Annotated in this window: 216 protein-coding genes, 2 tRNA genes and 4 pseudogenes (2 of these 222 only partly in view); 90 read left to right on the forward strand and 132 right to left on the reverse strand. The window is 61.7% G+C overall.

Annotated features, from left to right (window positions below):
- A protein-coding gene (locus USDA257_RS22325) for a glucoamylase family protein (protein ID WP_041415519.1) crosses the window boundary here: on the reverse strand, window positions 1-64 show its 5' end (the start). Its footprint begins 1,244 nt before the window's first position; the window shows 64 of its 1,308 coding nt (coding positions 1-64); it begins with the start codon at window positions 62-64; the stop codon falls past the left edge of the window.
- A 284-nt stretch (window positions 65-348) separates the two neighbouring features.
- Here USDA257_RS22325 and USDA257_RS22330 point away from each other — a divergent pair, with 284 nt between their 5' ends.
- Complete coding sequence (locus tag USDA257_RS22330) at window positions 349-1,143, forward strand: DUF1194 domain-containing protein (protein ID WP_041414533.1); 795 nt, start codon at window positions 349-351, stop codon at window positions 1,141-1,143.
- Window positions 1,144-1,252: 109 nt separating this feature from the next.
- On the opposite strand, the gene USDA257_RS22335 is transcribed toward USDA257_RS22330, so the two are convergent.
- The 6 genes from USDA257_RS22335 to USDA257_RS22360 form a co-directional block, all read right to left on the reverse strand.
- A complete protein-coding gene (locus tag USDA257_RS22335) occupies window positions 1,253-1,486 on the reverse strand; it encodes a hypothetical protein (RefSeq protein WP_014765250.1) in 234 nt (77 codons plus the stop codon).
- 182 nt (window positions 1,487-1,668) lie between these two features.
- Window positions 1,669-2,883 (reverse strand): YcaO-like family protein, encoded by a 1,215-nt coding sequence (locus tag USDA257_RS22340; protein WP_014765251.1) that lies wholly within the window; start codon window positions 2,881-2,883, stop codon window positions 1,669-1,671.
- Window positions 2,880-3,095 (reverse strand): hypothetical protein, encoded by a 216-nt coding sequence (locus tag USDA257_RS22345; protein ID WP_014765252.1) that lies wholly within the window; start codon window positions 3,093-3,095, stop codon window positions 2,880-2,882. Before USDA257_RS22345 ends, USDA257_RS22340 begins: the two co-directional genes overlap by 4 nt.
- 21 nt (window positions 3,096-3,116) lie before the next feature.
- A complete protein-coding gene (locus USDA257_RS22350) occupies window positions 3,117-4,919 on the reverse strand; it encodes an adenylate cyclase (protein WP_014765253.1) in 1,803 nt (600 codons plus the stop codon).
- Window position 4,920: 1 nt separating this feature from the next.
- Window positions 4,921-5,517: a helix-turn-helix domain-containing protein gene (locus USDA257_RS38045; RefSeq protein WP_223843363.1), complete on the reverse strand. Its 597-nt coding sequence runs from the start codon at window positions 5,515-5,517 to the stop codon at window positions 4,921-4,923.
- Window positions 5,486-5,692: a CsbD family protein gene (locus tag USDA257_RS22360; protein ID WP_014765255.1), complete on the reverse strand. Its 207-nt coding sequence runs from the start codon at window positions 5,690-5,692 to the stop codon at window positions 5,486-5,488. The genes USDA257_RS38045 and USDA257_RS22360 overlap by 32 nt, the downstream gene beginning before the upstream one ends.
- 355 nt (window positions 5,693-6,047) lie before the next feature.
- Between USDA257_RS22360 and nuoH the strand changes: the two genes are divergently transcribed.
- The 3 genes from nuoH to USDA257_RS22375 are packed head-to-tail and all read left to right on the forward strand — an operon-like array spanning window position 6,048 to window position 8,118.
- Window positions 6,048-7,034 carry an NADH-quinone oxidoreductase subunit NuoH gene (gene nuoH, locus USDA257_RS22365; protein ID WP_014765256.1) on the forward strand — a complete coding sequence of 329 codons (987 nt, stop codon included), beginning with the start codon at window positions 6,048-6,050 and terminating at the stop codon, window positions 7,032-7,034.
- Window positions 7,035-7,065: 31 nt separating this feature from the next.
- Window positions 7,066-7,632 carry an NADH-quinone oxidoreductase subunit I gene (locus USDA257_RS22370; RefSeq protein ID WP_014765257.1) on the forward strand — a complete coding sequence of 189 codons (567 nt, stop codon included), beginning with the start codon at window positions 7,066-7,068 and terminating at the stop codon, window positions 7,630-7,632.
- Window positions 7,633-7,677: 45 nt separating this feature from the next.
- Window positions 7,678-8,118, forward strand: a complete 441-nt coding sequence (locus USDA257_RS22375) for a CBS domain-containing protein (protein ID WP_014765258.1) — start codon at window positions 7,678-7,680, stop codon at window positions 8,116-8,118.
- 33 nt (window positions 8,119-8,151) lie between these two features.
- Here USDA257_RS22375 and nuoG read toward each other — a convergent pair whose 3' ends face one another.
- From nuoG to USDA257_RS22445, 14 genes and pseudogenes are all read right to left on the reverse strand, one after another.
- Window positions 8,152-10,728: an NADH-quinone oxidoreductase subunit NuoG gene (nuoG, locus tag USDA257_RS22380; protein WP_014765259.1), complete on the reverse strand. Its 2,577-nt coding sequence runs from the start codon at window positions 10,726-10,728 to the stop codon at window positions 8,152-8,154.
- A gap of 20 nt (window positions 10,729-10,748) precedes the next feature.
- On the reverse strand, window positions 10,749-12,014 hold the full coding sequence (nuoF, locus tag USDA257_RS22385) for an NADH-quinone oxidoreductase subunit NuoF (protein ID WP_014765260.1): 1,266 nt from the start codon (window positions 12,012-12,014) through the stop codon (window positions 10,749-10,751).
- Window positions 12,015-12,016: 2 nt separating this feature from the next.
- The gene (gene nuoE / locus USDA257_RS22390) at window positions 12,017-12,529 is read right to left on the reverse strand and encodes an NADH-quinone oxidoreductase subunit NuoE (RefSeq protein WP_014765261.1); all 513 of its coding nucleotides are present in this window, start codon (window positions 12,527-12,529) and stop codon (window positions 12,017-12,019) included.
- 17 nt (window positions 12,530-12,546) lie between these two features.
- Entirely contained in the window at window positions 12,547-13,761 is a 1,215-nt protein-coding gene (gene nuoD, locus USDA257_RS22395; RefSeq protein WP_014765262.1) for an NADH dehydrogenase (quinone) subunit D, read from the reverse strand.
- 1 nt (window position 13,762) lies between these two features.
- Window positions 13,763-14,326 (reverse strand): NADH-quinone oxidoreductase subunit C, encoded by a 564-nt coding sequence (locus tag USDA257_RS22400; RefSeq protein ID WP_014765263.1) that lies wholly within the window; start codon window positions 14,324-14,326, stop codon window positions 13,763-13,765.
- Window positions 14,323-14,826, reverse strand: a complete 504-nt coding sequence (locus USDA257_RS22405; protein WP_014765264.1) for a NuoB/complex I 20 kDa subunit family protein — start codon at window positions 14,824-14,826, stop codon at window positions 14,323-14,325. Before USDA257_RS22405 ends, USDA257_RS22400 begins: the two co-directional genes overlap by 4 nt.
- Window positions 14,814-15,179: an NADH-quinone oxidoreductase subunit A gene (locus tag USDA257_RS22410; protein ID WP_014765265.1), complete on the reverse strand. Its 366-nt coding sequence runs from the start codon at window positions 15,177-15,179 to the stop codon at window positions 14,814-14,816. Before USDA257_RS22410 ends, USDA257_RS22405 begins: the two co-directional genes overlap by 13 nt.
- Window positions 15,180-15,319: 140 nt before the next feature.
- Complete coding sequence (locus USDA257_RS22415) at window positions 15,320-16,759, reverse strand: NADH-quinone oxidoreductase subunit N (protein WP_014765266.1); 1,440 nt, start codon at window positions 16,757-16,759, stop codon at window positions 15,320-15,322.
- Window positions 16,756-18,231: an NADH-quinone oxidoreductase subunit M gene (locus USDA257_RS22420; RefSeq protein WP_014765267.1), complete on the reverse strand. Its 1,476-nt coding sequence runs from the start codon at window positions 18,229-18,231 to the stop codon at window positions 16,756-16,758. The genes USDA257_RS22415 and USDA257_RS22420 overlap by 4 nt, the downstream gene beginning before the upstream one ends.
- 8 nt (window positions 18,232-18,239) lie before the next feature.
- Window positions 18,240-20,003, reverse strand: coding sequence for a Na(+)/H(+) antiporter subunit D (locus tag USDA257_RS22425; RefSeq protein ID WP_014765268.1), 1,764 nt, complete (start codon window positions 20,001-20,003; stop codon window positions 18,240-18,242).
- A complete protein-coding gene (locus USDA257_RS22430) occupies window positions 19,996-20,250 on the reverse strand; it encodes a hypothetical protein (protein WP_014765269.1) in 255 nt (84 codons plus the stop codon). Before USDA257_RS22430 ends, USDA257_RS22425 begins: the two co-directional genes overlap by 8 nt.
- Window positions 20,247-21,709, reverse strand: a pseudogene (locus USDA257_RS22435) (monovalent cation/H+ antiporter subunit D family protein). The gene USDA257_RS22430 and the pseudogene USDA257_RS22435 overlap by 4 nt, the downstream one beginning before the upstream one ends.
- Before the next feature lie 4 nt (window positions 21,710-21,713).
- Entirely contained in the window at window positions 21,714-22,016 is a 303-nt protein-coding gene (nuoK, locus tag USDA257_RS22440; protein WP_014765271.1) for an NADH-quinone oxidoreductase subunit NuoK, read from the reverse strand.
- Window positions 22,016-22,516, reverse strand: coding sequence for an NADH-quinone oxidoreductase subunit J family protein (locus tag USDA257_RS22445; protein ID WP_014765272.1), 501 nt, complete (start codon window positions 22,514-22,516; stop codon window positions 22,016-22,018). The genes nuoK and USDA257_RS22445 overlap by 1 nt, the downstream gene beginning before the upstream one ends.
- Window positions 22,517-22,817: 301 nt before the next feature.
- On the opposite strand from USDA257_RS22445, the gene USDA257_RS22450 reads away from it, so the two are divergent.
- The 3 genes from USDA257_RS22450 to USDA257_RS22460 all read left to right on the forward strand — a co-directional run bounded on the left by USDA257_RS22450 (window position 22,818) and on the right by USDA257_RS22460 (window position 25,455).
- Window positions 22,818-23,678, forward strand: a complete 861-nt coding sequence (locus USDA257_RS22450) for a sterol desaturase family protein (protein ID WP_014765273.1) — start codon at window positions 22,818-22,820, stop codon at window positions 23,676-23,678.
- 1,311 nt (window positions 23,679-24,989) lie between these two features.
- Window positions 24,990-25,244: a hypothetical protein gene (locus USDA257_RS22455; protein WP_014765275.1), complete on the forward strand. Its 255-nt coding sequence runs from the start codon at window positions 24,990-24,992 to the stop codon at window positions 25,242-25,244.
- A gap of 13 nt (window positions 25,245-25,257) precedes the next feature.
- Window positions 25,258-25,455, forward strand: coding sequence for a hypothetical protein (locus USDA257_RS22460; RefSeq protein ID WP_014765276.1), 198 nt, complete (start codon window positions 25,258-25,260; stop codon window positions 25,453-25,455).
- An 84-nt stretch (window positions 25,456-25,539) separates the two neighbouring features.
- Here USDA257_RS22460 and USDA257_RS22465 read toward each other — a convergent pair whose 3' ends face one another.
- The 13 genes from USDA257_RS22465 to USDA257_RS22525 form a co-directional block, all read right to left on the reverse strand.
- Entirely contained in the window at window positions 25,540-25,941 is a 402-nt protein-coding gene (locus USDA257_RS22465; protein WP_014765277.1) for a hypothetical protein, read from the reverse strand.
- 12 nt (window positions 25,942-25,953) lie between these two features.
- Window positions 25,954-26,337, reverse strand: coding sequence for a hypothetical protein (locus USDA257_RS22470; protein ID WP_014765278.1), 384 nt, complete (start codon window positions 26,335-26,337; stop codon window positions 25,954-25,956).
- 911 nt (window positions 26,338-27,248) lie between these two features.
- Window positions 27,249-28,130, reverse strand: coding sequence for a DUF6731 family protein (locus USDA257_RS36235; protein ID WP_144051954.1), 882 nt, complete (start codon window positions 28,128-28,130; stop codon window positions 27,249-27,251).
- Window positions 28,131-28,235: 105 nt separating this feature from the next.
- On the reverse strand, window positions 28,236-28,469 hold the full coding sequence (locus tag USDA257_RS36240; RefSeq protein WP_144051955.1) for a hypothetical protein: 234 nt from the start codon (window positions 28,467-28,469) through the stop codon (window positions 28,236-28,238).
- Window positions 28,466-28,867: a hypothetical protein gene (locus USDA257_RS22485; RefSeq protein ID WP_014765283.1), complete on the reverse strand. Its 402-nt coding sequence runs from the start codon at window positions 28,865-28,867 to the stop codon at window positions 28,466-28,468. Before USDA257_RS22485 ends, USDA257_RS36240 begins: the two co-directional genes overlap by 4 nt.
- Complete coding sequence (locus USDA257_RS22490) at window positions 28,861-29,976, reverse strand: hypothetical protein (RefSeq protein ID WP_014765284.1); 1,116 nt, start codon at window positions 29,974-29,976, stop codon at window positions 28,861-28,863. The genes USDA257_RS22485 and USDA257_RS22490 overlap by 7 nt, the downstream gene beginning before the upstream one ends.
- Window positions 29,977-30,363: 387 nt before the next feature.
- Window positions 30,364-30,630, reverse strand: coding sequence for a helix-turn-helix domain-containing transcriptional regulator (locus USDA257_RS22495; RefSeq protein ID WP_223843364.1), 267 nt, complete (start codon window positions 30,628-30,630; stop codon window positions 30,364-30,366).
- A 103-nt stretch (window positions 30,631-30,733) separates the two neighbouring features.
- The gene (locus USDA257_RS22500) at window positions 30,734-31,072 is read right to left on the reverse strand and encodes a hypothetical protein (protein WP_014765287.1); all 339 of its coding nucleotides are present in this window, start codon (window positions 31,070-31,072) and stop codon (window positions 30,734-30,736) included.
- Window positions 31,073-31,086: 14 nt separating this feature from the next.
- Window positions 31,087-31,443 (reverse strand): DUF4326 domain-containing protein, encoded by a 357-nt coding sequence (locus tag USDA257_RS22505; RefSeq protein ID WP_014765288.1) that lies wholly within the window; start codon window positions 31,441-31,443, stop codon window positions 31,087-31,089.
- Window positions 31,440-31,703 (reverse strand): hypothetical protein, encoded by a 264-nt coding sequence (locus tag USDA257_RS22510; RefSeq protein ID WP_014765289.1) that lies wholly within the window; start codon window positions 31,701-31,703, stop codon window positions 31,440-31,442. Before USDA257_RS22510 ends, USDA257_RS22505 begins: the two co-directional genes overlap by 4 nt.
- A gap of 22 nt (window positions 31,704-31,725) precedes the next feature.
- Complete coding sequence (locus tag USDA257_RS22515) at window positions 31,726-31,968, reverse strand: hypothetical protein (RefSeq protein ID WP_014765004.1); 243 nt, start codon at window positions 31,966-31,968, stop codon at window positions 31,726-31,728.
- Between the two features lie 218 nt (window positions 31,969-32,186).
- Window positions 32,187-33,431, reverse strand: a complete 1,245-nt coding sequence (locus USDA257_RS22520) for an AAA family ATPase (protein WP_048657425.1) — start codon at window positions 33,429-33,431, stop codon at window positions 32,187-32,189.
- A 158-nt stretch (window positions 33,432-33,589) separates the two neighbouring features.
- Window positions 33,590-33,778, reverse strand: a complete 189-nt coding sequence (locus USDA257_RS22525) for a helix-turn-helix domain-containing protein (RefSeq protein WP_014765291.1) — start codon at window positions 33,776-33,778, stop codon at window positions 33,590-33,592.
- Window positions 33,779-33,997: 219 nt separating this feature from the next.
- Between USDA257_RS22525 and USDA257_RS22530 the strand changes: the two genes are divergently transcribed.
- From USDA257_RS22530 to USDA257_RS22540, 3 genes are all read left to right on the forward strand, one after another.
- On the forward strand, window positions 33,998-34,246 hold the full coding sequence (locus tag USDA257_RS22530) for a hypothetical protein (RefSeq protein ID WP_014765292.1): 249 nt from the start codon (window positions 33,998-34,000) through the stop codon (window positions 34,244-34,246).
- A gap of 67 nt (window positions 34,247-34,313) precedes the next feature.
- Window positions 34,314-34,595 carry a hypothetical protein gene (locus tag USDA257_RS22535; protein ID WP_041414540.1) on the forward strand — a complete coding sequence of 94 codons (282 nt, stop codon included), beginning with the start codon at window positions 34,314-34,316 and terminating at the stop codon, window positions 34,593-34,595.
- Window positions 34,592-35,782, forward strand: coding sequence for a tyrosine-type recombinase/integrase (locus USDA257_RS22540; RefSeq protein WP_014765294.1), 1,191 nt, complete (start codon window positions 34,592-34,594; stop codon window positions 35,780-35,782). Before USDA257_RS22535 ends, USDA257_RS22540 begins: the two co-directional genes overlap by 4 nt.
- A gap of 56 nt (window positions 35,783-35,838) precedes the next feature.
- Here USDA257_RS22540 and USDA257_RS22545 read toward each other — a convergent pair.
- Window positions 35,839-35,914, reverse strand: a tRNA-Ile gene (locus USDA257_RS22545).
- Window positions 35,915-36,063: 149 nt separating this feature from the next.
- On the opposite strand from USDA257_RS22545, the gene USDA257_RS22550 reads away from it, so the two are divergent.
- On the forward strand, window positions 36,064-36,849 hold the full coding sequence (locus USDA257_RS22550; protein WP_041414541.1) for an SIMPL domain-containing protein: 786 nt from the start codon (window positions 36,064-36,066) through the stop codon (window positions 36,847-36,849).
- Window positions 36,850-36,990: 141 nt separating this feature from the next.
- Here USDA257_RS22550 and USDA257_RS22555 read toward each other — a convergent pair whose 3' ends face one another.
- The 12 genes from USDA257_RS22555 to USDA257_RS22610 form a co-directional block, all read right to left on the reverse strand.
- Window positions 36,991-37,359, reverse strand: coding sequence for a hypothetical protein (locus USDA257_RS22555; protein ID WP_014765295.1), 369 nt, complete (start codon window positions 37,357-37,359; stop codon window positions 36,991-36,993).
- 313 nt (window positions 37,360-37,672) lie between these two features.
- The gene (locus USDA257_RS22560; RefSeq protein WP_014765296.1) at window positions 37,673-38,077 is read right to left on the reverse strand and encodes a ketosteroid isomerase-related protein; all 405 of its coding nucleotides are present in this window, start codon (window positions 38,075-38,077) and stop codon (window positions 37,673-37,675) included.
- An 80-nt stretch (window positions 38,078-38,157) separates the two neighbouring features.
- Window positions 38,158-38,580, reverse strand: a complete 423-nt coding sequence (locus USDA257_RS22565; RefSeq protein ID WP_014765297.1) for a secondary thiamine-phosphate synthase enzyme YjbQ — start codon at window positions 38,578-38,580, stop codon at window positions 38,158-38,160.
- A gap of 173 nt (window positions 38,581-38,753) precedes the next feature.
- Window positions 38,754-39,107, reverse strand: a complete 354-nt coding sequence (locus USDA257_RS22570) for a DUF1428 domain-containing protein (protein WP_014765298.1) — start codon at window positions 39,105-39,107, stop codon at window positions 38,754-38,756.
- A 114-nt stretch (window positions 39,108-39,221) separates the two neighbouring features.
- Window positions 39,222-39,791, reverse strand: coding sequence for a transglycosylase SLT domain-containing protein (locus tag USDA257_RS22575; RefSeq protein WP_014765299.1), 570 nt, complete (start codon window positions 39,789-39,791; stop codon window positions 39,222-39,224).
- Between the two features lie 235 nt (window positions 39,792-40,026).
- On the reverse strand, window positions 40,027-40,320 hold the full coding sequence (locus USDA257_RS22580; RefSeq protein ID WP_014329069.1) for a GYD domain-containing protein: 294 nt from the start codon (window positions 40,318-40,320) through the stop codon (window positions 40,027-40,029).
- A 322-nt stretch (window positions 40,321-40,642) separates the two neighbouring features.
- Window positions 40,643-42,697, reverse strand: a complete 2,055-nt coding sequence (gene rpoD / locus USDA257_RS22585) for an RNA polymerase sigma factor RpoD (RefSeq protein WP_014765302.1) — start codon at window positions 42,695-42,697, stop codon at window positions 40,643-40,645.
- 446 nt (window positions 42,698-43,143) lie between these two features.
- Window positions 43,144-44,181, reverse strand: coding sequence for an L-threonine 3-dehydrogenase (tdh, locus tag USDA257_RS22590; protein WP_014765303.1), 1,038 nt, complete (start codon window positions 44,179-44,181; stop codon window positions 43,144-43,146).
- A 49-nt stretch (window positions 44,182-44,230) separates the two neighbouring features.
- Entirely contained in the window at window positions 44,231-45,418 is a 1,188-nt protein-coding gene (locus tag USDA257_RS22595) for a glycine C-acetyltransferase (RefSeq protein WP_014765304.1), read from the reverse strand.
- 185 nt (window positions 45,419-45,603) lie between these two features.
- Complete coding sequence (gene recQ, locus USDA257_RS22600; protein WP_014765306.1) at window positions 45,604-47,466, reverse strand: DNA helicase RecQ; 1,863 nt, start codon at window positions 47,464-47,466, stop codon at window positions 45,604-45,606.
- Window positions 47,467-47,557: 91 nt separating this feature from the next.
- Window positions 47,558-49,549 carry a DNA primase gene (dnaG, locus tag USDA257_RS22605; protein WP_014765308.1) on the reverse strand — a complete coding sequence of 664 codons (1,992 nt, stop codon included), beginning with the start codon at window positions 49,547-49,549 and terminating at the stop codon, window positions 47,558-47,560.
- 135 nt (window positions 49,550-49,684) lie between these two features.
- Entirely contained in the window at window positions 49,685-50,134 is a 450-nt protein-coding gene (locus USDA257_RS22610; protein WP_014765309.1) for a GatB/YqeY domain-containing protein, read from the reverse strand.
- A 326-nt stretch (window positions 50,135-50,460) separates the two neighbouring features.
- Here USDA257_RS22610 and carA point away from each other — a divergent pair, with 326 nt between their 5' ends.
- Window positions 50,461-51,666, forward strand: coding sequence for a glutamine-hydrolyzing carbamoyl-phosphate synthase small subunit (carA, locus tag USDA257_RS22615; RefSeq protein WP_014765310.1), 1,206 nt, complete (start codon window positions 50,461-50,463; stop codon window positions 51,664-51,666).
- 81 nt (window positions 51,667-51,747) lie between these two features.
- Here carA and USDA257_RS22620 read toward each other — a convergent pair whose 3' ends face one another.
- On the reverse strand, window positions 51,748-52,638 hold the full coding sequence (locus tag USDA257_RS22620; protein WP_041415528.1) for a LysR substrate-binding domain-containing protein: 891 nt from the start codon (window positions 52,636-52,638) through the stop codon (window positions 51,748-51,750).
- A gap of 116 nt (window positions 52,639-52,754) precedes the next feature.
- On the opposite strand from USDA257_RS22620, the gene USDA257_RS22625 reads away from it, so the two are divergent.
- Together USDA257_RS22625 and USDA257_RS22630 are read left to right on the forward strand one after the other, a co-directional pair.
- Window positions 52,755-53,513 carry an SDR family oxidoreductase gene (locus tag USDA257_RS22625; protein ID WP_014765312.1) on the forward strand — a complete coding sequence of 253 codons (759 nt, stop codon included), beginning with the start codon at window positions 52,755-52,757 and terminating at the stop codon, window positions 53,511-53,513.
- Window positions 53,514-53,534: 21 nt separating this feature from the next.
- Complete coding sequence (locus USDA257_RS22630; protein WP_014765313.1) at window positions 53,535-54,407, forward strand: NAD(P)-dependent oxidoreductase; 873 nt, start codon at window positions 53,535-53,537, stop codon at window positions 54,405-54,407.
- Between the two features lie 117 nt (window positions 54,408-54,524).
- Here USDA257_RS22630 and USDA257_RS22635 read toward each other — a convergent pair whose 3' ends face one another.
- Entirely contained in the window at window positions 54,525-55,727 is a 1,203-nt protein-coding gene (locus USDA257_RS22635) for a pyridoxal phosphate-dependent aminotransferase (RefSeq protein ID WP_041414545.1), read from the reverse strand.
- Window positions 55,728-56,186: 459 nt separating this feature from the next.
- Between USDA257_RS22635 and USDA257_RS22640 the strand changes: the two genes are divergently transcribed.
- The gene (locus USDA257_RS22640) at window positions 56,187-56,579 is read left to right on the forward strand and encodes a hypothetical protein (protein WP_041414547.1); all 393 of its coding nucleotides are present in this window, start codon (window positions 56,187-56,189) and stop codon (window positions 56,577-56,579) included.
- Window positions 56,569-56,769 carry a hypothetical protein gene (locus USDA257_RS22645; protein WP_041414549.1) on the forward strand — a complete coding sequence of 67 codons (201 nt, stop codon included), beginning with the start codon at window positions 56,569-56,571 and terminating at the stop codon, window positions 56,767-56,769. The genes USDA257_RS22640 and USDA257_RS22645 overlap by 11 nt, the downstream gene beginning before the upstream one ends.
- Here the strand turns inward: USDA257_RS22645 and USDA257_RS36960 are convergent.
- Window positions 56,766-57,002: a hypothetical protein gene (locus USDA257_RS36960; protein WP_048657426.1), complete on the reverse strand. Its 237-nt coding sequence runs from the start codon at window positions 57,000-57,002 to the stop codon at window positions 56,766-56,768. The two genes, USDA257_RS22645 and USDA257_RS36960, sit on opposite strands and share 4 nt — an antisense overlap.
- Between USDA257_RS36960 and USDA257_RS22650 the strand changes: the two genes are divergently transcribed.
- Window positions 56,944-58,134, forward strand: coding sequence for a PQQ-dependent sugar dehydrogenase (locus USDA257_RS22650; RefSeq protein ID WP_014765316.1), 1,191 nt, complete (start codon window positions 56,944-56,946; stop codon window positions 58,132-58,134). The two genes, USDA257_RS36960 and USDA257_RS22650, sit on opposite strands and share 59 nt — an antisense overlap.
- Window positions 58,135-58,143: 9 nt before the next feature.
- Here the strand turns inward: USDA257_RS22650 and USDA257_RS22655 are convergent, their stop codons facing one another.
- The gene (locus tag USDA257_RS22655) at window positions 58,144-58,572 is read right to left on the reverse strand and encodes a hypothetical protein (RefSeq protein WP_014765317.1); all 429 of its coding nucleotides are present in this window, start codon (window positions 58,570-58,572) and stop codon (window positions 58,144-58,146) included.
- Window positions 58,573-58,734: 162 nt separating this feature from the next.
- On the opposite strand from USDA257_RS22655, the gene USDA257_RS22660 reads away from it, so the two are divergent.
- The 3 genes from USDA257_RS22660 to USDA257_RS22670 all read left to right on the forward strand — a co-directional run bounded on the left by USDA257_RS22660 (window position 58,735) and on the right by USDA257_RS22670 (window position 61,084).
- Window positions 58,735-59,637 carry a DMT family transporter gene (locus USDA257_RS22660; RefSeq protein ID WP_014765319.1) on the forward strand — a complete coding sequence of 301 codons (903 nt, stop codon included), beginning with the start codon at window positions 58,735-58,737 and terminating at the stop codon, window positions 59,635-59,637.
- Window positions 59,638-60,309: 672 nt separating this feature from the next.
- Window positions 60,310-60,525, forward strand: coding sequence for a cold-shock protein (locus USDA257_RS22665; protein WP_014765320.1), 216 nt, complete (start codon window positions 60,310-60,312; stop codon window positions 60,523-60,525).
- A gap of 148 nt (window positions 60,526-60,673) precedes the next feature.
- Window positions 60,674-61,084, forward strand: coding sequence for a BA14K family protein (locus USDA257_RS22670; protein ID WP_014765321.1), 411 nt, complete (start codon window positions 60,674-60,676; stop codon window positions 61,082-61,084).
- A gap of 82 nt (window positions 61,085-61,166) precedes the next feature.
- Here USDA257_RS22670 and USDA257_RS22675 read toward each other — a convergent pair whose 3' ends face one another.
- Window positions 61,167-61,808 carry an MBL fold metallo-hydrolase gene (locus USDA257_RS22675; RefSeq protein WP_041415530.1) on the reverse strand — a complete coding sequence of 214 codons (642 nt, stop codon included), beginning with the start codon at window positions 61,806-61,808 and terminating at the stop codon, window positions 61,167-61,169.
- Window positions 61,809-61,904: 96 nt separating this feature from the next.
- Window positions 61,905-62,066, reverse strand: coding sequence for a hypothetical protein (locus USDA257_RS37230; RefSeq protein ID WP_014765323.1), 162 nt, complete (start codon window positions 62,064-62,066; stop codon window positions 61,905-61,907).
- A gap of 221 nt (window positions 62,067-62,287) precedes the next feature.
- On the opposite strand from USDA257_RS37230, the gene USDA257_RS22680 reads away from it, so the two are divergent.
- The 4 genes from USDA257_RS22680 to USDA257_RS22695 all read left to right on the forward strand — a co-directional run bounded on the left by USDA257_RS22680 (window position 62,288) and on the right by USDA257_RS22695 (window position 66,013).
- The gene (locus USDA257_RS22680) at window positions 62,288-62,911 is read left to right on the forward strand and encodes a DUF1236 domain-containing protein (RefSeq protein WP_014765324.1); all 624 of its coding nucleotides are present in this window, start codon (window positions 62,288-62,290) and stop codon (window positions 62,909-62,911) included.
- A gap of 272 nt (window positions 62,912-63,183) precedes the next feature.
- A complete protein-coding gene (locus USDA257_RS22685) occupies window positions 63,184-63,630 on the forward strand; it encodes a MarR family winged helix-turn-helix transcriptional regulator (RefSeq protein ID WP_048657428.1) in 447 nt (148 codons plus the stop codon).
- A gap of 202 nt (window positions 63,631-63,832) precedes the next feature.
- Window positions 63,833-64,534, forward strand: coding sequence for a response regulator (locus tag USDA257_RS22690; RefSeq protein WP_014765326.1), 702 nt, complete (start codon window positions 63,833-63,835; stop codon window positions 64,532-64,534).
- Window positions 64,535-64,630: 96 nt separating this feature from the next.
- Window positions 64,631-66,013, forward strand: coding sequence for an ATP-binding protein (locus tag USDA257_RS22695; protein ID WP_014765327.1), 1,383 nt, complete (start codon window positions 64,631-64,633; stop codon window positions 66,011-66,013).
- A gap of 13 nt (window positions 66,014-66,026) precedes the next feature.
- Here USDA257_RS22695 and USDA257_RS33080 read toward each other — a convergent pair whose 3' ends face one another.
- The 6 genes from USDA257_RS33080 to USDA257_RS22720 all read right to left on the reverse strand — a co-directional run bounded on the left by USDA257_RS33080 (window position 66,027) and on the right by USDA257_RS22720 (window position 69,198).
- A complete protein-coding gene (locus USDA257_RS33080) occupies window positions 66,027-66,440 on the reverse strand; it encodes a protein-tyrosine phosphatase family protein (protein ID WP_223843365.1) in 414 nt (137 codons plus the stop codon).
- On the reverse strand, window positions 66,437-66,589 hold the full coding sequence (locus tag USDA257_RS38050) for a hypothetical protein (protein WP_223843366.1): 153 nt from the start codon (window positions 66,587-66,589) through the stop codon (window positions 66,437-66,439). The genes USDA257_RS33080 and USDA257_RS38050 overlap by 4 nt, the downstream gene beginning before the upstream one ends.
- 6 nt (window positions 66,590-66,595) lie before the next feature.
- Window positions 66,596-66,937, reverse strand: coding sequence for a tRNA-binding protein (locus USDA257_RS22705; RefSeq protein WP_014765329.1), 342 nt, complete (start codon window positions 66,935-66,937; stop codon window positions 66,596-66,598).
- Between the two features lie 162 nt (window positions 66,938-67,099).
- Window positions 67,100-67,918 (reverse strand): pyrroline-5-carboxylate reductase, encoded by an 819-nt coding sequence (gene proC, locus USDA257_RS22710; protein ID WP_014765330.1) that lies wholly within the window; start codon window positions 67,916-67,918, stop codon window positions 67,100-67,102.
- A gap of 1 nt (window position 67,919) precedes the next feature.
- Window positions 67,920-68,420, reverse strand: a complete 501-nt coding sequence (locus USDA257_RS22715) for a YbjN domain-containing protein (RefSeq protein WP_014765331.1) — start codon at window positions 68,418-68,420, stop codon at window positions 67,920-67,922.
- A 490-nt stretch (window positions 68,421-68,910) separates the two neighbouring features.
- Window positions 68,911-69,198, reverse strand: coding sequence for an accessory factor UbiK family protein (locus USDA257_RS22720; RefSeq protein ID WP_041415533.1), 288 nt, complete (start codon window positions 69,196-69,198; stop codon window positions 68,911-68,913).
- A gap of 182 nt (window positions 69,199-69,380) precedes the next feature.
- Between USDA257_RS22720 and lgt the strand changes: the two genes are divergently transcribed.
- The 6 genes from lgt (at window position 69,381) to USDA257_RS22750 (ending at window position 75,645) form a co-directional block, all read left to right on the forward strand.
- On the forward strand, window positions 69,381-70,226 hold the full coding sequence (lgt, locus tag USDA257_RS22725; protein WP_014765333.1) for a prolipoprotein diacylglyceryl transferase: 846 nt from the start codon (window positions 69,381-69,383) through the stop codon (window positions 70,224-70,226).
- Window positions 70,227-70,238: 12 nt separating this feature from the next.
- Window positions 70,239-71,342 (forward strand): class I SAM-dependent methyltransferase, encoded by a 1,104-nt coding sequence (locus USDA257_RS22730; protein ID WP_014765334.1) that lies wholly within the window; start codon window positions 70,239-70,241, stop codon window positions 71,340-71,342.
- Window positions 71,343-71,557: 215 nt separating this feature from the next.
- A complete protein-coding gene (pgeF, locus tag USDA257_RS22735) occupies window positions 71,558-72,352 on the forward strand; it encodes a peptidoglycan editing factor PgeF (protein ID WP_014765335.1) in 795 nt (264 codons plus the stop codon).
- Window position 72,353: 1 nt separating this feature from the next.
- Complete coding sequence (locus tag USDA257_RS22740) at window positions 72,354-73,505, forward strand: M24 family metallopeptidase (protein WP_014765336.1); 1,152 nt, start codon at window positions 72,354-72,356, stop codon at window positions 73,503-73,505.
- 99 nt (window positions 73,506-73,604) lie between these two features.
- Window positions 73,605-74,513 carry a hypothetical protein gene (locus USDA257_RS22745; protein ID WP_014765337.1) on the forward strand — a complete coding sequence of 303 codons (909 nt, stop codon included), beginning with the start codon at window positions 73,605-73,607 and terminating at the stop codon, window positions 74,511-74,513.
- A gap of 199 nt (window positions 74,514-74,712) precedes the next feature.
- Window positions 74,713-75,645 (forward strand): ribose-phosphate pyrophosphokinase, encoded by a 933-nt coding sequence (locus USDA257_RS22750; RefSeq protein WP_014765339.1) that lies wholly within the window; start codon window positions 74,713-74,715, stop codon window positions 75,643-75,645.
- Between the two features lie 65 nt (window positions 75,646-75,710).
- On the opposite strand, the gene USDA257_RS22755 is transcribed toward USDA257_RS22750, so the two are convergent.
- The 4 genes from USDA257_RS22755 to USDA257_RS22770 all read right to left on the reverse strand — a co-directional run bounded on the left by USDA257_RS22755 (window position 75,711) and on the right by USDA257_RS22770 (window position 79,762).
- Window positions 75,711-76,541: an isocitrate lyase/PEP mutase family protein gene (locus tag USDA257_RS22755; protein ID WP_014765340.1), complete on the reverse strand. Its 831-nt coding sequence runs from the start codon at window positions 76,539-76,541 to the stop codon at window positions 75,711-75,713.
- A 70-nt stretch (window positions 76,542-76,611) separates the two neighbouring features.
- Window positions 76,612-76,992, reverse strand: coding sequence for a DUF779 domain-containing protein (locus USDA257_RS22760; protein WP_014765341.1), 381 nt, complete (start codon window positions 76,990-76,992; stop codon window positions 76,612-76,614).
- 136 nt (window positions 76,993-77,128) lie between these two features.
- Window positions 77,129-78,637 (reverse strand): aldehyde dehydrogenase, encoded by a 1,509-nt coding sequence (gene adh / locus USDA257_RS22765; RefSeq protein WP_014765342.1) that lies wholly within the window; start codon window positions 78,635-78,637, stop codon window positions 77,129-77,131.
- A gap of 168 nt (window positions 78,638-78,805) precedes the next feature.
- Window positions 78,806-79,762, reverse strand: coding sequence for a helix-turn-helix domain-containing protein (locus USDA257_RS22770; RefSeq protein ID WP_014765343.1), 957 nt, complete (start codon window positions 79,760-79,762; stop codon window positions 78,806-78,808).
- Between the two features lie 252 nt (window positions 79,763-80,014).
- On the opposite strand from USDA257_RS22770, the gene USDA257_RS22775 reads away from it, so the two are divergent.
- The 5 genes from USDA257_RS22775 (at window position 80,015) to pth (ending at window position 86,146) form a co-directional block, all read left to right on the forward strand.
- Window positions 80,015-81,196 carry a benzoate/H(+) symporter BenE family transporter gene (locus USDA257_RS22775; protein WP_041414554.1) on the forward strand — a complete coding sequence of 394 codons (1,182 nt, stop codon included), beginning with the start codon at window positions 80,015-80,017 and terminating at the stop codon, window positions 81,194-81,196.
- 155 nt (window positions 81,197-81,351) lie between these two features.
- Complete coding sequence (locus USDA257_RS22780) at window positions 81,352-81,966, forward strand: 50S ribosomal protein L25/general stress protein Ctc (RefSeq protein ID WP_014765345.1); 615 nt, start codon at window positions 81,352-81,354, stop codon at window positions 81,964-81,966.
- Window positions 81,967-82,222: 256 nt separating this feature from the next.
- Window positions 82,223-84,589, forward strand: coding sequence for a putative bifunctional diguanylate cyclase/phosphodiesterase (locus USDA257_RS22785; RefSeq protein WP_014765346.1), 2,367 nt, complete (start codon window positions 82,223-82,225; stop codon window positions 84,587-84,589).
- Between the two features lie 22 nt (window positions 84,590-84,611).
- Window positions 84,612-85,352 (forward strand): substrate-binding periplasmic protein, encoded by a 741-nt coding sequence (locus tag USDA257_RS22790; protein WP_014765347.1) that lies wholly within the window; start codon window positions 84,612-84,614, stop codon window positions 85,350-85,352.
- Between the two features lie 74 nt (window positions 85,353-85,426).
- Window positions 85,427-86,146 (forward strand): aminoacyl-tRNA hydrolase, encoded by a 720-nt coding sequence (gene pth / locus USDA257_RS22795; protein ID WP_041414556.1) that lies wholly within the window; start codon window positions 85,427-85,429, stop codon window positions 86,144-86,146.
- A 16-nt stretch (window positions 86,147-86,162) separates the two neighbouring features.
- Here pth and clpS read toward each other — a convergent pair whose 3' ends face one another.
- A complete protein-coding gene (gene clpS, locus USDA257_RS22800; protein WP_014765349.1) occupies window positions 86,163-86,474 on the reverse strand; it encodes an ATP-dependent Clp protease adapter ClpS in 312 nt (103 codons plus the stop codon).
- A gap of 176 nt (window positions 86,475-86,650) precedes the next feature.
- Here clpS and ychF point away from each other — a divergent pair, with 176 nt between their 5' ends.
- From ychF to USDA257_RS22815, 3 genes are read left to right on the forward strand one after another with little or no spacing between them, the layout of a single operon-like run.
- Window positions 86,651-87,754 carry a redox-regulated ATPase YchF gene (ychF, locus tag USDA257_RS22805; RefSeq protein ID WP_014765350.1) on the forward strand — a complete coding sequence of 368 codons (1,104 nt, stop codon included), beginning with the start codon at window positions 86,651-86,653 and terminating at the stop codon, window positions 87,752-87,754.
- A 59-nt stretch (window positions 87,755-87,813) separates the two neighbouring features.
- A complete protein-coding gene (locus USDA257_RS22810) occupies window positions 87,814-88,269 on the forward strand; it encodes a MaoC family dehydratase (protein WP_014765351.1) in 456 nt (151 codons plus the stop codon).
- Window positions 88,266-88,736 (forward strand): MaoC family dehydratase, encoded by a 471-nt coding sequence (locus USDA257_RS22815; RefSeq protein WP_014765352.1) that lies wholly within the window; start codon window positions 88,266-88,268, stop codon window positions 88,734-88,736. The genes USDA257_RS22810 and USDA257_RS22815 overlap by 4 nt, the downstream gene beginning before the upstream one ends.
- Before the next feature lie 32 nt (window positions 88,737-88,768).
- Here the strand turns inward: USDA257_RS22815 and USDA257_RS22820 are convergent, their stop codons facing one another.
- Window positions 88,769-89,311, reverse strand: coding sequence for an adenine phosphoribosyltransferase (locus tag USDA257_RS22820; RefSeq protein WP_041414558.1), 543 nt, complete (start codon window positions 89,309-89,311; stop codon window positions 88,769-88,771).
- 303 nt (window positions 89,312-89,614) lie between these two features.
- On the opposite strand from USDA257_RS22820, the gene USDA257_RS22825 reads away from it, so the two are divergent.
- Entirely contained in the window at window positions 89,615-89,800 is a 186-nt protein-coding gene (locus tag USDA257_RS22825) for a DUF1059 domain-containing protein (RefSeq protein WP_012708848.1), read from the forward strand.
- Between the two features lie 23 nt (window positions 89,801-89,823).
- Here the strand turns inward: USDA257_RS22825 and USDA257_RS22830 are convergent, their stop codons facing one another.
- Genes USDA257_RS22830 through USDA257_RS22840 form a run of 3 tightly spaced genes read right to left on the reverse strand, consistent with a single transcriptional unit; the run spans window position 89,824 to window position 92,332 of the window.
- Window positions 89,824-91,083: a CCA tRNA nucleotidyltransferase gene (locus tag USDA257_RS22830; RefSeq protein WP_014765354.1), complete on the reverse strand. Its 1,260-nt coding sequence runs from the start codon at window positions 91,081-91,083 to the stop codon at window positions 89,824-89,826.
- Window positions 91,080-91,712, reverse strand: a complete 633-nt coding sequence (locus USDA257_RS22835; protein WP_014765355.1) for a CoA pyrophosphatase — start codon at window positions 91,710-91,712, stop codon at window positions 91,080-91,082. The genes USDA257_RS22830 and USDA257_RS22835 overlap by 4 nt, the downstream gene beginning before the upstream one ends.
- Window positions 91,709-92,332, reverse strand: a complete 624-nt coding sequence (locus tag USDA257_RS22840) for a DUF1285 domain-containing protein (RefSeq protein ID WP_014765356.1) — start codon at window positions 92,330-92,332, stop codon at window positions 91,709-91,711. Before USDA257_RS22840 ends, USDA257_RS22835 begins: the two co-directional genes overlap by 4 nt.
- Window positions 92,333-92,598: 266 nt before the next feature.
- On the opposite strand from USDA257_RS22840, the gene USDA257_RS22845 reads away from it, so the two are divergent.
- The 4 genes and pseudogenes from USDA257_RS22845 to USDA257_RS22860 all read left to right on the forward strand — a co-directional run bounded on the left by USDA257_RS22845 (window position 92,599) and on the right by USDA257_RS22860 (window position 99,422).
- Window positions 92,599-93,612, forward strand: a complete 1,014-nt coding sequence (locus tag USDA257_RS22845) for an AAA family ATPase (protein ID WP_014765358.1) — start codon at window positions 92,599-92,601, stop codon at window positions 93,610-93,612.
- Between the two features lie 3 nt (window positions 93,613-93,615).
- Window positions 93,616-94,536 (forward strand): DUF58 domain-containing protein, encoded by a 921-nt coding sequence (locus USDA257_RS22850; protein WP_014765359.1) that lies wholly within the window; start codon window positions 93,616-93,618, stop codon window positions 94,534-94,536.
- Window positions 94,533-97,345: pseudogene (locus USDA257_RS22855) on the forward strand (DUF4159 domain-containing protein). The gene USDA257_RS22850 and the pseudogene USDA257_RS22855 overlap by 4 nt, the downstream one beginning before the upstream one ends.
- Before the next feature lie 7 nt (window positions 97,346-97,352).
- Window positions 97,353-99,422, forward strand: coding sequence for a membrane protein (locus USDA257_RS22860; RefSeq protein WP_014765360.1), 2,070 nt, complete (start codon window positions 97,353-97,355; stop codon window positions 99,420-99,422).
- A gap of 22 nt (window positions 99,423-99,444) precedes the next feature.
- Here USDA257_RS22860 and USDA257_RS22865 read toward each other — a convergent pair whose 3' ends face one another.
- Window positions 99,445-100,005: a GNAT family N-acetyltransferase gene (locus tag USDA257_RS22865; protein ID WP_041415538.1), complete on the reverse strand. Its 561-nt coding sequence runs from the start codon at window positions 100,003-100,005 to the stop codon at window positions 99,445-99,447.
- A 257-nt stretch (window positions 100,006-100,262) separates the two neighbouring features.
- On the opposite strand from USDA257_RS22865, the gene USDA257_RS22870 reads away from it, so the two are divergent.
- Window positions 100,263-101,240: a glutathione S-transferase family protein gene (locus tag USDA257_RS22870; RefSeq protein ID WP_014765362.1), complete on the forward strand. Its 978-nt coding sequence runs from the start codon at window positions 100,263-100,265 to the stop codon at window positions 101,238-101,240.
- A 1-nt stretch (window position 101,241) separates the two neighbouring features.
- On the opposite strand, the gene USDA257_RS22875 is transcribed toward USDA257_RS22870, so the two are convergent.
- Window positions 101,242-101,730 (reverse strand): NUDIX domain-containing protein, encoded by a 489-nt coding sequence (locus USDA257_RS22875; RefSeq protein ID WP_041415540.1) that lies wholly within the window; start codon window positions 101,728-101,730, stop codon window positions 101,242-101,244.
- Between the two features lie 130 nt (window positions 101,731-101,860).
- Here USDA257_RS22875 and USDA257_RS22880 point away from each other — a divergent pair, with 130 nt between their 5' ends.
- The 4 genes from USDA257_RS22880 (at window position 101,861) to USDA257_RS22895 (ending at window position 104,992) form a co-directional block, all read left to right on the forward strand.
- On the forward strand, window positions 101,861-102,787 hold the full coding sequence (locus USDA257_RS22880) for a metallophosphoesterase family protein (RefSeq protein ID WP_014765364.1): 927 nt from the start codon (window positions 101,861-101,863) through the stop codon (window positions 102,785-102,787).
- Between the two features lie 136 nt (window positions 102,788-102,923).
- Window positions 102,924-103,466 carry a tetratricopeptide repeat protein gene (locus USDA257_RS22885; RefSeq protein ID WP_080605833.1) on the forward strand — a complete coding sequence of 181 codons (543 nt, stop codon included), beginning with the start codon at window positions 102,924-102,926 and terminating at the stop codon, window positions 103,464-103,466.
- A 176-nt stretch (window positions 103,467-103,642) separates the two neighbouring features.
- Window positions 103,643-104,161, forward strand: a complete 519-nt coding sequence (locus tag USDA257_RS22890; protein WP_014765366.1) for an RNA polymerase sigma factor — start codon at window positions 103,643-103,645, stop codon at window positions 104,159-104,161.
- Window positions 104,162-104,164: 3 nt separating this feature from the next.
- A complete protein-coding gene (locus USDA257_RS22895) occupies window positions 104,165-104,992 on the forward strand; it encodes an anti-sigma factor family protein (RefSeq protein WP_014765367.1) in 828 nt (275 codons plus the stop codon).
- Window positions 104,993-105,273: 281 nt separating this feature from the next.
- Here USDA257_RS22895 and leuA read toward each other — a convergent pair whose 3' ends face one another.
- Window positions 105,274-106,983: a 2-isopropylmalate synthase gene (gene leuA / locus USDA257_RS22900; RefSeq protein WP_014765368.1), complete on the reverse strand. Its 1,710-nt coding sequence runs from the start codon at window positions 106,981-106,983 to the stop codon at window positions 105,274-105,276.
- Between the two features lie 429 nt (window positions 106,984-107,412).
- Window positions 107,413-107,997 (reverse strand): ATP-dependent Clp protease proteolytic subunit, encoded by a 585-nt coding sequence (locus tag USDA257_RS22905; RefSeq protein ID WP_014765370.1) that lies wholly within the window; start codon window positions 107,995-107,997, stop codon window positions 107,413-107,415.
- 231 nt (window positions 107,998-108,228) lie between these two features.
- Here USDA257_RS22905 and USDA257_RS22910 point away from each other — a divergent pair, with 231 nt between their 5' ends.
- Window positions 108,229-108,807, forward strand: a complete 579-nt coding sequence (locus USDA257_RS22910; protein ID WP_014765372.1) for a HupE/UreJ family protein — start codon at window positions 108,229-108,231, stop codon at window positions 108,805-108,807.
- A gap of 43 nt (window positions 108,808-108,850) precedes the next feature.
- Here USDA257_RS22910 and queF read toward each other — a convergent pair whose 3' ends face one another.
- The 5 genes from queF to USDA257_RS22930 form a co-directional block, all read right to left on the reverse strand.
- Window positions 108,851-109,315, reverse strand: coding sequence for a preQ(1) synthase (gene queF / locus USDA257_RS22915; protein WP_014765373.1), 465 nt, complete (start codon window positions 109,313-109,315; stop codon window positions 108,851-108,853).
- Window positions 109,316-109,435: 120 nt separating this feature from the next.
- The gene (locus USDA257_RS22920) at window positions 109,436-110,347 is read right to left on the reverse strand and encodes a cation diffusion facilitator family transporter (protein WP_014765374.1); all 912 of its coding nucleotides are present in this window, start codon (window positions 110,345-110,347) and stop codon (window positions 109,436-109,438) included.
- A gap of 179 nt (window positions 110,348-110,526) precedes the next feature.
- Window positions 110,527-112,716 carry an anthranilate synthase gene (locus USDA257_RS22925; RefSeq protein ID WP_014765376.1) on the reverse strand — a complete coding sequence of 730 codons (2,190 nt, stop codon included), beginning with the start codon at window positions 112,714-112,716 and terminating at the stop codon, window positions 110,527-110,529.
- A 116-nt stretch (window positions 112,717-112,832) separates the two neighbouring features.
- Entirely contained in the window at window positions 112,833-112,877 is a 45-nt protein-coding gene (gene trpLE, locus USDA257_RS37430; protein ID WP_178385068.1) for a trpE operon leader peptide TrpLE, read from the reverse strand.
- Window positions 112,878-113,001: 124 nt separating this feature from the next.
- The gene (locus USDA257_RS22930) at window positions 113,002-115,113 is read right to left on the reverse strand and encodes a TonB-dependent receptor domain-containing protein (protein ID WP_014765377.1); all 2,112 of its coding nucleotides are present in this window, start codon (window positions 115,111-115,113) and stop codon (window positions 113,002-113,004) included.
- A 266-nt stretch (window positions 115,114-115,379) separates the two neighbouring features.
- On the opposite strand from USDA257_RS22930, the gene USDA257_RS22935 reads away from it, so the two are divergent.
- Window positions 115,380-116,204, forward strand: coding sequence for an extensin-like domain-containing protein (locus USDA257_RS22935; RefSeq protein ID WP_014765378.1), 825 nt, complete (start codon window positions 115,380-115,382; stop codon window positions 116,202-116,204).
- 5 nt (window positions 116,205-116,209) lie between these two features.
- Here USDA257_RS22935 and USDA257_RS22940 read toward each other — a convergent pair.
- Window positions 116,210-116,670, reverse strand: a pseudogene (locus tag USDA257_RS22940) (YiiD C-terminal domain-containing protein).
- A 161-nt stretch (window positions 116,671-116,831) separates the two neighbouring features.
- Between USDA257_RS22940 and USDA257_RS22945 the strand changes: the two are divergent.
- Window positions 116,832-117,341, forward strand: coding sequence for a DUF1993 domain-containing protein (locus USDA257_RS22945; RefSeq protein WP_014765380.1), 510 nt, complete (start codon window positions 116,832-116,834; stop codon window positions 117,339-117,341).
- 16 nt (window positions 117,342-117,357) lie between these two features.
- Here USDA257_RS22945 and USDA257_RS22950 read toward each other — a convergent pair whose 3' ends face one another.
- The 7 genes from USDA257_RS22950 to USDA257_RS22980 all read right to left on the reverse strand — a co-directional run bounded on the left by USDA257_RS22950 (window position 117,358) and on the right by USDA257_RS22980 (window position 126,671).
- Window positions 117,358-119,037: a formate--tetrahydrofolate ligase gene (locus USDA257_RS22950; RefSeq protein WP_014765381.1), complete on the reverse strand. Its 1,680-nt coding sequence runs from the start codon at window positions 119,035-119,037 to the stop codon at window positions 117,358-117,360.
- 85 nt (window positions 119,038-119,122) lie between these two features.
- Window positions 119,123-120,340 (reverse strand): DUF2333 family protein, encoded by a 1,218-nt coding sequence (locus USDA257_RS22955; RefSeq protein ID WP_014765382.1) that lies wholly within the window; start codon window positions 120,338-120,340, stop codon window positions 119,123-119,125.
- 3 nt (window positions 120,341-120,343) lie between these two features.
- Window positions 120,344-121,633 (reverse strand): DUF6638 family protein, encoded by a 1,290-nt coding sequence (locus USDA257_RS22960; RefSeq protein ID WP_014765383.1) that lies wholly within the window; start codon window positions 121,631-121,633, stop codon window positions 120,344-120,346.
- Between the two features lie 19 nt (window positions 121,634-121,652).
- Complete coding sequence (locus tag USDA257_RS22965; protein WP_014765384.1) at window positions 121,653-123,569, reverse strand: AAA family ATPase; 1,917 nt, start codon at window positions 123,567-123,569, stop codon at window positions 121,653-121,655.
- A gap of 3 nt (window positions 123,570-123,572) precedes the next feature.
- Complete coding sequence (locus tag USDA257_RS22970; protein ID WP_014765385.1) at window positions 123,573-124,721, reverse strand: hypothetical protein; 1,149 nt, start codon at window positions 124,719-124,721, stop codon at window positions 123,573-123,575.
- A gap of 61 nt (window positions 124,722-124,782) precedes the next feature.
- Window positions 124,783-125,871, reverse strand: coding sequence for a hypothetical protein (locus USDA257_RS22975; protein WP_014765386.1), 1,089 nt, complete (start codon window positions 125,869-125,871; stop codon window positions 124,783-124,785).
- Between the two features lie 212 nt (window positions 125,872-126,083).
- Complete coding sequence (locus USDA257_RS22980; RefSeq protein WP_014765387.1) at window positions 126,084-126,671, reverse strand: thymidine kinase; 588 nt, start codon at window positions 126,669-126,671, stop codon at window positions 126,084-126,086.
- Window positions 126,672-126,967: 296 nt separating this feature from the next.
- Here USDA257_RS22980 and USDA257_RS22985 point away from each other — a divergent pair, with 296 nt between their 5' ends.
- The 7 genes and pseudogenes from USDA257_RS22985 to ade all read left to right on the forward strand — a co-directional run bounded on the left by USDA257_RS22985 (window position 126,968) and on the right by ade (window position 134,628).
- Window positions 126,968-127,924: a choline ABC transporter substrate-binding protein gene (locus USDA257_RS22985; protein ID WP_014765388.1), complete on the forward strand. Its 957-nt coding sequence runs from the start codon at window positions 126,968-126,970 to the stop codon at window positions 127,922-127,924.
- A gap of 182 nt (window positions 127,925-128,106) precedes the next feature.
- Window positions 128,107-128,952, forward strand: a complete 846-nt coding sequence (choW, locus tag USDA257_RS22990) for a choline ABC transporter permease subunit (protein ID WP_014765389.1) — start codon at window positions 128,107-128,109, stop codon at window positions 128,950-128,952.
- A complete protein-coding gene (choV, locus tag USDA257_RS22995) occupies window positions 128,949-129,998 on the forward strand; it encodes a choline ABC transporter ATP-binding protein (RefSeq protein ID WP_014765390.1) in 1,050 nt (349 codons plus the stop codon). The genes choW and choV overlap by 4 nt, the downstream gene beginning before the upstream one ends.
- Window positions 129,999-130,080: 82 nt before the next feature.
- Window positions 130,081-130,823 (forward strand): annotated as a pseudogene (locus USDA257_RS23000) (HugZ family pyridoxamine 5'-phosphate oxidase).
- A 119-nt stretch (window positions 130,824-130,942) separates the two neighbouring features.
- A complete protein-coding gene (locus USDA257_RS23005; RefSeq protein ID WP_014765392.1) occupies window positions 130,943-131,287 on the forward strand; it encodes an ArsR/SmtB family transcription factor in 345 nt (114 codons plus the stop codon).
- A gap of 225 nt (window positions 131,288-131,512) precedes the next feature.
- Window positions 131,513-132,841: an aspartate aminotransferase family protein gene (locus tag USDA257_RS23010; RefSeq protein ID WP_014765393.1), complete on the forward strand. Its 1,329-nt coding sequence runs from the start codon at window positions 131,513-131,515 to the stop codon at window positions 132,839-132,841.
- 89 nt (window positions 132,842-132,930) lie between these two features.
- Window positions 132,931-134,628 carry an adenine deaminase gene (ade, locus tag USDA257_RS23015; RefSeq protein WP_014765394.1) on the forward strand — a complete coding sequence of 566 codons (1,698 nt, stop codon included), beginning with the start codon at window positions 132,931-132,933 and terminating at the stop codon, window positions 134,626-134,628.
- 119 nt (window positions 134,629-134,747) lie between these two features.
- On the opposite strand, the gene bglA is transcribed toward ade, so the two are convergent.
- Complete coding sequence (gene bglA, locus USDA257_RS23020; RefSeq protein WP_014765395.1) at window positions 134,748-136,394, reverse strand: beta-galactosidase BglA; 1,647 nt, start codon at window positions 136,392-136,394, stop codon at window positions 134,748-134,750.
- A 145-nt stretch (window positions 136,395-136,539) separates the two neighbouring features.
- Here bglA and USDA257_RS23025 point away from each other — a divergent pair, with 145 nt between their 5' ends.
- Window positions 136,540-137,460 (forward strand): sugar kinase, encoded by a 921-nt coding sequence (locus USDA257_RS23025; RefSeq protein WP_014765396.1) that lies wholly within the window; start codon window positions 136,540-136,542, stop codon window positions 137,458-137,460.
- Window positions 137,461-137,596: 136 nt separating this feature from the next.
- On the opposite strand, the gene der is transcribed toward USDA257_RS23025, so the two are convergent.
- From der to USDA257_RS23040, 3 genes are all read right to left on the reverse strand, one after another.
- On the reverse strand, window positions 137,597-139,027 hold the full coding sequence (gene der, locus USDA257_RS23030; RefSeq protein ID WP_014765397.1) for a ribosome biogenesis GTPase Der: 1,431 nt from the start codon (window positions 139,025-139,027) through the stop codon (window positions 137,597-137,599).
- 10 nt (window positions 139,028-139,037) lie between these two features.
- Window positions 139,038-139,706, reverse strand: coding sequence for a tetratricopeptide repeat protein (locus USDA257_RS23035; protein WP_014765398.1), 669 nt, complete (start codon window positions 139,704-139,706; stop codon window positions 139,038-139,040).
- A 185-nt stretch (window positions 139,707-139,891) separates the two neighbouring features.
- The gene (locus USDA257_RS23040; protein ID WP_041414561.1) at window positions 139,892-140,479 is read right to left on the reverse strand and encodes an NnrU family protein; all 588 of its coding nucleotides are present in this window, start codon (window positions 140,477-140,479) and stop codon (window positions 139,892-139,894) included.
- Window positions 140,480-140,680: 201 nt separating this feature from the next.
- Here USDA257_RS23040 and USDA257_RS23045 point away from each other — a divergent pair, with 201 nt between their 5' ends.
- Window positions 140,681-141,685 (forward strand): polysaccharide deacetylase family protein, encoded by a 1,005-nt coding sequence (locus tag USDA257_RS23045; RefSeq protein ID WP_014765400.1) that lies wholly within the window; start codon window positions 140,681-140,683, stop codon window positions 141,683-141,685.
- A 9-nt stretch (window positions 141,686-141,694) separates the two neighbouring features.
- Here USDA257_RS23045 and sbmA read toward each other — a convergent pair whose 3' ends face one another.
- The 5 genes from sbmA to glpK form a co-directional block, all read right to left on the reverse strand.
- Entirely contained in the window at window positions 141,695-142,957 is a 1,263-nt protein-coding gene (sbmA, locus tag USDA257_RS23050; RefSeq protein ID WP_041415541.1) for a peptide antibiotic transporter SbmA, read from the reverse strand.
- 161 nt (window positions 142,958-143,118) lie between these two features.
- The gene (locus tag USDA257_RS23055; RefSeq protein ID WP_086018061.1) at window positions 143,119-144,252 is read right to left on the reverse strand and encodes an MFS transporter; all 1,134 of its coding nucleotides are present in this window, start codon (window positions 144,250-144,252) and stop codon (window positions 143,119-143,121) included.
- Window positions 144,253-144,534: 282 nt separating this feature from the next.
- Complete coding sequence (gene map / locus USDA257_RS23060) at window positions 144,535-145,284, reverse strand: type I methionyl aminopeptidase (RefSeq protein WP_014765403.1); 750 nt, start codon at window positions 145,282-145,284, stop codon at window positions 144,535-144,537.
- Between the two features lie 72 nt (window positions 145,285-145,356).
- Window positions 145,357-146,397, reverse strand: coding sequence for an LLM class flavin-dependent oxidoreductase (locus USDA257_RS23065; protein ID WP_014765404.1), 1,041 nt, complete (start codon window positions 146,395-146,397; stop codon window positions 145,357-145,359).
- Window positions 146,398-146,499: 102 nt separating this feature from the next.
- Window positions 146,500-147,993, reverse strand: a complete 1,494-nt coding sequence (glpK, locus tag USDA257_RS23070; RefSeq protein WP_041414563.1) for a glycerol kinase GlpK — start codon at window positions 147,991-147,993, stop codon at window positions 146,500-146,502.
- 304 nt (window positions 147,994-148,297) lie between these two features.
- Here glpK and USDA257_RS23075 point away from each other — a divergent pair, with 304 nt between their 5' ends.
- The 7 genes from USDA257_RS23075 to USDA257_RS23110 all read left to right on the forward strand — a co-directional run bounded on the left by USDA257_RS23075 (window position 148,298) and on the right by USDA257_RS23110 (window position 158,389).
- On the forward strand, window positions 148,298-149,074 hold the full coding sequence (locus tag USDA257_RS23075; RefSeq protein WP_014765406.1) for a 3-hydroxybutyrate dehydrogenase: 777 nt from the start codon (window positions 148,298-148,300) through the stop codon (window positions 149,072-149,074).
- A 20-nt stretch (window positions 149,075-149,094) separates the two neighbouring features.
- Complete coding sequence (gene xdhA / locus USDA257_RS23080) at window positions 149,095-150,573, forward strand: xanthine dehydrogenase small subunit (RefSeq protein WP_014765407.1); 1,479 nt, start codon at window positions 149,095-149,097, stop codon at window positions 150,571-150,573.
- Window positions 150,574-150,743: 170 nt separating this feature from the next.
- A complete protein-coding gene (gene xdhB / locus USDA257_RS23085) occupies window positions 150,744-153,080 on the forward strand; it encodes a xanthine dehydrogenase molybdopterin binding subunit (RefSeq protein ID WP_014765408.1) in 2,337 nt (778 codons plus the stop codon).
- A 449-nt stretch (window positions 153,081-153,529) separates the two neighbouring features.
- On the forward strand, window positions 153,530-154,489 hold the full coding sequence (locus USDA257_RS23095; protein WP_161623541.1) for a LysR substrate-binding domain-containing protein: 960 nt from the start codon (window positions 153,530-153,532) through the stop codon (window positions 154,487-154,489).
- Window positions 154,490-154,593: 104 nt separating this feature from the next.
- Window positions 154,594-155,826, forward strand: a complete 1,233-nt coding sequence (locus USDA257_RS23100; RefSeq protein WP_014765410.1) for a urate hydroxylase PuuD — start codon at window positions 154,594-154,596, stop codon at window positions 155,824-155,826.
- Window positions 155,823-157,139 (forward strand): guanine deaminase, encoded by a 1,317-nt coding sequence (gene guaD / locus USDA257_RS23105; RefSeq protein ID WP_014765411.1) that lies wholly within the window; start codon window positions 155,823-155,825, stop codon window positions 157,137-157,139. Before USDA257_RS23100 ends, guaD begins: the two co-directional genes overlap by 4 nt.
- A 104-nt stretch (window positions 157,140-157,243) precedes the next feature.
- Window positions 157,244-158,389, forward strand: a complete 1,146-nt coding sequence (locus USDA257_RS23110) for an alpha-hydroxy acid oxidase (protein WP_014765412.1) — start codon at window positions 157,244-157,246, stop codon at window positions 158,387-158,389.
- Window positions 158,390-158,404: 15 nt separating this feature from the next.
- On the opposite strand, the gene uraH is transcribed toward USDA257_RS23110, so the two are convergent.
- The 6 genes from uraH to USDA257_RS23140 all read right to left on the reverse strand — a co-directional run bounded on the left by uraH (window position 158,405) and on the right by USDA257_RS23140 (window position 162,869).
- Window positions 158,405-158,767 (reverse strand): hydroxyisourate hydrolase, encoded by a 363-nt coding sequence (gene uraH, locus USDA257_RS23115; RefSeq protein WP_014765413.1) that lies wholly within the window; start codon window positions 158,765-158,767, stop codon window positions 158,405-158,407.
- Window positions 158,764-159,273 carry an ureidoglycolate lyase gene (locus USDA257_RS23120; RefSeq protein WP_014765414.1) on the reverse strand — a complete coding sequence of 170 codons (510 nt, stop codon included), beginning with the start codon at window positions 159,271-159,273 and terminating at the stop codon, window positions 158,764-158,766. Before USDA257_RS23120 ends, uraH begins: the two co-directional genes overlap by 4 nt.
- Window positions 159,274-159,351: 78 nt before the next feature.
- Complete coding sequence (gene uraD / locus USDA257_RS23125; RefSeq protein ID WP_014765415.1) at window positions 159,352-159,855, reverse strand: 2-oxo-4-hydroxy-4-carboxy-5-ureidoimidazoline decarboxylase; 504 nt, start codon at window positions 159,853-159,855, stop codon at window positions 159,352-159,354.
- A complete protein-coding gene (gene puuE, locus USDA257_RS23130) occupies window positions 159,855-160,784 on the reverse strand; it encodes an allantoinase PuuE (RefSeq protein ID WP_014765416.1) in 930 nt (309 codons plus the stop codon). Before puuE ends, uraD begins: the two co-directional genes overlap by 1 nt.
- 78 nt (window positions 160,785-160,862) lie before the next feature.
- Complete coding sequence (locus USDA257_RS23135) at window positions 160,863-161,663, reverse strand: DUF1045 domain-containing protein (protein WP_014765417.1); 801 nt, start codon at window positions 161,661-161,663, stop codon at window positions 160,863-160,865.
- A gap of 75 nt (window positions 161,664-161,738) precedes the next feature.
- Window positions 161,739-162,869 (reverse strand): NAD(P)/FAD-dependent oxidoreductase, encoded by a 1,131-nt coding sequence (locus USDA257_RS23140; protein ID WP_014765418.1) that lies wholly within the window; start codon window positions 162,867-162,869, stop codon window positions 161,739-161,741.
- Window positions 162,870-162,908: 39 nt separating this feature from the next.
- On the opposite strand from USDA257_RS23140, the gene mnmD reads away from it, so the two are divergent.
- On the forward strand, window positions 162,909-163,625 hold the full coding sequence (gene mnmD, locus USDA257_RS23145) for a tRNA (5-methylaminomethyl-2-thiouridine)(34)-methyltransferase MnmD (protein ID WP_014765419.1): 717 nt from the start codon (window positions 162,909-162,911) through the stop codon (window positions 163,623-163,625).
- Window positions 163,626-163,631: 6 nt separating this feature from the next.
- On the opposite strand, the gene USDA257_RS23150 is transcribed toward mnmD, so the two are convergent.
- Window positions 163,632-164,084 (reverse strand): host attachment protein, encoded by a 453-nt coding sequence (locus USDA257_RS23150; RefSeq protein WP_014765420.1) that lies wholly within the window; start codon window positions 164,082-164,084, stop codon window positions 163,632-163,634.
- Between the two features lie 674 nt (window positions 164,085-164,758).
- Here USDA257_RS23150 and USDA257_RS23155 point away from each other — a divergent pair.
- The gene (locus USDA257_RS23155; RefSeq protein ID WP_014765421.1) at window positions 164,759-166,300 is read left to right on the forward strand and encodes a DEAD/DEAH box helicase; all 1,542 of its coding nucleotides are present in this window, start codon (window positions 164,759-164,761) and stop codon (window positions 166,298-166,300) included.
- Window positions 166,301-166,447: 147 nt separating this feature from the next.
- On the opposite strand, the gene USDA257_RS23160 is transcribed toward USDA257_RS23155, so the two are convergent.
- Entirely contained in the window at window positions 166,448-167,011 is a 564-nt protein-coding gene (locus tag USDA257_RS23160) for a cysteine hydrolase family protein (protein ID WP_014765422.1), read from the reverse strand.
- Window positions 167,012-167,021: 10 nt separating this feature from the next.
- Window positions 167,022-167,951 carry a DMT family transporter gene (locus USDA257_RS23165; protein ID WP_041415546.1) on the reverse strand — a complete coding sequence of 310 codons (930 nt, stop codon included), beginning with the start codon at window positions 167,949-167,951 and terminating at the stop codon, window positions 167,022-167,024.
- 925 nt (window positions 167,952-168,876) lie between these two features.
- On the opposite strand from USDA257_RS23165, the gene USDA257_RS23175 reads away from it, so the two are divergent.
- From USDA257_RS23175 to USDA257_RS23185, 3 genes are read left to right on the forward strand one after another with little or no spacing between them, the layout of a single operon-like run.
- The gene (locus USDA257_RS23175) at window positions 168,877-170,271 is read left to right on the forward strand and encodes a circularly permuted type 2 ATP-grasp protein (RefSeq protein ID WP_041415548.1); all 1,395 of its coding nucleotides are present in this window, start codon (window positions 168,877-168,879) and stop codon (window positions 170,269-170,271) included.
- 4 nt (window positions 170,272-170,275) lie between these two features.
- Complete coding sequence (locus USDA257_RS23180) at window positions 170,276-171,217, forward strand: alpha-E domain-containing protein (RefSeq protein WP_014765426.1); 942 nt, start codon at window positions 170,276-170,278, stop codon at window positions 171,215-171,217.
- A gap of 16 nt (window positions 171,218-171,233) precedes the next feature.
- Complete coding sequence (locus USDA257_RS23185; RefSeq protein WP_014765427.1) at window positions 171,234-172,079, forward strand: transglutaminase family protein; 846 nt, start codon at window positions 171,234-171,236, stop codon at window positions 172,077-172,079.
- Between the two features lie 232 nt (window positions 172,080-172,311).
- On the opposite strand, the gene araD is transcribed toward USDA257_RS23185, so the two are convergent.
- The 6 genes from araD to chvE form a co-directional block, all read right to left on the reverse strand.
- The gene (gene araD / locus USDA257_RS23190) at window positions 172,312-174,057 is read right to left on the reverse strand and encodes an L-arabinonate dehydratase (RefSeq protein ID WP_014765428.1); all 1,746 of its coding nucleotides are present in this window, start codon (window positions 174,055-174,057) and stop codon (window positions 172,312-172,314) included.
- A 95-nt stretch (window positions 174,058-174,152) separates the two neighbouring features.
- Window positions 174,153-175,586 (reverse strand): aldehyde dehydrogenase family protein, encoded by a 1,434-nt coding sequence (locus USDA257_RS23195; RefSeq protein ID WP_014765429.1) that lies wholly within the window; start codon window positions 175,584-175,586, stop codon window positions 174,153-174,155.
- A 71-nt stretch (window positions 175,587-175,657) separates the two neighbouring features.
- Window positions 175,658-176,653, reverse strand: coding sequence for an AraD1 family protein (gene araD1, locus USDA257_RS23200; RefSeq protein ID WP_041415549.1), 996 nt, complete (start codon window positions 176,651-176,653; stop codon window positions 175,658-175,660).
- Between the two features lie 155 nt (window positions 176,654-176,808).
- On the reverse strand, window positions 176,809-178,023 hold the full coding sequence (gene mmsB / locus USDA257_RS23205) for a multiple monosaccharide ABC transporter permease (RefSeq protein ID WP_014765431.1): 1,215 nt from the start codon (window positions 178,021-178,023) through the stop codon (window positions 176,809-176,811).
- Window positions 178,023-179,558 carry a multiple monosaccharide ABC transporter ATP-binding protein gene (gene mmsA / locus USDA257_RS23210; RefSeq protein ID WP_014765432.1) on the reverse strand — a complete coding sequence of 512 codons (1,536 nt, stop codon included), beginning with the start codon at window positions 179,556-179,558 and terminating at the stop codon, window positions 178,023-178,025. The genes mmsB and mmsA overlap by 1 nt, the downstream gene beginning before the upstream one ends.
- A gap of 196 nt (window positions 179,559-179,754) precedes the next feature.
- Window positions 179,755-180,822, reverse strand: a complete 1,068-nt coding sequence (gene chvE, locus USDA257_RS23215) for a multiple monosaccharide ABC transporter substrate-binding protein (RefSeq protein WP_014765433.1) — start codon at window positions 180,820-180,822, stop codon at window positions 179,755-179,757.
- A 275-nt stretch (window positions 180,823-181,097) separates the two neighbouring features.
- On the opposite strand from chvE, the gene USDA257_RS23220 reads away from it, so the two are divergent.
- The gene (locus tag USDA257_RS23220; protein WP_014765434.1) at window positions 181,098-182,081 is read left to right on the forward strand and encodes a LysR family transcriptional regulator; all 984 of its coding nucleotides are present in this window, start codon (window positions 181,098-181,100) and stop codon (window positions 182,079-182,081) included.
- 89 nt (window positions 182,082-182,170) lie between these two features.
- Window positions 182,171-182,635 (forward strand): hypothetical protein, encoded by a 465-nt coding sequence (locus tag USDA257_RS23225; RefSeq protein WP_014765435.1) that lies wholly within the window; start codon window positions 182,171-182,173, stop codon window positions 182,633-182,635.
- A gap of 3 nt (window positions 182,636-182,638) precedes the next feature.
- On the opposite strand, the gene USDA257_RS23230 is transcribed toward USDA257_RS23225, so the two are convergent.
- Entirely contained in the window at window positions 182,639-182,869 is a 231-nt protein-coding gene (locus USDA257_RS23230) for a hypothetical protein (protein ID WP_014765436.1), read from the reverse strand.
- A 427-nt stretch (window positions 182,870-183,296) separates the two neighbouring features.
- Here USDA257_RS23230 and iolG point away from each other — a divergent pair, with 427 nt between their 5' ends.
- Window positions 183,297-184,289, forward strand: a complete 993-nt coding sequence (gene iolG / locus USDA257_RS23235) for an inositol 2-dehydrogenase (RefSeq protein ID WP_014765437.1) — start codon at window positions 183,297-183,299, stop codon at window positions 184,287-184,289.
- Window positions 184,290-184,354: 65 nt separating this feature from the next.
- On the opposite strand, the gene USDA257_RS23240 is transcribed toward iolG, so the two are convergent.
- Window positions 184,355-186,718, reverse strand: coding sequence for a bifunctional diguanylate cyclase/phosphodiesterase (locus tag USDA257_RS23240; protein ID WP_014765438.1), 2,364 nt, complete (start codon window positions 186,716-186,718; stop codon window positions 184,355-184,357).
- A gap of 106 nt (window positions 186,719-186,824) precedes the next feature.
- A complete protein-coding gene (locus USDA257_RS23245; protein WP_014765439.1) occupies window positions 186,825-188,036 on the reverse strand; it encodes an ROK family transcriptional regulator in 1,212 nt (403 codons plus the stop codon).
- 232 nt (window positions 188,037-188,268) lie between these two features.
- On the opposite strand from USDA257_RS23245, the gene xylF reads away from it, so the two are divergent.
- The 4 genes from xylF to USDA257_RS23265 all read left to right on the forward strand — a co-directional run bounded on the left by xylF (window position 188,269) and on the right by USDA257_RS23265 (window position 191,950).
- On the forward strand, window positions 188,269-189,306 hold the full coding sequence (gene xylF / locus USDA257_RS23250; RefSeq protein WP_014765440.1) for a D-xylose ABC transporter substrate-binding protein: 1,038 nt from the start codon (window positions 188,269-188,271) through the stop codon (window positions 189,304-189,306).
- Between the two features lie 209 nt (window positions 189,307-189,515).
- Window positions 189,516-190,865, forward strand: a complete 1,350-nt coding sequence (locus tag USDA257_RS23255; protein WP_014765442.1) for a sugar ABC transporter permease — start codon at window positions 189,516-189,518, stop codon at window positions 190,863-190,865.
- A gap of 15 nt (window positions 190,866-190,880) precedes the next feature.
- Window positions 190,881-191,666 carry an ATP-binding cassette domain-containing protein gene (locus USDA257_RS23260; protein WP_014765443.1) on the forward strand — a complete coding sequence of 262 codons (786 nt, stop codon included), beginning with the start codon at window positions 190,881-190,883 and terminating at the stop codon, window positions 191,664-191,666.
- A 207-nt stretch (window positions 191,667-191,873) separates the two neighbouring features.
- Window positions 191,874-191,950: transfer RNA gene (locus USDA257_RS23265), tRNA-Arg, on the forward strand.
- 1,027 nt (window positions 191,951-192,977) lie between these two features.
- Here the strand turns inward: USDA257_RS23265 and USDA257_RS23270 are convergent.
- From USDA257_RS23270 to USDA257_RS23310, 10 genes are all read right to left on the reverse strand, one after another.
- The gene (locus tag USDA257_RS23270; protein ID WP_048657429.1) at window positions 192,978-193,799 is read right to left on the reverse strand and encodes a hypothetical protein; all 822 of its coding nucleotides are present in this window, start codon (window positions 193,797-193,799) and stop codon (window positions 192,978-192,980) included.
- A gap of 39 nt (window positions 193,800-193,838) precedes the next feature.
- On the reverse strand, window positions 193,839-195,089 hold the full coding sequence (locus USDA257_RS23275) for a His-Xaa-Ser system-associated MauG-like protein (protein ID WP_080605673.1): 1,251 nt from the start codon (window positions 195,087-195,089) through the stop codon (window positions 193,839-193,841).
- The gene (locus USDA257_RS23280) at window positions 195,073-195,468 is read right to left on the reverse strand and encodes a TIGR03982 family His-Xaa-Ser system protein (protein ID WP_080605674.1); all 396 of its coding nucleotides are present in this window, start codon (window positions 195,466-195,468) and stop codon (window positions 195,073-195,075) included. The genes USDA257_RS23275 and USDA257_RS23280 overlap by 17 nt, the downstream gene beginning before the upstream one ends.
- Window positions 195,443-196,009 (reverse strand): His-Xaa-Ser repeat protein HxsA, encoded by a 567-nt coding sequence (gene hxsA / locus USDA257_RS23285; RefSeq protein WP_014765446.1) that lies wholly within the window; start codon window positions 196,007-196,009, stop codon window positions 195,443-195,445. Before hxsA ends, USDA257_RS23280 begins: the two co-directional genes overlap by 26 nt.
- Window positions 196,006-197,094, reverse strand: a complete 1,089-nt coding sequence (gene hxsC, locus USDA257_RS23290; RefSeq protein WP_014765447.1) for a His-Xaa-Ser system radical SAM maturase HxsC — start codon at window positions 197,092-197,094, stop codon at window positions 196,006-196,008. Before hxsC ends, hxsA begins: the two co-directional genes overlap by 4 nt.
- Window positions 197,091-198,500 (reverse strand): His-Xaa-Ser system radical SAM maturase HxsB, encoded by a 1,410-nt coding sequence (gene hxsB / locus USDA257_RS23295; RefSeq protein WP_014765448.1) that lies wholly within the window; start codon window positions 198,498-198,500, stop codon window positions 197,091-197,093. The genes hxsC and hxsB overlap by 4 nt, the downstream gene beginning before the upstream one ends.
- Window positions 198,497-198,763: a hypothetical protein gene (locus USDA257_RS35650; RefSeq protein ID WP_223843367.1), complete on the reverse strand. Its 267-nt coding sequence runs from the start codon at window positions 198,761-198,763 to the stop codon at window positions 198,497-198,499. The genes hxsB and USDA257_RS35650 overlap by 4 nt, the downstream gene beginning before the upstream one ends.
- 238 nt (window positions 198,764-199,001) lie before the next feature.
- Window positions 199,002-199,658 (reverse strand): thermonuclease family protein, encoded by a 657-nt coding sequence (locus USDA257_RS23300; protein ID WP_014765450.1) that lies wholly within the window; start codon window positions 199,656-199,658, stop codon window positions 199,002-199,004.
- A 125-nt stretch (window positions 199,659-199,783) separates the two neighbouring features.
- Window positions 199,784-200,470, reverse strand: coding sequence for a hypothetical protein (locus USDA257_RS33085; RefSeq protein WP_014765451.1), 687 nt, complete (start codon window positions 200,468-200,470; stop codon window positions 199,784-199,786).
- A complete protein-coding gene (locus USDA257_RS23310) occupies window positions 200,467-200,904 on the reverse strand; it encodes a hypothetical protein (protein ID WP_014765452.1) in 438 nt (145 codons plus the stop codon). Before USDA257_RS23310 ends, USDA257_RS33085 begins: the two co-directional genes overlap by 4 nt.
- Before the next feature lie 155 nt (window positions 200,905-201,059).
- Here USDA257_RS23310 and USDA257_RS38590 point away from each other — a divergent pair, with 155 nt between their 5' ends.
- Window positions 201,060-201,152 carry a YHYH domain-containing protein gene (locus tag USDA257_RS38590; protein ID WP_223843467.1) on the forward strand — a complete coding sequence of 31 codons (93 nt, stop codon included), beginning with the start codon at window positions 201,060-201,062 and terminating at the stop codon, window positions 201,150-201,152.
- Window positions 201,152-201,427, forward strand: a complete 276-nt coding sequence (locus USDA257_RS23315; protein ID WP_014765453.1) for a DUF5334 family protein — start codon at window positions 201,152-201,154, stop codon at window positions 201,425-201,427. The genes USDA257_RS38590 and USDA257_RS23315 overlap by 1 nt, the downstream gene beginning before the upstream one ends.
- Before the next feature lie 676 nt (window positions 201,428-202,103).
- Here USDA257_RS23315 and USDA257_RS38855 read toward each other — a convergent pair.
- Entirely contained in the window at window positions 202,104-202,562 is a 459-nt protein-coding gene (locus USDA257_RS38855) for a M50 family metallopeptidase (protein ID WP_080605675.1), read from the reverse strand.
- A gap of 56 nt (window positions 202,563-202,618) precedes the next feature.
- On the opposite strand from USDA257_RS38855, the gene USDA257_RS23320 reads away from it, so the two are divergent.
- Entirely contained in the window at window positions 202,619-203,140 is a 522-nt protein-coding gene (locus USDA257_RS23320) for a type II toxin-antitoxin system VapC family toxin (protein ID WP_048657430.1), read from the forward strand.
- 497 nt (window positions 203,141-203,637) lie between these two features.
- Here USDA257_RS23320 and USDA257_RS33260 read toward each other — a convergent pair whose 3' ends face one another.
- The 4 genes from USDA257_RS33260 to USDA257_RS23340 form a co-directional block, all read right to left on the reverse strand.
- Window positions 203,638-205,584, reverse strand: a complete 1,947-nt coding sequence (locus USDA257_RS33260; protein ID WP_014765455.1) for an AAA family ATPase — start codon at window positions 205,582-205,584, stop codon at window positions 203,638-203,640.
- A 48-nt stretch (window positions 205,585-205,632) separates the two neighbouring features.
- Window positions 205,633-206,265, reverse strand: coding sequence for a hypothetical protein (locus USDA257_RS23335; protein WP_144051956.1), 633 nt, complete (start codon window positions 206,263-206,265; stop codon window positions 205,633-205,635).
- Window positions 206,266-206,521: 256 nt separating this feature from the next.
- Window positions 206,522-206,890, reverse strand: a complete 369-nt coding sequence (locus USDA257_RS34495; RefSeq protein ID WP_223843368.1) for a hypothetical protein — start codon at window positions 206,888-206,890, stop codon at window positions 206,522-206,524.
- A complete protein-coding gene (locus tag USDA257_RS23340; protein WP_014765458.1) occupies window positions 206,887-212,448 on the reverse strand; it encodes a DUF3320 domain-containing protein in 5,562 nt (1,853 codons plus the stop codon). The genes USDA257_RS34495 and USDA257_RS23340 overlap by 4 nt, the downstream gene beginning before the upstream one ends.
- A 296-nt stretch (window positions 212,449-212,744) precedes the next feature.
- On the opposite strand from USDA257_RS23340, the gene USDA257_RS23345 reads away from it, so the two are divergent.
- Window positions 212,745-214,007: a hypothetical protein gene (locus USDA257_RS23345; protein WP_144051957.1), complete on the forward strand. Its 1,263-nt coding sequence runs from the start codon at window positions 212,745-212,747 to the stop codon at window positions 214,005-214,007.
- A gap of 147 nt (window positions 214,008-214,154) precedes the next feature.
- Entirely contained in the window at window positions 214,155-214,796 is a 642-nt protein-coding gene (locus USDA257_RS36260; RefSeq protein ID WP_144051958.1) for a hypothetical protein, read from the forward strand.
- A 302-nt stretch (window positions 214,797-215,098) separates the two neighbouring features.
- On the opposite strand, the gene USDA257_RS23360 is transcribed toward USDA257_RS36260, so the two are convergent.
- Both USDA257_RS23360 and USDA257_RS23365 read right to left on the reverse strand, forming a co-directional pair.
- On the reverse strand, window positions 215,099-216,328 hold the full coding sequence (locus USDA257_RS23360) for a hypothetical protein (protein ID WP_014765462.1): 1,230 nt from the start codon (window positions 216,326-216,328) through the stop codon (window positions 215,099-215,101).
- A complete protein-coding gene (locus USDA257_RS23365) occupies window positions 216,325-216,831 on the reverse strand; it encodes a hypothetical protein (RefSeq protein WP_014765463.1) in 507 nt (168 codons plus the stop codon). Before USDA257_RS23365 ends, USDA257_RS23360 begins: the two co-directional genes overlap by 4 nt.
- A 307-nt stretch (window positions 216,832-217,138) precedes the next feature.
- Between USDA257_RS23365 and USDA257_RS23370 the strand changes: the two genes are divergently transcribed.
- The 6 genes from USDA257_RS23370 (at window position 217,139) to USDA257_RS23395 (ending at window position 222,441) form a co-directional block, all read left to right on the forward strand.
- The gene (locus tag USDA257_RS23370; RefSeq protein ID WP_014765464.1) at window positions 217,139-218,044 is read left to right on the forward strand and encodes a COG3904 family protein; all 906 of its coding nucleotides are present in this window, start codon (window positions 217,139-217,141) and stop codon (window positions 218,042-218,044) included.
- Window positions 218,045-218,048: 4 nt separating this feature from the next.
- Window positions 218,049-218,996: a PD-(D/E)XK nuclease family protein gene (locus USDA257_RS23375; protein WP_014765465.1), complete on the forward strand. Its 948-nt coding sequence runs from the start codon at window positions 218,049-218,051 to the stop codon at window positions 218,994-218,996.
- Between the two features lie 75 nt (window positions 218,997-219,071).
- Complete coding sequence (locus USDA257_RS23380) at window positions 219,072-220,211, forward strand: hypothetical protein (protein ID WP_144051959.1); 1,140 nt, start codon at window positions 219,072-219,074, stop codon at window positions 220,209-220,211.
- A 21-nt stretch (window positions 220,212-220,232) separates the two neighbouring features.
- Window positions 220,233-221,030 (forward strand): GIY-YIG nuclease family protein, encoded by a 798-nt coding sequence (locus USDA257_RS23385; RefSeq protein WP_144051960.1) that lies wholly within the window; start codon window positions 220,233-220,235, stop codon window positions 221,028-221,030.
- A 250-nt stretch (window positions 221,031-221,280) separates the two neighbouring features.
- Window positions 221,281-222,069, forward strand: a complete 789-nt coding sequence (locus USDA257_RS23390) for a hypothetical protein (protein WP_014765468.1) — start codon at window positions 221,281-221,283, stop codon at window positions 222,067-222,069.
- Window positions 222,070-222,171: 102 nt separating this feature from the next.
- Window positions 222,172-222,441, forward strand: coding sequence for a hypothetical protein (locus USDA257_RS23395; RefSeq protein WP_014765469.1), 270 nt, complete (start codon window positions 222,172-222,174; stop codon window positions 222,439-222,441).
- Between the two features lie 73 nt (window positions 222,442-222,514).
- On the opposite strand, the gene USDA257_RS33090 is transcribed toward USDA257_RS23395, so the two are convergent.
- From USDA257_RS33090 to USDA257_RS23410, 3 genes are all read right to left on the reverse strand, one after another.
- Window positions 222,515-223,261 (reverse strand): competence protein CoiA, encoded by a 747-nt coding sequence (locus tag USDA257_RS33090; protein ID WP_014765470.1) that lies wholly within the window; start codon window positions 223,259-223,261, stop codon window positions 222,515-222,517.
- Between the two features lie 212 nt (window positions 223,262-223,473).
- On the reverse strand, window positions 223,474-224,241 hold the full coding sequence (locus USDA257_RS23405) for a metallophosphoesterase (protein WP_014765471.1): 768 nt from the start codon (window positions 224,239-224,241) through the stop codon (window positions 223,474-223,476).
- A gap of 430 nt (window positions 224,242-224,671) precedes the next feature.
- Window positions 224,672-224,833, reverse strand: partial view of an AAA family ATPase gene (locus tag USDA257_RS23410; RefSeq protein WP_014765472.1) — the final stretch only. It continues 1,779 nt past the right edge of the window; the window shows 162 of its 1,941 coding nt (coding positions 1,780-1,941); its start codon lies off the right edge, out of view; it ends in the stop codon at window positions 224,672-224,674.

Raw genomic sequence — 224,833 nt, forward strand, 5'->3', positions numbered from 1 at the left:
CGAAGGCAGCGCGTTGCAGCCGGTCGATCAGGACGATGTCTCTGTTCGGCGCGAAGTGAAGCATCACGAGGTTCTGTTTGACGACCATGGCCAGATTGGGTTCGAGCCAGCCAGTGGCCGCGCTGCGAATATGCTGAATTGAACCATCCTTATCCCATGGCGAGCCTGTTTTTAGCCTTTTCTCCCCTCTCAGGCGTCGCGATCAAATAATATTGCGATTGCACCTGTCCGCGACAGTCGCCGATTTTCAATCCTGTGATACATTTCTTTGTGGAGCCCGCGTTTTTTAAGAAGGGCTCGGAAGGGACAGAAGGTCCCGACCGTAGATCATGACGATTGGCGGGTGCGATGTTGAGCATGCTGGCATTGATCATGGCGCTCAGCGGCAGCCCGATACAGACGGCGGCCACGCCTCCAAATGTCGACGTGGAACTGGTTCTCGCCGTCGACATGTCCGGCTCGATGGACATGGAGGAAGCACGGGTGCAGCGTTCCGGCTACGTACAGGCGCTCCGGCACCCGGATTTCATCAACGCCGTCGAGGGTGGATATCTCGGCCGCATTGCCATCGGCTATTTCGAATGGGCCGGCATGGTCAACGAGGCTTCGGTGGTCACCTGGCAGGTGATCGAAGGTGCCGAGGATGCCGAAGCCTTCGCAGCCAAGATCGAGGCTCGGCCGATCGGGACGCGGCGCGGCACTTCGATTTCCAATGCGATTATTTTTGGCACGAGCCTGCTCGAGACGAATGCCTTTTCCGGCGCGCGCCGCGTCATAGACATTTCCGGCGACGGCCCCAACAATACCGGTCCCCCTGTCGCTCCAGCCCGCAACGACGCAGTGGCTCGCGGCATCATCATCAATGGGCTTTCGATCCTGATCCGCCCCTCGGTCTCGACTGGCCCGCTGGATCAGTACTATGCGGAATGTGTGATCGGTGGGCCGGGCTCCTTCGTTCTTCCGGTGCACGAGGCAGAGGATTTCGCAATCGCGATCCGGCAGAAGCTGATCCTCGAGGTGAGCGGGGTGACGCTTCCCCCCACGCTCAGCCTCGCCGCTGGAGAGACGGCAGCAGATTGCATGATCGGCGAAAAGCTTAGGCCGGGCTTTCTCGACCGGGTCTATCCGGAGCTCGACCGTTAGCCCGTCGGACGGCCAAGCCCCGCACGACTGCACGCTTCCTTAATGGATTTAAATCGAGCTCGCGCGTCTGAAAAGACGCCCGGCGCCGTAGACTCCGTGGCCCCCCAGGTCACTGCAGCACGCGAAAGCCGCCCGTCAGATCGGCCCCTGCGCCAGCGAACTCGCGCCGATCGCGCAATTCGGTGGCGACAGCCTGAAGCGCCATGTCGATGCAATATTCCAGGGCTTGCGCGTCCAGGCCGCGGGCGCTGTCGCGGATATGGGTCAGCATTCTGGCGATGCTCGCAAGTTCCGTTTCATGATCGGCCGCTGCCGAGACAGAATAAGTCATTTGAACCCCCATTGCGTGTACTACCCTCGCGAGGGACTATAGACGAATTTCCCGTTCGCGCGCGTTGCACGAGCGTTGCACATCCATCAGTGGTGTTACGCGATAGATTCGCCAGTCCGCGCACACGTAATCTATGCTCGTCGCCTGCCGTTTTCAGTTCCCTTTGGCACAGTGACTTCGTGCGCGGCACCGCCTCACGACGAAATCGCCTTAGACAGCGCGCGGGGCCCGAAGCGACGCGCCCGCTCGCCGTCCGGGCTCTCGAGGTCCGGCACGAGCACCTTGACGACGGCGAAGGGCAGATCGTCGCGAGAGAGGGGAACGGCGATCACAGACCGTACACCCGCCTTCTTCACACAGGAGATGGCATGGCTCAGCAATGCCTCGACACGCGTGCCGGTCGGGGCGATCGGCGTCGTGACCGGTCGCGGCGTTGCGAGAAAGGCGCGCCGCGTCGAGTCCGGCAAGGGCCGGCTGTAGGTCTCGGCGTAGACGTCGTCGCGGGCGCCCCCGATATAGGTGAGCCGCGACTGCGCCACCTCAGTGACTGCCCGGATCGCGGCCCGAACGGCGGAAGGATGCGCCCCGCAACCGCTCGTCACCTCGACGAAGCGGAGGTTGCTGGCGGTTGTAGTGCCGCGCGGACCAAGAAGAGCAAGGAAGCACGGAATGGCCGTGTCGCTGGTGATGTCGAAAAGCAGCAATTCGAGTTCGGCCGCCCGAATGCGGCCGACGAGCGCGTCGAGTGCCGGGTCATCGAGGCTCTCGGGGGTGACGCATGCCCGGTGACGGGCTTCCTGACCGGACACGCGCCAGAGAACATGCGCGTCGCGTTCGACCCGTTCGAGCAGGCCGTGCAGCATCGCCTCTTCCAGGATGTTTCCGCATGCGAGTCCATCCGACGACATCCAGAAACGCGAGGCCCTCGTGCGGTCGAGAAGTACCGCTTCGAGGGGTACGAAGACGTCGTGGCCGGAGATCAGATCGACGCCGCCGGCCCATTCGATTTCGTCGTCCGGCCGGATATCATCCTGGCCGGCGCCGATCAGACCGTTCAGCGGATCGAAGGCCCGGGCGGCGGCGCGCAGGTTTTCTGCTGTGTCGATGAAGCTCTCGACCGTTGGCTCGCCGGCGACGGAGCGCTCAAGCGCCTCCATCACCGCCGATGTCCGGGCATCCGCGTCCGTCAATCCCTTGCCCTGCGCGACGACGATCGACCGCGAATTCGGCGTATACGCGCACCAGACCGGGATCCCGACCTTGTCGAGCCCTGTGTGCCGGGCCACGCGCGTCACGCCGAAAGCGGCGAGGTAAGGCCGAACGCGTTCGAATGTCTCCTCTGGGGTGAACACCCTGTCGGAATAGCTATCGCCCGAGTTCGTCCAATCCTCGATATCGAGGCAGATCAACTGTCCACGTGACCCGCAAAAACGTCATCGACGGACGATACCGCAATTGCGAGATCGACGTTGTTGACGAAGGCGCTGCCCAGCTTTCGAAAGCCGTTCACGGTCGCCAGGTCGCCCGTCACTGAGTCAAGCTGCCTGACGGTTCCGTTTCCAAGATCTACCATCCACAAACCCGGTTCCCCCGGAATCCCGATTACAACAACTTTGGCCATATTGTCCCCTCATGCCCACGATCAAAAACCGGCCTTTTTCAGCCCTTCACGATAAAGATCCTTCTGCCATTGTTCCTTGAACGGAATGACGGCGAGCCATTTATCCACATCGAAAGTCGGGTTCGCCTTCATCGCCCGCATCCTGTGCTGGCGGGCCTTCTGGCGGTCCCCGAGCATCGCCCAACTCGCGGCGACGATCCTGTCCGCCGGCGACTTGTCTTTCATGTCCTGGGCAAAGCCTATTGCCTGCTCGTATTTCCCGAGGAAGTAGCTGGCACCTGCTGCACTCCAAAGATAGGCGTCCGGTGTCAGCGGATTGAGGGAAATCGCGTTGCCAAGCTTTTCCAAGGCCTCGCCGGGACGGGAGGCATGAACGAGCGTATCGGCGTGGCTGTAGAGGACATCGGCATAATGCGGACTCAATTGTTCGGCGCGATCAAGTGCCGCCAGGCTTTCGTCGAGGTCGCCTTGATAGAGTTTGACGACCCCGACCTCGCGATGAGCCGTGGGAAGGCACTCGTTGCTCTCAATCGCGTCCTTGGCATGGCGCTCCGCTATGGTCAGGAGTTCATCGTCGGCCCGCGCGGTCAACAGCCACTCGGTCGCGAAAGTACGCGCCATGCCGCTCAGCGCCGGCGCAAAACCCTGCTTGTGCTTCAGTGCATCCCGGAAATCGTGACGCGCCCTGCGAACCTCCGGCAGGCCGAGGCCGGAGAGATGCCGGAGCCCGCCGAGATAGGCGTAATAGGCCTCGGGATGCGCCAGATAGTCGAGGTGCTCCGTCCGCCCCGTCTCCACCTGCTCGGTCACGGCGCGCGCCACGTGGTAGGCGATCTCCTGGCGCTGCTTGAGAAGGCCCTGAGGCGAGATCAGGAAACGATCGGCCCAGACGATCTGGTCGGAGGGCAGGAAAATCAGCTGGGTGAAAAGCCCCTGATCCGACATGCGGCAATCGAGCGCGTAGGTCACACCGTGTCTTTCGAGGATCGCCGCCTTGTCCGCCGCCCCACGGATGCGCTCGGCTGTATAAGGCGCGACGACCGTCATCGAGCGCAGTGCACAGAGCCCGATCGTGATGTCTTCGATCACTGCCACGCTGACGGCGTGGAGCATCGGGTCGCTGCCGAAGGCAGCCGGCGGAAGCAGTGCGACGCGCGGTAGCTGCACGGTTTCCGGCGCGCCCGTTTCCGCTTGCTCTGCGGCCGCAGCCGTCGTTCTGACACTCAGCAACGGGCTGTGCGTGACACGTTGCAGGATTTCTCGAACGGCGGAATCCCCCGGATCGAGCTCCAGCAGATGGGCGCAAGCCGAGCGCAGCGTCGACCGGTTGGTGGACCGCTGTTCGATAGCGATGAGCGCGCCGCGCAGCAGGTCCGTGAACCCCCGCCGCTTCTCCATGACCCAATCCGTGTAGCGCCCGGGCGGCAGGTCCGCCGATGCCAGAAACGCATCGCGCCAGAGCAACAGGGCGTTGCGGAATGTCTCCTCCGAACTGTTCACCGCCCCAAAAACAGCGACATCACAGGAGACTGCCCCCAGCGCCACCTCCGCCTCCGTCGCCGCTAGAGGCGGGCCTTCGCGGGTGGCCAGGTGCTGCATGCGCCAAAGCGTAGAGCGCAGGTTCTTGAAGGCGACGCTCTTTTCCCTGTCCGGCCAGACCATGGTAGCGAGCTTCTCGCGCGTGGCGACCTTTTGCCCGGATGCCGAGAGATAGGCGAGGATCAACAGGCCGCGCTCCGGACAGGCGACTGCATCGCCGGCGGCATCAGTGAGCCGCAACTCCCCGAAGGTTTTTAGGTGATAGCCAGCCCCCGTCACGACCATCTCAACCGGCCAGGCCTAACGCCCTGCCGCCCCAGAGGGCGGGCCGGACAATGCGGCGCGGGCGCCCAACGACCTTCGATGGAAAAGCCGGGGATTTGCTCATGTCCGGCCCCTCAACCACCTTCGGCAACCCGCCACCCGTCGACGCCGGTGATTCCTCGAAGAAAAATGAAAAATGCACCTGCAGAACATCTGCCATCGTCAGCAACTGGACCGCGCACACTCGGCATGCCCCCTGTTCGTATCTCCGGACCTGCGCGACCGGCACACCGAGTGCGGCGCCAAGATTTTTCTCGTCCATCCCCAGCACGTTGCGGCGCAGTCGAATACGACGGCCGACGAAAGCGTCTATGGCGGGGGGCTGGCTGAGCACTTTTCGCCTCCGCGCAAGAATGGCTAGCTGCTTAAATTCAAACATGCTTGAAAAGCGGAAGCGATGCAACTCGAGGCTTTGCGTGATACACAAGGTTCTCGTTTGCGTTTCGATGCACCGCATGCATTCGCCGCGTTGCAACAACACGAGCCAAAAGAAAACCCCGCGCGAAGCGGGGTGAGGTTTTGAGGGATCAGTTCCAGGTTTGTCGGTTGTACCAATCATCCAGATCCCGTCTGACGAGGTCCTTTTGGATGCCGTACCGCTCCTGGATCTTCCCTTCGAGCTGATCGAGGTTACCGTCGATTTGGTCAAGGTCGTCGTCGGTCAATCTGCCCCACTGCTCCTTGATCTTGCCCTTCACCTGTTTCCAGTTACCTTCGACTCGATTCCAATCCATGCCATTTCCTCCTGGCTTGTGACTGTCATGTCGGGGAAACTCGCGACGGCGAGATTGGTTCACTTGGAAGTGGGCGGGAAACCGACAGGAACGAATCCGTCTATTCACGCATTTACCGGGCAAGTACGGAGGCCCAATTCTGAATCGCCCATCCAGGCCGGGCCTCCTCCGGGTGGGCAGCCGCGTCCGGTCCAACCGGCCATACTCCTGCCGAGAGTCGTAGCCGGTCAATCATCCCTCCATCGAAGCGCCAGTACGCCCTCCCAGCTCAGAGACAGACGACGCCAAGCTGGTGTATAGTCGGAGCGAAAGTTCGGTCGCGCGTTTCAACCTGTTGGATAAGTAGCCGCGGAATATGGAGCTTATCGTTGCCCTTGGCCTGATCGTCTTCAAAGTCGCGTTGCTGATCGCGATGCTCTTGCTCTTGCCCTTGCCGCTGACCTGGGTGGAACGCAAGATCGCCGGGCACATCCAGCAGCGGATGGGGCCGATGCGGGTGGGCTGGCATGGGCTTCTGCAGCCGGTGGCGGACGGGATCAAGCTCCTGACCAAGGAAGACCACATCCCGACCGAGGCCGACCGCTTCCTGTTCAAACTGGCACCAATTCTGGCACTCGCGCCACCCTTCGTCGTGTTCGTCGCCATCCCTTTCGGGGAGAGCGTCTCGGTTCTGGGCAACGAGATAACGCTTTATGTTTCCAACATGAACGTGGCGCTGCTCTTCGTCTTCGCGGTGATCGGTCTGGAGGTCTATGGAGTCATCTTCGGCGGCTGGGCGGCAAACAGCAAATACGCGGTCCTGGGCAGCCTCAGGACCTGCGCGCAGATGATCAGCTACGAGATCCCGATGGGCTTTGCGGTCATCGGCGTGGTCATGCTGGCGCAATCCATGAGCCTGCTCGAGATCGTGCGGGCCCAGGCCGATGTCTGGAACATTGTCTACCAGCCGATCGGCTTCTTCGTGTTCTTCGTCGCGGGGCTCGCCGAAGCGCAGCGCATCCCCTTCGATCTGGCGGAGGCGGAAGGCGATCTTGGGGCAGGCTTCCATACCGAATATAGCGGCATCCGCTTCGCATTCTTCATGGTCAGCGAATACGTCATCATGCTTTTGGTGTCGGTCCTGACGGTGATCCTGTTCTTCGGCGGTTGGAACGGCGTGCTGATCCCGTTGCCGCCGCTCCTCTGGTTCGGGCTCAAGGTGGCGTTCTTCGTCTATTTGTTCATCTGGTTCCGCTTTACTTTCCCCCGTTACCGCTACGACCAGTTGATGGCGATCGGATGGAAAGTCTTGCTTCCTTTGTCGATGGCGAACATAATTCTTACTGGTATTGCTTTCTCTTAAGGGCCCTTGGTGACTCAATAGCAGGGCGGCGATGTCGCGCGCACAGGACATAATCGGGACTTGGATCGGCTGGACGTTCTTCGCCGACCTGGCGAATGGTTTGGCGCTGACCTTCGGCTACATGTTCTCCAGAACCGTGACCATGCAGTATCCGGACAAGGAGAAATGGCTGCCCTATTCGCGTTATCGCGGCCACCATTTCCTGAAGCGTGACGAAGAGGGCGAGATCAAGTGCGTGGCCTGCGAGCTCTGCGCGCGGATCTGTCCCTGCTACTGCATCGAAGTCGTCCCCTACGAGGACGACAAGGGCAACCGTCGCCCGGCCAAGTTCGAGATCGACACGGCCCGCTGCCTGTTCTGCGGGCTGTGCGAGGACGCCTGCCCGGCGGATGCGATCGCGCTCGGTCAGCAATATGAATTCTCGAGCTTTTCCTCGCGCGACTTGGTGATCGGACGCGACGACCTGCTTGCAAAGCCTGGCAAGGCAGCGACCGGCGGCGGCGTGGTCGCCGCGCGCCTGAACACGACGAAGGACGTGTTGGTCGAATCCAACGAGCGGCAAGGCTACAACTGGTGGCGGAATATCCGGCGGAGGTGAGCGCGCGCCCGTTGTCTATCCGACGTGCTTGGACAGGAGGCTCAGATGTTTGTCGGCGAAATCGTGAAGAACAAAGGTGTCGGAGTTATCGCGGTCACGCCCGATCAGCCGATGGTGGAAGTCCTGCGATTGTTTCGCGACAACAATATCGGCTTCGTGGTCGTCAGCCAATCGGCCGGGGAATACTTGGGCACGCTGTCGGAACGCGATTGCTGCAATGCGGTGGCTGAATACGGCGCCGAGGCGGCGGCGATGCGGGTGGCCGACATCATGAACCGCAGCGTGGCGATCTGTTCGACAGAGGATCTGCTGCCCATTGTGATGGCGATCATGACTCAGCGGCGCACCCGCCACGTGCTGGTGATGGATGGTGACGATGTTGTCGGCGTGGTCAGCATCGGCGACGTCGTCAAGCACAGGCTCGACGAAGCCCAGCGCACGGAGCAGGACCTGCACGACTATATTCGCGGAACCCACTATCACTGACGAGAGTAAGTCCCTGCCGCGTGCGACGCTGGGTTAGGGCGAGCCACCTGCCATGCCTTGGCCGAGATCCTCGGGGCTCGCCGCGGAGCTGGCGTGGGGGCCGATCTCTAATGCCGCATGCGCCTTTTGAACCTCCACCGGACATGGATATTCGCCCCGCCGCATCAGGCTGTTGAGGCGAAGCGCCCGGTAGTTTTCGGGAACAAAGACGAGGCCTCGCGGAAAGCGCCTGTTGACCTTGAGCTTTGCGGTCAATTCGCCCTGACCGGATCGCACGACCACCTGATCGCCGTCCGAAAGGCCGAGTCGCCCGGCATCCTGCTCGCTCAACTCGACATAGGGGTCATCCGCAACCGTATTCAGGATCTCCGAGCGTTCGGAATGATATCCGTTGTGGAACAGGCAATCGCCAGTAACAAGCATCAGCCGATCGTCGACCTTCGGGATCGGCGGCGCCGCGAAGAACACGCCTGACGGTGGCGTCGGAACCGCCTTTGTGAATGCGCCGTCGGCACCAAGACCGCCTTGCGTCAATCCCTGATAGGCCGGGACCAGCCGGGTAATCTCGTCAAAAATTTCGCCTTGCGCCGATGGCTGCAGCGCCTGAACGCGGAGCTGCGCGACGAAGTCGAAGATCTCCAGATTGCCCCGGGCCTCGAAAGCCGGTTCGCGGAATTTGCGGAGCTTCTGGATCCGGCCTTCATTGTTGGTAAACGTGCCCGCTTCCTCTCCATAACTCGCAGCGGGCAGCACCACATCGGCAAGGCCGGCCGTATCCGTGAGGAACGCGTCCTGCACAATCAGAAGGTCGGCGGCGCCAAGCGCCATCTGCACGATCCTCCGGTCGGGATAGGTCATCACGGGATCGCTTCCGACGATATAGAGCGCACCCATTCGCCCGACATCGCAGAGTTCCAGCATGGCGTCGAAAGTCGCGGCCGGTTCAGACGGGATCTCGACGCCCCAGGCCCGCCCAAGAGCCGTACGCGCCGCATCGTCGTCGGTGGCGGGAAGCAGCCCCGGCAGAGCTTCCGGCAGAACTCCCATGTCCCAGGCGCCCATCTGATTGGCCCTGTCGAAGAGGAACTGCATCGCCACGCCCTTGCCGAGCAGGCGGAGAACCTGCAGCAGGTTGTTGACTTGCTGCAGCGTTGCGCCCGCTGCAGGCGATCTCAGGAGTCCGACGCTGACAAGCAGGGTAACGCTGCGGACGTCCTTGAGAGCGGTAACCAAACGGTCCGACCCTTCACCGCCCGTCGTCGCGCCGATCTCCGCAAGGGTCTCGCTCGGCAGGAGTCCTGCCACCACCGCCGCAAGGCTCGCCGCCTCTCCGCCCGGCGGCACGCGAAGCACCACCCGGGCATCGGCGTCGAGACGCGACGGCCGCGCCGAGAGCATGAGCAATCCGGTCTGCCGCCGCCGCGCGGCATCGCGTAGCAGGTATTCGGTCACCGGGTTTTCTTCCGTCACATTGCCGCCGATCACGAGCACACAATCGCTGCCAATCACGTCGTGCAGGGAGGCGCGCGTGTAGAAGCTTGCCAGCAGCGGGCCGAGCGCGTCGAAGGGCGCGGACCAGCGCGCCGAGCAGTCGATGTTGTTGGTCCGGAACACCGTCCGCATCAGCTTCTGGAACTGATAGAGGACCTCATTGGGCAGGCGCGCAGAGGCGAGCCCGCCCGCGGCCTTGCTCTCGACGGCCGACAGGCGCCGGCGCAGGTAGTCCCCTGCCTCGTTCCAGGAAACCGGCACGAGAGCGCCGTCACGACGGATCATCGGTCGCTTGATGCGGTCCCGGCTCTCGACGAAGTCAAGGCCGAAGCGTCCCCGCACGCAGAGCGTTTCGCGGTTGACCCCGTGCTCCTCCTTCGAGCGGACCCGCATGAACTCGCCCTTGCGCGCCCCGACCGTAAGCTGACAGCCGGTCCCGCAATGCGGGCAGACCGTGTCAGTCTCGGCTAGGTCCCAGGGTCGCGCCTTATAGCGATAGGGAAAGCTCATCAGGGCGCCGACCGGACAGACTTCGACGCAATTGCCGCACTGGTCGCAACTCGCAAGACTGCCCTCGAAACCGGTAACGGCAGTATCCATGCCTTTTTCAACTGTCCCCAGGGCGACGGCGCCGACGACCTCCTCGCACATCCGCACGCAGCGCTGGCACTGGATGCAGCGGTTGACGTTCATGATGATGACTGGACTCAGGCGAATGTCCCGCGAGTGGAATACGCGCTTGGGATCGCGGAACTCACTCCGGCGGGGCCCGTATTCCATCACCATGTCCTGGAGCTCGCACTCGCCGCCCTTATCGCAGATCGGACAGTCAAGGGGATGGTTGGCGAGCAGCATGTCGAGCATCGAAGACCGCGTTTCGTCGATCAGCGGCGTGTTGGTCCGCACGACCATGCCCTCGGTGACCGCGGTGGCGCAGGAAGGCTGCAGGCGCCGCAGCCCTTCGATCTCCACCAGGCACATGCGGCACGACGCCAGCGGCGGCAGCCGCTTCAGGTAGCAGAAGGTCGGGATGTCGATGCCCAGGCGCTCAGCAGCCTGCAGCACCGTGGAGCCCGCCTCCACTTCCAATGTGTGTCCGTCGATCGTAATGCTAACCATGTTCCCTCCCGCGCACGCGTTCAGTGAAACGGGCACCTTCGCTCCTCGATATGGGCAACGAACTCGTAGCGGAAATGCTCGAGCGCGGCCCGCAATCCCATCGCCGCGCCGTCACCCAAGGCGCAAAACGTATTGCCGAATATGCCCTTGCAGAGCCTCTCCAGCTGCTCCAGGTCGCCCGGCGCGCCCTCCCCGGCCTCGATCCGGCGCAGCACTTTCACAGCCCAGTTCAATCCTTCCCGGCATGGGGTGCACTTGCCGCAGGACTCGTGATGGAAGAACTCGACGATCCGGGTGGCAACCTTGACCATGCAGGTCGAGTCGTCGATCACGATCACCCCGGCCGAGCCGAGCATCGAGCCGACGGCGGCGAGAGAGTCGAAGTCCATCCCCACTTCCAGCCCGCTCTCGGGGATCAGCGGCGCCGAAACCCCGCCCGGGATCACCGCCTTGATCCTGCGTCCCGGCAGCGGGCCGCCGGCATGGTTCTCGACCAGTTCGCGCAGCGGTATGCCCATCGGCAGTTCGTAGAGGCCGGGTTTGCGCACCTGTCCGCTGATACAGTAGAGCTTCGGGCCGGGGCTCTTGTCGGGGCCAATCGCGCGGAACCAGTGCGCCCCCCGCATCACGATATGCGGCACGCAAGCGAGCGTCTCGACATTGTTGATCACCGTCGGACTGGCGTAGAGCCCGGCGACGGCCGGAAACGGCGGCTTCAATCGCGGCTGCGCCCGCTTGCCCTCGAGCGATTCGAGCATCGCGGTCTCCTCGCCGCAGATATAAGCGCCGGCGCCGCAGTGAATATGGACCGCGAATTTGAAATCCGAGCCGAGAATGTTTTCTCCGAGATAACCCTTCTCGTGTGCCTCGGCGATCGCCTGCTCCAGGCGGCGAATAGCCGCCACATATTCTCCGCGCACGTAGACATAGGCGGTTTCGGCGCCGATCGCGTAGGCGCTCACCGCCAGCCCCTCGATGAGCTGGTGCGGGTCGCGCTCCATGATGATCCGGTCCTTGAATGTGCCCGGCTCGCCTTCATCGGCGTTGCAGCAGAGATATTTCGGCTTGTCGGCCCGCTTCGGCACGAAACCCCATTTCATCCCCGTAGGGAATCCGGCACCGCCGCGGCCGCGCAGGTTGGATTGTTTGACCAGCTCGACGACCTCGTCGGGCGTGTGCTCGCGCAGCACCTTGGCCAGCGCCTTGTAGCCGCCGCCGGCCTCGTAGGTGGAGAGCAGATGGCCATCCGGAACATCGACATTCCTGAGGAGAACCGGCTCGAACATGGCTATTCTCCCGGAGGTACTGCGGCAGCGAGATCGGCACCGGTCGCTTGCCCGGCCTCCCGCCGCAGCGCGGCGAGAAGCGCATCGATCCGCCCGTTATCGAGGTTGCCGTGATAGTCGTCGCCGACCTGCATCACCGGAGCCATCTCGCAGGCACCGAGGCACTCGACGGTCGAAAGCGTGAACAGCCGGTCCGGCGTGGTTTCACCCTTATTGATCCCCAGCGCCGTTTCCAGATGCTTCAGCAGAGCCTCGGATCCGCACAGCATGCAGGAGACGTTGTCGCAGAGCTGCAGGTGGAACATCCCGACAGGCTCGGTATGGAACAGTGTGTAGAAGGTCGCCAGCTCGTAGACCCAAATCCGCTCGACGCCGAGAATGTCGGCGACCTCTTCCAGCACCGGGCCGGGCAGATGACCATGTTCCTTCTGCGCGATGAGCAGTGCGGGCATGATCGCCGAGCGCTGGTCGGGATACCGCGCCGCCGCCTGCTTGATCTTTTCGCGCATGCTCATCGCGTTCAAAACTCCTGCTACTTGTCCACCTCCGCCATCACCGGGTCGAGGCTGCCGAGCACGGCGATCATGTCCGCCAGATAGCGGGCGTTGGTGACCCCGAAGAGGGCCTGAAGATTGACGAAGGACGGTGCCCGCACCTTCATGCGGAACGGCTTTTCCGACCCGTCGCTGATGATGTAGAAGCCGAGCTCGCCCTTTGGCGCCTCGATCGCCGAGTAGACCTCGCCCTTCGGCACCTTGAAGCCATAGGCGGACAGGTCGAAATGCTGGATCAGCGCCTCCATCGAACAGTGCACCCGATCCTTGTCCATCGGAAAGGCGATCGTCGGCATGTCGATCTGGAATGGCCCCTCGGGCATCTGTTCGAGACATTGCTCGATGAGCCGGACGCTCTCGCGCATCTCCTCGACCCGGCACTGCCAGCGCGCGTAGCAGTCGCCCTCCTTGCGGACAATGACGTTGAAGTCGAGCCGATCGTAGATCTCGTAGGGCTCGTCGCGTCGAATGTCCCAGTCGACGCCGGAAGCGCGAAGATTGGGGCCGCTGAGGCCCAGATCGATGCCGTCCTCGGGGGAGATCACGCCGATTCCCTGGGTGCGGCTCAGGAACACCCGATTGTCCTCGATCAGCCGTTCGTAGTCGCGGATCCGGTTCGGGAAGATCTCGCAGAACTCCCTGATCTTCGGAAGGAACCCGTCGGGCAGATCCTCGCGAACGCCGCCAACCCGGCAGAAGGAGGTGTGCATCCGCGCGCCGGTGATCATCTCCAGAAGGTCCATGATCATTTCGCGCTCGCGCATGGCGTAGAGCAGCGCGGTCATGGCACCGAGATCCATCGGCAGTGCGCCGGTGATCAGCAGATGGCCGGAGATCCGCGCCAGCTCGGCCATCATCACGCGGATATACTGCGCCCGGATCGGCGCCTCGATCCCCAGGAGCTTCTCCACCGCCAGTGCGAAGGCCAGATTGTTCGAAGGCGGGCAGACGTAGTCGAGCCGGTCGGTGAGCGGAAATATCTGGGTATAGGTGAAGCTCTCGGCCAGCTTTTCGGTGCCGCGGTGCAGATAGCCGATATGCGGGTCGACGCGGGCAACATATTCGCCGTCCAGCTCGAGGACGAGCCTGAGCACCCCATGCGTGCTGGGGTGCTGCGGGCCGAGATTGAGAAGCACCTCCTTGGTGTCGAGCGCTTCGCCTTGCGGCCTCATGAGCTCAGTGACTTCGGTCATCTCACGTTTCCGGTGTCGAGCGGCCTCCCGATGGAATTTCCTTGGTGGCAAGGTCCGGCCGGGTCGGTGGCGGCCCTTCGGCGCCAAACGGGTTCAACTCGTCCTTGTAGCCCCGAAGCGGAAAATCCTTGCGCTGCGGGAAACCCTCGAACCCTTCCCACATGTAGATCCGGCGCAGGTCGGGATGTCCCTCGAAGCTGATCCCGTACATGTCCCAGGCCTCGCGCTCATGCCAGTTGGCGGTCCGCCAGACCCCCGTCACCGAGGGGACCCGCGGCGGATCGCCGAGGCGGCACTTGATCCGGATGCGCCATTTGTTCGGCAGCGAATAGAGGTGGTAGACCGCCTCGTAGCGCGGCGCCTCGGGGTAATAATCGACACCACAAATGTCCGATAGGAAATCGAATCGCAGGGCCGGATCGTCCTTCAGGAACCGGCAAAGCTCGACGATGCTTTCGGGCGGAGAGGCGAAAGCATGAACCCCATGCGAGAAGCCGAGCTCCTCGATTGCCCCTCCGAAACGCTCCGCGATCATGGTGGGGATAAGCGGCGTCTCCACGCTCATGGCACGGCGACCCGGTCCAGTGGCGTCCCGGCGAGCGCCTTGGACTTTTTGATCTTCTCCTGCAGCAACAGAAAGCCGTGCATCAGCGCCTCGGGCCGCGGCGGACAGCCGGGCACATGGACGTCGACCGGCACGAAGGTCTCCGCCCCCTGCACCACGGCATAGGTGTTGTAGACCCCGCCCGAGATGGCACAGGTGCCCATGGCGATGACCCAGCGCGGCTCCGGCATCTGGTCATAGAGCCGGCGCACCACGGGAGCGAACTTCCGCGTCACGGTGCCGGCGATGATCATCACGTCGGACTGGCGGGGCGACGGCCGGAACACCACGCCGAACCGGTCGAGATCATAGCGGGCGCACCCCGCCGAGATCATCTCGATGGCGCAGCAGGCAATTCCGAAGGTCTCGGGCCACAGGGCCGACTGGCGACTCCAGTTGATAACGCTCTCGGCCGTGGTGAACAGCACGCTGTCGCGGAACGCATTGCTTACGCCTCCCATTCCAGCGCCCCCTTCAGCCAGGCGTAGGCGAAACCCACGAGAAGCAGCAATATGAAGACGAACATCTCGACAAAGCCGACCAGTCCGATCTCCTTCAGGACGACGGCCCAGGGAAACAGGAACATCGTCTCGACATCGAAGACGACCAGCAGGATCGCGAGAATATAGAACTGCACCCTGAAGCGGCCCCCGGCGGCCTCGCCGGCCGGATCCATGCCGCACTCATAGGGCATGTTCTTTTCGGGATAGGGATTGGACGGGCGCAGCAGCGATGAGACAAACAGCGTCGCCCCGACCACCAGAACAACTCCGGCGATCATGACAAGAACCGGCAGGAATTCGATCGCAGTCATATCGCAGCGCCCGTCCAACGTGGGCTTTCCACAGCGCCAACCCTTCTTCGGGTCGGTAACGCAGGTGCCCTGAAAAGCGAATTGGGCAATTCTTTCTTGAACTTGCAGTCTATTCCGTCGAGCGGACCATTGCAAACAAATCAACCGCCAAACGCCGATTGTTGGGCAAGCCTCAGAAACCACCCCGGAAATAGGCCGATGCCGATGGTGCCGGCGGCCGTGCAGGCGAGCGTGGCGCGGACCAAGGGCGTCAATGCCGGCTCGAACGCCCTCTCCGGCTCGCGCATGTAGATCACCATGACGATGCGGATGTAGAAGTAGGCGGCGACGGCGCTCAGCAGTACTGCGATCACCGCCAGGAAAACGAAACCCTGCTCGACGAGCGCGACGAGCACGTAGAACTTGGCGAAGAACCCGGCCGTCGGCGGAATTCCGGCCAGCGAAAACAGATAGAGCAGCATCAAGAGCCCTAGCCCCGGATGCGACTTGGCGAAACCCGCATAGTCTTCGATGACCTCGCCCGAGAAATCGCCGTTCCGCATCATGATGACGGCGCTGAAAATGCCGAGATTCATGAAAGCGTAGATCAGCAGGTAGAGCATGACGCTGGCGACCCCGTCCTGACCGCCGGCGACGACACCGAAAGTGGCGAACCCCGCATGGGCGATGCTGGAATAGGCAAGCAAGCGCTTGAAGTTATCCTGCACCAGCGCCACGAAACTGCCGAGCGCCAGCGTCACCACCGCAATGACCGCGACGATGATCCACACGTCGGAGGCTGCGACCAGCGGGTTGAGAAACACCCTCAGGATCACTGCGAACCCTGCCGCCTTCGGCCCGACCGACATGAAGGCGGTGATCGTCGTCGGCGCGCCTTCGTAGACGTCCGGAAGCCACATGTGGAACGGCACCGCGCCGACCTTGAAGACCAGCCCCGCGACGATGAAGACCACCGCCAGCAGCAATCCCGGATCGAGCGGATCGCCGCTCACCGCGGCGGCCATCGCGTCCAGTTGCGTCGTGCCGGTGAGCCCGTAGACCAGCGATACGCCGTATAGAAAGATCGCGGTGGAGACCGCACCGAGGATCACGTATTTCAGCGCCGCTTCGTTCGACCGCCGCTCATGCCGGAGAAATCCGGTCAGCACATAGGTGCAGAGCACCATCAGTTCGAGGCCTACATAGATCGACAGGAGATCGGTCGCCGAGGCCATGATCATCATGCCGGAGAGCGCGAAAAGCAGCATGACGTAGTATTCGCTGCTCCCGATCCCTTCGATATCGGCATATTTTCGCGAAAGGAGAAATGTCAGGACGGTGGCCAGGTAGAAGACGAACTTGAAGAAGACGGCAAAACGGTCGGCAATGAACATGCCCGAATAGGCCGGCCGCACTTCGCCCGCCAGCATGAATGTCGCCAGAGCGGCAATCAGCACGACTGCGACGGACGCCCAGACAAGCAAATCTTCCTGTCCCTTCCGCACCAATTGCCCCAGGATCAGCAGGATGCAGGCCCCGGTGATCACGATGATCTCGGGGAGGCTTGCCAGGGCCCACTGGAAAAGCGTGGCGCCGGTCATTGCCCGCTCCTGTGACCGTGCACCTCGGTGAGCAGATGCTTCACCGAGGCATCGATGACGTTGAGAAAGGGTTTTGGATAGAGTCCGACCCAAAGCACGAAGACCGCCAGCGGCAGGATCGCCGCCATCTCGCGGGCGTTGACGTCGCGGATCTCGTAACGCTCGCCGACGCTCGCCGGACCAAGCGCGACCTTGCGGTACATGCCAAGCAGATAGGCTGCGCCCAGCAACGCCCCCAAAACCGCGGCCGTACCGACGGCCATGTTGGCGGCAAATCCGCCCGACAGGACCAGCAACTCGCCGACGAACGAATTGGTGCCCGGCAGCGCCATCGACGACAGGGTAAACAGCGCCAAAAACCCGGTATAGACCGGCGCCACCTTCATCAGCCCGCCGTAATTGGCGATGCTGCGCGTATGGGTCCGCTCGTAGATCACGCCGACGAACAGGAACAGGGCGCCCGTCGTCACGCCATGGTTAAACATCTGCAGGATGCCGCCTTCGAGTCCGCGGAGATTGAGGGAGAAGATCCCCATCGTCACGAAGCCCATGTGGCTGATGCTGGAATAGGCCACCAGCTTCTTCAGATCGTCCTGCGCCAGGGCAAGGAACCCGCCATAGACGATGGCGAGCGCTGAAAGGGCCAGCATCAGCGTCGAATAATAGACCGACGCCTCCGGCAGCATCGGCAGCGAGAACCGCAGGAAACCGTAGGCGCCCATCTTCAGAAGCACGCCGGCGAGAATGATGCTGCCCGCCGTCGGCGCCTGGACGTGCGCATCCGGCAGCCAGGTATGGACCGGAACCATCGGCACCTTGACCGCGAAGGCGATCAGGAAGGCGAAGAACAGCCACGACTGGACCCGGAACGGCAGATCCTGCGCCGTCAAGGCGAGGATGTCGAAGGTCTCACCGCCGTGGAAATAGAGCACGATGACGCCGACGAGGAACAGCAGACTTCCTGCCAGCGTGTAGAGGAAGAACTTGAACGCCGCATAGACCCGCCCGTCGCCGCCCCAGACGCCGATGATCAGGTACATCGGGATCAGCATCGCCTCCCAGCAGACGTAGAACAGGAAGAGGTCGAGCGCGCAGAACACCCCCAGCATCAGCGCCTGCATGGAAAGCAGGGCGACCATGAACTCCTTCACCTTGCGGTCGATCGCCACCCACGAGGCAAGCACGCAGATCCAGCCGAGCAGCGCGGTCAGGAACACGAAAAGCGCGCTGATGCCGTCGACGCCAAGCGCATAGGTGATGCCCATCGCCGGCACCCAGGCGCGCGTCTCGGTGAACTGCATTTCGTGGGTCGTCGTGTCGAAGCCGGCCAGCATCGCAATCGTGAGAGCGAAGTCGACGACGGTGAAACCGAGCGCCGTCCAGCGCACCGCATCGTCGCTGCGCAGAAACATCAAGACCGCTGCCCCGGCGGCGGGCAGGAAGATGATGAGGCTGAGCAGCGGGACCGTCATTGCACCCCCTATTGCCACACGACGGCGAAGACGGCGGTGGCCGCGATCAGACCGGCGACCATGGCCAGCACATAATGGGTGACGACGCCGGTCTGGAGGCGCCGCAGTGTCCCGCCGCCGCCAAGGATCGCGCGCGCGACTCCGTTCACGACGGCATCCACGCCGTTGAGATCGGCCCGCAGCCCGGCCCGTGCCGTGCCGTGTAGCAAGGGCAGCGCCGCGGTCTCGGACACATCGCTCACCGCCTTCTCGTAGCGGGCCAGCGGTCTCTCGGCGAACCACATGAAAAAACGCGCGCCCTTGCGGTAGAACCAGTCGGTGTCGATGCTGATGGTGTTTTCCGGGTCGAGCGCCTTGAGGAAGAGCACGAAGCCCAGAGCGGTGAACATCAGCACGCCGAGGCTCTCGGTGATATGGACGCCGGTATATGGTTCGAAGTCGACCGGATAGGGAAGAAGCGCGTAGAGCGTTTGAGGAAAGACCCCGATTGCGATGCAGAGCGCCGCCGCTATGGCCATCGCAGCCAGCATGTTGCCGGGCGGCTCCCGCGCCTCGAGCCCCCGGTCGGTGCCGAAGAACATATAGTACGGGAGCTTCAGCCCGGTGTGCAGGAACGTCCCCGACGACGCCATCGTCAGCGCCAGCATCACCAGCGCGCGGTGATCCTCTCCGGCGGCGGCCACCACCATCGACTTGGTGACGAAGCCCGAGAAGAACGGAAATGCCGAGATCGCGAAGGCGCCGACCATGTAGAGCGCCACGGTCAGCGGCATGGTCCGGTAGAGCCCGCCGAGTTCGGTGAGCTTGCGCCGCCCGGTGACGTAGATCACCGCCCCCGCCCCCATGAACAGCAGCGCCTTGTAGAGGATATGGGCGAAGGCATGGCTGGTGGCTCCGTTCACGGCCAACTCGGTGCCGATGCCGACGCCCGCCACCATATAGCCGACCTGGCTGACGATGTGATAGGCGAGCAGCCGCCGGCAGTCGTTCTCCAGCACCGCATAGACGACGCCGTAGAGCGCCATGCCGGCGCCGAGCCAGACCAGGAGCTCGGTTCCCGGATAAGCCCGCGCCAGCACATAGACGGCCGTCTTGGTGGTGAAGGCGCTCATGAACACCGCCCCGGTGACGGTCGCCTCCGGATAGGCGTCGGTCAGCCAGGCATTGAGCGGCGGCACCGCGGCATTGAGCAGGAACCCGGCAAGGATCAGGTAGGCGCCGGCTCCCATCGGCCCCGCCTCGATCGGACCGAACAGGAACGAGCCGGTGGCGAGCCCATGCAGAACGACACCGCCGAGCAGCACGACGCCGCCGGTGACATGGACCATGAGGTAGCGGAAAGCGGCACGAACCGCCTTCTCGCCTCCCTGGGCGAAGACCAGATAGGCAGAGGCAAACGCCATGCCCTCCCAGAACAGGTAGAGGGTCAGGTAATCGCCGGCAAACACCACGCCAAGCGCACTGCCGACATAGACGAATGCCGCCACATGCTGGCCGGCCTCGGTCAGGTGCAGGGCGTAGACCATGCCGATCAGCGCCATGATGGTGAAGACCGTGGCAAAGACGATGCTCAGCTTGTCGACCTTGGCGATCAGGATGTCCTGGCCGAGGAACTGTGCCGCGCCGTAGCTGCCCGGCTGCATGGCGAGCACGGCGAGGATCGCCAGTACGGGGATCAGCAGCAGATAGGCCTTACGGATCGCTCCGTTGAGAAAGGCGATCGGCACCGCGCCGACAATGAACAGCAGGGCGGGATGGACGAACTCAGTCATAATAGTCCTCGCGCCGCATGAGCCCGCCCTGATGGCCAAGGAACTTGGAAACGAAAATCAAGAGCACGCAGGAGCCGAAGCCGTAGAAGGCCGACCAACCAGGCAGGCGCTCCCACAGATATTCGGCGTGTTCGCGGGGAACGAGAAAGTCGGCGAGGACGATCAGGACGAGCACGAGATAGAGCAGCCGGCGCCGCTGCCTCGCATAGGCTTCGTCGCCAAAGAAATCGACGATGCTCTCGATCATCTGACCACTCCTTCCGCCAATGCGAGGAAATAGCCGGGGAAGATGCCCATCAACACCGAGAGGATGGCGGTCGCGACCAGCGGGACAGTCACCAGCGGAATTTCACGGACCGTCGCCGGGCTCTCCTCCGCCCCCACCCCGAAAAAAGCGACATAGCTGACCGGCAGGAAATAGGCGGCGTTCAGCACCGAGCTCGCCAGCAGCACGATCAGGAAAGCGATTTCCCCCGCCTGCACGGAGCCCAGCGTCAGATACCATTTGCTGACGAAGCCCGCGGTCGGCGGCACGCCGATCATGCTCAGCGAGGCGACGAAGAACGCCCCCATCGTCCAGGGCAACCTCCGCCCGATCCCAGCCATGTCGCTGATGTTGCGCTTGCCGGACGCGCAATAGATCGAACCGGCGCAGAAGAAGAGCGTGATCTTGGAGAAGGCGTGCGCCGCAATGTGGATGATCCCGCCGACCATCGCAACCGGCGACAGCAGGACCGCACCGAGCACCACATAGGAGAGCTGGCTGACCGTCGAATAGGCGAGCCGCGCCTTCAGGTCATCCCGCGTCAATGCGTAGATCGACGCCATCAGGATCGTGAACGAGACCAGATAAGCCGTGGCGATGCCGAGTCCCAGCCCGCCCATCAGCCCGGGGCCGAAGACATGGAACACCACCCGCAGCACGCAGAACACGCCCATCTTGACCACCGCCACCGCATGCAGGAGCGCGCTGACCGGCGTCGGCGCCACCATCGCGGCCGGCAGCCAGGCGTGCATCGGCATTACCGCCGCCTTGGCGAAGCCGAAGAGATAGCAGAAATAGACGACTGTCAGCAGCTGCGGCGAGGCATTGGCGCCCGCCAGCAGCCCCCCGCCACAAAGTCGAGCGATCCGGCAATGTGATAGGTCAGCGCCAGCGCCGCGAGCAGCACGCTTTTCGAGGCGCCCATCAGATAGACGAGATACTTGCGGCTGCCCGCCCATCCCTCTTCGTCCTCGTGGTGGTAGACGAGCGGATAGGTGACGAGGCTCAGCAGCTCGTAGAAGATCACCAGTGTGAACAGATTGGCGGAGAAGGCGCCGCCGACGGCCGCCGCAAGGCTGGTAGCGAAGCAGGCAAAGAAGCGGGTCTGCGCGTGCTCGTGCAAGTGCCGCATGTAGCCGATGGAATAGATCGCCGCCACGATCCACAGGAGCGACGAGACGGTGGCGAACACCATGCCGAGCGCATCGACCCGGAAAGCGAAGTCGATCCCAGGCAGGATCTCGAACAGCCGCAATTCGACCGTCCCGCCCGAAAGCACCGTGGGCGCCATAGAGGCGACGATCGCGAACATGACGAGCGCGGCGAGCGGCGAGACGAGATCGCGGAGCTTTTCGCGTTTGTTGAGAAGGAGAACTGCAAGGGCCGCCAGGCCTGCGACGGCGACGGCAAGAAGGGGCCGGATGGAGATCACCGGATCCAAGCCGCTATCCTTTCATCACGGTCACGTCGTCGACCTTGAGGGTGGACTTGTTCCGCACCAGGGCAACCAGGATGCCGAGGGCGACGGCAACCTCGGCGGCGGTGATTGCGATGACGAAGATCGCGAAGATCTGGCCGCGGAAATCGGCGTAGTACCGCCCGAAAGCGATGAAATTGATGTTGACCGAGTTGAGCAGCAACTCCAGCGACATCAATACGACGAGGATATTGCGTCTCAGCAGCACACCGGCGGCCCCGATCACGAACAGGACCACTGCAAGGGAAATGTGCCACCAGAGCGGAACCATCACTCCGGCTCCTTCCGCGCCAGCACGATGGCACCGACGAGCGCCGCCAGCAGGATGACGGAGGCGGCTTCAAACGGCAGGAGATAATCGGCGAACAGGGTCGTGCTGAGCTGCCGGATCTGGTCGCCCTCCCGCATGGCGATGGGCTCCGTAGCGGAAAAGCGGTCGCTCGACAGCACCAGCACAAGCATCTCCGCCCCAAGCAGCACGAGCAGCACCAGAGCCGGCAGGTTGCCGCCCGGCAGGAAGCGCTGCAGCACCGCTTCGCGCACGTCTATCATCATGATCACGAAGAGGAACAGCACCATGATCGCGCCGACATAGACGAAGATCTGGACGACCGCGAGCAACGGCGCCTCCAGCAGCACGAAGACGGCCGAAATCTGCAGGAAACACGCCATCAGTGCCAATGCGCTGTGAACCGGATTGCGCGCCAGCACCACGGTCAGAGCCGTGATCACGGCCACCGTGGCGAACAGAAGAAAGAACCCCTGATCCATCGACGCCGACCCTCCCACGCGAACTGTTACTCGGCGCGAGACGGCCTGATTTGAGGTAGCGCCGCACCTCAGATGCGTTCACAAATTGTGCCCTAGTCTCGGATTTTTCACAAGATTATTGTCGGCGGCGAAGTAAAACCGGCCGAGAGGAATATCTCGAAATGAAGACCTCCCCCATGGGGCGCGCCGGCGGAGGCGGCCTTCACGCAGTCTTTCCGACACGCGCATTTCCACTTTAAATTGCCAATACGGCATGGCATGTTCCCGCGGCGCGGATTTGGCTTGGGGGCTGCAGGGGCCGATGTCGGACGAACTGTTCTATCTTCTTTTTCTGTTCGGATTCTACGCCACGACAGTCGTTACCTATTTCGCCTTTGGCTACGGTCTCAGTTGGGTCAACGACCGCAATCCCGAGCGAAAGATTCAGAAGGGGCGCGGCTCCGACAAACGTCGCAATGCGGAAATCCGCCAGAGCCTGGCTTCGATGTTCAGCGCGTGCCTGCCTCTGACCATCGGCCTCTACGTTCAGCAAAAGGGTTGGGCGCCGGCACCCTGGGCGTTCAACTGGTGGGCGGCGGTGCCGCTCTTTGTTCTCTGCATGTTCCTCTACGATACCTGGTTCTATTTCATGCACCGGCTGCTGCACACGAAGTGGCTCTACCCGCTGCACGCACTTCATCATAAGAGTGTCGCACCAACGATCTGGAGCACCTATTCGGAGGATGTCCTCGACAATTTTCTATTGCAGGGGTTCTCAGCCGTCATCGTTTTCGTTGTGCCGTTTCCGCCAGCGATTCTCATCGGACAAAGGCTGTTCGAACATTTCAATGGCATGCTCGGGCACTGTGGGTTCGAGTATTTCGCCTCATCGACAGCGCGTTATCCGTCCCCCTTGCTGTGCACGACGTTCCACGATCAGCACCATTCGGGATTTCGATACAACTACGGCAACTACTTCTCGTTCTGGGATCGCGTGCTGGGCACGATTTCACCAAACTACGATCAGCGCGTGAAGACGTTCGAGGAAGATGGACCGGCGCTCAACTTAAATCGGGCCGCTGGCGCCGATCTGCGCCAGACCGCCGATACTCATGTTGAATTCGACGTGGCTGGGCCCCATCCATGCAGCCCGGGTATCCGTTGCGGCGACGCGGCCTCTTGATTGAACTCGCAATAGGCGCGACTTCCCCGAAGCAACTCGTGACGCGAGGGCCGACAGCGAAATTCATGCAATTTGCGATAGGCCCCGCCTTTGAAGCGAAGTCTAAAAAAAGGTGTTTGTTGTGGAGTGCCGCGGCAACCCCGAAAAATCCTCGGGCTGGCATTTTGGGACGTCGGACCTTGGTCCAACACGGGCCGGCAAAGGTCTGAGGCCGATTGCCGAAGGGCTCGCCTGGTACATATTGCTGCAATCCAGCGCTTATCAGCGGTTGTCCACCAAGCAAGTTCGATTGGAATTATTGCCATGGCGATGTCGCACGGAAGATGGAAAGATCGAGTTTCCGATCTCCTTTGGGGCGTGACTTCCGGCCCCGGGTCGACCGGAATTTATATTGCAGTTGCCATGTCGATTGCTGGGCTCGCGAGCGCAAAAACGGGCATTCCGGGATATGCACTTGTAGCGGCGGCTGTAGTACTGGTGCTGTTCATCGACCCGTCGGAACGGATCCGCAAGCTCCGACGACAACGCCGTCAAGCCGACGTAAACCATCGCCCGACCCGGTCCGATAGCCGACGCGGCCCCGCAATGGGTCCCGGAGCGAAGCTCCGATAGTGGGAGCCGTTTCACACGTTGAATGTGTATCGGCAAAGTTGTCGCTCGAGCCACGGCCTCGTTCGTTACTGGGTGCCGCCGGACGGGCCGACTGCGCGCTGGTGTCGCTGACGGTGGTGCGGCAGCAAAACGGAGTTTGACGGGCGAAGTCCTATCTGCGTGGGGCGGCTAGGCGAGCACCATTCCAATCATAAAAGCCGTGAATAGAGCGATCACCGCAGTAAGCGCGATCGACATCATGGTACGCTGGTCGGCGCTCATCTCATTTCCTCCTTGCCTGTTTGGCCAAGGGAGAACGTTCTGCAAGCTCAAATGTTCATCTTCGGCGACAATCAAGCCGAAAGTTCAGTTTAAAGAACTGTGCTCGGAAAAGGCGTGGCCAAAGGTTTAGGCCGTTTTGCTGTGCAGGCTACCTCACCGATATCGCGCTTCGATTTTGTTGCCCAACGAGGCTCTGCCGGATCGGCAGCGCGCCTGGAAGCCCTGAAGCAAATGGTGGGCCCGGAGGGCCCACTTAACCAGTTGAAATCGTTGCAGGTTACTAACGGCTGCTTCTCACTTTGTTCCCGTAGTTACTTGTTCGATGGCGTGCCCCCTACTATCCTTGACTGCCTTCCAAGAGGCCGGGGCGTCGCGGATCGATTGAGTTGACAGGTTCGTTCGACGCCCTTTGCGCACCCACCGCCGAGGAATGCACCCATGCCCAACGATGTCGCCGAAGTCGCCCGGATGATCCACCGCCTAGAAGACGAAGTCGGTTTGTCGCGTCGAGAGATCGCCGAAGGATCGCAGACCAGTCCGAGCGCAATCACCCGGATCGCAAATCTCACCGCCCAAAACCCTTCCTTCCGAGTGGTCTCCTCAATTAAAGCGTTCTATCGTCAAACTCTCCCGAATGCCGATCCGCAGCAGCAACGGTTCGCCAAGGGATGCCAGCCAAGGGCCGGCAGGTAAAAGAGGCTCGACCATGCCGAAGGAAAAACTGAACCTGCGCAATGTGCCGGACGATCAATGGACCGATGAGCATGAGGCAGAACTGCGTCGGCGGGTCGCCCAAAACCCCGACGATTTCCTGCTGCCGGAAGATGCCGAGGGGCGACCCTTCGCCGAGGTATTTCCCGAGTGGGCCAAGGAAATTGAGCAGCGCAGACGCGAGCGGCGGTGAAACTTCATCCTCGACATAGGTGAGTTGGTATCGTCACCATAACCCGAGCGGCGATAAGCATACGGTGCTGGGCTTGCACCTCCGTCACCGCCGCCAAGCATCGCCTTCCGGGTGGCGCCCCCCGTGGAAGCCGGACTGTGGCGGTGCATCATGCGCCGACGCCCAAGCGCCGCGCACCTGCCCGCCGGTCTTCGGACGCGCCAGGCGTCGAACGGTTGTCTCCTGAGAGCGACCGATCAGAAGAAGGATGCAGCCCGCGATGAACGCGAGACTGGACGCAATCAGCAGCAGCGCGACGAAGAGAGCAGAGCCGGGTAAAGCGCTTCGATATCCAAATTCGGCGGCCCTTTCATTCGCCGCGATGATGTGGACCAGCCACCAGTAGAGGAAGCCGGTCGTTACCGGCGAGCACATCACCAGCCAGATGCCGAGTATGCCGCGATCGGTGAACATTTGCTTGGTTTGCATTTCGTAGAGGTTCGTCATGGTCGTTTTACCTTATCTCGGCTTTGGCGGGAATTTACCTGCGACCTTGCGCGTGGCCGGTTCTACGATCGCGCCGTTCGCAGCCCGCAGAGAGCCATCTTTCTGGCGAAAGCCCTTGACCATAACGCCTTGCGAGGCGAAACACGCAGTGGCGTCTTCAACCAACATGCCTTGTCCGGCAATCAAGGTTGCCTCGGCACCATATCGGGCGAACATTCTGTTGACCTCGTCGTTCATCCGCATCTTGCAATAGCCTTGAGCGCGGATCAGTTGCGCCTGTGTCAGCTTCGGCTCGCCGGGTAGAGCAGCAAACTCGGCTTGGCCGGTCACGCAGCTGGCAAGGGGAAGGGTTGCCATGACGGCGAGCGCCGTCATCATGAAGCGGTTCGTCTTCATTTCGTGATCTTTCGTATTGTTCGGTTGTTACTCGTCGAGCGCCTGATACACGGCTACCTTCTCCAAGCGCGACGGCTTCAATTTCCGCGTACCGGCACGGCAGCGAATTGATTGTCTAAAGGCATCGGGCGGTCGCGTCTATTAAGGCGGTTGGCCTAGGCTAGTTAGAGGGGCCGAAGCGACTGCGACACTGAAATTTCAGAGCCTAATTGCCGCCAACCCGGACGCGCGGGAGCGACCGGCGAAGAACCCGCTCAGGCGCGACCGTTCCGCGAAGCCTTGCCGCACCCCTCTGAGAGCATCGACCGTGGCTTCGCTTGGCGATCAGCCCGGAGGAGTAACTGTGGAGGGAGATAGAGAGCAACGAGCGATGGACACTGCCACCGAAAACCCGGTCGCCGTAAGTGATCGATGTAAGGAGAGCCGAGCAGTACGTCTAGCGCGAGTCTCGCGTGTCCCGAGCCGATATAATCGTGTTGAAATGTAGAACGCTTCTCGTGAAGTTGATCGTCAGCAGTATTGTGTTGAAGGACCAAACAAACACAAGTGCTTGTTGCCACGACCAAAGTGCGATCTTTTCGGGCGCTACGATCATGCAAAGCCAAGATATCAGAATCACGGATATCGCCCAGTAGATATTGAACCGCAATAAACCGACTGCGTTCCGATACGCCTCAGTGTTCTGTATGTTCTCTAGGAATTTGTTCTGTCGCGCGACCACAAATACATAAAAAGTGGCAAGGAATCCCGTTAGTATCGTTGTTATATCGAACACGCCCGAAAAAATCGCGCCAACCTCGATGCCTTCTAAGAAGGACAGGCGTGAAACGACCAGAGTGATGGCTATAGCTCCGCCGCACGCGGCAGTTAATGGTGCATGCGAAATGAACGAATACGTTCTATCGTAAATGCTATTCGCCGTCCGCACCACCATGGCCGTAGATCCTTTCCAGGGTCGGCAAGTTCGCCGCGAAGGTTCTTTCAAGGAATTCCTGTCGAGTCTGCCAATTATGCTCCACCTCATTTCTGAGGTCGAGTGTCTCAGTATTCCTAATTTGATCGGTTAGAATGTCGATGGGATGTTGGTCGTCGGCCAACTTAACCTCAATTTTGTCGAAAACGCCCTCATTTCTGGTTCCCAACCCAATCAGATTGCGCACGGCCGGCATATTTAGACGGCCTCCGCGTTCGTGTCCGGGCCAATAAACTCGCACTTCGATGCTCGGGCCACCAAAGTTGTTCGATAGTGCCTCTAAATTTCTTCCAATGGATGAATTCTGCCCCTCAACCAAGGAGAGATCAGTTGGGCTGTGCACCCGAAACGAAATGGCCCTCGCGTGACGGTCACGAAGTTGCTCTAAACCTGTTCGGGACAGGCACGGCATAAAATGGAACCCTCTATGCCCTGCGATCTTCCGCCGCATGTACTGGTCGATCCGACCCGCAGGTACTGCCTCTTTTCGGCTCTCTAAGAGTATTATGCCTAGGTGACCATCATAACGGAAAGCCGTTCTATGGCCTACCGGATTGGGTTGATCAACCAACTCGCCGTCGTCGAGAGCAATAGGCGGCACGTGGTGACGCTGCTGTCGAACGAATTCGCCCTCGATGAAGCGTCGGTCATTATCAGCGAACGCACAGCGAGCGAGCTTTACACGAACGTCGCCATATAGGGCGGTCCACTGCGTGCGTGTTTCATCATCGATCAGCCGCGTGAGGGCTTCATAGAACGTCGCATTATCATTGTTAAGCGCAGATACACCGAAAAATCGTGCCGTGACCTGTCGATCCAACTTACACCCCCGAGGTTCCCCGTCGGAGGCATGAAACAGATTTGAGGGTTGAAGTACAAGGGGGAGTTGCTTTGTTCCTAAGTTCCCCACAGCGCGTTGCCGCGCTTACCGGCGACCTGTGGGCACGAGGCATAGCCCAAGACCATTGAGAAGCGTTTCCAGCCGCTCCAGCATTTCGGCGCGGTCGCAATGGGTTTGAGCGAGTCTGTCGCCATCGGGGACGACGGCAAGGCCGGTCGCGTCGGGCAAGACGACAAGAGCGTAGGCGGGGCCGCCTCCACCACAGCTGTGACTGGCTGGCGGTTCGAAGGGCAAAACTCTTGCGGCCGTGGCGCTCATTTCACCGCCCTCGCTTCCACTTCCTTTACCCGCGCCTCAAGGAAGTGGAGCGAGTTGCGCAATTTCTGAATTTCGCTGACGAACGCCCGAGCCTCGTCCTTTACGGCCTTCCGGACCTGCCGCTCGACTCTCACCTCATGGGTATCTCTGAGGTCGGCAAGCAGTTGCGCCTCGTCGTCATAGACGGCGCGCTGCACCTGCATCTCGGTGCGCAGGTCGCCGAAGGCCAGTTCGACGGCTTTAACGACTTCCTCGAGCCGGACGGTGAAGCGCCTTTCCAGCGCCGAAAGCCGTTGCTCAGTCCCGGCTTGCACCTTGCGCTCCTCCATCTCGCGATTTTTCCGCGCGGCCCACTGCTCGTAGTCTTCGCCGTTATCGTCCTTGTACGTGCTCACCATGTCACCGCCTCCGTATAAGCGACCGACCCGGCGGACCGCAGACCCCAGCTGACCTGTTGCAGCATGCGCAGCCCGAGAAGCCGCATCTGCCAGAGCGAAACCGTGCTGGCGGTTGCGAAGTCCGGAACCGGCAGGCCGTCGTCGTTCACCACGACCGCCTTGTCGGAAATGTCGAACTGAGGCGCGTCGCCTTCGCCGGAAACGAAAGCGGCGGCATCGATGGCAACGACCGTTCCGGCGGCAAGCGTCGGTGCGGCGATGATCGTTGCGGCGGCCAGGCCCGGCGCGAGTGTGAGCGCCCTGATGCGCTCGGCGGGCGGCATCAGGTAAACGAGGTCGTCGGCATCGATGGCGGCGGCAAGCGCACCGAGATCGCGCGCAAGAGCGGCAGCACCACCGCCGCCGGTTGGCGTCAACGGCACGACACCGGCAAGCAAGCCGCCGGGTGCGGCGGCGGTCGCCGCCTCGTCCGAAAGCATGACGCTGTCCAGAGCCTCGGCCGTGTCCTCACGGATGATCGCCGACAGGATCGCCTCGATATTCGAATGCTTGGCGAGTTCGGCGCTAAAGATCGTCAGGATTTTCGCCATGTACGGCTTGATGACGTTCGACGAGAGGCCAACGCGGCGGACCGGGATTGGGTCGCCTTCGCCGGGAAAAACGGCGCTCATATTCGGCGTCACGGCATCATCCCGACGCGGCACCGGAACCGACGAGACGCCCACAAGCGAAATCCGCAGTCCACGCGAGGCAAGCGCCGCATAGACCGATTGCGGTGCGAGGACTTCGAGAACACCCGCAAAGGCGGGTTGCACGATTCCCCACGATGCAGCGTCATCTGTAGTCGCAGGGGGCGCAGCCGCGCGGGCTTTCAGGAAACCGCCGATATCGGCAAGCGCGCGGGACACATCGGCGTCGTTCGGATAGAGCGAGGCCGCCACCTGGTCGGGCTCGGTTTTCCCGAGGAAGGCGTGAACGCGGCAGATGGCGGCGCGGATGATGGCTTGTTGCGGTGCCTTGGCCCGTTTACGCCCTCGGCGTTCGAGGCTGATCAGGAGATGTTTCTGCTCGGAAAGCGCGCGCTCGACGCGGGCAAGTTGGTGATCCATAAAAACCGCCTCCGTTTTCGGCGGGGCGGTCGGGGATCGACAACGCTTGCCCGCCGGGGGCTTTCTCACGGCAAGGGGATCATAGCCCGCAAACTATTTCAGGGTTGAAATGGCGATCACGTTTTGTTCGGCCATAGCGCCCCGCAGACGCGCGTTTGCGTTCGGACGATCAATCTATCGGGCGAGCCGCGGAACGGCGATCACCGTGTCGATTATGGCTGTCGCTGAACGCATGCCAGCAAATCGGAAAGCCTTTCCGTTTTGACGCGCGATGCCCTTTATGCCCTCGCAGCGCCATCTTCGGTACTCTGTTGCTGAATGTACCGATATCGGTACAGCGGAACTCGCCCCCGCGTTGGTCGGCGCTGTCGGAAATCCATGCCGCGCTTATTCGTCGGTTGCCTTCGGCGCGTCGCTGCCATTCCTGCGCTGCGCTTCGCGAATATCGCCAATGATCGTTGCAATCAGATCGGGATCGCCGTCTTCAAGGGCGGCTTCGAGAATGCCAGCCTGTTGTTCCGGCGTTTTGAGGAAGTCTTGGATGTCGAAGCGGATTGTTTCCAGTGTCATAGAACGACTCTTAGCGGAAATCGGCGGATTAGGCGAGGTTAGCGCCGGTTGCAGGAGGTCAAAAACCCAGTTTTGTATTGACATAGCCCCCCATCAACAATTTCCCGTTTTTTCGCGCTTTTGGCAGCCGCCGGTCCCGAAGGGGCAGTCCGAAGACTGAAGACCGCCCCCCCTCGGCATGGCCCCGTCAGTTTCGGAAGCTGCGAAGTTTAGCGTCGGCTGCGATGGCGAGTGAGTCGCCAGCGGCAACGCCGAGGGCGACCGCTTCGCCGAAGGTCTTGCCAGCGGGATAGCGTCGCATCAATTCCATACCGGCTTCCAAGGCTGCTACTTCCTGCTTGGTCTTTTCCGCTCGCGCATGGAACATTCCCCTCGCGATATCTGTCGCTCGCTTGAATTCGGCGACGGTTGCCTCGGGAAACTGGCGCATGGCGTCTTCTATTCCCGCTTGGGTGGTCTCCGGTCCCGGTTCTCTGCCATCGAGTTCCTTGAAGATGGCGGTTGCCATTTCATGCACTGTGCTCATTGCCTTCTCCTTGGTTATGCCGCAGGTGCGGCGGGTGATGTTTCATTCGCCAGTGCGGCGAGCGTGTCGCCGTGGCATCTGCGAGGATGGCACCAGCACAAGAGCAACTTGCCCTTGAGACTGGGGATGCGTTCGAGCAGATCGGGATTGGCGCGGATGTAGCTTTCGTATCGGTCGCAGACGAGATCGCGATTCGCTTCCGATGTCATCCGGAAGGGATTGCCCCAATCGGTCTGGCGATCAATGCGGACGATGAGGCCGCGTTCTTGCGCATAGGCGATCAGGTCATGGTCGACGAGGATGCCGCCGACCTTGCGCATGGTTCCGACAACGGTGAGACCCTGGTCGAGCATGCGGCGACGCTCGCTCATTGCCTTACCTCCTGTTCGATCCGCTCGACAAGCCACGCTCGTTCCGCGTCCCGTTCTGGTCTCGCATCGTCGGCGATATGAGCGAGGCGCATGCGGCAGGTCTCCGCACCCATTTTTCCACGTTCGATTAACGTGCCGCCGAGTTGTACTAGCCAATCCGGCCCGAAATCCCCTTTGAGCGCAGCAGCTTCGCCCTCACGAATCCAGCGATTTACAATCCGCATTGCTTCGATGCGCTGCCAGTTCTCCTCTACCTTCATCGCCTTTCCTCCTTCGCCCGGATCATTGGCTCGGGCTTTGCCGTTCCTTCATCGAAACTCCCTTGCGGTCCAGCCGTCGCCGCGCTTGATCAACCCGTCCGCATCGCAACTCGTCGACCGCGAAGCCGACCTGCATCTGCACATACGCCAGCCGCCGCCGCAGCCGGTCGCGCTCGCGGATCGCCTCGTCCCGCTCGCGCTGAACCTCGGCGAGTTGGCGGCGCAGGTCCTCGACGTCCTCGATGTCGGCGGGGTGGATCGTCATCCGTTCAATCCCCACCCACTTCCACCCCACCCGAGCAAGTGGGTGGCTGCCGTACCCACTCCGAAACAGGACCACCCCACCAACGCTTCCCCACCCTTACCCCCTTACAGGGGGTATAAGGGTGGTGGGGAAACGGGTGGGAGACTGGTCCCGTAATGGTCCGCCACACGGTGTTTCCCCACCCGTTCCCCACTTGGCCGATTTGAGTGGGGAAACTTTTACGCGTACCGAGTGCCGACGCGTACAACCGGGATTTTTCGATCCTTTTTCCCATCTCTGATGATCTCCTCGATGACGAGCAGTCCGCTGTCCATCCATTGCTTGATGATTTGTGCGCAGCGCTCGCGCGCTGTGTTCTGTGTGGTGGTTCGATTTGCCTTGGCGCCGGCAAAGCGCCCTGTATCGATTTCGAGTATTTCGGCGAGCAGGTGCCCGACCCAATCGGTCGATTGCGGACTAGCTCGATTGCGCGTTTCCTCGCGTTCGAGCGCGTCCTGAAAGGCGACGATGTGATGGCTCTGGACGTCGTCGAAGGGGTTCGGCCAGCGCCATGGAACGACGACGCGGACGTGATCGCCGTCCGGATTTGTCAGGTCGTCCGGGTCGCCGTTCGGCAGAACCACGTCTTCGAGATAGCGCCAGGTAACGTCGTCCCGCGGTGGCGTCAGGTTGATCTTGTCGAGACCGGCGCGGAAATAGCGGCGATGCCCATTGCCGGTAATGCCAGCCTTTTCTGCCTCTGCCGCCGTCATGCGGTTCAAGACGCGAACGACGCGGAATCCGGCAATCAATGCCCCGCCGCCTCTGGCATCCTCGGCGGTTATTTCCGAGCCGTTCGTCTTGCGCGGATGGTGGACGAGTCCGACGCCACAATCGCAGTGACTGGCGATGTTGGAGCACGTCTCGCTGATCGCACCCATCACTTCGTTGGAATTGCAGTTTGCCGTAACGAAGTTCGCGAGCGGATCGAATATCGCGACATCGATGCCATTGCCGCCGATCGTCCCTTCAAGTTGGCTGAGGACTTCCGGCTGCACCTTGAAACCGTCGCGCCCTGATGGCGTAACCAGCTTGATCGGCATATCTCGACCGCTGTCGAGGAAAAGCCGCCCGTAGATGTCATTGGGGCCAAGGCCATAATGCTGGCATATTGCGTGCACCTGCCGTTCGAGTTCGTCCATAGGGTCTTCGCCATTCCAGTACCAGACGCGCAATTGCTCATCGGTGCGGAAGCGGTGACCTATGCGCAGCAGATCGCGACCGGAGGCGAGCGCGACGGCTTCGACGAGGCATAGACCGCTCTTTCCGATGCCGCCCGGTGCGACTGTGGCGGTGGCGAAACCGCGATAATAGAGATCGGGATAGAGGCACTGGCGGCGCGGGATGGTGGCGGGATCGTGCCAGACGAAGCGATGCGCCTGGACGAGGCGTTTTTTCGCGGGGACATCGGCATCGGCTTTCATCGCTGGCGTGCCTTCTTCATCACATCGATGGGAACTGCGCCGCCTTGAATTGAAAAACCTCGCGGGGTATGATTTCGGCGCGGTTCCCTTATCTCGGAATCCCCTCATGTGCCGCCCGTGCTGCCCCCTCAATGCGCACGGGCGGTTTTATTTTGCGGTCACTCTGCCGTCACACGACGGCGCTCGCACTCCTCGACGTCTTCGGGCCGGAAACGCCACTGGCGACCGAATTTGACGCCCTTCAGTCCCCACACCTTTCGACGGCGCAGGACCGTCTCGCGCTCACAACCCCAGCGGTCGGCAAGGTCGTCGTCTGTCATCAGCTTGCGGATAGGGGTGTCGTTCATCTGTTCCTCACACACGTTCCAATCCAAAATGGTGCTCTACGGGAACCATTTTAACGCTTCCAAATGCGATCTAGCAACAGTATAGTTTCGAGACGGACTTGCATTTTCAAATCTGAACTTTGAATTTTAAGGTATAAATACAGATTTGCACTTATGGATCGAAAGTAGAAAGTGCAAATTTGCATTTATACTCGATGGGCCTGTCAAGGGACGGGGAGGATGAAGACTGATCCATTTGGCTATGCGCCGCGCGGATTGTCGCGCTCGGAAAGCGCCCGTTACATCGGCGTCGGCGAAACACTGTTCGATGAACTTGTTGCCGAGGGCACGATGCCGAAACCCAAGCGCCTGCATAATCGCGTGGTTTGGGATCGCGTCGAATTGGATATCGCTTTTTCGGCGGTGCCGCAGAGCGGAAGCACCGAAATCCAGAGGGCACTGGAACGTGCCCGTGCACAACGAAAATGAGAGCTTGTCATTCTGCGCATGGCGCGCAATAACGAGAGCGTATCCACCTTGGACAGGAGAGACGTTCTTGCCCCGAAAGAAGAAATCACAAAGCCCCGCCGGCTGGTCCCGCTTTACCGACGCCTGCACCGAGCCCGAAAAACTGGCCGACATGGTGTTCGGCTGGCGCACCAAGCTCGACATCACCGCCGATTTGGCCGCCGAAGTGCTCGGCATGTCGGTGCGCACGCTGAACGGCGTCGAGCAAGGTAGAGGCTTCCGCTATCCTCTCATGCTCGTTCAAGCCATGCTCCGCATCGACGAGCACTGGCACAAACACCGCGCCGCGCTGGAGGGCACCGCAAGATGACGACCGATGAAGTCAAAAAACAATATCCCGGTGTTACCCAATGGCGGAAAACGCCGGACAGCCCGATCCGCTGGCGGTTCCAGAAGAAGGGCATGAAGACCACGCTGCTGCCGGTCGGCGTCGAACCAGGGACGAAGGTTTTCGATGCCGCCTATAGGGCCATCATTGAGAATCGCGCACCCCGCAAGGCAGACGTCGTCGAAATGCCGAACGCGACGTTGCCCGAGACCTTCAAAGCCGCTTGGAAGCTTGTTCTGCAATCGCAGGAATGGCGTGATCTCGCCAGCGACAGCCAGTCGAAGAACGAACGCATGGCACAGGAATTTTTTGCCATGCAGATTGTTATTGGCGAAAGGCTGTTATGGGGCGAGGTTCCGGTCGCTGACATGACGTATGAGGACCTAGAACTGCTTATTGAGCGTTGGGAGGTCACCCCGTCGAAGCCGTGGCATATGAAAGTCATGCTCAGGAAAATCTTCTTCGTGGCCCGCCGCAAAGGCTGGCGCAGCGATGACCCTACCGAGTTGGTCAAATGGAAGCGCGGCGGCGGCAAGCGCGGCGGCTATATCGGCTGGAAACGCTGGCCCGACGACATCCGCGCCCGATTTGAGGCGCGTCACAAGGTCGGTTCGGCGGCGCGCACCGCCTATGCATTGGCGCTCTGGGCGGGCGACCGGCGCGGCGATATCGCCGTTCTTAGGTGGGATCAACTGATCAGCGTCGAGATCGACGGCGAAACTGTCGAGGGCTTCGAATTCGAGCAACAGAAGCGAGTCCAGAGCGACGAGGATATGATCCAGTTCCGGCCATTGACGAAGATGCTTGCCGAGGCGTTGGCACCGCTTGACCGTTCAACCGAGACCGTTCTTGTGACCGCTTACGGCAAGGCATTTAGCGGAAAGTCGCTTACCGGGATGATGGCGCATTGGTGCAAGCAAGCCGGTATTCCGGTCTCGAATCGCAAGACAGGCGAAATCGGCTACACCCTCCACGGCTTGCGCAAGACCTATGCAACGATGGTCGCCGAGAGCGGTGCCAGCTTCCAGCAGCAGAAGGATATGCTCGGCCATACCACCATGCAGCAGGTGGTCCTCTATGCGAAAGGCGTCGACAAACGCAAGACGGCGACGGCGGGAAGCCGCCTGCTTGAGGAGAAGCAAACGCCACGTCTGCGTGTCGTCAAATGAGGGGTACTAAGTTACTATAGTACCCCTCACCGTAAGCCTTTGAAAACAAAGAAAAATGGTGGGCCCGGAGGGACTCGAACCCCCAACCAAGCGGTTATGAGCCGCCGGCTCTAACCATTGAGCTACAGGCCCTGCCGGGTCGTCCGACCGCCGCGAACCAATGGCAATTCGCGGGCTCGAATGGCTCTAGCGGAAAACCTTTTTGCCGACAAGCCATTGCCGCAATGCCTACACAATCGATAAGCAAGGATTTGGCAGATAACAACCGGAGAGAAACTTCCATGATTTCCACACGCATTGGCCGCTCCGTCAATGTTGCGGCGATTGCCGCCATCTTCGCCGGTGCTTTTGTGGCGGCCGCAGCGGCGCAAGACAATGTTGCCGGCAAGGGCGACGCCAAGGGGCGCCCGGACGGGGTGAGAGGCCGCCAGGCGGTGATCAAGGTTTTCGGCGAAGGCCGGGCGACGACGGCGCCCGACATGGCGATCGTGCAGCTGAGCGTCGTCAAGGATGCGAAGACCGCCCGCGAAGCGCTGGACGCCAACAACAAGGCGATGGCCGAGGTACTTGCGGCTCTAAAGCAATCAGGCATTGCCGAGCGCGACCTGCAGACGAGCGGCTTCTCGATCATGCCGCAATACAATTATCCGCAGAACAGCGACGGCAGCGCCCGCCCGCCGGAGCTCGTCGGCTATCAGGTCGTCAACGGCGTCAGCGTGCGTGTGCGCGATCTGGCGAGGCTCGGCGAAATCCTCGACAAATCCGTCACGCTCGGCGTCAACCAGGGCGGCGGCATCGAATTTACCAACGACAAGCCGGAGCCGATTATCACCGAGGCCCGCAAGGCGGCTGTCGCCGACGCAATCGTGAAGGCGAGGGTCTTGGCCGAAGCGGCCGGCGTCTCGCTCGGGCGGCTGATCGAGCTCTCGGAACAGCCTTCCCGCCCCGAGCCGCCAGTGCCGATGCGCACCATGGCGAAGGAATTCGCCGCCGACCAGGTGCCAATCGCAACCGGCGAGCAGGCCTATAGCGTCACCGTCAATGTGACCTTCGCGGTCAACCACTAGCATCGCCACCGAGCCACCGGGTAGGCCAGCCTGAGGTTTCAGGCTGGCCTCTCCTCGAACGTCAAAAAAAAGAAGAGCCCCCGACGTTTGGCGCGGGGGCTCCTTTTCCGTCAGCGGGGAGACAAGACGGAAAGACTGTCCTTACCAGCGACCGATGATCGGGCAGCCACGGACATTAGCGAAGATGATCGCCTGGCGATCGCCGTGACGGCGACCTTGGACGACGACCTGGCGGCGCGAGATGTCGGCGACATGGGCGCGGCGCAGGCCGCGATCGCGTGCCTTGTCTACGGCAAGCCACGGTTCGCAGCGACCGCGACGTTCCCAGCGGTCGCGGCGCCAATCGCGCCTATCGTCCCAGCGGTCATAGTCATGCTCGCGGTATTGAACTCCGCCACCCTGGCCGAATTCGAAAACCAGCGCATCGGCCGAAGCCGTGGTGGTCGTACCGACAAGGCCGGTCAGCCCGACAACGGCGGCGACGGCTGCATTGACAAGAAATTTCCTCATGGCATTTTCTCCGTTTAGCGAAGGGGTTGGCGGGTCACGCTCTCAACCATTGATCCAAATCTAGACCGGGCAAGCTGAACGGCACCGGAACCCTTCGTTCATGCGGTGTTCAGGAAAAGTCCCGCCCCCCGCTCGAATCTCAGGCGATTCGGCCGGTTTTGCGGCAGGTCAAGGGCGGAGACGTGAACGGACGACCGCCCGCGCTTTCCTCTTCCCGTTCAAGGGGAAACGAGAAAGGGCGGAATTCGTTCCTTTCAGCTGCACAAGAGCGAACCTAAGGCTTTGAAAACCGACGGCTTTCCTTCTCCGTCAGTTAACCGGCGAGTTCCTGCTCGAACAACTTCAGATTGCGATAATGACTGAGCCGTGTAATGACGCCATCCTCGATCTCGAAAATAAACACGCTGGGGATGGCATAGGCCTGGCCCGACGCCTCCGGGAAACCGGCCATCGTCTCGCGGTACGTGCCGCGCGCGGTCGTGTCGGCCGCCACGCGCTGCCCGAAGGCATCGCGCATCACCACGACGTCGCCAAAACTCTCGTCGAAATGACGCAGGTAGCTCATCACCCAGGTTCTGAGCGGCCCGATGCCGAGCGTGCGCTGACCGGTCAGCGAATCGAAGGCGACATCGTCGTCGAGGAGGCGGTCGAGCGTTTCGAAATCCCTGTCGTTCACGGCCTCGATGAAGCGACCGGCAATGGTCTGGGCGTCCGTCATCCTTTCCTCCTCATAGTCGGCAGGCCGTTCATTCTACAGCAGGAATCGTCAGATCGGCCAGTGCAGAGGATAGACTTGCGTCAGCTTCCGAGATGCAGGACAACGTCGCGGCGGTGCGGGCGATCGCGGTGCTCGAAGAGATAAATTCCCTGCCAGGTGCCGAGCGCCATGCGCCCGTCGATGACCGGAACCCCGAGTGAGACCTGGGTCAACGCCGCCTTGATATGGGCGGGCATGTCGTCCGGGCCTTCTTGGGTGTGGACGATCCAGCCCATCGAAGGAGCGGACGACGGGGGCACGAGACGCTGGAAGAATTCGCGCAGATCGCGTTGAACGTCCGGATCGGCGTTTTCCTGAATGATGAGCGAGGCGGAGGTGTGGCGCACGAAAACCGTAAGCAGCCCCTCCGAGGCACCGCATGCCCGGACGAAATCGGCCGCCTCGCTCGTGAACTCGTAGAGCCCCTGCCCCTTGGTGGCGATGGTGATGACGGTCTGCGGCATTACTGTCGTCCTGCATGGCGGGCGCCGCGCTTCCGCCAGCGCCGCTTCTACTGGACACTATCGCGAAATTCATCCGGATTGGAAGAACCGCTCAGCATCTTGGCGTCGCGCAGAGCCTTGCCGGTCGGGCATCTTCGGCCGGACTGCTCGCCGCCCCGTCATCCGGTCGCAGGTCAAAGTTCCAGGAAGGGCTCGAAGCCGCCATAGATCATCCGCTTGCCATCGAAGATCGATTTCCACTCATCGCCCTGCAGACGCGGATCCGCCATCACCTTGGCAACGATCGCGTCACGGTCCTGGCGCGACCGGTAAACGACCCATGAGAAGACGACGGTCTCGTCCTCCTTGGCCTGCACCGCCCGCGGAAACGAGGTGAGCTCTCCATAGGGAACGTCGTCGCCCAGGCATTCGACATAATTCAGCGCACCGTGCTCCTTCCAGACTTCACCGGCCTTGCGAGCCATATCCTTGTAGGCCTCGACGTTTTGCTTCGGTACCGCGACCAGAAAACCATCCACATAAGCCATGTCCGTCTCCTCCATTGAAAGTCAACAAAGGACGGCCGGGGCGGAAAGGTTCCGACACGACAAAGCAAATTTTCGAAGAGCGGCCGACAGATCCTCAAAGAGGCTTGATGAGTCTTACCCCCCGCAGCCCTGCAGCTGGCGCGCGTAGAGCGCCGCGACGTTGCTGGCGCGCTTGGCCCCCGTCTTCGCCGTATCGCTCCAACTGCCGCGCGCATAGCCGCCGTGGCCGTGATAGTAAGCGATGTAGAGCCGATAGGGATCGTTGAGGGCAATGCCGTTCTGCTGGTGGCTCTGATTGTGGTACCAGGCAATGAAGCGGACCGCGTCGGCAAAGTCCGTGCGGCGCGCCATCCAGCGCCCGGTTTCGGCCTGATAGCGGGCCCAGGTGCCGTCGAGCGCCTGCGAATAGCCATAAGCCGAAGAGACCCGCGTCCAGGGGATGAAGCCGAAGAGCTTGGTGCGCGGCGGCCGTGCATTGTGGCGGAAGCCGGACTCCGTATAGATCGTCGCCATCAGTACGGGCACCGGCACGCCATATTCGCGCTCCGCCGCATAGGCGGCCCGGCGCCAACTGTTGAATAGGCCATCTCGCTGCTCGAAGACGGCGCAGGCGTTCCGGGTCTCTCTCGGCACCGTTCCGCAGCCGGCCAGCAACAGGAGGACGACGACAAAAACGCAACGCATCGCGGAACCTCTCGTATGCGAGAGATTGATAAAGCGTAAATGTTAAGGAACGGTTTTGAAGCGAAGTCGAACGACGGGATCGCCGATTGCGCCTGCTGCACCTCGGGCGAAGCTACCATTGGCGATAAGCGGCGTCGGCTTTGACGAGACGCTCCGCAACGCCATCTGCGGCGCGGCGCATATCCTCTCCGGAAGCGTCGCGCCGCAGTAACCAATCAGTTACAATCTTGTTCGCCTAGCCGAGCGTGCCGATCAGTTCGCGATAGGCAGCCTCGGGGAAGGCCTTCAACGTCCGGGTGCGCACATTGCCGTAGGTGCCCAGCGTCAATGAGAACCGTGCGGCAATCGCGTCGTCCGGCGCTTCGCAGATCGCGACCATGTCGTATTCGCCCATGGTGAGATAAAAATCCTTGAAGGAACCGCCCATTTCCTCAAGCACCTTTCTGGCCGCATCCAGCCGTTTCGGCGACTCACGCACAGACTTGATACCCTGATCGGTCCAATTGAGGAGCACGACGTAAGTGGTCATCTCACACCTCCCGCAGAACATCCCGCCCTCGAAGGAGAGCGTCCAAGATGCTCCAAATCAAGAAAAGGCTAGAGCGCTTCTTACGCGTTTAAGGTCCGGCGCTCTAAGGCACGGTGGACGCCTGCGGTGCAACTACTTCTCTCGCACTGCAACCAGTGCCCCCTTTCGCTGCAAGCTCAGAAGTATAATCCCGCGGTCCGAACCGAACAAGTTCAGACGCGTTCGCGCCACCCCGAGGGCGGCACCGAGAAACAAGAAAGCCGGGCGCTGGCCCGGCTTCCGTGCATTTCTTTGAGAGAGCGGTCGGCTCAGCTGTCTCTGTTCAGCTGTCGAGGAACGAGCGCAGCTTGCGCGACCGGCTCGGATGCTTGAGCTTCCTGAGCGCCTTCGCCTCGATCTGACGAATACGCTCGCGGGTCACCGAGAACTGCTGGCCGACCTCTTCGAGCGTGTGGTCGGTGTTCATGCCGATGCCGAAGCGCATGCGCAGCACGCGTTCTTCACGCGGCGTCAGCGAAGCGAGGACGCGCGTGGTCGTCTCGCGGAGGTTCGCCTGAATGGCCGCGTCGATCGGCAGCAGCGCGTTCTTGTCCTCGATGAAATCGCCGAGATGCGAGTCCTCTTCGTCGCCCACGGGGGTCTCGAGCGAGATCGGCTCCTTGGCGATCTTCAGGACCTTGCGCACCTTCTCGAGCGGCATGGCAAGCTTTTCCGCCAGCTCCTCGGGCGTCGGCTCGCGGCCGATCTCGTGCAGCATCTGGCGCGAGGTGCGGACGATCTTGTTGATCGTCTCGATCATGTGCACCGGAATGCGGATCGTGCGGGCTTGGTCGGCGATCGAGCGGGTGATCGCCTGCCGGATCCACCAGGTCGCGTAGGTCGAGAACTTGTAGCCGCGGCGGTACTCGAACTTGTCCACCGCCTTCATCAAGCCGATATTGCCTTCCTGGATGAGATCCAGGAATTGCAAGCCGCGGTTCGTGTACTTCTTGGCGATCGAGATCACCAGGCGCAGGTTCGCCTCGACCATCTCCTTCTTGGCAATCCGCGCCTCGCGCTCGCCCTTCTGCACCATCGACACAATGCGGCGGAACTCGGCGATGGAGATGCCGGTCTCGGTCGCGAGATTCTGGATCTCCTGGCGGATGTCGCGGATCGTCTGGTTCTCGGCCCTGGCAAACTCCTTCCAGCCCTTGCCGGCGAGATTGCTGATCGACTTCATCCAGTTTGGGTCGAGTTCGGCGCCAGAATACTGTTCGAGGAAGGAGTCGCGCTTGACACCGTAGGATTCGGCAAGACGCAGCAGCCGCCCCTCGTTCTGCATGAGCCGCTTGGAAATGTCGTAAAGCTGCTCGACCAGCGCGTCGATGCGGTTCTGGTTGAGCGACAGGGACTTCACCGCCTTGATCAGCTCGTCCTTCAGCTCCTTGTAGCGGCGTTCCTGCGCCGGCGACAGCGTGCCGGTCGCGGCAAGGCGCGCTTCCACCTGCTGATCCTGCAGCTTGCGGAGCTTCTTGTAGGTCTCGGCGATGATGTCGAGCGTATCCATCACCTGCGGGCGCAGCTCCGCTTCCATCGCGGCGAGCGAGAGGTTCGACTCGTCGTCGTCCTCTTCCTCTTCCTCGACCGGCTGGCCCTCGCCGCCGACATTAGTGATGTCGTCGTCATTGGCCGCAGTCCGCGATCTGCGGACCTTTTCCTTCTCCTCGGCCGCCTTGCGGTCGGCCTCGATCTTTTCCGGGCTCTGGAACTGCGGCGCGGCCTTGGCCTCGGGACCGGAATAGGTGGTCTCGAGGTCGATGATCTCGCGCAGCAGCGTCTGGCCCTCGTTCAACTCGTCGCGCCAGATGATCAACGCCTGGAAGGTGAGCGGGCTTTCGCAGAGACCTGCGATCATCGTTTCGCGGCCGGCCTCGATGCGCTTGGCGATGGCGATCTCGCCTTCGCGGGAAAGAAGCTCCACCGAGCCCATCTCGCGCAGATACATGCGCACCGGGTCGTCGGTACGGTCGGTCGGTTCCTTCTTCTTGCCGGTGGCAAGCGCAGTGCCGCTGACGGTCGCGAGTTCGCCGCCTTCGCTCTCGGCGTCGTCGGCACTATCCTCTTCGTCGCCGCCCGCCGCTTCCTCGACTTCCTCGTCTTCGATGACATTGATGCCCATGTCGGACAGCATCGACATCGTATCTTCGATCTGCTCAGAGGTGACTTCTTCGGAAGGCAGGACGGAATTGAGTTCGTCCATCGTCACATAGCCGCGCTTCTTGGCGGCCTTGATCATCTTCTTGACAGCGTCGTCGGAAAGATCGAGAAGCGGACCGTCCGGAGTGCCTTCGCGTTCAACGTCTGCTTCTTCGTTTTCTTTGACTTTTGTTGCCATTTAATCGTCGCTTTCCTTGTCGCAACCGGTGTGTTCCCGGTGCCCAATGCCGCTCGGGGGTTCGGGCGCGCCGCGCACCCGCCACCGACTCATTTCCCCTGACGTAACGGGATGATGTTTAATTCCTGATTAACCACGACAGCGATCGCGGCTGAGCGGGCAAGCTTCGACAGTCCTGCCACTGAGTCGTCTCTGGCATGATTCCCTATCCGCCGTACCATGTCGCCATTTCTGCTTGAAATGGTGATTCCCAGAATTTTTGATCCCGTCAAGCATTTCCGGTGAAAAACCGCGCAAATCGGCAAAAAACGCTTGTCGACGGGAATTCCTCGCCGTTCACCAGGGTTGGCACAAGATGTAGGAGCGCCCTCTTAAAAGACAAGGGGCGCAGGCTTTTTCCGGGATTAGCCCTGTTATTTGGCTTCAGGATGCAACCGGCAGTCACATCACAGCCAATCCATCACCACCTTGCCGGAATTGCCGGAGCGCATCGCCTCGAATCCGTCGCGAAACGCATCGATGCCGATGCGGTGGGTGATGATCGGCGAAAGGTCGAGCCCACCCTGGACAAAAGCGATCATCTTGTACCAGGTCTCGAACATTTCGCGGCCATAGATGCCCTTCAGGTTGAGCATCTTGAAGATCACCTTGTTCCAGTCGATCTCGAAGCCGGCCGGCGCAATGCCGAGAATGGCGATCTTGCCGCCATTGTTCATCTTGTCGATCATGTCGCGAAAGGCGGGTGCCGCGCCCGACATTTCGAGCCCGACATCGAACCCTTCGGTCATGCCTATCGACCGCATCAGATCGGCGAGGTTCTCCTTCGAGGCATCGACGACATAATCGATCCCGACCTTGCGGGCGAGGTCGAGGCGCACCGGATTGATGTCGGTGATCACCACCTTGCGCGCGCCCGAGCGCTTGGCGACCAGCGCCCCCATGATGCCGATCGGCCCGGCGCCGGTAACGAGAACATCCTCGCCGACGAGATCGAAGGAAAGCGCCGTGTGCACGGCGTTGCCGAACGGATCGAAGATGGCGGCGATCTCGTCCGGCACGTCATCCGGGATCGTCACGACATTATATTCCGGCAGGCAGACGAACTCGGCGAAAGAGCCCGGTCGGTTGACGCCGACGCCGAGCGTGTTGCGGCAGAGGTGCCCCCTGCCCGCCCGACAATTGCGGCACTTGCCGCAAACGATATGGCCTTCGCCGGAGACCCGTTCGCCGACATGATGCTTGGTGACCGCCGAGCCGACTTCAGCGATTTCGCCCATGAACTCGTGGCCGACGACCATCGGCACCGGAATGGTCTTCTGCGCCCATTGGTCCCAATTCCAGATATGGACATCGGTGCCGCAGATCGCCGATTTCTTGACGCGAATCAGGACATCGTTCGGCCCGACCTCGGGCACCGGCACGCGTTCCATCCACAGCCCGACTTCCGGCCTCGTCTTGACCAGCGCCTTCATCATGTTGGTCATCGCAAACACACTCCTCCTGGCCGTAACGCGGGCTCCCCCAAATCGCTTCCTAGATTACCCCTAACTCGCGGCCGACTTCTTCAAAAACAGCGATCGCGCGGCGGACGTCGGCCTCGCTGTGGGCCGCCGACATCTGGGTGCGGATGCGCGCCTGTCCTCTCGGCACGACCGGGAAGGAAAAGCCGATGACGTAGACGCCCTTTGCCAGCATGCGCGCCGCCATCTCCTGCGCCAGTGCCGCATCGCCAAGCATCACGGGAATGATCGGGTGCCCCTCGCCGGCCAGCGTGAAGCCGAGCTTCGACATTTCCGCCCGGAAGAGTGCCGAATTTGCGTAAAGTCGCTCGCGAACGGCATCGCCGTTTTCGATCAGTTCGAAGACCTTGAGCGATGCGGCGGCGATAACCGGAGCAAGAGTATTGGAGAAGAGATAGGGCCGCGAGCGCTGGCGCAACCAGTCGACGACCTCGGCTTTGGCCGAAGTGTAGCCGCCCGAGGCACCGCCCAGCGCCTTGCCGAGCGTGCCGGTAACGATGTCGACCCGGCCCTCGACGCCGCAATGCTCGGCCGAGCCGCGGCCATGCTTGCCGACGAAACCGACCGCATGGCTGTCGTCGACCATGACCATCGCGCCGTATTTCTCCGCCAGATCGCAGACGCCCTCGAGATTGGCGATGATGCCGTCCATGGAAAAGACGCCGTCGGTGGCGATCAGCTTGAAGCGGCTGCCCTCAGCCTTCTTCAGCTCCTCTTCCAGCGCCGCCATGTCGTTGTTGGCGTAACGGAACCGTTTCGCCTTGGAGAGCCGCACCCCGTCGATGATCGAGGCGTGGTTCAACGCATCCGAGATGATTGCATCTTCCTCACCGAGCAGCGTCTCGAACAGCCCGCCATTGGCATCGAAGCAGGAGGAATAGAGGATCGTGTCCTGCATGCCGAGGAACGCGGAGATACGCGCCTCGAGCTGCTTGTGCTCCTCCTGCGTGCCGCAGATGAAACGCACCGAGGCCATGCCGTAGCCGTAGCGGTCGAGCGCCTTCTTGCCGGCATCGGCAAGCTCCTCGTTATCGGCGAGCCCCAGATAGTTGTTGGCGCAGAAGTTCAAGACCCTTTCGCCGGACGCGACTTCGATCTCGCCCGCTTGCTTCGACGTGATGACCCGCTCCGACTTGTAGAGCCCGGCCGTCTTCAGGCCCTCGAGTTCCGAACGGAGGTGAGTGAGGAAAGCAGAGGTCATGGCTGGTCGCTTTCAATCGAGGACTGATTTCGTCTAGACAAATAGCATGACGACTTTCGACATGCAGCACATTCTCACTGCATTGTTGAGGTGAAACGCGCGGGTTTCAAGCGTGATCCGCGCCGCCGACGCGGCGCTGCTGGATCCCTGCACGCCTGCGCACGCATGCCGCCGGCATTGCTCGATCAGCCACCATCCTCGAACGCTTCGATTACCGCCAGAAAAGCCTCGCCATACCTCTCCCGCTTGCTCTCGCCGATGCCGGGTATGTCGAGGAGATCGTCGAAGTCGCGGGGTCGCCGTTTGGCGAGCGCGATCAAGGTCGTGTCCGGGAACACGACATAGGGCGGGACGTTCAAGTCCTTGGCGATCGAGGACCGCTCGGCGCGCAGGCGTTCGAAAAGCTCGAGATCGGAGCCGGCAAGGTCGGAGCGCTCACGAGCCGCCGGCTTCTGGCCGCGCGCCGCCTTGCCGGAACCGGGCCGATCCTTGCGGAAGAACACCTGGCGCTTGCGCTTGAAGACACTTCGTGCCTCCGGCTCGAGCTTCAAGGCCCCGAAGGCGGCATGATCCACCGTGATCAGCCCCGCGGCCAGCAATTGCCGGAAGACCGATTGCCAGGTTCGCGCCGGCAGGTCCTTGCCGGCACCGAAGACCGGTATGTCGACATGGCCGAAGCGCTTGGTCTTTTCATTGACGGTCCCGATCAGCACGTCGATGACGTGGCCGGTGCCGAACCGCTCGCCGGTCCGGTAGACGGCGGCGAGTGCCTTGATCGCCGCTTCCGTGCCGTTCCAGGTTTCGACCGGCTTCAGGCAGGTGTCGCAGTGGCTGCAGCGGCCGGGATGCGCCTCGCCGAAATGCGCAAGGATCGCCTGGCGCCGGCAACCGACCGTTTCGCAGATCGCCAGCAGGGCGTTGAGCTTGGACCGTTCGATGCGCTTGATCTCGTCGGGCGCGCCGCCCTCGTCGATCATGCGCCGGCGCTGGATGACATCGGCCATGCCATAGGCCATCCAGACCTCCGACGGCAGTCCGTCACGCCCCGCCCTTCCCGTCTCCTGGTAATAGGCCTCGACCGAACCCGGCAGGTCGAGATGCGCCACATAGCGCACGTTCGGCTTGTCGATCCCCATTCCGAAGGCAACGGTGGCGACGAGGCAGAGATTTTCCTCTTTAAGGAAGGCATCCTGATGTGCATCGCGCAAAGATCGATCCATACCGGCATGATAGGGAAGCGCGCGGATGCCTTGTTCGTTCAGCCAATCGGCGGTGTCCTCGACCTTGGCGCGCGACAGGCAATAGACGATGCCGCTCGAGTCCTTGAAGCGCGACAGGAAACGCAGGAGCTGTTGGCGCGGCTGGTCGCGTTCGACGATCTCGTAGGCGATATTCGGCCGGTCGAAGCTGGAGGTGAAAACCCGTGCGCCATTGAGCCCCAGTCGCTCGATCATGTCGTCGCGCGTATGCGGGTCGGCGGTGGCCGTCAGCGCAACGCGCGGCACGCCGGGAAAGCGCGACGCAAGGCAATCGAGGCCGCGATATTCGGGGCGAAAATCGTGCCCCCATTGCGACACGCAGTGCGCCTCGTCGATGGCGAAGAGGGCGATGTCCATGTCGCCGATCATCTCGGCGAACCCGTCGGTCACCGCACGCTCCGGCGTCACGTAGAGCAGGTCCAGGGCGTCCGCCGAGAGCGCCCGGCGGACGGCGATTGCCTCGTCGCGGGTCAGGGAAGAGTTAAGCGCGGCGGCGCGAATGCCGAGCTGCTTCAGCGCCTCCACCTGGTCCCGCATCAGCGCGATCAGCGGCGAGACGACGATGCCGACGCCTTTGCGACACAGCGCCGGAATCTGGAAGCAGAGCGACTTGCCCGCCCCGGTCGGGAAAAGCACGACCGCATCGCCGCCTTCCGCCACGTGTTCGATGACCGCCTGCTGCTGACCGCGGAAGGCGGAATAGCCATAGATGCGCTTGAGGATATCGAGAGAATTTCCGAGGCCTCGCATGTCGAACAGGTGCGCGGTGGTGTCGTGACTTTCGGACATGGAATCGCTTTCGTCGTGCGGGCAGTATGGGATTTGGGAAAGTTGGACGCAAACGGCTGGAAGATCGTGCTAACCGGGAACTCCGACCTCACTACCGTGCTGCCGGTCCCTTGACCCGTCCGGAAAGCACGCCAAAGCCTTCAATTATTGCTTCCTGGTTCTCGAGCCGGGTCACTTCCAATTGGACCTCCTGAAGTGTGCGCAACAGTTGCGGCACGACCTCGAGATCGCCTTCTTCGGTGGCATGCGCCAGTTCCCTTTCGAGCTCGCGTCGCTGCCAATTGAGCGCCTTGGTGCGCTTGTGCAGCGCAAGCGCCTGCAGGTAACCCTCGCGCGCATCCTCGGGTGCGGCCGCCGTGGTCGCGGTCCATAGCCGCGCATAGCGAATCTGCTGGTCGAGGGCGCCGATCAGGGCGCCGAACCCCTCCGCCTCCAGTTGCTCGACGAGACTTTCCCGTGTCAGCCGCGGGCCGTTTGCCGCCGCCGCGTTCAGAACCGCCGCCCAGCAACGCTGCAGATCGCGATGATCGAACTCGATCGTCGAGATCTCGTCATATTCGTCGAAAAGCAGTTGCGGGTGATTGACGATCGTCAGTGCCAACACACTTTCGCGCAGCGATGGCGCTGCCTGCTGACCACTGACGAGCGAGGAGCGCACAAGGCGATCGGAGATCGTGGTCGGGCCGGCGTTTCGGTCGCCGCCGGCATGACGAAAGCCGCCGCCTTGCCGACCACCGCGCTCCCGTCCACCTCGCTCGAAGGGACGCCGGTCACTTCTGAACGGCGCATTGCCCTGCAGAAAGGCGTTCAGCCGGTCGCGCATGTCCTGGCCGTAATGGCGGCGGACGCTTTCGTCGGCGATGACCGAGGTCACCTGCCTCAGCCGCGCTTCGAGCTCGGCGCGTTTTTCCGGCGTATCAAACGTGCCGCCCTGCACTTCACGCATCCAGACCATGTCTGCCAGCGAGCGGGCATTGGCGAGCACCTTGTCAAACGGCTCGCGTCCTTCATGGCGGACGAGGTCGTCCGGGTCCTTGCCGTCCGGCAGCATGGCGAAACGGACGGAACGGCCGGGCTTCAGGTGCGGCAGCGCCAGGTCGACGGCGCGATTGGCCGCCCGGATGCCGGCGCCGTCGCCGTCGAAGCAAAGCACCGGCTGCGACGTCATCTTCCAGAGGAGGTCGAGCTGGTTCTCGGTGAGCGCCGTGCCGAGCGGTGCCACGGTATTCTCGATACCCGCCTGATGTAGCGCGATCACGTCCATGTAGCCTTCGACGGCGATGATCGTGCCGACTCCATCGGCGCCCTGCGAGGCACGCCGGGCGCGCGCGAAATTGAAGAGCACATTGCCCTTGTGGAAGAGTTCGGTCTCGTTGGAGTTCAGATATTTGGCTGGCGCATCGGCCGACATGGCCCGCCCGCCAAAAGCGATCACCTTCTCGCGTGCCGAAAGGATCGGGAACATGATCCGGTCGCGAAAGCGGTCGTAGGAGACCGGGACGTCCGGCCCATGCACGACAAGGCCACAGGCCTCGATCTGCTCCTTGCCGACACCCTTGCCGGCGAGAAACTCCTTCAAGGCGTTGCGGCTGTCCGGCGCATAGCCCAGTCGAAATGTCTCGATCGTCCGGCCGGTCAGGCCGCGCTCGCGCAGATAGGCGCGCGCCTTCGCCCCCATCGCGCTCTGGAGCTGATCCTGAAAGAACTGCGTCGCCAGTTCCATGACGTCGAGGAGGTTCGTCCGTTCCTTCTCCCGCCGCTCGGCCTGCGGGTCGGGCTGCGGCATCGCGACGCCCGCCATATCAGCGATCTGCTGAACTGCTTCGGGAAAGTTCAAGCCTTCGAGATCGGTCAGGAAGCGGAAATGATCGCCGGAAACACCGCAGCCGAAACAGTGATAGCGGCCCTTGCGGTCCTCGCAATGGAAGCTCGGCGACTTCTCGCCGTGGAAAGGGCAGCAGGCCCAGTAATCGCCGCGCGACACATTGGTCTTGCGCCGGTCCCAGGTGACGCGCTTGCCGATCACGTCCGAAATCGGAACGCGGTCGCGGATCTCGTCAAGGAAGGACGGTGACAAGCGCATGGGTACCTCTGGCCAGCTTCCATATAAGCGGCATGGCTGGAGGAAGCCACAGTCCCCTTTGGTATTGCCCGCAATTCACAGGGAGAGGGACGGCTGAACGAAAGCAGCGCGCCCTCAAGGATCGCGCGCAATGGGCTATTTCAACAGTTCCTTGAGGATGCTGGAAGCCTTGGCGAAATCCATCTGGCCGGGATAGCGCTCCTTCAGCACGTTCATGCACTTGCCCATATCACGCAAGCCCTGGGCACCGGTTTCCTGGATGATCGCGACGCAGAGCTCCCGAATCTTCTCCTCCGAAAACTGCTCGGGCAGGAACGCGTTGATGATGGCGATTTCCTGCCGCTCCTGCTCTGCGAGTTCCGGGCGGCCGCCTTGGTCGTAGATGCGGGCCGATTCCTCGCGTTGCTTGATCATCCTGGCGAGGATCTGCATGATTTCATCATCGCTTGCCGGATCCTTGCCCTGACCGCGATTGGCAATATCGCGGTCCTTGATGGCTGCCTGGATCAGCCGAACGGTCGAAGTCCGCCGGGCATCCCTGGCTTTCAGAGCTTCCTTAAGGGCGTTTGCGAATTGCTCGCGCATATCTGTACTCCGTCCCGAAGCCGGCCCCGGCTGCCAGCGTCCGGACCAGCTCGTTTGCCTCGTTGTTGTCGTCGTCTTAAACCAGTGCGGCAGGTACAATCAAACCGAATGCGCAACCGGTTGAATTTTAAGGAACTTTATTTCCCGACAATTCACGGCGGCCGGTTGACCCGATGAGAGCCTTTGTTTATTTTCCGGCACCTGCACGAACATCGGCATGAACCTCTTTCTCGCGGGGCTTCCGCGCGCCATGCCGCATGCAATTTGAAGGGGGCTGAACCGACCGGCTTTAAAGCCGCGCGGTCCGCCGCAACGGGATAGGAACGATGACCGCGACACCCGCATGGACAATCCAGAAACCCACCGCCCTGCTCGTTCTGGCCGACGGCACGGTGATCGAAGGCAAGGGCATCGGCGCAACCGGCAAGGTCCAGGCCGAGGTCTGCTTCAACACGGCGCTGACCGGGTATCAGGAAATCCTGACGGACCCTTCCTATCTCGGCCAGATCGTCACCTTCACCTTCCCGCATATCGGCAATATCGGCGCCAATGATGAGGACATCGAGGATCTGACGCCGGCGGCCCGCCACGGCGCCGTAGGGGTCATCTTCAAGGCCGACATCACCGATCCTTCCAACTATCGCGCCGCCAAGCACCTCGACGCCTGGCTGAAGGCGCGCGGCGTCATCGGGCTTTGCGGCATCGATACGCGGGCGCTGACCGCCTGGATCCGCGAGAACGGCATGCCGAACGCCGTCATCGCCCATGATCCGGCCGGCGTCTTCGACATCGAGACGCTGAAGGCGGAAGCAAAAGCCTGGGGCGGCCTCGAGGGACTCGATCTTGCCAAGGTTGCGACCTCAGGCCAGTCCTATCGCTGGACCGAGAAGCCCTGGGTGTGGAACGAAGGTCACTCGACACTCGGCGAAACCGAAGCCGCCTATCACGTCGTGGCGCTCGACTACGGCGTCAAGCGCAACATCCTGCGCCTTTTCGCCGGCCTCGATTGCCGGGTCACGGTCGTTCCGGCCGAGACGAGCGCTGAGGAAGTCTTGGCCTTGAAACCGGACGGTATCTTCCTTTCGAACGGCCCGGGCGACCCGGCCGCCACCGGCGAATACGCGGTGCCGGTGATCAAGAACCTGCTGAAAAGCGACATACCGGTCTTCGGGATCTGCCTCGGTCACCAGATGCTGGCGCTGGCGCTCGGCGCCAAGACCGAGAAGATGCATCAGGGGCACCACGGCGCCAATCATCCGGTCAAGGACCACACGACCGGCAAGGTCGAGATCGTCTCGATGAACCACGGCTTCGCGGTCGATTCGAAGTCGCTGCCGGAAGGCGTTGAAGAGACTCACGTTTCGCTCTTCGACGGCACCAATTGCGGCCTGCGCGTCAATGGTAAATCGGTTTTCTCGGTCCAGCACCACCCGGAAGCCTCGCCCGGGCCGCAGGACAGTCACTATCTCTTCCGTCGCTTCCTGAACCTCATCCGCGAGAAGAAGGGCGAACCGGCGCTGGCTGAGCGCTGAGCGCACGGTTCCCGAATTGTGATGAAAGGCCCGCCGCGTGTGCGGGCCTTCTGCTTTGTAATATGGCCTAGCAGCCGCATGTCAGCCCTCGCCGAGGCGAGCCGCCAGGAAATCTACGGTCGCGCGCACCGACGGTAGTTGGCCGCGCCTATGCGGCATCAGGATGGTCGTCATCACTTTGCCCGCAGTCCATTCCGGCAGGATTCGGACCAGAGCGCCGCTTGCGATCTCATCCTGGCAAAGCTTGCCGGGCAAGGTGGTAATGCCGAGCCCCGCCATAGCCGCTTCGCGCAGGACGCGGGACTCGTCCGCCACGAAACGTGGCTTTGGTGAAATCTCCACACTCGCCCCATCGGCGTGCTCCATTACCCAGCCGTCCGACGTAAGCGACGTCATCAGGCCGTCGTGCTGTGCCAGATCCGCGGGCTCCAGGGGCATTCCCCGCTGGTGTAAATAGACAGATGCGGCGACAAGCATTTTCGCTTGCGATCCGACGCGGCGCTGGACGAGGCCCGAATCCGGAAGCGGCGCGAAGTGGTCGCGAACGGCAAGGTCAAAGCCTTCCTGAACAATGTCGACGAAGCGGTCGGTCGCGTGCAGGATCACGCGCAGCTTCGGATAGGCGAGCGCGAGTTCGGGCAGCAGCGGCGCCAGCGAGAGCTGAGCCGTCGGTACCGAAGCGGTGATCCTGACCGCACCGCTCGGCTCGGCGAGCCGCCCCTTCACGATATTCTCTGCAGCCTCCGCTTCGATCAGCATTGCTGCCGCATGGCGATAGAAATCCTCACCCGTCTCGGTCACCGAGAAGCGGCGCGATGTCCGATTGATGAGGCGGACGCCAAGGTCCTGTTCGAGGATGGCTAGCCGCTTGCTGAGCGTCGATTTCGGCAGATTGAGCGCCCGCGCCGCCGGGGCAAAGCCTTTATGGTCGACCACGTGGACAAAGAAGGTGAAGTCGTTCAGGTTCGCCATGATCTCTCTATCGTCTGCATATGTGAACGATAGGTCCACATTTTCCCGTCTAGCATAAAGTCGTCCACGAATGCACCTCTACCTCATCGTCTGTTTTGAACGAAGAGGAAGACATCATGACAATCTACCAAGGCAAAAAGGCCGTCGTGATCGGCGGCACGCATGGCATGGGGCTCGCGACCGTCACGCGTCTCGTCGATGGCGGCGCGGACGTGCTCTTGACCGGACGCAACGAGGACAACCTGGCAAGGATCAAGCAGGAGTTCGGCGCACGCGTGCATGCGCTGCGCTCCGATATCGCCGATCTCAACGACATCACCGTGCTCGGCGCGATGGCCGGCCAAAAGCTGGGCGCCATCGATCTGCTGCACGTCAATGCCGGCATCTCGGAACTGGAGACATTCGACAAGGTAAGCGAGGCGTCCTACGACCGTCAGTTTGCGGTCAACACCAGGGGCGCCTTCTTCACCGTGCAGCGGTTGGCACCGCTGATCCGCGAAGGTGGCTCGATTGTGTTTACATCATCGGTCGCCGATGAGGGCGGTCACCCCGGCATGAGCGTCTACAGCGCCACCAAGGCGGCACTCGTCTCCTTCGCTTCCGTACTAGCGGCCGAGCTTCTGCCGCGCCGCATCCGCGTCAACACGGTCAGTCCCGGCTTCGTCGACACCCCGACCAAGGGTGTGGCGGGCTTGAGCGACGCCGAGCGCGCCGAGTTCAAGGCGCTCGGCGACAGCGTGACGCCGATGAGGCGCAATGGCACTGCCGACGAAGTGGCACGCGCCGTTCTGTTCCTCGCCTTCGAGGCCACCTTCACCACCGGGGCAAAGCTCGCCGTCGATGGCGGCCTTGGCCAGAAGCTTTCCGTCGCCTGAGACGATGTCAAGGAGTAACCCATGAGCAGAATTTCCACCCTCGGCACCGGCGCGATGGGCTCCGCGCTTGCCGCAACCCTCATGCGAAACGGTCATTCGGTAACGGTCTGGAACCGCACGCCAGCGCGGGCCGAGCCGCTCACAGCGGCCGGCGCAAGCATTGCGGCAAGCCCGGCGGACGCTGTGGCCGAAGCCGATCTTGTGATTCTTTGCGTCGTCGACTACGCCGCCGCCAGGGCAGTCCTGGAGGAGGCAGAGGGCGCACTCGCTGGCCGCGACCTGGTCAATCTCACCAATGGCACTCCGCGCGATGCGCAGGAACTGGCGGCTTGGGCGACGGCGAAGGGTGCTGCCTATCTCGACGGCGGCATCATGGCGATCCCGCCGATGATCGGCGAGGCCGGAACCTTGATCCTTTACAGCGGCTCGACCGCTCTTTTCGAGCGGCACAAGCCGTCGCTGATCGCGCTCGCCGAAGGCCGCTATCTCGGCGGGGATCCGGGCCGCGCGGCGCTCTATGACCTCGCGCTTCTGTCTGGCATGTACGGCCTCTTCTCGGGCTTCCTGCATGCCGCTGCACTGGTGGCAAGCAGCGGCGACAGGATGACCGATTTTCTAGCGCTTCTCCTGCCATGGCTCGAGGCGATGAGCGGCACCCTCCCCGACCTGGCCGACAAGATCGACAGCGGCCTGCACGACCGCAACGTCGTCTCCAACCTGGCGATGCAGACGGTCGCCCTCGAAAATATTGTCCGCGCGAGCGGCGAACAAGACGTCGCGCCTGACTTCATCGACGTCATGCGAAGGCTTGCTACCAGCCGGGTCGACCAAGGGCATGGCGACGACGACATCTCCGCAGTGGTCGAACTGATCAGGAGGCGGGAATTAGTGTAGACTCAATAAGATAGGGCTTCTTCCTGAATCGACTTGGGCAATTGCCGAATCGATTTCTGAGCATGAAAAAGCCCGCCGGGAACGGCGGGCTTGACGTGTGTTGCTTTGTCCGCGCCGTTACTTGCAGGCGGCGCAGAAACGCTGGACTCGGCGGCAAGCCTCTTCGAGGAGTTCCTCGGAGGTCGCATAGGAGATGCGGAAGTTCGGGCCTAGACCGAAGGCCGAACCGTGCACCACCGCAACGCCTTCCACTTCCAGAAGCTCGGAGACGAAGTCCTCGTCGGTCTCGATGACCTTTCCCGACGGGGCGGTCTTGCCGATCAGCCCGGCGCAGGAGGGATAGACGTAGAAGGCACCTTCCGGCGTCGGGCAGGAAATGCCCTTGGCCTGGTTCAGCATGGAGACGACAAGATCGCGCCGACCCTGGAAGATCTCCTTGTTGCGTGGGATGAAATCCTGCGAGCCGTTCAGCGCCTCCACAGCGGCCCATTGCGCGATCGAGGTGGCGCCCGAGGTCTGCTGGCCCTGGATCATGTCCATCGCCTTGATGAGTTGCAAGGGGCCGGCGGCATAGCCGATGCGCCAGCCGGTCATCGCATAGGCTTTGGAGACGCCGTTCATCGTCAAGGTGCGGTCGTAGAGGCCGGGCTCGACCTCGACCGGCGTTGCGAACTTGAAGTCGCCATAGGTCAGGTGCTCGTACATGTCATCGGTCAGCACCCAGACATGCGGATGTTTCATCAGCACATCCGTCAGCGCCTTGAGTTCGTCATGCGAATAGGCAGCGCCCGAGGGGTTTGATGGCGAGTTGAAGACGAACCACTTGGTCTTCGGCGTGATCGTCTTCTCGAGATCCGCGGCCTTGAGCTTGAAGTTGTTTTCCTGCGTCGCCGAAACGAACACCGGCGTGCCACCGCACAGCGCCACCATCTCCGGATAAGACACCCAGTAGGGAGCCGGGATCACGACTTCATCGCCCGGGTTAAGGGTCGCCATGAAGGCGTTGAAAAGAATCTGCTTTCCGCCGGTGCCGACGATCGTCTGCGCGGCGGTGTAATCGAGATTGTTCTCGCGCTTGAACTTCTTCGCGATCGCCTCGCGCAGTTCCGGAATGCCGGAGACCGGCGTGTACTTCGTTTCGCCGCGATTGATCGCGTCGATCGCCGCCATCTTGATGTTGTCCGGCGTGTCGAAATCCGGCTCCCCGGCTCCGAGGCCGATGACGTCGCGGCCTTTCGCCTTCAACTCGCGGGCTTTCTGCGAAACGGCAATGGTGGCGGAGGGCTTTACACGAGAAAGGGCATCAGCAAGGAAGGCCATGGTGTGAGGTCCTGATCGTTTCGAAACGGGGCGTGAGGCGCTACGGAACGGAGGATCGGGCTCCATAGCGGTTAGGTCTATGTCGAAAGACGCAGGGCCTTGCAAGCGTTCGACGCAGAAAAACGGCGGCCAGGCCGTGCAAAATGCGTCACCATGACAAAGTTTCATCAATACGATCACGAGCTTCGATGGAAGGCGGGCACCTGTCCGTTCGCGCAGGCTCCCAGCCTGGGGTAATTTCGCCTCGCCGGGGTTCCCGCGGCCCAACGCGAAGGGTTTCCGCCCGCAGCATCGTCGACACCCTTTATCTCGGAAATCCCGCGATTCTCACGCGTTTACCCACCGCCCTTGTTTCGCCACAATAACTGTCGCAGAGCGCCCCAATTCCGTCCCGCAAGAGCCGATATCCAGGCGTCTTCTCATCTGACGCGAAATGCACTGGCATCGTGGGGGTGTGCTATGTTTCTCGATGACGAAATCGCTTCGACGCGAACGGGCCGTAACGAGGCGCGCTGGGGATTTTTTCTCGCGCTTGCGGCGCTCGCAGTCTGCATGGTGATGATCTTCGGTCTGGTGGTCGAGACGGCGGCCCAGGCGGCCGAGGGCAAGTTCGAACAATCCGCTGGCGCCGACGCGAAGTTTGCGATGCTGATCGTTGCCGACCCTGCCCCGGCTGCCCCCACCGCACGGGCGGGTCTTGATCAACCGCAGACGAGGACGGAAGCTGGCCGGCAGATGCTCGCCGGAGCGACGCTGCTTGCAGCGGCGCTCACGGCCGCCACCACTTTCGTCGTCGGGCGTCGCCAGATCGCCGCGTTCAGCAGGGCGAGAAGCAGACGCCATGGCCGATGACGGAGACGATCTGCCTGAGCAGCGCGCCGGTTTCCTTGCCCGGTTGTCGGCCACCGAGACGATCATCGTGGCGATCATCGCCATGATTGCCCTTGCGGGCCTGTTGCTGGTCGGCAAAGGCTTTTACATGAAGGCCAAGGCTGAGCTCTTCGCCGCGGAGAAGCACGCGGCGAAGAATGTGGTCGGTTAGGACCAACAGGCGTTGGACGTCACGCTCACGCCGCTCACACCCACGATAAAGCCGTTTTGATCGGATTTGACTTGAAGCGGAGGCGGCTGCGCACCAGTTTCTCCCCAATCGATTATGAGCAGCCAAGCCTGGCTGAGCAGGCTTGCCGGCCGAGCATAGGAGCGTCGAAGCGCAATGCGGCCCGTGCGTTGGACAAAAACCAAGTCGAGCAAGAGCCGCGCGGCATTGATCATGGCCGTTCTGCCTCTGGCCACCGCCTTATTCCTGTCCGCCGCTCTCCCTGCCGCTGCACAACAGGCTCGGGAATTCCAGGCACAGACGGGGACGGTCCTCATCGAGACACTCGCAGGCGGGCTTCAGTATCCCTGGGCGGTCGAAGTCATGCCTGACGGCGCGCTGATCGTGACCGAGCGGCCAGGACGCCTCCGCATCCTCCGCGACGGCAAGCTCTCGCCCGCGATCAAAGGTGTTCCGGACGTCGCCGAGCATGGCCAGGGTGGGCTGCTCGACGTCGCACTCGACCCGCAGTTTTCTACGAACCGCGCCCTTTACCTCACCCTGTCGGCGCGCGGCGACGGCGGTTACGGCACCGTTCTCGTGCGCGCGACGCTCTCCGACGACGAGCAGAGGCTGACGGACGTGAAGGAAATCTTCCGGATGGACCGGTTCACGCGGGGCGGCCAGCATTTTGGCTCGCGCATCGCCATCGACCGCGATGGCAGCCTTTTCTTCGGCATCGGCGACCGAGGCGATCGTGATCGGGCCCAGGACCCGCGTGACCATGCCGGCGCAATCCTGCATATCAATGCCGATGGCTCCATCCCGGCTTCCAACCCCTATCGCGGCGGTACCGAAGGCCGAGCCGAGATCTGGTCCAAAGGACACCGCAATCCCCAGGGCATCACCTTCGATCCGGCAGACGGCAAGCTCCTGACCGTCGAGCATGGGTCGCGCGGCGGCGATGAGGTGAACAATCCACAGCCGGGCAAGAATTATGGTTGGCCTGTGATCACCTACGGAAAAGACTATTCCGGCGCGGAGATCGGCGAAGGCACCGCCAAGGAGGGAATGGAGCAGCCTCTCTATCACTGGGATCCCTCAATCGCCCCCGGCGCGATCGCGGTCTATCGCGGCAATATGTTTCCCGAATGGAACGGCAACCTGCTGATCGCCGCGCTGAAATACCAGTTGCTGGCGCGGCTCGAGCGTGACGACACCGGGGCGATCACTTCCGAGGAACGGCTGTTCGATGGCGAATTCGGCCGCATCCGCGATGTGATCGTCGCACCGGACGGCGCGCTGCTCATGGTGACCGACGAGCCTAATGGCGTCGTTCTGCGGGTCTCGAAGGCGCCGACCCAATGAAGTCCTACTTCAGAGCGACGACCTGATTTCCTTTCGGAACATGAACTTCAACCCGGACCACACCGCGTCCACCGCACAGACCTTCACGTCGATGAGGCCGAGCGGCAGGAATATCTCCCGAAGGGCATCCTCGGTAAGCGTGGTGGCAACGCCGGAAGCGCGTTTCGGCCAGGATATCCAGAGCATCCCACCGGGCCTCAGCCGGTCGGCCAAGGCGGCCGCCTGCGCCTCTAGCCTAGACCTCTCGGTATTGAAGCTATGAATGTAATCGAAGCGACGCGACGCCGCACCCTCGATCGCCGTGGCGAGGTAGGTGAATCCAGGAAAAGCGGCAATCTCCTGCAGATGGGGCGGCACATCGAGAAGCAGCGCCACCTGCCCGTCGCGCAGGCCGAGCTTCTTCTCGAGCGGCGTGCCGGAGTAGCCCGCTAGGCTCATATTCGCCACCGATCCGATCGTCACGCCACATTCCATTCCGCGCTTCGGAAAGCGACGATGAGACTTGCCCGACAAAAACGCAACTGGTAGAGCGGCGGTGCAATCACGGGGCGAAGCTGCTTTGTATTGCTTTCCGTCCATTCGCTCGCGCCGGAGCCTTCCGTGACTCGCATCCAGGCCAATCTGTTCCTGCTGTTTTCCGGCGCGATCTGGGGAGCCGGCTTCGTCGCCCAGTCGACGGCGATGGCGGCAATCGGTCCGCTCTGGTTCATCGGCCTGCGGTTCGCAATCGCCACGCTCGTGGCGCTGCCGCTGGCGCTTATCGAGACCCGGCGGGCCACATCGCCGCTGCCGCGCGGGGCGATGCGCAATTTCATCTTTATCGGGTTGGCGCTGTTTGGCGGCGCATTGACGCAACAGTTCGGGCTGCTCACCACCACTGTCACCAATTCCGGCTTCCTGACCGGGCTTTACGTTATCTTCGTCCCTGCCCTTACGGTCGTCTTTCTGCGTCGACGGCCGCACTGGATCATCTGGCCAGCTGCGCTGATGGCAAGTTTCGGCATCTTTCTCTTGAGCGGCGGCACTTTGTCGGGACTGAACGGCGGAGATCTGCTGACGATCGTCTGCGCCTTCTTCTGGGCGATCCAAGTTCTGCTGATCGGAATCTTCGCCGCGGGCACGGGGCGGCCGATGCTCCTGTCGATGACGCAATTTGCCGTCTGCGCCGTCTTGGGGAGCCTGCTCGCTGTTGCCTTCGAGCCGTTGAGTCTCGACGTCATCGAGGCCGCCCTGCCCCAGATTCTCTATGCTGGGGTGTTTTCGAGCGGCATCGCCTTCATCTGCCAGGTGGTCGGCCAGCGCTATACGACGGCACCGCAGGCAGCAATCTTGCTGTCCAGCGAGGCGCTGTTCGCGGCGCTTTTCGGCGTCCTGCTGCTGGACGAGGTCATCACCCCTATCGGCTATCTCGGCTGCGTCGTCATCTGCGCAGCGATGCTGGTCGTCGAGCTCGTGCCGGAGCTCACTAAGCGGCGGCGCGAGGCGGCAGAAGCCGCCGCTTGACTTACAAGAATTAGCTACACAGGCAACCGAGCTGGACTTACTATATTACTTATTACTGTTCACAGCCACTCTACTCTGCCCCAAAACGGATCAGCACGGCGCGGAGGCGAGCAATGGCCAATGTTCTTTGTATTTTTTCTGCAAATTCCTACAGCCACTTTAGCACCGGTCGGCTTTGCTCGAAGGATGAGATTTATCAGAGGGTTGCGACTCGGATCCCGGACTGCCCAACATAGAGGCATGTTCGACAGCGACAGAAATTGGCGCAAAAAATCCACGACCTCAGAACGGCCCACCAAAAAGCTGTGGATTCAACAGCTTGCAGCGCGTCAGGAATGTCCTCCGCCAAGCGGCGAATTGACCTGTTTTTGAGCAATGAGAAGTCTCAATACCTCGGCGGAAAAGTTTTGCTTGCCAAGTCAAAATAAACTGATCACTCTTACTGTGTTCGGGCAATTTGCGAACGCGGGAAGATCTTGAAATAAATGCGAGCCGGAGACGCAAGCCACTCCGGGCGAAAAACCGGGGGAGGGCTATTTTTGCCATCCTTCCAAAGGTTAGTCGCGATAACAGGACCCTTTCCTCAATTGTCGAGAACTGCCTGCCCCACGCCCTTCTGGGCAAAACTGTAATGCCACCCCTCGACCGGGTGGAGAGAAAAGGACCTGACGCATGGCCGAGACTGGCATTGTAAAATTCTTCAACACCGACAAGGGCTTTGGCTTCATCAAGCCTGAAAATGGTGGCGCAGACATCTTTGTACATATTTCAGCCGTGCAGGCCTCCGGCCTGAACGGACTGAGCGAAAACCAGAAAGTATCCTTCGACACCGAGCCGGATCGCCGCGGCAAGGGCCCGAAGGCCGTCAACCTGCAGATCGTCGGCTAACGCCGCTCTCTGTCACTCATTCAGTTTGCAACCCGGCATTTTTGCCGGGTTTTTTCGTTCAGGCTCCGTTCAGTTTTGGCCATATAGGGTCTGTTCATCATGAAAGCCGGGCCTTCAGTCCGGCTCCCCATGCACAGGATTGAAGCCCATGAACAATTTCCTCAAAGCAGCCGTTCTTTCTGTCGCCGCCGCCGCTCTGGTTCTCCCGACCTTCGGCACTGCCCAGGCAGGCGATCACGATGATGCGTGGGCGGCAGGCGCAGTCGGCCTGGTGACAGGAACGCTTATCGGCGGCGCGATCGCCTCGCAGCCCCGCTACAGTGAACGGGTCTATATCGATCCGGAGCCCGAATACTACGAGCCGCGCCCGGTTTACCAGCCCCGCCCGGTCTACCGGGCCCGCCCGGCCTATCGTCAGGTTGTCGTCGATAGCTACGATCTCGAGCCCTGGACCCCGGCCTGGTACCGTTATTGCTCGCAGCGCTACCGTTCCTTCGATGCGGAGAGCGGCACCTTTGTCGGCTATGACGGCCGCAGCCATTTCTGCACGGCCGGCTGATCACAGCCGCTCAAAACCGATGAAACCCTCGCGCCTCGCTCGAGTCGCGGGGTTTTTTATGTCCTGCAAGCAACACCCGCCCTCAGAGCCCGCGCAGATAGGGGTTGGTGCGGCGCTCCTCGCCGATCCGGCCGCCCGGTCCGTGGCCGCAGATGAAGCCGACATCGTCCCCGAGCGGCAGAATCTTGTCGCGAATGGAATCGAGAAGCTGTTGATGGTCGCCCCCGGGCAGGTCGGTGCGACCGATCGAGCCGTGAAATAGCACGTCGCCGACATGGGCGAAATTCTGCGCGCGGTTGAAATAGACCACATGACCCGGCGCGTGACCAGGGCAGTGCAGTACCTCGAAGACGTGATCGCCGAAGGAGACTGTGTCTCCGTCTTCTAACCATTGATCCGGCAGCATGTTCTGCACCTTCATCGCCAGGCCGAACCGCTCCGCCTGTCCCTCCAGCCGTTCCAGCAGCGGCCGGTCGTCCTCGTGCGGTCCGATGATCTTAAGCCCGAGCGCTTCCTTCAATTCCTTGGCGCCGCCGGCATGATCGATATGGCCGTGCGTTAGCCAGATCGCCTTCAGCGTGATGCCGTTTTCGCGGATCGTCTGCAGGATCAAGTCGACATCTCCGCCGGGATCGACGATCACGCCCTCCTTGGTCTCGCTGTCGAACAGCACCGTGCAATTCTGTTGAAAATGCGTAACCGGGATGATGCCCGCCTGTAACATGCCGACCATGCCTCGTTGTTGGATTGCAATCAGGCGGGAGTATGCCGCCATCACTGCGCCACCTATAGCGAGATGTCGGGGCAGAATCAGCGCAAATCAGCGAAGCGCGACAATTTCGGGTGTTCCCGCTTCGGTTGGAAATTGCACCGTGGTGAGCAACAGGGTGGAAACGGCGAGCTTCGCCGCCACGACAACAAGGACCAGCGGACGCAGCCGCCGGGCGGTAAGCTTGGCCTCGTCAACAGTCTCATACTGCATTTCCGGCCTCCCGGTTGATGACGCCCTTTGTTCAGGGGTCGAAACTTCGTCCGTTCCTCGGTGGCTGAGGGCGATCTCTGTTACAGCGAGGCACTCCACCGTCGGCCCAAGCAACGCTCGGCGACGGCAATATGTTTCATGTTCACATTTCCTGATGTCACGCCGGGAACATCCGGGGCGTACGGGGCGTTTGGCCCGCATCATAGAAGAGGAGCAAGACAATGAAGACCCTCTCCCCCCACCTGATCAGAACGGTCGCGGCAGCGGGTTTGATCCTCGCTGGAGGCGTTTCGGCCGCCGCTGCGGCGATGAGCGCGACGGCAGTGACCGATCTCAATGTGCGCGCCGGTCCCGGCCCGCAATATCCGATCGTCGGCCTGGCGGCGCGCGGCAGCACGACCGTGCTCGAAGGCTGCATCGAAGGCAGCCTGTGGTGCCGCGTCAACGTCGGCGGCGTCAGCGGCTGGGCCTATGCCAAGTATCTCGCAGCCGACCAAAGCGGTTCCACGGTGGTGATTTCCGAGCGACGCGCCGAGCTTGGCGTTCCGGCCGTCACCTACGAGGCGACCGGTAGCACGGTGGTCACTCCGGCCGAGCCGCTCGAACTAATCGGCCCGGTCGGAGAGGTCGATGCCATTACCCCGCCTCCGGCAGTAAACACCTACATCACCTCCAACCCCGTCGACCCGGTCTATCTCGATGGCGAGGTGGTTCTTGGCGCCACATTGCCGAACACCGTGGCCGTCCGGCAGATCCCGGACTACAACTACGAATATGTGATGGTGAACGGGCAACCTGTTCTTGTGGAACCCTCCACGCGGCGGATCGTCTACATCTATCGCTGACGCCCGATCTCTCGATGACTTGCTGTCGCAGCGCGTGACAAAACGCGCTGCGAGGCTATTCCGCAGCAGCCTTTCCTGCCTTCCAACTTAGTCCCTCAACAATACAGGCGCCCCGGCCTATCCTGCCCGCCAGCGCAGCACCGATGATTCGACCTCATCCGGTAGAATTGTGTCAACAAAGCTGACATATCTTCCTATATATGTCGCAAGGTGCAATCTGCCTGAAAGGAAATGACTGCGTGGCCGGCCAAACCAGGGATAACAGCCAGTACATGACCGATGTTACCAAGGATGAAGACGCGATCGATTTCGAGATTATAGAGTTGCTGTTCTTTGCCTATCGCGACTTCACCGGCGATCCGGACGCCATTCTCGAAACGAGCGGCTTCGGACGCGCGCACCACCGCGTCGTGCACTTCGTCAATCGGGAACCGGGCATGACCGTGGCCGACCTCCTCGATACGCTGAAGATCACCAAGCAGAGCCTCGCCCGCGTCCTCAAGCAATTGATCGACTCGGGCTATATTCGCCAGGTGACCGGTCCGGAGGACAGGCGCCAACGCATGCTTTATACGACGAAAGAGGGCCAGGCATTGGCGAGGGCGCTTGCGGAGCCACAGTCCCGCCGCATAGCGGATGCATTGGCGAAGACGGGTCCCGGCGCGCGCGAAATCGTGAAGCGGTTTCTCGTCAACATGAAGAACAGCGACGCGGACTGATGCCGGGAGGCTCCGCCTTCGAATTTATTAGGATTAGCGGATAAACCCCTGGAATCAGGGAATGGGGCGACCGCTGCGCATCTGCTTCAATGCGCGGTCACTCAAATTTGGGAGGAGGACCGCTTGTGATCCGGATCGGTTCGGTCCGATCTCGGCGCGGTCGAGGGGAAATAGGCTCTGCCGAGAACAAGGGTTGCCAAGGATGATAGCCAAAGCGAAAGTGGCCGATGACGCGGCGCATCTTCTGATCGTGGATGACGACCGGCGCATTCGCGACCTGCTCAACCGCTTTCTGATTGAACAGGGATTTCGCGTGACCACGGCGGCCGATGCCGGCGAAGCGAGGCGAAAGCTCATCGGACTCGATTTCGACCTTATGATAGTGGACGTGATGATGCCCGGCGAAAGCGGTATCTCGCTCACTCAGAACCTGCGACAGATCAAGACCGTGCCGATCATCATGCTGACGGCCCTCGCCGAGGCGAATTCCCGCATCGAGGGCCTCGAGGCGGGCGCCGACGACTACCTGCCGAAACCTTTCGAGCCGCGCGAGCTCGTGCTCAGGATCAACAACATATTGCGCCGAAACCAGCCGACCCAGGCGCCGAAGGTGGATCAGGTCATCTTCGGCCCCTATACGTTTTCGGTGGTGCGCAAGGAGCTTCGCCGCGGTGCCGAGCACATCCGGCTGACCGATCGCGAACAGGAGATCATGACCCTGTTTTCGCAGCGCGCCGGCGAAACCATTCCTCGGCACGAATTGATCGGCGACGACGCGGAGGTCGGCGAGCGGACGATCGACGTGCAGATCAACCGGCTGAGGCGCAAGATCGAGGATGACCCCTCCAACCCGGTCTGGCTGCAGACGGTGCGCGGCATCGGCTATCGATTGAGTGTCGACTAGACTAAGACTAGAAACCGCGGGCGGGCGGGAAATCCGCTTCACAGCATTCGCCATCCCGCTTTAACATACGATGTCCCGGTAACGACGCAGACGACGATGGTAAGCCTTGACAGCCTCAGGCGCGCAAGATCGAACAGCGCCGACAGCGCCTGGAAGCGCTTCAGCCGCTGGCTGCGTCGCCGCCTGCCGATGGGCCTTTACGCCCGGTCGCTGCTGATCGTCGTCATCCCGATGGTGCTGCTGCAGTCGGTTGTCGCCTTCGTCTTCATGGAGCGGCACTGGCAGCTCGTCACGCAGCGTCTGTCGGCCGCGGTCACCAACGACATCGCGGCAATCGTCGACCTGATCACGACCTTTCCGCAAGACGGCGACATAGACCAGATCGTCCGAATCGCCCGTGACGAGCTCGACCTCAACATCGCCGTCGAACCGGGCGGAGACCTGCCGCCGCCCCGGCCCAAGCCCTTCTTCGAGATTCTTGACCAGATCCTCAGCGAAGAGATTTCGAACCAGATCCGCCGCCCCTTCTGGATCGATACGGTCGGCAACTCGAAGATCGTCGAGATCCGCATCAAGCTCGAGGACGGCCGCATCCTCCGCGTCTATGCGCGGCGCAATCAGGCCTATGCGTCGAATACGCATATCTTTCTCGTCTGGATGGTCGGCGCATCGCTTGTCCTGCTGGCGATCGCGATCCTTTTCCTGCGCGGACAGATCCGTCCGATCCTCGCGCTCGCCAACGCTGCGGAGAGCTTCGGCAAGGGACAGAAGATCGATGACTTCGCCCCGCGCGGCGCCGACGAGATCCGCCGCGCCGGCCTCGCCTTCATCCTGATGCGCGAACGCATCGAACGCCAGATCGAACAGCGCACCGCCATGCTGACCGGTGTCAGCCACGATTTGCGCACGATCTTGACGCGCTTCAAGCTGCAGCTCGCGCTCGCCGGCGACAATCCGGACCTCGACAGCTTCAACCAGGACGTCGAGGACATGCAGAACATGCTGGAGGGCTATCTCGCCTTTGCCCGCGGCGAAGCGGAAGAAGATGTCGGGCAGTTGAGGCTCAGCGACCTGATGGCCCGCCTCTCGGCAGAGGCCGAGCTTTACGGCAAGACGCTGTCCACCGCGATCGAAGGAGAGGACAACATTCGCGTCCGGCCGAACGCCTTCACGCGTCTCGTGGCCAATCTGGCGTCGAACGCCTATCGCTATGCCGACGCGGTGCGGATTGAGGCACGCCATACCTCCAAATGGCTGACAATCACCGTCGATGATGATGGTCCCGGCATTCCGGAACATTCGCGGGAGGATGTCTTCAAGCCTTTCTTCCGACTGGACGAGGCCCGCAATCTCGACAGTTCCGGCACTGGCCTCGGGCTGGCCATTGCTCGCGACATCGCCCGAAGCCACGGCGGCAACGTCACCCTCGGCGACAGCCCGCTCGGCGGGCTGCGGGCCACAGTGCGCGTCCCGACGTGAGTTTTCGAAACCGCTATCGCGAATAGGTCGAGGTTAGACCACGCCGTTCGTTGAAGCGCCGCCACGCCTCGATCCGGCGCGGATAACGCGTGCGCATGGCATCGAGCGGCGCGAGCAGCCTGCCCTGCCGCCCCAGAGACGTGTCGAGGATTTCGACGATGCGGCGGTTAGGCCAAGGCTTGCGCGTGATGGCCAGGAGCGCCACGAAGGCCTCTTCCTCCCTGCCCGCACCCAGCTGATGCGCGATCAGGCCGTAGGCGAAGGCCGTCGACCGGCTGACGCCGGCGTGGCAATGGACGAGAATCCGGCTGGACCGGTCATCCGCAACGACTCGCATGACTCCGAAGATCTCCTGGACGCGATCGGGAAAGTGCTGCGTCGCGCCGGCATTTTCCTGGTCGCGAAGCCGCACGACGCGATGGCTCACCCATCGAGGATCGGCACGTCCCCTTCCGGTAGTTCCGGATCGAGCAGCGAAAGCACATGGCTCGCACGCCATTCCCGCGCTGCCTCCGCCGCCCGCCAAAGGCAGGACACCTTGATGCGCTCCGAAATCGCTTGAGCCTCACCTGTCATATCGCATCACATCAATTTTCGGCCGTTCGGTACCGGCTTGTCGGTCGCAGCAAGCACGATCGCGCCCTCTTCGTCTGCAAAACCGAGGGTCAGGACTTCGGAGCGAACAGGGCCGATCTGGCGCGGCGGGAAGTTGACCACGCCCAGCACCTGCCGCCCGATAAGATCCTCCGGCTCGTAGTGCACGGTGATCTGGGCCGATGATTTTTTTATGCCGATCTCGGGGCCGAAATCGATCCTCAGCTTATAGGCAGGCTTTCGCGCCTCGGGAAAAGCTTCGGCCTCGATGATCGTGCCGACCCGGATATCGACACGTTCGAAATCGGAAAACTCAATGACGTCCGACATCACAGTCCCTTTGACAGAATTCTTGGCCCTTTAGATAAGATTTGGCCGCGTCCGGCTTAGCTCAGTTCGAGGGATTTCGGAAGCGCTCACGGAAGACAAGGTTACGCCTGCCCCTATGCGCTCGGCTCCCAGTGGGGGGAGAACTGTTCGGCGAGGCAGTCGCTAACCGGCCAGTTCCTCGGCGCGCTGGCGCGCTGCCGCGATGGCCTCGTCGAAGAGCGGCTGCATGCCGTCATCCGCCATCAGGATTGCGAGAGCTGCGGCCGTGGTACCGCCCGGCGACGTGACGTTCTGGCGCAGGCGTGCGGCGTCGTCGGGGGACTGGTGTAGGAGCTCACCAGCCCCCGCGACGGTTTCCCGAGCGAGCCGCATGGCAAGGTCCGCCTCGAGGCCGAGCTTTCGCCCAGCCTCCGCCATGCACTCGACGAGATAGAAGACGTAGGCCGGTCCGCTTCCGGAAAGTGCAGTCACTGTATCGATGTCTGCTTCGCTGGCAACCCATTCGACCGGTCCGCTGACCTTCAAGAGATCATGAACGAGCGCCCGTTGCTTTTCGGTCACGCGGGCGTTGGCAAAAGCGCCGGTCACGCCGCGGCCGATCATTGCCGGGGTGTTGGGCATGGCGCGCACGATCGCCGCTTTGCCGAGATGGCGCTCGATGAAACCTAGCGTCTTGCCGGCCGCAACGGAAACGATCACCGTGTCGGGACCGACGAGCGCCTTCAGCGGCGGGAGCACGGCGTCCATGACCTGCGGCTTGACGGCGAGAAAGATCGCACCCGCCGTTACGCCTTTGGGCGCAGCCGTCGCATGGGCCACCCCGTTGTCGGCGATCAGTTTCTCCATCGCCGAGGACGGGCCCGGATCGACGACGAGAACATCGCCGCCTCGCACGCCGCTCTTGATCCATCCGCCGAGCATGGCGCCGCCCATATTGCCGGCACCGACAAGGACGATAGGACCGGAAACGGCGATGCTCATCTCATGCCTCCCCAACGGTCGCAAACAGGACGGTATCGACGGCGCGCTGCGCGTCCATGCCTGACCAGACGACGAACTGGAACGCCTGGAAATAGGTTTCGCAGGCATCGAGCGCGCTCGACAAAAGCACTTCCACCTGCCGGTTCGTCGGCTCGGCGCCACCGGCAAGCAAGAGAGATTGCCGGAAGATGATGACCTCTTCTTGGCGCCAGAGGTCGAAATGTCCCATCAGGACCTGGCCGTTGATCTGGGAGAGCAGGCGGATCACCTCATTGACGCGGTTTTCCGGAACCTTGATGTCGAAGGCGCAGGCGAGATGCAGCGCCTCGAACTCCTCCATCCAGGAAAAGGAAACGTGATAGTCCGCCCACCGGCCTTCGACGGTCATGGCGATCTCGTCTTCGCCGGACCGCTCGAAGGACCAGTCATTGTTGGCGGCGACAAACTCGATCATATCGACCGGGTTGGATTGGCGCTCGACTTCCATTTCCAAAAGGCTCATGCATCACCCTAAAGGCACGGCGCGAGGCGCGCAGGATCACGTTCGCTCGACGCAACGCTGCAAGCCCAACACCGGATACCGACACTATGATTGCTGGACCTGCGGCTATCCTGGCTTACTTACCCTGCCCGGAGCTTGCGCTGCCCGTTTCGAATCATCATTTAAAATCAGTGTATAACGGCAGAGTCACCCTGCCAGCCCCCGAGCCGAAAAATTGCAGGGAAGAACTCTCGTCGCCTTAGGATTTTGATTCAGCGCGGATGCTTAAACGACTCTGCGATAAGGGTTTTTTGCCAGTGTCCACAGGTGGAAAACTTTTCAGCTTTCATTAACCCTGACGCCGAAGCAGTGGCGTGACTCAAACCACTGCTTCGAGAGTCGTTTGGCCCCGGAAATCGCCGCATTCCGCAGCCGCCAGAGCCGCGCTTGCACGCAGCCCGAAGGCAGAATTCCAAATCGTTGCGGTCGGCCGAGGCGACCCCTCGCGTCTTTACTTGCCCGTGGTGATGTCGCCGGTCGCCGGCCCCGACTCGGCGAGGCGCGCTTCCAGCGCCACAATGCGCGCGAGCAGCGCGTCGTTTTCGTCGCGTGCCTTGGCAGCCATCTCCTTGACCGCCTCGAACTCCTCGCGCTTCACCACGTCCAGCGAATTCAGCCAGCCTTCGGCTTGCGCGCGAAAGGCAGTTTCGACCTCTTTCCGCACGCCCTGCGCCGCACCGGCAGCATCCGTCATCAACCTGGCAAGATCATCGAGAATGCGGTTCGCCCCTGTACTCATCGTCTTTGTCTCCGTTTCGCTCGCACCACATCCGCGAGCCTTGTCGTTTTCAGGTAGGGTCGTCGGGGCAAGGATGCAAGGAAAATAGGACCGTATGACATGAAGAGCGTACAGCGGCTTGACCCCGCTTGTTTCGGTCGTCATGTTCCGCCCGACTGATCGACCAGGCATGAGAGAAGACCTTGGAAACACTTGTTACCCGCCTTGCCATTCTCCCCTTCCCCGAAATCGATCCGGTGATCTTCACCATCGGGCCGCTCGCCGTGCACTGGTATGGCCTCGCCTATGTCGCCGGCATCCTGCTCGGCTGGTTCTACGCCCGGCGCATAGCCCAGAATTCTTCGCTTTGGCGCAACGATACGCCCCCTCTCAATATGGCGCAGCTCGATGATTTCCTGCTCTGGGCGGCCGGCGGTATCGTGCTTGGCGGGCGCCTCGGCTACATTCTTTTTTACGATCTCGGCTCGGTGCTGCAAAACCCGATCCGCGCCGTCGAGATCTGGAACGGCGGCATGTCCTTCCATGGCGGCCTTCTGGGCACCACGCTCGCGATCGTCCTGTTTGCCCGCAGAAATGCCATCCCCATCTGGAGCATGCTCGATGTCGTGGCGGCCGTCGTGCCGATCGGCCTCTTCTTCGGCCGCATCGCCAATTTCATCAACGGCGAGCTCTGGGGGCGGCTATCTTCCATGCCCTGGGCGGTCGTCTTCCCGACCGGCGGACCGTTTCCGCGCCACCCGAGCCAGCTTTACGAGGCCTTTCTCGAGGGCGTTCTGCTTCTCATTGTGCTTGCCTATCTCGTCTATCGCCGCAAAGCCCTGAAGGCGCCCGGCCTCGTCACCGGCATCTTTGTCTGCGGTTATGCCGCGAGCCGCATTTTCGTCGAATTCTTCCGCGAACCGGACGCGCAGATCGGCTATCTTGCCGGCGGTTGGCTGACCATGGGCATGGTGCTTTCGCTGCCGATGGCTCTGGCCGGAATTTGGGCCATGGCGCGGGCGCGCAAGGCGGCCGCCGCCGCGGCATAACTGGACTGATGCATGACGAACCCTCTCGCCGACAAGATCAAGGCGCTGATAAGGACCAACGGGCCGATCAGCGTCACCGATTATTTTTCCCTCTGCCTGGCTGATCCGCAGTATGGCTACTATCGCGTTCGCGAGCCATTCGGACTGGCCGGCGACTTTACCACCGCGCCGGAGATCAGCCAGCTCTTCGGGGAGATGATCGGCATATTCCTGGTTCACGCCTGGCAGGAGCACGGCTCTCCGACACAGGCGATCATCGCCGAAATCGGCCCGGGCCGCGGCACGATGATGTCGGATGTCCTGCGTGTCGTCCGTCGCCTGGCGCCCGATCTCTACGCTGCAGCCGACATCCATCTCGTCGAAACCAGCGAAAGGCTGCGCAAGGTGCAGGCCGAAACGCTGACCGGCCACGAGGGCAAGACCCATTGGCATGGAAGCTTCGACAATTTGCCTCCCGGCTTCCTGCTTCTCGCCGCAAACGAGCTTTTCGACGCGATCCCCATTCGCCAATTCGTCCGAACCGCGCAAGGGTTTCGCGAACGCATGATCGGCCTCGATGCCGAAGACGAACTGACCTTTGCCGCCGGGGTCGCAGGCATCGATCCTTCCCTGCTGCCGACGCCGGCGCAATCGGTGGCCGAAGGCACCATCTTCGAGGCCGCTCCCGCGCGCGACGCAGTGATGGCAGCTGTTTGCGAGCGTCTCCGCGCGAACGGCGGCACCGCGATCCTCATCGACTACGGCCATCTCGCCACCGGCTACGGCGACACGCTGCAGGCCGTCCGCAATCACCAGTACGATCCTCCGCTTGCCAATCCGGGACGCGCCGATCTCACCAGCCATGTGGACTTCGAGCAACTGGCGCTGCGCGCCAAGGCGGAGGGCCTGCAGGTGAACGGCCTCGCCCACCAGGGGGACTTCCTCGTCGGGCTCGGCCTTCTGGACCGGGCGGCGGCGCTTGGTCGCGACAAGGACCTGGCGACGCAGGAAGCCATCCGCGACGCCGTCGAGCGGCTCGCCGGCGCCGGCGCCGGAAGGATGGGCGAACTGTTCAAGGTGCTGGTGGTCAGCAGTCCCGAAGTCGCCTTGGTGCCGTTCAGGAAAAAGGCGCGCTAGCACGCGAGGGACGCAATCTCCGCGCCGGTCCACACCCTTTCCTTGCGGTTCTCGAAAGCGAATGGCCGGCGAGGACAAGGGCGTCGCCTCGACGTTCCGCGATTGACAGTCCTGGCCTGCCGGGCCAACATCGCCCGGCAAATCAGCCGCAATCATCGGGCCGTGCGCGCCCTCAGGCCAACGAAACCAAGAAAATTCAAGGGCGAAAACACCGAATGCAGGACGACGCCTCGCTTTCACCCGTGCAGAGCCCGCTCTTCGGCGCCGAGGCGGGGCCGGAGATCGGCCATGGCTACTTCACCCGCCAAGGCGGCGTTTCGCAGGGCATCTATCGCGGCCTCAATGTCGGCCTCGGCTCCAATGACGATCGTGAGCGCGTCGCCGAGAACCGCGCCCGGGTCGCCCGCTGGTTCAATGCCGAGCCGCGACGTCTTGCAACGGTTCATCAGATTCATTCCCCCGATGCGATCATCGTCGACAATGGCTATGACGGCACGCGTCCGGATGCCGATGCGCTGGTGACGGCGACGCCGGGTATCGTGCTTGGGGTGCTGTCGGCCGATTGCGGTCCGGTGCTCTTCGCCGACCGCCAAGCCCGCGTCATCGGCGCCGCCCATGCCGGCTGGAAAGGAGCGCTCGGCGGTGTGCTGGAAAGCACGATCGCCGCGATGGTCTCGCTCGGCGCACGCCGGGAGCGCATTGTCGCCTGTCTCGGACCATCGATCAGCCGCCAGCATTATGAGGTCGGCCCCGAATTCGTCGAACGTTTCGTGGCCGCCGATGACAGCTACGCATCCTTCTTCAGTCCGTCCGGCCGCAACGGCCATGCGATGTTCGACCTGCCCGGGCTGACGGTCCGGCGCCTCATGGACGCCGGTGTGACGGCGGAAAACCTCGACATCTGCACCTATGCCGATGAGGACCGCTTCTTCTCCTATCGCCGCACCACACACCGGCAGGAGCCCGATTACGGGCGGCAGATATCCGCAATTTGCATACGGGAGGCTTGAGATGGCGCTTCACTTCGCCGAAGAGGAATATGCATCGCGCCTGGCACGGCTCACGGCCAGGATGCAGGAAGAAAGGCTCGATGCGATCCTTCTCTTTGCGCAGGAGAGCATGTACTGGCTGACCGGCTACGATACCTTCGGCTATTGCTTCTTCCAGACGCTCGTCGTCAAGCAGGACGGCTCTATGGTGCTGCTTACCCGATCGGCCGATCTGCGCCAGGCGCGCCACACGTCGAATATCGAGCGCATCGAGATCTGGGTGGATCGCGTCAACGCCGATCCGGCCATGGACCTCAAGAACCTCCTGAGCGAGCTCGACCTGCTCGGCTGCCGCATCGGGGTCGAGTACGACACGCATGGCATGACCGGCAAGACTGCGCGCCTTGTCGACAATCAGCTCTCGACCTTCGGCGAATTGATCGACGCCTCGATGCTGGTGAGCCGCCTGCGCCTCCTCAAGAGCGCGGCGGAGATCACCCATGTCGAGAAGGCCGCAAGCCTTGCCGACGATGCGCTCGACGCGGCGTTACCACTGATCCGCCCGGGCGGTAGCGAGGCCGACATCCTCGCCGCCATGCAGGGCGCCGTCTTTGCCGGCGGCGGCGACTACCCGGCCAATGAATTCATCATCGGTTCCGGCGCCGATGCGCTGCTCTGCCGTTACAAGGCCGGCCGGCGCACGCTCGATGCCAATGATCAGCTGACGCTCGAATGGGCGGGCGTCAGCGCCCACTATCACGCGGCAATGATGCGCACGATCGTGATCGGCGAACCGACCAATCGCCACCGCGAACTTTACAGCGCCTGCCGCGAGACGATCCAGGCGATCGAAATGGTGCTGAGGCCCGGCAATACCTTCGGCACGGTATTCGACGTCCATGCGAGGATCATGGACGAGCGCGGCCTCGCCCGCCATCGGCTGAATGCCTGCGGCTATTCGCTCGGCGCCCGCTTCTCGCCCTCGTGGATGGAGCACCAGATGTTCCATGTCGGCAACCCGCAGGAGATCGAGCCCGACATGTCGCTCTTCGTGCACATGATCATCATGGATTCCGACAGCGGAACGGCCATGACGCTCGGCCAGACCTATCTGACGACCACCGACAGCCCGCGGCCCCTGTCGCGCTATGGCCTGGACTTCATTTCTGCGTAAGGAAATCGTCCTATGCTTTCCGGTGAGAAATGAGAGGAAGCGCGGCAGCCGGTCTTCCGGCCGCACGCGCCAACCAGTTCGAGCCAGACGGTGGGAACGATGCGTAAGCAGATCATGCCTATCGCAAGCCTTGGTCTTGCCGCAGCCATTGCCGGCTGCAACTCCACGGACGCCCTAATCCCGCAAGTGGACGTGGGCGGAGGAACCTTCCGCTCACCGCCGGTGACGCAGTCCGATCTCGAGGCCATGTCCACGCAGACCGCCGTGATGCCGGTGGAAAGCGTACCGCCAAGCCGCACCGCCGCCTTCTCGGCGCAGCCGAACATTTCCGGCCCGCCGACGCAATACGCGACGAACCACACCGATTACACGGACCCCGCCGGCACGCTCGAAGGCCAGGCGAACCGCCTGGCCGAGGGCGCCGCACCGGTGCAGACCATGCCGCCCCAGCCGCCGCAGGCAGAAAATCCGTCGCCGCAGGCAGAAAATCCGTCGCCGCAGGCAGAAAGTCAGCCGGTGCAGGCAGAAAGTGTCACGCCGCCGGAGGAAGAAAGCATACAGCAGCCGGCGCAGCCTGACGTCGCGAGCGCACCGGAAGAGACGAAACAGGCCGCCGCTTCGCCGACTCCGGCGGTGACGGGCGCCGGCGGCATCCGCTTCCTGCCGATCATCGGCGCTCCGGTTCAGGCCGTCACGCCCCTCTCGAAGCAGCTCGGCGCCTCGGCTCGGGCGCAGGGGCTCACCATCAAGAGCTCCACCGACGCCACCAGCGACCACATCCTCAAGGGCTATTTCTCGGCGCTCAACGACGGCGGCAAGACGACCGTCGTCTATGTCTGGGACATTCTGGACGGCAGCGGCAACCGCCTGCACCGCATCCAGGGACAGGACACGGTGGAAAGCAGCGCTGCCGAACCCTGGGGCGCCATTCCGCCCCAAACAATGCAGGCGATCGCCAGCAAGACGATCGATGCTTATCTCGAATGGCGCCGTTCCCAGCGCGGTTGACGCAAAGTTTTTAGGATAATAGGCGCTGCGGCGCAGCAATCCCCTTGCATTCACCTTCAAGGACGCTAAAAAGCGGCCGATCAGCTCTGACAGCGGCCATCGCAGCGATTGCCCGCGATCGGAATGGCTCAGGGAATCTGCGCGGACAATTCTGCCCCCGGATCGGACGGTGGCCGCGCCAGCTCAAGGCGGACCGTCTATGAAGGTTTTCGCAGGCAATTCGAACCGGCTGCTGGCCGAAGCGATCTGCAACTATCTCAACCTGCCGCTCGGCAAAGCCACGGTACGGCGCTTCGCCGATCAGGAAATCTTCGTCGAGATCGGCGAAAACGTGCGCGGCGAGGATGTGTTCATCGTCCAGTCGACGTCCTTCCCCACCAACGATCATCTGATGGAACTGCTCATCATGATCGACGCGGTCCGCCGCTCCTCCGCCCGCCGCATCACCGCCGTGCTTCCCTATTTCGGCTATGCCCGGCAGGACCGCAAACCCGGCCCACGCACGCCGATCTCGGCCAAGCTGGTCGCCAATCTCATTACCAGAGCCGGGGCCGACCGCGTCCTCACCCTCGATCTCCACGCCGGCCAGATCCAGGGCTTCTTCGATATCCCGACCGACAATCTCTATGCGGTTCCGATCCTGGCGCGCGACGTCAAGGAGCACTACGACCTCAGGAACGTCACGGTCGTCTCGCCGGACGTCGGCGGCGTCGTGCGTGCCCGGGCACTGGCCAAGCGGCTCGACTGTCTGCTGGCGATCGTCGACAAGCGTCGCGATCGCCCCGGTGAATCGGAGGTCATGAACGTCATCGGTGATGTCCACGGCAAGGATTGCATCCTGATCGACGACATCGTCGATTCCGGCGGCACGCTCTGCAATGCCGCCGAAGCGCTGCTCAAGAACGGCGCCACCAGCGTCACCGCCTATATCACCCACGGCGTCCTCTCGGGCGGCGCGGTCGCCCGCGTCACCTCCTCGATGCTGAAGGAACTGGTGATCACCGATTCCATTCAGCCGACCACAGCCGTGCAATCGGCACACAATGTCCGCGTGATCTCGACCGCCGGCCTGATCGGCGAAGCCATCAGCCGGACCAGCCAGGAAGAATCGGTTTCGAGCCTCTTCGACTGAGGTCTCCGGATCGACCCAACGGTCTTTCGACCATTGGCGCTGGGCGTTTTTGCGCGGCCGGCCAGTTATCTTTTTACGTCTAGCATATATGAGGCAGCTTCGCCGGCAGGCATCGCATCTTTCGAATAGGTGAAGGTGCCGTACTCCTTGACCTCCCGTGCCGCACGCAGGAGCCCGCCCAGGGCTGCCCGTGCGAAGGAGCCGCCGACGCTGATACGCTTCACGCCCGCCTCCTGCAGCTCCTGGACCGTGAAAATCTGCCCGGTCAGGCCCATGACGACGTTGACCGGCCGATTGACGGACGAGCAGACCGTTCGGATCGCCTCGAGACTTGGCAGCCCCGGGGCGTAGAGAACATCCGCACCAGCCTCTTCGAATGCAGCAAGGCGTCGGATCGTATCGTCCAGATCAGGTCGCCCATGCAGGAAGTTCTCGGCCCGGGCGGTCAGGATGAAAGGGTGCTTACGAGCCTCTTCAGCAGCGGCAGCAATTCGTTCCACGGCCAAGCTAAACTCGAAAATCGGGTCGCTTGGATTACCGGTGGCATCTTCAATCGAACCACCGACGAGACCGACCCCCGCCGCCATCGAAACCGTCACGGAACAGCACTGCGGATCGGCGCCAAAACCGTCCTCCAAGTCGGCCGAAACAGGTAGATCGGTCGCTTCGACGATATCTCCGGCATTCTGCAGGATTGCGTCGCGCGAAAGAGCCGCCGCCGAATCCCTCCGTCCGACGGAGAAGGCAAAGCCGGCGCTCGTCGTGGCCAATGCCTCGAACCCAAGTGCCGTGAGGATGCGCGCAGAGCCGGCATCCCAGGGATTGGGAATAACGAAAGCACCCGGACGGTCATGCAATGCACGGAATGCTTGATGCTTGCTCGCCTGGTTCGTCATGTGTCACCTCCGCTGTGAGGAGAGAGATAGCACTTATCGAACAAAAGAGGAACACAGCAAGTTCAGCAGATCAACCCCGGGTCGCCACGGCACAAGCCTCGCCGCCGCCGAAAAGGCGCGACCGCGTGAGGAAGCGTTTCTCGCGGCCGTTGTCGAGCGAGAACATGCCGCCCCTGCCCGGCACCACGTCGATGATCAATTGGGTGTGCTTCCAAACCTCGTACTGGCTGGCGCTGATATAGACCGGCACGCCATCGATCTCCCCAAGCTTCACATCGTTGTCGCCGACCATATAGTCGTCGGCCGGGTAGCACATCGGCGAAGAGCCGTCACAGCAGCCGCCCGACTGGTGAAACAGGATATCCGGATGATTGCGCCGGATTTCGCGGATGAGATCAATCGCCGCGTCCGTCGCGCGCACGCGCGGCTCGCCATTTGTTTTCGTCATCATCCCTTCTTTCCTAAACGCGGCGGCTCGCGATGGAACACCGGGAGCCTGCCGGGAGGATCACCGGCACGAGCGGGATGAGGAAAAGTATGAGCGGTCTTCGCCCGCATCCCGCCCAACTTTTTAGAAAGGGCCGGGATCAGAAGAAGCCGAGCGCCTTCGGGCTGTAGCTCACCAGCATGTTCTTGGTCTGCTGGTAGTGGTCGAGCATCATCTTGTGCGTCTCGCGGCCGATGCCCGACTGCTTGTAACCGCCGAAGGCGGCATGCGCCGGATAGGCATGGTAGCAATTGGTCCAGACGCGGCCGGCCTGGATCTCGCGGCCGAAGCGGTAGCAGCGATTGGCGTCGCGGCTCCACATGCCGGCTCCGAGACCGTAGAGCGTGTCGTTGGCGATCGCGAGCGCCTCGTCCTCGGTCTTGAAGGTTGTTACCGACACGACCGGACCGAAGATCTCCTCCTGGAAGATGCGCATTTTGTTATGCCCGCGGAATACCGTTGGCTTGACATAATAGCCACCGGAGAGATCGCCCTCGAGCACGTTGCGCTCGCCGCCGGTCAGGACCTCGGCGCCCTCCTGCTTGCCAATGTCGATATAGGAGAGGATCTTCTCCAGCTGTTCGCCCGACGCCTGGGCGCCGATCATCGTCGCCGGGTCGTGCGGATTGCCCTGTCGGATCGCCTCGACCCGCTTCAGCGCCCGCTCCATGAAACGGTCGTAGATGCTTTCCTGGACCAGCGCCCGGCTCGGGCAGGTGCAGACCTCGCCCTGGTTAAGCGCAAACATGGCGAAGCCTTCCAGCGCCTTGTCGAAATAGTCGTCGTCCTCGTTGAGCACGTCGGCGAAGAAGATGTTCGGCGACTTGCCGCCGAGCTCGAGTGTCACGGGGATGAGGTTCTGGCTGGCATATTGCATGATCAGTCGCCCCGTCGTCGTCTCGCCGGTAAAAGCGATCTTGGCGATGCGCGGGCTGGTCGCCAGCGGCTTGCCCGCCTCGAGGCCGAAGCCGTTGACGATGTTGAGCACGCCCGGCGGCAACAGGTCGGCGATCAATTCGGCAAGTATGAGGATCGAGGCCGGCGTCTGCTCGGCCGGCTTCAAGACGACGCAGTTGCCGGCCGCAAGCGCCGGCGCCACCTTCCAGGCGGCCATCAGGATCGGGAAATTCCAGGGAATGATCTGGCCGACGACACCGAGCGGCTCATGGAAATGATAGGCGACCGTATCGTGGTCGATCTCGCCGATCGAGCCTTCCTGCGCCCGAATGCAGGCGGCGAAATAGCGGAAATGGTCGATCGCCAACGGAATGTCGGCGGCCATGGTTTCGCGGATCGGCTTGCCGTTGTCCCAGGTCTCGGCCCGCGCCAGAAGCTCGAGATTGTCCTCCATCCGCGCAGCGATTTTCATCAGGATGTTGGAGCGCTCGGTTGTCGAGGTCCGGCCCCACTTCTCCTTGGCGGCATGGGCGGCATCGAGCGCGAGCTCGACATCGGCGGCATCCGAACGGGCAACCTGGCAGAGCGAACCGCCGGTGACAGGCGTGGTATTGTCGAAATAGCGGCCGGCGACCGGCTCGCGCCACTCACCGCCGATGAAATTTCCATACTTGTGCTTGAACGGGTTCTCGAGAATCTTCTGATGCAGCATGGCTTCCTCCCTTGGAAAAAACAGCACTCCGATCTGCTGTGGAAGGAAGAGTGAAGCCGACTGCGGATTTTCGGTAGTGCGCCGCAGCAGCCGGCAATGCCATTTGTTTCAGAATTGAGACAGGTCGCCGTTGCCTGTCGTGCTGCAGCGCAGCAATGACTCAAAAAGTCAATTAAGCGAAAGCCGCTTCATCTTGCGGTAGAGTGTTGCGCGGCTGATACCTAGGAGGTCGGCGGCCATCGACACATTGCCGTTGGTGCGCGACAGCACGCGGCGCAGTGCCGCTCTTTCGGCATCCGGCAATTCGGCTCCGTCCCCGGGAACGCCCTCCTGGAGCAGGTCGGAGGCGGGAATGCCGGCTGCAATGCGCTTGTCGTCAAGCCCGAGCCACTGCCGGGCTGCCCGCGTCGCGCCGAGCACGAGATCGTCGCGGTCGACGGCGAGCAGAGCCGGCCCTTGGCGATCGGCCGGCACGAGCACGATCCGCACCTCCGCAAAGGCGCGGCGGAAGAGGTTTGCCTCGATACGGGCGGCCGCATCGCGCACCGCTTGCGAGAGGATCGCGAGCGTCGCCTCGGAAGCGTCGTCACGGCAGGTGGAGATGTCGAGCGCGGCGGCAAGGCGCCCGGCTTCGTCGCGAATCGGCGCTGTCGCGCAGCTCAAGCCGATATTGCGGCTCAAGAAATGCTGGTCGCGATGGATCACGACGGGGCGATCGTCGGCGATCGCCGTGCCGATGCCGTTGGTTCCGACGCTCGCCTCGCTCCACACGGTGCCCGACCAAAGTCCGACGCCACGAAAATCCGTATCGTCCCCACCTGCCCCGCGCCGCTCGAGCGCAATCCCTTTCTCGTCGGTAAGCAACAGGCAGCATCCAGCCTTGACGATGACGGCGAACAGCCGGTCGAGTTCGCCGACGGCTTCCGCAATCAGCACTCCGGAGCGTTCGCGCGCCTGCCGAAAATCGCCATCCGCAAGGCGCCATGGCAAACGCGCCTCCTCGGGGGCAAGACCGTGCAGGGTCATGCAGCGCCGCCACGAGGCGGCGACCGGCGAGCTGACGGCTGCCGACGACTGTTGCGCGGTCCTGTAGACGTGTTCGGTATGGTCCCGGACTGCAGGCATTCGCTCCCTCCCTGAAAGCGTCCTCCGGCGGTAGGTCGCCTGCACCTATCTCCCGGTTCGGTGCAGCCGCGTCGGCCGCCACTATAGGCTGGGACTGCGCGGCCGGTCCAGCCAGACGAAGGTCGTGCAACACGATCCTTCGTCGCTGCGTCGGGCGACGGTATCGACACGGCCGCCGATATGCTACGCCGTCGGCCAGCCAATTCCCGCGACTCGCCATCAACACCCGCCCGCAACACCCGGTTGTCCGCCATGCTTCGTGATTTTTCCGTGCAAAGCCTCTTCATGGGCGTGCTGATCGCCTTCGTCGGCTTCGCCAGCTCCTTCGCCGTCATTCTGCATGGCCTCGCCGGCGTCGGGGCGACGGCGGCCCAGGCGGCCTCTGGCCTGACGGCTCTGTCGATTTCCATGGGCGTCTGCGCGATCCTCATCAGCATCGCCACGCGGCTTCCCGTCAGCATCGCCTGGTCGACGCCCGGTGCGGCGCTGCTGGCGACATCAGGAACCGTCGAGGGTGGCTTCAACGCCGCCGTCGGCGCCTTTCTGGTTTGCGGCCTGCTGATCGTCATCGCAGGCCTGTGGAAGTCGCTCGGTCGGATGGTGTCTTCCATTCCTCCGGCTCTGGCGAACGCAATGCTCGCCGGCGTGCTCTTGAGCCTCTGCTTCGCGCCGGTGAAGGCGATCGCCTTCAATCCGCTCTTCGGCCTGCCGATCGTCGCCGCCTGGGCGATCGTCGGCAGCCTCAACAAGCTTTATGCCGTGCCGGCCGCGCTTCTCGCCTTCGTGCTGGTGATCGCCTTCGGCGTCCAAATGCCGGACAACGCCTTTGCGCAACTCTCCTCCGCTCTCGTCCCAAAGGCCGAATTCGTTCCGCCGATCTTCAATGCCGCGGCGATGATCAGCATCGCCCTGCCGCTCTTCATCGTGACCATGGCCTCGCAGAATATTCCCGGCATCGCCGTGCTGAAGGTCAACGACTATCACCCGAATCCCGGCCCGCTCTTTGCGACGACCGGCCTCTTTTCCCTGTTCAGCGCACCGTTCGGCGGCCACGCCGTCAATCTGGCGGCGATCACCGCGGCCATGTGCGCCGGCCCCGATGCCCATCCAAACCGCAACCGCCGTTACTGGTCGGCGATCATCGCCGGCATAGCCTATATTGCCTTCGGCCTGCTCGCCGGCGCCGTCACCACCTTTGTCAGCCTGGCGCCGCCGGTGCTGATCGAAGCCGTTGCCGGGCTGGCGCTCATCGGCGCCTTATCGAGTTCGGCCGTGGCGGCCTTCACGGAAGCTCAGACGCGCGAGGCCGCCGCCATCACTTTCCTCGTCACCGCGTCGGGCGTCAGTTTTGCCGGCGTCTCCGGCGCCTTCTGGGGGTTGATCGCCGGCGGCCTCATGTTGGCGCTCGCGCGTTTTTCCCGGCGGAAAAGCTAAGAGGCGCCCGGCGCCTTGCATTTCGACCGGTTCTCCGCTAAGGACCCGGCGTCCGCGCAGACACCCTTGGAGGCAACGCGGATGAAGCTGCCTTGCGGCTTCAGGTTTTTCCGCTTTGACGGACGAACTCTCCAAATAACCAGAAAGGTCTATCCATGAGCCAGAGTTACGAGCTCAAGGCCGAGACGCGCGAACGGGTTGGTAAGGGGTCCTCCCGTGAACTTCGCCGCAACGGTCTTATCCCTGCTGTCATCTACGGTGACAAGCAAGCCCCGCTTTCCATTGTGCTTTCCACCAAGGAAGTGACGATGAAGATCCACGCCGGCGGTTTCATGACCACCGTCGCGACGCTCGACGTCAATGGCGAGAAGATCCGCGTCCTGCCGAAGGACTACCAGTTGGATCCGGTTCGTGATTTCACCATGCATGTCGACTTCCTGCGCGTCTCGAAGGGCAGCCAGGTGTCGGTCCAGGTTCCGGTCCACTTCGAAAACGAAGAGAAGTCCCCGGGCCTGAAGCAGGGCGGCACGCTGAACATCGTTCGCCATGAAGTCGAACTGAACGTTTCCGCCGACAACATTCCGGAGTTCCTGACCGTCGATCTCAGCGGCCTCAAGATCGGCGACACGGTCCACATTTCGGACGTCAAGCTTCCGGCTGGTGCGACCCCGGTCATCGCCGATCGCGACTTCACGGTCGCCACGATCGCCGGCCGTGCGCAGGAAGTTGAAGTCGAAGAAGAAGAAGCAGAGGGCGAAGCGGAAGCTTGATCCGCGACCGCCAGAGCGGCTGACGACCCATCCGGGCCGCAGCATTCGAGAAACCCGTCCCACTCTGGGGCGGGTTTTTTCATTCGTTGTGCACCGCACGCGGGCCGCGAGGGACGGTCACGCCTTGTGAAATCTCGGCGCGCAATTTCAGCAACATTTAAGATTTTGATGATGTTCTGCACGCGAGGGACAAAGCGTGGCAGTGCAAGAGATTTCAAATTTTGAGAGTGGTGACGGCCGCCGGCGGGAGCATGCGATGATGCACTCGGTGGAACGCCGGTTTATTGCGATCGTCTGCGGCGCAATGCTTGTATTCGTTGCGCCTTTGTTGGCGCTTTTCCTGGCCATATCCAGCGAGCGCGTTGCCCGGGAGCGCCTGCAGAACGTCGAGCTGCTTATGGAAGCAAGCGGTGAAGCGCTGGGCAAGCCGATCTGGGACTTCGATCAGGATGGCATAGAACGGATCGCTCTTTCGCTGATGAACGCCAGCGACATTCGCTCCGTGACGATCCGCGATACCGCCGGCAAAATCCTCGCTGAACTGCCTCCAGCAAGTCTCGATGCCGCCGTCGGCAAGTCCCTGGACACCGCCATCTCCTACGACAGCGTCAAGGGCCGCGTGCCCGTCGGATCGTTGAGGGTCGTCGTTCCGACGTCTGGCCTCCTGCTGCGTTTCAGCAAGGACGAGTGGACGATCCTCGGCATCCTTCTTTTTGCCGTCGCAACGGTCTTCGCGGCCGCACTGATCGGCAACCGCTTCATCGTGATCCGGCCGCTGATGCGGCTCACCGCTGCAGTCGAAGCGACCCGGCGCCTCGGATCACGCCATCGGGTCGATTGGAACTCGGACGATGAGATGGGCGCCTTGGCCGGCAACTTCAATGCGATGCAGGACCGGCTGGAGCGTGAGGAAAAGGAGTTGAAGAGCGCGCATGCCCGCGCGACGGAGACCTATAATCTGACGCCGGCCATGCTTTTCTCCCTCGATGCCGCAGGCCGCTTGACCGCGGTCAGCGACTATTGGCTGCTGGCGACCGGCTACGCCCGTGGCGAGGTCATCGGGCGAAGCTTCACCGATTTCATCGACCCTTCCTGGCACGAGGCCTACCACCTGCGCTCGAACGCAGCAGCGGCGGATGGTCACGATATCAGCGAATTGACCCTGCCATTCCGCAAGGCGGACGGCGAGTTCATGACCGTGCTCATTCTGGAAACGGAAACAAGCGGCGGCGAAATCTCGCTTTCGGTAATGACCGATGTCACGGCCTTGAAACAGGCCGAAAGCCGCAACCATGCCCAGGCGATCACCGACCACTTGACCGGGCTTCTGAACCGGCAGGGGTTCGAGAACGCGCTCGACGAAGCAATTCTGAGCGCCGACCAATGCGGCATTCAGATTGCGTGCCTGTTTATCGACCTCGACCGTTTCAAGTGGATCAACGACAATTTCGGCCACGCCGCCGGCGATGCGGTCTTGCGCCAGACGGTTGAGCGCATCCAGGCGGCGCTTCGGCCTGAAGATGTGATCGCGCGGCTCGGCGGCGACGAATTCGCCATTCTCGTTGCCGCAACCGACGTTGCCGCCTTGGCAAGCGAGATTGGCGAGAGCATTTGCGCGGCGCTGCACGAACCGATGCCGATTACCGGAAACGAGCTCCTCGTCAGCGCCAGTGTCGGCGTTTCGGTCTACCCGACCCACGCCTCGGGCGCCTCCGACCTGCTGCTCAAGGCCGACATGGCGATGTACGCCCGCAAACGCGACGGCAAGAACGGCCTGCAGATTTTCGATGCCGGCATGCTCGACGCGGCGCGCGAGCGCCATGAGATCGAACAATGCATCGAGGCCGGCCTGAAGGAAGACTGGTTCGAGGCGTGGCTGCAGCCGATCGTCAGCCTTGACGACGGTCAGATCGCCGGTTTCGAAGCGTTGATGCGCCTCAACCATCCGGAAAAAGGCCTAATGCCGCCGGGCAAGATCATCGGGATTGCCGAGGAGACCGGCACGATAGGCCGCATCGGCGACCGCGTCCTGGAAAAGGCGATCCGCCATCTCGCCGCCATCTCCCGATTGGACGGAACCCAGAGCACCTATCTCGCCGTCAACTTCTCGCCGTTGCAGTTCGAATTGACCCTGCCCCACAAGCTCGCCGCGCTCCTGCTCAAGCATCACATTCCGCCGCAGCGCATCGTCGTCGAGATCACCGAGGCGGTGCTGATGCTTGACAATCCGGAGGTCCATGCGGTCCTGAAGCAGTTGAACGAGTTCGGTTGCCGCATCGCCCTCGACGATTTCGGCACCGGCTATTCGTCGCTCAGCTACCTCAACCGCTTCCCGGTCGATATCGTCAAGGTCGATCAGTCCTTCACACGCTCCTTGAGCTCGGCAGCCACCGACGTCCGGCGCAAGAGCCGAATGCTGATCAAGGGCATTCGAACGATCTCCCACCAGATGGGCTGCACGGTCGTTGCCGAGGGCATCGAGACGAAGGAGCAGTGGCAACTCCTGCGCAAGCTCGGCGTGGATTATGGCCAGGGCTATCTCTTCAGCCGGCCGATGCCCATCGACGGTATGCTGACCATGCTGGAGAACGAATCCGAGGCCAAGACCAGCGCTCCGGCATGATGCGGAGAAAAGGAGACAAGGCGTGAAGCAACTGATCCTGGCATTCTTCCTTGGTCTTTCCACCGCCGCTCACGCCGAGACGATCCATTTCGTCACCGAGGAATACCCGCCCTACAATTTCTCGACCGACAGAGGCGCGAGCGGCGCCTCGGTCGACCAGGTCGCCCTGATCACGCAGGCCGTCAAACTCCCCTACGAGATCGAGGTCCTGCCTTGGGCACGCGCCTTTGCGCTTGCAGAAAGCGAGCCCTTCCATTGCGTTTTCACGACCGGCCATGATGCCGAGCGGGACAAGAACTTCAAATGGATCGAGCCCCTTCTCGTCGACCAATTGATCATGGTCCGCCGCAAGGATTCCGCCATCGAGCCGCGTTCGCTCGATGAGGCCAAACAGTTCATCGTCGGCACCCAGCGCGAGGACTTTTCCGCCAACTATCTGAAGGAGCATGGCTTTCAGAAGATCGACTATGCCGTCAGCCTCGACTCGACGCTGAAAAAGCTGATCGCCGGCCGCGTCGATCTGATGATGACCTCGGAAAAGACCTTCGAGTCGATGCGAGCCGACGGCAAGCCTATCGAGGCGGCGCTGGTGCTCGAAGGCAAGCAATACGGCATCGCCTGCCACAAGGACATGCCGGATGAGATCGTGGCCGGCTTGCAGACAGAGCTTGACCGCCTGATCGCACAGGGAGTCCAGGACCGGATTTTCGAACATTACGGCGTGCGCACCAACAGCGTAAAGCAGGCGGCCAATAGGGATTGACTTACCAGGGCGACGGTGTTTGGGGTTGGATGACACGTGAGCGTTCGCCCGAAAATGCATTAGGAGTTGGCCGCATGCTGATCATCGCGGGACTTGGCAATCCGGGGTCCAAATATGCCGGTAACCGCCACAATATCGGCTTCATGGCGGTCGATGCCATCCAGCAGCGCCAGGGTTTCTCCTCCTGGTCGAAGAAGTTCAAGGCGGAGATCGCCGAGGGCGAGGTCGCCGGCGAACGGGTTCTGCTGATCAAGCCGCAGACCTTCATGAACCTTTCCGGCGAGGCGGTCGGCGAAGCGATGCGCTTCTACAAGGTCGCGCCAAAGGACATCGTCGTCATCTATGACGAGCTGGATCTCCTCGCCGGCAAGGCGCGGATCAAGACCGGCGGCGGCCATGGCGGCCACAACGGCATCAAGTCGATCGACGCGCATTGCGGCAAGGAGTACCGCCGCATGCGCCTCGGAATCGGCCATCCGGGCGTCAAGGACCTGGTACATGCACATGTGCTCGGCGATTTCGCCAAGGCCGACCAGACCTGGCTATCGCCGCTGCTCGACACGATCGCCGAGAATGCCGGCATGCTGGTCAAGGGCGAGGATTCGCAGCTGATGAACAAGATCGCCCTTGCCACAGGCGGCAAGCCCGACCCGGAATCGCCGCAGGCAGCGAAGAAGCAGGTGGCCCAATCCCATATCCACCAGGCCCGCAACGCCGCCCAGCCGAAGAAACTGCCGACGACCGGCCCGATGGCCGAGATGCTCAAAAAGATGTTCGGTTCCAAGGGGGACTGAGGGAGCCGATCGAGGCTCACTCTTCCGGCTCGGTCGTGAACATCAGGGGAAAGCCGGCTTCCTTGCCGAGGTCGGTCGCTTCCTTGGCTTTGGTCTCGGCGATATCCCGGGCGCAGACCACGACGACCGACGTGCCGAGCTTATGAGCGGTCATCATCACCCGGTAACCGGCCTCCTCGCTCATCCGAAAGATGGCCTTCAACACCATCACCACGAAGTCGCGCGGCGTGTAGTCGTCGTTGACGAGTATGACCTTGTAGAGCCTCGGCCGCTCGAGCTTGGGCTTCACCTTCGTTTTTCGTTTTGGGGCGACTTCATTGTCACTCATCGGAAAATTCACCCGTTGATGACATGCGGTGGGTCGGAACCAATATCGCGCTTGCAGCATCGGCATTCAAGTCGAAAGCCGGCCGAGTTCCAGCCGAAGCGCGCGAAGAGCTTGACCGCTCCTCTCCTTTATCCCATAGCCACGCCCAAGAAATTCGAGAACGACAGGTTTAGGCCATGGGCTTCAAATGCGGTATCGTCGGACTGCCGAATGTCGGCAAGTCCACACTCTTCAACGCGCTGACCAAGACGGCGGCGGCGCAGGCGGCGAACTATCCCTTCTGCACGATCGAGCCGAACACTGGCGAGGTCGCGGTGCCAGACGGGCGGATGCGCAAGCTCGCCGACATCGCCAAGTCGAAGGAGATCATTCCGACCCGCATTTCCTTCGTCGACATTGCCGGGCTGGTGCGCGGCGCCTCCAAGGGCGAAGGCCTCGGCAATCAGTTCCTCGCCAATATTCGCGAGGTGGATGCCGTGGTGCACGTTCTGCGCTGCTTCGAGGACGACGACATCACCCATGTCGAGGGCCGCATCCATCCGGTCGAGGACTCCGAGACGATCGAGACCGAGCTGATGCTCGCCGATCTCGAGAGCCTCGAGCGGCGCACCGAACAGACGCGCAAGCGTGCGATCGGCAAGGACAAGGAGTCCATGGCGCAGCTTCCGATCATGGACGCCTCGCTGAAGCTCCTGCAGGAAGGCAAGCCGGTCCGCACTCTACTGGCGAAACTCGATGCCGAGGAACTTCGTATTCTTCAGGGGCTCAATCTTCTCACTGCCCACCCGGTTCTCTACGTCTGCAACGTCGCCGAATCTGACGCTGCAACGGGCAACGAGCACACCCGCGCCGTTGCCGAGATGGCCAAGGCCCAGGGCGCGGAAACCGTCGTCATTTCGGCGGCGATCGAATCCGAAGTGGCGCAACTGCCGGAAGAGGAGGCCAGGGAATTCCTCGCCGCCTTGGGTCTCGAAGAAGCCGGTCTCGACCGGCTGATCCGGGCCGGCTACAAGCTGCTCGACCTCATCACCTATTTCACGGTCGGTCCCAAGGAGACGCGTGCCTGGACCATCCCGCGCGGCACCAAGGCGCCGCAGGCGGCCGGCGTCATCCACTCGGATTTCGAGCGCGGTTTCATCCGGGCGAACACCATCGCCTATGACGACTATATCGCACTTGGCGGCGAGAACGGCGCCAAGGAAGCCGGCAAGGCCCGCGACGAAGGCAAAGAGTATGTCGTCCAGGACGGCGACGTCATCCACTTCCGCTTCAACACCTGACATGCGAGGGATGCGGCTCTATCTATGCGCCGCATCGTTCCGCTGCCATGGAGGGCGCCATGCTCTACTTCGAGGATTTCACGCCGGGGCGTCGCTTCGACTATCGTCCGGTTGAAATGCAGGCTGCAGACATGATCGCCTTTGCCGGCGAGTTCGATCCGCAGCCGATGCATCTCGACGAGGAGGCGGGCAGCAGGAGCATCCTCGGTGGCCTTTCCGCCTCCGGCTGGCATACGAGCGCGATCGGCATGCGGATGATGATCGACGCCTTTCTCGGCAACTCGTCCTCGCAGGGCTCGCCCGGCATCGAATTCATGGACTGGAAGAAGCCGGTGCTGGCGGGAGATGTGCTTTCCGGCTTCAGCCTAGTACTGGAGTCGCGCCCGTCGAAATCGAAGCCCAGCGTCGGTTTCGTCAAGTTCCGCAATGAAATCCGCAATCAGAGTGGCGAACCGGTCGCGGTTTCCGAAGCTACGGTGATATTTCGACGCCGCGAGAGTGGATATCGGCCATGATGACGCTCGAGGAACTCTATCAGGCCGGCCGCAAGACCGTCGTCGGCAGCCTGGCATTCACGGCGGAGGACATCATCCGCTTCGCCCGCGATTTCGATCCGCAGCCCTTCCATCTCGACGAGGAGAAAGCCAGACACTCGCTTCTCGGCGGTCTTTGCGCCTCCGGCTGGCACACCAGCGCCGGCTGGATGAAGTGCTTCGTCCGCTTCTGGACGGATGAGGTCCGGCGCCTCGCAGCAGAAGGACTGCACGCGCCGAAACTCGGGCCGGCTACCGGCTTCCGGGAGCTCAAGTGGCTGAAGCCGGTCTATGCCGGCGACACCGTCACCTATGCCGTCACGCTCCTCGAAGCCCGCGCCCTCGCCTCCCGCCCCGGCTGGCGCATCAACACGATCCTCTGCGAGGGCGAGAACCAGCACGGCGAGCCGGTGATCCGCTTCCAAAGCAAGGTCATCGAATTCACGTAAGGCGCGCGCCGAACGTCCGCACTCCTCTCCGATCAATGCCCCTCGAACTCGATCAGCGTGCGGACCTTGACGCCGAGCGCTTCGAGCTTCCTGCGCCCGCCAAGCTCCGGCAGGTCGATGATGAAGCAGGCGGCGACGATGTCGGCGCCCATCTGTTGCAGCAGCTTGGTGGCACCTTCGGCGGTTCCGCCGGTGGCGATCAGGTCGTCGACCAGGATCACCTTTTCGCCGGGCGTGATCGCGTCCCTGTGCATTTCCATCTCGTCCACGCCGTATTCCAGGCTGTAAGCGATCCTGACCGTGTCGTGCGGCAGCTTGCCCTTCTTGCGGATAGGCACGAAACCGGCGGAAAGCTGATGCGCGATCGCACCGCCCAGGATGAAGCCGCGCGCTTCGATGCCGGCGATCTTGTCAACCTTGGTTCCTGCGTAGGGATGGACAAGTTCATCGATCGCCCGGCGGAACGTTCTCGGATTGCCAAGCAGCGTCGTGATGTCGCGAAAAACGATGCCGGGCTTCGGGTAATCCGGAATGCTCCGGATGGCGGAAATCAGTTCCGATTGAACAGCGATCATGGTGTGGAAACGGCCTTTTGAAGTCTGAAGACGGCAAAGCCATAGCACCATCGAACCCCATGTTCACAGGAATTTCTTTGCGGAGCACCGGGCCGGAACAATTTGGCTCGGCCCTGGGTTGATGCTACGCTTAACCGTCGGCAGGTTCCGGCCGCGGCCCTGCTCAAGTGCAATGACGACCAGAGCGGGAGGAGAAAGCGTCGGCGGTCTTCCGCCCCTATCCCGCTCCACTTCCGCTGCATGTTCCTTAAACCATGCAGCAATTCAAAGTGGTACAGCGACCTTTGAGGAAGGAGGAACACCATGCGCCTATTCGAATGCGGTTCGCTTGTCCCGGGCTGCCCCTGGCACACCCGCGCCGACAACGACGCGGAAATCGTCCGTCGGGTGGTGGAGCACATGCGCGACACCCACGGCGAGACGGTGATCCGCGAGAACATGGTCGACAACATCAAGGCTCGGATCGTTGACGAAACCCAGGCGGCGTGACCGCCGGCGCGCCACGCCCTCTTTCAGCCGGAACGCACCAGGGAATCGAGCCGGGCGACAAGCGTCGCCCGGTCGATATTGAAGTTGCGGTCGACCCAGAAATTTTCAAGCTCCGTCAGCAGTTCGCCGATCTTGGGGCCTGCAGGAACGCCCGCCTTCAGGACATCGACCCCGCTCAAAGGGAAGACCGGTCGCTGCCACTTCCCCGCCCGTGCCAACAGCCGCTGCAGGGCGGCAGTCTCGGCCAGGAAGGCCGGATCGGTTTCCGACTTGCGTCGAGCCGAAGCAACGGACAGCTTGAGGCGCGCGATGATGCCCTCTTCACCGTGGCGGTAGAGCTCGCGATCGAGCGCCGCGTCCGCGAAGGTGGCAGCAATGGCCGGCGCCTCGGCAAACCGGGCGAGAAAGGCCGCTTCCGCTTTCGAAAGACGCAGCCGCGCCGCCATCGCCGCAAGCCGCTCGGCATCGGGCGGAACGATGGCCGCGAGCCTCAAGAGCGGCTCAGGCGTCCACGCGAACATCTTCTCGGCGGCAATCAGTCCCGGAATGGCATCGATGCCCCATTTCTCGGTTTCAGGCAGGACTTCACCGAGCACGCCTGACTGGCGCATCCAGAGAAGGGCGCGACCCGGATCCTCGGCTTTAAGCAGTTTCTTCATCTCGCCCCAGACGCGCTCGGCCGACAGCGTTGAGAGCATTGTGCGCGCCTGAGCGCAGGCTTTGAGCCCCTCCGCATCCGGTCTGCCCTGGCCATAGTGGGCGAAGAAGCGGAAGAAGCGCAGGATGCGCAGGTAATCTTCCTTGACCCGTTCGGCAGCGCTGCCGATGAAGCGCAGCGTCCGGCTGACTATGTCGTGCAGACCACCGACATAGTCGAAGATCTCGCCTTCTGCGTCGGCATAGAGGGCGTTGATCGTGAAGTCGCGGCGTTCCGCATCCGCTTTCCAGTCGGTGCCGAAAGCAACCTCGGCGCGGCGGCCGTCGGTCGCCACATCGCGGCGCAAAGTCGTCACCTCATAGGGTATCCCGTCGATCACCAGCGTGACGGTGCCGTGGTCGACGCCCGTCGGCACCACCTTGATACCGGCAGCCTTTGCCCGCTCCGCCACATCCTCCGGACGCCAGGTGGTCGCCAGATCGACGTCACCCGCCGGCAGGCCGAGGAGGCTGTTGCGAACGGCGCCACCGACGACCCGCACTTCGCCGCCGTCAGCATTCAACAGTTCGAAGACGCGGCGCAACGAAGGCGTCTGGAACCAGGACTCGGCGGCGATGGATGTCATGCATAAAGCCTTTCGTAGAGCATGCGGACGATACCGGCGGTGATCCCCCAGATGTTCCGCTCGCCATAGGGCATCCGGTAGAAATGCCGCTCCGCACCCTCCCAGTGGCGGCTTCCGCGCCCATGATTGCCGGGGTCCATCAGGAAAGAGAGCGGCACCTCGAAGACGCTCTCGACCTCTTCGGGATTGGGCACGAGCTCGAAACCGGGCTGGACGACGGCAAGCACCGGCGTGATGCGGAAACCGGACATCGCCATGTAATGCGGCAGCCGGCCGATCGTCTCGACGAAGCGCGGATCGAGACCAATCTCTTCCTGCGCTTCGCGGAGCGCCGCCACCTCGATGGAATGATCCTCCGGATCCACAGCTCCTCCCGGAAACGCCACCTGTCCGGAATGCTTGCGCAGATGCGAGGTGCGCTGGGTGAAAATCACGCTCGCATCGTCGCCGTCGTCGACCACCGGAACGAGCACCGCCGCATCCTTCAGATGCAGGGACTCGAGATAGGGAACCATGCCGGGGTTGAGGAGGAAGTCGCCGTGATCTCGCCAGGCGGTCTCGATCGGACCGCCCGTCTGCTTGAGCGCACGGCGGCGGAACTCGTCGGCGGAAAACGACGGCTGGCTCATCGCGACAGCGCTTCCAGTTCGGCCGCCGGCATGATCGGAAAGACGGCGCCCGCAGATCTGACGCAGAACATGTCGATGCCGTCGATCTCGACGGATTCGCCGAGTTCGACGATGTCGTACATGACCGGCCGGGAAACGAGCGCCTCAAGGCGCCCGCGCACATGCAGATAGGGCTTCAGTTCGCGGTTGTCGCCATGAATGACGAAGCGCAGCGGATGCTCCGGCCCCGCCTCCACCACGTCGCCGACATTGGTCCGGAAAGTGAGCACGGTTTCGTCCTCCCTGGCCGTGACGTTCATCTCGACGGCGATGAACGGCGCATCGGCGATGCGGATGCCGACCTTTTCCACCGGCGTGACCAGATAGGTCCTGCCGTCGTCGTCCTTGCGCAGGACCGTGGAGAACAACCTCACCAGCGGCTGCCGGCCGATCGGCGTGCCCATGTAGAACCACGTTCCATCGCTACGGATTTCCATGTCGATGTCGCCGCAGAATGGCGGATTCCAGCGCTCGACCGGCGGCAGCCCTCTTGGTTCGCCGCCCGTCTGGCCGGCAGCGCGCGCGATCAGTGCGGCAAGCCCCGCCGCATCGCCCGTCTGATGAATCTTGGCTTCTGCCATTGTTCTGTCCCGTTTGGCCCCAATCTTGCCTCGGAAGCGTAGCGCGTCCAACAGACGTGCAGGATGTTCGTCACCGGTTACGAGCACCTTGACCGCACTTCGCGCTTCGCGGAGAAGCACCGGTATGCTTCAGGGCTTCTTGAAGCTCACGAGATAGTGCGTTGGCGGCGGCTTGTCAGCCGTCTGCCAGGGTCTAAATTGAAAAAAGGGAACCGACGCCGGGTAATGCCGAATCGGGTTCGACAGGCACGAGCGGGAGACAAGCGATGAGTGTGATGAAAAGCGCGGCGGAAGCGGCCGACGAGAAGGCGATCGTCGCTGCCGCGGAAGCGGCTCTCGGCGAAATCGCCCTCATCCGCGCGGAGGTCGGCAAGGTCATCTTCGGCCAGGAGAGCGTCGTCGAGCAGACCCTGCTGGCGGTGCTTTCCGGCGGCCACGCCCTGCTCGTCGGCGTGCCCGGCCTCGCAAAGACCAAGCTCGTCGCCACGCTCGGTACCGTTCTTGGCCTCGCCAACAGCCGCATTCAGTTCACGCCCGACCTTATGCCCTCGGACATTCTCGGTTCGGAAGTGATGGATCAGGATGCTACGGGCCACCGCTCCTTCCGCTTCATCCCCGGTCCGATCTTCACCCAGCTCCTGATGGCCGACGAGATCAACCGGGCCTCGCCGCGCACCCAATCGGCGCTGCTGCAGGCCATGCAGGAGTATCACATCACCATTGCCGGCGCCCGCAAGGACCTGCCGCAGCCCTTCCACGTGCTGGCGACCCAGAACCCGCTCGAACAGGAGGGAACCTATCCGCTGCCCGAGGCCCAGCTTGACCGCTTCCTGATGCAGGTCGACGTCGGCTATCCGGAGCTCGCCGCCGAACGGCAGATCCTGTTGGAGACCACCGGCGTGACGGAGACTGAAGCCCGCCCGGTGATCAATGCCGAGCGCCTGCAACAGCTTCAGAACCTTATTCGTCAGATGCCGGTCGGCGAAAAGGTCGTCGAGGCCATCCTGTCGCTCGTTCGCTCCGCCCGGCCGGGCAATGGCAATCCGGCCACCGACAAGAACGTCGCCTGGGGGCCGGGTCCGCGTGCCGGCCAGGCTCTGATGCTTTGTGCCCGGGCCCGTGCGCTCTATGACGGCCGGCTGGCGCCCTCGATCGACGATATCCTCGCGCTTGCCGAACCCGTGCTGCAGCACCGCATGGCGCTGACCTTCGCCGCCCGCGCCGAGGGCATGACGGTGCGGGATGTCATCGCCGAGCTGGTGAAGCGAGCCAAGGGATAATCCATGGCCTCGATCGGGCAGACAGTCGCGCGTACACCGTCCGGAGAAGTGCTGTCGCGCGCCCAACAGCGCGCGATGCTCGTTCCCGACTGCCTAGTCGAAGCGCGTCGCATCGCCAACACGGTGATTGCCGGCTGGCACGGCCGCCGCAAGCGCGGCATCGGCGAGAATTTCTGGCAATTCCGCCCCTACAGCCAGGGCGAAAGCCTGTCGCGCATCGACTGGCGCCGCTCGGCTCGCGACGATCACACCTATGTTCGCGACCGCGAATGGGAAGCGGCACATACGATCTGGCTCTGGGCGGATCTGTCGCCGTCGATGATGTACAAGTCGACGCTCGGCGCCGTCTCCAAGGAAAGTCGCGCACTGGTGCTGATGCTGGCGCTTGCCGAAATCCTCGCCCGCTCCGGCGAGCGGATCGGCTGCCCCGGGGTGATGGAGCCGGTTTCCGCCCGCAACGCCGCCGAACGCCTGGCGACAGCGATCATGCTGAGCCCGCTCGGCGAAGGCCTGCCCGAGACCGGCATGATCCGCGGCGCCAGCGATCTCGTCCTCATCGGAGACTTTCTTGATCCGGCCGACAAGGTGATGGGGCGGCTCGGCCCGCTCGCCCGCCGGAGCCTGCGCGGGCATGTCGTCGAGATCGCCGACCCGGCCGAAGAGGTCTTCCCCTATGCGGGCCGCACCGAATTCACCGACCCCGAGACCGGCGAGAAACTAACGGCGGGCCGCGCCGAGATCCTGCGCGAGGATTACCAGCGCGCCTACCGCGCCCGCCGCGACAGCCTCGGCGATGGTCTCCGCCATCTCGGCTGGACCTTCATTCCGCACCGGACCGACCGGCCGGCATCGGAGGCCCTCGTCGCCGTGCATATGTATCTTTCCGGAATGCCCACCCGCGCGACACACGGGGGGCAACTATGATCGGCGGCCTCGCCTTCGCCTTCGCCAATCCCGCAATACTGGCAGCACTTGTGGCCCTGCCGGTGATCTGGTGGCTCCTGCGCATGATGCCGCCGAGGCCGGCGGCGGAAGTCTTTCCGCCGTTGCGCATTCTCGCCTCGGTGATAAAGCGTGAGGAGACGCCGTCGAAAAGCCCCTGGTGGCTGACGCTTCTCAGGATGTTGATGGCCGCCGCAGTTATCTTTGCGATCGCAGACCCGGTCTTCAATCCCCGCAGCAACACCCTCGCCTCCTCCGGTCCGTTGGCGCTCCTGATCGATAACAGCTGGGCGACCGCGCCGGATTGGGAGCGAAGGGTCGAGGCTGCGACGGCGTTGATCGACGATGCCGAGGCGAAGGATCTTGCCATTTCCATTCTTTTCACCGGCGACCGCCAGCACGATGCGACGCCCGCTTCGGCCGCCGCCGCACGCACCCGGCTCGCCGCCGCCGCGCCCGAGCCGCTTCCCGCCGATCGCCAAACGGCGCTTGCGGCGCTGAAAACCGCCTTCGGCGACACGCCGCCCGGGACGATCGCCTACGTCACCGACGGCATCGAATCGGGCGACGGCAAGACCATGGAAGCACTGAACGGGATCGGCGCGGCCGAGATGCGGGTGATCGAGGCCGACGGCAGCCAGGCGTTGGCACTGACCAGCACCAGCAATGACTCGAGCGGCATGTCGGTGACGGCAACCCGCCTGAAGATGGATGACCGCCGCTCTCTTTCGATTGTCGCCTACGATACCCGCGGCCGTGCCATCGCCGACGGCGCAATCGATTTCGCCCCTGGTGCAGCTGTCGCCAAGGGAACGATCGAAGCTCCATTCGAACTGCGCAACGATTTCGCCCGCCTCGGCATCGAGGGCGCGGCGAGCGCCGGCGCCACGCATCTCCTGGATGACGGTTTCCGCCGGCGCCGGGTCGCTCTTTTGAGCGGCGAGGCGCGCGACCTGTCGCAGCCGCTCTTGTCACCGCTCTACTACATCAATCGCGCGCTCGCGCCCTATGCCGATCTCATCGAACCGCGCGAGACCGATCTCGCCGTGGCCATTCCCGAGCTCCTGGAACAGCGCCCCTCCGTCCTGATCATGGCCGACATCGGCCGGTTGCCCGAAGAAACCTATCCGCTGCTGTCGAAGTGGATCGAAAATGGCGGCATGCTGATCCGCTTCGCCGGCCCCAGGCTTGCCGCGGCACCGGCGGACGATCCGCTCGTTCCCGTCACCCTTCGGCAGGGCGAGCGGGCGCTCGGCGGCGCGCTCTCCTGGTCGGAGCCGCAGCCGCTCGCCGACTACCCCTCCAACAGTCCCTTCGCGGGCATGGCGCGGCCGAGCGACATTCTGGTCAAGCGGCAGGTACTGGCCGAGCCAACCGCGGATCTGGTTGAGCGCACCTGGGCAAGCCTTGCCGACGGCACGCCGTTGGTGACGACGGCGGCGCAGGGGACCGGCCGCATCGTCCTCTTCCATGTCAGCGCCGAGGCGACCTGGTCGAACCTGCCGATCTCAGGGCATTTCGTGGAGATGCTTCGCCGCAGCGTCCAGCTTTCGCGCAGCGGCGGCGTCGCCGGTGAGAGCAAGGCGGCGCAGGCGCACACGCTGGCACCCTTCCGGCTCCTCAACGCCGACGGCATGCTGGTCGCAGAAACCGGCAATGCCCGCCCGCTGGAGGTGCAGCCCGGCAAGACCCCCTTACCACGCCGGACAACCCGCCCGGTCTCTATGGCTCCGAGGACGGGTTCACGGCCTTGAACCTGTTGCCGCGCGACGCCGAACTCAAGCGGATCGACATGACCGTTGCCGGGCCACATATCGTCGAGCGGCTCGCGCGTGCAGAGAGCTGGTCGCTTAAGCCGGCCTTGCTGACACTCGCCCTGCTTCTGCTGATCGCCGACGCCGTCATCGTGCTCTTCATGGGCGGCGCCTTTTCTCGCCACCGCATGGCACGCGCCGCGTCGATACTGATCTTCATGCTTGCCGCGGGCGCCCTCTTCACACCGCCACAGGCCTTCGCAGACGATACCCGTCCGGACGACGAGCGGATTCTCGAACGTCTGGACACCACGCATCTAGCCTATGTCGTCACCGGCGAGGACGAGGTCGACCGGCTTTCGGAGAACGGGCTTCGCGGCCTGACTGATTTCCTGACCTACCGCACCACGCTTGAACCCGGCGCGCCGGTCGGACTCGACATTACCAGGGACGAGCTCAGCCTCTATCCGATCATCTATTGGCCGGTCTCGGCCAGCGCACCCATGCCGAGTCCACAAGCCGTCAGCCGCATCGATGCCTATATGCGCGCCGGCGGCACGGTCTTGTTCGACACGCGGGACCAGTTCTCCTCGCTCGGCGCATCGTCGACCGGCACGAGCCCGAACACGGAACGGCTGCAGGCCTTGTTGGCCAATCTCGACATACCGCCTCTGGAGCCGGTGCCGGCCGATCACGTCCTGACGAAGGCCTTCTATCTCCTGACGAATTTCCCCGGTCGCTACACCGGGAGCCCGCTCTGGATCGAAGCACAGTTCGAAAATCGCGACGAGCCGAGCAACCGGCCGGCCCGTTCGGGTGACGGCGTGACGCCGATCATGATCACCGGCAACGACTTTGCCGGTGCCTGGGCGGTGGACACCAACGGCGTCGCCCTGCTGCCGACCGTGCCGCCCGACGAGATGCAGCGCGAATATGCCTTCCGCTCCGGCGTCAACATCATGATGTATATGTTGACCGGCAACTACAAAGCCGACCAGGTACACGTCCCGGCCCTGCTCGAGCGGCTCGGACAATGAGGCCGCGATGACGATCGATTTTTCACCGCTCCTTCCCTGGCCCTACCTTGCCGCACTAGCGCTCGTTGCGGTGGCCCTGGCGGCGTTCGGCATCTGGCGCGGCGTGCGCGGCGCCTGGCTGCGGGCCGCGGCGCTCACGGCATTCTGCCTTGCACTCGCCAATCCGGTGCTGTTCCAGGAAGAGCGCGAGCCGCTTTCGACCATCGTCGCCGTCGTCGTCGACCGCAGCCAGAGCCAGGAGAATGACGGCCGGCGCGAACAGACGGACAAGGCACTCGCCGACCTCAACGAGCGGCTCGCCCGCTTTCCCCAGATCGAGACACGCGTCGTCGAGGCGGCGGATGGCGAGGAGACCGAGGCTCCCTCGACCAAGCTCTTCGGCGCGCTGGCGACGGCGCTTGCGGACGTGCCGCCCGCCCGCGTCGGGGGTGCCATCTTCATCACCGACGGCCAGATCCACGACGTGCCGGACGTCAACCAGAAACTCGGTTTCGACGCGCCGATCCACGGTCTCATCACCGGTAAGCCGGACGAATTCGACCGACGCATCGAGATCGTCAACGCACCACGCTTCGGCATTGTCGGCGAGCAGCAGAAACTGACCTTCCGTGTCGTAGACGATGGCGTCGCCCCAGGCGGCAGTGCCGAGGTCACGATCCGCCTCAACGGCAACGAGATCGCCACGGAACATGTGGAACCGGGAACCGATGTCCCGTTCAGCTTCACCGTCCCGCGCGGCGGCAACAACATTCTCGAATTCGCGGTCAACCCGCTCCAGGGCGAAGTGACGGAAGTCAACAATCGCGCCGTTCACGTGCTGGATGGTATTCGCGAGAACCTGCGCGTTCTCCTCGTCTCAGGCGAGCCGCACGCCGGTGAACGGGCCTGGCGCAATCTTCTGAAATCCGATGCCGCCGTCGATCTCGTGCATTTCACCATTCTGCGGCCGCCGGAAAAGCAGGACGGCACGCCGATCAACGAACTCTCGCTCATCGCCTTTCCGACGCGCGAGCTCTTCGTCGATAAGATCAGCGAATTCGACCTGATCATTTTCGACCGCTACCAGCACCGTGGCGTGCTGCCGATTCTCTACTACGACAACATCGCCCAATATGTGCAGAACGGCGGCGCGCTGCTGATTGCGGCAGGCCCGGAACATGCCGGCGACGATTCGATCGCGGCAACGCCGCTTTCGGCAGTCCTGCCCGCAAACCCCACCGGCGTCATGAATGAGAAGGCCTTCTTCCCGCGGCTTTCCGAGGAAGGCCGCAAGCATCCGGTGACCCGCGGCCTCGAAGGCGCCGCGAGCGAGCCGCCAAGCTGGGGACGCTGGTTCCGCACCGTCGATGTCGACCGGCCGCTCGGACAGACCGTCATGGAGGCGGCCGACGGCAAGCCGCTCCTGGTCCTCAACCGCGTCGGCAAGGGCCGCGTCGCCATGCTGCTCTCCGATCAGGGTTGGCTCTGGGCGCGCGGCTTCGAAGGCGGCGGGCCGCATATCTCGCTCTACCGGCGCACCGCCCATTGGCTGATGCAGGAACCGGCGCTCGAGGAAGAAGCGCTGACGGCGCGCGCCCTGGGACGGACGCTGGAAATCACTCGGCAGACGATCGAAGGCGATCCCGGCCAGGCGACGCTCACCTACCCTTCTGGCCGAACGCAGGAGATAGGGCTCACCGAACGCGAACCGGGGCTCTACAAAGCGGAACTGAAGACCGACGAAATCGGTCTCTTCGAGGTCGCCAATGACGAACTGACGACGCTCGTCCATGTCGGCAATGTCGATGCCCCGGAGTTCAAGGCGGCGATCTCGACAGAGGTAAAACTCGAGCCCTGGGCGGAGAAGACCAAAGGCATCGTCCGCCGGCTCGCGGATGCGGATGGCCCGGTCGATCTGCCCTCGATCCTGCCCGTTCGAGGCGCAGTGCGTGTCGCCGACGACCAGCGGCTGTCGCTGCGCATGACCGACGAAACGGTGCTCAAGGGCGTCAATTCGCTGTCGCTGTTCGCCGGCATCTTCGGCCTCGCCGCCCTGCTCTTCCTGATCTCGGCGATGTGGTACCGCGAGGGCCGGTAAATCTGACTTGTTGACCAGGAAATCAGGCGGCGGCGCCTTCGGCTTGTGGCTGTTCGACGATATCAACGGCTGGCACCGCACTGTCGTCCCGCCAGGCGATCACGCCGTCGAGCCGAGCGTGAACATCCGCCGCAAGCGGCACGACGAGCACCCGCGCCGGATCGACCGGACCGGGGAATTCAAGCACGCCGTACCGGACCTTCTCGAAGCCGAGCGGCTGGTAATAGGGCGGGTCGCCGACCAGGATGACCGCGTCGGAACCTTTCCGCCGCGCGGCCTCGACGGCAATTCGCACCAGTTCCCGGCCGATGCCCTTGTTTTTGTGCGAGGGCCGCACGGCGAGCGGACCGAGCAGGTGCCCTTTGACGGAGCCGGCGATCACCGGAGTCATCCGCACCGATGCGATCGTTTCGCCGTCGTCGGTGCAGATGAACGACAGCGACCGATCGTGCGGTCCCTGCTCGCGGATCCGCGCGGCCGCACGGGCAAACCGACCGGGGCCGAAAGCTTCCTCGTTGATGATTTCGATGGCTGCGTCGTGGGAGGCGTCTTCGGTCAGATAGACGAGATCGTGCTTTTTCATGGAGTCGAGAACCGGCATGCGAACGAACAATAGGGATGGCTCGCCCAGAGGGCGTTTGCAGCATCAGCGTCGTCGCAGGCTTCCCGACAGGATCATTGGTTCGGTCGCTTCCGAAAATGAAAAAACTTCGGATCGCCGATAGCAGAAAATCGCCGCCTGTCAAAGCCTAAAACGCACTGTTCAAAATTTCATACCTATCGGCGAGCCGATCGCGCCCTATCTTCTCGAGCAGAAAAGAGCTGGAAGGAAACGCGCTCATGGGCAGGCTGGTGGACGGCGTCTGGCAGGACGTCTGGTACGATACCGTCGAAACGAACGGGCATTTCAAACGCAGCGTATCGCAGTTCCGCAACTGGGTGACCGCCGACGGCTCGCCCGGCTCCTCGGGGGAAGGCGACTTCAAGGCCGAGGCGGATCGCTATCATCTCTATGTGTCGCTTGCTTGTCCGTGGGCGCATCGCACGCTGATCTTTCGCAAGCTGAAGAAGCTCGAAGAGCTGATCCCGCTTTCCGTCGTCGATCCGCTGATGCTGGAAAACGGCTGGGAATTCAAAGGCGAGAACGGCGGCACGGTCGACCACCTGTTCGGCTCAAAGGCCCTTTGGCAGATCTACGCACGGGCCGATCCCAACTACTCCGGCCGTGTCACCGTACCGGTGCTCTGGGACAAGAAGAAGGACATGATCGTCTCCAACGAGTCCGCCGAAATCATCCGCATGTTCAATTCCGCCTTCAATCACCTGACCGGCTCGACCGCGGACTTCTATCCGGAGGACCTGCGGGAGGAAATCGATGCGCTGAATGCCCGCATCTACGACAAGGTCAACAACGGCGTCTACAAGGCCGGCTTCGCCACGCGTCAGGAGGCCTATGCGGAGAACGTCACGGCGCTTTTTGCCATGCTGGACGAGCTGGAAGGCCGCCTCGCGTCACGACGCTATCTCTTCGGCGACCGCATCACCGAGGCGGACTGGCGCCTGTTCACGACATTGCTGCGCTTCGATCCGGTCTATGTTGGCCACTTCAAATGCAATATCCGCCGCATTGCCGACTATCCGCAGCTGCGCGGCTACCTGCGCGATCTCTATCAGGTGCCGGGCGTCGCCGAGACCGTCAATATGCGCCACATCAAGGAGCATTATTACCGCAGCCACAGGATGATCAATCCGACCGGTATCGTGCCGGTTGGGCCGGAGCTCGATCTCGAGGCGCCGCACGGGCGCGACGATCTATAGGCTACCAGAGCACATCCGGCTTCATGGTTCCGGCGAGCTCGGCAAGCCGGCGGCGGGTGGCGGGCGTGGTATCCGGCGGAAGATCGCCGAGCGCAAAGAAACCGGCCGCAGCGATTTCCAAATCCGCCACCTTCGGCCGCACCTGGCGGACATCGTCGCAGCGAAAGAAGACGACGTGATCGCGCTTGCTGGTTCCCGGATTGTAAAAGACCTGCACGAGGAGCGGCGGTCCGGTCAGTTCGAGGTTACCCTCCTCCTTGAGTTCGCGGACGAGTCCTTCGAACGCGGTCTCGCGCCGGTCGACACCCCCGCCAGGAAAGTGCCACCCGGGCAGGTATGAATGCCTGACGAGGAACACGCGGCCATCCGGGTCGAAACACGCCGCCCGCACCCCGAGCGTCATGCCACGCGAAACGGCGAAATAAACGTGAGCGAGCCGTGCCAGCGGCCATAGCCAGTTACGCGCCTCCTGTGGGCGATCCTGGTCCATTGGCTTCTCCTTCCCGGCAACGCGACGTGCGACCACGATCTTCTGGGCGGCCGGCGGCACCTGAGCCGCTGCGTCGGGATAACCCATTCAAGTGATTCCCCTGCCGCCGAATATGCGCTAGACCGAGGCGATGTTCAAACTTGCGCATATTTCCGACGTCCATCTCGGCCCTCTGCCCGACCTGTCCTTCCGCGAACTCGCTTCCAAACGCATTACCGGCTTCGTCAATTGGCACAGGAACCGTGCCCGCCATCTGTTTCCTGGCACGCTCGCATGTCTGATGGAAGACATCGAAAAGCGCGATCCGGACCATCTGGCGATCACCGGCGACCTCGTCAACCTAGCCTCTTCTCTGGAGATCGAGGCGGTCACCGAATGGCTCACCGAGGCCGGCGACCCGCAGGACATCTCCGTCGTGCCCGGCAACCACGACGCCTATGTGCCCGGCGCCTACGAGAAGACGGCACGCGCCTGGTATCCTTTCATGCGCGACGATGGCGGCCCCACCGGGTGGATCAAGGATCATCACTGTTTTCCCTATATGCGGGTGCGCGGTTCCGTCGCCCTCATCGGCTGCTCGACGGCGGTCGCCACGCCTCCCTTTGCGGCAAGCGGCTATTTCGGTCCGCGGCAGGCGCGCGCCACGGTCAACCTCTTGCGCGCGGCCGGCGACGCCGGCCTGTTCCGGGTCGTCATGATCCATCACCCGCCGATCCGCGGCGCGACATCCATGCACAAGCGCATGATCGGCATCCGCCGCTTCGCCGCGACCATCTCGTCGGGAGGGGCCGAATTGGTCATCCACGGTCACACCCATCTCAACACGGTCTACTGGCTCAGGGGGCACGCAGCGCCGGTACCGGTCGTCGGGATCGCCTCCGCTTCGCAGGGGCCGGGCGGCAGCAAACCCGTCGCCGCCTACAACCTGTTCTCGATCGGAGGTGAACCGGGAGCCTGGCACCTGACCCGCGAGCGCTTCGCCCTCGGTGCGGACGCGAAGACCGTGTTCCTTGCGGAGACGACCCAGTTCCACGCTGAGGGCGTGCTCAGCGGGTAGGATAATTTTTCGATTTCCGTCGAATAATCCGCAAGGCTTCGGCGTCTATTTCGCGTTAGGGTGTCGAAAGCCGCCGGAGCGACATTTGCGTCGGTCGGTCACCGGCCACCGCGATGTTCAAAAGGAGATACGCATGATGAACCGAAAGATCGCTCTCTTCACCGTAGCGGCCTTTGCAGCGTCGATGGCGGGCCAGGCGCTGGCCGTCGGCGACAACAACAACGAGCCCCCCAAGAAAACCAAAACGACTACCCAGTGCAAGGCTGGCAAGGTCTGGGACGCCAAGAGGAACAGTTGCGTCGACGCGAAGCGGAGTGATCTCGGCGACGATATCCTGTTCGACGCCGCACGCGAGCTCGCCTATGCCGGCCAATACGAGAATGCGATCAAGGTTCTCGGCGCCATGAAAGAGCAGCGGAGCGCCCGCGTTCTGAATTACCTCGGCTATGCCAACCGCAAGGCCGGACGCATGGAGCTCGGCATGCAGTATTACAAGCGCGCCATTCAGGCCGACGAGAATTACATTCTCGCACGCTCCTATATGGGCCAAGCCCTGGTCGAACAGGGGCGGGTCGAGGAGGCGAGAGCGCAACTCGTCGAAATCCGCGATCGAGGCGGCGAAGATACCTGGGCATACAGGGCCCTTTTAGAGTCCCTCGGAGGCGTTCGTCACTATTGACGGCGCGCATGATCTTTCTCCCTGCGGCTGGCGGCAATTTCCCGAGAAGCCGGGACGCAAAAAAGTCTTTGCGATCCGGCTCTTCCCTTGCAGACTTCGGATCAAGTTTCATATCATGAGCCGTGCGTTCGCACGGCGAATAGACGGATGATCCGGCACGTCTCACTGGAAGAGAAATGCGCCCAGCGGCAGAGATGAAGGACTTCAGACGGGATTTGGTCAGCCTGCTGCCCAAATTGCGCCGCTTCGCGATGACGCTGACGCGCAATGCCAACGACGCCGACGATCTCGTCCAAGAGGTTTGCGAGCGGGCGATCAGCCGCAGCCAGCTATGGAATGGCGAAGGCAGGCTGGAGAGCTGGATCTATACGATGACCCGCAACCTCTGGGTGGACGAGGTCCGCAAGCGCAAGGTCCGCGGCACCGGCAGCATGGTCGACATGTTTGACCAGACCGAACTGAAAGTCGAAGCCGCAGCCGAGAAAGCCGTCTATGCCAATCAGTTGCAGAAGATGATTCTCTCCATGCCGGAGGGACTGGCGAGCGTCTTCCTGCTGGTCAACGTCGAGGGCCACAGCTACCGGGAGACGGCAACGATCCTCGGCATTCCGATCGGCACGGTGATGAGCAGGCTTTCGACGGCGCGCCTGCGGCTTGCAGCCATGTTGTCCGAAGATACCGAAAGGAGGGCCTGACCGTTGCAGCAGACGAAGGGCCTGGCGCTCGCAGTGCGGTTGTCCGCCTATATCGACGGCGAAATCGGCGAGGCGGAAAAGTCCGAGCTCGACGCCCTGCTGGCGCGAGACGACGACGCCAGGGCGCTGCTCGAGAAATTGAAGGCAGGCAGCGCATTCGGCAACAGGGCATTCGAGGATTTCCTTCACGATCCGGTGCCGCTGGCATTGGTGCGGCAGATCAAGCAGGGACCCGGCATCAGCCCGAAACTGGAGCGGGTGGCGACGTCGAACCTTCCGAAACGAGGCGCCCGCGTCTTGCCACGCCTGGTGGCCGCATCGGTAGGCCTGCTGTTGACCGGAGGCGTCGCGGGGTTCATTCTCGGCAGTACGACCCATCTCGTCGAACCGGCCGGCGAGACCGCCGCAAACCCGTGGATCAACGAGATCGCCGACTATCATCGCGTCTACTCGCGCCAGAAGGCGCATCTCGTCGAGGTGCCGGCCTCGCAAGCGGCCCATATAGAATCCTGGCTGACCTCGAGCGTCGGCGTCCCCTTCAAGGTTCCCGATCTGACGCGCAAGGGTCTCGCCTTCGAAGGCGCCAGGCTGCTGGTCGCAAATGGCAAGCCGGTGGCCCAGCTCGTCTACCGGGACCAAGAGGGCGAGATTTTCGCCATCTGCTTCCTAAGAGGCGGCGATGGGGCTGAGGCGGACGAGTTCGGCGAGACCATCCGCGGCGATCTGGGATTCGTCTCCTGGCAGAAGCAAGGCGCCTCCTACGTCGTCGTCGGTCCGTCGTCGGCTGCCGGGTTGCAGGATCTCGCGCATACGGTGGCGGCGGTCATCTGATCTCGTCGGAAGTCGCGGTTTCGGCCCCTCATCCGGCCTGCCGGCCAGCTTCCCCCGCAAGCGAGGCGAAGGAGACTCGCCTCAAGGCCTAGAGCCTTTCCCCGCCTGCGGGGGAGAGGGCTATTGCATGTTTCCTTAAATCGCAGCCGATTTAAGGACAAAAACATGCAGCAGTTCAAAATGCTACAGCGCCTTTGTGCGTAAAAGACGCACGGCGCTGTAGGGTGAGGGGCAAATTGCGAGTTCGCACAGCTATTACTCGCCCGCCTGTAAAGTTCGGATTACCGGCCCCTCATCTCCAAAACACGATTGGCGGCCGAGACGATCGCTTCGAGCGAGGCTGCAACGATGTTGGTGTTGATACCGGCGCCGAACAGCGTGCCGCCCGGATGCTCGACCTCCACATATGCGATCGCGGCGGCATTCGAGCCGTGCTGCAGCGAGTGCTCGGAATAGTCCGCGACCGAGAGCTCGACGCCGAGATAGATCGACAGCGCATTGATGAAGCCGTCGATCGGACCGGTGCCCTTGCCTTCGATCCGCTTCGTCTCGCCGCCGTCGGTGATCTCGGCGGCAACGACGCGCAGGCCCTTGTGGTCCCCCACGGGGTAGGTGTGGTGATCGACGAACTTGATGCGTGCGTCGGGCTGCTCGACATAACGCTCGATGAAACGCTGATGAATGCGCTTCGACGGCAATTCCTTGCCTTCCTCGTCGGTGATCCGCTGAATGTCCTCGCGGAACTCGATCTGCAGGTTGCGCGGCAGGTTGATGCCGTAGTCCTCCTGCATGATATAGGCGATGCCGCCCTTGCCCGACTGCGAGTTGATGCGGATGATCGCCTCGTAGCTGCGGCCGACGTCGCGCGGGTCGATCGGCAGATACGGCACTTCCCAGGTGGGCTTATTGGCCTGCTTCAGCGCCTTCATGCCCTTGTTGATGGCGTCCTGGTGCGAGCCGGAGAAGGCGGTATAGACCAGTTCGCCGACATAGGGGTGGCGCTCCGGAATGACCATCTGGTTCGAATACTCGTAGACTTCCTTGATCCGCTCGATGTCGGAGCAATCCAGCTGCGGGTCGACGCCCTGCGTGAACATGTTAAGCGCCAGCGTCACCACGTCGACATTGCCGGTGCGCTCGCCATTGCCGAAGAGCGTGCCCTCGACACGATCGGCGCCGGCCATCAGGCCCAGTTCCGTGGCGGCGATGCCGGTGCCGCGGTCGTTGTGCGGATGCAGCGAGATGATGAGGTTCTCGCGATTGTCGAGGTTGCGGCACATCCACTCGATCTGGTCGGCATAGACGTTCGGCGTCGCCATCTCGACCGTTGACGGCAGGTTGATGATGAGTTTGTTCTCCGGCGTCGGCCTGACGATCTCGGTGACGGCGTTGCAGATTTCCAGCGCCACTTCGAGTTCCGTGCCGGTGAAGCTTTCCGGCGAATATTCGAAGCGGTAGCCGCCGCCGGCCTTCGCCGCCATGTCGGTGATCATCTTGGCGGCGTCGGTGGCGATCTGCTTGATGCCGGCGACGTCCTTGCTGAAAACGACGCGGCGCTGCAACTCGCTCGTCGAGTTGTAAAAGTGGACGATCGGCCTGTGCGCGCCCTGAAGCGCCTCGAAAGTACGGGTGATCAGTTCCGGTCGGCACTGCACCAGCACCTGCAGCGAGACGTCGGCCGGGACATTGGCTTCTTCGACACACCAGCGGGCAAAGTCAAAATCGGTCTGCGACGCGGATGGGAAGCCGATCTCGATCTCCTTGAAGCCCATGTCCACGAGCAGATGGAACATGCGGGCCTTCCGGTCGTGCCCCATCGGATCGACAAGCGCCTGATTGCCGTCTCGCAGGTCCACCGAGCACCAGATCGGCGCCTTGGATATCGTCTTGGAAGGCCAGGTGCGATCCGACAACGCGACCTGCGGATAGGGCTGATATTTCACCGCGGCCTCGGACATGCCGGTCTTGATGGGATGCGATCTCACTATCATGTGCAGCTTCTCTTCGCCAATGGAGCGTAGCTTGCCGGATGCAATAGCCGATCACGGGCGATTGCGAGGCTGAAGCCGACGCCTTTGTTTCAGTTCTTGGGAGGTTAGAGGAGCAATCTGCCGGCAAGGCTTTTCGGCCGCCGGGCGCTCCTCACCGGACCCGGCAACCGCGAGTAAGGCCGAGAAGAAGAAGCGAGGCAAAGGTGCGCGAAGGGGCACGATCATGATCGTGTCCGGAGAAGATCGCAGCGATCTTGTGCGCATAAGCCTTGGTCATGTCAGTGCCTATACACGCCCGGCCGTGCCGGAGCAAGGGAGGAGAAGCGAGAAATGTCCGAGCCCCCTCCGCCCGCTGATGTGTTTTCAAACGACAAGGGCACCGGCCTCAGGCGGTGCCCTTTGATCGGGTGTCGTCGACAACAAGACCGATCAGATCTCGGCGACGGAGGTGACGATCCGCGAGACAAGCCCGTAGGACTTCGCCTCGTCGGCGCCGAGCCAGTAATCGCGGTCCGTATCCTTTGCGATCTTCTCGACCGGCTGGCCGGTCGCCTCGGCGAAGATTTTGTTCAGCCGCTCGTTCATCTTGATGATTTCACGCGCCTGGATCTCGATATCGGAGGCCATGCCGCGCGTGCCGCCGGACGGTTGGTGCAGCAGGAAGCGGGTATTTGGCAGGCAGATGCGCCGCTCCTTCGGAGGAGCGACGAAGATGAGCGCGCCGGCAGAGGCGACCCAGCCGGTGCCGACCGTCCAGACCTTCGGCTTCACGAACTTGATCATGTCGTGAATGCTGTCACCGGATTCGACGTGTCCGCCCGGCGAGTTGACGAAAAGGCGAATGTCTTCGTCGCTGGCCGAAGCGAGCGCCACAAGCTGCGAGCAGACCTTCTGCGCCAATTCCTGGGTGATCGTCCCGTAGATGAAAATCGAACGCGACTTGAAAAGGTTCGCCTCGGTTTCCTTGCCCAACGGCAGCTCGGTCTTCTTTTCTTCCTGGTCGTCGTCGTTCATCCGCATGCTCCGGACTCCTCATGAAATGTCACAAGGTCAGATAATGCGACTCGATGCCGAAGACAATGCAAACCGGCTGGAGAAGAACGGTTTGGACCGCCAGCGCTGCCGCGATGGTAAATTGGAGCACAGTCAAATGCCGTATGGACAGCGGGCGAAAGCCCAATAAGATCAGCACGTCATCAGAGCAGACAGGTCGCCTCCCAAGCCTGTCGACAAGTGGGGACCAAAATGAAGACACGCATGCTCATCGCCACCGCGGCACTTGGCGCTTCCACCGCGCCCGCCTTCGCGCATCTCGATCCGGCCGAGCACGGCTCGCTGGCGGCAGGCTTCTCCCATCCGTTTTTCGGAGCGGATCATGTTCTTGCGATGGTCGCCGTCGGCCTCTGGGCTGCGCAGATCGGCGGCCGGGCCCTCTGGGCGGTTCCTGCCGCCTTCGTCGCCATGATGGCTGTCGGCTTCGGGCTCGCGCTCGCCGCCGTTCCCCTGCCCTTCGTGGAGCCGGCCATCCTCGCCTCGGTCGTCGCCCTCGGACTGGTCGTCGCAATGGCCGTGCGTCTCGACGCAGCGCCTGCCGCTGCGCTCGTCGGAATCTTCGCGCTCTTTCACGGCCATGCCCACGGGGGCGAATTGGGACAGGCGGGCGCCTGGACCCTCGCTGCCGGTTTCATCATCGCAACCGCCTTGCTGCACACCGCAGGCGTCGGCCTCGGTATCGCGCTCGCGACGCTTTCGAACAATGGCACCCTTGCCCGCACGCTCGGCGCAATCACCGCACTGGCCGGCGCGGCGCTGATCTTCGGCTGAGGAGCACTGCAATAGCGCTGCAAGCGGCGGGCTTCCTGCCGCTTCACCCGCGGCCGCGATAGGTCGGCACGCCCTGATCCGGCAGCCAGACACCCTCCGGCGGATTGCCGGTCTGCCAGAACACGTCGATCGGGATGCCGCCGCGCGGATACCAGTAGGCGCCGATCCTGAGCCACTTCGGGGAGAGCAGCGACACCAGCCGCTTGGCGATATCGATGGTGCAATCCTCGTGGAAAGCGCCGTGGTTGCGGAAGGAATGCAGGAACAGCTTGAGCGACTTCGATTCGACCAGCCAGCCGTTCGGCACGTAGTCGAGGACGATATGGGCGAAGTCCGGCTGACCGGTCATTGGGCAGAGCGAGGTGAATTCCGGCGCCGTGAAGCGGACGACGAAATCCGTGCCCTCATGGTTGCTCGGCACCCTTTCCAGAACAGCTTCCTCCGGGCTCTGCGGCTGGTCGACCTTTGTTCCTAATTGCGAAAGTCCTGATACGTCCGTCTTCGTCATTTCCGTGATGCTCCCTGGATCACGATGATTTTGGGTCGACTCGACCCAAGATCTTAAACGTGATCGATTCTAAAAAAAGTAAGAGCGGGATTCGGGCGGAAAACCGCACTACGTTTTTCCTCATCCCGCTCTGGTCTTCACGCGCACGCCGTGCGCCTTTTCGCCTTCCGGCTCGACATGAATGGCGACCCTCGCGCCCGGATGAACGGCGCGGATCGCATCCTCGATCCGGTCGCAGATATCATGGGCGTCGCCGACCGGCATCGTCTCCGCGACGACCATGTGGAAATCCACGAAGGTGACCGCACCGGCCTGTCGCGTCTTCAGATCATGAACGCCGAGCGATCCGCCGGCATTAGCGGCGATCGCCTGCTTGATTGCCTCTTCTTCCTCCGCCGGCGCGGCTTTGTCCATCAGCCCGTCGATCGAGCCCGAGATGACCTTCCAGCCCTGGAACAGGATATTGCCGGCCACCACCACCGCAAGCAAAGGATCGAGGATCGCATAGCCGGTGGCAATGGCAAGAACAAGGCCCACGAGCACCCCCACCGAGGTGACGACATCGGAGAGGATGTGATGCCCGTCGGCGCTGAGCGCCGGCGATCGATGCGTCTTGCCGGCGCGGATCAAAACATAGGCCCAGATCGCGTTGATGACACCCGCACCGAAGTTGATTGCAAGACCCAGCACCGGGGCGTCCAGCAGGGAGGGCGCCAGCATTTCGGGCACCGCTTCCCAGAGGATCAAGAGCGCCGCCACGACGATCAAAACGCCTTCGATGACCGCCGAAAAATACTCCGCCTTGTGGTGCCCGAAAGGGTGGTCGGCGTCTGCCGGCTTCGCTGCGTAGCCGATCATCGCATAGGCGATCACCGCAGCGACGACGTTGACCACGGATTCCAGCCCGTCGGACAGCAATGCGACCGACCCCGTCAACCACCAGGCAAGCAGCTTCAGCCCCATGACGCTGAGAGAAAGCGGAATGCCCCAAAAGGCCAGCCTCAACACCGTTCGATTGTCGGACGCGGTCATCTTCATTCCTCGTGCAGATGCAAACGAGTCGCAAATGCATTGCCATTGAAACGCAAAACCGCCCGCGCGGGTTTTCGCGCAGGCGGATTTTCATGCCCCATATGGGCGATAAGGAACGACTTGTCAAAGGCGCGATCACGACTTCGGGCTTCTGCTCCAACCGCCCGTCCATGAAGGCATCAAGCGGCCTTGATCTTCGCCCTTTTCGCCAGGTGCGCCACGACATTCTCGATCATCCGCATACCGGCGTCACCACCAAGCGTCATGATCGATTCCGGATGGAACTGCACGGCCGCTACCGGCTCCTTGACGTGCTCGATGCCCATGATCGTTCCGTCCTCGCTTTCGGCGGTGATCATGAAGTCGCGCGGCAGGGTCGACGGATCGGCGAAGATCGAATGATACCGGCCGACCGTCACGTCTTTGCCAAGACCCGAGAAGACGATTCCGGGTTCCAGCACGCGGATGCGCGACGGCTTGCCGTGCATCGGAATTGCCAGGTGGCGCAGATCGCCGCCATAAGCCTCCGCCAGCGCCTGCAGGCCGAGGCAGACGCCGAAGATCGGCAGGTTGCGCTCCCGCGCCTTCTTGATCGTCGCCTTGCAGTCGAAATCCTTCGGGCTGCCGGGGCCGGGAGAAAGCACGACGAGGTCCGGCTTGACCCGGTCGAAGATTTCCTCGGCCACCGGCGTGCGCACCGTCGTCACCGTCGCACCCGTCTGGCGGAAATAGTTCGCCAGCGTATGGACGAAGCTGTCTTCGTGATCGACGAGCAGGATGTTGACGCCGGCGCCGACGGGCGCAACGTCGCGCCCAACCTTGGCGCTGTTGGCGGCTTTCGCGTCGCGGATGGCTGCAATCATGGCGGAGGCCTTCAGTTCGGTTTCGGCTTCTTCTTCTTCCGGATTGGAATCATAGAGCAGCGTCGCGCCCGCCCTCACCTCGGCGATCCCCTCCTTGATGCGGATCGTGCGCAATGTCAGCCCGGTGTTCATGTCACCGTTGAAGCCGACCATGCCAATGGCGCCGCCGTACCAGGCGCGCGGGCTCTTCTCATGGCTCTCGATGAAGCGCATCGCCCAGAGCTTCGGCGCGCCCGTCACCGTCACAGCCCAGGCGTGGCTGAGGAACCCGTCGAAGGCGTCCATGTCGTCGCGCAGCCGGCCTTCGATATGGTCGACCGTGTGGATCAGCCGCGAATACATCTCGATCTGCCGGCGGCCGATCACCTTCACCGAGCCCGGCACGCAGACGCGGCTCTTGTCGTTGCGGTCGACGTCCGAGCACATGGTGAGCTCGGACTCGTCCTTCTTCGAGTTCAGCAGCTTGAGGATCTGCTCGCTGTCGGCGATCGGATCGTCACCGCGCTTGATCGTCCCGGAGATCGGGCAGGTCTCGATGCGGCGGCCGGAAACCCGGACGAACATCTCCGGCGAGGCGCCGACGAGATATTCCTGGTTGCCGAGATTGATGAAGAACGAATAGGGCGACGGATTGATCGCCTTCAGCCGGTTGGAAATCTCGGAGGGGCGGCTTTCGCAGCGCTCGTAGAATTTCTGTCCCGGCACCACCTCGAAGAGGTCGCCGCGCCGGAAGCTCTCCTTCGCCTTGACGACGAGCTCGGCATATTCGCCGGGGCGATGATCGCCGTGCGGCGGAATGCTGTCGACGATGCGGAACGGCTCGGGAGCGATATCCGTCGCCTTGCCCCCCGTCGAGACGCCGTCCTTGGCGAAATCATAACGATCGATCCAGGCCTTGGCAGCGTAGTGGTCGACGACGAGAATCTCGTCCGGCAGGAAGAGGACCATGTCGCGCTGGTCGTCCGGCCGGGTGAGCTTCAGCTCGATTGCATCGAACTGGAAGGCGAGATCGTAGCCGAAGGCGCCGTAAAGGCCGAGGCTCGCATCCTCCTCCGAATGGAACAGATTTGTCACGGCGCGAAGCACCGTGAAGACCGTCGGCATCTTCGAGCGCTCTTCCTCGGTAAAGATGCGGTGCGGCTCATTGATGGTGAGTTCGAGACGGCGGGACGTCGAGGCCCCGAGGGTGATGTCGGCGACGGTTTGCAAGTGCTCGGCGATCAGCGCCAGCAGCACCTCGCCGCGCTCGTTATAGGCTTCGATCCAGAGCGAACGACCGAAGGAGGAGATGGCGAGCGGCGGGTCGACGACGGCGGTGTCCCAGCGCGTATAGCGGCCGGGATACTCGTAATTCGACGAGAAGACCGCGCCGCGACGCTCGTCGAGCCTGTCCACATAGGAGGCGATCGCGTCCGCATAGGATGCGTCGCGACGCCTGCGCGTGACGACGATGCCGCCCTTCGTGGTGTAACTCTCCGCGCCGTCTTCCAGAATTACCGTTGCCATTCGCCTCGCTCCGTAAAAAAGCCCGGTCATTCCACGCGGCCCGAATACGAAAAAAGCCGCCTCGAAATCTCCGGGCGGCTTCATGTCTCAATCACGCGTGACTGGTCAAGGCCGCCTCAGCGAGCCCACCACCAGATCGAAATGTTCTGCGTGTTTGCCATGGGCGAAGTGTTAGCGTGCCTTTCGGCGGCACGCAAGCGGGAAAAACGACACCGAATGCTCGCCGAAAGAAGAGAGGCGGCCCTTTCGAACCGCCCCCTATGCAGTCGTCGAGGCAACGAAAGCTTAGAACTTCGCCTTCGCCGTGACGAGGAACGTCCGGCCCCGGCCAGTGTCGACCGTGCTGCCGGCGATTGTGCTCGACGCCGGCGTGTAGGTCTTGTCGAAGACGTTCGTCACGCTGCCGGTCAGTTCGAGACCGTTCTCGAACTTGTAGTTCGCGAAGAGATCGACAAGGCCGTAACCGGGGACGGTGGCGGATCCGCTTGCCCCCGCGTTCTCCTCGCCGATGAAGGCGTTGGAAACGGCATAGATACGCGTGCCTACCGTCAGGCGCTGTTCCTCGAGAAAACGCGCCCCGAGGGTCGCACTTACGATGTCATCGGGAAGGAAGCTCTGTACGCCAAAGCCATTGACCTGGGACGGTAGGTCGCTCTCCGTATGCGTGTAGGCAAGGTCGCCGAACACGTAGCCGGCATTATAGGCTGCCTGCAGTTCAAAGCCCTGAACCGTGGATATTCCGGGATTGTTGACAAAGAATATTTGCATCCCGCCGTTGGCCAAAGCCGCAGTGATATAATTGTCCACCCTGTTGTGGAAATAGTTCGCCTTCAGGCGGAAGCTGTCTCCCGTAGCGATGAGGTCATCCAGATTGATGTTCGCGCCGATTTCCCAACCCTTGGATATTTCCGGCTGGAGGAACGGGTTGGGGAAGAACATTTGGAATCCACCGGGATGCGAACCGCCGACGAAGATTTCGTTGACCGTCGGAGCGCGCGAGGTCTCCGCATAGGTCACGTAGGGCTGCAGCCATTCGGTGGCATTGACGGCGAGCGTGACACTCGGGTTGAGGCGGCCGTCCGATTCGTCGACGCTATAGGCGCCCGCGGGCACGCCAAGCGGATTGCCGGCGCTCACCGAGCCGGAGCCGTCGATGTTGAAGTGGTCGTAGCGCAGGCCGGCGGTCAGGTCGACGATGCCATAAGTGAAGGTGGTTGAATTGAAGATGCCGGTCGTCGCATTCTTGCCGCTGCCGTTGACGCCGCCGGTCGGCTGCGCCGCGCTGTTGATGACATCGTAGTCATCCTGGAAATATTCGACGCCATAATTGGAGCGCATGGCAACCTCGCCGAGGTCGATTGTCGAGGTGTTCGAAATGTCGAACCCGATGCCGGTGTCGGTAATGCGCCGTCCCTTGGCCGAACCGGCGCCGCTGACATTGCCGTCATATTTCATCTTCACGCGGTTGTAATAGGCGTTCGCGCGCAGATCGATCAGTTCGTTGTCGGGCGTGTAGGCATAGTTCGCGCTGACCGTCTGGTTCGTCACGTTCTGGAAATAGGAGTTCGCGAAGAAGTCATTGTCGTAGGACATCGCGCTGAACTTGAACGAATGGTCCTTGTCCGGCGTGATCTCGGCCTTCAGGAGGCCGGAGAGCAGATCCTCCTCGGTGAATGGAACTTCGACACCGTCGCCATTGTCGTAATTGCCCGGATCGCTCTTGCTGATACCGCCCAGTACCGAGGCGACGTCGTTGAAGCGATAGGCGCCGAGCAGCGATTCCGACCAGCCACCGCCGTTCGTGCCGTAGGTGGCGACGGCCTGGCCGCCATAGGTCTTGCCGTCCTGGATCAGGTCCTCGATGTCATAGGTCTTGAAATTGACCGAGCCGGCCAACGCGCCGCCGCCGACGCCGGTGACGGCGCCGCGGGTCAGGTCGATCTCGGAAAGGAAGGCGGGATCGACATAGGCGAAGCCTTGGGCCTCGTGGCCGGTGAAGCGGAAATTCTGACGCACGCCGTCGATCATCATGTTGACGCGGCCGGAGCCTTCGAAACCGCGAATGTTGACGGCAACGCCGGGGTTTTGCGGGTTGTTGGCCGTCGAGGTGCCAGGCACGCTGCGCAAGAGATCGTCGGTCTCCTGGCCCGCCTGGAGTTCGATTTCATCCGTGCTGACGACGCTCGAAGGACCGGGCTTCGCATAGGGATCGGCTTCGCGCCCGCCCTTGACGACAATCGGCGAGAGATAGGTCTCACCCTTCTTTGCAGCTTCCTCTTCTTCGACCTCCGTCTGCTGAGATGCTGTCGCGCTTTGCGCGAAGCTGTCGGAAGCGACTGACAAGGCGATTGTCGCAGTGCATGCGAGAAGAGCCAGGCGATGATGCCGGTTGAGCATGGACCAGTCCTTTGAAATTGTTGGCCGGGCTTGCTGTTGAGCGGCAACTCAAGGGCTGGCTGGGCAGGCGTCGGAATCGGGCGAGACGGACACGTCATCGCCTTGTTTAGGCCACATAAAAAACATGAGTAAAAAAGTCAATATAAATTTAGGGGCACCCGCGAGCACACTCTGTGCCGCGACCCAAGCTTCTCCTCAGTTTCAGCATAATTTGAAACAGGATTGCCTCTCGTGCGTTTCGCCACAACGGAAACGGGAAGACCTGCATGCGCGCTGTCGGAATGATTCTGGTGTCTGCCTTGGCGCTTTCCGGGGCGACGCTTCCAAAAAAAGGGCCGCTGCCCGTGGCGAGGCCCGCAAGTCAGGGCGAACAGCCGACGCCCACGCCGAAACCCGCACCGCAGAGTGGAGGTCAAGCGACCGACAAAGAAAAATCGGACGCCCAGCCCCGGCAAGCCTTACCGCCGGGCTGGAAAGACGATGCTCTCCGTCCCGGTGCGGCGGAAGCGATCCTTGAGATCGAAAAAGAGGACCCGAAAGCCTACGCCTCCTGCCTCGCCGCACTGAAGGACATTGGCAGCACCTTTGCGGAAACCGCCCGCGTCGATGACGGCAAGGGCTGCGGGATCGACAAGCCGATCGGGGTAAGTGCGGTATTGCCGGGCGTCACCCTCAAGCCGGAAGGCGTGATGCGCTGCGAAACGGCCCTGGCGCTCGCCCGCTGGGTAAAGGAGACCGCGACCCCGGCGGCAAAGGCCTCCTTCGGGCCCGACGTCCGCATCTCAGCCCTAAATCAGGCTTCGACCTATGTCTGTCGGCTACGGAACAATGCGAGCACCGGCAAGATTTCCGAACACGCGCGCGGCAACGCGGTGGACGTCGCCTCCTTCAGCCTCGCCGACGGCAAGACCATCGAGATCCAGCCGCGCGACGACGACGGCACCCTGACCGGCGCCTTCCAGCGCGCTGTGACGGCGTCCGCCTGTCTTTACTTCAGGACCGTGCTCGATCCGGGCAGCGATGCGGCGCATGAAGACCACCTGCATCTCGATGTCATCGAACGAAAGAACGGTTATCGCTACTGCCGCTAACCGCTTTAGCCGTCCTGCGCCGTCTCATATCCAAGCGCGACGAATTCGCCGGAGAAAAGACCGGCGACCTCACCCTCGGCCATGAGTTCCGCCGTCACTGTCAGACGCGCCCTGCCCCGCCGTTCGAGCAAACGCATGAAGCCTGGCCATTGATCAGCATCTTCGAGACTCGAACGGGCCGAGAAGGAACCGACCATCGGTCTCAGATAATCCATGCGGTTACTTTGGATCACCAGTCGGCTCGCGGCGCCGCTCGAGCGAAGCCGGACATGCAACAGCGACCAGGCGGCGAGAATCGAAAGTGCCGAAGCGCTCCCCCGAAAACCGTTTCGCGATGATTGATGTTCGGCGCCAGTGGTGCCTGAAGGAGGACATGTTCCCACTCCACCGACGCCACCTCCACCTGCATGGCAGCGGACAGAGGGATATGCGCATGAAGGTAGGCCTGCAATTCAGAAGACATCATTGTGATTCCAAGGTAGTGCGCCGGGGGCCAATCAAGCAAGCTCAGCACGAATTCTCTTTCGGATCGGCAAAGATGTCCGCTGACGATTGAACCTATCGCCAATCGATACGATCTATCAGCGGCACTGTCCGCAATCACCGCCTTAAGCGAGGAACAATTCCATGCCTTTGACAATGTATACGCTCTCCATCCCCGTCTTCGCGCGCGGCTTTTCCGCGCTCGGCGGGCTCCTCGACAAGGCCGAGGCTTTTGCCGTGGAATCGGGCACGCCGCTCGACGACTTCTTCAATGCGCGGCTCGCGCCGGACATGCTGCCGCTGTCAGGCCAGATCCAGCGGGCGAGCGACACCAGCAAGAACGCGATCGCCCGGCTGACGACGCTCGAAGTGCCGCGTTTTCCCGATGACGAGCAGAACTTCGCCGATCTGCGCAAGCGGATCGCCAAGACGGTGGCATTCTTCGACACGGTCACCCCGGAACACCTCGAGGGCAGTGAGAAGCGCGAAGTAACCCTCAGCTTCCCGAATCTGAAGGTGACCTTCAGCGGCGACGACTACCTCTTGAAGTTCGTGTTGCCGAATTTCTATTTCCATCTGACCACCGCCTACGACATCCTGCGCCACAGGGGCGTGCCAATTGGCAAGACGGACTATATCGTCGGGCTCGATTGACGACGGTGCGGTTGCTTCAGAACAAGCCCTCTATATAGCCCGCTTCGTTGAGGCGAATCTTCTCCGAGGAGGGTACCTTCGGCAGGCCCGGCATCGTCATGATCTCGCCCGTGATGACGACGACGAAGCCGGCGCCGGCCGCAAGGCGGACTTCGCGGATCGGCACCGCGTGGCCGCTCGGAGCGCCGCGCAGATTGGGGTCGGTGGAGAAGGAATATTGCGTCTTCGCCATGCAGATCGGCAGGTGCCTGTAACCCTGGTCTTCCCAGGTCCTGAGCTGATCGCGCACCACCTTGTCGGCAATGACCTCACTGGCGTGATAGATGTCCTTGGCGATCGCCTCGATCTTGTGGAAAAGCGGCATGTCGTCCGGATAAAGCGGCGAGAACTGTGAGTGTCCGGCATTGGCGAGATCGACGACCTTGTGCGCAAGTTCCTCGATGCCGGCCGACCCCTCGGCCCAGTGCCGGCAGAGGACGGCCTCGGAACCAAGCGTTCGGACATAGTCCTTGATCGCCTCCACCTCGGCCTCCGTATCGGACGTGAAGTGATTGATCGCGACAAGCACCGGCACGCCGAATTTCTTGACGTTCTGCACATGGCGCCCGAGATTCGCGCATCCCTTCCGAAGCGCCTCGAGGTTTTCTTTGCCGAGGTCATCCTTCTTCACGCCGCCATTCATCTTGATTGCCCGGACGGTAGCAACGACGACGGCGGCATCCGGCTTCAGGCCGGCCTTGCGGCACTTGATATCGAAGAATTTTTCGGCGCCGAGATCCGCGCCGAAACCGGCTTCGGTGACGACGTAATCGGCAAGCTTCAGCGCCGTCGTCGTCGCCACGACCGAATTGCAGCCATGCGCGATATTGGCGAAGGGCCCGCCATGAACGAAGGCCGGGTTGTTCTCGAGCGTCTGCACGAGATTCGGCTGCATCGCGTCCCTGAGCAGGACAGCCATCGCCCCGTCCGCCCTGATGTCCCGCGCGTAGACCGGGCTCTTGTCGCGCCGATAGCCGATGATGATATCGCCGAGACGCTTTTCCAGGTCCTTGATATCGGCGGCAAGGCACAGGATCGCCATGACCTCCGATGCGACGGTGATGTCGAACCCCGTCTCGCGCGGATACCCGTTCGCGACGCCGCCGAGCGACCCGATGATCTGGCGCAGTGCCCGGTCGTTCATGTCCATCACCCGCCGCCAGGCGATGCGGCGGATATCGATTGCCTGTTCGTTGCCCCAATAAATGTGATTGTCGATCAGGGCGGCGAGCAGGTTATGCGCCGAGGTGATGGCGTGGAAGTCACCGGTGAAATGAAGGTTGATGTCCTCCATCGGCACCACCTGGGCGTACCCGCCGCCGGCAGCACCCCCTTTGATGCCGAAGCAGGGGCCGAGCGAGGCTTCGCGGATGCAGACGATCGTCTTCTTGCCGATGCGATTGAGGCCGTCGCCGAGGCCCACCGTCGTCGTTGTCTTGCCCTCTCCGGCCGGCGTCGGGTTGATCGCCGTCACCAGGATCAGCCGGCCGTTTCTCTTCTCCTTCTGCGCCGCTATGAATTCGGCGCTCACCTTCGCCTTGTCATGGCCGTAAGGAAGCAGATGTTCCGGCGGAATGCCGAGCTTCGCGCCGATCTCCAGGATCGGTTTCTTCCGCGCTGCGCGCGCGATCTCGATATCGGACTTGACCTCCGGCATGCTGCTCCCCCTTCAAGCCCGCGCCTCGCCTCCTCCGCGAAATGCGCCGCTCTGTTTCTTTTTGCTTACGCTGACACGGCCGCCGTCAACGGGCAAGGATATCGCGCATCTCCACGAGGTTGGACCGCACGCGAAGAATATAGAAACCCATCGTCGCCAGATGCGTCGGCATGATCCAGCCGTCCTCGCGGCCGTTCGAGATGATGAGCGGCTGGATACCCAGCGCCGAGCGAAGCTGCTTCATCGTTTCCGTGTAGATCGGCGTCAGCCCGCGCTGCGCGACGACGTTCTGGAAATCCGCCCCGGCCGCCGAGAGGATGCCGTAATAGCCGTAGAGCTGGCCGAAGGCGAACCAGAAGCGGTCGTCGGCGCGGGTATCGAACCAGCCGCCATTGTGGAATTCCGAGCGCTCGCGAATGATCGCCGACGTGTTGCCGAGGTCATTGGCGATGCGGTCGAGGAACTCCACCATGTTATCGGACCGGCCGTCGAAGATCGCCTCGCACTTGCCGAGCGAAACATTGAATTTCCTGAGATCGCGCATGGCGGCGCGATAGAAGCTCGGGGTCGGGGTCTTCGGGCCGAAAGGATTGATGCCGAAATACCAGGTTTCCTCGTCGAACTGGATATTGCCGCGGGCGCTCTGCAGGTCGTTGTTGACGCCGGACGTGCCGCGCACGCGTCCGAGTGAGTCGACCAACTCAACGGTGGTGCGCCGGATTGCCTGGTTGATGCCGCGCTGGAACGACGCCTTGTTGTCGAGCCAGGGCGTGTCGTCCCAGTCGAGCCCGAACAACCCGAGCTTGTAGGCGATCATCGAGGAGATCCAGGCATTCTGATTGACGTTGAGGTCGATGAGATCGGCCGCCACGTCGACCACCGCCGAGGTCTGGCAGACGGTACCGGCCGGCAGTTGCGCCATGTCGAGCGCTTCGGTCGTCGATGCGTCCGAGGGGACGACGGCAGCCTGGCTCGTGGTCGGCGCGCTGCCGGATTGTCCCGTCGTGGCGCCGGGGCCGCTGATCGGCGAACCGGCCGGCACCTTGCGCTGGGAAAGCTTGTAACGGTCGACATAATCCGGATCGAAATTGGTCCAGGCCTGCGTTTGCCAGATGAAATAGCCGTAGAAGAAGATCAGGCCGAGCAGCACCAGACCGATCGGGCCCTTGATGATCCAGCTCCTTCCTCGATACCAGTTGGCGAGCGCCACGAATGGCCAGAGGAGCCAGGAAACCGCCAGGCCAATGCCGCGGCCGATCGCCGTGAACACACGCTGAAAAAACACAACGATCGGATCGAGCATGTCCTATTCCTCTTTGAGACCGTAGAGCTTGTGGCGGAAGCCGGCCTTGTCTTTCAGATATGTGCCCGTCAACGTCGCCACAACGTATTCGCGGAACTTTTCGCCGTAGCGCTCGTAGGCACCATAGAAGCCTTGCTTGTCGAACACGAAGCGCGAGACGAAGTCGCGCGGAACGAGCTGCGAGATGAGCTGGTTGACCAGCCATTTGTCCGGATGGTCGGGGGCTGCCCTGACCAGCAGGAAGCGGCTTTCCGGCGCGACCTCCTGCATCTTGATCGTGCCCGTCGCGGCGATCGCGCGCGACATTTCCTGAAGGAAGGGATAGCTCCCGTCGCGTGCGACGAGAGCGGCATTGCGATGGATCCAGGTCTGCAGCCAGATCCGGTCGGCATTGAGGAGATCCGCATCCGGTTCAGCCTCGTTGATCAGCCCGCGGATAGCCATGTCGGCCCGGTGCTGGAACAGCCCCGACTCCTGCACCCAGGAGGCCTGCGGCAGCTGCAGCCGGTTCGTCGTCGCCAGGAAATCGTAGATGCGCGCATGATCGGTTATGGCGATGTAGCTCACCTGCCATGGCCGCGAGCGGCGGAAGCCGGGCACCGAGGGATCGCAGATCACCGTCGTTGTCTTCTGGTCGAGGAAGACATAGACGCCGCCGAAGTGATTGGCCCAGAAGGCCTCGTGCCGGAACACCAGCTCCTCGGGAACCAGTGCATTCTGCCGAATGTCACCGGTCAGCTTGGCGAGTTCCACCATCCGCTTCAGCATGGTGTCGTCGGACCATGCGTTCGGCACCTTCTTCAGACGGTCGACGAGTTCCCGGAGCTCCGCCGCCCTGCCGAGCATGTCCTCGGCGGAGAGCACCCGGAAGCGTACCTCGTTGATCGACAGGAGATCGTCGATGTCCTCGACCACCGAGACCGAATCCTCGATCTCGCCGTAGAGCGCATCCTTGATGGTGACGGCGTTGATCGCGCGGCTGTTGGCATTGAAGAACTCATGCATCAGCGCCGCGGTGTTGGAAAAGCTCGTGTGGACGACCGGCAGTTCCGCCTGGGCGGGCGTCAGGACGATGAAACGCCGGTTGACCCGGTTCGGGTCGAGGTAGTCGCGGTCGCCCAATTCCTGCGCGATCTCCGGCGAGAAGCCGGTCATATCGATGCTGAAGCGCTCCAGCGCCGTCGGCTTCAGCCCGAAGCCTTCGAGCGCCTTATTGTAGCGCGCGACGAGGTGTGGCTCGGAAATGTCGAGCAGCCGTCCATAGATGAGTTCGGCTTCGAGAAGGCGTTTCATGCGGCAGTGTTCTCTTCGCTCATCCCTGCCACCGGCCGTCGCGCTTCATCGTCTCGATCTCGCGGATCGCCTTCTCGCGCTGGCGCTCGCGGCGGATGATGTCGGCAATGGCGGCGTCGTCCGATTTGTCGGTGTAGCGGAATTCGCTGTCGGCGTAACGGTTGATTTCCTGCAACGCCATGTCGAGGGTGATCGGGCCGCGCAGTTCCTCGATCATCGCCTTCTTCTCGTCGTAGGACTTGTGCATGAAGGAGGCCGCGTCCTTGAACCAGTCGTCCGGCAATTCGACGTCCATCGCCCGCATCTTGATCGCATCGGTGATGTTCCTGATCGCCCGGCCGGTGAAGCGCGGCTCCGCCTCCTTGATCATGTGCAGATAGGCGCCAACATCGGCGAGCGTGGCGATCTTGCCCTTCTCCTTCTCGTAGCGCTCCCAGACGGCGGCGAGCCCCTCCTCCTGCGGCTGCGCGTGCGCCGCATAGGATTGCGAAACGGCGCGCTTGATCTCCTGGCCGGCATAAAGCTCGTGCTGGCCGAGCGGGATCTTGTGGTTCTTGCCGACGAGCAGCGCGAAGATGTCGATGTAGTCGCCTTGCGTCTGCGGCCCGTCGACCAGCCAGCGCGCGCCGGCTCGCTGGCGCAGCGCATCGTCGACATTCTCCGGATAGTTCGAGAACATGCCGAAGGTGCAATTGCCGCGCACCACCGTCGAGGCGCCCGCAAAACTCTCCATCAGCACCGCCGTCACCTCGTGCTGGCCGGCCGAGGCGCGGTCGTCGGAGCGCTTCGCCGCCACCTGGTCGACGTCGTCGATCGTGCCGAAGCCGATCGCCCGCGGGTTGATGACGTTGTTGACGAACTCCTTGCAGTTCTGGCCGGATTTGCCCTGGTAGGAGGAGATCTGGTCGACGCCGAAATTCTCGTAGTGGAAAGCATAGCCGGCCACGCCGCAATAGTCGTGCAGGATGCCGGCAAGCATCTGGATCAATATCGTCTTGCCGGTGCCCGGCATGCCGTCGCCGATGAAGGTGAAGAGGAAGCCGCCAAGCTCGACAAACGGATTCATCTGCCGGTCGAAGTCGTAGGCCATCAGCATCTTGGCGAGTTTCAGCGCCTGATACTTGGCGATGTGATTGCCGATGATTTCGTCCGGCTTCTTGAAGGTCATGACCAAGGGCTTGCGCTTCTGCCCGGGCGCAACATCGAAGCCGTTCAGCGTGAAGTCATCCTGGTCGAGCCGGATGTGAATATTCTCGAAGTTCTGCAGCCCGGTGAAGCGCGCCTTGCGGGCGAGCAATCCCTCGATCGCGACGCGGGAGAAGGCACGGCTGCGTGCAGTCAAGGCCAGATCGTCCGGGGCGCCGGTGATGCTGCGATCGAGTGCGGCGATCATGCTCTTCAGCGCGTCCTGAGAGGTATCGAAGAGGAAATCCGGTTCGGCGGCATCGTCCACCGGCTCCCCCTCGCCCTGCAGCGTCGCGCCGAGATAGGCGGCAAGCGTGAAGGCGGCGATATAGGCGGCTGCTGAAAGCAGCGCCTTGAAATGGCTCGCCTCCTCGCCGGCAAGCGGGGTGCCGGCGTTGCGCGCCTGCAATTGTTCGAGGTTCGTCTGCCGCGCGAACACGTCAGAAACCGCCAGCGCCACCTGGATACCGCGCCGCGCGCGGTAGAGGACGCCATGCTGTGCCGGCGAAAGCAGAGGATCGGCGCCACGCACCGACTGGATGGTGCGGGCGAGTTCGACCTCGCGCGTCCGCCGCTGGCCGCCGGTCGAGACGGTCGAGACGAAGCGGCGGCCGGTGCCTGCAAGCGGCGTGCCCGCCGTGGCCTCGTCGCGCTCAAGAATGACAAGCTTGGTTACCAGGCTTTGCGCGACCGCCTGATGCTTGGCGATGTCATCCTCGTGCAGCGTCGTCAGGCCCGTATTCAGCGTCATCGCTCAAACCTCGCTCACCACCTGATTGCCGGAGATCACATGCACCTTGTAGTCGCCGAAAACCTGCGCCGCCTCGCCGGCCGCGTAGAGCGCCTGATAGGCGTCGTGCGGCACCAGCGCATGTTTCTCATAGGCGCTCACACCCATGCGCGCGGCTTCGAGATTGTCGGTATCGATATGAAATTCCTCCTGCGCCGGCGTCGAGGACCAGAAGCCGCGCTCCGCGGGCCGCTCGGCCTTGGAGAAGACCTCCTGCACCGTCCAGGTCAGGAGCCAGGCATTCTCCGTCTTGCGCACCTTCGAGAGGATGTCGTTGATCCGGGCATTGTTCTCGGTGATTCCGGCCGAATAGAACGGCCCGAGCACGATGCGCCTCAGCTGCTTCGGATGCAGTTCCGGAAAATCCTTGTCGAGATTGGTGGCGATCGTCACCGGCGTCAGCGAATAGGCGCTGTTCTTCGAGGCGAAGTCGTCGAAACGGCTGGCCAGTTCCGGATTGAGCAGCCCGCCGATCGGCAATGGGATATCGATCTCCGGGTTGAGCTTGCCGTCTTTGGTCACCAGCATCTCGACGACATTCTCCGAGGAATCCTCGACCGTCGCCATGTAGATCATCGGAAGCGTCTGCGTGCCGTCGAAGGCGCCCCAGGCGACGACGTAATAGGGCCGCATCGTCTTCGGATTGACGGCAACCCGGATCGTCTCCGGCAGGATGAACGGGGAGAATATCTCACCCTTGCCGATCTGCTCGAGATAGAGCCGCTCTGCCGTGCGGGCCTGCAGCGCCTCCGGAAACGCCTTCTGCCGCAGGATGAAATCGACCATCTCCTCCCGCAGCGCATCGGCGGATGGGATGCTCGCCAGCCGCTTCTCCGCGCTCTGCCGGTCGTTTTCGAGCTCCAACACATTCTGGAAGACCGGAAATCCGCTCTCGGCGCGCGAGATCCGGAAGTGCTCGACGAAGCCGATGCGGTTTTCCCAACAGGCAACCGATGCCTTCAGCCGCGCCAGATAGGGAACGATGACTTCGCCGACGACCGTGTTGCGATAAAGCGGCGAATTGCGATCGCCGAGAAACAGTTCGAGCCCGGCCAGAGCGGACCGGATCGAGGTGAAATATTGCCTGACGGCAGGAGATACGCCGGTATTCATCAATATCCCTCCGGCAATTGCCGAAAGGCGGTCGGAAAGCTGGTCATTGCCGCTTTGCCGATCACTGCTTCACGTAGTTTGCGGCATTGTGCTTGTCCATCACCGTCTGGAAGCGACGGGCGAAGGCGTCGTCGGCCAGTTTCTTGCGCCGCTGGATATCCTGCGTCGCGAGCATGTTCTTTTCATGCATTTCGAGCAGGTCGCCAATATGGCGCTGGGCGGCGGCGCCAATTCCAGCCATCGTCTCCTCGGCGGCGGTGTCGACCTGGCTGCCGAGCGTGTTGATCTTGTGCGCCACATCCTGCTGCGCCGCCGTCTTCAACGAATCCTCGAGCGACTTGTAGAGCACGATGCGCTGTTCCGTATCGATCGCCAGCTTGTTGATCAGCGTGTTCTGCGCGGCGATCTGGTTGTTGAGCGAATCGACAAAGGTCTGGAACATCGCGGTGTAGCGCTCGAGCGTCTGGCTCTCGGCGAGCAGTTCCTGTTCCTTGGCCTGCTTCTCGTTGTATTCAGTGGCGAGCCGCGAGCGCTCGGCCTCGAGGTCGGTGCGGGTCGTCTGATCCGTGGAAGCCGCGATCCGGTTCTCGATGTCGAGCAGCAGCGGATTGAGCTCCTCGATCCGCTTCTGGGTCTCCACGAGCGCGGCCATCGTGCCCTTGCGGCGCTCGATCACCTGGATGAGGCTCTGCTCGGAAGTCTTGTAGCGCTGGTCGAGGATCGCCTTCTGCTCCTTGAGGATACCGACGATGGTGTCGGACTTGACGAGCAGTTCCTGGAGGTTGCCGGCGAGCGACATGTTGCGCACCCGGTCGGTGCGCAGGCGCTGCATCGACTGCTTGGAGAAGATGCCGATGAACTTCTCGTAGCCGGTATAGCTCTTCATGCTCTCGAATTCGGCACCGAAGACGTTTGTCGCGTCTTCCAGCCCGATAATCAGATCGGCGATATTGGCTTCCATCGCCTTCTGCTGCTTGAGGACGTCCTGGATGCGGGCGTTCTCGATATCGAAATTGACGTCGCCGAGCTTGGTGTCAGCCTTGGCGAACTGCTCGAGGACGACGCCGGACTGCTCGAGCTTGCCGCGCATCTCGTCAACGACGCTGCGCGTCTTCGCGATCTCGGCGTCAAAGTTCTGAAGAGTCGCCATTTCCTTATCCCCTCCGTCCATCCGGGCAGCCGTGGCCGCGAACCGAATTGTTCAGCCCTTAATTGCACTTATATAAAGGGTGTTTAGCAAGTCAGGACAAGAGACGCCGACCGGGTTTTTTCGGCCGACAGGCGAGATCGGGCGGCTCTTGCATGGTCCGGCAGCGGGATTTTCGATTCATGGCGCTTGCAACGAATGCATTGAGACGGTCGTCAGTCGTCGCGCATTTTGTCTTCCCAATGGCGGCGGCAGTAGGAGACGTATTTCTCGTTGCCCCCGACAGCGACCTGCGCCCCCTCGCGCACGACATTGCCGGCGCCGTCGAGGCGCACGACCATCGTCGCCTTGCGTCCGCAATGGCAGATCGTCCTGACCTCGCGCAATTCGTCGGCAATCGCAAGCAGGGCCATGGAGCCCGGAAAGAGCTTCCCTTGAAAATCCGTTCTCAAGCCATAGGCCATGACCGGAATCCCAAGGCGGTCGGCGATGCGCGCAAGCTGCCAGACCTGGTCCTCGCCGAGGAATTGCGCCTCGTCGACGAAAACGCAGGCGACCTTTCCGGACCCGTCGCCGTTCAGGCGGTCGATGAGGGCGTAGAGATCGTCGCCCCGCAGGAATGGAATCGCCTCCGACTGCAAGCCGATGCGCGATGCGATGTACCCGACCCCGGCACGGTCGTCGAAAGCGGCGATCAGCATCACGACGCGCAGGCCCCGCTCCTGATAGTTGTAGGAGGCCTGCAGGAGCAGCGTGCTCTTGCCGGCATTCATCGTCGCATAGCTGAAATAGAGCTTTGCCATAGTCGCGGGTCCCAGACATCGTGTTGCCGCTAAATGACCGGGCTTGCACGCGATGGCCAGAGCATGCCGGCGCCACCCACAGATTTTCGCCCTCGCCGAAATTGGTCCGGCCCGCGTCGCGCGTGAGCCTATCGCTGTTTTTGGAGCGCCATTTCGCAGGCATTGCGACATTCAGCGTCGTTTTGTGCATCCCCTTAATGGAATGAGACAATACACTTCCCTCGACGCCAAGGCCTTGAATTCGGGGCGCATTGGTGTTTGGCTAAAAAAAGAACACAGGCAGGGGAACGATAACGATGACAAGGACATTCTCGCTCAAATTCATGCTGGCGGGTGCCATCTGCATGGCGGCCTTGACCGCCGGCAATGCGGCCGCGGCTGAGGCGGAAAGCTGCGGCACTGTCCGCTTCTCCGACGTCGGCTGGACGGACATCACCGCAACGACGGCGACGGCAACCACCCTTCTCAAGGCGCTCGGCTATGAGACGGACGTCAAGGTGCTTTCGGTCCCCGTTACCTACACGTCCTTGAAGAACAAGGATATCGACGTCTTCCTCGGCAACTGGATGCCGACGATGGAAGCCGACATCAAGCCGTACCGCGAAGACAAGTCGGTCGAGACCGTCCGCCAGAATCTCGAAGGCGCCAAATACACGCTGGCGACCAACGCCAAGGGTGCTGAACTTGGCATCAAGGACTTCAAGGACATCGCCGCCCACAAGGATGCGCTCGAGGGCAAGATCTATGGCATCGAGCCTGGCAATGACGGCAACCGCCTGATCATCGACATGGTCGAGAAGGGTACGTTCGATCTCAAGGGCTTCGAGGTCGTCGAATCCTCCGAGCAGGGCATGCTGGCGCAGGTGGCACGCGCCGAGAAGGATGGCGAACCGATCGTCTTCCTCGGCTGGGAGCCGCATCCGATGAACGCCAACTTCAAGCTCACCTATCTCTCCGGTGGCGATGATATCTTCGGCCCGAACTTCGGCGGCGCCACCGTGCACACCAACGTGCGTGCCGGCTACACGACCGAATGCCCGAATGTCGGCGCCTTGCTCAAGAACATGAACTTTTCGCTCCAGATGGAGAACGAGATCATGGGCAAGATCCTGAACGACGGCGAAGATCCGGAAAAGGCCGCTGCCGCCTGGCTCAAGGACAACCCCTCTGCCATCGAGCCGTGGCTTGCCGGCGTGACCACGAAGGATGGTAGCGACGGACTGGCTGCGGTGAAGTCCGCGCTCGGTCTCTGATTGCCGTAGCGCCGCGCGTTCATCGAGACGCGCAAAGATCGCTGCGGCACTTCGAATTGCTGCGTGCTTCCATCCCGAATCGGCACTGATTCAAGGAACATGCGGTCGGGCGGGGAAACTCCCCGCCTTTCCCACCGCTTCATGCGATCCAGTGTTTGACCCTGACAAGAGGGATCCAGTTCGTGGAATTTCTGACTGAAAATCGCATCCCGGTTGGCGGCTGGGCCAAGGCGTTCGTCGATTGGCTGACAACGAATTTCGAGCTGTTCTTCGACCAGCTCGCAAATCTGCTCTCGGGGATTATCTCCGTTCTGCTCTACATTCTCCAGACGCCGCACCCGCTTATCGTCATCGCGATCGTGACCGCCCTTGCGTGGTGGTTCCGCCGTTCGATCGGCATCGCCGCCTTCACCTGTCTTGGGCTGCTCTTGATTGTCAATCAGGGCTACTGGCAGGAAACCACGGAGACGCTGGCACTGGTGCTCGCGGCGAGCTTCGTCAGCATGGCCGTCGGCGTGCCCCTCGGCATAGTGGCTGCGCGGCGTGCCTGGGTTTACTCGATCATGCGCCCGATTCTCGATCTGATGCAGACGATCCCGACCTTCGTCTATCTCATTCCGGCGCTGATCCTTTTCGGTCTCGGCATGGTGCCCGGTCTGATCGCCACCGTCATTTTTGCTATCCCCGCGCCGATTCGCCTGACGCGTCTCGGCATCATCTCGACGCCGCCGTCGCTGGTCGAGGCGGCCGAATCCTTCGGCGCTACGCCATGGCAGGTGCTGCGCAAGGTGGAGATTCCCTTCGCCATGCCGCAGATCATGGCCGGGCTGACGCAGACCATCATGCTGTCGCTGTCGATGGTGGTCATCGCCGCGCTCGTCGGTGCCGACGGCCTCGGGGTGCCCGTCCTTCGGGCGCTGAACACGGTGAATATCGCCAGGGGGTTCGAGTCCGGGCTCTGTATCGTCATCCTCGCCATCGTCCTTGACCGTCTTTTCCGCTCGTCCGATGAAGGAGAAGGCGCATGACCGAAGCCGTCCTTTTCAAGAATGTCGATATCATCTTCGGCAAGAACCCCCAGCCTGCCCTGCAGATGGTCGACCAGGGCAAGACCCGCGACGAGATCGGCGCGGCCACGGGCCACGTGCTCGGCGTTGCCGGTGCCTCGCTGGCGATCCACGAAGGCGAGATCCTCGTGCTGATGGGCCTGTCCGGCTCCGGCAAGTCGACGCTGCTCCGAGCCGTCAATGGCCTGGCCCCGGTCGTGCGCGGCGAGGTCGAGGTAAAGACCCCGGGCGGATCGCTGAACCCATATCGGTGCAATGCCAAGGCCTTGCGCGACTTCCGCATGCACATTGTGTCGATGGTCTTCCAGCAATTCGCCCTGCTTCCCTGGCGCACGGTGGCCGACAATGTCGGCTTCGGCCTCGAACTGGCCGGCGTTGCCGACGCCGAGCGAAAGAAGCGCGTCGGCGAGCAGCTTGAACTCGTCAATCTGGCCAAATGGGCAGACCGCAAGGTGAACGAGCTTTCGGGCGGCATGCAGCAGCGCGTCGGCCTGGCGCGGGCTTTCGCCACCGGCGCCCCCATCCTGTTGATGGACGAGCCGTTCTCGGCCCTCGACCCGCTGATCCGCACGCGCCTGCAGGACGAGTTGCTCGAGTTCCAGCGGCGGCTGAAGAAGACGATCATCTTCGTCAGCCACGACCTCGACGAGGCCTTCCGCATCGGCAATCGCATCGCCATCATGGAGGGTGGCCGGATCATCCAGTGCGGCACGCCGCAAGAGATCGTCAAGAACCCCGCCAATCAGTACGTGGCCGACTTCGTCCAGCATATGAACCCGATCACCATGCTGACGGCGAAAGACGTGATGCAGACCGGCGTCGAGCGGACCGCTGCCAATACCGGCGTGACGGCAACGGCCAAACCCTCGACGCCGCTGGTCGACATCCTCGACGCCATGTCCCGCCAGCCGGGCAGCATCGGCGTCGTCGATAACGGCGCGGTGGTCGGGACCATCGACGCGCAGAACATCGTCGAAGGCCTGACGCGCCACCGCAGCAAAGATTGACGCGAGAAACCGAGCGGTTCAAAAGAAGCCTGGAGCAGCCGCTCCGGGCTTTTTTGATACGGCTTGCGGCGAGGAACGCATCATGAGCGACAAACCGAATGTCTTGCGTGACACCGACGACGACGCGCGCAAGCTTGCCCGCGTGTTGCTTCGATCGGCACGCAGCGGCGCGCTCGCAGTGCTCGAGCCTGAAGGCAATGGCTTCCCCTTCGTCAGCCGTGCGTTGATCGGCATCGACATCGACGGAACGCCGGTCATCCTCGTCTCGCGGCTTTCGACCCATACCCAGGCGCTGCTTGCCGACCGGCGCGCATCTCTGCTGACGGGTGAGCCCGGCAAGGGCGATCCCCTCGCCCATCCGCGCCTCACCGTCCAATGCGAGGCCGAGGAGGTTCAGCGCGACAGCGCCGCGCATGGCCGCATCCGCGAACGTTTTCTCGCCGCCATCCCAAGGCTCGGCTCTATGTGGATTTTCCGGATTTCGGCTTTTTCCGCCTGGTGCCGCTGCGCGCCAGCCTCAATGGCGGCTTCGGCCGCGCCTATGCGATGACCCACGAGGATCTCGCCATCGCTTCGCCCGCGATCGCCGCGCTCGCCGAGATGGAGGGCAGCGCCATCGAACATATGAATGCCGATCACCGAGACGCTGTGAAGCATTATGCGACAGTCCACTGCCGTGCGGGGGACGGCGACTGGAGGATCGTCGGAATCGATGCGGCCGGTCTCGACCTTTCCGACGGGGAAAGATTGCGACGTCTCGAATTTGAGGCGCCTATCGAAGACACGGTGCAGTTGCGGACAATTTTGAAAAAACTTAACGGTTAATCGGCACTTAGCTACCCCCAATTCTTGCAGTGGGTGGTTGCCCTTTTATGCATCACGGCTAATTATCGTGCTTCGTAAAACATAACTACGTGTGATGTAATTCTCGCATGGAGCACGCAATGCAGCCTCTTTCGCCTGAAAAACATGAGGAAGCCGAAATAGCAGCCGGTTTCCTCTCGGCCATGGCAAATCCAAAACGCCTGCTCATTCTCGACTCTCTGGTCAAGGAAGAAATGGCGGTAGGCGCATTGGCCAACAAGGTCGGGCTGAGCCAGTCGGCTCTTTCCCAGCACCTCTCGAAGTTGCGTGCCCAGAATCTGGTTAGCACCCGTCGCGACGCGCAGACGATCTACTATTCGAGTTCGTCGGATGCCGTCATGAAGATTTTGGGCGCACTCTCGGAGATTTACGGCGCGGCCACGAGCGTCGTGATAGAAAAGCCCCTCGTGCGCAAGTCGGCCTGACTCCCAAGACGCCGACAAGAGCTGCAAGTCCAAAGCCCCGCCGAGCAATCGCGGGGCTTTTTTTGCGCAGAAGCGAAAAGCCTTAAGACGCCGGCAGACTTGACGCTCACATCGGCAGGCTTGACGCTCACAGGGGCGCTGATAATTTGACCAACGGGTAAAAGAATGCGGATCCGGTGAGTTGCTCGCGTCGCCGGCAACAAGATTCGCCGAGGAGAACAAGACATGTCGAACCGTCTTAACACCACCCCGAACGATCTGCGCGCCTTCTGGATGCCGTTTACCGCCAATCGGCAGTTCAAGAAGGAGCCGCGCCTCTTCGTCGGCGCCAAGGACATGTATTACACCACCCACGACGGGCGCACCGTGCTCGATGGAACGGCGGGGCTGTGGTGCGTCAATGCCGGCCACTGTCGGCCGAAGATCACCGAGGCGATCCGCGAACAGGCGGGCGAACTCGACTATGCGCCGGCCTTTCAGCTTGGCCATCCGAAGGCGTTCGAACTTGCCAACCGGCTGGTCGATATCGCGCCGGAGGGCCTGAACCATGTCCTCTACACCAATTCCGGCTCGGAATCGGTCGATACCGCTTTAAAGGTGGCGCTCGCCTATCACCGCGCCAGGGGTAACGGCTCGCGCTTCCGCCTGATCGGCCGCGAACGCGGCTATCATGGCGTCAATTTCGGCGGCATTTCGGTCGGCGGCATCGTCTCCAACCGCAAGATGTTCGGCACGCTGCTGACCGGCGTCGATCATCTGCCCCACACCCACCTCCCGGGGAAAAATGCGTTTACCCGTGGCGAACCCGAGCATGGCGCCGATCTCGCGAGCGAACTGGAGCGGATCGTCACCCTCCACGACGCCTCGACGATCGCTGCCGTCATCGTCGAGCCGGTCGCCGGCTCCACCGGGGTACTTATCCCGCCGAAGGGCTATCTCCAGAAGCTGCGCGAAATCTGCACCAAGCACGGCATCCTGTTGATCTTCGACGAAGTCATCACCGGCTACGGCCGCCTCGGCACGCCCTTTGCCGCGCAATATTTCGACGTCAAGCCGGATATCATCACAACCGCCAAGGGCCTGACCAACGGCGTGATCCCGATGGGGGCGGTGTTCGTCACCTCGGAGATCCACGACGCCTTCATGACCGGGCCGGAGCATCTCATCGAGTTCTTCCACGGCTATACCTATTCCGGCAATCCGATCGCCTCGGCCGCCGCACTCGGAACGCTCGACACCTACAAGGAAGAAGGGCTGCTGACGCGCGCCGCCGAGCTCGCCCCCTACTGGGAGGAGGGGCTGCATTCGCTGAAGGACTGCCCACATGTGATCGACATCCGCAACATCGGACTGATCGGCGCGGTCGAACTCGAGCCGATCGCCGGCGAGCCGACGAAGCGCGCCTTCTCCGCCTTCCTGAAGGCCTACGAGAAAGGGCTGTTGATCCGCACGACCGGCGATATCATCGCGCTGTCACCGCCGCTGATTATCGAGAAACACCAGATCGACGAACTCTTCGACAAGCTGCGCAACGTTCTGAAGAACAATATTTGAGAATTCTGCCTCGCGTTTCTCGAACCCTTTCCCCGCGCGCGGGGAGAGGGTTATTCTCATCAGCAAAGCAGCAGGGGCGAGGTGCAGGCATGTCCGAGGCGCTGGAACGTTTGATCGATCAGGGCGTCGGCCGAAAGCCGGCCGACATCGTGCTCAAGGGCGGGCGGTTCTTCGATCTCGTCACCGGCGAACTCGTCGCGTCCGACATCGCCATATCCGGCGAAAGGATCGTCGGCACCTGCGGCGCCTACGAGGGACGCGAGGAGGTCGACGTCTCTGGCCGCATCGTCGTCCCCGGCTTCATCGATACGCATCTGCACATCGAATCCTCGCTCGTCACGCCGCACGAATTCGACCGTTGCGTGCTGCCGCTCGGGATCACGACGGCGATCTGCGATCCGCACGAAATCGCCAACGTGCTCGGCACCGAAGGTATCCAGTTCTTCCTGGATTCGGCGATGGAAACGATCATGGACATCCGCGTCCAGCTGTCCTCCTGCGTACCGGCAACGCATCTCGAGACGGCGGGTGCCGATCTGCCGATCGAGCGGCTCACGCCCTTTCGCCATCACCCCAAGGTGATCGGCCTTGCCGAGTTCATGAATTTTCCCGGCGTCATCCACAAGGACCCCGTCTGCCTCGCCAAGCTCGAGGCCTTCCAGAGCGGCCACATCGACGGCCATGCACCGCTCTTGCGCGGCAAGGAACTGAACGGTTACCTCGCGACCGGCATCCGCACCGATCACGAATGCACGAGCGCCGAGGAAGCGCTCGAAAAGATCCGCAAGGGCATGCACATCCTCGTGCGCGAAGGCTCGGTGTCGAAGGACTTGCATGCATTGATGCCAATCATCACCGAGCGGCTGTCACCCTATCTGGCGCTCTGCACGGACGACCGCAATCCGCTCGACATCGCCGAACAGGGCCATCTCGACCATATGATCCGCACAGCAATCGCCGCAGGCGTCGAGCCCCTGGCGATCTATCGCGCCGCCTCGATCTCGGCGGCGCGTGCATTCGGGCTCCGCGACCGCGGCCTTGTGGCGCCCGGCTGGCGCGCCGACCTCGTCGTCGTCGACAGCCTGGAGAACTGCAAGGCGGAGATGGTCTTTTCGGGCGGGAGACGCGTGACCGACGCGCTCTTTACCCGGCGCAAGTCGATCGAACCGGTGGGACTCGACAGCGTCAAGGCCGGTGAGATCAAGGCCGCCGACTTCGGCGTGCCCTATGCGGAGGGCGAAACGTCCGTGATCGGCGTGCTGCCGGGCAAGATCATCACCGAGCACCGCCGCTTTCGCCTGCCCGCAGAAGGCAACCAGACTGGCGCCGATCTCGGTCGCGATATCATCAAGGTCGCCGTTATCGAGCGCCACGGCATCAACGGCAACCATGCCAACGGCTTCGTCCAGGGCTTCGGCCTGAAAAAGGGCGCGATCGCCTCCACCGTCGGCCATGACAGCCACAATATCTGCGTCGTCGGCGTCAACGAGGAAGACATGGCGATTGCCGCAAATCGCCTCGGTAAGATCAGAGGCGGCTTCGTCGTCGTCGAGGACGGCAAGGTGACCGGCGAGATCGCGTTGCCGATCGCCGGGCTGATGAGCCTCGAACCGTACGAGCGGGTGCGCGATATCCTCCACCATCTGCGCCAGGCCGCCTTCGCCCTCGGCGCAACGCTGGAGGAGCCCTTCCTGCAGCTTGCCTTCCTGCCGCTACCGGTCATTCCGCACCTGAAGATTTCCGATCGCGGCTTGGTCGACGTGGACAAGTTCGCGCTGATCGGGTGAGTTGCTGACCGTGCGACCGGCGAGCATCCCGCTACCGTCGTCATCCTCGGGCTTGACCCTGGGCTTGACCGAGGATCCACTCACAAGCCGCTAAGGGCAGAGCAGGCAGCCTAACCTCCTCACCGCAACCTTCCGCAGAAGGCGTCGTAGCCAGCAAACGTGATCGCGTTGTCGGCAAAGGCGGGCGCGAATCCGGGCATCGGCAGAACCTGGGCGACGGCCATGTCGGCGGCAATCTGAACCGTCTGCGGCTCCCCTGTCAGGTTGAAGACGAAAAGCAGCGTCTCGCCGCCTTTCTTCCTAGTGAAGGCCAGCAGATCCTGATTTGTCGCGAGGAACGCCATGTCGCCATCGAGGAGCGGCGCATGCGCGCGGCGGAAAGTGAGCGTCTGGCGGTAATGCTCGAGCACCGAGCCGGCGACACCCCCCTGCGCATCGACCGCCAGGGCGCGCTGTTCCTCGCGCACCGGCAGCCAGGGAAAGCCGGTGGAGAAGCCTGCATTCGCCTCGTCTCGTTCCCAGACCATCGGCGTCCGGCAGCCATCGCGACCCTTGAAGGCCGGCCAGAAGCGGATGCCGTAAGGGTCGCGCAACTCCTCATAGGTCAGTTCCGCCTCCGCCAGACCCAGTTCCTCGCCCTGGTAGAGGCAGATCGAGCCGCGCAGGCTGGCAAGCAGCGAGACCGCGAGCTTCGCGACCCATTCCCTGTCGGCCTGGCGCAGCGCAAAGCGGCTGACATGGCGCATGACGTCATGGTTGGAGAAAGCCCAGCACACCCAGCCGTCTGTGACGATCGCCTGGAAATTCTCGACGCATCGGCGGATGTGGCGTGCCGAGAATTCCGGGCCGAGCAGGTCGAAGGTGTAGCACATGTGGAGCTTGTCGCCGCCGCTCGTATAGGCGGCAACGGTCTTCAGCGACCGGGCGCCGTCGCCGACCTCGCCCACTGTCGTGCGGCCGCCATATTCGTCGAGCAAGGCCCGCAAGCGGCGCAGGAAATCGACGTTCTCCGGCTGGGTCTTGTCGTAGAGATGGTCCTGCATGCCATAGGGGTTGACCTCGGGGGCATCGCTGCTCGTCGCGTCCGGATCCGGAATGAGCGGCGGGTTGTCCCGCAAGTGCCGGTCGTGGAAATAGAAATTGACGGTATCGAGCCGGAAGCCGTCGACGCCGCGATCCAGCCAGAAGCGCACCGTAGCCAGCAGCGCCTCCTGGACCCCGGGATCATGAAAATTGAGGTCCGGCTGCGACGTCAGGAAATTGTGCATGAAATATTGCCTGCGCACCCCGTCCCACTCCCAGGCCGGGCCGCCAAAGATCGAAAGCCAGTTGTTCGGCGCCGTGCCGTCCGGCTTCGGATCGGCCCAGACATACCAATCCGCCTTGGCATTGGTTCGGCTCGAACGGCTCTCGACGAACCAGGGGTGCCGGTCGGAGGTGTGCGAGATCACCTGGTCGATGATCACCTTGAGCCCCAGCCGATGCGCCTCCGCCATCATCGCATCGAAATCGGCAAGCGTGCCGAACATCGGATCGACGTCGCAATAGTCGGAGACGTCGTAACCCATGTCCGCTTGCGGCGATTTGAAGAAGGGTGACAGCCAGATGGCGTCGACCCCGAGCGAGGCGATATGCGAAAGACGTTCGGTGACACCGCGCAGGTCGCCGATGCCGTCGCCATCCGTATCCTGGAAGGAACGCGGATAGACCTGATAGATCACCGCGCCGCGCCACCAATCGTCGCCAGATCCCGAACCGCTCGCCATCCGCATACCCCGCCGTTCCAACTGCTGCCCGAAAGATGTATCGCTGCAAATTCACCGAGTAAACGGCACGCGCAACATTCGCTTGCTGCGAAGTCGACAGATCGCTAACCCATTGGCGGCGACACGGATGGAGGAGGAAGAGCGAATGGCAGGCAGCATGCTTTCAATCGGCGAATGCATGGTCGAACTGATGCAGGCGGAAGGAGGCATGCTGCGCAAGGGCTATGCGGGCGATACGTTCAACACCGCCTATTATGCGCGCCTGTTCGTGCCGGCCGGATGGAACGTCGACTATCTGACCGCCGTTGGAACCGACGTGGTATCGGAGGAGATGCTCGCCTTCATCGAGGACGCCGGGGTCGGTACGGCGCATGTCGCCAGAATCGAGGGCCGCATGCCGGGGCTCTACATGATCCATCTCAAGGACGGTGAGCGCAGCTTCTCCTACTGGCGCTCCACCTCGGCTGCGAAGCTGCTCGCCGACGACCCGGATCGACTGCGGGCAGCGATCGAGTCGGTAGACCTCGTCTTCTTCTCCGGGATCACGCTCGCAATCCTTGCTCCAGATGCGGCGGAAACCCTGCTGGCGGAACTGCGGCGGGCAAAGGCGGGCGGCAAGCGCGTCGTGTTCGATCCGAATATCCGCCCGCGCCTTTGGGACGACGCCGCACGGATGCGGGCGACGCTGGAAGCCGGCGCGCGGGGAGCGACGATGCTGCTGCCAAGCTATGACGACGAGGCAACGCACTTCGGCGATGCGTCGGTCGGCGCGACGATAGAACGCTATCGCGGCCTCGGCGTCGAAGAGATAGCGGTCAAGGACGGCGCCAATGGCGTCACGCTCCAGTTCGGCGAAGGGGAGCGCCTGCATGTCCCGGCCGCCCCGGTGTCTCGTATCGTCGACACTACCAGCGCCGGGGACAGCTTCAATGGCTCGTTCCTCGCGCGCCTGGCCGCCGGCGACAATCCGGCCGATGCAGCCGCCTTCGCCGCACGCGTCGCCGCAGCCGTGATCGGCCATAATGGCGCGCTGGTGGAACGGGAGAAGTTGCCAGCGGCTCGATAGATGGACTTTTCAGCACATCGACGGGCGCCGCTCGAACCCTTCTACCTCGCCGCCACTGTTCTCCCCTCATTCCTCTGCTCGTAACAGGAATCCAGCCACGGCGCGTCCGTGCCGTGAAAGACACTCGAGGGTCAGATCACCGCCTCTTGCGCGCCTTCGATTCGAAAGGATTGTCCGAAGTGCGGAAATGGATGCGGATCGGCACGCCCGGCATGTCGAAATCGTGGCGCAGGCCGTTGATCAGGTAGCGGACATAGGATTCCGGCACCGCCTCGGGGCGGGTGCAGGAAATCATGAAGCCGGGCGGGCGGGCCTTCACCTGGGTCATGTATTTGAGCTTCAGGCGACGGCCGGAGACGGCTGGCGGCGGGTGCTGCACCTGCTGCGATTCCAGCCAGCGATTGAGGCGTGCCGTCGAGATGCGCCGGTTCCAGACCCTGTCCGTCTCGATGATCGCCTGCATCAGCCGGTCGAGGCCATAGCCCGTATGGCCGGAAATCGGCACCGCGCGGATGCCGCGGGCCTGCGGCAGCAGCCGTTCGGTCTTCTCGCGTAGATCCGCAAGCACCGCCTGCCAGTCCTCCACCAGATCCCATTTGTTGAAGGCCAGGACCGCCGCACGGCCTTCGCGCAGCACCAGATCGACGATCTGCAGGTCCTGTTTCTCGAAGGGGATCGTGGCGTCGAAGATGATGACAACCGTCTCGGCAAAGCGAATCGCTCGGAGCGCGTCGGCAACCGAAAGTTTTTCCAGTTTCTGCTGCACCTTGGCCTTGCGGCGCATGCCGGCCGTGTCGAACATCTTGATCGCGCGACCGCGCCAGTCCCATTCGACCGAGATGGAATCGCGGGTGATGCCGGCTTCGGGACCGGTCAGCAGCCGGTCTTCGCCGAGGAAGCGGTTGATCAGCGTCGACTTGCCGGCATTCGGCCGGCCGACAATTGCGACGCGCAGGGGCTTCGTTTCGTCATAGGCAGGCTCGGCCTCTTCGTCGTCCCCCTCGTCTGCACCGGTCGGACGGATATCGACATCGGTCTCGGCGACGTCTTCCGCTGGTGGGAAGGCCCTTTCCTCGCCGAGTGCGGCGACGATCGCGTCGCGCAGGTCGAGCATTCCCTGGCCGTGCTCGGCCGAGATCGGGCACGGCTCGCCAAGCCCGAGCGTGAAGGCGTCGTAAAAGCCGCCGTCCGAGCCGCGCGCCTCTGACTTGTTGGCGACGACGATGACGGGTTTGCCGCGCCGGCGCAGCATTTCGGCAAGGGTTTCGTCGGCCGGCGTCAGGCCGGCTTTGGCGTCGATGACGAACAGTGACAGATCCGCCTCGTCGATAGCCTGTTCGGTCTGCGCCCACATCCGCCCCTGCAGGCTGTCGGGTGCCGATTGCTCGAGACCGGCCGTATCGATGATGCGAAATTTCAGGTCGACGAGCTTCGCGTCGCCGGGGCGGCGGTCGCGCGTGACCCCGGGCGTGTCATCGACGAGCGCCAGCTTCTTGCCAACCAGACGGTTGAACAAGGTCGACTTGCCGACATTGGGACGCCCGACGATGGCGACGGTGAAACTCATATCAAAGGCCTCAGGCTTTGCCGCTCGCTGCAATCACATCAAGCAGCATCTGTGCCCGGTTGACGACGCCGCGCGGGCTTTCGGTATCTTCGGCGATCTGCTGAAACCAGCCCTTCGCCTTGGTGAAATCACCCGCCTTGTAGGCGGCAAGGCCGAGCGCCTCGCGAGCCGAATGGCGCATGGCATTCTGCGGCACCGCCAGTTGTTCGACCTCGGCCGAGACCTGATCGTAGGTGCCGGCATCGATGAGCAGGTAAGCGGCGCGCAACCGCGCCGCATCGCGCAGCGCCGCCGGAATGCGGGTGTCCTTGCCGATCTCGGAGAACGCCGCGACGGCCGCTTCGGTTTCGCCCTTCTGCGCGTTCAGCGTCGCCGCGCGCAGCCGCGCGAGAACCGGATAGGAACCGTAACCCTCCTGTTCCAGCTTCGTGAGTGCGGCGAGAGCCTCCTCCGGCTTGTTTTCCTTGGCGAGATCGAGAGCCACGAGAAAGGCGTCCCCCGACTGCGACGAGGAACTCTCCTGCCAATAGTCATAGCCGACCTTGCCGACGGTGCCGAGAACGATGAGCGCCGCAATCCCGATGATGATGCCGCCAAACCGCGTCCAGATGGCCTTCATCTGGTCCGAGCGGAGTTCTTCGTTGACCTCGCGGATAAAGCTGTCGTCCTGGTTTGCCATCTATCGCCCCGGCCTTCTGCACGCTGGCGCGTAGCCCCGACAATCAACACCGATGTCCGGAGGGGATACGCGCAATCTCAAACTGTTCGAGCACCCGTTGCGCGTCCGACGGGACGCGCAACGCTCTTTGTGGATTTTGCGCCTTCTACCCGATTTTGCGCCGCTTGTAAGGGGGCCGGCGAGATTTAGCCCATAACGACGGGCGCGACGCCGATCAGCCAATCGTGCAGCTTCCAGATAAAGAGCACAAAGACCACGAGCCCGAGGACGATCGCTAGCGCGTCGTTGCCCGCCGACTTGAACACCGGCAGCACGGCTTCGCCGGCACGCTCGCGGCGCTTCAGCGAGATGCGCAGGATCACCGCCCAGGCGAGAAAGGAACCGAAGAGCAGGACCGAGGACGTCTCGCCATTCGCAAGCAGGTGTGCCAGCGCCCAGATCTTGATCGAAAGGATCTGCGGATGCTTGACCGCGACGGCGATGCGCCCCGCCGGCAGGAAGCCTGCAGCAAGGAAGACGAAGGCAAAGAGCATCAGCAGAAGGGCGATATGGCGCAGGAACACCGGTGGGTTGTAGAGGATTCCCGTTTCGCCGCGCGCCTGGCCGAAGCCGTAGATGATGAGACAGAGACCGACGAGGCTGACGAGGGCATAGAGCCCCATCCATGTGCCCTTGCCGCGGCTCTCGATGACGCCGGCACGAATACCGGGCGCAACCACACGGACGAGGTGCATGCCGAGAAAGATCACGATACCCAGAAGCAGAAGCGCCATATCACACCCGATCTTGAAACGTTGCCCGTCTAAAGCGAGCGCAAGAGCTGCACGCTCGTCCCGCTTTAATACTTTGTTCACCATCGCATAACGGTATCCCCCGCGAATTTCCAGTCAGATCAAAGGATTGCCGCATTGTTGAAGAAGGGACGACGCGAACAATTCGTCGCAGTTCCTCCGATTCTCCCAAGAAGTTATTGAATGACCCGCAATATTCTCGCGCTCTCGCTTTGTCTTTTGCCCACGCTCGCGCTTGCCGATCCGCCGTCGGCACCCGCGACCGCAAGGAATAAGCAACTCGTCATCGTCTCCTTCGACGGTGCGCACGACAATGCGCTTTGGGAGAAGAGCCTCGCCATGGCAAAGCGCACCGGCGCGCACTTCACCTATTTCCTTTCCTGCACCTTCCTGATGACGAAGACAGACGGCAAAGAGAGCTACAGGGCGCCGGGCCAGAAGTCCGGCCGCTCGAATGTCGGCTTCGCCCAGAGCCGCGAGGAGATCGCCATTCGCGCCGGCCATATCTGGGAGGCGCATCTCGAAGACCACGATATCGGCAGCCATGCCTGCGGCCATTTCGACGGCAAGGGCTGGAGCAAGGCGGCCTGGGAGAGCGAATTCGCTGCCTTCCGCACGGCACTCGTCGACGCCTGGAAAAAGGCAGGGAAGCCGGAGGCCGAACCGCAGGGCTGGGCGGAGTTCGCCCGCAGCGGCATCAAGGGTTTCCGCGCGCCCTACCTGTCGGTGAGCGAAGGACTCATGCCGGCGCTCGAAGTCTATGGTTTCAGCTATGATGCGAGCCTCGTCACCAAAGGTCCCGGCTGGCCGATCGCGCCGGACGGAATGCCGCGCTTCGGCCTGCCGCTCATCCCGGAAGGCCCCTCGCACCGGCCGGTGATCGGCATGGACTACAACCTCTTCATCCGCCACTCGATGGGCGTCGAAAACCGGAAGGACAGCGCCCGCTTCGAGGAACGAACGCTTTCGGCCTATCGCGAGGCATTCCGCAAGGAATATGACGGCGAGCGCATCCCGCTGCAACTCGGCTTTCACTTCGTCGAGATGAATGGCGGCGCCTATTGGCGGGCGCTCGACCGCTTCCTGACGGAAACCTGCGGCAAGCCGGACGTCGCCTGCGTCAGCTATGCGGACGCCTTGCCGATGATAGAGGACGCCAGAAAGAAGGCGGATCGCTCCGCCTTCTGATTGCTGCCGTCACAGAGCGAGTTCTTCCTTGCCGCCTGCCTCGATGAACTGCCGGTCGATGTCGGGCAGCGGCGCTTCGTCGAGCACGGACTCGAAAGCGCGGAGACGTTTGTAGATAGAAAGAAGCTCGACGATCGTCGGCCAGGAATTGACCAGATATTGGAAAGACGAGCTCACCTGGCCAAACGCACCGGAAATCTGGTTTAGCGCACCAAGCGAAATCTTACCCGCGATAATCGACGGCGCGAGGATTAGCAGCGAGAAGATGTTGTTGATCTGCAGATAGAAAATGCGGGCGATATTGAAGTACAGATAGTGGAAATACAGCCGGAAATAGTTCATGCGCACGTTGCTGAAAAGCTCCGTAACGGTTTCCGGCTGGGCGCGATCAATGTGATCCTCGCCGTAAACCAGCTCCTTGCGATAGGCAGCTTCCACACGCTGGTTGCGAAATTCCAGTCCCGGCAGCTTGATCCCGACCAGGGCGAGGAACACGGTACCGAAAAGCGACCACAGGACGGCTGCCGTGACCAACGGGTAGGGAATGCTGCCGACGATCGGTAGTTCGGTGACGTTCTCCGAAAGCCTGATCAGAACAGGCGTGAAGGCGATCAAAGTCATGACACTGTCAATTAGGCTGACGCCGAGCCCTTCGACCGTCGAGGAGAAGCGCATCGTATCTTCCTGTACGCGCTGCGATGCACCCTCGATGTGACGCAGCTTGCCCCAGTTTTCCATATAGTATTCGTTCATCGCCGTACGCCAACGGAAGATGTAATGGCTGACGAAGAAACGCGTCATGACCGCGACTGCCACGGCGACCATGGCGATTCCGAGGAAGGTGCCGATCTGTGCGTAGAACTCTTCCGCCGTGACAACAGCCGCCTTGGAAACCGCGGCCTGGATCAAGTCCCAGAAGGGTCCATACCAGTTGTTGATCGCCACGCTCACCTGCACTTGGAAGTAGGTGACGAAAAGGATGAGAGCGGATCCCCAGATAGACCAGCTCTGCCAGCGATGCGGAGCGTAGACCTGCCAGAAGGTGGCGAAAATTCCCACCACCAAAGCAAAGTAGATATAGAACCAGAGGAAGGCAGGCGACCAGAAGGCCGAGATACCGACGATCGGCGGGGCATCGGCCGGCACGGGCGGCAGGCCAACGAAAGCGCCGAAGCTTTCACCCCAGCCGTACCAAAAGCCAACTGCAACCAGCGACCAGATAATGACGGAGATGAAAAACTGCTTCGGCTTGGGGAAGAAGGATTGGAACAAGGGACGGCACTCGCGTTTCTTGGAGGTCAACGACTTGCCTCCTGATGCGGCCGAAACTAGGGCAAATTGCGTGCGGCAACAATTACGCAATCTGAATGTTACTGTTATTTCATGAATCTCTGGCGCGGAAACGCCGTGCCGGGCCCCGAAAAAGCTGCGCTTCACCGATCCAGCGCGACCCTGATCCTGCGCAGTTCCAGGACCACCACCATCCCGCAGCAGAACAGGACGACGGCGGCCACCAGCGTCGGCAACGCGAAACTTCCGGTCCGCTCAGCAAGCCAGCCGGCGACGAGCGGCCCGACGATCTGGCCGATGCCGAAGGCGGCGGTCATCAAGGCGAGTGCCCGGCGCGGGCTTTCGGGTGCGAGCTGGCGGCCGATCTGCAGGCCGTAGGCCGTGACCATCATGAAGGTGGCGCCGAGCATCAGCCCGCCGACGAGAGGGGCCACGGCCACTGGCAGCGAAACGGTCAGCACGAGCCCGACGGCCTCGACCAGAAGCCCCGCGGCATAGACGCCGGCCAGGCCGAGGTGCGGCACGGCGAAACGCCACAGATAGACGGAGAGCGCACCGCTGACGCCGGTGATCAGCCATGCGAGGAACTCGACGCTGTGGCCGCCGCTGGCATCGCGCGCCATGGCGACCAGGAAGGTCGCTGTGATCACGTAGCCGAAGCCGAAGAAGCCATAGGTGAGCGTGACCGCGGTCAGCGGCCGGGTCCAGGTAAGCGGCGCCTCCCGCTCAGCCCCGTTCCCCACGTGATGGCTCGCCGGCAGGAGCGCGGCAACAAGAGCCGTCCCCAGCAGCGCCACAATCGCGCCGGTGAACCAATCCGCCTGCGAGACCGAAAGGCCGGTGACGCCCGCGAGCGGTGCCGCCCAGACGCAGATCGACGAAAGCGCGATGCCGAAGCCGACGCCGCCGAAATGCACCGAGGGCACGTGTTCGGATGTCGCGCGCAGCCCCTGCCCCAGCACGATCCCTGATACGAAGATCATCGCGAAGGCGCTCGCCAGACCGGCAAGGAAACGAATGATGCAATAGACGAGAACGGACGACGTGAGCCCCATAGCCGCCAGCAACAGCGTCGTTGCGAAAAGCGCCGCAAGGCCGATCCGCCGCTCGTGCCCGTGCGCCCAGCCATAGGCGGCGAGCACGGCGCCCGCGAGATAGCCGACGAAATTAGCCGAGGCGATCAGCCCGGCATCCGCCGGCGAAAGCCCCGCATCCGCCATCATCGCCGGCAGAATGGGCGTGTAGGAGAAGCGGCCGAAGCCCATCGCGACGGCCATGGCAACGGCCCCGGCAATCGCCGTCGCGGCGAGGCTGCTGCCTGCGGCCACGTCGAGCGTAGAAGACGAAATCTTTGCTGCTTGTCCCTTGCGAGATGGATCAGCGCCGTCGCTCTTCTCGGCTTGCCTCGTGTGGCTGTCCTCGCGATCCGGCAATCTGTGGAGCGTGCTCATGTCTCCTTTATTGCATCGCAGCAAGAAGGCGACAAATCATAATAATTGAAGCTTCGATTGATGGAATCGAACGATCGCGGCCGTGGCCGCACGGCCCGACGCGCTTGCTCAGCCCGGCAGGGTCACGACCAGCGGCCCGCCGCGCGTCACGACGACCGTGTGTTCGTACTGCACGGTCGGGGCACGCGGCTCGCTGTAGAGCGTCCAGTCGTCCTCGCCGCCTTCGGCCCAGTGCGCGCCCATCGATAGGAACGGCTCGACGGTGAAGACCATGCCCTCCTTCATCCGCCGACGCTCGGATGGATCCGGCCAGGTGGCGATCTCGGCCGGCTCCTCGTGCAGCGACCGGCCGATGCCGTGGCTCGCCAGGTTGGTGACGAGCGAATAGCGGTTCCTGCGGGCGAATTCGCCGATGGCGTTGCCGATCGCCGCCAGCGTCTGGTCCGGCCGCACTTGCTTCAAGCCCACCCACATGGCCCGCTTGCCGTCGCGGCAGAGCCGGTCGATCGCCGCGGTCACCGGCGGGACCGGGAAGGAAGCGCCCGTATCGGCAAAGAGACCGTCCTTTTCGGCGGAAACGTCGATATTGACGAGATCGCCGGCGCGGATCACCCGGTTTCCGGGGATACCATGGGCGATTTCCTCGTTGACGCTGATGCAGGTCGCACCGGGAAACTTGTAGCAGAGCTCCGGTGCCGAACGGGCGCCCGCCTCCGCGAGCACCTTGCGGCCGATCGCGTCGAGTTCCGCCGTGGTGATGCCCGGTTCAAGCGCCGCGCCCATCGCCTGCAGCGCATTGGCGCAGATGCGGCCGATTTCCTTCAGCCGCTCAAGATCTTCGTCGTTGTTGAGGGTCATGGTGTCTCGCTTTCGCGGCCACATGTAGCGTGCCGGCGCGGGCGATGCCAGTGCCGCAAGTCGCCGCAGCCCCTACTGACGCTCTGCCGCCAGCATCTCGCGCACCATCGGCGCGACCTTGGTGCCGTAGAGTTCGATGCCGCGCATGATCTCACCGTGCGGCATCGGACCGATCGCCATCTGCAGCAGGAAACGGTCGTTCCGGAAGAGCTTCTGGTGGGCGACGATTTTTTGAGCGACAGTCTCGGGATCGCCGATGAACAGGTTGCCGCTCGGGCTACGCGCTTGGTCGTAATGGGCGCGGTTCGTCGGCCCCCAGCCGCGCTCGCGGCCGATACGGTTCATCACCTCCGCCTGCGGCCCGTAGAATTGATCGGCGGCCTCATCCGTCGTGTCGGCGATGAAGCCGTGCACATTGATGCTCGTCTTCAGCTTCAGAGGATCTTGCCCGGCGCGCCGCGCCGCTTCGCGATAGAGGTCGAAGAGCGGCGCGAACCGCCGCAGTTCGCCGCCGATGATCGCAAGCGCCATCGGCAGGCCGAGCGCGCCGGCACGCGCGACCGACTGCGGCGTACCGCCGACGGCGATCCAGAGCGGCAGCGGGCTCTGCAGCGGCCGCGGATAGACGCCGCGATCGTTGATCGGCGGCCGCATTTCACCGGACCAGGTGACCTTCTCGCTGTCGCGGATTGCCAGCAACAGGTCCAGCTTCTCGGCGAAAAGCCGGTCGTAGTCCTCGAGAGACTGGCCGAAGAGCGGGAAGGATTCGATGAAGGAGCCGCGCCCGGCCATGATCTCGGCACGGCCGTTGGAGATGAGATCGAGCGTCGCGAACTGCTGGAAGACCCGCACCGGATCGTCAGAGCTCAGCACCGTCACCGCACTCGTCAGCCGAATGTGACTGGTGCGCGCCGCGGCGGCCGCGAGGATCACCGCCGGTGTGGAGGCCGCATAGTCGGGCCGGTGATGCTCTCCGAGCCCGAAGACATCGAGGCCGACCTGATCGGCAAGCTCGATCTCCTCGAGCAGATTGGCAAGGCGGCGCCGACCTTCCGCACCCTTGTCGGCCGCATCCGGATCCACATCCGCAAAAGTATAAAGCCCGAGCTCCATGACGCCATCCTGTTGTCGATCGCCCAGAGATAATTGGCGGTCGACCGGTCCGCAAATGCGGGTTCGGAAACACACCGTTTCCTATCGCGGAGAAACGGCGACCTAAGCCGCCATCAGCGTCCGCTTCACCGCGCTGCGCCAGCCTTTGAGTTTCCCCTTGCGGGTCGTCCCATCCATCTGCGGCTCGAAGCGCCGGTCGCGGGCCCAGGACTTGGAGAATTCCTCCTGGTTGGGCCAGACGCCGGCACGGCTGCCGGCAAGCCAGGCGACCCCGAGCGCTGTCGTCTCGAGGATAACCGGGCGATCGACGGGGGCATCGAGAAGATCGGAGAGCCTCTGCATCGTCCAGTCGGATGCGACCATGCCGCCGTCGACGCGGAGCACCGTATCCTTGCCGTTGCTGCGCCAGTCCCTGTGCATGGCGTCGAGCAGATCGCGTGTCTGGTAGCAGACAGATTCCAGAGCGGCGCGGGCGAACTCGGCCGGACCGGTGTTGCGCGTCATCCCATAGATCGCGCCGCGGGCATCCGGATCCCAATGCGGCGCGCCGAGCCCGGTAAAGGCCGGCACGAGGTAGACCTCCTGCGTCGGATCGGCGCTCTCGGCAAGCGTGCCGGTGTCGGGCGCCGCCTTGATGACCTTGAGCCCGTCGCGCAGCCATTGGACGGCAGCGCCCGCAACGAAGATCGAGCCTTCGAGCGCATAGGTCGTTTTGCCATTGAGACGATAGGCGATGGTGGTCAGCAGTCGGTTCTTGGAGCGAACGATATCCTTGCCGGTGTTGAGCAGCGCGAAGCAACCGGTGCCATAGGTCGATTTCAGCATGCCAGGCTTGAAGCAGGCCTGGCCGATCGTCGCCGCCTGCTGGTCGCCGGCGACTCCGAGGATCGGGATCGCCGCCCCGAGGAAGGACGCCTCCGTGATGCCGAAGTCGGCGGCGCAATCCTTCACTTCCGGCAGCATCGCCCGCGGAATGCGCAGGATTTCGAGGAGCTGGTCGTCCCAGCTATTGTCGACGATACTGTAGATCAACGTGCGGGAAGCATTGGTCGCATCGGTCGCGAAGGATTTGCCGCCGGTGAGCCGCCAGATGAGGAACGTGTCGATGGTGCCGAAGCACAGCTCGCCCTTTGCGGCGCGCGCCTGCGCTCCCTTCACATTGGTAAGCAGCCAGTTGAGCTTCGTGCCGGAAAAATACGGATCGAGCAGAAGTCCCGTTTTTTTGGTGAAGGTCTTTTCGAGACCTTTCTTCTTGAGCTTGTCGCAGAACGAGGCGGTGCGGCGATCCTGCCAGACGATCGCGTTGTGGATCGGCTTGCCGGTCTCGCGATCCCAAACGACCACCGTCTCGCGCTGATTGGTGATGCCGATCGCCGCTAGATCGCTTGCGGCAATGCCGGCTTTCTCGATCGCCTGCCGAACGGTGAAGAGGACCGTTTCCCAGATTTCCTCCGGGTCGTGCTCGACCCAGCCCGATTTCGGAAAATATTGCCTGAATTCTTTCTGGCTGGCGCCCGCGACCTGCTGCTTGCCGTCGAAAACGATCGCCCGCGTGGACGTCGTACCCTGATCGATTGCAAGAATATATCCGCCCATATGCCCCTCCTCGGCAAGCAACAGAGGCTGCCCTTCCTCTACAGGCAGTCTTCGAAAGACTTCAATACGATGGGAAAACGAATGTCAAACGAAAACAAAACGCTACTCTTCCGCCCGTCGAAGCATGCCACCAACTCTGCGTCGCCGGCCGGAAAAACACAATTGTCACCGCCGCGCTTTTGCGCGTAGGCTGAGGCTGTTGCGTCGCAATACGAGCGCGCGCGACGAGTAAGAATGCGGCATGGTCTTGCGCCTTGTCCCAACGCATGATGGGACGGGATCTGCGGCCGAGGAGAGATCGAGAATGACGAAGACAGCGGTCATAACGGGTTCGACGAGCGGCATCGGGCTGGCCATCGCCAAGGCCTTTGCGAAGAGCGGCGCCAATATCGTGCTGAACGGTTTCGGTTCGGCTGACGAGATCAGGACGGTGACGGACGAGGTCGCAGGCCTCGGTTCCGGCACGGTGCTCTATCACCCCGCCGATATGACGAAACCGGCAGAAATCGCCGACCTGATGGCAACCGCCGTCTCGCGCTTCGGCGGAGCCGACATCCTCGTCAACAATGCCGGTGTCCAATTCGTCGAAAAAGTCGAGGATTTCCCCGTCGAGCAATGGGACCGGATCATCGCCATCAATCTCTCCTCCTCCTTCCACACGATCCGGGCGGCGATTCCTGCCATGAAACAGAACGGCTGGGGCCGCATCGTCAATATCGCCTCGGCGCACGGCCTCGTCGCCTCGCCCTTCAAGTCCGCCTATGTGGCAGCCAAGCATGGTATCATGGGTCTCACGAAGACCGTGGCGCTCGAGGTGGCGGAAAACGGCATCACCGTGAACTCGATCTGCCCCGGCTATGTGCTGACGCCGCTTGTTGAAAAGCAGATACCGGACCAGGCGAGAACGCGCGGCATCACCGAGGAGCAGGTGATCAACGAGGTGATGCTCAAGGGCCAGCCGACGAAGAAGTTCATTACTGTCGAGCAGGTCGCCTCGCTGGCGCTCTATCTTGCCAGCGACGAGGCAGCCCAGATCACCGGCACGCATGTCTCGATGGACGGCGGCTGGACGGCGCAATAGAGCGGGATCAAGAAGGACGCATGGCACAAGCATCCGATAGCATCCGCTTCATTCTGAACGACACGGAGGTCGCTCTTTCGGACGTCGCGCCGGCCGCCACGCTCCTCGACTATCTGCGGCTTGAACGCCGCCTCACCGGCACCAAGGAAGGCTGCGCCGAGGGCGACTGCGGCGCCTGCACGGTGCTCGTCGGCAGGCTCGCCGGCGACAGCGAAAACCTCGTTTACGAAACCGTCAATTCCTGCATCCGCTTTGTCGGCTCGCTGAACGCGACGCATATCGTCACCGTCGAGCATCTGGCAGCAAGCGACGGGACGCTGCATCCGGTGCAGCAGGCGATGGTGGATTATCACGGCTCGCAATGCGGCTTCTGCACGCCCGGCATCGTCATGTCGCTCTATGCGCTGTGGCTGACGAACGACAATCCGAGCCGCGCCGCGATCGAAAAGGCGCTGCAAGGCAATCTCTGTCGCTGCACCGGCTACGAGCCGATCGTGCGCGCGGCCGAGGCCGCGGCAAGGGAACGGCCCGCCGCCCTCTTCGACCCCATCACGCGGACACGCGAAACGGTAACGACCCAGCTCAAGGCGTTACGGCCGAGGCAAACGATTGTCATCGGCAAAGGCGAGGACTGTCTTATCGTCCCGGCGGATGCTGCCGGTCTCGCGACGGTGCTTGCAGAACGTCCCGCGGCCACGATCGTTGCCGGTGCGACCGACGTCGGGCTGTGGGTGACGAAGCAGATGCGCTCGATCAATCCGGCCGTGTTCATCAGCGGCATCGCCGAACTGCAGCGCATCGAAAGCTCTGGAGCGGGCCTGACCCTCGGTGCCGGCGTCAGCTATACATCAGCCTTCGAAGCCCTTTCCTCGGCCTACCCAAGCTTCGGCGGGCTTCTCGACCGCCTCGGCGGCGAGCAGGTGCGCAACATGGGCACGATCGGTGGGAACATCGCCAATGGCTCGCCGATCGGCGACAGCCCGCCGCCGCTGATCGCCCTCGGCGCAACGGTGAAGCTGCGTTCGACGGACGGTACGCGGTCGCTGCCGCTCGAGGATTTCTTCATCGCCTATGGCAAGCAGGATCGACGCCCGGGCGAATTCGTCGAGAGCATTTTCGTTCCGGCGCTGCCGGCAGGCGACCGCTTTGCCGCGTACAAGGTCACAAAACGCCGCGACGAGGATATTTCTGCGCTGCTCGGCGCCTTTTGTTTGTCGCTCGAGGGCGGCCGGGTGAAATCCGCCCGCATCGCCTTTGGCGGCATGGCCGCAACGCCGAAGCGAGCGAAGGCGGTCGAAGCCGCGCTGCTCGGACAGCCCTGGACCGAGGACACGGTGCGCGCAGCGCAGGCTGCCTTCGAGACGGATTTCCAACCGATCACCGACTGGCGGGCCACTGGCGCCTACCGCATGCTGGCGGCAAAGAACCTGCTGATGCGTTTGTTCCTGGAGAGCATCGGCGAGAAGGCCCAGCTCGAGCGCTTCGAGGATGTAGCATGAGCGCTGGCATTGAAGTTTGCGCCTTGAGACTGCCCCTCACCCGTCCCCTCTCCCGGCTGGCGGGGAGAGGGAACGGAGGCGGCGTGGCATATCCCTTCTCCCCGCCCGCGGGGAGAAGGTGGCCGGCAGGCCGGATGAAGGGCAGTTCCTTCGGCAGGAGGCACTAAGCGATGGATAAGTCCAGCTTCGGCGAGCCCACGACCATCGCCGGTCCCATGCACGCCGAACTCCGCCACGACAGCGCCCACAAGCACGTGGCCGGGACCGCCGACTATATCGACGACATGCCGGAACCCGCCGGCACTCTGCACGGCGCACTGGGACTGACCGACCGGGCCCATGCAGAAATCCTTGACTTGGACCTCTCCGCGGTCGCCGCCCTTCCCGGCGTCGTCCTGGTGCTGACCGCCAAGGACATGCCGCATTCGAACGACATCAGCCCCACCCACCTGCACGACGAGCCGGTGCTTGCCGACGGTCGCGTGCAGTTCCATGGCCAGCCGGCCTTTGCGGTGATTGCCGAGACGCGCGACACTGCCCGCCGTGCCGCGCGGCTTGCGAAGATCACCTATCGCGACCTGCCCCACATGATCGATGTCGCCGATGCAATGGCCGGAGGCGGCGAGCTCGTCACCCCGCCGCTGACGCTGCAGCGCGGCGATGCGGAGGGCGAACTGGAGCGCGCACCACGCCGGCTGAAGGGCCGGATGCGGATCGGCGGCCAGGAGCACTTCTACCTGGAGGGACATGTCGCCCTGGCGGTGCCTGGCGAAGACGACGATATCACCGTCTGGTCCTCCACCCAGCATCCAAGCGAGATCCAGCGCATGGTCGCGCATGTGCTCGGCGTCCCGGCGAATGCCGTCACCGTCAATGTCCGCCGTATGGGCGGCGGCTTCGGCGGCAAGGAAACACAGGGCAATCAGTTTGCCGCACTCGCTGCAGTTGCCGCGCGCAAGCTGCGCCGTGCCGTGAAGTTCCGGCCCGACCGCGACGACGACATGATCGCCACGGGGAAGCGGCACGACTTCCTCGTCGACTATGATGTCGGCTTCGACGATGACGGTCAGATCCTGGCGGTCCAGGCGACTTATGCCGCGCGCTGCGGTTTTTCTGCCGATCTTTCCGGACCGGTGACCGACCGGGCTCTCTTCCATGCCGACAACGCCTACTTCTATCCGCATGTGAAGCTGACCTCGCAACCGCTGAAAACCAATACGATTTCCAACACCGCCTTCCGCGGTTTCGGTGGGCCGCAGGGCATGGTCGGCGGCGAGCGGATCATCGAGGAGATCGCCTATGCGCTCGGCAAGGACCCGCTCGAAATCCGCAAGCTGAACTTCTACGGCGACAAGGGCTCGGGGCGCGACATCACGCCCTACCACCAGAAGATCGAAGACAACATCATCCGGCAGATCGTCGAGGAACTGGAGGCGAGCGCCGAGTATCAGGCGCGGCGTACCGCGATCATCGACTTCAACAGGTCGAGCCGGGTGATCCGCAAGGGCATCGCGCTGACACCGGTGAAGTTCGGCATCTCCTTCACCCTCACCCATCTCAATCAGGCGGGTGCGCTCGTTCACATCTACACGGACGGTTCGGTCCATCTCAATCACGGCGGCACGGAGATGGGTCAGGGCCTCTACACCAAGGTGGCCCAGGTACTCGCCGATAGTTTCCAGATCGATATCGATCAGGTGAAGATCACCGCGACGACGACCGGCAAGGTGCCGAACACGTCTGCGACCGCCGCCTCTTCGGGTTCCGACCTCAACGGCATGGCCGCCTTCGACGCCGCCCGCCAGATCAAGGAACGCCTCGTCGCCTTCGCCGCCGAGCGCTGGCAGACGACCGCCGAAAATGTGACTTTCGTGCCGAACCACGTGAAGATCGGCGAAGAGCTCGTGCCCTTCGCCGAGTTCATCGGACAAGCCTATGCGGCGCGGGTGCAGCTTTCCTCGGCCGGCTTCTACAAGACGCCGAAAATCCACTGGGACCGCGCCGCCGGCCGAGGCACGCCCTTCTATTATTTCGCCTACGGCGCTGCGGTCTCCGAAGTGTCGATCGACACGCTGACCGGCGAATATCTGGTCGACCGGGTCGACGTGCTGCACGACGTCGGCCGCTCTCTCAATCCGGCGATCGACCTCGGCCAGATCGAGGGCGGTTTCGTGCAGGGCATGGGCTGGCTGACGATGGAGGAACTCTGGTGGGATGAGAAAGGGCGGCTCAGGACCCATGCCCCCTCTACCTACAAGATTCCCCTCACCTCCGACCGGCCGAAAATCTTCAACGTGCGCCTCGCCGAATGGTCGGAAAACGCGGAAAAAACCATCGGCCGTTCGAAGGCGGTGGGCGAGCCACCCTTGATGCTGCCGATCTCGGTGCTCGAGGCCCTATCGATGGCGGTCGCCAGCGTCGCCGGCTATCGCGAGTGCCCTCGCCTTGATGCCCCGGCGACGCCGGAGCGCGTCTTGATGGCGGTGGAGCGTCTCAGAGGACTCTAAGAGCTGATTTGTCGAAGATAGCCCTCCCCATTCTGACATAGAGAGGGGATGGAGGCAGTGCGGCACGTCCCCTTCGCCCCGCTCGCGGGGAGAAGGTGGCCGGCAGGCCGGATGAGGAGCAACCGCAACACCAGAAGCCGCGATCTATCGCAGCATCTGATCGTCGCAGCGAGGCATGCGCCCATCGAGGAATCCCAGGTCCTTTTTCATGTAGTCGGACGTGGATTCGAGGTCGAGTTTCAAGCTCCGGCCTCTCATGCGGCGAACCGCGGACGCGGCGAACCGCATTGCGCCGCCGAACGACAGAAGCGGCTTTCCTTCAGCATATTCCAATACATCGCAAGACATCTGAACACCTTTCGAAGCGATGAAGTTGACTTGCAGCATGCCGCCGAACGTGCTCGAATTCCAATCGAACATCCGTCTGCATGCATCAAGAGAGCTTATCCATGAAGATGTCGAAGCAGTTCCCGCTGAATGCGCTGAGGGTTTTCGAGGCGGCCGCCCGGCTCGGCAGCTTCACCAAGGCGGGCGAGGAGCTCGGCATGACCCAGACGGCGGTCAGCTACCAAATCAAGCTCATTGAACAGAATGTCGGCGAGCCGCTGTTCCTGAGGCGTCCCCGCCAGGTGACCTTGACGGAAGTGGGCCAGCGGCTGGCGCCGAAGGTGACGGAAGGCTTCGCGATGCTGCAGGACGCAGTCGCCTCGGCACGCGACGATGCGCAGACGGCCCTTCTCATCAGTTCGACTGCGACCTTTGCGTCGCAATGGTTCGCCCGCAATATCGGCACGTTCCAGCTGGCCCACCCCAACATTGCCGTTCGCCTCGCGGCAAGCGACTCGATGGTCGATTACAGCAAGGAGGGGGTGGACGTGGGGATCCGGTCGGGCACGGGTTCCTGGCCGGGTCTCGTCAGTCATCGGCTGATGACGGTCGAATTTACGCCCATGCTCAGTCCGGCGCTCGCTGCGACGATCGGCGGAGTGAATGAACCGCGCGACCTTCTGAAGCTGCGTATCATCGGTCCCCAAGATCCCTGGTGGCCTTTGTGGTTCCGAGCGGCGGGCGTCGAGGATCCGGACCTCGACGGTCGGCCGGCTACCCGGCTTGGTGGACAGTCCTTCGAAGCGGGTGCCGCAATCGCGGGGCAAGGCGTGGCGATCCTGACGCCGGACTTTTATGCAGACGACGTCGCGCTGGGTCGGCTCTACCAACCCTTCGACCTGCGCTGCAGCGATGGACACGATTACTGGCTCGTCTACCCGCACGCACGCCGCAACGTCGCGAAGATCCGCAGCTTCCGCGACTGGATCCTCGGAGAGTTCGAACGGCGCAATGGCATTGGAGCCGCGGCAATGACCAGCCCGGTGGCCGGCGAGGCTTACCCTTTGGATTCAACGGATTAAGATCCGTGTCGCCGCGCGTGGAAATGCACTCTAACGTATAAAACGCCTCTTCCCCCCTCTCCTTTTTTCTCGCAAGGTGAGCGAACGGAGAAAAGGGGACCTGAATGTACGAATTCGCCATCGCCTGGGAATGGCTGGCCTTTGCCGTCCGCTGGCTGCATGTCGTCACCGCCATCGCCTGGATCGGCTCGTCCTTCTATTTCGTCGCGCTCGACCTAGGCCTGGTGAAGCGCGAGCATCTGCCCCCGGGCGCCTATGGCGAGGAATGGCAGGTGCATGGCGGCGGTTTCTACCATATCCAGAAATATCTGGTGGCGCCGGCCATGATGCCGGAGCATCTCACCTGGTTCAAATGGGAGTCCTATTCGACATGGCTCTCGGGCTTTGCGATGCTCTGCATCGTCTATTACGGCGGCGCCGATCTCTTCCTGATCGACCGGCATGTGCTGGATATCTCCGCCACGACGGCGATCCTGATCTCGCTTGCTTCGCTCGGCGTCGGCTGGATCCTTTATGACCTTCTCTGCAAGTCGCCGATCGGCAAGAACACCTGGGGCCTGATGGCCCTTCTCTATGTCGTGCTGGTCGCGATGGCCTGGGGCTACACACAGGTCTTCACCGGCCGTGCCGCCTTCCTGCATCTCGGCGCCTTCACGGCGACGATCATGTCCGCCAACGTCTTCTTCATCATCATCCCCAACCAGAAGATCGTCGTTGCCGACCTGATCGCCGGGAAGACACCCGATCCGAGGCTCGGCGCCCAGGCCAAGCAGCGTTCGCTGCACAACAACTACCTGACGCTGCCGGTCATCTTCTTCATGCTGTCGAACCATTACCCGCTCGCCTTCGCGACGCCCCTCAACTGGATCATCGCGGCATTGGTGTTCCTGATGGGCGTGACGATCCGCCACTGGTTCAACACGACGCATGCGCGAAAGGGCAAGCCCACCTGGACCTGGCTGGCGACCGCGATCCTCTTCATCCTGATCATGTGGCTGTCGACCGCGCCGAAGATCCTGACCGGGGACGAGTGGACCGAGGCCGCACCGGCTTTCAAGCGCTTTGCCGAGAATGCGCATTTCCCGGCAGTCAAGGACACGATCGCGACCCGCTGCAGCATGTGCCATGCGGCCGAGCCCGTTTATGAGGGCATTGCCCGCGCTCCGAAGGGCATCATACTCGAGAGCGACGCCGAGATTGCCGCCCTGGCCCGCGAAATCTATATCCAGGCGGGGCGCAGCCACGCCATGCCGCCCGGCAACATAACCGACATGACGGCGGACGAACGCACGCTTTTAACGGCCTGGTTCGAGAGCGCCGTCGGGGAGACAAGATGACAGCTACCCTGATCCGCGGCCGCACGCTAAGCTTCAACCGTGCTCCGCAGAGCATCGACGACAGCGCCGCCTACACCTATGAGAGTGACGGCGCGCTGCTCGTCGAGGATGGCGTGATCAAGGCTTCCGGTCCCTATGCGACCGTCAAGGCTGTAGCGCCGGAAGGTGTGGAGGAGACCGACCATCGACTGCACCTCATCCTGCCGGGCTTCATCGACACGCATCTGCACTTCCCGCAGATGCAGGTCATGGCCTCCTATGCGGCCAACCTGCTCGAATGGCTGAATACCTATACCTTTCCCGAGGAGTGCCGGTTCGTCGAGACGGCGCATGCGGAGCGCATCGCCGCCCGCTTCTTCGACGAAATGGTTCGCCACGGCACGACGACGGCAACGGCCTATTGCTCGGTGCACAAGGCGTCCGCCGACGCCTTCTTCGCCGAGAGCCTGAGGCGCGGCATGTGCATGGTCGCCGGCAAGGTGATGATGGACCGCAACGCCCCACAGGGCCTGCTCGACACGCCCGAGATGAGCTATGACGAGACGCGCGCGGTCATTGCCGACTGGCACGGCAAGGGCCGCAACCATGTCGCCATCACGCCGCGCTTCGCCATCACCTCGACGCCGGAGCAGATGGAGATGGCGAAATCGCTCGTCCGGGAGTTTCCGGACCTCCACGTGCAGACGCATCTTTCGGAAAACCGCGACGAGATCGCGTTTACCTGCGAACTCTATCCGGAGGCGAAGGACTATACCGACGTCTACGCCCGCTATGGCCTGCTCGGTCCGAAAAGCCTGTTCGGTCATTGCATCCATCTCTCGGAGCGCGAGGCCGATGCGATGAGCGAGACCGGCTCGGTCGCGGTCTTCTGCCCGACATCGAACCTCTTCCTCGGTTCCGGCCTGTTTCCGCTCCGCACGCTGACGCGGCGCGAGAAGCCGGTGCGCGTCTCGGTCGCTTCCGACATCGGCGGCGGCACCAGCTATTCGATGCTGAAGACGCTCGACGAGGCCTACAAGATCCTGCAGTTGCAGGGCGAGCGGCTGAACCCCTTCGACAGCTTCTACATGATGACCCGCGGCAATGCCGAGGCGCTCTCGCTTTCCGACCGCATCGGCACGCTGGAGCCCGGCACCGATGCCGATCTCACAGTGCTCGATATGGCGGCCACACCCGCGATGGCGCTCAGGGCCGAAGTGGTCAATTCGCTCGCCGACGAGCTCTTCCTGCTGCAGACCATGGGCGACGACCGGTCGATCATCGAGACCTATGTAGCGGGCACGCCAGCGAAATCGGCGCTCGTAGCCGCCTGAGCGAAAAGAGGTCAATTTTTTTGACCTCTTGCCTTCCGCGACTATTACACCCCCTTTGAAAACGTGATAAGGCGTCCGTAATCTCCATTCGATGAGGGCGATCCATGACGCAAATCCTCGACATCCGCGACCTGAAGGCGCTCGCCAAGCGGCGGGTTCCGAAGCTCTTCTTCGACTACGCCGATAGCGGCGCCTGGACGGAGGGTACCTATCGGGCGAATGAGGAGGATTTCGCGAAGATCAAGCTGCGCCAGCGGGTGCTGGTCGACATGACCAATCGCTCGCTCGAAACGACGATGATCGGCCAGAAGGTGTCGATGCCGGTCGCGCTTGCCCCGACCGGCTTGACCGGCATGCAGCATGCCGACGGCGAAATGCTGGCGGCCCAGGCGGCCGAGGCCTATGGCGTTCCGTTCACGCTCTCGACCATGAGCATCTGCTCGATCGAGGACGTCGCATCCGTCACGACGAAACCCTTCTGGTTTCAGCTCTACGTCATGCGCGAGCGCGAGTTCGTGCTCAACCTCATCGACCGCGCCAAGGCTGCTAAATGCTCGGCCCTCGTCCTGACGCTCGATCTGCAGATTCTCGGCCAGCGCCACAAGGATCTTCGCAACGGGCTATCGGCACCGCCGCGCATGACGCCAAAACATCTCTGGATGATGGCGACCCGGCCCCGCTGGTGCATGAAGATGCTCGGCACGAACCGGCGCACCTTCCGCAACATCGTCGGGCACGCCAAGAGCGTCACCGACCTCTCCTCTCTTCATGCATGGACTGCGGAGCAGTTCGATCCGCAGCTCTCCTGGAAAGACGTCGAGTGGATCAAGGAGCGCTGGGGCGGCCCGCTCATCCTGAAGGGTATTCTCGATCCGGAAGACGCGAAAATGGCCGCAAAGACCGGGGCCGACGCGATCATCGTATCGAACCATGGCGGCCGCCAGCTCGACGGAGCGTCGTCTTCGATCAGCATGTTGCCGCGCATTATCGATGCCGTCGGCGATCAGATCGAGGTTCATCTCGATGGCGGCATCCGCTCCGGCCAGGACGTGCTGAAAGCCATCGCGCTTGGTGCCAAGGGCACCTTCATCGGCCGCCCGTTCCTTTACGGCCTCGGTGCGATGGGCAAAGACGGCGTGACCCTCGCCCTCGACATTATCCGCAAGGAGATGGACACCACCATGGCGCTTTGCGGCAAGCGCAACATCAACGACGTGGGTCGCGACGTCATCGACGATTACGCGATCTAGCGCGCGCCCGTCGGCTCAACTGCCGCGATAGGTGGAATAGCCGTAAGGCGAGAGCAGCAGCGGCACGTGGTAATGGCTGGTGGGGTCGGCGATGCCGAACCGCAGCGGGACAAGGTCGAGGAAGGCTGGTTCCGAAATCGCCACCCCGGCTGCGCGCAAATAGTCGCCCGCGTGAAAGACCAGCTCGTATTGCCCCGCCTTGAAGAGCTCGCCCTCCGCGAGCGGCCCGTCGACGCGGCCGTCGCTGTTTGTGCGAACCGTCACGACCAACTGTCGCTCCTCGCCGTCCAGCCGATAGAGGTCGATGCGCAGCCCTTCGGCCGGCTTGCCGAGTGCGGTGTCGAGAACATGGGTCGTCAGGCGGCCGCTCTTGCTCATCGGACGCTCTCCTTCAAACCGGGAATGACGAAAGGCTTTTCGTAGAAGAATTCCTCGAGATTGTTGCCCGGTCCGCCGCGATCGACGACGATGAAATCGCTGGCGTCATCGATCGCCATCAGCGGATGATGCCAGACATTGCGACCATAATTGACCCCCTGCCGGCCGCTTGCCAGAAAGACCCGCGGCCTGCCCGGCCGACCGCCTTCGTCCGCGGCGACAACCGCCAGCCAGGGCCGATCGTCAAGTGGCGAGAAACTCTGGCTGCCGAGCGGGTGACGCTCCATCATGGCAAGGCTGTAGGGAAAAGCTCGCGGCTGGCCGCGAAAGATGTTGATAATCACCCGAGCGCCCTCCCCAACGACCTCGACTTCAGCAAGCGCATGAAACCGCTCGGTATTGCCGCCATTGATGAGGCGCGCCGACGCCGGGTCGGGCTCGATGACGCTGCCGAACGGGGCGAAAGCCTCCTTCGTCAGAGGCTCGATTGAAATGAGATGCGACATCAGGCCTGGGTCCCGGCTCTCCGGCCATTGAGACCAGGGCGCGAAACGGCGCCGGCGGGCAGTTCGGGAACTGTATTGTCAGGCATTATCTTCTCCCGGAAGCATGGAACCGAGCCGCAGCCGGGCGATCTGCTCCACCTGCGCGCAGGCGGTTTCAAATTCCTCTTCCACGGAATTGTCAATCCGTTGCTCGAAGGCCGCGAGGATCTCCTCCTTCGACAGCCCCTTCACCGCGATGATGAAAGGAAAGCCGAACTTCTTCGTATAGGCCGCGTTGAGCTCCGTGAAGCGCGCATGCTCCTCCGGCGAAAGCCGGTCGAGGCCCGCCGATGCCTGCTCGGACCTCGAGTCGATGGTAAGCTTGCCGGCGACGGCCAGCTTGCCGGCGAGATCGGGATGCGCGCGCAAAACCGCGAGACGTTCTGCGGGCGACGCGGCACGAAAGGCATTGCAGAGCGCCGAATGGATATTGCCGGCCGTCAAACCCGACGAGGCGGCACGATCGAACGCACGCTCCGCCACCCAGGGCGAATGCTCGAAGATGCCGCCGAAGCGGCGAACGAAATCCTCGCGTTCCGACATCAGCGCAGTCCTTCCGGTCTGTGGTGTTCGTACCAGTGACGGGCAATGTCGATGCGCCGTGGTATCCATACTTGGTCGTGGGACATGACGTAGTCGATGAAGCGGGCGAGCGCCGCTGCCCGGCCGGGTCGGCCGACGAGGCGGCAATGCAGGCCGACATTCATCATCTTCGGGCTGCCTTCCGTGCCTTCCTCATAGAGCACGTCGAAGGTGTCCTTGAGATAGGTGAAGAACTGGTCGCCGGAATTGAAGCCCTGGTTGGTGGCAAAGCGCATGTCGTTGGCGTCGAGCGTGTAGGGAATGATCAGATGCGGCTTCTCGGGGGTCAATCCGGGAACCCAATAGGGGAGCTCGTCCGCATAGGAATCACAGGAATAGAGGAAGCCGCCCTCTTCCAGGACGAGCTTCAGCGTGTTGACCGAGGGCTTGCCCTGATAGATGCCGAGCGGGCGCTCGCCCGTCAGCTCCGTATGCAGCCGCACCACCTCGCGAATGTGCTCGCGCTCGACTTCCTCCGGAAAATCCTTGTATTCGAGCCAGCGCAGCCCGTGGCTGGCGATCTCCCAGCCGGCGTCCTTCATCGCTGCGACCGCCTCCGGATTGCGCGCCATGGCGCGCGTCACGCCATAGACCGTCAGCGTCACGCCGCGGCTGGTAAACATTCGCCACAGCCGCCAGAAGCCGGCCCGTGCCCCGTATTCGTAGATGGACTCCATATTGAGGTTGCGCTGACCCGGCCAGGGCTGCGCGCCGACGATCTCGGACAGCAGGCATTCCGAAGCCGGATCGTTATCGAGAATGCAGCTCTCCCCGCCTTCCTCATAGTTCAGAACGAACTGCACGGCGATGCGCGCATCGTCCGGCCAATGCGGCTTTGGCGGCGTGCGCCCATAGCCAACGAAGTCGCGCGAATAGGAAGTCTCGGCCATGAAATCACCTTCGATTTTTCCGGAACGGTAGCACCGCACACCGGATTGTCGAGATGAAAATGGCGGCGATAAAGGTCCCTAGCGTATCGCGGCAAGGGAATTGGCGACGTGTGCCAATGGACCTCCAGCATCACCAGATATCTGGCGCTGCGGCCCGGGCCGGATCGTCCTTTCGCCTCGTGGACGAACGGAAATCTTGCCGAGCGGATGCTGAGAATGGACGCGCAGCGGCGCACCCGTGTCCGGTTCGACGAACAAGGCAAGGCTGTCGACCACGAGCGGTTTCGTCAGGTGCGGTTCGAAGACTTCCCGCAGCGGCGCCTCCAATCGCTGGCCGACATCGGCACCCAGAGGGCCGGTGAGCTTCAAATGGAAACGGTATTCTTCCATCACGAAGGGGTCGCCCCAGCGATGCAGGTTGGAGAATTGCGGCGCCGTCAATCGATCGGGATCGGAGCGTTCGATGTCGTCCTCGCTGAGCGGGGCCCGAAATCGGTCGAATGCCTGCAGAACCCGCGCGGCGAGCATATGCATCGCCTGGCTCGGCACCGTCGGCAGCAAGCCCAAGCACTGGCTTAGGCGTGCCACCTCCAGCCGCTCGATCGCAAATGGCGTCTCCGCGCTGGTGAAATGCATCAGCGCCCTCAGCAGCTGCGCTTCATCGATGCCGTCGGCAAGGCGAAAGGGGGCCATGATCATGGCGTGAAAGCCGAAGCGGCGCGGAACCGCCGTATGGAAGGCGATCTCCGAGACGCGAAGTCCGGCGATCGACGGCGGCTCTACGGGCTCGCCGGAATAGACGCTGCGGCCGAGCCAGCTCGCCGCCGCCGCGGACAGCGGGTCTCCCATCGGCGGCGTAAAACAAATGGCATAGCGCATTGCGGGCTCCAAAACTCCAGTCGATAGCCGCCTCTTAGGTGATTTGCGTGACAGATTGACGAAGTCGGATGGGGGCTATTGCAGGCCGGCGATATGGGTTTCGCATCGGAACGATTGCGGCAATTCGATGCTCATCCGCCCGACAAGTTCGTCGATGACGAAGCCCGCCAGAACATGCGCCATGCCAAAACTGACCTTGAAGCCGCCCGTCAGCACCGACAGCCGCTGATGATCGGGATGTCGGCCGACTATCGGCTCCCGCCCCGTGGCCTTGGGGCGTAACCCCGCCCAGCGCTCGACCACCGGCGCACCGCGCAGGATGGGCGCCAGAGCCACGGCGCGATCGATCAGTGCATCCAGTTGCGCGTCCGTGGCGCACGGCTCGTCGAATTGGTTCTCGCTAGTACTGCCGACGGCCACGTGACCGTTTTCATGCGGAACGATGTAGAGGCCTTCGGTGAAGATGATCGGTGAGGCCGGATTGATGTCGCCGCGAAGCAGTGCCGCCTGCCCCTTGACGGCGCCGCCGCTCGGCGCCTGCGGCCGCACCGCCAATCGGTCGATCAAGGGAAAACTCGCGACGCCTGCGGATAAAATACAATGCCCGAAGGTCAACGCACGTCCATCGGCAAGCACCAGCCAGCCATGCTGCGGGTCGATCGTGGTCACCTCGACGCCCTCCTCGACACTGACATGAGGAAAGGCGGCGAGTGCCGTCCGGAGCATCGCGAGCAGGCTTCGCGGCGACACGCGGGCGGCCAACGTATCGTGGACGACCCCGAAAGATGCAGTATCCGCCGCCGGCCAGCTATCGATGCCGGCGTCACGGACGTGCCAATGGAACCGTCGGTCGCCAGCGATCCAGTGCCGCTCCGCGTCCTCCTCGTGGCCGAGTGCTATCTCGCGCAGATGCTGTCTGCCGAGCGGCATGATCCGGCCCGAGCGGCGATAGCCCGCCGAAAGCCCCGTCTCCGCTTCCAGCCGGGCAATTTCCGTCTCAAGCGAAACAAGAGCATCGAACTGGAACTGTTTCTTGCCGTTCCAGCGGTCGGGCATATGCGGCATCAGCGCGCCGAGCAAACCGCCGCTCGCACCCGCGCCGATGTCTTTCCGCTCGAGGAGGCGCGTCTCGATACCGGCGCGACCGGCCATGAGTGCCGCCCAGAGCCCCATGATACCACCGCCAACGATCAAAACTTCGCTCATCGATTGACCTTATCTGGCTGGAAGCCTATCGGCACTGCCATGACAGAAACCGACCCCCGCCAGAACCAACCGCCGGCACAGCAGAGCCTTGAATGGCATGCTGGCGATATGCCCTATTCGCTGGAATTTGGCGATCACTTTTATTGCCGCACCGAAGGCCGGCTGGAATGCGGCCACGTCTTCCTCGCCGGCAACAGGCTGCCGGCGCGTTGGAACGCAGGCGGCGCCTTCACGATCGGCGAACTTGGCTTCGGCACCGGCTTGAATTTCTGCGAAACTTGGCGGCAATGGAAACAGGCGCAGGTCTCGAATGGCCGGCTGCACTTCGTCTCCTTCGAGCGCTTTCCGATGCGCGCCGACGAGATCGATCGAGCCCTCTCCCATTGGCCGGAGATCGCCGCGGAGCGCCAGGCGCTCGTCGGCACTTGGTCGAATAGCCCCGGAGGCCGCATCGACATTGACTTCAACACCGTACGCCTGACCGTGGTCTGCGGCACGGCGCTCGACGGCGTCTCCCAATGCCGGGAAAGCTTCGACGCCTGGTACCTAGACGGCTTCGCACCCTCCCGCAACCCGGACATGTGGTCGTCGGTTCTCATGCAGGCAGTCTTCGACAGGACGGTCCGCGGCGGTACCTTCGCCACCTATGCTGCGGCGGGTTTCGCCCGCCGCAACCTCGCTGCCGCCGGCTTTGCTGTCGAACGTCTTCCAGGCTTTGCCGGCAAGCGCGAGATGCTGCGGGGCGATAAGGCTTGAACGTGACTATCCGGGAAAGACCACGGACTTGACCGTCGCAATCAGCTGATCGGTCGGCACGGCTACGCAGTTGCGGTCGATCTCGGCAACGGTCTTTTCCTTGACGTGATGGGAAAGCAGCTTCCGGAGGTCGCCCAACGTTCTCGGCGCAGCGCAGATCACCAGGTTGTCGAAGGCGTTCTCCAACGCATAATGGTCGAGCTTCTCGGCAATCTCCACTGCGAAACGGTGTTGCTCTTCGCGCACCGGATCGCTGCTATATTCCATGGCCGAGCGACCGTGGCCGACGGACGAATGGCTGCGGCCCGGTTTGTCGGCCATGATGTCCTGAGCTCGTCTGCCTTCTATCTGGTACGTCTCCACTTCCGGCTGCTGTCGCCCGTCCTTGAGTAAGTTGACGTCCTTGACGATCCGCGCTGCGTTGCCGTCGGCGGTCAGTATCCAAATCCGGTCTCGCACGAGTTCCTCCCCTGTGTCTCGGTTGGCAGATAGGTCGGCAAAGGCTCAAGGAATGGAACGGTTGAAGTCGCGTCAGGTTCCCAATCGCCCAGGGTCCTTTTTCGTCCAGTGTCACGCGGCTTGGCTACAAGCGGGCAAGGCAGGCATCGAAACTGGGTTCCGGTATCGGCTGGTATCGCTCGCTCCTGCCGACTTGGAACCACGCTATTTCCGGCACTCTTCGCACCGGACCTCCAGCCGTAACGTGCCCGGAATGCTGAGGCCGAGCCGCGGAATTGTACGCTCCGGCGCTTCTTCTGCAAGGCTTTCGTGCGCGATGTTTGATCGCCGCTTCCCTTCAAGATTTCCCTCGACAGCGCGCCGCGCTCAAAGCTGAAGCGGAAGACTAATTTCGCACCCGCAAAAGATGCAGCTTGACTTTTCGAAGCAAAACCCCGACATGGAGGCGCGTCACCTTCCGGCCGCCGCGTGAGCGTGCCCTCGGCAACCATATTGAGCTGGGAAGAAGGAAAAGCGCGATACATCGCCGCAACCGGCGGCAGCACACAGGCGCTTGACGATTTTCTCTTAACCCACAAGTTCCCAATTCACGCGGGGTTCTTGACGCCAGACGACACCGGAATTGCAAGAGGCGATTCCGGCGACAGCGTTTGGCGCCCCGAAAGGTATATGCATTGTCCACTTTCAAAGAGCTCGGTCTCTCGCAGGACATCCTGGCGACCCTCTCCGCCAATGGCTTCGAGAAGCCGACGCCCATCCAGACGCAGGCCATTCCGCTTGTCCTCAAGGGTCATGACCTCATCGGTCTCGCCCAGACGGGCACCGGCAAGACGGCCGCCTTTGGCCTGCCGATGATCGAGAAGCTCGTCGCGGACGGCAAGCGCCCGGACCCGCGCAACATCCGCGCCCTCGTGCTTGCCCCCACCCGCGAACTCGTCAACCAGATCGCCACCAACCTCAAGCTCTTCGTGAAGAAGAGCCCGCTGAAGGTCGGCGTCGTGGTCGGCGGCGTCTCGATCAACAAGCAAACCGAACAACTGGCCCGCGGCGTCGACATTCTCGTCGCAACACCTGGCCGCCTGCTCGACCTTATTGCCCGTAAGGCCGTGACGCTGACGCAGGGCCGCTACCTCGTGCTCGACGAGGCCGACCAGATGCTCGACCTCGGCTTCATCCACGACCTGCGCAAGATTTCGAAGCTGGTACCGAAGAACCGCCAGACGCTGCTCTTCTCGGCAACTATGCCGAAACTGATCGCCGAGCTTGCCGGCGAGTACCTGACCGATCCGGTCAAGGTCGAGGTCACGCCTCCCGGCAAGGCCGCCGACAAGGTTGAGCAATATGTCCATTTCGTTCCGGGCAAGGACCTGAAAACGACGATCCTGAAGCGGACGCTGACCGACAATCCCGATGGTCTGTCACTGGTCTTCAGCCGCACGAAGCACGGCGCCGAGAAGCTGATGAAGCATCTGGACCATGTCGGCTTCAAGGCCGCCTCGATCCACGGCAACAAGAGCCAGGGTCAGCGCGAGCGGGCACTGAAGGCGTTCCGCGACGGCGAGATCCGCGTCCTCGTCGCGACCGATGTCGCCGCCCGTGGCATCGACATTCCGGGCGTCACCCATGTCTACAACTACGATCTGCCGGAAGTTCCGGATGCCTATGTGCATCGCATCGGCCGCACCGCCCGCAACGGCCGCGACGGCATCGCGATCGCCTTCTGTGCGCCGGACGAAATCCGCCTGCTGCGCGATATCGAAAAGCTGATGGGCATCCAGATCGCCGTCGCCAGCGGCGATGCGCCGGCCGACCAGGCCCGCCCCTCCAAGGGTCGCGGAGGTCGCGGCAATGGCCAGCAGCGCGGCAATGGTGGTGGTCAACATCGCGGCAATGGCGGTGGTCAGCATCGCGGCAATGGCGATGGCCAGCGCCCGAAACGGCCCGCGCGTGAACCGGCCGTGGCCGGTGGGTTTGCCGGTGACGAGCTACTCCGCGACGACCGCCCGCAGAAGAGCGAGCGCCGCGACCATCGCGCCGCAGCCCCCGGGCATCACGACGGCCGGTCGGAAGGCAACCGCAACCACGAGAACCGGAAGCACCATGGCCGCCCGGGCGCGAAGCAAGAGGGACGCCGTCATGGCGACGGCCAGCCCGGCAATCGGGGCGAGCGTGGTCAAGGCGTGCGCCGCGCAGACAATGGCGGCCGGCAGGGCTGACGCTCTACGATGACATTGTGGGCGGCCGCCGAAGGCCGTCTTTTGATAACATCCCGATCTAGGCGAGCTCGGCCGCGGATTTTCTCTGCGGTCGAGTTTTTGCAATGAAGATCCCCCGCCAATATCGATAGCTGCCGCTCGGTCCTATCACGTCGGAAAAGTTATTTCGGCAGCGGGCCGAACCTCGACCCTCGCTCTACCTGCATCGAACCCATCAAGCGTTTCGTTGTGGTGCGCAACGATCTCGGGAAATGCGAGAGCGCCCGAATCCGCCGTCGTGTGTCCGTCGGCAACCAGCGTCACAGCATATCCGAGCGAAACCGCCCGCCTCACGGTGGTATCGACACAGAACTCGGACATGCATCCGCCGATAACCAGATGCGTGACGGAACGCTCCTCAAGGCGCGTGGAGAGGTCGGTCTCGAAAAACGAGTCACAGCTTTTCTTGTGAACGACGACGTCGCCTGAGGCAGGCGCGATCTCGTCGCGAATGGCCCAGCCATGCGTCCCGACTGCCAATCGATGCTTCTCGTCCCCGTCGTGCTGGACCAGCACCACCGGAACACCTGCGGCTCGGGCCCTGTCTTTTAAGGCGCAGAGCCGCGCGACGGTTTCGTTTAACGCCGCATCGACAAGCCTTTGTCGGTCTTCTCTACCTTTTCCTGAAAGGATGGCGTTCTGTATGTCGATGATCAGCAGTGCCTTGGTCATTGAGGCGCCTCTATTTCACTGAACCTACCGCAACATTGATTGCGCGCTCTCCTGCAGGCGCCGCACCCCTTGTCTTGCGATTGGTGAGGTAGACGCCGGTGACCGCGATGATCGTGCCGACGATCATCGGCCAGGTCAGGGCTTCGCCGAAGAAGAGCGCCGCCTGAACCGCCGCGAGCGGCGGCACCAGATAGATGAGTGATGCGGCGCGCGACACCTGGCCGCGACGGATGAGATAGAGCAGCAGCGCGATCGCCCCCATCGACAGGCCGAGAACGGACCAGGCAAGGGCGGCGAGGAGCTGAATGTTCCAGGTGACGCGCAGATCTTCGAGCATCAGGGCCAGCGGCACGGTGACGATCAGAGCGCCGACATATTGCAGGGCGGCGATCGACCGAATGTCGCCGTGCTGCAGATACCGCTTCTGGTAAAGCGTACCATAGGTCACCGCCGCCATCCCGAGCACGTTGACGGCCACCGGCAGCAGATGGATGGGCGTCGATTCGGTGTCGATTGCCAGCGTCTTCGGCAAGACGGCGAGCGCGATGCCGCAAAAGCCGAGCACCAGCCCGAGCCGCTGCTGCCGGCTGAGATTCTCGCCGATCAGGAATGGCGCGACAGCTGCGGTCATCAACGGCTGCAACCCCGCGATGATGCCGGATATGGCCGCAGGCACCCCCTGCCCGATCGCCCACCACACCGCCCCAAGATAAAGACCGTGTAGAAATATCCCGGACATCACCGCATGGCCGACCACGCTCCAGGAGCGCGGCCAGCGCGCACCGGTTGCTGCGCAGAAACCGATGAAGAGCACGATCGCCACGCTGTAGCGCAGCGCCAGGAAGGTCAACGGATCCGCAAAGAACGCGGCGTATTTCGCGACCACCCAGCCCGTCGACCAGAGCAGCACGAAAATGGCCGGGGCCAGGCGGGCGAGCATCATCGGCGTTTCCCCAGTGAGGCGGGTCCAGTTAGGCGGGTCAGGCAAGGCGGATCACCAGATCCGGAAGAGACCGTCGCCCGGGGCGATAGACCGCGTACCTCCCTTGGTCAAAGCAATTTTTCTGATGGTTGCGATCAGCGAATCGGAACCATCAGGCGGAGGGCGGATGCAGAGGGGGATACGAAGCCAGCCCCATATTCCTCGCGATAGTGAAGATGGGTCTGATCCACGGCATACCCCTCCGCTTCGATCCAATCGAATATCTTGCTGTACTGGACGAAGACATCCCCTCCTTCGGGGTGGTGCATCGTCGTAGCGAAGCGCATCGCCGGCAGATTCATGTGCTCGGACGCGGCGAAGGTCGCGTGATCCTCGCCCACATAGCCGATGAGACAGCTGAAGCCCTCCGGCCGGACGTCCCAGGAAAGGCCGATGAGGGCGGCATGATCCCGCGGATGGGTGCGCCGGCAATGCTCCTGCGTCTCGGCAATCAGCCTGTGATGGCGCCGTCGGCGGCTTCCACGAATGTGCCATGCCAGAGGCGACCGGTGACCCGCTGCGCCGGCCGTTCGGCAATCTCGTAGAGTGCGTCCATTCCGTCTCTGCCTCGGGGCGACTATCCGCCAGCGCGGACATTTTACGCCTGCCCGATCGACGAACAAGACCGGCAAAGCGAGGCCGCTGGCGCGACGACAACCTGTGGTGGGCCGCCGAATATTCAGGCATCTGCCCGTTTACGGACCAGTAGGAGAAATCCGGCGGCAAAGACCGCTGCGCCTCGAGGAGCGAAAGCGCTTTCAAATTATGGATCGGGGCAGGCCGAAAATTCTTCATCGGCAAACGTGCACGCTTCTTGCATTGCGGCAAACGTTGTACTCAAATGGTCAAAAATAAGGGGACCACGCCTTTGGCATTTGATGAAATGATCAATGCGGACAGCAGTCCGCGCCAGCCATATTCGACGTATCATCAATGGTATGCCAGCCAGGACAGAAACCGGCTCATAGCGAAATCGAAAGAAGCGGAGAACATCTTCCGCAAGACGGGCATCACCTTCGCGGTCTACGGACACGCCGATTCTTCCGAAAAGCTCATCCCCTTCGACCTCATTCCCCGCATCATCTCCGGCCGCGAATGGCGCCGCCTCGCTCAGGGAATCGAACAGCGCGTGATCGCGCTCAATGCCTTCCTGGATGACATTTACCACAAGCAGGAGATCATCCGCGCCGGCCGAATCCCACGCGAACTGATCGAGAAGAACGACGCCTTCCTGCCGCAGATGATCGGTTTCCGGCCGCCCGGCGGCGTCTACACCCATATCGTCGGCACCGATATCGTGCGCACCGGCGAGGACCAGTTCTACGTCCTGGAAGACAATGCCCGCACGCCCTCCGGTGTCAGCTACATGCTGGAGAACCGGGAAACGATGATGCAGATGTTCCCGGAACTCTTCCATCAAAACCGCGTGCGGCCTGTGGAGAACTATCCCTATCTGCTCCGCCAGAGCCTGTCGTCGCTGGCGCCGCCCGGTTGCGCCGGCAAGCCGCGCGTCGCCGTGCTCACCCCCGGCATCTACAATTCCGCCTTCTACGAGCACGCGTTTCTCGCGGATATGATGGGCGTCGAATTGGTGGAAGGCTCCGATCTGCGGGTGATCGACGGCAAGGTGAAGATGCGCACGACGCGCGGCTACGAGGCGATCGACGTGCTCTATCGCCGCGTCGACGACGATTTCCTCGATCCACTCACGTTCCGGCCGGATTCGGCACTTGGTATTCCCGGTATCATGGACGTCTATCGCGCCGGCAACATCACCATCGCCAACGCGCCCGGCACCGGCATTTCCGATGACAAGGCGATCTATTCCTACATGCCGGAGATCGTCGAATTCTATACCGGCCGCAAGCCGCTGCTCGAAAATGTACCGACCTGGCGCTGCTCGGAACCGCAGAGCCTCAAATACGTGCTCGATCATCTGGACGAACTCGTCGTCAAGGAAGTACACGGCTCCGGCGGCTACGGCATGCTCGTCGGGCCGACGGCGACCAAGCGGGAGCGCGCCGCCTTCGCCGAAAAGCTCAAGGAGCGTCCCGGCAACTATATCGCCCAGCCGACATTATCGCTCTCGACCGTGCCGATCCTCGTCAACAAGGGCATCGCACCGCGGCACGTCGACTTGCGTCCCTATGTGCTCGTTTCCGACAAGGTGCAGATCATTCCCGGCGGCTTGACGCGCGTCGCGCTGAAGGAGGGTTCCCTGGTGGTGAATTCCAGCCAGGGTGGCGGCACCAAGGATACCTGGGTACTGGAGGACTGAGGCCATGTTGGGAAGAACTGCGAACGGCCTCTACTGGATGTTCCGCGATATCGAGCGCGCCGAGAACGGCGCCCGGCTGATCGACGCGGGCCTGCGCATGTCGCTGACCCGCAGCGAGTCGACCGAGGGCGACTGGGACGGCGTGCTGCAGAGCGCCGGCGTCCGCGAGCTTTACGACGAAGTGCACGACACGTTGACGAGCGGCGACGCCATCGATTTCCTGCTGCGCGACCGCGCCAATCCGTCGAGCGTCCTGTCCTGTATCGAGGCGAGCCGCCACAATGCCCGCATGGTTCGAACGGCGCTGACTCGCGAGACCTGGGAAGCGACCAACGAATGCTGGATCGAGATGAAGGCAATGCTCGCCAAGAAGGTGCGGCCGGCCGACATGCCCGAGATCATCGATGCCATCAAACGCCGTGCGGGTCTCATCCGCGGCGCCTTCCACGGCACGATGCTGAGGAACGAGATCTTCAACTTCTCGCGTATCGGCACCTTCATCGAGCGGGCCGATAACACCGCCCGCATCCTCGATGTGAAATACTACGTACTGCTGCCGGCCGTCTCGGCCGTCGGATCGTCGATGGACAACGTGCAGTGGGAATCGATTCTGCGCTCCGTCTCGGCGCACCGCGCCTATGGCTGGGTCTACGACGCGGAACTGAAGCCGTCCAACATTGCCGACTTCCTGATCTCGAACGGCCGCATGCCGCGCTCGCTCGCCTATTGCTACGAAAAGATCGTCAGCAATCTCGGCTATCTGGCGCGCGAATATGGCGAAAGGCATTCTGCCCACGAGACCGCCGAAGTGACGCTCGCTTCTCTGCGCAGCCAGTCGATCAGCGACATCATGGATCGGGGCCTGCATGAATATCTGGAAGAATTCATCAGCCACAACAACCGTCTGGGCCAGGAAATAACCGACGGCTATCGATTCTACCACTGAGGCCCAGGAGGTTCGAATGCACCTGAAAATCAGCCACACGACCGAGTACCATTACGACGAGCCGGTCCCCTATGCGCTGCAGCGGCTGCGCCTGACGCCGACGACGCAGCCCGGCCAGACGGTGTTGAACTGGAGGACGCTCGTCGATGGCGCCGGGGTCGAAGTCAGCTACGACGACCACTTCGGCAACCGCACGCATCTCGTCAGCGTCGACGCGGATCGGACGACCTTCCGGATCGAGGCGAGCGGCGAAGTGGAGACGGAGGACAAGGCAGGCGTCTTTGGCCCACACCAGTCCTACGTGCCGCTCTGGCTCTATGCCCGTGAAACCTCGCTCAGCAAAGCGGGCAAGCTGATCCGCGAGCTTGCGAAATCCGCAGAAGGCGCAACGGACCTCGAGCGCATGCACGTCTTGATGGACATCATTCACGAAACCGTCACTTACGAGCCGGGCGAGACCCATGCCGACACCACCGCCGAAGAGGCACTCGAGCGCGGCAAGGGCGTCTGCCAGGACCACGCCCACATCCTCGTCTCGGCGGCGCGCACCCTCGGCCTGCCCGCCCGCTACGTCTCAGGCTATCTGATGGTCGAAGGCCATCCCGAGCAGACAGCAAGCCACGCCTGGGCCGACGTGCACTTACCCGGCCTCGGCTGGGTCGGCTTCGATCCCGCCAACAAGATCTGCCCCGACGACCGCTATATCCGCATCGCCACCGGTCTTTGCTATCGCGATGCCGCGCCGGTCTCCGGATTGGTTCACGGCGTCGCCAGCGAGACGCTGAAGGTGGCGGTCACGGTGGAGCGACAGGGGCAAACGCAGAGCCAGAGTCAAGGGCACGGCCAAAATCAGAGCCAGTGAGCCACTGACGGGGAAAATCGCCACAACTGCCCTCATTCGGTCTGCCGGCCACTTTCTCCCGCAAGCGGCGTGAAAGAAACTCCGGAGACCTCCTACTCCTAAATCGCAGCCAACCTAGGAAACATGCAGCGAAGCTGCTGTAGTCCCCTCTCCCCGCCCGCGGGGAGAGGGTTAGGGTGAGGGGTAATTCGCAAGGCAGCCGGGAGCAAAAGGCAATTGCCCCTGCTGCCCCTCAATGGCTGTCGCGGTCCATCGGGATGCGGTCTCCGCGCGTGCCGACCAGGAAGTCGAGGTCGGCGCCTGTATCGGCCTGCATGACGGTCTTGATGTAGAGACCGCCATAGCCGCCGTTGAGGGGCTTGACCGGCGATACCCAGGCGGCACGCCGACGGGCGAGCTCATCGTCGGATACATGAAGGTGCAGCGTCCGGTTCGGGATGTCGACCTCGATCAGGTCGCCGTTTTGGACGAGCGCCAGCGGCCCGCCCTCGGCGGCTTCCGGTGCGGTGTGGAGGATAACGGTGCCATAGGCCGTGCCCGACATGCGCGCATCGGAAATGCGGATCATGTCGGTGATCCCCTTCTTCAGCACTTTGGGCGGCAGGCCCATATTGCCGACCTCGGCCATGCCCGGGTAACCCTTCGGGCCGCAATATTTCAGCACCATGACGCAGCTCTCGTCGATGTCGAGATCGTCGCGGTTGATGCGGGCGTGGTAGTCCTCGATGCTTTCGAACACGACGGCGCGGCCCTTGTGCTGCATCAGATGCGGCGAGGAGGCGGAAGGCTTCAGCACGGCGCCCCTTGGCGCCAGATTGCCGCGCAGCACGGCGATGCCGCCGGACTTCGTCAGTGCCTTTTCCTTGGGAAGGATGACGTCTTCGTTGTAGTTGGTAACACCCTTGACGTCATTCCAGATCGTATCGCCGCTGACTGTGATGGCGTCGTTGTGGAGCAGTCCCATCTCGGCGACCGCCTTGATGACCACCGGCAGGCCGCCAGCGTAATAGAACTCCTCCATCAGATACTTGCCGGAGGGTTGCAAATTGACGATCGTCGGCACGTCGCGGCCGAGCCTGTCCCAATCGTCGAGCGAAAGGTCGACGCCGACGCGGCCGGCAAGCGCCAAAAGGTGCAGCACGGCATTGGTCGAACCGCCGACCGCGCCGTTGACGCGGATGGCGTTTTCAAAGGCCTGCTTGGTCAGGATGTCGGAGGGCTTCAGGTCTTCCTTGACCATCTCGACAATGCGACGGCCGGTGAGTTGCGAGATCACCCGGCGACGGGCGTCGACGGCCGGAATCGCAGCATTGCCGGAGAGCGTCATGCCGAGTGCCTCGGCCATCGACGCCATCGTCGAGGCGGTACCCATAGTCATACAACTTCCCGCCGAACGGGCCATGCCCTGCTCGGCATCCATGAACTCGTCCAGCGTCATTTCGCCGGACTTGACCATTTCCGAGAACTGCCAGATCGCGGTGCCGGAGCCGACATCCTTGCCGCGCCATTTGCCGTTCAGCATCGGGCCGCCGGACACGACGATCGCCGGGATATCGACGCTCGCCGCGCCCATCAGCAGGCTGGGCGTGGTCTTGTCGCATCCGCCGAGGAGCACGACGCCATCGACCGGATTGCCGCGGATCGCCTCTTCGACATCCATGGCCGCGAGGTTGCGGAACATCATCGCCGTCGGGCGAAGCGTGCTCTCACCGGTCGAAAAGACCGGGAATTCCACCGGGAAGCCGCCCGCCTCGTAGACGCCGCGCTTCACGCGCTCCGCGAGGTCGCGCAGATGCGCGTTGCAGGGCGTCAGCTCTGACCAGGTGTTGCAGATGCCGATGATCGGCCGTCCGTCGAAGGTATCGGCGGGGAGCCCCTGGTTCTTCATCCAGGAGCGGTGCATGATGGCATTCTTGCCCGTACCGCCGAACCACTCCTGCGAACGGAGCTTGCGCGGCCACTCAGCTTTCTTCTTCATTTCTTCTTTCCTTCGGGCCCGTGGGGCGGGCGGGGACACGTCGGCTCAGAGCGGGATGAGGCAGCTATCTGCCCGTCCGCATCCCGCTCGGGTGCTTAAGCCAGCGTGTAGGCTGTCTTGACGGTTGTGTAGAATTCGGCGGCGTATCTGCCCTGTTCGCGCGGGCCGTGGGAGGAGCCCTTACGGCCGCCGAACGGCACGTGGAAATCGACGCCGGCGGTCGGCAGGTTGACCATCACCATGCCGGCCTCCGAGTTGCGCTTGAAATGCGTCGCATGCTTGAGGCTCGTCGTGGCGATGCCGGAGGACAGCCCGAACGGCGTGTCGTTGGCGACGCTGAGCGCCTCGTCATAGTCCTTCACCCGGATGACCGCAGCGACCGGACCAAAGATCTCCTCACGGGAGATGCGCATCTGATTGGTGGCCTCTGTGAACAGCGCCGGCTGCAGGTAGAAGCCGGGCGTGTCGCGCGAAATAAGCTCGCCGCCGAAGGCAAGCCTGGCGCCTTCCTGCTTGCCGATGGCGATATAGTCGGTGTCCTGGTTCAATTGGCTCTGGTCGACGACCGGACCGATATGGGTGCCGGCCTTCAGCGCGTCGTCGACGACGAGACCCTTGATCCGCTCGCCCATCGCCGCGACGAACTTGTCGTGGATACCCTCGGTGACGATGATCCGCGACGAAGCGGTGCAGCGCTGGCCGGTCGAGAAGAAGGCCGAATTGACCGCCGCTTCGACCGCCACCGCAACATCGGCGTCGTCGAGCACGACGAACGGGTTCTTGCCGCCCATCTCCAGCTGGAACTTGCGATTGTGCTCGACCGAGGCCATCGCGACGCGTTTTCCGGTGCCGGTCGAGCCGGTGAAGGTGATCGCCTGCACGTCCGGGCTGTCGAGCATCGCCTGGCCGACCACCGAGCCCTTGCCCATGACGAGGTTCAAGACGCCTTTCGGCAGGCCGGCGCGGTTGAGGATGTCGACGATCGCCCAGGAGCAGCCCGGTACCAGCTCGGCGGGCTTAAAGACGACGGTGTTGCCGTAGCAAAGCGCAGGCGCAATTTTCCAGGCCGGAATGGCGATCGGGAAGTTCCACGGCGTGATGATGCCGACGACGCCGACGGGTTCGCGGCTGATCTCGACGCCGATGTTCGGACGCACCGAGGGGATGACTTCGCCCGCCAGTCGCAGGCACTCGCCGGCGAAGAAATCGAAGATCTGCCCGGCCCGCACCGTCTCGCCAATGCCCTCGGCGAGCGTCTTGCCTTCCTCGCGCGACAACAGCCGGCCGAGTTCGTCCTTGCGGGCGAGGATCTCGTCGGCAGTCTTCCTCAGGATGGCGTGGCGCTCGAGGATGCCGGAGCGCGACCAGGCCGGAAAGGCCGCCTTCGCCGCGGCGATCGCCGCTTTCGCATCATCTACCGTCGCGCGGGCATATTCGCCGACGACATCATTGGTGTTCGAGGGGTTGACGTTGGCGATGCCGTCGCCGCCGACCCATTCGCCGGCAATCAGGTTCTGGTGAAGTGTCATGGCTTCAGCCTCCTTGTTTTCTTGTCGCAAGCGGCCGCCCGTCGCGGCCGCTGGTTGCTATAACAGATATATCAGAGCTGATGTATGGCGATCTCTTCTTCCGCGGCAATTGCCAGCGGATTGCGAAGCGCAAGCCCGAAGTCCTTGGCCTCGATCTCGAAGACGTCCCCTGCTTCGGTGCGGATGCCGTCGCCGAAGGAAAGCGTCGCCGTCCCGAACATGTGCACATGCACGTCGCCCGGGGCGCGGAAGAGGCCGTACTTGAAATGGTGATATTCCAGGTTGGCGAAGCTGTGCGACATGTTGGCCTCGCCCGAGAGGAACGGCTTTTCCCACAGGACCTTGCCACCGCGCAGGATTCGCGACGTGCCGCGGATGTCGTCCGGCGCCGCGCCGATGCGGATTTCCGGCCCGAAGCTCGCCTGGCGCAGTTTCGAATGCGCCAGCCACAGATAGTTGACCCGCTCGGTCTTGTGATCGGAGAATTCGTTGGCGACCGCAAAGCCGAGCCGATAAGGCGCACCCTTGTCGGAGATCACGTAGATACCGGCCATTTCCGGCTCCTCGCCGCCGTCCTCCGCAAAGGAGGGCGAGGTCAGCGGCTGGCCCGGTGCGACCGCGGCCGTACCGTTCCCCTTGTAGAACCACTCCGGCTGGACGCCCTTTTCGCCCGGCTTCGGCTTGCCACCCTCGAGCCCCATCCGGAACATCTTCATCGAATCGGTCAGCGTTTCCTCGGCCGCCTCGGTGGTCTTCTTGTGCATCGCATCACGCGTCGCGGCGGAACCGAGATGTGTCAGCCCGGTACCGGTCAGGTGCAGGTGCGCCGGATCCGGATGGGTGATCGGCGGCAGCATGCGCCCTTCGGCATAGGCTGCATCGAGATCGATCGTCTCTCCGAGTCCTCTGGCGTCGATGACCCCCTTGAGGCCCTTGCCGGCATTCGCCGCTTCCATCGCCAATGCGTAGACGCTTTCCGCGTACTTGACGAGCCGCGCCGTTTCACCCGGCGCCCGCACTGCGACTGCAATCGATCCGTCTTCGTTCCTGACTTGCGAAATCAGCACGTCTCTATCCTTCCTGATCGAGTTGGCTTCGGGCATTCGTTTCCATGAGGAAAGGCAATGCTTCGCCTCGAGAGTGGCTCGCACCACCCAGCTATGGCAGCCTCGGTCGGCCGCCCATTCATGATGTGGTCAATGGGAGCTGACCGGAAATCCGATCAGCCCTTGCCTTTGTTCTTGTTGTAGACGTCGAAGAACACGGCCGCGAGCAGTACGAGGCCCTTGATGAGCTGCTGGTAGTCGATACCGATGCCCATGATCGACATGCCGTTGTTCATCACGCCCATGATGAAGGCGCCGATCACCGCACCGGTGATCTTGCCGACACCGCCCGATGCCGACGCACCGCCGATGAAGCAGGCCGCGATGACGTCGAGTTCGAAGCCGACGCCTGCCTTCGGGGTGGCCGAGTTCAATCGCGCCGTGATGATCATGCCGGCGAGTGCCGCGAGCACGCCCATGTTGACGAAGGCGTAGAAGGTCAGCCGCTCGGTATTGATGCCGGAGAGCTTGGTGGCCTTCTCGTTGCCGCCCATGGCGTAGACCCGGCGACCGATCGTCGAGCGCGTCGTGATGAAGGTGTAGAGGGCGATCAGCACGCCCATGACGATGAGCACGTTCGGCAGGCCGCGATAGGTCGAAAGCTGGAAGCCGATGAACAGGGCGACGACGCCGATGACCGCCATCTGGCCCGCGAAGAACACGAACGGCTCGTTCTCGGTACCGTGCTGCTCATTGACGCGGCGATTGCGCAGGCCGGCATAGATCGCATAGCCGACCAGCGCCAGCACCGCCACGAGCGCCACCATGTTCTTGATGATCTCGGGACTCGGGCTGAGGAAGTAGAGAAAATCAGGAACGAAGCCTGTCGAGAGAATCTGGAAATCCTTCGGGAACGGCCCGATCGGACGGCCGCCGAGGACGACGTAAGTCATTCCGCGGAACACCAGCATGCCGGCGAGCGTGACGATGAAGGACGGGATCTTCTGATAGGCCACCCAATAGCCCTGCGCCGCCCCCATGATGCCGCCGACGACAAGACAGGCGGGAACGACGACGAGGGCCGGCAGACCCCATTTGACGAGCATGATGGCCGAAATCGCCCCGACAAAGGCGACGATCGAACCGACCGACAGATCGATGTGACCCGCCACGATGATCAACAGCATGCCCAGCGCCATGATGACGATGAAGGAGTTCTGCAGCACCAGGTTGGTGATGTTGACCGGCCTGAAGAGAACGCCGTTGGTGACGAACTGGAAGAACAGCATGATGATCACGAGCGCGACCAGAAGGCCGTATTCGCGGATGTTGTTCCTGAGGTAGTCCCCGATCGAGGGTTTGGTGGGATGGGTGCTCGTATCGGCGACCATTAGTGTTTCTCCCCTGAACGCATGATGGCCCGCATGATGGACTCCTGACTTGCTTCCTCCTTGGAAAGCTCCGCCACGATGCGGCCCTCGTTCATGACATAGATGCGATCGCAGGTTCCGAGCAGTTCCGGCATTTCCGACGAGATCATCAGAATGCCTTTACCCTCGGCTGCGAGCTGGTTGATGATGGTGTAGATCTCATACTTCGCGCCGATGTCGATACCGCGGGTCGGCTCGTCGAGTATGAGGACTTCGGGATTGGTGAACAGCCACTTGGACAGCACGACCTTCTGCTGGTTGCCGCCCGAAAGATTCACCGCCTCCTGATAGATCGAATGCGAGCGGATCCGGAGCTTCGCGCGATAGTCGGCGGCGACCTTCCGCTCCTTGCGCTCGTCGATGACGCCGCTCGGAGCTACCGCGCTCAGATTCGCGAGCGTGGTGTTCTCCTTGATGTTGTTGATCAGCACGAGGCCCAGTTGCTTGCGGTCCTCGGTCACATAGGCGAGACCCGCCTTGATCGCCTTCGGGATCGTGCTGACGTCCACCGGCTGACCGCGCATCGTCACCTCGCCGGTGATCTTGTGTCCCCACGACTTGCCGAAGATGCTCATCGCCGTTTCGGTGCGGCCGGCGCCCATTAGCCCGGCGATGCCGACGACCTCGCCGGCCCGAACCTTAAAGCTGACATCGTGCAGAAACTGCCGGTCGCGGTGATGCTGATGGAAGACGTTCCAGTTCTTCACCTCGAGCAGCGTATCGCCGATCTTCGGTTCGCGCGGTGGGTAGCGGTCTTCCATCGCCCGGCCGACCATCCCCTTGATGATCCGATCCTCGCTGATGTCTTCCTTGTCACAGTCGAGCGTCTCTACCGTGCCGCCATCGCGCAGGATGGTGATCTGGTCGGCAACCTTTTTGATCTCGTTCAGCTTGTGCGAGATGATAATCGAGGTCATCCCCTGATTGCGGAACTCCATGAGCAGCTTCAGGAGCGCGTCGGAGTCGTTTTCGTTGAGCGATGCGGTCGGCTCGTCGAGGATCAGCAGCCGCACCTTCTTGGACAGCGCCTTGGCGATCTCGACCAGTTGCTGCTTGCCGACGCCGATATCGGTGATCAACGTCGCGGGAGACTCGGTTAGGCCCACCTTCTTGAGCAGTTCCTGCGTCCGGGCAAAGGTCTGCGGCCAATGAATGACGCCCTTGTCGGCGATCTCGTTGCCGAGGAAGATGTTCTCGGCGATCGACAGCAGCGGAACGAGCGCCAGTTCCTGGTGGATGATAATGATGCCGAGTTCTTCGCTGTCGGCGATCGTGCTGAAGCGACGCTCCTCGCCGTCGTAGTGAATCTCGCCCTCGTAAGTGCCAGCGGGATAGACGCCACTCAGCACCTTCATTAGGGTCGACTTGCCGGCACCGTTTTCGCCGACCAGGGCATGGATCTCGCCTTCGCGGACCTTGAACGAGACATTGTCCAGCGCCTTGACGCCCGGGAACGTCTTCGTGATGCCCCGCATTTCAAGAATGATATTGTCCATATTCAGCCATTCCAGCGGCAATCTGCAAGAGACTGCAGGCTTCCACCCGCCGCATGGCCCCCGGATCGGTCGAGATCCGGGGAACCCATGAAGCAGTTCAAATTATCATAGCGACCATGGTGCGTCTGCAAGATGCAAGATGCACGTCGCGTCAGGCGAAAGGGCCCGCGGCCAGCCGCGGACCCTTCGAGCCAGATCAGTTGTTGATCTGATCTTCCGTGTAGTAGCCGGAGCCGACGAGCACGTCCTTGGCATTGGTCTTGTCGACCGAAACGGGCTTCAGCAGGTAGGAGGGAACGACCTTGACGCCGTTTTCATAGGTCTTGGTGTCGTTCACTTCCGGCTCCTTGCCGTCCATGATCGCGTTGACCATGCCGACGGTCACCTTGGCGAGTTCGCGGGTGTCCTTGAAGACCGTGGAGTACTGTTCGCCGGCCATGATCGACTTGACCGAAGGCAGTTCCGCGTCCTGACCGGTAACGATCGGCATCGGCAGGTCGCCCGAGCCGTAGCCAACGCCCTTCAGAGCCGAGATGATACCGATCGACAGGCCGTCATAGGGCGACAGAACGCCGTCGACCTTGGCATCGGTGTAGGTGGACGACAGCAGGTTTTCCATGCGCGCCTGGGCAACCGCACCGTCCCAACGCAGCGTGCCGACCTGGTCCATACCCATCTGGCCGGACTTCACGACGATCTTGCCGCTATCGATCAGCGGCTGCAGAACGGACATCGCGCCGTCATAGAAGAAGAAGGCGTTGTTGTCGTCCGGCGAGCCACCGAAGAGTTCGATGTTCTTCGGCCCGCTGGCGCCGTCGAGCTTCAGGCCTTCGACGAGCGAGGTCGCCTGGAGCACGCCGACCTGGAAGTTGTCGAAGGTGGCGTAGTAGTTGACGTTGCCGGAATCGCGAATCAGGCGGTCATAGGCGATGACCTTGACGCCGGCGTCGGCTGCCTTCTGCAGGATGTCGGAGAGCGTCGTGCCGTCGATGGCGGCGATGACGAGAACCTTCGCGCCCTTCGTCACCATGTTCTCGATCTGCGCGAGCTGGTTCGGAATGTCGTCGTCGGCGAACTGCAGGTCCGGCGTGTAGCCGGCTTCCTTGAAAAGCTTCTCCATGGTTTCGCCGTCGGAAATCCAGCGGGTCGACGTCTTCGTCGGCATGGAGATGCCGACCGTGCCCTTGTCCTGGGCGAATACCGGCGCAGCGAAGGCTGCGACGGACATCGCGGCGGCTGCGAGAAGCGAAGTAATCAATTTCATCAGATCTCTCCCTGAGTGTTGAAGCCGGCGGCCGGAGCCCCCGTCATATGCGCAGCGATTCACCGGCCCGGAGAATTCGTCCCCGACGGCGTTTCAAGATAAAGGAAGGTCCTCCCTGTCTTAGCATACTCCCGCATGCGCTGCCGCACATGGCTGGAAACTGGAATCAATTGCCATAACTGTCAAATACAATATCGCTTTGTGTACATACCAAAATTGGTATACGACCCTCAAAGAGTGTGATTTATGAATCTCTTGAATAGCAGGGCCGGAAAATGACCCTCGACAGCAAACCGAGTATCGCGACCCCGCCGGGAGACACCTTCGACACCGGCCTTTTCCGGTCCGGGCTGAAGATCAACCACCTGCGGCTCATTCTGGCGATCGACGATTATCGCCGTATCAGCGCCGCGGCCGAATCGCTCGGCGTGTCCCAACCGGCCGCCTCGCGCATGCTCGCCGAAATCGAGGCGATCGTGAAGGCCCCGATCTGCGCGCGGGTGGCCCGGGGCGTCGAATTGACCCGTTACGGTGAAGCGCTCGCCCGGCGGTCGCGGACGATCTTTCTCGAACTGCGCGAGGCCGCCCGCGAGATCAGCGAACTGAAGACGGGCAGCGGCGGGTCGGTTTCACTCGGCTCCGTCACCGGCCCTGCGCTCAATCTCGCCGTGCCGGCCATCCGCCAGGTTTCGACGGCCTATCCCGGTATCGAGATCAATGTACAGATCGACAACAGCAACGTTTTGACACGCGAACTGCTTGCCGCGCGCCACGACTTCGTGGTCGGCCGCATCCCGGACGACCTCAATCCCCGTCTTTTCAACCTGGTCGAAATCGGTTTTGAGGAAGTCTGCCTGATCGTTCGCCAGGGCCACCCGCTGCTCGACCACGCTTCCGCCAGCGCCGACGACCTGCCGGGTTATGATTGGGTGTTTCAGCCGCCAGGCACCCTGCTGCGCCGCGCCGTCGAAGACAGTTTCATCTCGGCCGGCGTCCGACTGCCTTCGACCGTCATCAATACATCCTCGATCATCCTGACGCTGTCGATCGTCCGCAATACGAATGCCATCGCCCCCGTCGCGCTCGACGTGGCGAAGCTTGTCGCCGGAAACGGCACCCAGGCCGGCGAAATCCGGATCCTGCCGACTGAGTTCCCGATCCGCATCAAGCCCTACGGCCTGATTACCGCCGAGGGCCGGGCCCTCCCCCCGAGCGCGAAACTGCTTTACGACCTGATCCTCAAACAAAGCCGGACGTGATCAGGCCCGCATAATCCTCGATGGGCAAGATCGTCCCGGCTCGCACGGCGTTTCGCTTAATTTGCGCGCGGCAGATCACGGGAGACGCCATGTTCGGCATGTCGGTGTTTCAATCGGTGCTCGAGCGCCTGAAGGCCGAGCAGATCATGGATGGGGACACGGACCCCGAGCGGGAACAGGCGGCGCGCGGTTTCATGCAACCGCCGATCGGCCGTTCGCCGGCTTTTGTCGTCGAGACGCCGGCACGGACGAGCGCCGCATTCGGCACCGTCGAGAAAGCCTACCGGGATTTGGCCGCTGCCGAACGGGCCGAGGAACCGCGCGTGGTGCCCGACCACCTGCAGCGCACGAGCCTTGCCGATGTCGCGGCCGAACTCGATCTCGGTGATGGGGAAACCGGGCTGACACTCGCTGCCAAGCGCCGGCGCTTTGCCGCCGCGAACCATCCCGACCGGCTGCCGCCGGAGTTCCGGGCGAACGCCACCATCCGGATGAAACTCGCCAACATGCTCATCGACGAAGCGTTGCGAAGGCTCGGACAGTCCGCGACCTAGCCTCTACTTCGTCTGGTCGCCCGCTTCGCTCCCTTTTTCGTCCGGCTGCTTCGGCTTGTAGAAGATCAGGAGAGCGGCTCCGGCATAGGTGGTCACGACAAGGAAGATCGTCGCCCACATCGTCTGCCCGCCATAGAACTCGACAGCCGTCCACACTGCACACAGGGCAACGATGAGCAGGCGTATCCACAGGGGCCGGTAGAACGGGTGATCCGGGTCGATGAATTTGATCATGGCATTGCCTCTGAGGAAACTGCGCACCTTGCCTCTCGTCTATCGCATAATTCTTCAAATCGATACCGGTTAAAGGCCATAATTGTCCGGCAATCCCGAGCGGCACGGAGCGCGCCACAAAGACATGCGGCGTCGGCGACAAGCGTCGCCACCGGCTTGACGTCGGAGCGGCAAATGGAATAAACATTCTGAAAACGCATTTCGTGGCCGTTTCATTCCGATTTGACGAACATCTGCCGAAAGACAGGACACTGGAATCTGTGTGACGGCATTGGGGAGAGGCACAAGGGCGCGGGAGGAATCGGCCACTGCCTCTCTCATTGATCTGCTATTCGCGGACGTAATCGCCCGCAACGCCTCTGCGCGATGAGCGTCAATATCATCGCGCACCCACCCGGTCTGGAACCGGAATTCGAGAGAGACGAAGATGACAGTGAGATTTGGTCTTCTGGGCGCCGGACGTATCGGCAAGGTTCACGCGAAAGCCGTCAGCGGCAATCCGGACGCCGTCCTTGTCGCGGTTGCCGATGCCTTTCCGGCCGCCGCGGAGGCGATCGCCAAGGCCTATGGCTGCGAGGTCCGCACCATCGAGGCGATCGAGGCGGCCTCCGACATCGATGCCGTCGTCATCTGCACCCCGACCGACACCCATGCCGATCTGATCGAGCGCTTTGCCCGGGCCGGCAAGGCGATCTTCTGCGAAAAGCCGATCGATCTCGACGTCGATCGCGTCAAGGCGTGCCTGAAGGTGGTCGCCGAAACCGGCGCCAAGCTGATGGTCGGCTTCAACCGCCGCTTCGACCCGCATTTCATGGCCGTGCGCAAGGCAATCGACGCCGGCACGATCGGCGACGTCGAAATGGTGACCATCACCTCGCGCGATCCGGGCGCGCCGCCGGTCGACTATATCAAGCGGTCGGGCGGCATCTTCCGCGACATGACGATCCACGATTTCGACATGGCGCGCTTCCTGCTCGGCGAGGAGCCGGTTTCGGTGACGGCGACCGCCGCCGTGCTCGTCGATAAGGCGATCGGCGAAGCCGGCGACTATGACAGCGTCTCCGTCATCCTGCAGACCGCATCCGGCAAGCAGGCGGTCATCTCCAACTCGCGCCGCGCCACCTACGGCTACGACCAGCGCATCGAGGTGCATGGCTCCAAGGGCGCCGTTTCGGCCGAGAACCAGCGCCCGGTCTCGATCGAAATCGCCACCGGCGACGGCTACACGCGCCCGCCGCTGCACGACTTTTTCATGACACGCTACACAGAAGCCTATGCCAACGAGATCGAGAGCTTCATCGCCGCGATCGAGAAGGGTGCGGTAATCACGCCGTCCGGCAAGGATGGTCTCGCGGCGCTTGCCCTTGCCGACGCGGCCGTCCGGTCGGTCGCCGAAAAGCGCCAGATCAGCGTCGCCTGACGCTGGAGCGATCTTGAACGCCAAAAGGCCGGGCGTCCCCCGGCCTTTTTTGTTGCTGAGGCAGACTACGCCTCGGCATGTCGGAGCGCCGGGGCGTCCGACGACGAGATCGCTCCGGCACTCGGCGCAAGTCCCGGCCGGCCGGTGAGGAAGCCCTGTATCTGCCGGCACCCCTCCTCGACGATGATCTGCTTCTGCCGCTCGGTCTCGACACCCTCGGTCACGACCGGCAGGTTGAGGCTATGGCCAAGCGCGATGATTGCGCGGATGATCGCGTGCGCGGCGGGGTCCTTGTCGAGTGCCGCGGTGAAGCTGCAGTCGATCTTCAGCTTGTCGAACGGGAAAGTCTGCAGGTTGGCGAGGGACGAATGTCCCGTGCCGAAGTCGTCCATGACGATCCTGACGCCGAGCAGCCGCAACCGGACGAGCGCCGCCAGCACGTCTTCCCGGTTGTGCAACAGCGCCGCTTCGGTGAGTTCCAGCTCCAGGCGTCGAGGCTCGAGGCCGGTGCGCCGCAGGATGCCGGCAATCTGATCGAAAAGGCTCGGCACGAGGAACTGGACCGGCGAGATGTTGACCGAGACGGGCAGAGGGTCTGCCCAGCGGACCGCTTCGGCGCAGGCCTGTTCGAGCACCCATTCGCCGATCTGGATGATCGAGCCGCTTTCCTCGGCGATCGGAATGAAGACGTTCGGCCCGACGATCCCACGCTCCGGGTGTCTCCAGCGCAATAGCGCCTCGTATCCGACCACTCGGTCGTCATGGACGTCGACGAGCGGCTGGTATTCGAGGAACAGCTGACGCCGAAGGATCGCATGCCGGAGATCGCTTTCCATCTGCCGGCGCGAGCGCAGTGTCTCGTCCATTTCCGCATCGAAGAAGCAGGCGATGCCCTTGCCCGACCGCTTGGCCCGGTAGAGCGCCGTATCGGCATTGTTGCAGAGCCGCTCGGCCGTCGCGCCGTCACCGGGATAGATCGCCACCCCCATGCTGACGCCGACGGCCATCGGATCGCGGTGGGTATCCATCTCCTCCGCAAAGAGCCGGAGGATGCGGTCCGACAATTGCCGCGCCGCCTCCGGCTGGACGGCACCGGTCTGCAGGACCGCGAATTCGTCGCCGCCTAGCCGCGCGATCGTGTCGGCCTCACCCGCCGCGGCGCGGAGAATATCGGCAACCTTGCGCAGGATCCGATCCCCCTCGCCATGGCCGAAGATATCGTTCACGGCCTTGAAGCGATCGAGGTCGAGGCAGAAGACGGCGAGGTGTTCGTTCCTTGCAGCCGCGACCGCTGGGGCCTGTCTCATCCGTCTCTCGAAGGAACTGCGGTTGGAGAGATCCGTCAGGCCGTCATGATGCGCCAGATGCTCGATGGTCCTTTCGGCCTCCTTGCGGGCGCTGAGGTCTCGCACGAAGATCACGTCGGATTGGCGGCCGCGATACTCGATCGTTCGGCAGACGTGCTCGACCGGCACACGGCGTCCGTCGGCGCAGATCAGTTCGACCTCGGCGGGACCGTTGTCGATCTGGCGCTCGCGCGGCTCGTGACCCTGCGGTGACGCGAAGAGCCCTTCGGGCTTTCTGCCGATAAGATCGGCCGCCTTCGCGCCGCAGAGGCTGACAAACCGTTCGTTCGCATCGACGACCCTGCCATTGCAGACGATCACCATTCCCTCGAGCGATGCGTTGGCGAGACCGCGCAGGTCAGTCAGATGCCGATCGATGAAGAGCGCGCCCAAGGCGGTGAGGATCAGCGTGGTGGAGGCGACGACGACACCGCCGGCGAGCCAGACGGGATCGAACGCGTCCGCTGCCGCCACGCTCGGGTCCGGCACCAGGGTGCCGCCGCTCATCGAGGTGAAGTGCAGGACGCATATTGCAAGCACCAGCAGCAGCGTCGGAGCGACCAGCTTGTGCGCGCCTCCGAGAGCCCGAAAGGCATGGAGCGCAAGGGCGGCGATCAGCGGGCCGAATAAGACGGCGGCGAAGCTCATCTGCGGATCGAAGTCGATTCGCCCCTGGGTCTCGATGGCGCGCATGCCCGTTACATGCATGGCGGCGATGCCGAGGCCGAGGAAAATTCCGGCACCGGGGAAAGCATAGCGGGAGGTGCCGACAAGGGCCGTCGCAAAGGCGATCCAGGACGCGGCCACCGCAACGAGCGCGGAAAACAATGTGCCCCAGGCGTCGTAGGCGATCGGCACGCCACCGTCATAGGCGAGCATCGCAATGAAATGCGTCGACCAGACGCCGACGCCGCAGGCAAAGGCGCAGGCCGCGGTCCAGAGGTGCCGCTGCCAGCCTTCGCTGCGCTCGGCGCGCTGCAGGAGCAGCATCGTCGCCGCGCTGCCGGCCAGACAGACGATCGCCGCCACTGCAACCAGACGCCAGTCGTGACGATCGCTGATGCATGCAAGTACTGAGAACATGACTGTCTCCCGCCTCGGAAAACAGCTTGGCAAGCAGACGCTAAATAACCGTAAATTGTACTAGTATGATAATTCGCCTCGAAATGTTTGACCGTGAGGTCCCCTCTCAGGCATGCCCGGCGGCGGTGATATCGCTGTCGATAGCGCTCAGAGCCCGGTCGACATGGCCGTCGAAGACAAGCCGCTGCTCGTCGCCGACCACGGTGATCTCCGGCAGGCCTTCGAGGCGCACCTGCAGCGATTGCGCAAGCCCCTCCTCCACGCCCTTCTGGAGGAGATCGAAGTAGCGCGTCCCCTGACCCGTGACGAAGATCGGCATCGGCTCGTAGAGACTCAAGAGGCGGGAAATGCCGTTGCCGAGCGCGATGCCAGCCTGGCGGAAGGCATAGCCGGGCATGCGCTGGCCCTGCCGCGCACCGGCGGCGACCTTGTCCATTTCGGCAAGCGGCACGAATTTCGCCGGGATCGTATCGGACGGCACCTCGAAGGCGGCGCGCAGAATGCCGTAGAAGCCGGCTGCAGCTTCGATGCAGCCAAAGGAGCCGCAGCGACAGAGCCCGGCGGACGCGGCGTGCAGCATGTGACCGAAATTCGGCGCGGAAACGTCGAGTTCGCCCGACCGACCCTTTCTGGCAAGGCCGAGACCGATGCTGTGGCCGAGCGAGATGGCCGCCAGCCCCTTGAAAGCCTCGCCCTTCTCCTCCGCTTTGGCCGCAAGCGCCTGGGCGACGAGCAAAGTCTCGTTGCTGAGCATGATCCGGGCGCACCAGTCGTCACCGAGCAGCTTCACGAAATCGAGCTCCTCACTGCCGAAGACCGGCGACCAGAGGAGCCTCGCACCGTCGCCCGCCACCAGCCCCTTGCTGCTGATGGAAATGGCAAGCACCCGGTCCTTGGCGATGCGCGTGCGCTGCAGCAGACGCTCGAGCGCCGCGACGAAAACCTGTCCGAAGGCCGCCGTGCCGCCGGCGTCGCGGCCGCGCGCCTCCTCGAAGCGATCGAGCAGCACGCCGCCATAATCGGCAAGCGAATATTGGACGATGTCGGAGGAGATGCGCACGATGATCACGTAGCTGCAGTCCCGTCGCGGCGCAAAAAGGACGCGTGGCCGCCCCCGGCCGCCCTGCACATGCTGCTCGGTCTTGGCGATCGTCCCCGATCGCTCCAGTTCCGCCGTGATGACCGAGATGGTCGCCGAGGCGAGACCGGTCTGCTCGGCGATTTCCGTGTGGGAGAGCGGACCCCTTCGCCGAAGCGCCGAAAGCACCAGGGCGCTGTTTTGCTGACGCACGACTTCGGTGCTGGATTTGGTCAGCATTTACACGTCCCTGGCCTTGGCGGATTGCGTGATCACCTGCCCTCTCAAGCCCCTGTTGAATGGCGAAACAAGGCCTTGTTGACAGCCTTCTAAAACTCTGACATTTATTTTCTCGACTGTCGAGAAAAAAGCCGTGCAGGAGCGGCGGCGAGGTTTGCGACAGCAATTCACGGCTCGTTGGGGATGCGTGCGGGAGGTTCGTGCGCGCGGCGTAGCCACTTGGGAGGATAGAATGAAATCCATTTTGAAGCTGATGGCAGGGGCTGCCATCATCGCGTCCATGCATTCCGCAGCAGTCGCCAAGGACCTCGTTGTCGGCGTCTCCTGGTCGAACTTCCAGGAAGAGCGCTGGAAAACCGACGAGGCCGCCATCAAGGCCGCACTTGAAGCCTCCGGCGACAAATATATTTCCGCTGACGCACAGTCTTCGGCTGCCAAGCAGCTCACCGACATCGAATCGCTGATCGCCCAGGGCGCCAACGCGCTGATCGTGCTGGCGCAGGATTCCGACGCGATCGCCCCGGCGATCGAAAAGGCCACCGCCGAGGGCATTCCGGTCGTCGGCTACGACCGCCTGATCGAGAACCCGGCCGCCTTCTACATCACCTTCGACAACAAGGAAGTGGGCCGCATGCAGGCCCGCGAAGTGTTCAAGGCGAAGCCGGAGGGCAACTTCGTCTTCATCAAGGGCTCCTCCTCCGATCCGAACGCCGACTTCCTCTTCTCCGGTCAGATGGAGGTGCTTAAGGAAGCCGTCGACGCCGGCAAGGTCAAGAATGTCGGCGAGGCCTATACGGACGGCTGGAAGCCGGAAAACGCCCAGAAGAACATGGAGCAGTTCCTGACCGCCAACGACAACAAGGTCGACGCGGTCGTCGCCTCCAACGACGGCACCGCCGGCGGCGCGATCGCAGCGCTTGACGCGCAGGGCCTTGCCGGCTCGGTTCCGGTCTCCGGCCAGGACGCCGACAAGGCGGCACTGAACCGTGTTGCGCTCGGCACGCAGACCGTTTCGGTCTGGAAGGACTCGCGCGAACTCGGCAAGCGCGCCGCCGAGATCGCCGCCGAACTGGCAAGCGGCAAGAAGATGGAAGAAGTCGCCGGCGTGAGCACCTTCAACGGCGGACCGAAGGGCGTCGCCATGCAGTCGGTCTTCCTCGCACCGCTGCCGATCACCAAGGACAACCTGAACGTCGTCATCGAGGCCGGCTGGATTTCCAAGGAAGAAGCCTGCCAGGGCGTCCAGGGTGACATCGCCGCGTGCAAGTAAGCCGCAGCGACCGGGCTGAGCTCTAAATTGTCGAGAGCGCCGCAACGCACCCCGTTGCGGCGCTTGCGCGAGGTGCGAAGCGGATCGACAGGCTGCACTGAAGCAATCCAATGAGCGATCGACGCCCGTCGCCGTCACCGGACTTGTCGCGTCCACCGGCTTTTTGTGCCATCGACGCGACGACATCGAACACATGAGTGGGGGAAGGCATGTCCATGGCCGACATCACACAAGTCAACCAGACACAGGGCAACCAGACACAGGGCGCCCATGCGAACCGCGCCCGGACGGCAGACGAAAACCCGGTGAAACGCTTCTTCCGCGCCACCGAAATCGACACCCGGCTGCTCGGCATGGTCGGCGCGCTCATCATCATATGGCTCGGCTTCCAGGTGATGACCGGCGGGCTGTTCCTGACGCCGCGCAACCTGTGGAACCTGACGGTCCAGACCTCATCCGTCGCCGTCATGGCGACCGGCATGGTGCTGATCATCGTCACCCGCAACATCGACCTTTCGGTCGGCTCCGTGCTCGGCTTCTGCGGCATGACCATGGGGGTTCTGCAGGCGCAGGTGCTGCCGCAATATCTCGGGCTCGGTCACCCCGCCATCTGGGCGATCACCCTGGCCTGCGGCATCGCGGTCGGCGGCGCCATCGGCGCGTTTCAGGGATCGATCATCGCCTTCCTCAACGTTCCCGCCTTCATCGTCACGCTTGGCGGCCTGCTCGTCTGGCGCGGCGCCACCTGGTTCGTGACGAGCGGCCAGACGGTTGCGCCGATGGACGCCACCTTCCGCCTCATGGGCGGCGGCACCGAGGGGTCGATCGGCGCCACGGCGAGCTGGATCGTCGGCGTTCTCGCCTGCATCGCCATCGTCGGGGCCATCCTCAATTCGCGCAAACAGCGCAAGCGCTTCGGCTTCCCGTTGCGTCCCGTCTGGGCGGAGTATTTCCTGGCAATCCTTGGCTGCGTCCTGGTGCTTGGCGCGATTGCGGTTGCCAACCACTATTACTGGCCGGTCAACATTGCCCGCAAATATGCCGATGCCAACGGCATCGCCTGGCCCGACGGCGGCCTGCAGATCTCGCACGGCATCGCCATTCCCGTGCTGGTCGCCGTGGCCGTCGGCATCGCCATGACTTTCATCGCCACCCGCCTCCGCTTCGGCCGTTACGTCTTCGCGCTCGGCGGCAACCCCGAAGCGGCTGAACTCGCCGGCATCAAGACGCGTTGGGTCACCGTCAAGATCTTCATGCTGATGGGCGTGCTCTGCGCCATCGCCGCGGCGATCTCGACGGCGCGTCTCAACGCGGCAACCAATGCGCAAGGGGAACTCGACGAGCTCTACACGATCGCCGCGGCCGTCATCGGCGGCACCTCGCTCGGCGGCGGTGTCGGGACCATAGCCGGCGCCATGATCGGCGCGCTCGTCATGCAATCACTGCAATCGGGCATGGTGCTGCTCGGCATCGACTCGCCGTTCCAGCGCATCGTCGTCGGTGTGGTCCTCGTCGTCGCCGTCTGGCTCGACACCGTCTACCGCGCCCGCGCCAAGTAAGAAGGAGTTCGAACGATGACTGAACACCGCACTCCGCTCGTGGAAATGAAAAACATTTCCATCTCATTCGGCGGCATCCATGCCGTGGACAATGCCTCCATCGATCTCTACCCCGGCGAAGTCGTGGCCCTGCTCGGCCACAACGGCGCCGGCAAGTCGACGCTGATCAAGATTCTCTCCGGCGCCTACCGGCGCGATGCCGGCGAGATCCTGATCAATGGTGAAGCGGCCGACATCCACAATCCGCGCGACGCCAAGAAATACGGCATCGAGACGATCTACCAGACCCTCGCCGTCGCCGACAATGTCGATGCCGCCGCCAATCTCTATCTCGGCCGGGAACTCCGCACCCCCTGGGGAACACTCGACGACGTGGCGATGGAGGCGAAGGCGCGCGAGGTGATGGGCCGCCTCAACCCCAACTTCCAGCGCTTCAAGGAACCGGTGAAGGCGCTCTCCGGCGGCCAGCGGCAATCGGTGGCGATCGCCCGCGCCATCCTCTTCAACGCCCGCATCCTGATCATGGACGAGCCGACGGCAGCACTCGGGCCGCAGGAGACGGCCCAGGTCGGCGAACTCATCAAGCAGTTGAAACGCGAGGGCATCGGCATCTTCCTGATCAGCCACGACATCCACGATGTCTTCGACCTCGCCGACCGCGTCTCGGTGATGAAGAACGGCCAGGTCGTCGGCCACGCCCGCACCGAGGACGTCACCAAGGACGAGGTGCTCGGCATGATCATCATGGGCAAGGTACCGGCGAAAGCGATCCCCGGCCCCGGCGCCATGCAGATGGCTTGAGCAATCGTCTGTGCATAAGCAATGCCGCATCCCCGGATGCGGCTTTTTTCTTGACCCGCGCGCACCGGCGAGCGATGCGCTTCAAGCACAGCCGCGAAGCGGAAAGCGCGTTTCCCCCACAATCTCTTGCAATTGACCATTGAAGCGGCACGCAAGCTAGGCTAAGAACCGCTACAGCCTGCTTCGGCGGCCATGCCGCCAACGGATGCACCCGTAGCTCAGCTGGATAGAGTGTTGGATTCCGATTCCAAAGGTCACAGGTTCGAATCCTGTCGGGTGCGCCAAAATGCCGGACAAAACAAACACTTGCCGCGGTCTTGTGAAAGCGCTCCTATGATTCGTCGCTGGTGGCGATTGGCCAGGGTTGCTTGTGCCGATAGGTTTATCCCTGCGCTTGGCGACGCCGGAACCGCCGTGAACCCGACTGATAAAGCTCTTATGGTTTGTCGCTACGGCCGCTTATTTGGTACGATTGTACCGTTAGGTTTGTCCCTGCGACGCGCGACGCCGCAGCACTGCCGCCGCAATCGAGTGCTCACCTCCGAGGAAAGAGGATCGCCTCACCGTGCTTCTCAGCCATTGTCGGCCCCGCTGAGTTCGGTCAACAGCCGGGGACAGGTGATGGGGCTTTTGACCGCTGTCGCTCCAAATGCTGCCGCATCGCAGATACCGCCCGGCAAGTTCCGTGTTGGTCCCGGCAGGACACCTCGCTAAGAGTCGCAGTCAGTCCGCGCCGGTTGCGAGGCCACAATGCTCGTTGCCCTCAGGCGGGTACCAAAGCCTAAAATCGTGACTCCGGTAAATATGCGATTTGCGCCACTGCCTTAGTCGCATCGCCGCGCCCGCCATTTGTTCCGATGAGCTTCCCTTTTTCTTCGGCCGACAACCCGCTAATTCGGTGCCTTTCCCACCGTTTGCCGTGCGTCAGCTTCAGTCGAAACGTGCGTCCATTGCTGCGGCAATACCAGATCGGTGCCCTTCCGATTTGCGTCCAACCGCAGTCAGCCCCGGACAACAATCGCTGCTCCGCCTCTGCTGGTGGAATTCGGGTCGGGCCGACAGGTGCGTCAAAAAAATCGAATAAGTCACGCTCGAAAGCTCCCGAGACGGAAAAGCCGGGTGTAATTGCTTCCAGTCTTCAGGCGCTTATCGGCTGCGTTGTCCTGATGATTTTGATCGCCATCTTCTGGTGATGTGACGATGACCGGATCAGGGACCTGCGACAAAGGCAATAGATTTCATTCTGCCGTTGGCTTGAGGTAAATCGATGAAATCAGACGTTTATTGCTAGAGATGGGCGAAAGATGGGTGCTATTTCCACTTTGACGCCCAGTTCCGGAGGAATACCTTTGCCTTCTCTGGCCAGTCCTTAACTACTGGACGAACGATGATTTTCTCACCGGATGGCTTCCAGGCCAGATAGACCTTCTGCTCTGTTATGGAAGCAATCAATATTGCCTCCTGCTCAAAACACATATGGGGCGTGCAGGCGGAACCCGCGAAGTAATCACCGTCGAATTCACCACTTCCGACGCCCATTATGATGTCTTTAAAAGATGCTTTATCGGCTCCAAGCAATGCGTCGATCTGTTCCGCAATTTCGCCAAACTTCAGCAGATCGCCAGGGTGAGAGGCGGTTTTCTCACGCAATTGCGCCCAGCCCTTCGACGTGTCGGCCGAAAAGGTTTGCCCCTCGACTCGTTTCAAGCCGCCTTCGAGGCTCCACATCCATCGTTCGCCCGGCCGATTTGGCATAGCAGTTGTTGAGAAAGAGAGTTGCGTCGGAGTCGCATGCGTCGTGACGACAAAACAAGTATCCAGTGGTCCGTCGATCCGAGGCGCTGCATTCGGCGGAAACGAAATAATGAATGGTGCGCCTTCGCATGCGTTCCCTCCAGGCGACGCGCTCCCAATTACCACGGGAGTGCCCGAAATCAGATGCACCTCGTCGATGTCAATGATCGCCTCCTTCAGCACCTGGCGACCATCCACTTCCAACAACTGTTCTGTATCACTGCCGAGAACTATGACCCGATGACCAAACAAGAGCATCTCGAAGTCCGCCGCCTTTGCGCCAACAGTCGCCGCGAATAAAGCGGTGATGGAGAAGAGTACTGCCTTGCGTATCCTCAACGGGCCCTCCTGCGATTGCGGCGCTTCACATTTTATGTCTTAGTCGCTCACTTGGACCGGCGACGCACTGTCGAATTCAAGCGTCCTCAGGAATGCAGTCAGCGCGTCGATCTCTGCATCATCAAGCGTCACCCCGACCAACGGCTCATCCGACCAAACCTTCAGCGCCTGGTAATACTCGGCTCTCTGCACGGCAGACATGCGAGAGGGGTCGTAGACTGCGAACGGATCAACGTGCACGCGTATCGCGTCTCCCAGCTTCATGATCGACCCTGAGTGAGAATAGGGTGCGGTCTTCGATACATTGAACAGCGGCGGCGTCCGGAACCGGTAACGGTCATCCGGATTTAACGTCACATTGAATCGGCCGTAGTCGACGCCAAATCCGTTCTTTCCAAAGCCACTCTGCGGGAACGGCACTGCGTGGAATTCCAAGTCCGAGAAATAAGCCCCGTTGTGACAGGTCGAGCACCGAGCTTTTCCGTAGAAGATGAGGCCGCCCGCATTTTCCCGTTCGGACATCTTGCCGTCGGCAAATACGAAGTCATGAAATCGGGTCGATTGGAGTTTGAAGTTATCCCGAATGAACGCCGCAATGGCAGATGCAACATCAAGAAACTCGATCTCATTGGCCGATTTTCCGGTTGCCGCAACGAGCGCCGAGTTGATCTCATCGTCCTTTAGCAAGCGGTCCAGCAGTTGATCGTAGACTGCTGCCGCCGTCGAGACGTTTTCTGTTTTAAGGGGCTCGTTGTCCTTGCTGTCGGTAACCATTTCGCCGATTTCGACAGGGGGCAGGTGGGCAGCAACCACCAGCGGATCATCTGAAGGATTCAGGTCACCAAATTGGCTGACGACTGTTCCCGATGACTTGTCGACTTTCCCATCCCAAAAGAACACATCAAACCCAACGCCACCTCGTCCCCAAAACGGCAGTGTATTCCTGGGAATGATGTCGCCGCCAGCCAGCAAGCGTTCGACGCCCTCTCCATGTCCCTCGGTGCCAATCGCATTGGGGATACCGTCTGCTGATCCAAAACGGTCAACATGACAGGTCGCGCAAGCTGTCTCGTGATCGAGTGACATTTTTTTCGACTGGAACAAGAGCTTTCCGGCCGCCACGAGCTTATCGTCCACGCTTACATGAGTCGCATCAGCGGGGACGAGGCCCGCCCGTTTTGCGGCGTCCCTCAGCACCTGCTCTCGCAGGTTGTTGGCTAATACGATGCTTGCTTGTAAGGCAAGCAGAATGGCGATAGCGAAGCAGCCGAGTTTAGTAGCGGATTTCATGGATTCTCACCACGTCCGGCAAGGTACCCGCGCGTTCCTCGACCGCCTTCAGGGACATTTCACTCAGCTCGTTTTCGGACAAGCCCCAACGCACAAGTTGTTTGCGCATGAGATCGTAATCCTGACAGTCTAAGAGAGCGATCTCCGCCGCCTCGACGTGGGCAACAGTCTTCGCCGAGGGCTCCTGTACGACAGCCTGCTTCGCCACCAGATGTTCCCGCATGGCGTGGTCACATTTAAACGTCAGTGTTGCGAACGATGGCTGCGCGTAAGCCATCAGGATCATTTTCCAGATTGGCGCGGCAGCAATTCCGGCCACAACGCCGATGGAAAACGCAACACCTCCAATGATGCTACTCCGCCGTGATGCCAAGCGCATTCAGCACCTCCGGTGTAATCGTGCCGGTGACTTTAAGCCCGTATGCCTCCTGCATCTTCGCAAGCGCCACTTTGGACTCGGGGCCGATCCTCCCGTCGATGGTCCCGGTATAGTAGCCGTAAAGGGATAGTGCTGTTTGGACCTGGATGACAATCTGACGGAACTTATCAGTATTGCCCGGCAGAACCTTTAGTTTTTGGCCCGGCACCGCCGGGTAGACAGGTGTATCGGGAGTGGCTTGATAGACGTTCTGCCCGCTATTCGGCAGAATGGTCGTATTCGGAGTGCTGGTAATATTCCGATTATATCTTGGAGCAGCATAGCTACCGCCGCTCGATGACCTGTGGCTCGAATGGGAGCGATGGCTCGAATGGGAGCGGTGAGCGGCAAGGCTGTAGATATGATTGAGGTGTAGGCGCTCGAATATGGAAGCTGGAGCGTCCTTTTTCTCGACTACGCCTGCAGGCGACACAGCATCAGCCTTGGCGGGCAGAAATCCTGCCGCCAGGAACGAGGGAATTGCAAACAGCCGCTTCTTCATAGTGGTCGAATCCCTTCAAACCCCTCATCGTGACTGTACCATTCGAAAAAACCGCCACAAGCAGAACGCGAGGAACATTCTCGGCATACGTGAAGAAATTTCCTTTTCCAGTCGGAAATTGTTGATGGCGCGAACTGTCGGTAATCCGGGGGCACCGAGCAGAGAGGAAAATTATACAGCGCGACCTCCACTCCTTTAGCTACGGCCATGTTGATCGCCGACTTCAGAGCGCTGAACTCGGTGGATGTGTCTTTAAAGGTGTTGCGCCAGTTCATTCTGCCATAGCCAATGCGTTCGAGCTGCATCAGCGCCCATACGGAGACAAACGGGAGCCGGTTGGCGACGAAGTTCGCCAAGTCCGGTAGAAAGCCCCAGTTCTGTTGCATTACCACGGTGCGCAGCTCGACCGATGCTCCAGCGCGCATCAGGAAAGCGAGGTTGCGTTCCAGACGGTGAAACGCGCCCCGTTTGCCCACGATCTCGTCGTGTAGCTTCGAATCCGAAGCATAGAGGGGGATGCCCCAAAGCACGCGTTCCGGGCCAATTTCATCGAGGCGCTTCATGTCTTCGGCTTCCAAATGCTGCGCATTGGTCAGAACATGGAAGCGCAAGTCGGGCCGAGCGACGGCGGAGGATGCGAGGAACTCGAACAGCCGCGCCTTATGGAGAAGCGGCTCGCCCCCGGATATTCCGATGTAAGCACCAGAAGGAGCCAACTTCGCGGCGATGGCGAATTGGTCGAAGAAATCCAGGTGATGCTTCTTCGGTGGCTGCGAGCACATGACGCAGAGCTGATCGCATTGCTCGGTGATCAGCAGCGTGTTGTGCATCGATGTTGCGCGAATGAGCCTGTGAGCACTCGGTTGGCCCGGCAGAATCATCAACACGTCACCATCCAGCGGCAGCTCATCGCTGGCATGAATTCGAACGGAAAACCCAAGATACTCATACTCACGACAGCCGGTCTCGCGCCCAATCAGATGAGCGTCATGTTCAGAATGTTCGGATCGGTCGCGCTCGCACAAGCGAAGCACCAACGGTTCGACAATAGGTAACGGATCGACTTTCAATCGGAGGTCGATCATCTGTGAACCTTCGCCAGTGCGGGCTCATACTCGGGAATGCCAGCCCAAATTGCCAAGGACTTCTGAACCTTCGGATCGGCCGAATAGATCAACTCGAAGACCTTATCGAAGATATGCGTGTGCCGTTGGCAGAAATCCGTCAGATGTTTCGGCAGGTCAATGCGCCCATAGCGGGAGAGGTCGTCAATAAGGTCGACACCGCAGAACGCTTGGTACGGACAGTGTACACAGTCAGGATGGAAGTTATTTGACGCCTCCGCATTGAGGCTGTCGAGAGCAGTTCTATCGAGACCTGTTTGCACGTTGCCCATCGAGAGGTCGAACTGGCCGACACGCGTCACCATTCGAGCTTCGTCGGTGGGGTAAAATGTGCCGTCGTAGTCCACGACAAGATAACTGTCGCCAAGGATGTTCGGGTTCCGGAGGTCGGTGTGGCCGTTGTGCCCAGCTCTCAACACCCGGCGTAGGCAGTGGACGAAGTAGTATTCTTCGACCGGCTCGGCAGAAGTCCAATTGTATTCGACAAGGGCGTCGATGAAGGCAGAGTGATAAGCGTTCCAATCAGCGGCCGAATCCCAGGCGGTAAATCGCTTACGCGCGAAGCCCTGAAAGTTCACTGGTCGCAAATAAATCGAGCGCAAGCCGAACAGCGTGAAGGCTTCGATGATTGAACTCGGCTCGGGTAGATTGCGCACGTCAAGTGTCGGAAGCGCGGACACCTTCGCAGTCCCGAGCTTATCGACGGCATGCCGTAGATTGCTGAGGAACTCTTGCGTCTTCTCGGCCGTCACGGTGCGCTGACGCTGATGAACCTGAGGATTTGCATCGAGCGACGTGCTGATGAACGTATCCGGCTCCGACAAGAATGACCAAGCCTCGTCGCTCACGACTTGCAGATTTGTGCAGACAACGAATTCCGTGTGCTCGAAACGCTGGCGACAGAAATCCCGCACACGTTTCAGCATCTCTAGTTTCAGGAGGGGCTCGCCGCCCTGGAACTCGACTTTCAACCTGGTCGTCGTCAGGCCATCAAGAAATAGAAGAACAGCGGCCAAGGTAGATTCGTCCCAATCGAAACCGGGCGTGTTCTCGTTGACGCGGGAGACCTGGCAATAACCGCAAGCGAGATTGCAGCGGAGCGTCGGAACAAGAATGACATAGTCTGTTTCCATCGCCGCGTAGAGCCGATTGGCCCACCGGTATGCAAATCCGGTGTACGCGAGATCATCGGCCTCCCTGAAGCTATGCCCGTTCTCTTCAAGGAACCGTTCATCGTTGGAATTTAGCCGGTCTTCGATGTAGCGCCGTAGAAACGCCAGATCGGACTTGAAGAACCCGCCTGCGTCATCGGCGAAAAACAATGCGCCGTCGTCGGAGGGTTTGAATTTCAGCGGAAAAACAGTCACCGGCCCATCACACCCTCAATAAGAGCTTTTCGGAGCGGCAGCGTCTCAGCGTAGATTTTTTGTCTGTAAAGAGCGAAATGGAGATCGCGGACCAGATCGCCGACATGGCGGGAGTCGGCGAAAAGAGAGATTACTTCCGGGCCGACCTCAATTTCGACGGAAGGATGCAGATATGAAAAACGGTGTATCGCATCACTGATATGGGCCCGGAAAGCAGGTCCAACAGCCACATCGCAACGATGTTTACCAGATCGATCCCCCATAGCCAGCCTCCCACCTAGCAGCAAGCCACAACCTGTGCCAACGGGATCGTTCACGCAAGAGTTTTGATCGGCGCAATCAGCAATATAATTGATCTGGCGTCGTGCAGTCAATAGTTGCGCTTCGGGGCGGGCTTCGACTGTCTGGCGATCCCCTGGCGACTGGTTAGGAAGCCGAATGCGACGAGCTTTCGTCGACGATTTCTTATCCGCCGCCGAAACGCTTCACTTTCGCACTGAGTTACCGTCCCCAGTATGGCGCACGCCAACCGGCCTTAATCGCCTCCGCTTCGTCACAGAACCAGCGCTCACCCTGCTCGACGTTCACTTTGGTCTTCTTGTACCAAGGCGACCACGGCGTATGGTAAATGTGACCGTTTTCGGAGATGTTTCCCTTAATCGGGCAACCGTCAGGTGCTTCCTGCTGTGCGACCGCCCACTTTTCAGCACGGTAATCCCAAGGCGGTGTCTGCTGCTCGGTAATCCAAATGCCGATATGCTTCTGGTGCGCCTCCTCTTCGAGACCGACGTAGTCATTGGAATATTTGCGAAACGCCCAAGCGTGACCAGTCGCAACCATAGTTGCGTTTATGTCGTCGCCTCCGACCTTGCAGACAGCGATTGTTCTGCCGTAGCCGTCTTGCCCACGATCATCGCAATTGACTGTTTGCCCAAGAATAAGCCCTTCGAGAGCTGAAATGGCAGCCTTGCCGCAATTCCAGGCTTTGCCGTTTGGCTTGCTGCATTTCTGTCCGGCCTCGGGTGCGTCGATCCCGTGCAGGCGATAAACGATTCCATTCAGCTCTATCGTGTCACCGTCGACCACACGGGGAGAGGATGTTGCCCAAACAGGGCTGCTGACCAGTGTGAACAGAATCAACGCTAAGGCGTATCGCATTACAACTCTCAATTCCCCGTCCGGGTCAAGTCGCGCCTGACCTAAGAACCGCAAATCGCCAAGCGCCGCGACCAAGAAACGACGAAATCAATTAAGCACCTAATGATCTAATGCGACTCGGCTGGCTAATCGAGGTTTTTCCTTATCTCGTTATAACAGGCCTCGACCGGCCCGACGTCGCGCTTTGCCAAGGCAGTCCAGTTCGAACCATCAAACTGGAAGTGCTCGATAAAGCATGTCGATTGATCGTAATCAGCCCATTGGGCGATCATAAGCTTACTGGTGAGCTGATATTTCAGGGTAAGGTACATATTGTCCTCGCCCCCGCGCGGGAAATCCAACGGCTGCCCGGTTCGATTGTTGCCCACGATTACGAACGAGCATCCTGCTCCGCACCCGATCTGAATGACGGAATACTCGCCTGCGAAGTTCGGCCCCTCCTGCATCCCGTTTCGAATACGAGTGCGGAAGTTGTTGAACGCCTTGTCTCGCCCTTTGAAGTCAGGGAGTTTTGTTTTTCCGGTGAAGATATCAGTTATCGGGAACTGATCCGGTCGGAATACGTCGGCGTCGGCCTTAGATTCGGTAGTGGCCGATCCACTTTGGGCAGCTCCCCAAATGATAGGAGCGTAGCCTTGGTCGTAGATTTTCTTTGCACCCCAAATCGTGTCGACATAGTTTCGTTCGGCAAGGATGAGCGCGTTCAGCTTCGCTGCTGGCCCGATGTGATCACTTAGTTTCTCGTTCCCGTGCCTTGCCTGCAGCTCGGCAAGCGCGGCGGCCGAAATCGTCGTCACGAAGGTGGCGATCACATCACTTCCCGATATTTCGTAGGAATGAAGAGAGCCACACCACCGTCGGGCAACATCGACACGCCCTGCCTGGCATCAAACATCATGCCGTTGTGGCCGAAGTGCCGCCGGATATCTGCGAGCGACGTGTGACCGTACTTCAATTCCTCGAAGTCCGAGAATGCACCCCCAGGCTCGCCGCCCCAGTCCGTCTCAAGATAGACGATCTTGCCGGTGGAGCGTAGAAACGTTGCCGAAAGCTCGTTTCCACCCGGCAGGTGAAATTTCACGGAGGTGTGTGGACCCATCGCCTGCGTGGAAGTCGGCTTTATTCCAAGCTGGTTGAGGGCCGCCCTGTCGCTGCCAATCGTGACTCCCGACATAGACTGAGCCATCGCCGGTGCCGATGCGCAAACGAGGCAAATGGCCCAAAGACTCAGGTTTCTGAACAGCATTTCTGACACTCACAATTCACTTCTAATTAAACCCATAGTTCAAAACACCTTGACGAAACAACCTCATTGATGAAAGTTATGGTTGTTTCTAGGGGTGGGAGGGTAACTTGCATTCAAAGATTACGATTGCCGTGGCACTTGTTGTCTCGATGTTCATGGGCTTGGTTCAGGCGTACGCTCATAGTGGCGGAACAGATGAGAATGGTTGTCACAACGACCGAAAAAGAGGGGGATACCATTGCCACTAGTGCGTTGCGTCTCGTTTGCAGCTCTCATCGTGCCGCTGGTTTTTTCGAGTCCTCTACTCGCCTGGGATGGCGTTGATAGCAACACAGGTGACTCTGTCGAGATTGGCAAGGGCAACCTGGTCAGACCCGGCCAGAACATCGAAATCTACGACTGGGGCTCTGCCGAGTATCGGGACGTCGAAGTTCAGTCGATCCAGGACAGTGGCGGGTCTGTCGAGGTTGAAGTCTACGACTCCAAAAGTGGCGAGTATCGGACTTTCGAAATGGAAGATTAGCAACCGAAGTGCTGCGGGGCGGCGTCGCTCTGGTCGGAGACGCCGCCCGACTTGGTCCCTGGGCAGTCCGGAGGTTCGGCAGATGGGGTTTCCGTATCCAACTCCGCCACCGATCTGCCGCCTAGCCCGAATGGCTGCACGACGCGTGATCTTGCTCCACGCAAGGGAGCTTCGCGATAGCGCGAGGTCCTACGCCAGCAATGGATCGAGCCACCTGCCATTGCCCACCGCCCAGCCAAGCCTACCTGCAGCCTAGTAGTGCAGCTTCGCAGCGAGGGGCGCGACCGCGAGGTCTCGCTGATTTCCCTTTGCGTAGGCGAAAAAAGGCGTTCTCCTACCGTTCTCTTTGTTCAGCGTTCCTTCCCCCGAGTTGGATGACGGTGCTCCGTCCCCCGGGGGCGTAATTCTGTTGGTTGCCTGTCTGCGAGAGTTGCGAATTGCTCGCCAATTTGGTGAGAGATGCGGCGGTGACCAAATGACCATGTCCATCAGGATGCCGCCGACAAAAACGAACTTTGCAAAAAGCGCCAATATGGTCCCGAGGAGTCCGACCCAAAACGTCGCCCGTCGCGCCCCCGAATGCTTCTCGATCACGCTGAACAGCAAACGCCCGCCGTCTAGGGTGAAACGCGGGGAGAAGATTGACGGCAGCCAGAATTATGTTGATCCAGCCCAATCAATTCAAAGCTCGAAACAAAGGGGGATCGGCCATTGGTGGCGGTGTGAGCCAGGGCCGCCCCAGCGAGGGCTGGAAGGCGCTTGATGCATCACGAAGAAAGAGCGCATAGACGGCGAGGCAAGCCGTTCCGAGTATAATGTTGATGCATGGCCCAGCTATTGTGATCAGCCGATCTTGTGTACGCGTCCAGTTGTCCCCCTCCCAAATAGCTTCGCCACCACCCGAATGAAGCTTGATGAGTACGGGCTTTAGCCCCAGCCGCCGGGCCATCAAGGCATGACCCGATTCATGGGCGAACACCGATACGATGATCCCGACCACGAATGAGGACCGGCACAAGACAGGGCGGCTTTGAAATGCCGCAGAGCGCAAAATTGTATTTCCTGTCGAGCAGCCTCCTCGACACCCAAGCAAGGTGCCACACCTACACTGTTGTGCTAACGAAATGTTAACCATAACCGGCCACCGTCAATAGCCAACTGAAGCGAGCTAGCACCTCAGTGGAGGCAGGCATGTTTCTCTTGGACACCAGCGTTCTCAGTCATGCGCAATATAGCCGGCAGCATCCAGCGGTGGGTGCGTGGTTGGAAGAGCAGGAAAGCGTAGCGATACCGTTTCCAGCTCTGCTTGAGGTTCAACAAGGCATTTTCGAAGTAAGGCTGACCAAGCCAGACCTTGCCGCAGAACTCCTCATTTGGCTCGAGGGGCTTCTGTCGGTGGACCACGATTTTCCAGAGATCAATCCGGAAGTCGCACGTGTCTTGGCGATGTTGTACTGTTGCGAGCCCCTCAGGCATCTCTGGTATACGAACCCGGACAGCTCAAAAAAGAAGAAGCCTGGCCAAGACCTCTTCATCGCGGCGGTGTCGATCGCACACAACATACCTATCGCTACCCTCAACAATAAGGATTTTGCGATGATTGATCGGTATCATAGGTTGCCGGGGGCCTATAATCCGGCCTTTTCCTTCTGGATCGTCGCCCCCCCGGAGACCAGACAAACCTGTGTAGTAAGTAGGGTGAAGGTAGCCTAGCGTTTTATCGGGCCACCGCGGGCAAGGTATCGGCCTGCGGGTTCTTTCTTGGCCACCGCTTTGAAGGTCAGCTCGAAAACGCCATCGCCATCCCGGATGGTCTGCACGGTTCCACTGCGAGCGGCGTCCAACACCTCAGCGATCCGCTGCTCGGCATCCTCTCGTTCCCAAGTCTGTGCTAGTTTCTGCACGAGTCCTCGCTTTTCTCGACGGCGCATTGATAGCCGATTCCGGATAGACATGGAACATCGCGTCGAAAATACAAGAACCCGAGTTCCTGGTAGGACATCCGCACGCTATAAGCTATCTTTGTCTTCCGGCTCAGGAAGGGATTGTTTGCGCTTCTTTTTTAGCTTCGGTCCGGACGTCCCTGGTCTTACAATTCGGCGGGGAAGAGTGGGCCGTTCCACACCACCGTCGAGTTCTTCTCCGAACGACCGCTCATTCGAAGAAATCCCCTGAACCCCGTTATCGTTCCCCAGTCTTCCGACGGCCACTCACGGGGTCGACCTTCCGCGTGGCACCTCCCCAACGACATTGCCGCGCACGGTGGCTTCATCTCCCTGGAGCAATTCGGAAAACCGCTCGGCTGTCATTTCGACTTCGTCAGCGAGTATCCGCGCAATGGACCGTAGTGCTTCTCGCTTCGGCTCCAGCAGTTTGACAGCCCGCTGGCGGCAGGCTTCGAGGCGCGCCTTAACGGCCCTATTCGCCGCAGGGTCGACCCTATGGAGGCGCGGGATTGTCCGCTCGTTGTACGCCTCTGCGATCAAGCTTTCCCCGAAGCCAAAAAGCATCTCCATCATCGTTGCAAGACGTGTCGCCTGCGCGAGGTCGGACGCTGCGCTACCACCAACGGAAGTCGAGTGCCCTCCGAGTGCGATCTGCTCCGCGACCATCCCGCCCAGCAGAATGGTAATTCGCGAAAGGAAGTCTTCCTTTACCGGCATCAGGGGAAAGACTGATTTGAAGTCCGTGCCTCCAAGTTCGAGCCGCTTGTCATCGATTGGCCGCGAGACGTCGATGCACAAGCTTTCGAGATTACCCGGCTGCAGGATAACACCAACCATGGCATGCCCTACCTCATGGACCGCGATGCGAAAACGCTCGTCATCGGTGAAATCTCGTCGGGCTGGCATGGCGGCTTCGATGTCCTCGATGACCACGCGGTCCCCTCCTCGCCTGCGCGACACACGTCTCGAGTCCCGCGCTAGCTTCGCCAGGTCCGCGCCACTCCAGCCCTTCGTGTGCTTCATAGACACCAGGAGGTCGAGGTCATCGTGAGCACCCAGGTGATGACGCATGATCGCTACCCTCGCATCCAAGTCAGGCAGCGGGATTCTGATTTCCCTCTCAAGACGTCCAGACCGAAGTAGCGCTGGATCAATAGCGTCGGAGTCGTTGGTTGCACCGATGACGATTACGCCTTCTCTTCCCTCCGACGGAGCAAGGCATTCGAGCAGCCCGTTAATCACCTGCCTCTTGTAATCATGGTTGTAGCCCCCCTCGCCAACGTTGCGTGATCCAAAAGCGTCAAACTCGTCGAGGAACACGATCGACGGCCGCGATTTCGCCGCGGAGGCGAAAAGCTTACGCATGGCCTTTAGCATATCCCCCAAATGACCCTCGGATTGCCACCGGGCCGCGGATGCAAGAAACAGCGTTGCCTCGCAACTGTTCGCCAATGCTTGCGCGTACATCGTTTTGCCGACACCAGGAGGGCCGCTTAGCAAGATGCCTTGGTCGATATCCTCCCACTTGATCTTGCCCTCTCGCCAATCATTGAGGTCGCGGACGAGTTCGAGGCCCCATTGCTTCGCCTCACCAAAGCCTGCGAGCGTCTCCAGGCGGATGCCCGCCGGCTTACTAACCGGAAAAGGCTGCTCTTCTTCGCGTGTTGACAACGTCGTCAGGTTCTTGATGACTCGGGCCATCGGGCGCGCTCGGTACGTCGCCAGGCGCACGCGTCTCAAGGGCTGCGCGGCCAGGAATTCGGCATCGCCATACGAGAGCGTAAATCCCGGGAAGGTACGGGCGGCCGCGACAAAGTGGGCGGCAGTCGGGGGCAAGAGATCGATTTCCGCATCGAGCATCATCCGGACATCTGCATTCACGCTCCTGTGGCCGTCGTGGCAGATGATGGTCTGGCGGAACCGTTTCATTTTGGAAACGATCTGCCAAGGCGCGGTGTCCAGGGAGTAGCTGCCATGGACGGCCGCCATGTCCTCGCCGTCGTCGTTGCAGCCTCCGCCGGCACGGAAGAGGAGGCGCGATGCCTCCTCATAAATGAACCCATCTTCGGGCTCAGGCACGTGCAGCAAGATAGCAAACGAGAGATGCTGACGCCTCAGGAAAGGTCGCAACTGGCGGCGTAGGGCAAAAACTACGGCGGTCACGGCAAGGTTACGCGATTCTTCGCGCTTGGTAGTATCGCGGAATGACATGGAAACCTCATGTATCGCTGGATGAATACGGGCGGGTGGCAAATTGGCCTAGCTTCGTATTCGGCGAACCATGGTCTCAGGGCCAATGAGCGCGTCGTCGAGTTCCACGTCGACAAAGCGCTGCAGGATCAGCGACGCAATCGCCGCCACGGGTTCCGTGTTGCGAATGGCGCTAAGGCATTCCGACATTGTGAGCGAGCCCTCCTGATCCAGGAAGGCCAGTAAACGCAGTCTGTCTGCAAGGCTGACTGTGACATTGGCATATTGAAGAAGATCGCGGGCATTCCGAAGCCGGAAACCGCCATCGTAAACTTCATCGACAGCAACAAGGCGATACGATGCCCGTTGCTCTCTGACCGCCTGTTTAATGTGTTCGATATCGACAGCCAGCACACGGTCAGCGGCGTCGAGGAACCGCACCCCGCCGTCACGGTCAACGACCCGAAAATCCGGGGTATGACCGCATGATCCCACTTTAACGGTGGGGCCTGGCGCGGTCCAACAGGCAACGTCGGGATTGATGTCGAGGATGCAGGCAAGATCGCGCGCCTGCCTGGAGCGGAACAAGGGCTTGCCAACACACTTCAGCGTCGGCAGCGGCTCGGAATAGTCGACGGGAGCCGGCAGATCAGAGACCGCTTTATGCGGAGACTTCCTACGAGATGACATGGCCGCACTCACAACACGAACGACGTTTCATGCAGCCGCGCGGCGGGCGCGGCGGACGATCAACGTATTCGGGAAGCGAGCGCGAACAGGTTTTTCATGAAGGGAACATATACAGAACAAACATTTTCAAGTCAAGGAACTTCCCGCAACTGAACAAGCGTTCGTTCGCCATCGGCGCATTGCAGCCGATGCGAGGTCTTCCGCACCAATCAAATGGAACATCGTCCGAAAGGCAGCACTATCGCGTGAACTTGTCGGCCAAGCGCTATCATTTTCGAAGATAGCTTTTCTCCCCGCTATCGGTCGTGCAGAACTTGCCGCCCCTCGGACCTGTACACAATGCACCCGACCGACAACTGCAGTCCTTGTCGGATGACGGAACCATGTCGGCGTTTCCCGCCTGGAGGAGGCCGGCTGCTCCCATGTACGACGAGCAAGATTTCTTGCTTCCGCTGACAGAGCCGTCATTGCAGATAAACGTGTCTCCCTGACAGCCTGAAATTCCGCCCTTCTTGCCACTGCACGGCAGATTGGCCGCCTCCGAAACACCAGCCAGCGAAACCAGGACAGCAACCACGGGCGCGGCGCTCACGCGCACCGTGGCGTACATGCGTGATCCGCCGAGATAGTTCGTCATGCAGGCGCGACCCCGCTACCCTGAGTCAGCATTCCATCCTTGTCTTCGAGAATCCCATGCCCCTTGAGAAGATCGATGCGAGCGCGGATCATCTCGCGAAGCTGACCGCTCGTAGCCTTGAACCCCAGTCCTCGCGCAACTGCATTCACCGCCTCGTCCTCAGTCGCGCCAAAGCTCTGGCCGATGATCTCCTTCAAGCCATCGTCGATTTCCATCGGCGGAAGCAGTTCAAGCCGTCGAAGGCTCGGAGACGAAGCTAGACTACGATCCCGCAGCCTGATCGAAGCGCCGGGCCAGAGGAGGAACTCCCCCGAGCGCAGAACCTCGCCTGAATTGACCGCGATCCGGATGGCGTTTCCGACATGAGCGTCGATGCGGCTTCCTGCCCGCTGTAGGCCCCAGGCCGTTCGTATGCGCGTTACGATTTCGTCCGAGTGGATCGGACCTTCCACTTCGACCGTCTGCTTCACGAGCTTGACGAGAAGCCCCGTCGGCGCTTCGTGCAGCTCGGTCGAGGCTTCTGGCCGCAATTCGGCCTCCTTGTAGAAACACGACGAATCGACGTCCTGACCAACCTGCTGAAGCCCGATCTCCGTCACGTTTGTCCGCTCGATCATCACGACTTCCACAGGTACCGCCCGCTTATTGCGCTCAGCCTCGGAGTTACCTGAAATCATGTCGGCCTTGGCACGTTCGATCGCATTGACGACACGATCGAGTTCGGCCTTGGGCCGCTGGAACCAGTCAGCGCTCCAGATGCGGTGGATCGTCCAGCCATGGTCCTCGAGGACCGCCTGACGGAGACGGTCGCGGTCACGAGCAGATCGGGCGTCGTGATAGGATGCCCCGTCGCACTCGATGCCGATCAGGTAGCGCCCTGGAACGTTCTCGTCGGCAATGGCTAGGTCGATGAAGAACCCGGCAATACCAACCTGCGGATGGACCTGATAGCCCTTTTCCTGAAGCGCCGCCATCACCTGTTCCTCGAAGACGCTGTCCATCGAACGATCGGCCCTAGCTGCCATCGAAAGACGGCCGGTTCGGGCAAAATGCAGGAAGAGCTTGAAGGCGAAAATCCCTTTTCCCTTGCCGCGCTCGAGGTCGATGTCTTCGTCCGTGATCGAGGCGTACACCTCGCAACGCCGCTTGGCGCGGCTTATGAGAACGTTCAGACGGCGCTCGCCGCCTTCGGCTCCGAGCGGTCCGAACCGCATGCTCACGTAGCCTTGCGGGTTCTTCGCGTAGGCCACGGATATCAGGATAACATCGCGTTCGTCGCCTTGTACGTTTTCCAGATTCTTTACGAAGAACGGTTCGTTCGGGTGCGAATGAAAAAACGCTTCCGTCTGCGGATTGAGACGTCGGAGGAGCTCGAGCTGATCCTGAATTTCACGACGCTGCTTGATCGAGAAGGCTGCCACGCCCAGCGACAAGTGGGGCGTGTCGAGAGCATGACGGATGATGGCTTCGGCGACCATCTTGGCCTCGACTTTGTTGACGCTATCCTCGAATACGCCGTTGGGAACGTGGTGAAAGCGAAGCCCCATCCCGGCTTCCTGTGTATAAGGGCTCGGCACGATGAACAGTTTGCTGTCATAGAACTGGCTGTTCGATACCGCGATCAAAGATTGATGACGGCTGCGGTAGTGCCAGCGTAGCATCCGCTCGGGAAGTCCCCGGGCGGAGAAGAGGCCAAGGATGCTTTCGATGTCGGAGACCTTGGCTCCGTCCTGCTCCTCCTCGTCGTCCGAACCGTCAGAGGTCATCTTCGCGAAGAAGCGCGTCGGCGGCAGCTGTCGCTCGTCGCCTACGACGACGACCTGCTTGGCGCGCGCGACGGCACCAAGGGCGTCGACGGGCTGAATCTGACTTGCCTCGTCCATCACAAGGAGATCGAATTCCAGAACTCCCGGAGGCAGGAATTGCGCGATGGAAAGCGGGCTCATCATGAAGACTGGCTTCAATGCCTGGACCGCCTGCGACGCCTTCTGCATCAATTGGCGAATAGGCATGTGGTTGCGGCGGCGTGCCATTTCCCCGCGAAGAATGCCGACAGGCCCAATGCCACTTACCGACGGAATCTTCTTATGATGGGAGCGAACAACTTCGAGCCTCGACAGACGCATCCGGCTGCGATCGAGGTCGGCGAACTCGGACACCAACCGACCATGCACCTCCCCATCGAAACGAGCGAGTTCGGGGTCCTTGGCATGCTGGTCGCGCAGAACAGCTTCGTAGAAGGCCATTTCGAAATACGGGATGACGTCCGCCGTCGCGAGTCGGCCGTCACGAAGCCGATCGACGATCAGACCCACGCCCGCATTCGATGCGTCGAGCGCACGCCCGTTATACGCGGCGTACTTCGACAGCTGCTCCTCGTTTTCAATCCAGCGAGCCAGCCGTTCTTCGACTGACGTCAGCGAGACCTCTGCCAGCGTTTCCGATCCGAACAACGAACGGGAGTCCGCTTTCAAAAACTCCAACAGGCCCGTCATCCGCGTCAGGAAATCCTCGCCGTCTCGCCCTGCCTTGAGAGCGAGGTCCGCGACGACCCGGGGGTCGGTAATGCGTGAGGCCAGCTGCCGGATGTCGCGGTTTGACGAGACCCATGCCACAACCTCGGCAATCTTGTTCCAGTCGGTCCTGGCACCTGCCCAAAGTGAGCCGAACGCAGCCTTGCCGTTCGCGTCCGAAGCCTCGAGATTACGCTGCCTTTCCTGGGCTGAAGCGAGTGTCTCGAGTAACGAAACGCGAGCGGCGGCGTCAGCGAGCGGCCCGCGCAGCAGGTCGGTCAGAGTGGTCTCGGCGGTGGTGACTTCCTTCAGAACCGACGCTGCCTGAGTGAGGATGACCTCGTCCGCGTCGATCACGCCAGGAAACAGCGAGGCCGTTCCTTCGCCAAGATCGGCCCAAAGGGACTGGAATTGCCGACGCGTTTCCTCCAGCAGCGCGCGAACCTGTTCACATCGTTCGGCCACGGCCGACTTGTCCGTCAGTCTGCTCGCAATAGTGCGCGCTTCCGCGCCGACGCCACGCAGACTCCGCATCCAGAGCACCAGGCTTTCAAGCGGCTTGGGATCAGACTTTTCGCCTCTCCAGTCCGCTCCGAAAGCGGATCGTCCAAGACTGTCACCTTCCCTGATGGTTGCACGGGCTTCCTTTCCCTTCTGAAGCAGATCGAGCAGCCTCACGGTTTCGGCGGGAGGCATTTCCGTCATCACCGTTTTCAACAGGGCTTTTGCCTTGCGCCAGTCACCGCTCATGAACTTCAGAAATTTTTCACCGTGCATGGCGATGGCGGTGCGCGCTGCCATCAGGTCCATTTCCCAGGCCTGATCGGCAAACTTACCTGAAAGCTCGGACCGTATGTGGCGATATGTGGAAACCGCTTCCGCGAGATCGCCTGCCTGCTCGAGACCGCGTTCCCAGATCGCGGCGACGAAAGCGTCGGGACTGACGTCCGGCGCGTCCGCCACTCGTTCTCCAATCGTCAGCAACCGCGCAACTGAACCCAGCGTCGGGGATGCGTTGGTTCCAAGCATCGATCGCAGCGAAGCCGCAGTGTTCAGGAACCGCGGCACCAGATTGTTCAGCTGGGCAATAACCGCGAATCCGGAGTGCGGGAAACCAGCCGGCAGCTTTCGGAACGATGCGACTAGAGTGCTCGGATCGGCCTGCCAAGCTGCATCGACGACCAGCTCGCCGATCCTTACCGACAGCTGTTTGAACTGAGCTCCGTCTCGGACAAGGCGCTCAATCTCCGGCAGCGATGTCTCCCACAGGGCATTTCCAATCGCCTCGGTACTGATGCCCTCGGGGCGTGTAGCCAGCCGCTCCGCAATCTCGATCTCGGGCTTGAAGTCCGCAATCGTCCGCGCCGAAGGCCGCTCGAGCGCGTTGGCAACGGATGTCATGTCCCCAACCAGAGATGTCGAGCTGGATAGGGCGTCCCGCAAGCGAACCACCAGGCGCTCGAGGTCTAGGGGCGTGATCCCGACCAGGCCGACACCATGCCAAGGGTGATCGGATGGGACGCCGATGTCGTCGATGCGCTGCCCCAACTCCGAGAGCAAGGCAACAATTCGGCTGCGCGTTTCTGGCTCCCACTTCACCGAGCCTGTCAACTCGATGTCAGAGGGCGGCATGCCAAGCCGGCGAAGACGCGAAAGATGTCCGATCACCTGATACGGCGAGAGCTCGTAAGGACGGTAAACCGCGTGAAGCCTTGCGGCATGGGCGTTGAGCGCGTCGCGAGCGTCGGCAAGACTCCGATCGATAGCGTCTACGTTCTCTCCCCGCGGAGCTCCAAGGTCCCAAGTGTGCTGAAGCTCGGCGAGCAAGGCGCGCTTGTTGGCTTTGTTCGAGTGGAGCTCGAGGCACGCATCGCCGACCCCGGCCTGATCCAGGCGTCGCTTCACAACCTCCAGGGCAGCCATTTTTTCGGCGACGAAGAGGACGGTTTTCCCGTCGGCCACGGCGGCGGCAATTATGTTGGCGATCGTCTGTGATTTCCCTGTCCCCGGGGGCCCTTGGATCACAAGGTCTCGCCCCCTGCGCGCTTCATGGATCGCCACGGTCTGGGAGCTGTCCGCATCAACGATATGCGTCATCTCCGTTGGCGAAATGTGATCGTCGATCTTGGCGTCTTCAGCGAGAAGTTCATCCGACGACGTAAAACCGTTCGAAACGAGAGAGGTTATCAGCGGTCGATCAGTAAACTTCGCATTCTGCGGCCAGAGGCTAGGGTCGAGATCGCGATACATTAGGAATTTCGCGAACGAGAAGAACCCAAGCACGATGTCGTCGGGCTGCACCGACCAACCGGGTTTGATGGAAACCGCGGCCGCGACCTGAGAAGCGTAGTCGTCAAAGGAAAACTGATCCGACGGTTCGAAATTCGGCAGGGTGATCTTGTGGATGCGGTCGAGAAAACCTTCCAGGGAGAGGTTCGAAGCGTAGTCCTCCTGCCTCGCCCGCAATTTGAATCGTTCCGCCGCGCTCCCGCGCTCGAGAAGGACGGGCACGAGGACGAGCGGCGCATAGCGGATGTTCTGGTCATTGTTCGGGTCGATCCACTTGAGCGTCCCGAGGCCGAGATACAGAATGTTCACGCCCTGCTCTTCTTCCAGCGTCCGAGCGTCGAAGTAGAGGTCGAGGAGCCGCTTCTGCAAGGCGTTCGGCGTCATTCTGGTCTGGAGTTTGGTATCCGCATGCCTGAGGAGCCGACCCGTTCCGTCTCTGTCGTCGTCGTCAGGAAGAGCAAGCTCGATAAGTTCTTCCGTACCGTCGCCTTCCTTGGGCTCCCGGCCCTTTGCACCTGCTAGGAAGGTCATCGCCTTGCCTTCCGACACCAGAACGCGGAAGACTTCGGCAGCGCGCTCGTCGACGATATCGACGGTCTTCGCGCTCTTCGAGAAGCGCGGCACATTTAGCAAACGGTTGCGGGCAGAGAAATCAAGTAGCTCTGTTCGAGCGCGTTCTACTTTCGCTTCAACCGAAAGATTGCTCTGAAAAATCGATTGTTCTGAAAACTGACTTGCGTCCGGTGTCTTGTTCATTCCCGCCCCCTGATCGCGCAAGTCATGCACAAAGATGGTTGTAGGTCTAGTGCAGGGACAGTCAACTCAAGCGTTTATTCAAAGAAGGACCCCCACTTCGCTTGAATGCAGCGCCATGGTAACCGTTGCAACCTGTGGGGCACACAAGCAACAATTTGGGAGGGGAAGCCATGGGGAGTCGACGTTTATCACACGTGTTGCTGTTCTCGATATCGTTCACGTGGCTGTCTGCGGGGTCATTTATGGAACCGGCTGCGTTCGCTGCCAACATAAGCAAATCCTCCAATGACATATGCGTGCTGACACTCGAAGGCGAGATCGTTCCCGGCGACTTTTCCAGCTTGGTCGATATCGCCGCCAAAGAGTTTTTGGGAGTAGATGGCGAGAGTTCGGCGCATGACACCATCTGCCTCGACAGTCCGGGTGGCGATGTCACGGAGGGCGTCAAACTGGCGGAGTTCTTCTACAAGAATGGTGTCGGAACGGTCATTGATGACGGCGCGGAATGCTATTCCATGTGCGCGATCCTGTTCATGATGGGAATCGCGCAAGGGCCAGAGGTGACCTTCGTTAATCGCAAGCTCCACATTAACGGGAAGCTTGGGTTTCACCGTCCTTATCTTTCGCTGACCACGGAAAGTCTCGTCAGTACAAAAGCGCTGGCAGTCGCTCACGACGTCGCCCTGGAGAACATGAACAAGATCATGGTGCTGGCGAACAATCTGGTCCCTTGGTCGAACTCGACGATGATGCGCCCGGACCTGATCCAGGAGATGCTCAAGCACGTCGGCAACGATTTCTTCTACATCGACACGGTCGAGAAGGCGGGACGGTTCGAAATCGAGCTTCTTGGGCTTCCCAGGCAGTCTGCGCCTCCTGAAGAGCGCGCTTACTATGCCTGCGAAAATTCCTTCCATTGGCAGGTCGGCCTGATGAAGGAACCCGTGGATGCCAGGAAATTCCAGAAACCCGTCACCCAAGACGAGGCGATCGTCAAATTTCTCCAAGCGGAGGGCGGGACGAAGTATTTTTCGGTCACCAGCATGGACGCTGGATATTCGGAAGCTGGTTGCCTAATCGCGGTCAACGGCGACTCACTACAGGGGTGCGGTTATAACGGGATGTACAACGTGCTTCTTGGTCAAGGAACTTGCACGGTGGAGAACTTCGCGGCTCGAAGCTGGCACATTGGACAACTGGCGTCGTATAGGCCAGGACTCAAGCTTCAGGAGCTTGGCGGCGCGGCCACCCAGCCTAAAGAAGCCTCGTCTGAGCCCATCATTGGCGCGAAGGTGCCAGCGACCTGCACGGTCTTCAGCAAGCAGGGGGTGAAGGAAGTCGAACCCTGCGCAGCCACGCTGACGATGAATGTCGTGGTGGATGACCGGAGGACCGACCGCTACGAATTCATTTGGCCGACAGGAAATAAAACCATCCTCGCACGCGACGGGGACTTCTTCACGATCAACGGCAAGCCGTCTATCCCTTACACCGAAGACGGCTACACACTTTGCGCGCTGAACAGCGAGACCAGAAATCGGTTCTGCTTCAAACTTTAACAACCTATCGCCAAGACCGGGAGTTTCATGAAAACACAGAAGTCGAGGCGGTCTTTCCGATGGCCTTTAAGGATCAAACATTCGGCAGGGTGGCAAATCAGTAGCCTGATCCAACCCCAATGGCCGAACGCCACAGCAGGGTCGTATATGAAAATTATTGCCCTCATGTCAGCCTTCACGCTGACGCTTGGAGGTTCAGCATTTGCTGATGAGTCAGGAGACCCGTACGAAGCCGCACGGCGTCGAATCCGCGAGGACATGCAACGCGCCGTGGAACAAGGCAGGGCAGATGCCGAAGCAAATCGAGACCCAGAAATGGAAAAGCTTTTGGAGTACCAGCGGCGCGGATATGGTCCCGAACCGCATCAAGTTCTGCGCCAAATGATGGACAAATTGGCAGAATCTGACAGCCGGTGGGCCGAAGTACCCCAAGACGAGAAAACCTTGATCGGACTTTGCAATGTCTACCGCTTCTACGTTTCCAAGGCCGATTTTGAGAGAGCGTCCAAGACAGCCCGACTGATCCAGAAAGCCTACCACCACGCTGACCGACGGTTCAACATGATCGTCAAGGCGACGGACCATCAGGATGTGATTTCCGAGAATATCATCTTGCTCGAAAGATATGCAGGCATAGAAGATGTAACAGAGCTCAAGCTGTCTCGAATTGAAAACGGTAGTGTACTTGTTGACTTCGAGTCGAAAGACGGAAGGCCTCATACGCGGATTTTACGTTCGCCAAAGGTGATTGGAGCTTACGTCCTTGGCGGTACCCGTGGATGTCTTTGAAAGCGAACTCAAATTGGCTGCGCAGTAATTGAAATTGCTCGAGCAACGCCAGCATGCGATGAGGAAGAATTTCGATGCTCCTTAGGTGCGAGCGGCAACAGGATGAAATGATCTTCGAACACGACCTCGTGTTTTGGGCCTAGCACACGCGTGTCGGTCGGACACTTCGACCAGGCGGCCTCATGTTTGGCCCTTTGGTCCGTCTGAAACAAATGGCAAATAGTCTCATTGTCGGGATGGAGTTGAAACTATCTGCGCACGTCTGACCGCACGGGACTGTCCATGGGTAAGGGCGATGCCGTCTATTTAACCGCCATAGGTGTCTCGGTCGTTCGATAGGTTTCCAGCTGTCGTGTGACGTCACTTAACTTTGTTTGCGGCGGGACCAGATCGAGGGCCCGCATCATGTCGTCGATCGAGTCGCCTGTCGAAAGGCGAATAGTCGTCTCGGACGATGAGTACGACCAAAGGTCGTTTTTCACCTCGAGTTGCGAGAACAATTCCTCGATCGTGCCGCCCGGCTTGTAGAACGTTGTCGGGCTTCCGACGGCGGGGGAGAACAGGCACCAGACGAACCGATCCCCATCCTGTGTTTTTGCAATCGGCAGGTAGGCGACCCAGGTAGTGGCAGTGCCTTGCATAACCTTACGCACACCGAAGGCTATGGCCTCCTCGCCGTTCCCCATCAACCGCGATCCCTCGATGAACTCGTTGAGAACAGAAAGGGCATTCGCAAACCCGTCGGCACTGCTCCGGCGCTGTAGATGGTAATATCGGTTAACGCACCCGTTTAGGATCATCGATTGCGTGAAGCCGTAGTTTTCTCGGATTTGGTACGAGAAATCCGTGTATGAGATGCCCAGTACCCGCACGGCATCGACATCGTCGGCCATATACATCTCATCTCGCCCAGGTGCGAGCAAACGGGGCAGTTCGGCTGGAACTATGTAGAGACGGTCAGCGAGCGCGACCAGCCGCGCGATTCCGAGAACTGCGGCGCGATATGCATCCTGAACCAGTCCCGCCTCGTAGTTGCCGTCCGGAACGGCAAGGTATGGCGCGTGAAATCCGAGTCGCGCATCCTTCTCCAGCGAGCGGGACGGCCTCTGGCTGGGTAGTGGGTCATCCTCTCCCACAGGTGTCGGGTCTTTCGGCAGGTCAACGCCGCCGAGGAACGCGATTGCGCAGGCCGAGTAGCAAGCGTCCGCTGACCTGACAACTGTCGCGAGACCAAGGCGACGAAAAGTGATCGCGAGATCGATGCCCTCGTGGAATTCGCCTCCCGAGCTGTTCAGGGCGATGACAATCCGCCGCCACGGGTCCTGCTGAGGGGATACGTCGGCTTTGCGCAGAGCCTCTGCGACCCGACCGCTGTCTCCCTCGACAATATCGCCCTCCAGGCGGAACCTGGCCTCCGCTCCGATCTGTCCGTCCTTGATCCCCTCGAACACAACTTCTGCGGCGTGGGTCATCGACGCAAGGGCGAGCGCCGAAACCATTGAAGCGCATAGGGTCAGGGGACGAAGCATCATTTCGCGATTCCTGGGCAAAGCTCCTGAAAAATGCTTAGTGCGACCGGATATCCCGAAGCGGATGAACCATCCAGGATATCTCCGGAAGCCACGTTGCGGACGATGTAATCCGCCATCAGATCGGACGACGTCGCCTTTCCCTCGAAGGCGTAGGCTTGGCCATAGACGTCTGTCCACGTCCGTTTCTTGCAGTTGGCAGTGACCCGGTCGCCGACTTTCACCTCCGCCATCGTTCGCTTGACGCAGGCCATCGAATAGTCCTGCGAATATTCGACACAGAAGGCCTTCGCATCTTTTGGCGTGTGCTTGATCATGATGACGGCCTTCGACGTGCCGATCCCGGACTTGGATACTGTCGTAACGTGCATGCCGGCACGGGAGCCGTAGTAGATAGAGTGATCATCCTCCGCATGCGCCGGAGTTGAAGCGGCCGCCATCGTCGTCGCCAAAGGCACCAGGACACGCATGATGCGAACCAGCCATGCATTAGAGCTCAAATCCATAAAGGTGCCTCCCCTCCTGTGCCCGTGAGGGCAGCTTCGACTTCAATGCGGTCCAGGCCTGAAAAATTGTCCATGAAGGTACGTTCATTCAGGTTTTTCGGTTCTTCCGCTTCCGTGCCCCAACTACAGCTGAAAGTCGAGCGATGTCGATCAGTACAATGAAGCATGCGGAACTCCGAAGGGTAGAACGACGCTAAGCCCGCCTCGCCGTTTTAACTGGGAAAGGTTGATAGGTTCTCGCGTTACAACCTCTTGAAAGGATGGCCGCTCGATGCTCAAAGTGAGCCAAGGCTTCAGGGGGATACGGATGCGATACATCGTAGTGGCAGGTTTGATGTTGCTCGCGCTCCCGCTTCGGGCGGCAGAGATAGCGAGAGAGCCTGGATCGGATGGAATCGAGATCGTATCCGTCACCGGGACATTCAACGATGGCGATGACGCCGACTTCCGGAAACTCGCGGCCACTGTCGACCGAGCCGTTGTCGTCTTGAATAGCGGCGGCGGTAACCTCCACGCGGGCCTGGAGATCGGGCGAGCCATCCGACTGCGGGGCTTTGCGACCGCCGTTCCGCCAGATGCACTCTGCGCGTCGGCCTGCGCCCTCACCTGGCTTGCAGGATCACCGAGGCTGCTCGACGACACGTCCAAGCTCGGCTTCCACGCCGCCTACCGACTGGTAAACGGACAGGCCTCCGAGTACGGCGCAGCGAACGCCCTCGTCGGCGCGTACCTCAATCAGCTCGGCCTCAACGATAAGGCAGTGTTCTATATCACGTCTGCCCCGCCCGAGGGCGTGGAATGGCTGACGGCGAACACCGCAGCGACCGTCGGCATCTCTTACGAACCGATCGGCGTGAACTCCCCTACGGCATCCGATCAAGGGAAGCCCATGCCGCACGATCCAATGTCCACGACGACGGCATTCTATTCTGCGCTCGCGGCAGCTGACGGCGAGGCTGCCGCCGCCCTTGTGGTTCCTGAAAAGCGTGGGAAAGGCCCGTTCAACGAAGGATCGATCCACACCTTCTACAGTGCGATGACCGTGCCCCTCACGCTGACGGGGACTACATTGCGGGGCGCGGACGAGGTGCGGGTGTCATACGAATACGAGACCGACAAAGGACGCCAGTGCCGTGGTCGGGCCGACGTCCACACGATCTATCTCTACGGAAGGACCTTGATCTCGAGGATCAAGGCGCTCGACGGGTGCTGAACCGATGACCAATGTGACCTTCGATACCATCGCTCGCGTCGAGGAGATCGTGACCGATGTGCTGGCCATGGACCTCCTTCACAGCTCACCCGACTTTTTCAGGAAGGTCCTTGAGGTCGCTGGCGAATCCCGCGATCTGCACTTGGTCGCAATTCGCCGTTCCGTTGCCGACACATCCCTCGGTGAAACGGACATCGAGATAGTTGCCGAAAGCTCGGACGGTCGATGCGGCATACTAATCGAGAATAAGGTTCGTGCGCCGTTGATGGACCGCCAGTTCGCCCGTTATCGCATGCGCGGGGAAGCGGGTGTTCAGAGAGGCCAGTGGACGCGGTTCAAAGTGATCCTAATGTCGCCGCGGCACTACTTCGAAACCCTTGGTTCGGAGCATTCCGCGCACATCGACGTCCATCTCTCTTACGAAGAAGTCGTCGAGTTCCTCGGTGGCTATCCCGAGTTCGCGTTCAAACGGCACGTATTCGAAAGCGCGATCGCCGACTTTAGGAAAGGCTACGTGAAGTCGCCAGATTTGGCGATGATGGAATTCTACCAGAAATACTGGTTGGTGGCATCTACCGAGTTCCCACAGCTCCGGATGCTGAAGCCGGATACCGTCGGCAAAGACGGCAGCTGGATTTACTTTCCCGGGCTGTATGCCGGCAATAGCGTTCGACTGATCCACAAGTTCAAGGGTATTGGTTGCGAACTGGCGATAGTTTCCCGAAATGCCGAGTCGCTCGCTGCGGCGCTGGCTCCAATCCTAGAGCCCGAGATGCTCGTGAGGTCGACGAAGTCCATGGCATTCGTGAACCTCAAGACACCTGCCCTCAACCACATTGTAGATTTTGAGACGATACGACCCGATGTCGTTTCCAGCCTCCAGTCGCTCGACCGGCTGCGGAAGTTCGCGATGAACGAGGAAGTCAGGCAGCGCATTACAAACTTGCTCTAAGACAGGGCCAACCACCAACCTGATTGGCTTCACCGCGACAGAACCTCTGATCACCAAGAAAGGATATGCATGCCGTTGAACCCGAAGGCAAAATACGCTTTGGCGACCAAGCCTGTTTTATGGAGCACGAACGGCTATTGCGGCCCCAGCGACCCTAAGGTTCAGGGAGGCTTCGTAAAGACATACGGCTATGGCGGCGAAGAGTGGAACGGGGACATCGGTCGCCAATGGAAAGAGGACCGATACTTCAGCTCTGAAACGGCGACGAAGCTCGATGCATTCGCTCAGCACGGCCATCTCGGCCTGATCATGACGGCCATGCGCGGTGACGTTCAGTATGTTGTGGGGATCGCCTGTGACGTGTCCTTGGTGACCGATCAAGAGGCAACCAAGCTCGCCAAGGTTTTCAAGCTCGGGGTGGTTGGTAACGAGCTGTGGGCGAGACCTGCGATAAAGGGCAAGTTCGCATCTGAAAAAGACTTCAGGCAACATTGGGGGACGGGGCTCCATACAATCCATTGGAAGTGCCCCGCATCGCTTTTTCACTGGTTCGACCAGCCGCTAGCTCTCCCGAAGTACCCTTTGCGCCCCGATAAAATGGTGCTCGCCAAGATGCATGGCGGCTATCAGGCTCTGCGTCCAGAAGATGGTATCAAGCTGCTGGCACAGGCGCTCGATGACGACCATCCGATCATGCAGTGGCTCATCACGAATGAATTCGATCCGCAGTTTCTGAACCCGCGCGACAGAAAGGCTGGGCCGCCGCTAACTGCCAAGGAGCGAGCGCAGATCGCCTCAGCGGCCGCGGCGAAGAAGCCATACACACGCTATCTCGCTGAGCGCGTTATTACGGTGAACGCCGAACACGGTGTCTTGGAGAACGAATTCCACCAGTACCTTACAAAGATTGGCGCTACGGGAATTTCGCGTAATGTCGCAGGAATAGACATTTCATTCCGCCATCCGACCGCTGGCGACGTAATCGCGGAGTTGAAACCCGCCAGCAGGGGAGAAACGAGGTTTGCGTTACGAATAGCCATCGGCCAAGTTCTGGAATATCGACATTTCATCAAGTCACATGCCCATCCAATGATTGTTTTGGGATCAAAGCCATCACCGAAGGAAGTCGAGTTCGTGACGGCTCTGGGCATTTCCTGTGCCTGGAAGGCAGGACAATCGTTCGGCCTGAAATGGACTGACAAGCCAAAAGCGTAGCACTCCGCCATGACCAAGATAATGCTGAAGGACATCTGGAAGCTCGAAAACCCGACCGATTTCAAGCTCCACTTCGCCCGCTATAACGGTAAGAACCAGCCGCTAGACGTCTGGGCGCGCGATCGAGACGAATGGCAGCAGTGGCAGGAATACCGCCCGGGTCGCGATGATTTCAATCGGCAATACGTCTTCTCCGTCATGCAGTTTTATCACGAACCCGACATCTGGCTATTCGGGGGCGTCTGGCAAATCATGACGCGCCATGCCGACCGATACAACGTGGCCCTCACGGATCACGGCGCACCGTTTCTTGGCAGGCTGAAGTTGCGGCTTGCCTACGGTGACAGATCGACCCGAGTGCGCCTGGAGAGTCACTACGACACCTTCGAGGTGCAGGAGATCATTAGGGAGCCGTACTCCGGACGAGGCTTCCCCGGTTTCGAGAATATCGACGTCAGCTTCGAGGAACTGGAAACGCTGGTCCGCAACAGCAGACCCGATTGGATGGCTGCACTATCGAGCGTCAAGGGTGTCTACATGATCTCGGACGTGCAGACGGGGAAACGCTATATCGGGTCTGCCTACGGTACCCAGGGCATCTGGTCACGGTGGACGAACTACGTTTCCACGGGTCACGGCGGAAACGTCGAGTTGCGCAAACTCGTGAGCGATCCAACCCTCGCCTATTGTCGGCAAGCATTCAGATTCACTCTTCTGGAGTACCGCCCGGCCGCAACGACTGACGAAGTAGTAATCGGACGCGAGGCCTTCTGGAAGAATATTCTGTTGTCCAGAGAACATGGGCTGAACCGAAATTAGACGGGATCACGCGCGCGACTCAGCTGTAAAGTGTCGGTCCGAAGTGGTGGTACTTAATGTCCCTTCCTTTTTCTTTCGTCCAACAAGCGGCTGTAGCAATGGGTTAGAGGGTTGCATGCTAGCCGTATGCCCATCAGTGTTCATTCGAATGAGTCGAGAACCAACCTCCGCTTTTGGATAGTAACAACGCCACCTTGATGACCGGCATGGGGCGAGATCGTGACAACGCTATTTTTAAGGAAATTCCTACGTGATTGATGACGGCCTGGAGGCGCTGAGGGCGGAGATCGGTCTTAGGGAAATCGCCTCGCTAGTCGAGCGGACGGCCAGGTGGGTTGCGCCGGAGACATTTGTTTATTTGCCGGTGTGGTACCCGGAATATGCCCGAAGGAAGCTGTTCTACAATGCGAACTGGTCGGAACCGCGCATAAACACCAACCGGGTCAGCAAGGCCAAGGTCCATAAGTTCGAGGGGAATATCAACGCGAATGAGGCGCTGACCAAAGCGCTTGGTCTTCGCAAGAAGAACCGTCCCAATTGGTCGTGCTGCCATCTATGGGGTGTCGACGATCCCAAGTATCAGAAGTCGAACGACGTCGTCGCGGATCATCGCTTTTACTCCTGCATCGCCAACATGGTTCTTTTGCCGACTCCGTTGAAGGCATTCACCGATACCATGCCCGAGATTAAAGCCATGTTGCGACTTTGTGCGCGCAACCTTTACGGCTGGCAGTGCGATCACGAGACCATGGAAGCAACCAATAAGGCCCTTGATGCATGGAGCGACTGGTCGGCGTGGCCTAACAGCTGGCCGCGCCAGGGCGAGAAGAAACTCCCGCTTGGTACCACACCGTTCTCAGACGCAATCAAGGCAGACGCAGATCGAAGACTCGCAACGATTCGGCGCGACCTGGTCGAAGCGGGAGAATACTATCCACGTGAGGGAGTCCGTAACGCGCTCAATTACTGGGGGATTGCGGAGACGGCTGTTGAGCGGAATGCTGGGGCTAAGAATGAAGAAAATCGTATGGCGTACTGATGGAAGAGTGTTCAAGCCGGGTGATACGATGTCATCAGCGGGCGACCACATGGGACGCTTGCTGAGGCACATGTTGAATCGGAACGAATCCTACGTGAGGCGATGGCGGATGGCGGTGACGTCCGCGCAACATCGCTGTACACGTGGGAGGACGAGACCTGGGCCAGGCGCAGTTGGCGACCGCAAAAAGGAAAGTATCTCTACAGGCTCGAGATCGATGATGTCGATGTCAACCGCGGCGACGTTAATCACTATACGGATATCGGCGATGCGCTGAAAACAACTGCGGATACTTCGGTGTTCGTCGATAAATACCTTTGTCGCCGAGACTCCGATCACAACAAGTACTCGACCGCCCGGTTTGAAATTTAGTTCGCAAGGCACTGGTTCTGGAGAGGTTCGACGTTTGGGAACCTGCAGCCTAATTCTTTGGCAGCCGTATGCGTCAACCACGTGGCAGCGTGCCTCGGGCAAGGTCTAGTCTTCTGAAAGGCCAGAGCGGAGGTGGCGTGGGCTTGGCAAATCCACGTATGGGCGCGCCGGAGAGGAAATGGTCGATGACACTCTGCCCGTGGACCGGCGTTGCGATGACGCGACCGCGGGGAATGTAGGTCAGCCACCAAATCAATCCCGTGGAAGGCAGCCAAGGCGACGAAAAGTCCGCATCACCAAAATCCAGGAACACGGGGTGACTGCCTCCTCTCCAGCGTCCGATGATCGCCGACGTCTGATCCGACAGAAGCCATGCCCGCGCCTTCGTTTCGGCCGATGGAGCGTAGGTCAGCGACTCTTGGAATGACGGCAGATCGCGTTTCAGCCGAGTGCCGTTCACGATCCACACCATGCGGCCGTAGAAGGCCTCGCGAGACGCCCTCTCCTCGGGGGTGATAGCCGAATACTGGAACTCAAGGACGCTCCCGCTCGCCGTTTTGACATCGGCTATGTGGACATCGCCGTTGCACGCGGCATGCCTGATCTCCTGCCACTCCGCAGGAAACTGGTTCTTCCACCCCCGATGCCATTCGGTTTCGGGTTCCCACCAGTGGTCACAAGCGATGGTACTCTTATGAGCCCAATGGTGCAGTCGTTTGAGACCGCACTTGGGGATCATGGGCGATGAGCATCCGGGGCAAATCCCGCGAACGCCTGCCGTCGCCTCCAGACGGATTCCTTCTACGAGGGCATATTTCATTGTCATCTCCAAACAGCCATGAGCCGCGCCAGAAACGACGCACGCTCGGTTCACAGGGGAAAATGGCGGGCGGCTTGGATACCGCTTGGAGATTCTTCGGGCAGTTTCGACTGCCTCTTCTTAGCCGTCTCGTCCGCCTGACGACTAATCGAAGACTAGAGGCTTGTTCCCGAGAATGCAATGCGGCCAGGAATGAGCCCGATCAGGCAGTCCTAGATTTCGATGACGAGCTGCGGATCGAAGGCCGTCCCCTCTCCCGGATATCCGCGAGGGTTGGCAACGATCCTGCACTCTCCGACTCGGTAATCGACCTTCTGATGGACGTGACCATGCACCCACAATGCAGGCTGCCCTTCGACGATAAGGTCCTCCAGATCGGAAGCGTAGCATGCAGACAGCGGATCACCCCGGAACTCGGGTGGAATTGATCTGGGTGACGGAGCGTGATGGCTTAGGACCACTGTCTTCCAGGACGAGGACTTGGGCAGTGTCGTTTTGAGGAATGCCCGGGACTCGTGGTGCATTCGATAGGCGTGGATCGGCTTGAACTTCCAATAAGGAAGCTTGGAAAACTTGATCTTCCGGTAGTCGTTCATACCGCTCTGGGCGGCCGCCATTGCCAGTTCGGGATCGCCGCCGTTGAGGCGGAAGTCGGTCCAGAGCGTCGCGCCAACAAATCTGACGTCGCCGATATCTACCGCTTCGTTTTCGAGCCAGTGGATGTGGGGATAGCGATCACGCAGCAATCGCGCATCGCGGATGCTCTCCTGCACGGAGGCTCCGTAGTATTCATGGTTCCCTGCCGTGAACACGACGGGCATCGAGGAAGGGATGTTGGCCGCCAACCATTCGATGCTGGGGACGATGCCGCGTGTCAAAAGGTCCCCGGCGCAAACAAGGACCTCCGCATCTCGAGGCGGTGACTGAACGAATGGCTGGCCGAACTCCAGATGCAAATCGGAAATGATCCAGAGTTTCACGCTTCGGCACCTTCCTGAACTCCAAGAGTCATCTTTCTGACCCCGACACAACAATTGGACACCTAGAGCCGATCGGTTTTATTCCGACAGACAGGCTTTCTGTCTTGCCGGATAAGCGCGCAGAGCCCAAGGTGCTCCTGATCCAATTAGAGGAGGCAGCGATGGCGCGGCCATCACGCCGTAAACCAAAGTCCGCAAAGAAAACCTCGCTCGGCTCTGTCCTGGACGAGATCGGATTCAAACCGCTCGGCCGTCGGGTAAAAATCAAAGCTGGCATCAATCAGAGGCAACTCCGTAAGCCCTTATCCGAAAATGCCTCAGGGGAGCGACGAGACTGAAGTCGCAAGGTTCCCGAGTGGCAGGTTGCAGACGATTCGTTGAGCGGCTCCGCCCCTCTCTCGAGCGAGGAGCGGAGCCTGACCGCTAGCCGTCACGTCCTGACGGATGCGGATTCGGTATTCCTGGACTTTACGCCGAGGAGCGCCCGGACCTCGTCACCGATGACATGTCCCTTTTCGACCAGCGCCTCGGTGAGATGGTCGAGTTCCTGACGACGCTCCGAAAGAAGCGCCACCGCTCGGTCGAACTGGGT

Origin of the sequence: Sinorhizobium fredii USDA 257 (assembly GCF_000265205.3) — a bacterium.
GTDB classification, from domain to species: Bacteria; Pseudomonadota; Alphaproteobacteria; order Rhizobiales; family Rhizobiaceae; genus Sinorhizobium; species Sinorhizobium fredii_B.

Excerpts from the sequence above, each read along its gene's own strand:
- nuoF (WP_014765260.1), bottom strand. The coding sequence starts at position 12,014 with ATGTTCGAGCCGGTTCTCCTCAGGAATGTCGATGTTCCGGATGGCCAT.
- USDA257_RS22620 (WP_041415528.1), bottom strand. The coding sequence starts at position 52,638 with ATGGCGAACCTGAACGACTTCACCTTCTTTGTCCACGTGGTCGACCAT.
- ade (WP_014765394.1), top strand. The coding sequence starts at position 132,931 with ATGTCCGAGGCGCTGGAACGTTTGATCGATCAGGGCGTCGGCCGAAAG.
- xdhA (WP_014765407.1), top strand. The coding sequence starts at position 149,095 with ATGGCACAAGCATCCGATAGCATCCGCTTCATTCTGAACGACACGGAG.
- USDA257_RS22525 (WP_014765291.1), bottom strand. The coding sequence starts at position 33,778 with ATGAACGACACCCCTATCCGCAAGCTGATGACAGACGACGACCTTGCC.
- USDA257_RS22695 (WP_014765327.1), top strand. The coding sequence starts at position 64,631 with ATGGTAAGCCTTGACAGCCTCAGGCGCGCAAGATCGAACAGCGCCGAC.
- USDA257_RS38045 (WP_223843363.1), bottom strand. The coding sequence starts at position 5,517 with ATGATTGGTACAACCGACAAACCTGGAACTGATCCCTCAAAACCTCAC.
- USDA257_RS22870 (WP_014765362.1), top strand. The coding sequence starts at position 100,263 with ATGGGCAGGCTGGTGGACGGCGTCTGGCAGGACGTCTGGTACGATACC.
- USDA257_RS22625 (WP_014765312.1), top strand. The coding sequence starts at position 52,755 with ATGACAATCTACCAAGGCAAAAAGGCCGTCGTGATCGGCGGCACGCAT.
- USDA257_RS36240 (WP_144051955.1), bottom strand. The coding sequence starts at position 28,469 with ATGAGCGCCACGGCCGCAAGAGTTTTGCCCTTCGAACCGCCAGCCAGT.
- USDA257_RS22755 (WP_014765340.1), bottom strand. The coding sequence starts at position 76,541 with ATGACGAACCAGGCGAGCAAGCATCAAGCATTCCGTGCATTGCATGAC.
- choV (WP_014765390.1), top strand. The coding sequence starts at position 128,949 with ATGACCGAAGCCGTCCTTTTCAAGAATGTCGATATCATCTTCGGCAAG.
- USDA257_RS22485 (WP_014765283.1), bottom strand. The coding sequence starts at position 28,867 with ATGGTGAGCACGTACAAGGACGATAACGGCGAAGACTACGAGCAGTGG.
- USDA257_RS23225 (WP_014765435.1), top strand. The coding sequence starts at position 182,171 with ATGTTCGGCATGTCGGTGTTTCAATCGGTGCTCGAGCGCCTGAAGGCC.
- USDA257_RS22330 (WP_041414533.1), top strand. The coding sequence starts at position 349 with ATGTTGAGCATGCTGGCATTGATCATGGCGCTCAGCGGCAGCCCGATA.
- USDA257_RS22685 (WP_048657428.1), top strand. The coding sequence starts at position 63,184 with ATGACCGATGTTACCAAGGATGAAGACGCGATCGATTTCGAGATTATA.
- USDA257_RS23140 (WP_014765418.1), bottom strand. The coding sequence starts at position 162,869 with ATGAGCGAAGTTTTGATCGTTGGCGGTGGTATCATGGGGCTCTGGGCG.
- USDA257_RS22970 (WP_014765385.1), bottom strand. The coding sequence starts at position 124,721 with ATGAATACCGGCGTATCTCCTGCCGTCAGGCAATATTTCACCTCGATC.
- USDA257_RS22830 (WP_014765354.1), bottom strand. The coding sequence starts at position 91,083 with ATGACATCCATCGCCGCCGAGTCCTGGTTCCAGACGCCTTCGTTGCGC.
- USDA257_RS22635 (WP_041414545.1), bottom strand. The coding sequence starts at position 55,727 with ATGGCCTTCCTTGCTGATGCCCTTTCTCGTGTAAAGCCCTCCGCCACC.
- USDA257_RS22850 (WP_014765359.1), top strand. The coding sequence starts at position 93,616 with ATGGCCTCGATCGGGCAGACAGTCGCGCGTACACCGTCCGGAGAAGTG.
- USDA257_RS22905 (WP_014765370.1), bottom strand. The coding sequence starts at position 107,997 with ATGAACGACGACGACCAGGAAGAAAAGAAGACCGAGCTGCCGTTGGGC.
- USDA257_RS22840 (WP_014765356.1), bottom strand. The coding sequence starts at position 92,332 with ATGGCAGAAGCCAAGATTCATCAGACGGGCGATGCGGCGGGGCTTGCC.
- USDA257_RS22845 (WP_014765358.1), top strand. The coding sequence starts at position 92,599 with ATGAGTGTGATGAAAAGCGCGGCGGAAGCGGCCGACGAGAAGGCGATC.
- USDA257_RS23160 (WP_014765422.1), bottom strand. The coding sequence starts at position 167,011 with ATGACCAAGGCACTGCTGATCATCGACATACAGAACGCCATCCTTTCA.
- adh (WP_014765342.1), bottom strand. The coding sequence starts at position 78,637 with ATGCTGCATCAGAAGATTCTCGAGAACCCGTTCAAGCACAAGTATGGA.
- carA (WP_014765310.1), top strand. The coding sequence starts at position 50,461 with ATGACCGCGACACCCGCATGGACAATCCAGAAACCCACCGCCCTGCTC.
- leuA (WP_014765368.1), bottom strand. The coding sequence starts at position 106,983 with ATGATAGTGAGATCGCATCCCATCAAGACCGGCATGTCCGAGGCCGCG.
- USDA257_RS22985 (WP_014765388.1), top strand. The coding sequence starts at position 126,968 with ATGACAAGGACATTCTCGCTCAAATTCATGCTGGCGGGTGCCATCTGC.
- USDA257_RS22975 (WP_014765386.1), bottom strand. The coding sequence starts at position 125,871 with ATGGCGACTCTTCAGAACTTTGACGCCGAGATCGCGAAGACGCGCAGC.
- dnaG (WP_014765308.1), bottom strand. The coding sequence starts at position 49,549 with ATGCGCTTGTCACCGTCCTTCCTTGACGAGATCCGCGACCGCGTTCCG.
- USDA257_RS22450 (WP_014765273.1), top strand. The coding sequence starts at position 22,818 with ATGTCGGACGAACTGTTCTATCTTCTTTTTCTGTTCGGATTCTACGCC.
- USDA257_RS22520 (WP_048657425.1), bottom strand. The coding sequence starts at position 33,431 with ATGAAAGCCGATGCCGATGTCCCCGCGAAAAAACGCCTCGTCCAGGCG.
- USDA257_RS23055 (WP_086018061.1), bottom strand. The coding sequence starts at position 144,252 with ATGGCCGTCGCGATGGGCTTCGGCCGCTTCTCCTACACGCCCATTCTG.
- USDA257_RS22690 (WP_014765326.1), top strand. The coding sequence starts at position 63,833 with ATGATAGCCAAAGCGAAAGTGGCCGATGACGCGGCGCATCTTCTGATC.
- USDA257_RS22950 (WP_014765381.1), bottom strand. The coding sequence starts at position 119,037 with ATGCCGGAGGTCAAGTCCGATATCGAGATCGCGCGCGCAGCGCGGAAG.
- USDA257_RS22420 (WP_014765267.1), bottom strand. The coding sequence starts at position 18,231 with ATGACGGTCCCGCTGCTCAGCCTCATCATCTTCCTGCCCGCCGCCGGG.
- USDA257_RS22910 (WP_014765372.1), top strand. The coding sequence starts at position 108,229 with ATGAAGACACGCATGCTCATCGCCACCGCGGCACTTGGCGCTTCCACC.
- USDA257_RS23035 (WP_014765398.1), bottom strand. The coding sequence starts at position 139,706 with ATGGCAAACCAGGACGACAGCTTTATCCGCGAGGTCAACGAAGAACTC.
- clpS (WP_014765349.1), bottom strand. The coding sequence starts at position 86,474 with ATGAGTGACAATGAAGTCGCCCCAAAACGAAAAACGAAGGTGAAGCCC.
- rpoD (WP_014765302.1), bottom strand. The coding sequence starts at position 42,697 with ATGGCAACAAAAGTCAAAGAAAACGAAGAAGCAGACGTTGAACGCGAA.
- USDA257_RS22405 (WP_014765264.1), bottom strand. The coding sequence starts at position 14,826 with ATGGGAGGCGTAAGCAATGCGTTCCGCGACAGCGTGCTGTTCACCACG.
- USDA257_RS23165 (WP_041415546.1), bottom strand. The coding sequence starts at position 167,951 with ATGCTCGCCCGCCTGGCCCCGGCCATTTTCGTGCTGCTCTGGTCGACG.
- nuoD (WP_014765262.1), bottom strand. The coding sequence starts at position 13,761 with ATGACCGAAGTCACTGAGCTCATGAGGCCGCAAGGCGAAGCGCTCGAC.
- USDA257_RS22550 (WP_041414541.1), top strand. The coding sequence starts at position 36,064 with ATGATTTCCACACGCATTGGCCGCTCCGTCAATGTTGCGGCGATTGCC.
- USDA257_RS22350 (WP_014765253.1), bottom strand. The coding sequence starts at position 4,919 with ATGGTCGTGACGGGGGCTGGCTATCACCTAAAAACCTTCGGGGAGTTG.
- USDA257_RS22945 (WP_014765380.1), top strand. The coding sequence starts at position 116,832 with ATGCCTTTGACAATGTATACGCTCTCCATCCCCGTCTTCGCGCGCGGC.
- USDA257_RS22425 (WP_014765268.1), bottom strand. The coding sequence starts at position 20,003 with ATGACTGAGTTCGTCCATCCCGCCCTGCTGTTCATTGTCGGCGCGGTG.
- USDA257_RS22515 (WP_014765004.1), bottom strand. The coding sequence starts at position 31,968 with ATGACGATCCACCCCGCCGACATCGAGGACGTCGAGGACCTGCGCCGC.
- nuoK (WP_014765271.1), bottom strand. The coding sequence starts at position 22,016 with ATGGTTCCGCTCTGGTGGCACATTTCCCTTGCAGTGGTCCTGTTCGTG.
- USDA257_RS22510 (WP_014765289.1), bottom strand. The coding sequence starts at position 31,703 with ATGAAGGTAGAGGAGAACTGGCAGCGCATCGAAGCAATGCGGATTGTA.
- USDA257_RS22400 (WP_014765263.1), bottom strand. The coding sequence starts at position 14,326 with ATGAGCGTGGAGACGCCGCTTATCCCCACCATGATCGCGGAGCGTTTC.
- proC (WP_014765330.1), bottom strand. The coding sequence starts at position 67,918 with ATGAGCATCGCCGTTTCCGGTCCTATCGTCCTTGTCGGTGCCGGCAAT.
- USDA257_RS22875 (WP_041415540.1), bottom strand. The coding sequence starts at position 101,730 with ATGGACCAGGATCGCCCACAGGAGGCGCGTAACTGGCTATGGCCGCTG.
- pth (WP_041414556.1), top strand. The coding sequence starts at position 85,427 with ATGCTGATCATCGCGGGACTTGGCAATCCGGGGTCCAAATATGCCGGT.
- hxsA (WP_014765446.1), bottom strand. The coding sequence starts at position 196,009 with ATGAAGAAGCGGCTGTTTGCAATTCCCTCGTTCCTGGCGGCAGGATTT.
- USDA257_RS23100 (WP_014765410.1), top strand. The coding sequence starts at position 154,594 with ATGTACGAATTCGCCATCGCCTGGGAATGGCTGGCCTTTGCCGTCCGC.
- USDA257_RS22815 (WP_014765352.1), top strand. The coding sequence starts at position 88,266 with ATGATGACGCTCGAGGAACTCTATCAGGCCGGCCGCAAGACCGTCGTC.
- USDA257_RS38590 (WP_223843467.1), top strand. The coding sequence starts at position 201,060 with ATGGGCTTGGTTCAGGCGTACGCTCATAGTGGCGGAACAGATGAGAAT.
- USDA257_RS22645 (WP_041414549.1), top strand. The coding sequence starts at position 56,569 with ATGGCCGATGACGGAGACGATCTGCCTGAGCAGCGCGCCGGTTTCCTT.
- der (WP_014765397.1), bottom strand. The coding sequence starts at position 139,027 with ATGAGTTTCACCGTCGCCATCGTCGGGCGTCCCAATGTCGGCAAGTCG.
- USDA257_RS33260 (WP_014765455.1), bottom strand. The coding sequence starts at position 205,584 with ATGTCATTCCGCGATACTACCAAGCGCGAAGAATCGCGTAACCTTGCC.
- USDA257_RS23185 (WP_014765427.1), top strand. The coding sequence starts at position 171,234 with ATGCACCTGAAAATCAGCCACACGACCGAGTACCATTACGACGAGCCG.
- USDA257_RS22595 (WP_014765304.1), bottom strand. The coding sequence starts at position 45,418 with ATGACCTCTGCTTTCCTCACTCACCTCCGTTCGGAACTCGAGGGCCTG.
- bglA (WP_014765395.1), bottom strand. The coding sequence starts at position 136,394 with ATGGCGAGCGGTTCGGGATCTGGCGACGATTGGTGGCGCGGCGCGGTG.
- USDA257_RS23320 (WP_048657430.1), top strand. The coding sequence starts at position 202,619 with ATGTTTCTCTTGGACACCAGCGTTCTCAGTCATGCGCAATATAGCCGG.
- USDA257_RS22965 (WP_014765384.1), bottom strand. The coding sequence starts at position 123,569 with ATGACGCTGAATACGGGCCTGACGACGCTGCACGAGGATGACATCGCC.
- hxsC (WP_014765447.1), bottom strand. The coding sequence starts at position 197,094 with ATGATCGACCTCCGATTGAAAGTCGATCCGTTACCTATTGTCGAACCG.
- USDA257_RS22360 (WP_014765255.1), bottom strand. The coding sequence starts at position 5,692 with ATGGATTGGAATCGAGTCGAAGGTAACTGGAAACAGGTGAAGGGCAAG.
- USDA257_RS22505 (WP_014765288.1), bottom strand. The coding sequence starts at position 31,443 with ATGAGCGAGCGTCGCCGCATGCTCGACCAGGGTCTCACCGTTGTCGGA.
- nuoH (WP_014765256.1), top strand. The coding sequence starts at position 6,048 with ATGGAGCTTATCGTTGCCCTTGGCCTGATCGTCTTCAAAGTCGCGTTG.
- USDA257_RS22935 (WP_014765378.1), top strand. The coding sequence starts at position 115,380 with ATGCGCGCTGTCGGAATGATTCTGGTGTCTGCCTTGGCGCTTTCCGGG.
- USDA257_RS33090 (WP_014765470.1), bottom strand. The coding sequence starts at position 223,261 with ATGAAATATGCCCTCGTAGAAGGAATCCGTCTGGAGGCGACGGCAGGC.
- pgeF (WP_014765335.1), top strand. The coding sequence starts at position 71,558 with ATGCAGGACGACGCCTCGCTTTCACCCGTGCAGAGCCCGCTCTTCGGC.
- mnmD (WP_014765419.1), top strand. The coding sequence starts at position 162,909 with ATGACAGAAACCGACCCCCGCCAGAACCAACCGCCGGCACAGCAGAGC.
- nuoG (WP_014765259.1), bottom strand. The coding sequence starts at position 10,728 with ATGGTTAGCATTACGATCGACGGACACACATTGGAAGTGGAGGCGGGC.
- USDA257_RS23240 (WP_014765438.1), bottom strand. The coding sequence starts at position 186,718 with ATGTTCTCAGTACTTGCATGCATCAGCGATCGTCACGACTGGCGTCTG.
- USDA257_RS22630 (WP_014765313.1), top strand. The coding sequence starts at position 53,535 with ATGAGCAGAATTTCCACCCTCGGCACCGGCGCGATGGGCTCCGCGCTT.
- USDA257_RS22860 (WP_014765360.1), top strand. The coding sequence starts at position 97,353 with ATGACGATCGATTTTTCACCGCTCCTTCCCTGGCCCTACCTTGCCGCA.
- USDA257_RS38050 (WP_223843366.1), bottom strand. The coding sequence starts at position 66,589 with ATGACAGGTGAGGCTCAAGCGATTTCGGAGCGCATCAAGGTGTCCTGC.
- USDA257_RS23045 (WP_014765400.1), top strand. The coding sequence starts at position 140,681 with ATGACCCGCAATATTCTCGCGCTCTCGCTTTGTCTTTTGCCCACGCTC.
- USDA257_RS23195 (WP_014765429.1), bottom strand. The coding sequence starts at position 175,586 with ATGACACTTCACCAGAACCTGATTGCCGGCGAATGGGTCGGCGGCGAC.
- USDA257_RS38855 (WP_080605675.1), bottom strand. The coding sequence starts at position 202,562 with ATGGTTAACATTTCGTTAGCACAACAGTGTAGGTGTGGCACCTTGCTT.
- puuE (WP_014765416.1), bottom strand. The coding sequence starts at position 160,784 with ATGGCCGAGACTTCCTATTCGCGCGACTTCGTTGGCTATGGGCGCACG.
- USDA257_RS22560 (WP_014765296.1), bottom strand. The coding sequence starts at position 38,077 with ATGACGGACGCCCAGACCATTGCCGGTCGCTTCATCGAGGCCGTGAAC.
- USDA257_RS23300 (WP_014765450.1), bottom strand. The coding sequence starts at position 199,658 with ATGCGATACGCCTTAGCGTTGATTCTGTTCACACTGGTCAGCAGCCCT.
- USDA257_RS22680 (WP_014765324.1), top strand. The coding sequence starts at position 62,288 with ATGAAGACCCTCTCCCCCCACCTGATCAGAACGGTCGCGGCAGCGGGT.
- USDA257_RS23075 (WP_014765406.1), top strand. The coding sequence starts at position 148,298 with ATGACGAAGACAGCGGTCATAACGGGTTCGACGAGCGGCATCGGGCTG.
- USDA257_RS22555 (WP_014765295.1), bottom strand. The coding sequence starts at position 37,359 with ATGAGGAAATTTCTTGTCAATGCAGCCGTCGCCGCCGTTGTCGGGCTG.
- USDA257_RS22825 (WP_012708848.1), top strand. The coding sequence starts at position 89,615 with ATGCGCCTATTCGAATGCGGTTCGCTTGTCCCGGGCTGCCCCTGGCAC.
- USDA257_RS36260 (WP_144051958.1), top strand. The coding sequence starts at position 214,155 with ATGAAAATTATTGCCCTCATGTCAGCCTTCACGCTGACGCTTGGAGGT.
- USDA257_RS22570 (WP_014765298.1), bottom strand. The coding sequence starts at position 39,107 with ATGGCTTATGTGGATGGTTTTCTGGTCGCGGTACCGAAGCAAAACGTC.
- USDA257_RS23095 (WP_161623541.1), top strand. The coding sequence starts at position 153,530 with ATGAAGATGTCGAAGCAGTTCCCGCTGAATGCGCTGAGGGTTTTCGAG.
- USDA257_RS22930 (WP_014765377.1), bottom strand. The coding sequence starts at position 115,113 with ATGCTCAACCGGCATCATCGCCTGGCTCTTCTCGCATGCACTGCGACA.
- USDA257_RS23310 (WP_014765452.1), bottom strand. The coding sequence starts at position 200,904 with ATGCTGTTCAGAAACCTGAGTCTTTGGGCCATTTGCCTCGTTTGCGCA.
- map (WP_014765403.1), bottom strand. The coding sequence starts at position 145,284 with ATGACCCTCAACAACGACGAAGATCTTGAGCGGCTGAAGGAAATCGGC.
- USDA257_RS23395 (WP_014765469.1), top strand. The coding sequence starts at position 222,172 with ATGGCGGATGGCGGTGACGTCCGCGCAACATCGCTGTACACGTGGGAG.
- USDA257_RS23245 (WP_014765439.1), bottom strand. The coding sequence starts at position 188,036 with ATGCTGACCAAATCCAGCACCGAAGTCGTGCGTCAGCAAAACAGCGCC.
- USDA257_RS22810 (WP_014765351.1), top strand. The coding sequence starts at position 87,814 with ATGCTCTACTTCGAGGATTTCACGCCGGGGCGTCGCTTCGACTATCGT.
- USDA257_RS23175 (WP_041415548.1), top strand. The coding sequence starts at position 168,877 with ATGATCAATGCGGACAGCAGTCCGCGCCAGCCATATTCGACGTATCAT.
- USDA257_RS22610 (WP_014765309.1), bottom strand. The coding sequence starts at position 50,134 with ATGCGCGAGCAATTCGCAAACGCCCTTAAGGAAGCTCTGAAAGCCAGG.
- USDA257_RS22785 (WP_014765346.1), top strand. The coding sequence starts at position 82,223 with ATGATGCACTCGGTGGAACGCCGGTTTATTGCGATCGTCTGCGGCGCA.
- USDA257_RS22720 (WP_041415533.1), bottom strand. The coding sequence starts at position 69,198 with ATGAGTACAGGGGCGAACCGCATTCTCGATGATCTTGCCAGGTTGATG.
- recQ (WP_014765306.1), bottom strand. The coding sequence starts at position 47,466 with ATGTCCGAAAGTCACGACACCACCGCGCACCTGTTCGACATGCGAGGC.
- USDA257_RS22780 (WP_014765345.1), top strand. The coding sequence starts at position 81,352 with ATGAGCCAGAGTTACGAGCTCAAGGCCGAGACGCGCGAACGGGTTGGT.
- ychF (WP_014765350.1), top strand. The coding sequence starts at position 86,651 with ATGGGCTTCAAATGCGGTATCGTCGGACTGCCGAATGTCGGCAAGTCC.
- USDA257_RS22670 (WP_014765321.1), top strand. The coding sequence starts at position 60,674 with ATGAACAATTTCCTCAAAGCAGCCGTTCTTTCTGTCGCCGCCGCCGCT.
- glpK (WP_041414563.1), bottom strand. The coding sequence starts at position 147,993 with ATGGGCGGATATATTCTTGCAATCGATCAGGGTACGACGTCCACGCGG.
- USDA257_RS22750 (WP_014765339.1), top strand. The coding sequence starts at position 74,713 with ATGAAGGTTTTCGCAGGCAATTCGAACCGGCTGCTGGCCGAAGCGATC.
- USDA257_RS22665 (WP_014765320.1), top strand. The coding sequence starts at position 60,310 with ATGGCCGAGACTGGCATTGTAAAATTCTTCAACACCGACAAGGGCTTT.
- araD (WP_014765428.1), bottom strand. The coding sequence starts at position 174,057 with ATGAAGAAGAAAGCTGAGTGGCCGCGCAAGCTCCGTTCGCAGGAGTGG.
- USDA257_RS23260 (WP_014765443.1), top strand. The coding sequence starts at position 190,881 with ATGACTGAACACCGCACTCCGCTCGTGGAAATGAAAAACATTTCCATC.
- xdhB (WP_014765408.1), top strand. The coding sequence starts at position 150,744 with ATGGATAAGTCCAGCTTCGGCGAGCCCACGACCATCGCCGGTCCCATG.
- USDA257_RS23120 (WP_014765414.1), bottom strand. The coding sequence starts at position 159,273 with ATGTCGCATCTCATTTCAATCGAGCCTCTGACGAAGGAGGCTTTCGCC.
- USDA257_RS22960 (WP_014765383.1), bottom strand. The coding sequence starts at position 121,633 with ATGAAACGCCTTCTCGAAGCCGAACTCATCTATGGACGGCTGCTCGAC.
- chvE (WP_014765433.1), bottom strand. The coding sequence starts at position 180,822 with ATGAAATTGATTACTTCGCTTCTCGCAGCCGCCGCGATGTCCGTCGCA.
- USDA257_RS22455 (WP_014765275.1), top strand. The coding sequence starts at position 24,990 with ATGCCCAACGATGTCGCCGAAGTCGCCCGGATGATCCACCGCCTAGAA.
- USDA257_RS22465 (WP_014765277.1), bottom strand. The coding sequence starts at position 25,941 with ATGACGAACCTCTACGAAATGCAAACCAAGCAAATGTTCACCGATCGC.
- USDA257_RS22775 (WP_041414554.1), top strand. The coding sequence starts at position 80,015 with ATGCTTCGTGATTTTTCCGTGCAAAGCCTCTTCATGGGCGTGCTGATC.
- USDA257_RS22345 (WP_014765252.1), bottom strand. The coding sequence starts at position 3,095 with ATGGCCAAAGTTGTTGTAATCGGGATTCCGGGGGAACCGGGTTTGTGG.
- USDA257_RS22650 (WP_014765316.1), top strand. The coding sequence starts at position 56,944 with ATGCGGCCCGTGCGTTGGACAAAAACCAAGTCGAGCAAGAGCCGCGCG.
- USDA257_RS23005 (WP_014765392.1), top strand. The coding sequence starts at position 130,943 with ATGCAGCCTCTTTCGCCTGAAAAACATGAGGAAGCCGAAATAGCAGCC.
- nuoE (WP_014765261.1), bottom strand. The coding sequence starts at position 12,529 with ATGAGCATGCGCGAAAAGATCAAGCAGGCGGCGGCGCGGTATCCCGAC.
- USDA257_RS35650 (WP_223843367.1), bottom strand. The coding sequence starts at position 198,763 with ATGGGGGATCGATCTGGTAAACATCGTTGCGATGTGGCTGTTGGACCT.
- mmsB (WP_014765431.1), bottom strand. The coding sequence starts at position 178,023 with ATGGTCGCCGATACGAGCACCCATCCCACCAAACCCTCGATCGGGGAC.
- USDA257_RS22335 (WP_014765250.1), bottom strand. The coding sequence starts at position 1,486 with ATGGGGGTTCAAATGACTTATTCTGTCTCGGCAGCGGCCGATCATGAA.
- mmsA (WP_014765432.1), bottom strand. The coding sequence starts at position 179,558 with ATGGACAATATCATTCTTGAAATGCGGGGCATCACGAAGACGTTCCCG.
- USDA257_RS22640 (WP_041414547.1), top strand. The coding sequence starts at position 56,187 with ATGTTTCTCGATGACGAAATCGCTTCGACGCGAACGGGCCGTAACGAG.
- USDA257_RS22745 (WP_014765337.1), top strand. The coding sequence starts at position 73,605 with ATGCGTAAGCAGATCATGCCTATCGCAAGCCTTGGTCTTGCCGCAGCC.
- queF (WP_014765373.1), bottom strand. The coding sequence starts at position 109,315 with ATGACGAAGACGGACGTATCAGGACTTTCGCAATTAGGAACAAAGGTC.
- USDA257_RS22730 (WP_014765334.1), top strand. The coding sequence starts at position 70,239 with ATGACGAACCCTCTCGCCGACAAGATCAAGGCGCTGATAAGGACCAAC.
- USDA257_RS22865 (WP_041415538.1), bottom strand. The coding sequence starts at position 100,005 with ATGAAAAAGCACGATCTCGTCTATCTGACCGAAGACGCCTCCCACGAC.
- USDA257_RS37230 (WP_014765323.1), bottom strand. The coding sequence starts at position 62,066 with ATGCAGTATGAGACTGTTGACGAGGCCAAGCTTACCGCCCGGCGGCTG.
- USDA257_RS22540 (WP_014765294.1), top strand. The coding sequence starts at position 34,592 with ATGACGACCGATGAAGTCAAAAAACAATATCCCGGTGTTACCCAATGG.
- USDA257_RS22575 (WP_014765299.1), bottom strand. The coding sequence starts at position 39,791 with ATGCGTTGCGTTTTTGTCGTCGTCCTCCTGTTGCTGGCCGGCTGCGGA.
- USDA257_RS22820 (WP_041414558.1), bottom strand. The coding sequence starts at position 89,311 with ATGATCGCTGTTCAATCGGAACTGATTTCCGCCATCCGGAGCATTCCG.
- USDA257_RS22740 (WP_014765336.1), top strand. The coding sequence starts at position 72,354 with ATGGCGCTTCACTTCGCCGAAGAGGAATATGCATCGCGCCTGGCACGG.
- USDA257_RS34495 (WP_223843368.1), bottom strand. The coding sequence starts at position 206,890 with ATGACGAACTATCTCGGCGGATCACGCATGTACGCCACGGTGCGCGTG.
- USDA257_RS22490 (WP_014765284.1), bottom strand. The coding sequence starts at position 29,976 with ATGGATCACCAACTTGCCCGCGTCGAGCGCGCGCTTTCCGAGCAGAAA.
- USDA257_RS22655 (WP_014765317.1), bottom strand. The coding sequence starts at position 58,572 with ATGAGCCTAGCGGGCTACTCCGGCACGCCGCTCGAGAAGAAGCTCGGC.
- USDA257_RS23360 (WP_014765462.1), bottom strand. The coding sequence starts at position 216,328 with ATGATGCTTCGTCCCCTGACCCTATGCGCTTCAATGGTTTCGGCGCTC.
- USDA257_RS23230 (WP_014765436.1), bottom strand. The coding sequence starts at position 182,869 with ATGATCAAATTCATCGACCCGGATCACCCGTTCTACCGGCCCCTGTGG.
- USDA257_RS22415 (WP_014765266.1), bottom strand. The coding sequence starts at position 16,759 with ATGACCGGCGCCACGCTTTTCCAGTGGGCCCTGGCAAGCCTCCCCGAG.
- USDA257_RS22675 (WP_041415530.1), bottom strand. The coding sequence starts at position 61,808 with ATGTTACAGGCGGGCATCATCCCGGTTACGCATTTTCAACAGAATTGC.
- USDA257_RS23110 (WP_014765412.1), top strand. The coding sequence starts at position 157,244 with ATGACGCAAATCCTCGACATCCGCGACCTGAAGGCGCTCGCCAAGCGG.
- USDA257_RS22770 (WP_014765343.1), bottom strand. The coding sequence starts at position 79,762 with ATGCCTGCAGTCCGGGACCATACCGAACACGTCTACAGGACCGCGCAA.
- USDA257_RS22565 (WP_014765297.1), bottom strand. The coding sequence starts at position 38,580 with ATGCCGCAGACCGTCATCACCATCGCCACCAAGGGGCAGGGGCTCTAC.
- USDA257_RS22495 (WP_223843364.1), bottom strand. The coding sequence starts at position 30,630 with ATGTCAATACAAAACTGGGTTTTTGACCTCCTGCAACCGGCGCTAACC.
- uraH (WP_014765413.1), bottom strand. The coding sequence starts at position 158,767 with ATGAGCAAGAGCGGCCGCCTGACGACCCATGTTCTCGACACCGCACTC.
- USDA257_RS22890 (WP_014765366.1), top strand. The coding sequence starts at position 103,643 with ATGCGCCCAGCGGCAGAGATGAAGGACTTCAGACGGGATTTGGTCAGC.
- USDA257_RS23180 (WP_014765426.1), top strand. The coding sequence starts at position 170,276 with ATGTTGGGAAGAACTGCGAACGGCCTCTACTGGATGTTCCGCGATATC.
- USDA257_RS22705 (WP_014765329.1), bottom strand. The coding sequence starts at position 66,937 with ATGTCGGACGTCATTGAGTTTTCCGATTTCGAACGTGTCGATATCCGG.
- USDA257_RS22370 (WP_014765257.1), top strand. The coding sequence starts at position 7,066 with ATGTCGCGCGCACAGGACATAATCGGGACTTGGATCGGCTGGACGTTC.
- USDA257_RS23065 (WP_014765404.1), bottom strand. The coding sequence starts at position 146,397 with ATGGAGCTCGGGCTTTATACTTTTGCGGATGTGGATCCGGATGCGGCC.
- USDA257_RS22500 (WP_014765287.1), bottom strand. The coding sequence starts at position 31,072 with ATGAGCACAGTGCATGAAATGGCAACCGCCATCTTCAAGGAACTCGAT.
- USDA257_RS23275 (WP_080605673.1), bottom strand. The coding sequence starts at position 195,089 with ATGAAATCCGCTACTAAACTCGGCTGCTTCGCTATCGCCATTCTGCTT.
- USDA257_RS23280 (WP_080605674.1), bottom strand. The coding sequence starts at position 195,468 with ATGCGCTTGGCATCACGGCGGAGTAGCATCATTGGAGGTGTTGCGTTT.
- guaD (WP_014765411.1), top strand. The coding sequence starts at position 155,823 with ATGACAGCTACCCTGATCCGCGGCCGCACGCTAAGCTTCAACCGTGCT.
- USDA257_RS22835 (WP_014765355.1), bottom strand. The coding sequence starts at position 91,712 with ATGAGCCAGCCGTCGTTTTCCGCCGACGAGTTCCGCCGCCGTGCGCTC.
- USDA257_RS22410 (WP_014765265.1), bottom strand. The coding sequence starts at position 15,179 with ATGACTGCGATCGAATTCCTGCCGGTTCTTGTCATGATCGCCGGAGTT.
- iolG (WP_014765437.1), top strand. The coding sequence starts at position 183,297 with ATGACAGTGAGATTTGGTCTTCTGGGCGCCGGACGTATCGGCAAGGTT.
- uraD (WP_014765415.1), bottom strand. The coding sequence starts at position 159,855 with ATGTCGGAACGCGAGGATTTCGTTCGCCGCTTCGGCGGCATCTTCGAG.
- USDA257_RS23385 (WP_144051960.1), top strand. The coding sequence starts at position 220,233 with ATGCTGAAGGACATCTGGAAGCTCGAAAACCCGACCGATTTCAAGCTC.
- USDA257_RS23025 (WP_014765396.1), top strand. The coding sequence starts at position 136,540 with ATGGCAGGCAGCATGCTTTCAATCGGCGAATGCATGGTCGAACTGATG.
- USDA257_RS22530 (WP_014765292.1), top strand. The coding sequence starts at position 33,998 with ATGAAGACTGATCCATTTGGCTATGCGCCGCGCGGATTGTCGCGCTCG.
- USDA257_RS22980 (WP_014765387.1), bottom strand. The coding sequence starts at position 126,671 with ATGGCAAAGCTCTATTTCAGCTATGCGACGATGAATGCCGGCAAGAGC.
- USDA257_RS22715 (WP_014765331.1), bottom strand. The coding sequence starts at position 68,420 with ATGAGCCTTTTGGAAATGGAAGTCGAGCGCCAATCCAACCCGGTCGAT.
- USDA257_RS22460 (WP_014765276.1), top strand. The coding sequence starts at position 25,258 with ATGCCGAAGGAAAAACTGAACCTGCGCAATGTGCCGGACGATCAATGG.
- USDA257_RS36960 (WP_048657426.1), bottom strand. The coding sequence starts at position 57,002 with ATGATCAATGCCGCGCGGCTCTTGCTCGACTTGGTTTTTGTCCAACGC.
- USDA257_RS23370 (WP_014765464.1), top strand. The coding sequence starts at position 217,139 with ATGCGATACATCGTAGTGGCAGGTTTGATGTTGCTCGCGCTCCCGCTT.
- USDA257_RS23340 (WP_014765458.1), bottom strand. The coding sequence starts at position 212,448 with ATGAACAAGACACCGGACGCAAGTCAGTTTTCAGAACAATCGATTTTT.
- USDA257_RS22880 (WP_014765364.1), top strand. The coding sequence starts at position 101,861 with ATGTTCAAACTTGCGCATATTTCCGACGTCCATCTCGGCCCTCTGCCC.
- USDA257_RS23135 (WP_014765417.1), bottom strand. The coding sequence starts at position 161,663 with ATGCGCTATGCCATTTGTTTTACGCCGCCGATGGGAGACCCGCTGTCC.
- USDA257_RS22580 (WP_014329069.1), bottom strand. The coding sequence starts at position 40,320 with ATGACCACTTACGTCGTGCTCCTCAATTGGACCGATCAGGGTATCAAG.
- USDA257_RS22430 (WP_014765269.1), bottom strand. The coding sequence starts at position 20,250 with ATGATCGAGAGCATCGTCGATTTCTTTGGCGACGAAGCCTATGCGAGG.
- USDA257_RS22920 (WP_014765374.1), bottom strand. The coding sequence starts at position 110,347 with ATGACCGCGTCCGACAATCGAACGGTGTTGAGGCTGGCCTTTTGGGGC.
- xylF (WP_014765440.1), top strand. The coding sequence starts at position 188,269 with ATGAAATCCATTTTGAAGCTGATGGCAGGGGCTGCCATCATCGCGTCC.
- USDA257_RS22445 (WP_014765272.1), bottom strand. The coding sequence starts at position 22,516 with ATGGATCAGGGGTTCTTTCTTCTGTTCGCCACGGTGGCCGTGATCACG.
- USDA257_RS22760 (WP_014765341.1), bottom strand. The coding sequence starts at position 76,992 with ATGATGACGAAAACAAATGGCGAGCCGCGCGTGCGCGCGACGGACGCG.
- USDA257_RS22470 (WP_014765278.1), bottom strand. The coding sequence starts at position 26,337 with ATGAAGACGAACCGCTTCATGATGACGGCGCTCGCCGTCATGGCAACC.
- USDA257_RS22885 (WP_080605833.1), top strand. The coding sequence starts at position 102,924 with ATGAACCGAAAGATCGCTCTCTTCACCGTAGCGGCCTTTGCAGCGTCG.
- USDA257_RS23040 (WP_041414561.1), bottom strand. The coding sequence starts at position 140,479 with ATGGCGCTTCTGCTTCTGGGTATCGTGATCTTTCTCGGCATGCACCTC.
- USDA257_RS22925 (WP_014765376.1), bottom strand. The coding sequence starts at position 112,716 with ATGGCAACGGTAATTCTGGAAGACGGCGCGGAGAGTTACACCACGAAG.
- USDA257_RS23255 (WP_014765442.1), top strand. The coding sequence starts at position 189,516 with ATGTCCATGGCCGACATCACACAAGTCAACCAGACACAGGGCAACCAG.
- USDA257_RS23220 (WP_014765434.1), top strand. The coding sequence starts at position 181,098 with ATGACCCTCGACAGCAAACCGAGTATCGCGACCCCGCCGGGAGACACC.
- USDA257_RS22375 (WP_014765258.1), top strand. The coding sequence starts at position 7,678 with ATGTTTGTCGGCGAAATCGTGAAGAACAAAGGTGTCGGAGTTATCGCG.
- tdh (WP_014765303.1), bottom strand. The coding sequence starts at position 44,181 with ATGACCAACATGATGAAGGCGCTGGTCAAGACGAGGCCGGAAGTCGGG.
- USDA257_RS23365 (WP_014765463.1), bottom strand. The coding sequence starts at position 216,831 with ATGGATTTGAGCTCTAATGCATGGCTGGTTCGCATCATGCGTGTCCTG.
- USDA257_RS22955 (WP_014765382.1), bottom strand. The coding sequence starts at position 120,340 with ATGCTCGATCCGATCGTTGTGTTTTTTCAGCGTGTGTTCACGGCGATC.
- USDA257_RS23010 (WP_014765393.1), top strand. The coding sequence starts at position 131,513 with ATGTCGAACCGTCTTAACACCACCCCGAACGATCTGCGCGCCTTCTGG.
- USDA257_RS23375 (WP_014765465.1), top strand. The coding sequence starts at position 218,049 with ATGACCAATGTGACCTTCGATACCATCGCTCGCGTCGAGGAGATCGTG.